This window comes from Nocardioides sp. GY 10113 (genome assembly GCF_004919105.1).
GTDB lineage: Bacteria > Actinomycetota > Actinomycetes > Propionibacteriales > Nocardioidaceae > Nocardioides.
Window position 1 is genome coordinate 1 of sequence record NZ_STGK01000004.1, and the last position, 230,686, is coordinate 230,686.

A 230,686-nucleotide genomic window follows, 5' to 3' on the forward strand; every position below is an offset into this window, starting at 1 on the left:
CATCCTTCCAGCGTCGACACACATCGACGCAGATCAGATGTCACCTATCCGTGCAGCAGACCCACCGAGGACAAGCCCTGGTGGGCGATCAAGGGCGGGATCAACGCCCGCGTGAGCGCAACCGGCGGCGACTGGCTCGACAAGGAGTACCAGTCCGACCTCCGCAACTTCCCCAAGGAATGGTCCCTCGCCGAGGCCGATGGCGCCTTTAACGGTGTCACCCTCGACCCCGGACTCTCATCAACCATCAGGAACAGCAAGACCGGGGTGAACCTGACCGCCAAGAGCTTCGGCCTGCTCGACGCAGTATCACCCCAGTACAAATGGACGATCGTTCCGTCGAGCGGTGCCGGAACCCTCCGCGCAACAGTGGACCCCGCGCGAAGGACGTTCATTCCAAGCGGTCGCGTCGGCCAGGTGCGGATCACAGTGACAAATAGCGCCCTGCCCTCCAACACCAGCATCAAGAACCGGTCAGCGACGGCGATCATCGACGTCAAGCCGACCTTGCCAGCCAAGCCCGCGAAGGTCGTCGCCGCGCCAGGGCTCAGGCTCGCAGAGGTCACGACGACCTACGGTGACACCGGCGGAGCCCCCATCACCAAGGTCCAGATCAGGCGCACAGGTACCACGGGCATCTGGACCTACACTGCGCCAGCAGACCGGAAGGTCACCTTCACCGGCCTCCCGGGAGCGACCAACCTGAGCCTCGACGTCCGGGTCGCCAATCGCGCTGGCTGGTCGCCCTGGACGACCTCCAATCTCGTGCGGATCATCGGACCGACGGTGCTCGGCGGGGAACCCTCCACCGTCTTTGCCACGGACTACGGCCACGCTAATCGGTTCGATCGAGAAGGAGATCTTCTCCTGTACGACAAGCGTGACCCCACACTTCGGAGCCTCAAGTCCGGCGAGGAGATGGTGGTCCCGGCACACGAAGGTGCGTGGGGCGACCGCGCGTTCGACCTGTCCGCCGACGGCACCCGGATCGCGTACGCGGCCGATCCAGTTGGGATCTATGTCCACAACGTCGCCTCCGGCGCCACCGCTCGTGTCCTCACCAGTCAAGCGGCGTGCCCGACCAACGGCGGCACCACGTATTCGATCGCCGCTGCAAACGACGGCACTATCGCGTACCAGTGCGCCCGTTCAGGATTCAGCGATTGGTACGTACTGAGGGCGGGCGCCGCGTATCCCACGTACGTCGGCACCTCGGGCAAGGATCAGCGAGATGGTCGGTCCGACAAGCCGGTGGGTTTGTCGGATGACGGATCTGTCTTCGCATTCATCACCTCTGCCGACTACGCCATCGACGATGCGACCAATAACAATCGCAACTCGTTGGTCTCGCTCACCAAGTACGAGGTCGCAACCGGCGCCATCGCTTCGACGAAGATCGGCGTCTTCGCCTGGTGGGAGAATGTGTACGCCGACCTATCGGAGGATGGAACCCGAGTGGTGACGCACGTCAGCCAAGGTACTCCCAATCGAACCGTGTTCGGCGTCTTCGACCTGACCACCACCGCTCCCAAGCGCATCTACGCCGGTGTTCTCCCGATCGGATCCCTCAAGGATGAAGCGGCGCTGAACCGGTCCAACACCCTGGCTGCCTTCGCGATCGGCGCTCAATCAATCGCGCTGGTCGATTTGAAGGCGGGATGGATCACGACTTCGACGACTGCGTGTGGCGAGGACAGTTACGGCCACTACCTGCGGTCGGGCCTCGTCTTCAACGGCAACGCGGTCGAGTACTCCTGCGTCGCGGACGATGGGTCGGAATGGCGATCGATTCCGCTGAAGCAGCAGAAGTAGACGCAGTCGCCGGTTGATCGCTGCCCGGCGTCGACCGGCGAAACGATACGCGTCGGGGCGGAGCCGGGGTCTGGTTCGTGCACGTTCGGACCTCGGACTCCGCCACTCGGCGAACCAGTCTGCTGCCGCTCCACTGAGTTGCGTGGAGCTGTTGAAGCATGTCCGCCCCTGTCACATCGGCCACCGACGAGCGAACGCCGAGCAGCAGGGCACTGAGGGGACCTCCTTGAAGGAAACGGAGACCAAGTTTGAAGGCCACGCGATACGCACCCGTCGGACGACTCATGGGCACTGGCATCGCGTCCATGCTCATCCCTGCCACGCTCGCCATAGCGCCCACGATCAGCGCAGCCGACAACCGTCCAGCCTCACCGTCCGCACTCGCCCCCGCCGCGGCCAGCGTTCGGTTTGACACCAGCGACCGTGAGGCCGTCGAGAACGCCTACTTCGCCAACTGGCTGCCCCACGCCATCCTCAAGCCCGAGTGGACTGGGAACGTGAAGTCGTGCGACCCCGGAACCGTCTCGGAGGAGTTCCAGGACGGCACGGAGCAGTCACTGAACTTCGTCCGCGCGCTCGCAGCACTCGACCCGATCGTTCTCGACCCTGACCTGTCGGCGCGAGCCAGCAAAGCGGCGCTGATCATGGACGCCACCGGGCTCCTGAACCACTACCCAGCCACCTCGGACCGCTGCTACACCTCCGCCGGAGCCGCGGCCGCCGCACGATCGAACCTACTGCTCGACGACTACCTGACCGCCTCCGGCATCGCCGAGCAGTACATGGATGACCCTGGCTCCACCAACCGGCGGGTCGGTCACCGGCGCTGGATCCTGAACCCGGTCACGACGACGATGGGATCGGGCACAACCAACACTGCAAACGCGCTGACCGTCGTCGACGTCGGCAAGAACCCAGCAGCGCGGAACCCGGGCTACATCCCCTGGCCCTCGGCCGGATACTTCCCCGGCGACTTGGAGCCTCACGGCCGCTGGTCCCTGTCAGTGCCCGAGGACGTCGACGTGGCAGCCGCCACGGTGGCGGTCAAGGGGCCGGAGGGAACCCCGGCTGCCGTGACGGCCTACCAGCCTCAAAGCGGGTACGGCGCCGACACCCTCGTGTGGGAACTCGGCGCGGCGATCGAACTGGACGGAAAAACCGATCAAACATACACGGTGACCGTCTCAGGGCTACGGGACTGGAATCGAACACGCCTCCCGAACTACTCCTACCAGGTGGCCCTGTTCAGCCCACATCGCCCGTTCGCGGCCGGCAAGGCGCCGACCATCGTCGGATCCGGACCGTTCCGGGTGACCGACAAGCTCGCGCTCACGCCGGGCACCTGGCTTCCTGCCGGCCACAGCCTCGACGAGGACATCCAGTGGTACCGCGACGACCAGCCCCTTCGCGGGGAGAACATGCGGATGTACTACCCCGAGGAAAAGGACGTCGGCCACCACATCACAGCGACCGTGAAGCCTGCACTTCTCAACCCGACCCAGCCCTACCCGCCCACCGAGGACCTCGCCCACACCCTCGACTTCGGCGTCATCCTCCCCGAGGACCACACCGGGTGGCAGTTGGAGATGTCTCGCCGACCGACACTGATCGGCACCCCGCGGGTAGGCAAGTCCCTCACGGTCCGCGCCACAGGGACCTGGCAGCCCCGCGATGAAGCGGTCATGGTCGCTTACCGATGGTTCGCACGCGGCCGTCTCCTCAAAGCAGCGACGAACCGAACCCTCGTCATACGCCAGTCAATGCTCGGCAAGAGGATCCGCGTCAAGATGACCGGCTCAGCTACCGGGTTGCGCTCGCGCACCTACACACTCACCACGCGGATTCCCGTCCAGCGCCGCAACCCGTAGCAGGGCGGTCTCACAGCCGCCACAAGCAGCCGGCGCAACGGAAGGGGACCACGCCCTGTGGCTGGTTGGCTGCGCGGGTACTCGAGTTTGCCCGGATCGACCCGCTCGCGTTTTGGGAGCTCGGCGCCCCTGGCGGTCGCGGCCGGTCGGACAGTCGCGAGTGCCCACGGGATCGACGGTGGCGGAGTCGGAACGGGGTGCTCGGCTGGCTCCAGGACGTTGGCCTCCGCATCAGATCGGTTCCGGATCTGGCGCGACTCAAGGTTGTTTCGGCTGGTCAGAGTTGATCCCCACCCCTCGACCCCCTGGCGAGCTTCCATTGCTCGACGGTGACCGAGGCGTCCTCTCTTGAATTGTTGGGATCGGGGCTCGCGATGAGCTGGGGCCGTCCGCCGCCCTTTCCTGCGGTGGCAGCCACTGTCCGCGGCTTCGAGGACGACGCACGTACCTCCACCCGCCGGAGCAACCCGCCCGCACTCCGACGCGATCGCCGATGGACACACCGCGTCCGGCTGCACCCATGCACCGCGGCTCTCGGTCCCGCGACGGCGGAGCCATGACGTTCCAAGACATCCGGGCCGTCGCGTGACGACGCGGATGTGCACCGGCCCCTTGCCCAGGCGGGCCAAGGCGGGGCCCTGGGTGGGTGACCGTCACAGGAGGTCCGGCTACCCCGGCGAACCGAACGCGGGAGGCGGCACCGTGCCGGGCGCGTGGGCGGTCAGCCGCTTCGTGGTCGCGACATCGCCTTGCTGCGGCAGCACATACATGTCCTGCGTCGTGCTGGTCCGGCTGTGACCGAGGTGCCGCGACACCGAGGCCAGGTCCAGGCCGAAGCCGCCGTACTCCTTGGGTGCCAGGCTCACCGAGGCGAAGGCGTGCCGCAGCCAGTGGAACGTCCATGGCCACTCCGCCTCGGAGCGGGCGTCCTCGGACAGCTTGCCGACCCGGTCCAGCCACTTGTCCCGACCGTCCAGGTTGGGAAACAGCCAGCCCTTGCCGTCGCCGTCCCGAGCGAGCGCGTCGGCGACCAGCGACTCCACGATCGGTCGGTAGTGGTCCCAGAAGATCGCCGTGCGGGTCCGGCCGCCCTTGGGTGGCGTCACCTGCGGCCACGCGCCGGCGCGGTCCAGCTGCGAGTCCACCGCGATCGTGTTGTCCTCCAGGTCGATGTGCTCGGTGCGCACCGCCACCAGCTCGGCGAGCCGCAGCCCGCTGGCGTATCCCAGCAGGATCAACCGCGCACCGTAGCCGGGGTAGTGGACCTCCATCGCCGCGGCGAACCGGTCGACGTCCTGCGGCGTGGGGCACACCTCGCGGGGGTACCTGTTGTCGGCGGTCGCCTGCTCGACCGCGGACAGCTGCGCAGTGCGGCAGAGCCTTCGGGTCTGCCTGACCACGCCACTGCGTCGTCCCGCCGAGGTCGCGAACGCGTCGGCGTCGCCGAAGTACCCGCGGTCCTCGGCGAACCGGTTCAGCATCCCCAGGGTGCGCGCCACCGCGCGCACGGTCGACTCGGAGGCGTGCTCCCGGACGAGGTTGTCGAACACCCGCGTCCAGTCGGCACGGGACAGGTCGCCGCACGGGGTGAGCGCGACCGCCTCCGGCAACCAGCAGTTCCAGTTGGACCGGTACTGCTTGATGCTGCCCTCGGCCGCGCCCGCCTGGCCCAGGTGCTCGAGCATGTGCAGCATCGCTTGGCGCAGTGAGTGCTTCGGGGACGGTTCCGCGTGCTCGCCGACCCGGAGCGAGATCCGCAGGGCCGCGGCTCGCGCGTGGGCCGCCTCCATGCTCGGGTGCCGTTCGAACTTCCGGGTCCCCTCGCCGCGCCGCCCGCTGGGCCAGTAGGCCACCCGTGCGTCGCTCCACACCCGTACCGGGTCCGCGTCCTGCCGCTTGCGCCCGACCACGGGCTTGACCACGGGCTTGACCACGGGCTCGACCACGGGCTCGACCACGGCGGTCGCGGCCGCGGGATCGGTAGCAGGGGCGGTTGTCGCGAGGTCAGACACGGGCGCGGCCCGCCGCCCCGCCGCCCGCGACCCGGCGCGCGGTGCGCGCCGATCGCGGTGGATCCGCCGCCGGCGGTGCCGGCCGGTTCGAGCCGTCCGTGGGGGCGGTGGCATCGGTTGCACCGCCTGCGCTGCCTGGGCTGCCTGGGCTGGCGATCCAGTCGTGGAGGACCTGGGCGCTCCACCTCGGCAGGGTGCCGAGCATCCGGGGCGCAGGGAAGCCGGGATCCTCGCGGCGCAGGTCGGCCAGGTGACGCGGGCTCACGCCGAGGTACGCGGCGACCCCGGCGGCGTCGAGGATGCGGTCGGTCCAGCTGGCGTTGCTGCGGCAGTCGCAGTCGTGTGGCGTTCTCATGGTCTCTCGCACCGTGAAGACCTGATGAGCACGGGCAATGGGCGCCAGAACCCGCCGGCGAGGCCCGGCACCGCCGCCCGATCCTGGTGCGCCACGGCCGCGCCACCCCCGCGCCACGAGCCGGGCGCGCCGCGACATCGGCGCAGGCCAGCGGCCGGTTCGAGGGGCGGATGTCGGCGGTGCGCGGCGAACCACCCAGATCTACGAGGGCACCAACCAGGTGCAGCGGATCGTGATGGCGCGCCAGCTGCTGGCCGGGGTGCAGAGCCAGGTCTGACCGCATCGCCGCAGGTCGGCCCGCGAAAGGGGCGGCGCGGATGGGGGTGCTGGGGTGGGTGTGACGCGAGTCACGAATCGGTGATCTGGCAACTATCGGGTTAGCGTGGCTCGCTACGCCACCGCTCGGGATGGTCGGCGTTCGCAACGTGGCGGACCCTCGACAGCGATCCCCGACACCGGTGGCGCTGCACATGTAGTCACACCGGAAGGTCCATCCCCCATGGCACTCCGTCCTGTCCGTCACGTCCGGGCGACCGTCGTCGCCCTCGTCGTCGCCGCGGTCGCCGCGTCGACGCTCCTGCTGGCCCCGACGCCGGCCTCGGCGACCGTTCCGTACGCCGCCAAGTCCTTCACCCCGGCCCAGTACGCCGACCGCGTGCACAAGCTGATCAACAAGCGCCGCGCCGCGCACGGCCTGCGTCCGCTGAAGGACGGCACCACCATCGACCGGATCGCTCGCAACCGCGCCCAGCGCCTGGTCGAGAATCGCGAGTTCCGCCACTACTCGCTCAAGCCGCTGTTCAGCAAGGCCAACGCCAGCTACGCCGGCGAGAACCTGGTCAGCGGGCCGTTCGGGCCGCGCCGCGCCGTGCGTGCCTGGATGAAGTCGCCCGGTCACCGCAAGATCATGCTGAGCAAGAAGCCGAACAAGGTCGGCGTCGGTGCCGCGGTCACCCGCGACGGCGCGTGGCTGACCGTCGCGGACTTCGTCCGCAACTGACCGGCGCCCCGGTGCCGGTGGCTGCGGCCTCCGCCCCGGCCCCGCTCCCGGTCGAGTGGTCGGTGGCCGCGCCCGGCGCCGCGTAGGCTGGGTGGAACGTGTTCTCGCCCGAGATCCGTCCGCCCACCCGAGAGGAACGACGATGCCGTCACTGCGCTGCCCCTGCGACACCACCATCCGCGGGGAGGACGACGACGAGCTCGTCGCCAAGGTCCAGGAGCACCTGGCGGCCGAGCACCCGGGGCGGGAGTACTCCCGCGAGGAGATCCTCTTCATGGCGATGTAGCCGCGGCTGAGACCGGCCGGGCCGGCGCCGGGGACCATCGACCCTGGGGCGTCGCGCGGCGGGCCGGTGGACTGGTGCCATGGCACCGGGATCCCTGCTGGAGGGCACCACGACGACGCATCACGACCTCACCGCGCACGAGGTCCTGCTGCTCCTGGAGACCGATCGCCACCAGGGCCTGACCGACGCCGAGGCCGCACGCCGACTGGACTCCTTCGGGCCGAACCAGCTGCCCGAGCCCCGCACCGCCGGGCCCGTCCTGCGGTTCGTGCGCCAGCTGCACAGCCCGCTGGTCTACGTGCTGATCGTCTCCGGCGCGGTCACCGTGCTCCTCGGCCAGTACGTCGACGCCTCGGTGATCTTCGCCGTGGTCCTCGTCAACGCGGTGGTCGGCTTCCTCCAGGAGTCCAAGGCGGAGGCGGCCCTGGACTCGCTGCGCGCGATGGTGCACACCGAGGCGCTCGTGGTCCGCGAGGGCCACCGGCAACGCGTCACCTCGGAGCGGCTGGTGCCCGGCGACCTGACGCTCGTCGAGGCCGGCGACCGGGTGCCGGCCGACCTCCGGCTGATCGAGGAGGCCGAGCTCGAGGTCGACGAGTCGGCGCTCACCGGCGAGTCGCTCCCGGTCGCCAAGGACGAGGTGGTCCTCGAGCCGGAAACGGCGGTCGCCGACCGCCGCAACATGCTGTACGCCGGCACGCTGGTCACCAGCGGCACCGGCACCGGCGTGGTGGTGGCGACCGGCGGCGACACCGAGCTGGGCGAGATCCACCGGCTGGTCGGCAGCGCCGCGACCCTGGCGACGCCGCTGACCCGCAAGCTCGCCACGTTCAGCGGCTGGCTGACGGTGGTGATCCTCGGCCTCGCCGCGGTCACCTTCGCCGTCGGCGTGGCCCGCGGCGAGGCGGCCGCGGACATGTTCACCGCCGCCGTCGCCCTCGCCGTCGGCGCGATCCCCGAGGGCCTGCCGGCCGCGGTGACCATCACCCTGGCCATCGGCGTGGGCCGGATGGCGCGCCGACGGGCGGTGATCCGGCGGCTGCCGGCGGTCGAGACGCTCGGCGGCGCGACGGTGATCTGCTCGGACAAGACCGGCACCCTCACCGAGAACCGGATGACGGTCCGCGAGCTGTGGACGCCGACGCAGGAGGTCGTGCTGCCCGAATACGGCGCCGCCGGACCGCCGGTGCACCGACCCGACGAGGCGCTGCGCTGGTGCCTGACCATCGGAGCGAACTGCAACGACGCGCGGCTCACCGAGGGCGGGGCGGGGCTCGGCGACCCGACCGAGACCGCGATGCTGGTCGCGGCCAGCCGGTTCGGGATCACCCCGCACGGCCTGGTCCGGGTGGACGCGGCGCCGTTCACCTCCGAGCGCCAGTACATGGCGACCGTCCAGCGCGTCCCCGGTGGCGGCGAGGCGCTGCTGGTCAAGGGCGCCGTCGAGCGGGTCCTCGAGCTGTGCTCGGCCACGCTCGACGCCGACGGCGTCCCGCAGCCGATCGACCGGGAGCGGGTCCACGCCGAGGCCGACCGGCTCGCCGGGAGTGGCATGCGGGTGCTGGCGACCGCGGTGGCGGCGGACCCGCCCGCCGGCGTACTGCGCCGGCTGGGCGAGGGCCGGGACGGCGGGCCGGTCCCCGGCCTGGCCCTGGCCGGCCTGCAGGCGATGCTCGACCCGCCGCGCGCGACCGCCGGCGAGGCCGTCCGCCGCTGTCGAGCCGCCGGCCTCGAGGTCAAGATGATCACCGGCGACCACGCGGTGACGGCCGAGGCGATCGCACGCAGGATCGGCCTGCTCGACGACCGCGAACCCGGCGCGGGCGCGGTGCTGGTCGGCAGCGAGCTCGAGGCGATGGGCGAGGAGGACCTGCCGGCGGCCGTCGAGCGCGCCGCCGTCTTCGCGCGGGTCAGCCCGGCCCAGAAGCTCCGGCTGGTCGAGGCGCTGCAGGCCCGTCACCACGTGGTGGCGATGACCGGCGACGGCGTCAACGACGCGCCGGCGCTGAAGCAGGCCGACATCGGGGTCGCGATGGGGCGCGGCGGCACCGAGGCCGCCAAGGACGCCGGCGACATGGTGCTGCTCGACGACGACTTCGCCACCATCGAGGCGGCGGTGGAGGAGGGGCGGGGCGTCTTCGACAACCTGGTGAAGTTCATCGTCTGGACGCTGCCGACCAACATGGCCGAGGGGCTGGTGCTGCTGGTCGCGATCCTGCAGGGCGCCGTGCTGCCGATCCTGCCGACCCAGATCCTGTGGATCAACATGACCACCGCGGTCGCGCTGGGGCTGATGCTCGCCTGGGAGCCGAAGGAGCCGGGGATCATGGAGCGCCCGCCCCGCGACCCGCGCCGCTCGCTGCTCACCGCCCCGGTGGTCGTGCGGACGCTGCTGGTCTCCGCGCTGCTGGTGATCGGCACCCGGCTGCTCTTCGACTACGAGATCGGCATCGGCACCCCGGTGGAGTCGGCGCGCACGGTCGCGGTGAACCTCTTCGTCACCGTCGAGGCGTTCTACCTGTTCAGCTGCCGCTCGCTGACCGGCCCGTCCTGGCGGGCAGGCGTCTTCAGCAACCGCTGGCTGCTGGTCGGCGTCGCCACCCAGGCGGTCGGCCAGCTCGCGCTGACCTACCTGCCGGCGATGAACGCGCTCTTCCACACAGCGCCGATCGGCTGGGAGGCGTGGCTGCGGATCCTGCTGGTGGCCACCCTGGCCAGCCTGGTGGTGGCGATGGACAAACGTCGCCTGCGCGACCGCCAGCTCTGAGTCGCCGGCGCGGCCGGCGCGCCCGACGCCGTGCCGATCAGCCCGGGTAGATCCGCGGCAGCTCGGAGGCGCGGCCGGTGAAGACGGGGGTCCGCTTCTCCAGGAAGGCGGCCACGCCCTCCTTCCCGTCGGCGATCGAGGTGTAGTACATCGCCAGCGAGTCCGACAGGTGCGCCTCGAGCGGCTCGGCCGCGGCGCTGTTGCGGTACAGCAGCTGCTTGGCCAGGCCGAGCGCCACCGGGGACCGGTCGCGGACGAACGACCGAGCCAGCTCGTACGCCGCCGGCAGCAGGTCGTCCGGCTCGTGCACGCTGCGCACCAGCCGCCCCGCCAGGATCGCGTCCGCGTCCAGGATGTCGGCGGAGTAGACCCACTCCAGCGCCTGCTGGATGCCGACGATCCGGGGCAGGAACCAGGTCGAGCACGCCTCCGGGACGATCCCGAGCCGGCCGAAGACGAAGCCGACCCGCGCCTTCGTCGAGGCCAGTCGCAGGTCCATCGCCAGCGTCATGGTCGCGCCGATGCCGACCGCCGGGCCGTTGATGGCGGCGATCACCGGCTTGGGCAGCGCGTGGATCGCCAGCGTCACCTTGCCGCCGGTGTCGCGGACCCCGTCGTCGTACGCGTCCGAGGTGTAGTCGGCGCGGAACTCCTCGGGGGTGGGGGAGAGGCTCTCGTCGAGCCCGAACACGTTGCCCTCGGCGGAGAGGTCCATGCCCGCGCAGAAGGCCCGACCGGCGCCGGTGACCACCACCGCGCGCACCGCGTCGTCGCGGGCGTCGGTGAGGAAGACCCGCTCCAGCTCGACGGCCATCGTCAGGTCGAAGGCGTTGAGGGCGTCGGGCCGGTTCAGCGTGAGCGTGGCGATGCCGTCGGCATCGACGCTCCAGTCGATGGTCTGGTAGTCGCTCATGGTCACAGCCCCCTGGCGTTGCAGATCTTCTTGGTCAGGTCGTCGGTGCGGTCCTCGATCACGATGTCGTAGAGCTGCTCGGCGCGCTGGGTGTCGACCACGACGTCGCTGTAGCCGGAGCTGACGGCCTGGTAGCTCACCGGCAGCGTGCAGTTGGTGCCGCCGTCGCCGGTCGCCGAGGCCATGCCGAGCGCGAACCGGCCGGCGTCGATGACGCCCATGCCCTCGCCGACCGCGATCGCTCCCGGCGCGGCGAGGTTGAGGCGCCAGTAGCGGACCGGGTTGAGCACCGTCCACGGCGAGGCGACCTTCGAGCCGATCGCGCCGATCACCTCGCGCTGGCGGCGGACCCGGGCGAAGTCGTCGTTGGAGTCGCCGAAGGAGGCGTGCCGGGACCGCGCGTAGCCGAGCGCCGTGGGGCCGTCGGCCTCCTGGCAGCCGCTCGTGACGTTCAGGTTCGCCTGCTTGTCCTTGATCGCCTGCTTCGGGCAGATCTCCACGCCGCCGACCGCGTCGACGATGTCGACGAACCCCGCGAACCCGATCTCGACGTAGTGGTCGATCCGGATCCCGGTGTTCTGCTCCAGGGTCTGGGTCAGCAGCGCGGGGCCGCCGGTGGCGAACGCCGCGTTGACCTTCGAGGTGCCGCGGCCCGGGATCTCCATCAGCGTGTCGCGCGGGATCGAGATCAGCGTGTCCGGGCCGGCGCCCGTGTGCAGCAGCAGGATCGAGTCGGTGCGGGCCGCCCCGGCATCGCCGCCGGTGCCCAGCGCCTTGCGCTCCTCCGCCGTCAGGTCGCCGCGGGAGTCGCTGCCGACGATCAGGTACGTCGTCCCCGGCTGGTCCTCGGGGCGGTCGCCGTCGGGGGAGAAGGCGATCTTGTCGACCTTGCTCCAGGCGAAGAAGGGCACGGCGACCAGGTAGACCAGCCACAGCACGAACAGGGCCAGCAGCAGCCGGATCCAGCGCCGCGGGCGGGCCCAGCCGCTGCGGGAGCGGCCCGTGCGCGCCGGCGGCTGCTGCGGCGGGCGGGTCGGGGCGGGCCGGCCGGGCGGCGGGGTGTCCCCGGGGGTGCCACCCGGGGCGGCTCCGCGGCCGCCGGGCCGGGGCTGCTGGGGCAGCAGCATCGTCGGGTCGGGGCGCTCCTCGGCCGGCCGGGGCGTCGTGGGTCGCGGAGTCGTCTTGCGCGGCGCCGTGGGCTGCCCGCCGCCCTGCTGTTGACCGTAGAGCCAGTCGAACTCCGAGCCGCCCTCGTCGCCCCCGTCGCCGCGGGTGCCGTTGCCTGCCATGGGGCCAGACGGTACCGGGCGGATCAGTCCGCCGCCGGCCGGCCCGCGCGGTCGCCGGTGGCGCGCCGCTTCGCCTCGGCCCACGGGAGGCGGGCGCGCACGGTGGCACCGCTGGGCGCGGAGGGGTGCGCCTTGGCCCAGGCGGCGTAGTCGGCGAAGCTCCCCGACGCGCCCGGCGCGAGGGCGGCCAGGTAGGAGGCCACGTGGGCGACCAGCTCCTCCTCGCTCCAGGTGGCGCGTCGGGCCGAGGGCTCGTTGGTGGGCAGCCCGGCGGCCGCGCAGGCGGCGCGCCAGGTCCCGAAGCGGCGGATGATCCAGGCCACCGACGGCCCGCCGGCTCCGGCACGGTGGCGCTCGTAGGCGGCGGTGCTCAGCGGGCGGTCGGGCTCGGCCGCGCCGCGCAGCGCGTCGAGCAGGTCGCGATCCTCCATGGGGTGATCATCGCCCACCGGCGGCGCCGCCGGCGGTCGGGGCGCGCGGCGAGCGCCGAGCCGGGTACGTTCAGCGGGTGTCCGAGAACCCCGCCCCCGACCTGGTCGCCGCGCTCCCGCCCTCCTACTCGCGGATCGAGCTGGCGACGGTCACCGCGCGGACCCAGGCGAACCTGCTGGGCAACATCCACGGCGGCGAGATCGTGAAGCTCGCCGACTCCACCGCCGGAGTGGTCGCCCAGCGGCACAGCGGGGGTCCGGCGGTCACCGCGGCGCTGGACGAGATGTCCTTCCGGGCGCCGGTCCGGGTGGGCGACATCGTGCGGACCCGGGCCCAGGTCAACGGCGTGGGCAGCTCCTCGATGGAGATCGGCGTCCGGATCGAGACCCAGCCGTGGGACGACGCCTCGACCGAGTTCCTGCACGTCGGGTCGGCGTACTTCCTCTTCGTCGCCATCGACACGGCGGGCCACCCGCGGCCCGTCCCGGGGCTGGCCCCGGAGACCGCGGACGACGAGCGTCGGATGCGGGAGGCGCAGATCCGTCGCGAGCACCGGATCGCGCGGCGCGCGGCGATCGAGGCGGGCCGACTCAGCCAGGCGTAGCCGCGATGAGCGCCTGGGCGACGGCCTCGACCGCCACCGGTCGGGGCGGCGCGCCGTAGGAGGAGAGCCGGACCTGCCGCGCGGCGCCCGCCAGGGGCTCGCAGGCGATGTCGGGATGCCGGTGGGCGCGCAGCGCCAGGCCGGGCAGCACGGTCACGCCGACGCCGCCGGCGACCAGGGATTGCACGGCGACGTAGTCGTCGCTGGCGAAGGCGATCCGCGGGGCGAACCCGGCGACCTCGCACAGGGCCAGCAGCTCGGCGCGGCATCGCTCGCAGCCGGTGATCCAGCGGCGCTCGGCGAGGTGGCCGAGGCCGTCGCGGCGCGCGCCGGCGAGGTCCGCGCCGTCGCCGGCGACCAGGTAGAGCGGATCGTCGAACAGCGGGGTGGAGGAGACGCCGTCGACGTCGCGGTGGCCGGGGTAGGCGAAGGTCAGCGCCAGGTCGACCTCGCCGGCGCGCAGCAGCTCCGCGGCCTCCGGCGGCTCGGCCTCCACCAGGTCCAGCGTCAGGTCCGGGTGACGGTCGGCGAGGTGCGCGATCGCGGTGGGGACCAGGGTCGCCGCCGCCGAGGGGAACGCGGCCAGCCGTACGTGCCCGGCGCGCAGCTGGGTGGCGGCGGCCAGCTCGGCCTCGGCCCGCTCGAGCAGGCCGAGGATCTCCTCGCCGCGACGTGCCAGCCGCTGGCCGTCCCCGGTCAGCCGCACCCCGCGGCCGACCCGCTGGAGCAGCACGCTGCCGGTCTCGGCCTCGAGCCGGCGCAGGTGGTGGGAGACGGTCGGCTGCCCGTAGTGCAGCGATGCGGCCGCGGCGGAGACGCTGCCGGTGCGGTGGACCGCGACCAGCGCCTCGAGTCGGCGTACGTCGATCACGCCCCGACGATACATCGACAGCATCGAACGAATCGAGCGAGAAGAACTATTGGACCGATGGACGAGCGGCGGCGAGCATGGTGGTGTGCAGCTCCTCGACCGTGACCCCGCCGCCCGACCGACCGCGACTCGCGCCCCGAGTCCGAGTCCGGGCCCGAGCCCGAGTCCGAGTCCGGGCCCGGGCCTGACGTTCGCGGCGGTCGAGGTCGCCGCGAAGGTGGTGGCCGCCGCGCTCGACGCCACCCCGCTGGTCGGGCACCCGCTGCTCGATCGGGCGGTCGGCGCCGAGGTCCTGGTCAAGCACGAGCACGTGCTGCCCACCGGCTCGTTCAAGGTGCGCGGCGGCGTCCACCTGGCCGCCACACTGACGCCGGCCGAGCGCGCCAGCGGCCTGGTCACCACCTCGACCGGCAACCACGCGCAGTCCGTGGCCACCGCGGCCCGCCTGGCCGGCGTGGAGGCCACGGTGGTGATGCCCGAGTCGGCGCCGCGGGTGAAGCGGGAGGCGGTCGAGGCCCTCGGGGCGCGGGTGGTGATCCATGGCGCGGGCCTCGGTGACGCCGCGGCCCACGCGCGCGCCCTCGCCGCGCCGGGCTGCTACGTCGACCCGACCGATGCCCGGATCGTCCTGGGGCACGCCACGCTCTACCTCGAGCTGTTCCGTGCGCGGCCGGACCTGGCGGCCGTCTACGTCCCGATCGGCAGCGGTACCGGTGCTGCCGGCGCCTGCCTGGTCCGCGACGTCCTGGCGCCCGACTGTGCGGTGATCGGCGTCCAGTCCGAGGCCGCGCCGGCGGTCTGGCGCTCCTGGCGCAGCGGCGCGGTGGAGGTCGCGCCCGCGCACACCCGTGCCTCCGGGCTGGCCACGACGGCCGGCTACCCGTCGACGCTCGGTCTGCTGCGGGCCGGCCTCTCGGACTTCCTGCTGGTCTCCGACGACGACATCGACGCGGCGGCGCGGTTGCTCGCGACCCGCGCGCACACCCTGGCCGAGGGGGCGGGCGCGGCGGCGCTGGCCGGGCTGGTCGCCGACCGTGCCACGACCGCCGAGGCTGGGCCCGCGGTCCGTGCCCGCGCCGCCGCAGCCGGGCCGGTCGCGGTGGTCTGCACCGGGGGCAACGCGTCCGCGGAGGAGATCGCGCGTCTCGCCGTCGCCTGAGGTGCCCGGGCCCGGGTGAGAGGTCGGCGACGCCGCTCCTGCGGCGCGTCGCCGCCGCTGTGGCGGGTGTGGCTGGTGATATTGGTGCACTGCGCCCTTCCCCAGCAGGAGAATCATCCATGAACGACCGCCCCGCCGGGTCCACCGGATCCGTCCTCGACGACAGCGCCGCCGGCGGCCTCGACGAGCGCGCCGCCCGGGTGCGCTTCCGGCGGGCGCTCACCCTGATGGGGTTCACCCTGGTCGCGCCCGGTTCGGCCCAGCTCGTGGCCGGCAACCGCAAGGTCGGTCGGGTGGCGCTGTGGATCTGGCTCGGCGTGTGGGCCGCGGTGCTGCTCTTCGCGGTGATCAGCCTGCTCGACCACAAGGTCGCCTATCGGATGGCCTTCAACAGCGACCTGCTGCTGGTGCTCCGGCTCGGTCTGTTCCTCGGCGCGATCGGTTGGGCAGCGCTGTTCATGGACGCCTGGCGGATCGGCCAGCCGCTGTCGCTGCGGATGCCGCACCGGCGCGCGGTGGTCGGGGTCAACGGGCTGCTCTGCTTCGGCGTCGCCGGCTCGCTGCTCTTCGGAGCCCACCTGGTCGGCGTCCAGCGCGACCTGGCGGTCGCGCTGTTCGGTGACGGCGAGGTCACCGACGCCAGCCACGGCCGCTACAACATCCTGCTGCTCGGCGGCGACTCGGGCGCCGGGCGCTGGGGCCTGCGCCCGGACTCGATGACGGTCGCCTCGATCGACGAGGTCACCGGCAAGACGGTGCTGATCGGGCTGCCGCGCAACATGGAGAACTTCCCCTTCGCCGAGGGGTCGGTGATGGCGGAGCAGTTCCCGAACGGCTTCGACTGCGACGACTGCTACCTCAACGGGGTCAGCACCTGGGCCGGCGACCACACCGACCTGTTCGAGGGCTCGGACAACCCCGGCACCGACGCCACCATCATGGCGATCGAGGGGATCACCGGCCTGGACATCAACTACTGGGCGATGGTCAACCTCGACGGCTTCCGCGAGCTGGTCAACGCGATCGGCGGGATCAAGCTCAACGTGCGCCAGGCGATCCCGGTCGGCGGTCTCGGCAGCGACGTGACCGGCTACATCGAGCCCGGCTTCCGCAAGCTCACCGGCTACCAGGCGCTCTGGTACGCCCGGGCCCGCGAGGGCTCGGACGACTACTCCCGCATGGCGCGCCAGAAGTGCGTGCTCAACGCGTTCCTGCAGCAGGTCAGCCCCGAGGCCGCGCTGACCAACTTCGAGTCCCTGGCCAAGGCCACCACCGGCATGTTCTCGACCGACCTGCCGGCCTCCGAGGTCGGCACCTTCATCGAGCTCGCCCTCAAGGCGCGCAACCAGAAGGTCTCGAGCGTCTCCCTCGTGCCGCCGAGGATCAACACCGCCGAGCCCGACATCGACCTGGTCCGCTCGATGGTCGCCGGCGCCATCGACCGCTCCGAGAACGGTGCACCGACGGGCACCGCCACGAAGGCCAAGAAGAAGGCGAAGAAGAGCCAGGTCGTCACCGGCGGCTCGGTCGGCTCCCGCGACAGCGGGTACGCCGCCAACGAGTCCGACGACCTCGCCAGCGCCTGCTAGCCCCGATGGGCCGAGCGGTCGCTCCTGCGTCGCTCCCCGCGCTCGGGATCTCCTAGGACAGGGGGCCCGACGCCAGCGCGGCCACCACGGCGTCGTACACCTCGGAGGAGCCGGCGGCGACCAGGCCGCCGCTCAGCGCGCGCGGGTTCCACGGCTCGCCGTCGTGGCGACCGATCCGCCCGCCGGCCTCGGTCAGGATCAGGCCGCCGGGCAGGTGGTCCCACGGCATGCTGCGGTTGTAGAGCAGGGCCGCTGCGTCGCCCGCGATCACGTGCGGGTAGTCCACGCCGCAGCACGCCCAGGAGAGCTCGAGCGTCCCCAGCCCGGCCAGGTCCTGCCCGACCCAGAGCCGCCGGGCGGTCCGGTACGGCGCGTCGCCGGGGTCGGAGACCGAGAGGCGCTCGCCGTTGCGGGTGGCCCCCGCGCCGCGCTCGGCGACGTAGGCGACGTCGTGCTGCGGCTGCCAGATCCAGCCGCGGGTCACCTCGCCGGTGCGCACCTCGGCGACCATCACGGCGTGGTCGGGGGAGCCGTTCACGAAGTTCTTGGTGCCGTCGACGGGGTCGACGGTGAAGGCGTGGTCGGCGTGCGCGAACGCCTCCAGCAGGGACGGGTCGGCGGCCATCGCCTCCTCGCCCAGCACCAGGGCGTCGGGGTAGGCGGAGCGCAGGGCGGCGGTGATCCGCAGCTCCGACTCGTGGTCGGCGACCGTCACCAGGTCGCCCGGGTTCTTCTCCGTGACCTGGTGCTCGGCCAGCGCCCGGAAGCGCGGGTTGATCACCTCGGCCGCGACGTCCTGGAGGAGCTCGAGCACGGCATGGGTGTCCACGCGCCCCAACCTAGTGACCTGCACTTGGAATCCCCACCCCAGGTCGCACCCCGAGCACGCACCTCGCTGCGTTGGCAGAGCGTGAGGTACGCCCGGTGGCTCGGCGCTCCGCCGCCGTGCGATGCACGCACCCGGAGCACGACCCATGGCACGGATTCCAGGTGCAGGTCACTCGTGTCCGGGGAGCGAGGGGCGCACGGCGGGTTTCGGTCGCGGGCCGGCGCGGACAGTAGGGTGTCCGCCGTGCGGGTGCAGGCGGTGGTGGTGACCTACAACCGACTCGACCTCCTGCGGCGCCTGGTCGAGCGGCTGCGCTCGCTGGACGGGCTGGATCGGATCCTGGTGATCGACAACGCCTCGACCGATGGCACCGGCGACTGGCTGCGCGAGGCCGCCGCGGCCCACCCGGCCCTCGCGCACCGCACCCTGGAGCGCAACACCGGCGGCGCCGGCGGCTTCCACGACGGCCTGGAGTGGGCCCTCGAGGAGGGCGCCGACCTGGTCTGGCTGATGGACGACGACGGTCTGCCCGCCCCCGACTGCCTGGACCTGCTGCTGGAGCGCGTGCAGCGCGACGGCCTGGAGTTCTGCGGCCCGGCGGTCGTCGCCGAGCAGGACCCCGAGCGGCTCTGCTTCCCCATCCGGCTTCCCGGCGGCACCCGGGTGGTGCACGCGATGGCCGACGTGGAGGCCGCCGGTGCCCGCAACGACGGGCTGATCGACGGGGTGGTGATCCCGTTCAACGGCGTGCTGGTCACCCGCGAGCTGGTCGAGCGGATGGGGCTGCCGCGCGCGGAGTTCTTCATCTGGGGCGACGACGTCGAGTACCTGTGGCGCGCCGAGCGCGCGGGGGCCCGCATCGCCACGGTGGTCGAGGCCCGCTTCGCGCACCCCGCGACCGACGACCTCGGCACGCCGATGATGTTCGGTCGCACGACCTACAACCACACGCCCAGCGACCTCAAGCACTACTGCATGGCCCGCAACAACGTGCTCAACCTGCGCGAGTACCGCGGCTGGGTGCACGTGCTGCTGTTCTGGGTGAAGACGGTCTGGTTCTACCTGTTCACCCGCCCGGCGCCGCCCCGGATCGCGCTCAGCGCGCGCGCCGGCGCCGCCGGCCTGCGCGGCGACTTCTCCGGCCACGAGCGGTACCTGTCGTGAGCGGAGCCGAGCGCACGACGAGCCAGCGGGTCGCGGTCGTCGTGGTCACCTACAACCGAGCCGACCTGCTGCGCGGGATGCTGGCCGGCCTGGCCGGACTCGAGCGGCCCGCGGACGCGGTCTTCGTCGTCGACAACGCCAGCACCGACCACACCCGCGCGGTGCTGGAGGCCAGCGAGCTGGCCGGCCTGGTGCCGATCCACGCCGAGGAGAACCTCGGCGGCGCCGGCGGTTTCCACCGTGGCGTGCGTGCGGCCTACGACGCGGGCTACGACGTGATGTGGCTGATGGACGACGACGTCGTCCCGGCGCCGGACTGCCTGACCCGGCTGCTGGAGGCCGAGGGGGACTGCTTGATCGCGGTCCGGGAGGACCAGTCCGGCGCGCTGGTGGAGAAGGCAGCGACGCGGTTCGACCTGCGCAACCCGCTGTCGGTGCGCCCCAAGACCTCCAGCGTCGAGACGACCTACGGCGAGCGCTCCGCGATGCCGCCGACGGTCCCGGTCGAGAACGCCGCCTTCGAGGGGTTCCTGGTCCGGCGCGAGGTGGTCGAGCGGATCGGCTTCCCCGACCCGTCGTACTTCATCTTCTACGACGACGTGGACTACGTGGTCCGCGCCCGGCGCGCCGGGTTCAGCGTGAACGCGGTCCGCGACGCCGTGCTGGTCCGCCAGCTCGACTTCAACCAGCAGCACGACCTGGCGGGCTGGAAGGGGTACTACATGTACCGCAACCTGTTCGCGGTCCACTTCCGGTACGGCGAGAACGCGCTGGTGCGGGCGAAGCCGTGGCTGATCGCCGGCGCCGTGGCCGCGCTCAGCCCGGTGCGGGGCGGGCGCGCCGAGGCGCGCAACGTCACTCGGGCACTGCGGGACGCGCGTCGGATGCGCCGACCGGATCCAGCGGCGCTGCCGCCGGCTCGGACCTGACCAGCCGGACCCGCCAGCCCTCGCGGTTGCCGGTCGCGATGCCCGCCAGCCACACGGCGAAGGCGCCGAGGGCGACACCGCCGACCACGTCCGCGGCGAAGTGCCAGCCCAGGTAGACCGTCGAGAGGACGGTCAGGGCCAGGAACGCCCAGGCGCTGGCCTGGACCCACCGGGGCAGCCCGACCAGCCGCACCACCAGGCAGATCGTGACCATGATCCCGACGTGGAGCGAGGCGAAGGCCGCGATGGTCTGCAGCGTGTCCGCGCCGCGGGGGTCGGCGAGCACGGCGACCCGGTCCTGCCACATCCCCTCCTGCAGCGTGGTCACGTAGGTGCGCGGCAGCTCCTCGAACATCGCGGCGTCGGAGTAGATCGGTCCGACCGTCGGCACCAGCAGGTACAGCAGCGCACCGAGCACCCAGTCCACCGCGAGGGCGGTGACGAACCACGCGCCGGCGCTGGTGTGTCGTGTCCAGACCAGCGCGATCGCGATCGAGACCGGGACCAGGGCGATCCAGGCGACGTAGACGAAGGAGAGCAGGTGTGCCGCGAGGCCGGTCCCGAACCACGCGTGCAGGACGGCGGCCGGGTCGTGGCCGGCGAACAGGAACCGGTCGATCTCGGCCAGCGTCGAGTCCCACTCACGGCCGTTCACGAACGGCGCCATCGACTTCACGTTGCGGAAGGTGGCGTAGCACAGGTACCAGGCCAGCAGGCCGTTGAGCGCGAACCACCAGTGGGACGCGGGCCACCGCTCGCCGACGACCTCGCGGAGCAGGCCGCGCAGGCTGCTCGGCCGCCACGTCGCCCGCAGCCGCGCCCGGTGTGCCACCCGGGGGAGGATGTCGAGGGCGATCGCGGCGAGCACGATCAGCGGGAACTGCACGTAGCCGGGCATCACGTCGTCGGGATCGCGGATCGGCAGGTCCTCGAGGATCGCGATCGCGACCATCAGACCAGCCATCACGAGCCCGCACACCCAGGCGAGGCCGAACAGGCGGGCCGCGCCGAGGAAGCCGTACCTGGTGTTCACTCGCACCAGCGTAGAGGGACCACGACTCGGCGCGCGCTCCGGAGTCGGCGAAACCGGATTACGTGTCCGGGCCGGCTAGACTCGCCGGTCGTGTCGACCCCCCAAGACCTTCCCGACCTGTTGATCGTCGGCTCCGGCTTCTTCGGCCTCACCATCGCCGAGCGGTGTGCCACGGAGCTGGGACTGCGCGTCCTCGTCCTCGAGCGGCGCTCCCACCTCGGTGGCAACGCCTACTCCGAGGTCAACGAGGAGACCGGCGTCGAGGTCCACAAGTACGGCGCCCACCTGTTCCACACCTCCAACGAGCGGGTGTGGGAGTACGTGAACCGGTTCACCGACTTCACCGACTACCAGCACCGGGTCTTCGCGAAGTACCAGGGCCAGGTCTACTCGTTCCCGATGAACCTGGGCCTGATCAACCAGTTCTTCGGCAAGGCGCACACCCCCGACGAGGCGCGCGCGCTGATCGCCGAGCAGTCCAGCGAGATCGCCACCGAGGACGCCACGAACCTCGAGGAGAAGGCGATCAGCCTGATCGGGCGCCCGCTGTACGAGGCGTTCGTCAAGGGCTACACCGCCAAGCAGTGGCAGACCGACCCGCGGGAGCTGAGCGCGGACATCATCACGCGCCTGCCCGTCCGCTACACCTACGACAACCGGTACTTCGCCGACAAGTACGAGGGCCTGCCGGTCGACGGCTACACCGCGTGGCTGACCCGGATGGCCGACCACCCCAACATCGAGGTGCGCACCGGCGTCGACTTCTTCGACGTCGCGGACGAGTACAAGGGCAAGGTCCCGATCGTCTACACGGGCCCGGTCGACGAGTACTTCGGCAACGTCGAGGGTCGTCTCTCCTGGCGCACGGTCGACCTGGAGGAGAGCGTCGTCGACGTCGACGACTACCAGGGCACCGCGGTGGTCAACGCCAACGACCAGGAGGTGCCGTTCACCCGGGTGCTGGAGTTCAAGCACTTCCACCCCGAGCGGGTGAAGACCCACATCCCGGGCAAGACGATCATCGTCCACGAGTACAGCCGCTTCGCCGAGGACGACGACGAGCCGTACTACCCGATCAACACCGCCGAGGACCGGGCCAAGCTGCTCAAGTACCGTGAGCGGGCGAAGGCGGAGCCGATGGTGCTCTTCGGCGGCCGCCTCGGCACCTACAAGTACCTCGACATGCACATGGCCATCGGGTCGGCGCTGTCGATGTTCGACAACAAGCTCGTGCCGCACTTCCGTGACGGCGCACCGCTGGAGAGCGGGGGAGTGGACGCATGACCGTGACCGACGACCGGACCGCCGCCGAGGCCGCCGCGACCGACACCACCCGGGTGCGGCTGATGCGGCAGATCATGCCGACCGACCGTGACACCGACGTGATCCGGCTCTACGTCGACCCCGAGCCCGCCACGCTGGACGCCGACAAGTTCGACATCGGCGCCAGTCGTGCGGCCCTCGAGGCCAACGCGATCGCGACCCGGATGCAGAACGCCGCCCGCGGCGTCCGCGCGGTGCACCCCGAGCAGATCCTCTCCCGGACCGCCTTCGTGGTGCGCGCCGGCGAGACGATGTCGTTCGGCAGCTACTTCAACGCCTTCCCGGCCTCCTACTGGCGCCGGCACACCGTCGTCAGCGAGGTCCGCCTGACCGTCCGCCTCGAGGGCGCGGGCGGCAGCGTGATCGTCTACCGCTCGATGGCCAACGGCCGCTCGCAGCGGGTCGACTCGGCCACCGTGACCGGCGCCGAGGGCGAGTTCGCCTTCGACCTTCCGCTGAAGCCGTTCACCGACGGCGGCTGGTACTGGTACGACGTCGTCGGCACCGACAACGACGTGGTGGTCGCCTCCGCGGAGTGGACCGCGGAGGTCCCCGCCGAGCAGGCGCCGGCCGGCACGGTCACCATCGGCATCACCACGATGAACCGCCAGGACTTCTGCGCCAAGCTGCTGCGCCAGCTCGGCGACGCCGAGGAGCTCGAGGGCTGCCTGGACGAGGTCGTCGTGATGGAGCAGGGCACCCAGCTGGTCACCGACTCGGAGCACTTCGCCGGCGCGCAGGCCGCGCTGGGCGACAGGCTGCGGATCATCGAGCAGGGCAACATCGGCGGCTCCGGCGGCTTCGCCCGGGCCCAGTACGAGGGGCTCAAGGCCGGCCGCTCGACGTACGTGATGATGCTGGACGACGACGTCGAGTGCGAGACCGAGGGCATCGTCCGCGCGGTCACCTTCGGCGACCTGTGCCGCACCACGACCATCGTCGGCGGGCACATGTTCAGCATCTACCAGAAGACCCAGCTGCACAGCTTCGGCGAGAAGGTGTCGCCGTACACCTTCTGGTGGGGCTCGGCGCCCGGCGTCGTCGGGGCGTGGGACCTGGGGGAGCGGAACCTGCGCTCGACCCGCTGGCTGCACGCCCGGGTCGACGTCGACTACAACGGCTGGTTCATGTGCCTGATCCCGAGCGAGGTGCTGCGCACGATCGGGCTCTCGCTGCCGCTGTTCATCAAGTGGGACGACTCCGAGTACGGCCTGCGGGCCAAGGAGGCCGGCTTCCCGACCGTCAGCCTGCCGGGCGCCGCCGTCTGGCACGTGCCGTGGACGGACAAGAACGACGCGCTGGACTGGCAGGCCTACTTCCACGTGCGCAACCGCTTCATCGCCGCGCTGATGCACTCGAAGTACCCGCGCGGCGGACGCATGGTGCAGGAGAGCCTGAACCACCAGATCAAGCACCTGGTCTCGATGCAGTACTCGACCGTGGAGCTGCGGCACAAGGCGCTGGAGGACGTGCTGGCCGGCCCGGACCGGCTGCACGAGGTCCTCGGCTCGACGCTGCCCGAGCTCAAGGAGCTGGTGAAGGGCTTCGACGACGCCACGCTGCTCTCCGACCCGGCCGACTTCCCCGAGGTACGCCGCCACCGTCTGGCCCGCAAGGGCAAGGAGCCGTCGCCGGTCATCTCCGGTCGCGCGGCCACGCTCCAGGCGCTGATCCAGCCGATCCGTCAGCTGCGCGCGCCGCGTGAGGGCGCCCAGGCGCACCCGGAGGCGGAGATCCCGGCGCAGGACGCGAAGTGGCACAAGATCGCCCGGTACGACTCGGCGCTGGTCTCGCTGCCCGACGGCAGCGCGGCGGCGTTCTACCGACGCGACCGCGGCCGCTTCCTGGACCTGGTCAAGCGCACGGTGGCGATCCACCGCGAGCTGGCCACGCACTGGGACGACCTGGCCGAGCAGTACCGCGCCGCGATGGGTGACCTGACCTCGCCCGAGACCTGGGAGCGGACCTTCTCGCCGTGGCTCGACCAGAGCCCGCCCGCCGCGGAGGACCTGGATGGCTGAGACCACCACCGCTCCCGGTGAGCCGGGCCAGGTGCCGGCGCACCGGGACCTGAGCGAGGTCCCGCTGGCGCCGCCGAGCGCCAACAACGGGTTGATGGCGGTCTTCCAGCGCCGCTACCTGCTGCGGCTGCTGGTGCGCCGGGAGATCAACGCCCGCTACCAGGGGTCGTTCCTGGGGCTGCTGTGGTCCTACATCAACCCGCTCGCGCAGTTCTTCGTCTACTGGGCCGTCATCGGCGGGATCCTCCAGCTGCACAAGCAGGTGGAGAACTTCCCGATCCACATGTTCGCCGGCCTGGTGATCGTCCACTTCTTCACCGAGACGTTCTCGGCCGGGACCCGCTCGATCGTGCGGAACAAGTCGATCGTGGTGAAGATGCCGCTGCCACGGGAGATGTTCCCGGTGGCGACCATGCTGGTCTCGCTCTACCACGTGATCCCGCAGATCATCATCCTGACCCTTGCGTGCCTGGCGTACGGGTGGACGCCCGACCCGACCGGGATGGCGGCGATGCTGATCGCGATCGTCATGATCATGACCATCGGGACCGCGGTGGCGCTGGTGTTCAGCGTCGCCAACGTCTTCTTCCGGGACTTCGGCAACGTGGTCCAGGTGCTGCTGATGTTCGTGCGCTTCGGCGTGCCGATGATCTACCCCTACAGCATGGTCGACGATCGGTTCGGCGAGCTCGCCAAGTTCTACCTGCTCAATCCGCTGGCCGACGCGGTGCTGCTCTTCCAGCGCGCGTTCTGGGTCGGCACCACCTCGGACCCGGAGCACACGATCCAGACGGACCTGCCGCCGAACCTGCTGCTGATCGGGCTGGCCGCCTGCGTGGCGGGCATGGTGATGCTGGTGATCGCCCAGGTGGTCTTCAGCCGGTTGGAGAACAAGATCCCGGAGCGGCTCTGATGACGACCTCGATCCAGCTGACCAACGTCACGAAGAACTTCACGGTGCGCTACCACCGCACCTTCAAGCAGGTCACCGTGGCGAAGTCGCGCGGGCAGAAGGTCAGCGACACCTTCCGCGCCGTCGACGACGTCTCGTTCACCATCGAGCAGGGCGAGTCGATCGGGCTCATGGGCCTCAACGGATCGGGCAAGAGCACGCTGCTGAAGATGATCAGCGGCGTGATGCGGCCCGACGCCGGCGAGGTGCTGACCCGCGGCCGGATCGCGGGCCTGATCGCGACCGGAGCCGGGTTCCACCCCCAGCTCACGGGCCGGGAGAACCTGATCCTGAACGCCGCGATCCTGGGCATGTCCGAGGCGGAGACCCGGCGCAAGTTCGACGAGATCGTCGAGTTCTCGGGGCTGGAGAAGAAGCTCGAGACCCAGGTCGGCCACTACTCCTCGGGGCAGAGCGCGCGCCTGGGCTTCTCCATCGCCATCCACGTCGACTCCGACATCTTCCTCGCCGACGAGGCGCTGGCGGTCGGCGACCGCCCGTTCCGGCGCAAGTGCCTGGCGAAGATGCAGGAGGTGCGCGAGGGCGGCCGGACGCTGTTCTACGTCAGCCACTCCAGCGGCTCGGTGCGGAAGATGTGCGACCGGGTGATCGTCCTGGAGGAGGGCCGGGTCGGCTACGACGGCCCGACCGACGAGGGGCTGAAGTACCTGCGCTACGACGACGACATGAACGACGGCCGGATCCTGTCCGAGGAGGACGAGGAAGAGGCCGAGGACCAGTACGGCGCCGACATCTGACGGTGCCCGGCCAGGGGCCTAGCGGCGCCGGAGCCGCCGGTAGCCGCGGAGCACCACCCGGCCGGTCCGGCGACGCTCCAGGGCACCCACCACCCGGGACCGGAAGCGGTGCCCGGCGGGGTGCCCGGCCTCGGCCAGCGCCCGTTCGGTCTCGGCCAGCCTGGTCCGGAGCCGCTCGACCTCGTGGCGGGCGTCGGCCGCCTCGGTGAGCAGCCGGCCGATGGCGTCCAGCGCCGCGTCGGCGACGGCCGCCTCGTCGGGGTGGTCGGGGTCGGGCCAGGGCGTGGCGTCGTCGCCGTCGACGGGGTCGGCGCCGCGCAGGTCGGCCAGGTCGCCCACGACGTGGTAGCCGCGGCGGCCCAGCTCCTCGATCCAGGCCTGCTCCCGTTCGTGGACCACGCCGCGCATCGACGCCGGCAGCGACAGGCGCGGGGAGCCCCGGCGCTGGGAGAGGGTCTGGTGTGCCAGCAGCTCGCGGACCAGCGGCCGGTAGTCCGGCGGCGGCAGCTGCGAGTTCATCGACAGGTTGATCCGGCGCACCAGCGCGGTCTCGGGCACGCCGAGCGACGGGTTGGACCGGTCGTTGCCCAGGTCCAGGTCGAGGCCGGCCAGGCCGAACGCCTCGGTGAAGCGCTGCCACAGCAGGCCCGGGTCCGAGCCCGGCGGCGGCACGGTGACCAGGTGCACCTGCTCGGGCGGAAGGTCGCCGGCCCAGCGGCCGAGGATGTCGGGGAGCTCCTGGACCCCCCAGAACCACGACGCGATCCGTCCTGCCCGCTCGGGCGCCGCGATCTGGCGCAGGAACTCCGCGTACCCGAGCTCGGCCCGGTGCTTGACGTTCTCCTGCCACTCCGCGGGGATCTGGCGGGTCAGGTCACGCGCCGAGACCAGCACGTGCACCTCGGCGCCGCGGTCGCGGCCGAGCGAGGTCAGCGCCCGCTCGACGTGCGCGCGCCCGGCGCGGGCCAGGATCTCGTGGCTGATGATGACGGTGTCCTGCTCGGACTCCGCCACCCTGCCGGCCAGCCGGTCCCAGGCGCCGACCGCTTCCCGCTCCAGCCCGCCCCAGGGCAGCTGCATCAGGTCGAGCGCGGCCAGGAAGTGCGCGTCGAACCGGTCGGCCGGGTAGAGGATGCCGGCCCCGGCGAGGACCCGCTGGTTCCGGAACAGGACGTCCTGGAGGTACGAGGTCCCGGTCTTCGGCGTCCCGACGTGGAGCAGGATGCGGGTCACCAGGGATCTTCCTTCGGGTCGAGGAGCAGGTCGAGGGCCAGGGCCAGCACGGCATCCGGCGTGGGCTCTCGCAGGTCACGGTGGGGTGCCCCCGATGGCACCAGCCGCTCGTGCGAGCCGAGCAGAGGGTAGCCCGCCCGCCTCAGGTGGGTGACCAGGTGGTCGGCATGCCGGGCCAGGTGCGAGCGCCAGGGGTCGGGCACCGAGAGGGCCGGTGCGGACCCGCCGGGGTGTGCCGCGAGGCGGGGCACGAGGTGGTGAGCGAGCAGTCGACGACGCTCGGCCGCAGGCGTCAGGAGGCCGAGGGGGCGCCCGACCAGGCGGGTCAGCTCCAGGGCGTCCAGGCTCACCGCCGGCGGTGCCGGCGGCCGCTTGCCGCTGGGCAGCTGCGCGGGGTCCAGCACCACGACGGTGTTCGGTACGCCGACCCGGTCGGCGACGCGGCGGGCGTGCGCCGCGACGTCGAGCACCGGCGGCAGCCGGTCGGCGGTGATCCGGTCGCGCAGCCATCGGCCGAGGTCCATCCCCCCGCCGTCGACGGTCCGCGCCGCCCACGCGTGCGCGGCCAGCGTCCCGAGGTCGCCGGCCAGCAGGTAGGTGCGGCCGCCGGTCCGCGCGGCCCTGCCCCACCGGGGCGCGTGGTAGGCGAACTCGGTGGCCCAGGGGTCGCCGACGAAGCGCGGTGCGCGGCGCCAGCGGGCGGTGGGCGTGTGCGGCTCGCGCGGCGCTGCCCGGGTGATCACCTCCTCGGCCAGCAGACCCGCGGCGACCTTGAGGAGGTCCTCGGCGGGCAGCGTGGCAGGGTCGACCGGCGGTGGGCCGAACCCGTCGGTGGCGATGCCGACCAGCGGCAGGTCGCCGCGGCCACGGTCGGTGCTGCCGGCGCGCAGCACCCGGTCCGCCATGCCGGTCGGGAGCGGGCGACCGGCGGCGGCCAGGTTCAGTCGGCGCAGGAGCTCGAGCTGCTGCGCTCCGGGGAGGAACGGCAGCCGCCGCCCCGTGCCCGACGTCGCCGGGTGGTTCGCCGGGTGGTTCGTCGGGTGGTTCGTCGGGTGCTGTGCCGGGGTGTCCGAGGGCCCGGCCGCGAACCATGACCGCCAGGGAGTGGTCGACCCGTCGCGGAGGGCGAGCGCCCACTCCATCGCCGGGTCCGGCGGGCCGGGCGTCTCGGAGGCGCGCGCCGGCTCGGGGCTCGGTGGTACGGGGTTGGGCACCCGGACAGGCTATTGTGTGCGCCGTCCGTCCGCCCTCCGCAGGTCCTGCTTGAACAACCGAGGTCTGGTGCCCGAGCGTCACGTGGTCGTGCTCCACATCGGAGCCATGAAGACCGGAACCACCTATCTCCAGGGCAAGGCGTACGCGAACGCGGAGGCCCTGCTGGACAAGGGCGTCGAGCTGGCCGGCGAGACCTGGAGCCAGCAGATCTACGCGGTCCAGGAGCTGCTCGGCATGGGCGCCCGGGACCCCGACATCCGGGCCCGCAATGCCGGCGCCTGGGAGCGGCTGAGCACGCAGATGCGGACCAGCGAGCATCCGGTGAGCCTGCTCTCGATGGAGTTCCTCGCCTTCGCCGACCCGAGTCAGGCCCGGCGGGTGGTGGACTCCCTGGAGGGCTGCGAGATCCGCGTGGTGATCACCGTGCGCGACACCGCGGCGGTGGTGCCTGCGCTGTGGCAGACCACGATCACCAGCGGCGGCACCACCCCCTGGCCGAGGTTCCGGCGCCTGGTGCGGCTGGGCATGCGCGGCCGCGGCCGGGTGGCCGGTCTGCTGTCGCGGGTGGGCGTCGCCACGGCCAGCCGCTTCGCCGAGACCATCGACGTGCCGCGGATGCTGCGCGTCTGGTGCTCGGTGCTGCCCCCCGAGCAGGTGCACGTGGTGGTGGTGCCCGCGCCGGGCGCGCCCAAGGACCGGCTGTGGCACCAGTTCTGCGAGGTGCTGGACGTCGACGGCGCATCGTTCGCGGCGGAGCCGAAGGAGACCAACGAGTCGCTGGGCTACCCGTCGGCCGAGCTGGTCCGGCGGGTCAACGCCGTGATCGAGCTGGAGCGGGTGCGCGACCACACGATCGTCAAGAACGACCTCGGGCTGAACAACCTCGGCACCCGGCGCAAGCGCGAGCGCCGCGCGCTGCTGGACCGGGCGACCCTCCGCGACGCGCTCGGCTGGAACCGCCGGATCCGGGATGCCGTCGAGCACCACGGTGTCGTGGTCCACGGCGACCTGGCCGACCTCCCGGCGCCGGGGGAGGACGCTGCCCACGCGGTCGAGGACGAGCACGTCCCGCCGACCGAGGAGGAGCTGCTGGCGGCAGCGCGGCAGGGCGCCCGTCGGCTCCGCCGCACCGTACGGCGGCGCAGCCAGCGTCTGCTGCCGCGCCGGCGGCGTCGCCGGACCCGGCGCCGGATGCGGCGCCGGCTGCACGGCGTACCGGCCTGGCGTGGGGCCGCGGACCCGGTCGAGGCGGCCGTGGAGGACCTGGTGGTCTACCTCTCGGTGCTCGTGCGGCTGCGTCGCCGGCGGGAGCGGATCCGCCGCCGCCGGCGCGCCTCCTGACCGGCGTAGCGACGGTCGTCGGCCCGCGGTGATGCGCGCGGGTGGCCCGAGTCGGGACCTCGTCCCGACAATCCGCCGACAAGTTGACAATCCGTGATTTCGTCGGCGTGTCGAGTGGAAATTACACGCGTGTAGTTACTCACGAAAACTACCAAACTCCTGTGACTGCTGTGAAAGTTGCTCCTTGTGTGAATCCTTCCCCTCGCACAAACGGAGTTGATCTGCGATGTTTTCCCCTGCCGTCGGCCGGGCCCGCAAGGGCCGGTTCATCGTCCTCTGCCAACAGCTGCTGACGCTCGCCGTCATCCTCGCCGTGCTCACGCCGGCCGCTCGTACCGTGACCATGGACGTGCGCCCGGTTCCCGCGGGCGGCACCACCGCCGCGGAGGAGAAGACCGAGGGTGAGGTCGCCTACCTGCGGGCGGCGACGATCCCGACGCAGGTGGCCGCGGCCCCGGTGGACCCGGTGGTCAGCGAGTACGCGCTGACCGCCCCGAAGGGCGCCCGGCTGGCGCCGGGCGCGCTGCGTGCCTCGTCCCGCCGGACCACCGGCGGCGGCAGCCGGATCGTCACCGACGCCCTGCCGGTGAGCGGCTACGGTGCCGTCGGCGTGACCTGGGCCCACGGGACGAAGGTCGCCGACGACGCGATCGCCCTCAAGGCGCGCACCCGGACCGACGGCGAGTGGTCGGACTGGACCACCGTCGAGTACCACGACGAGCACGGCCCCGACGCCGACAGCGCCGAGGCCAAGCAGTCGCGTCCCGGCTCCGACCCGCTGCTGATCGGCGACGTCGACCGCGTCCAGGTGCAGATCGACACCACGAAGGCGGCCCCGTCCGACCTGAAGCTGGCCGTGATCGACCCCGGCACCGAGAAGAAGGTGGCCCAGGAGACGCCGGCCATCAACACCGCCGCCCTGGGTGGGACCGCCTCGGCTCGGGCCACCACGGCGCGCGCCACCGCCACCGACGACGGCACCGACGGGACGGAGGGCACCGACGGCGCGGACGGCGCCGAAGGGGCCGAGGGGGCCGACGAGGAGACCGACGGCGCCGAGGGCGAGGGCGACGAGCTGGGCCTCGCGGTCGCCGCGACCACGCCGAAGCCGAAGATCTTCTCGCGGGCCCAGTGGGGAGCCGACGAGCGGCTGCGGGACAAGTCCTCGCTGCACTACTACGAGGTGCACGCCGGCTTCGTCCACCACACGGTGAACGCGAACAACTACACCCGTGCCGAGGTGCCGGGGATCATCCGCGGCATCTACGCGTACCACACCAGGTCCCGTGGCTGGAGCGACATCGGCTACAACTTCCTGGTCGACCGGTTCGGTCGGATCTGGGAGGGCCGCTACGGCGGCGTCGACCGGCCGGTGGTCGGCGCGCACACGCTGGGCTACAACGACGACTCCTTCGCGGCCTCCGCGATCGGCAACTACGAGACCGCCAAGCCCTCGTCGGCCATGATCAGCGCCTACGGCGCGCTGTTCGCCTGGAAGCTCTCCCTGCACGGGGTCGACGCCTCCTCGACCAGCCAGTACGTCACCTCCCGGAACTTCGCGGCCATCAACGGCCACCGCGACGCCGGCTCCACCGCGTGCCCGGGCAAGTACCTGTACGCCAAGGTCGGCCGGATCCGCACCCTGGCGGCGCAGACCCAGGCCGGCTGGGACGGGCGCGACCTGGAGTCGAACCTGGCGCGGGGTCCGGTCTCCGACCTGGTGGTGCGCCGCGCGTCGGACGGTCGTGGCTTCATCCTCCCGCTGCGGCGGAAGGCGGACGGCACGGTGGCCCGCGGGCGCCGCGTCGACACCGGCATGGACCTCTCCACGGCCAAGGTGCTGCTCAACGCCGGCGACTGGGACCGCGACGGCTTCGGTGACTTCCTGACCCGTCGGGGCGAGAACCTCTACCTGTACCGGGGCGCCGGCAAGGGCACCTTCGAGGAGCCGGTGCTGCTCACCAGCAACCTCGGCGGGGTGCAGATGCTGGCGTCCGTCGGCGACGCGACCGGTGACGGCTACCCGGACCTGATGGGGCAGCCGCGCAAGGCGGACATGATGATCTACCCCGGCAAGGGCCTGGGCGGGCTCGGTACGCCGTACGTGGCGCACAGCGCGGTCTCCGGATCGCGTCACCTCGCCATCGGTCGCTGGGACGCCGACGGCGCCCCGGACAGCCTGGTGCGCAACAGCGGCTCCCTCACCCTCTGGTACGGCAACGGGCCGGGTGGCTGGACCCACAGCAAGTCCCTCGGCTCGCCGCTGAGCGGCTACGACTGGTCGCTCGGGGTGTCCTCGGTGGACGGCGACGACCACGGCGACCTCATCCTGCGCCGTCGCGCCACCCGCGAGCTGTTCCTGATGCCGACCACGGCCTCGGGGCTGGGCAAGCCGATCCGGATCGGGAAGGCGGCCGCCTACGACCTGGTCGGCTGACCGAGGGACCGCAGAGCAGTCCGGGTCGTTCAGACAGGGAAGCGAGCGGTCGCGCGCTCGGCGACGTACGTCGCCTCGAGCCGCGACTGCTCGGTCCGGGCGATCAGGACCATCGAGCCGCCGTTCGCGAGCGGCTCGACGAAGGTCGCGACTCCTGGTGGGGAAGCCGGGTTCGCGACCGTCAGGAGGCGGCCGCCGCTGGGAAGCAGATCCCCGGCGGCGGCCGCTCTCCACATCTGCTCGTGGGTGGTGACCGTGCCAGCGAGATCGGTGGCCGGGTCCTCGCCGCCGGGCGGGTCCCAGGGGATGAAGGCATCCGGCTGGGACCAGACCTCCACGCCCACGTCGTGCACGCCGGGCGGTACGCCGTCGCGGAACCGGACACCGAGCGGCAGCAGCGCGCAGGCCAGCACCACCCGCTCGTCCGCCTCCGGCGCCCAGCGCTCCAGCGTCTCGGGGCCGCAGACCACGGCCGCGGGGTCCTCCGCATCGCTGACCACCAGTCCCGCCGTCCAGGCGGCGCCGAGGAAGACCGTGGAGAGCCAGTGCGTCGGCAGGTCGATGCGCAGGAGGTCCCCGCGCTCCAGGCCCAGCTCGTCGACGAGCAGGGAGGCGCACTTGGCCACCCAGTTCGCGTAGGTGGTCACGGAGAGCTCGACCCGCTCGTCGGTCGCGTGGTCGTAGAAGGTGACCAGGGGGCGGCCGGGCTCGTGCCGCAGCCGCGCGGCCAGGACCTGGGCGAAGGTGGTGGGGGTGCCGGTGCTCACGGGCCGAGGATAGGCGGCAGGGACCCGACCCCCTGCGGGCCCCGTCGATGCTCTGGTGTCCCGGATGCGGATCCGAAGTCCGGGACACTAGTGTGCCGCGCATGTGCGCAGCGACTGAGGGTCCGGACGGGCAGCAGGACCGGGGCGGCTCGCTCGCCGGCTTCTGGGCGGTGATCCCCGCCGGCGGCGCCGGCACCCGGCTGTGGCCGCTGTCGCGTGCGGCCTCGCCCAAGTTCCTGCACGATCTCACCGGGACGGGGCGCACGCTGCTGCAGCAGACCACCGACCGGCTGGCGCCGATGGCCGGGGACCGGGTGATGGTCGTGACCGGGCGGGCGCACCGCGCGGCGGTCGCCGCCCAGCTGCCGGGGCTGAGCCCGGACACGATCCTCGCCGAGCCGTCGGCCCGCGACTCGATGGCCGCCATCGGCTGGGCGGCCGCCGTCCTCGAGCGGCGCGGGGCCGAGGTGATGGGGTCGTTCGCCGCCGACCACGTGATCGGCGGCGATGCCGCGTTCGCGGCCGCGGTCGAGACGGCGGTCGGCGCCGCCCGCGAGGGCTGGCTGGTCACGCTCGGGATCGAGCCGACCGGACCCTCGTCGGCCTTCGGCTACATCCGGCAGGGGGAGGAGCTCCCAGGACTCCCCGGCGCCCGGCGGGTCGCCGCGTTCGTCGAGAAGCCGTCGGTCGCCGTCGCCGAGACCTACCTCGCCTCGGGGGAGTACCGCTGGAACGCGGGGATGTTCGTGGTCCGGCCCAGCGTCCTGCTCGACCTGCTGGCCGAGCAGGACCCCGCGTTCGCCGGCGCGCTGCGGGCGCTGGCCGCGGACCCGACCTCGCTCGAGGAGGTCTGGCCGACGCTGCCCAAGATCGCGATCGACCATGCGGTCGCGGAGCCGGCCGCGGACGTGGGCCGGGTCGCGACGGTCCCCGGCGACTTCGGCTGGGACGACGTGGGCGACTTCGACTCCCTGGCGACACTGCTGGCCGCCGGCGAGTCGGCCGGTGCGGTGACGGTCCTCGGCGAGGAGTCACGGGTGCAGGTCGTCGATGCCACCGGGCTGGTCGTCCCGGGGTCCGGGCGCACCGTCGCCGTGGTCGGCCTCGAGGACGTCGTGGTCGTCGACACCGACGACGCGCTGCTGGTCACCACCCGCGAGCGAGCGCAGGAGGTCAAGGCGATCGTCGCCGCGCTCAAGGAGAGCGGCCGCGCCGACCTGACCTGACCCCTCACGCGATGGGTGTGGGGGCGTCAGCCCATCTGGCCGCCGCCGACGGGCTCGGGGGCGTCGGTGTAGGGGTAGTCCTTCATGAACGTGTCGAGCGCGGCGCCGCTGGGCTCGGAGCAGTACTGCCACACGCCCTCCTGCTGGTCGCCGGACTTGCCGCCCTTGGCGGTCCAGTGGGTGAACGCGACGTGCTGGTCGTCGGGGAACGCGCCGGTCTCCTTCTCGTCCTCGGCCGTCCACGGGACGGCGATGAACGAGTAGCGGCTGTTGGTGTCGTTGACGTCGAGGGTCGCGGCGATCGACTTGACCGCGGCCAGCATCGAGCTGTCCTCGGCGACCGTCTCGTCGTACCAGAGGACCGTGAAGCCGTGCTCGAGGTTGTGCACCAGCGCCTCGAGCGGCGGGCGGGTGCTGGCGGTGTAGAACCGGGTCGCGATCGAGACCGGCGCGACGCCACCGCCGACGTTCCAGTGCGCGCCGAACGCGGGCGGCGCGAACTCGTAGTCGACCGGGACGCCCTCGTCCACGTGGTCCTGGTTGCCCTCGGCGTCGCGGGTGACGACGGGGGAGCAGACCTCGGCGCCGGCGCCGATCTCGCCGAGCGTCTTGCCCTTGTACTGCTGCCGCTCGATCCAGCCCTTGACCGGGCTGAAGGCCGCGGCGCCGATGATCAGCAGGGCGATGGCGACGCAGACCACCACGATGATCCGTCCCTGGCGCTTCTCGGCGTTGCGCTGGGAGCGTCGGATGTCGTCGATGACCTTCTGACGGTCCGACTTCGCGGTCTTGCTGGCTTTGGCCACGGGAGCGGTACCTCGGGATCTCAGGTGAGCGGGGTTGGTCGGCGCGAAGTCTACGGAGTGGCCGGTCGGATCCGGAGACCGCCTCGCCCCTCGGGCCCCGGCTCGTCGACCATCCATCCGTGGGCGAAGGCCACGATCGCGACCGCCGCCGGGGAGCCGGCGGCGCAGCGCACGTCGTCCTCGGCCACGATCGTGGCCGGGTTCCCGGTCCGGGCCAGCGCCGCGGCGAGGTCGCCGGCCGCGGCCGGCGCGCCGAACGGGCGCCTGTCCTCGGGGCGCCCGGCCACCGCGGCCACCACGGCCTCCCGGGCGCCGAAGCCGAACATGTCGCCGCCGTCGGGCCGGATCAGCGCGCCCGCGCCCGGGCCGTGCTCGCCCGGCCCCAGCACGAGGTCGGCGCGGCCGCGCAGGACGGCACAGGGGCGGGCGGCGAGCTTGCCCTGGGCCAGCTCGGCGGCGCCGGCGACCTGGTCGGCGACGGCGGGGGCGGTCACCGCGAGCTCGTTGCCGTGCTCGTCGGTCCGGCCGGCGAACGACTCCAGGACGACCACGCCGGCCGCGCCGATCGCGATGTCGGTCTGTCCCTCCCGCCAGGGGCGGCCGGCCGTGTCGGTGACGATCACCCCCACGTTGCGGCCGGTGCGCTCGGCCACGGCCTCGCGCAGGCGCCGAGCGGAGGCGTCCGGGTCCACCGGCAGCAGTACGACGGCCCCGGCGGTCACGTTGGAGGCGTCGACGCCGGCGGCGGCCATGGTCAGCCCGAGTCGGTTGCGCACGATCCGGGTGGCCCCGCGCACGGCCACCTGCCGCTCTGTCTCGGCGTCGATCCACTCCTCCCGGTCGCCGGTGACCACCCGGCCCTCGGCCTTGCTGACCACCTTGCTGGTGACGACCAGGATGTCGCCGTCGGCGAGGTCGAGCAGCGGCAGCAGGAGCGCGGCGAGGTCGTCGCCGGCCCGTACCTCGGGGACGCCGTCGGGGGCGTGGACCGAGACGCGCGCCGGGGCTTCGGAGCTCACCGGCCGGTGACCAGGTCGAGGGCGGCGGCGGCCATCGCCGCCGTGGCGTCGTGGTCGGTCATCATCAGCGGCGCGGCGGCGCAGGCCAGGCCGCCCTCCTCCACGCGCGCGACCTGGGCCCGGTCGCGCTCGTCGACCAGCCAGCCGTCCAGGACGCCGCCCGCGGTCCGGGGGCCGTAGTGCAGTCCGACGCCGGCCGCGCTGACCTCGACGCCGATCGACGTGAGCATCTGCTCGGCCATGCCGCGCACGTGTCGGTCGCCGACGATGGGGGAGAGGCCGACCACGCGGGCGTCGGTGGCGCGGACCGCGTCCCGGACGCCGGGGACACCGAGGATGGTGCCGACCGAGACCACCGGGTTGGACGGCGGCAGGATCACCACGTCGGCCTCGCCGATCGCCTCGAGCACGCCGGGCGCCGGCCGGGCCGACTCCAGCCCGACCATGGCCACCGTGCGGGCCGGCTGGGCCGCGCGCAGGCGCACCCAGTACTCCTGGAAGTGGACCACGCGCAGCCCGCTGGGGGAGGCCTCGTCGTCGACGGCGACGTGGGTCTCGACCCGGTCGTCGGTCATCGGCAGCAGGCGGAGCCGGTCGCCGTACCGCGGCGCGAGCCAGCGCCGGCAGAGCGCCTCGGTGACGGCGGAGAGCGGGTAGCCGGCCTCCAGCATCTGGGTCCGCACCAGGTGGGTGGCGATGTCGCGGTCGCCCAGTCCGAACCAGGTCGGCTCGACGCCGTAGGCGGCCAGCTCCTCCTTGGCGCTCCAGGTCTCCTCCCGCCGTCCCCAGCCGCGGACCGGGTCGATACCCTCGCCGAGCGTGTACATCACGGTGTCGAGGTCCGGACAGACCTTGAGGCCGTGGACCCACCAGTCGTCGCCGTTGTTGGCGATCACGCTCACCTGGGCGTCGGGGGAGACGCCGGGCAGTCGCCCGGTCGCGATTCCGTGCAGGAGTCCCTGCAGGAACTTCGCGCCTCCCATGCCGCCGGACAGGACGGTCAGCTTCTTCATGGAGGACAACTCTGCCGGTCCGGTGATGCGGGTTCGACGGGGGGTTGCAAATACCAGACGGAGGCTTGACTCTCGGTGTATGACATGCGTGTAATTCCATTAGCGTCGTTCGCGGGACGGGGAAACGGTCGGCAAGGCAGCCGGTCGGTGACCGCGACGGGGCACGGGGGTCGAAAGGGGCGGAAAGGTGAGGGAACTCTTCCTGGTCGAGGCGGAGTCCGAAGAGCTGGGCTGGCAGGAGCGCGCACTGTGCGCGCAGACTGACCCCGAGGCGTTCTTCCCTGAGAAGGGTGGTTCGACGCGGGAGGCCAAGAAGGTCTGCCAGACCTGCGAGGTTCGGATCGAGTGCCTCGAGGCTGCACTGTCCAACGACGAGCGATTCGGCATCTGGGGTGGGCTGTCCGAGCGCGAGCGCCGGAAGCTGAAGAAGCGCGCGGTCTAGAGCCTGCTGTTCAGCAGTCTCCGGCGCGCGCTGCCACCGTCGCTCGTGACGGCGGCGCTGGTTCGACCGGTCACCCGAACGCACGTAGGGTGACCGGTCGTGGCAGCGCCGATCGAGCAGGGTGACCCGAGGGTCACCGTCCTACTGGTCAGCCACGACGGCGCGACCTGGCTACCCGCGGTCCTCGACGGGATCGCAGACCAGACGGTCTCCGTCGCCGGCGTGGTGGCCGTCGACACCGGCTCCAAGGACGGCAGCGCCGACCTCGTCGAGAGCCGCCTGCGGGACCGCGGCGTCCCGGTCACGGTGCTGCGCACCGGGTCGGGGACCAGCTACCCCGAGGCGATCAACCGTGGCCTGATCGAGCTGGCCGAGCGCGGCGAGGAGCCGGAGTGGGTCTGGCTGCTCCACGACGACTCGCGCCCCGAGCCGACCGCGCTCGCCGCCCTCCTGGCGGCGGCCGCGGAGCGCCCCGAGGCGGACTTCCTCGGCCCGAAGCTGCGTGAGTGGCCGTCCCTGCGTCGCCTCCTGGAGGTCGGCGTCACCATCAGCGGCACCGGCCGCCGCGAGACCGGCCTGGAGCGGGGCGAGTACGACCAGGGCCAGCACGGCGAGGTGCGCGAGGTGCTCGCGGTCAACAGCGCCGGCCTGCTGGCCCGCCGCCTGGCCCTGGAGGCCCTCGACGGCTTCGACCCGCAGCTGCCGATGTTCGGCAACGACCTGGACCTCGGCTGGCGCGCCGCCGCCAGCGGCCGGACCACGCTGGTGGTGCCCTCGGCCGTCGTCTTCCACGCCGAGGCCGCGCACCGCGGCGTCCGCCGCACGCCGCTGACCGGACGGCACACGCACTTCCAGGAGCGCCGCGCCGCGATCTTCACGCTGCTGGCCAACGTGCGGCCGTTCGCGCTCCCGTTCCAGCTGGTCCGGATCGTGCTGGGGTCGCTGCTGCGCACGCTCGGCTTCCTGGTCGTCCGCTCGGTGGGCGAGGCGCTGGACGAGCTGGCCGCGGTGGTCGCGATGGCCTCCCGTCCGGGCCTGATCCACGCGGCGCGGCGCCACCGGGCCCAGCAGTACGCCGCCGCGCGCGGCGGCGCGGGTCCCGACACCGAACGGGTGCGCCGGCTGCTGGCGCCCTGGTGGGTGCCCTACCGCCACGGCCTGGACTTCTTCGGCGACCTGCTGGCCGCCGCCACCAACCAGGCCGCCGACGTCGCCGAGCGCCGGCGGGCCGCGGCGGCGGAGAAGGACCCCGCCGCCGCACCGGTCCGCCGCCCGACCGCGGACGACGAGGACGACTTCGAGGACTCCGGCTGGGTGGTCCGCTTCTTCACCGACCCGGTCGCGGTGGTGCTCGCCCTGGTGGTGCTGGTGCTGCTGGTCGGAGCCCGCGGCGCGTTCGGCGACATCTCCGGCGGCGCGCTCTCGCCCGCGCCGAGCGACCGCGGCACCTGGTGGTCGCTGCACCTGGAGAGCTGGCACGCGCTGGGCTTCGGGTCCGCCGTACCGGCCGGCGGCTACGTCCTGCCGCTGGCGGTCCTCGGCTCTGCGCTCGGCCCCGGTTGGACGATGTCCCTGCTCCTGATCACCGCCGCGCCGCTGGCGGTCTGGGGCGCCTGGCGCTTCCTCCGGGTGCTGGCCCGCCTGCTCACGCCCGCCGGCGCGCCCCGCTGGCTGCTGGTCTGGGGATCGGTGACCTACGCCGTGGTCCCGCTGGCCGCCGGCGCCTGGGGGAGCGGACGCTGGGGCGTCCTGGTCGGCGCCACGCTGCTCCCCTGGATGGCCCACGCCGCCCTCGGCTTCGCCGACCCCGAGCCGTCCCGCCGCTGGCGGGCCGCCTGGCGTGCCGGCCTCATCCTCGCCCTGCTGGTCGCGGTGATGCCGGTGATGTGGTGGCTCTTCGCCGCCCTCGCCGCGGTGGTGCTCGGCGCGGCCGCGCTGCTGGTCCGCGCCGCGATCCGTGACCGCTCCGTGTGGGGCCCGCCGCTGGCAGGCCTGGCCGTGCCGGTGGTGGTGCTGGCCCCCTGGTGGCTGCCGGCGCTGTGGCACGGTGCCGGGACCGCGCTGTTCCTGGAGATCGGGCGCTGGCCGACGCCGGCGACCGGTGGCGGCGAGCTGCTCGCCGGCCGGTTCGGCGAGTCGGGCGCCCCGTTGTGGATCGGCCTGATCCTCCCGGTACTGGCCGCTATCGCGCTGGTTCCGCGAGCGAGCCGGGTGGCCGCGCTGCTGTGCTGGCTCGTGGCGGCGGTCGCCGCGGTGGTGGCGATCCCGCTCGCGGTCACCATGATCGACCTCCCGGGGGTCGACCAGCAGCAGCCGGGCCTCGGGCCGGTGCTGCTGCTGCTGCACGGCAGCTTCGTGACCGCGGTCGTGGTCGGCGGGGTCGGGATCCGTGCGGCCCTGCGCCCCGGGGACCGCTCGATGCTCGGCCGCGCCCTGCGCGGCGGCCTGGCCGTCGGTGCCCTGGTCGCCGTCGTGGCCCCCATCGGCGGCCTGGTGTGGTTCGCCGTGGACGGTGCCGACCAGCTCGAGGCCCGGCCCGAGACCGGGATCCCCGTCTACATGCAGCAGCGGGCGGAGGAGGCCGACCAGAACGGCATCCTGGTGCTGCGCGGCAGCATCGCCGACGGCCTCACCTACGAGACGGTCCGCGGCGACGGGCCGACCGTGGGGGAGGACGAGATCATCGCCCTCACCCCCGAGGACCCCGAGGTCACCGAGACGATCACCGCGCTGGTGACGGCGCCCTCGCCGACCGCGGTCGAGGAGCTGCGCGGTCGCGGCGTGGCCTACCTGGTGCTGCCGGCCCCGGTCGACGGCGACATCGCCGCCCGGCTCGACGCCACCGGGGGCCTGGAACGGGCCAGCTCGGCCGACCGCGCCACTGCCGCCTGGGAGGTCGTCGACCCGCCGCCCGCCGACAGCGTGGAGGGGCCGCGGTCGTGGCCCCGGATCGTGCTGCTGGTGCTGCAGCTGGTCGCCATCCCGGTACTCGTCGTCTGGGCCCTGCCCACCGTCCGAAGGAGCCGTTCGTGAGCGAGCCCCAGACCCCCCGCGACGGCGAGCCGACCGAGACCGCCGGCCCGGCCGCCGAGTCGACCCCGTCGACCCCGCCGGCGGGTGGGCGTCGCGCCGCCCGTGCCGAGGAGCCCGCGCCGACCGGGCGTCGGGCCGGCGGCGGTGGGCGCCGCATCGACCTGCTGGTCGGCCTCGCGGTCGCGCTGCCGGCCGTGGTGCTCGCCAGCGTCGCGGTGATCGGCGCGGAGGCCGACCCCGTGCCGTCCGTCCGGCCGCCGGCCGGCTCCGAGCTCACCGACAGCACGCTGGTCTGCCCGCCGCCGGTGGCCGCGGGCGATGCCGAGGTGCTGGCGCTGCGGGTCCCCGAGGTCGCCGGCGGGGAGGTCACCGTCAGGTCCGGGCGCACGGAGCTCCGTCGGGAGTCGACGATCGAGGTCCCGGACCAGGCGCCGGTCGAGGTCCCCCGCGCCAGCGGCGTGGTGACCCTCGAGGCGCAGGGCGAGGCGGCGCCCGGCCTGGTCGCCGGCCGCCGCGAGCCGTCCGTCGCCGCGCCGTGCCGCGCGCCGGCGTACGACGAGTGGTTCCTCGGCCTCGGCGCGACCGCGCGCAACGGCTCGGTGCTCACGCTGGTCAACCCGGACGACAGCAACGCGGTCGTCGACGTCACCCTGATCGGCCCGTCGGGCCCGATCGAGGAGGATGCCGGTCGGGGCGTCACGATCCAGGGCCACCAGGTGCTGCGCGTCGACCTCGCCGCCGAGGCGCCCCGCCGGATCGACGTCGCCGCGCACCTCTCGGTGAGCCGGGGCCGGGTGTCGATGACGGTCGAGCACAGCTGGGATCCCCTCGGGGCGGGCCAGCCGTCCACCGACACGCTGCCCGCGCAGCCGCGCGCCTCCGCCGAGAACCTGCTGCTCGGGGTCGCGCCCGGCGGGGTGCAGAAGTACCTGTACGTCGCCAACCCCGGCGACGACGAGGTGCGCGCCACCGTCCGCGTGATGACCGCCGAGGCGGTCTTCACCCCCAGCGACAGCGACGACGTGGTGGTGCCGCCGCAGAGCCAGGTCCGGGTCCCGCTGCGCTCCCTGGTCTCCGAGAAGGCCGAGGAGGGGATGATCGGCCTCGTGGTCGAGGGCAGCGGTCCGCTGCTGTCGACGGTCCGCTCGCTGGTCCGGGGCGACCTCGCCGCCGTCGGCGGCGCGGAGCTGCTCCGGGCCCCGGCCGCGGTCGTGGTCCCCGAGGGCGACGCACGGTTGGTGCTCGGTGGGGCCCGGCGCCCCGGCGTGGTCCAGGTCCGGGCCTACGACAGCCGCGGCACCGTGCTGGGCGAGGACGCCCGGGTCGAGGTCGCCGCGGATCGCGGCGCCACGCTGGACCTGCCCGAGGGGACCGCCGCGCTCACGCTGGTCTCCGGCAGCACGCCGGTGGCCGCGTCGCTCGTGGTGACCAGCAACGGCGGTACGGCGGTCGTGCCGGTGCGCCCGTCCGGGGTGCGCGCCGACGTGCCCTCCGTCGCGCCCCGCTGACCCGTCGGGCCTGTCACGACGCGGCGACGGCTGACGGGCTCCCCGTGCGGACGGCGAACCGATCGGGACAGGTGTGGTCGCCAGGATCTGGCACTGGTGCCGTCGGCCGCACCGGTCCCGGGAGTCTCACCGGACGGGGCCAGCGGGACGACGTGCGTGTCGGCGCCGTCAGCGGCGTCGATCAGCGGGGCGCCCGCCGATGGAGGTTCGGCTTGCGGGGTGTGCTCGCGCGGGCGCGTTAGGTGGGTCGTGTGCCTGAGAACCCGCTAGGGCGGTGTGTGGGGCACACGACCCGTCTCCGGGTCTGCGCCGCCGTGCGGAGGGCTCATGTAACACGCCGTTGCGGGCTCTGCCCGGCCGTTCGCGCTGCTTCCAGCCCGTTCCAACGGGCTCGAAGCACCCTCAACGACCGACCACCGCGTGCAACAGCGTGTTACAGGCCAGCCCAGGCCCCCGGATGCCGGTCGGCGAGCGGGACGCCGTCCGCCCTGCGCTGTCGGACACCGCGAGCTGCCGGACACCGCGAGCTGCCGGACACCGCGAGCTGCCGAACACGCGAGCTGTCGGACACCGCGTCGGCCATCGACCTTCGCCGCATCTCGACGGGTCGACGGGTCGACGGGTCGTCAGTCCTCGTCGGTGTAGCGCGGGTCGACCTCGGCGGCCGGGATGCCGAGCAGCTCGGCGACCTGCTCCACCACGACCGTCAGCACCAGGGCCTCCAGGTCGGCCCGGTCGGGGGCCCGGTGCTCGATCGGGCGGCGGAAGATCACCAGTCGCGTCGGCTCGGCGCCGGTGCCGCGGATCAGCGACGAGAGCGGCACCCGGCCGGTGCCCCAGTCGTCGGGCAGCTCGGGGGAGTCCTCGACGGCGTACTCGACCACGCCGAGCCGGTCGGCCCAGCGGTCATCGATCTCGGTCACGATGTCGAGCACGATCCGGTCGAACTGCTCGCGCCGGCTGCGCGGCAGCGGCGGCTCCGGCGCGAGCTCGGAGGGGAGCACGGCCGGGCCGCGCATGCCCCGGCCGCGCCGGTCGCGGCTGCGTCGCCGGGCGCCCGGCGAGGAGTCCGGCGAGGAGCCCGTCGAGGGGCCCGTCGCCCAGCCCGAGTTCTCCATGATCCGCGAGCCTAGCGGGCGCGAGGGCGAGGGGAGAGGTACCGTCTGCGACGTGAGTATGGCCCGGCGTTGTTCCCGCACGGCGTGCGCGCGTCCTGCGGCCGCCACGCTGACCTATGTCTACGCGGACCAGACCGCGGTGCTCGGGCCGATCTCGACGTACGCCGAGCCGCACGCCTACGACCTGTGCGCGTTCCACAGCGAGCGACTCTCCGCCCCGCGCGGCTGGGAGGTGGTCCGGCTCGCGCTGGGCAACGCCCAGCCGGGGCCGAGCGAGGACGACCTGCTGGCGCTGGCGGACGCGGTCCGCGAGGCGGCGCGACCGGCGCCCCCGGTGGAGCCGCCGCGGGAGACCGGCCGCGAGGTCGCGCGCCGCGGGCACCTGCGCGTGCTGACCTCGGAGTAGCGTCCGACCGCCGGGCGGAGCGGGCCGGCGCGAGCCGACCGGGCGGTCGCCCCGCACGGCGCCGGGGCGGTGCACTAGGGTCCGGGGCATGCCCTCCCCGACCACCTCATCGGAGAACCTCGCCGCCGTCTTCAAGGCCTACGACGTGCGCGGGACGGTGCCCGACCAGCTCGATGAGAGCCTGGCGTACGCGACCGGGATGGCGTTCGTCGCCGAGCTCGGCGCCTCCGCACTCGTCGTCGGCTACGACATGCGCCCCAGCTCCCCGGGTCTGGCCGGCGCCTTCGCCGACGGAGCCACCGAGGCCGGCGCCGACGTCACCATGATCGGGCTCGCCTCCACGGACCAGCTCTACTTCGCCTCCGGGCACCTGGGGCTGCCGGGCGCGATGTTCACCGCGAGCCACAACCCCGCGCAGTACAACGGCATCAAGATGTGCCGGGAGCTGGCCCAGCCCGTCGGGATGGACTCCGGGCTGGCCGCGATCCGCGACCGGGTGGCCGCGGGCGCCTCGGTGCGCGCCGGCAGCACCGGCTCGATCGGCTCCCACGACGTGCTGCAGGCCTACGCCGCGCACCTGCTCTCCCTGGCTCCGGTCCGCGGCCGCCGGCTCAAGGTGGTCGTGGACGCGGGCAACGGCATGGCCGGACACACCGCGCCCGCCGTCTTCGGGCGCCTGGAGGGCCAGGTGGACCTGGTGCCGATGTACTTCGAGCTCGACGGCACCTTCCCGAACCACGAGGCCAACCCGATCGAGCCGGAGAACCTGGTCGACCTGCAGCGGCGGGTGGTCGCCGAGCGGGCCGACATCGGCCTTGCCTTCGACGGCGACGCCGACCGCTGCTTCATCGTCGACGAGCGTGGCCGCGCGGTCTCCCCGTCCACGCTGACCGCGCTGATCGCCTCCCGCGAGCTGGCCAAGGAGCCGGGCGCCACGGTGATCCACAACCTGATCACCTCCCGCGCCGTGCCCGAGATCGTCGGCGAGCTCGGCGGCGTCCCGGTGCGGACCCGGGTCGGCCACTCCTTCATCAAGGCCACGATGGCCGAGACCGAGGCGATCTTCGGCGGCGAGCACAGCGGCCACTTCTACTTCCGCGACTTCTGGCGCGCCGACTCCGGGATGCTCGCAGCGCTGCACGCGCTCGCCGCGCTCGCCGAGACCGACCGGCCGCTCTCGGAGCTGATGGCGGCCTACGAGCGGTACCCGCTCAGCGGTGAGATCAACTCCACCGTCGCCGACCAGGCCGCGGTGCTCGCGGCTCTCGAGGAGCGGTACGCCGGAGCCGACGGTGTGGTCGTCGACCACCTCGACGGCCTCAGCGTCAGCCATGCCGACTGGGCGTTCAACGTGCGCGCCTCCAACACCGAGCCGCTGCTGCGGCTCAATGCCGAAGGGAAGGACGAAGCCACCATGGCCACGGTCCGTGACGACGTGCTCGAGATCATCCGGAGCGGCAAGTGAGCGCCCCGAACGGCGCCGACGCCGGCATCGCCCCGGAGCTGCTGGCGATCATCGTCTGCCCCGCCTGCCACGGCGAGCTCGCGGTCACGCCGATCGCGGACGACGCGCAGGCGGGGGCGGAGCTGGTCTGCGGCGGCTGCGGCCTGGCCTACCCGGTCCGCGACGGCATCCCCGTGCTGCTGGTCGACGAAGCCCGCAAGCCCGCCTGAGGCTCGGACCCCGGGAGCCACGATGACTTGGTTCGACGAGTCCCGGCTGGACGGCGAGACCGCCCTCGCCTCCGCCGACCTCCGGCTCCGCTACCTGGCCGAGTCCGGGTCGCGCGTCCGGCGCGAGGTCTCCGGCGCGGCCGACGCGATCGCCGAGGCGGTCGCCCGGGCCGCGGACAGCCGCCCCCGGGCGGTGATCGCCGGCGGTCCCGACTCCCGGCTGCTGCGGGCGGTGCTCGAGCCGTTCTGCCCGGTGCCGTTCGTCGCCTGGCCGAACCCCTCCCTGCCCGGTTGGGCGGGCAGCCTCGACCTGGTCGTGGTGCTGGCACCCGACGGGTCGGACGTCGGCGCCGCGTCGGCGGTCGCCGAGGCGGCGCGTCGGGGGTGCCAGGTGGTCGTGGCCTGCCCTCCGGACTCCCGGGTCGCCGAGCACGCCACCGGCCGCTGGACCACCATCCTGCCGACCTCGACCCGCGACCAGCTCGCGACCGCGGTCACGGTGCTCTCGTTCCTGCACCAGGTGGCGCTCGGCCCGGTCGCGACCCCGGACGCCGTCGCCGAGGCGCTGGACGAGGTCGCCATCGCGTGCTCGCCGAACCGCGACATCTCGATCAACCCGGCGAAGATGCTGGCGATCGCCCTGGGCGACGCCGACCCGGTCGTGTGGGGCGGATCGGCGCTGGCGGCCCGGGCGGCACGACGGGTGGCGGAGTCGATCCGTCGTACCTCCGGGCGGGCGGCGCTCGCGGGCGACGCCGAGCACCTGCTGCCGGTGCTCGAGGCGACCCGGCCGCGCAACGTGTTCGCCGACCCCTTCGCCGACCCCGCCGGTGGCGACCGGCGCCCGGCCCTGGTGATCCTCGACGACGGCGCCGACGACCCGGTCGCGCTGGCGCAGCGCCGCTCGCTGGAGCAGGCCGCGGCCGAGCACCAGGTGCGGGTCGAGTACGTCGAGGCCGAGGCCGAGGGCGAGGTGGCGCGCTACGCGTCGCTGCTGCTGCACGGCACCTACGCCGCCGAGTACCTGCGTCTGGGCCTGGTCGAGGGGTGAGCGAGGCCTGCTGCGGCCCCGCCCGCGAGCCTGACCGGCCGGCCGCGGGCCCGGTCCCGATCACCCTCGGCGCCGGGGCGCGCGGGGAGGCCGGGGCCGAGCTGCGCGCCACGCTGGTGCCGATCCCCGCCCAGCGGTTCACGATGGGCACCGACGACCCCCGCGGCTATGCCGACGACGGCGAGGGCCCCGCGCACCCGGTGCAGGTCTCGGCGTTCGCGATCTCGCCGTACGCGGTCACGAACGCCTGGTTCGCCCGGTTCGTCGACGAGACCGGTCACGTCACCACGGCCGAGCGGTTCGGCGACTCGTTCGTCTTCGCCGGCCTGCTGCCCGACGACGCCCCGCCCACCCAGGCGGTCGCCGCGGCGCCGTGGTGGCGGCTCGTCGAGGGGGCGAGCTGGCGGGCGCCGGAGGGCCCGTGGAGCGACCTCGCCGGGCGCGAGGAGCACCCGGTGGTCCACGTCAGCTGGGAGGACGCGACGGCGTTCTGCGCCTGGAGCGGGACCCGGCTGCCCACGGAGGCCGAGTGGGAGGCCGCCGCCCGCGGCGGGCTCGCCGGCGACCACCACTACCCCTGGGGCGACGAGCGCGAGCCCGGTGGCGTGCACCGGATGAACGTCTTCCAGGGCACCTTCCCGGGCCACGACACCGGGGAGGACGGCTTCGTCGGGACCTGTCCGGTCGGCTCGTACCCGGCCAACGGCTACGGCCTCCACGAGGTCACCGGGAACGTGTGGGAGTGGTGCTCGGACTGGTTCGACCCGGGCTGGTACGGCGTCTCGCCGACCACCGACCCGACCGGCCCCGCCGGGCCGACCCCGGCTGGCGCCAAGGTGATGAGGGGCGGCTCCTACCTGTGCCACGACAGCTACTGCTGGCGCTACCGGGTCGACGCGCGCAGCTCCAACACCCCCGACAGCACCACCGGCAACCTGGGCTTCCGCGTCGCCGGCTGAGGTGGTCGGCTGACGCGGCGGGGGAGCGACGCCGGGGATTGGACGCACGGCGGACCGGGTAGGCCACGGTGATGCCTCCTGCACCGACCGACCGCCCGACCCGGGACCCGTGGCTGGACAACGCCAAGATCACGCTGGTGACCTTGGTCGTGGTCGGCCACTCCTGGACCCTGCTGCCGCCGGGCGGGCTGACCGGCCGCCTCTACGACTTCCTCTACGCCTGGCACATGCCGGCGTTCGTGCTGGTCACCGGGTACCTCTCGCGCGGCTTCGACTACCGGCCCGACCGGCTGGTGAGCCTGGTGCGCACGGTGGCCGTGCCGTACCTGATGTTCGAGTGCGCGCTGGCGCTGTTCCGGATCCACGTCGGCGGCGAGCGGCTCGAGGACCTGTTCCGCGACCCGCACTGGCCGCTCTGGTTCCTGCCGGCGCTCTTCTGCTGGCGGCTGCTGACGCCCCTGTTCCGGCCGCTGCCCGGCGGCCTGGCCCTCGCCGTGGCGATCAGCCTCGCGGCGGGGCTGTGGGCCGGCGACACCCTCGACATCGCCCGGGTGCTCGGGTTCCTGCCGTTCTTCGTGCTCGGGCTCAAGGCGACCCCCGAGCGCCTGGCGCTGCTGCGCGGACCGCTGCCGGCGGCGGCCGCGGTGGCCTTCTTCGCCGGTCTGTGGCTGCTCGCGGCCGACCTCGACCGCTGGGCGAGCACCGAGTGGCTGTACTACCGATCGACCTACGGCGAGCTGGAGGTGGGCGACGCCCGTGCGCTGCTCACCCGCGCGGCGCTGCTGGCGGTCGGCACCCTGGGTGCGCTGGCGTTCCTGGCGCTGGTGCCCCGCCGATCCGGCTGGTACAGCCGGATGGGCGGCGCGACCCTGGTCGTCTACCTCTGCCACGGGTTCGTCGTGAAGGGCGCCGAGTACGCCGGCTACCCGGACTGGGTGGGCGCGTCGTCGGTGCCGCCCGCGGTGGGCCTGGCGCTGACCACCGCCGTCGCGGTCGCGGTGGCGCTGACGCTGGCCTCGGACCCCGTCGCGCGGCGCCTGGGCGTGCTCGTGGACCCGTTCGGAGCGGCGCAGCGCAAGGTGCGCGGCGCCGTCGACCTGACCGCTGCCAGCCTCGCGTCGACCCCCGTGCCGACCCCCGTTCCGACCCCCGTTCCGACCGCCGCGCCGACCTCCGCGCCGACCGCCGCGCCGACCACCGCGCCGTCCACCGGGGCGGCCACCGGGGCGGAGGGTCGGCCCGGCGTCGTACGGGGCCGGTAGCCTGCGCCCATGAGTGCGGGTCTGTTCGGGCTGCTGGACGATGTGGCAGCGATCGCCAAGCTGGCGGCGGCGTCGATCGACGACGTGGGCGCGGCCGCCGGCCGGGCCACCGCGAAGGCGGCCGGCGTCGTGGTCGACGACACCGCGGTCACCCCGCAGTACGTCCAGGGCGTCACGGCGGACCGGGAGCTCCCGATCGTCAAGAAGATCGCGGTCGGCTCGATCCGCAACAAGCTGCTGCTGATCCTGCCGGCCGCGCTGGTGCTCAGCCAGTTCCTGCCGGGCGCGCTGCCGATCATCCTGATGGTCGGCGGCACCTACCTCGCCTTCGAGGGGGCCGAGAAGGTCTGGGAGAAGGTCTCGGGCCACGGCCAGCACGACGCCCCGGCCGCGGTCCGCGGGCCGGAGGCGGAGCGCGAGCTGATCGCCGGCGCGGTCCGCACCGACCTGATCCTGTCCGCCGAGATCATGGTGATCGCGCTGAACGAGGTCGCCGACGAGCCGTTCCTCGGCCGGCTGGCGATCCTGGTGGTGGTCGCGGTGGCGATCACCGTCGGCGTCTACGGCGTGGTCGGGCTGATCGTGAAGATGGACGACATCGGGCTGCACCTCGCCGAGCGCAGCTCGCAGTCGGCGCAGCGGGTCGGGCGCTGGCTGGTGGCGGCGATGCCGCGGCTGCTGGCCGCGATCACCGTCATCGGGACCGTCGCGATGCTGTGGGTCGGCGGTCACATCCTGATCGCGAACCTCGCAGAGGCGGGCTGGTGGCACGCGCCCTACGACGCGCTGCACCACCTCGAGGAGGAGGTGCGTCACGCGGTCGACGTACCGGTGCTCGGCCCGGCCCTGGCCTGGCTGACCAACACCGCGGTCTCGACCCTCGTCGGTCTGCTCGTCGGCGCCCTGGTGGTCCTGGTGACGCACCTGGTCCCGCGGCGTGGCGGGCACGGTCACCCGGCGGAGCCGGCAGCAGCCTCCGACGAAGCCACGTCTTGACCCGCTGCGGGCTACCATCGCCCGGCGTGCCGACGCGGTGTCGCACGACGAAGGACGGAGGCTGGACGTGGAGACGACGCAGGAGCGACCCGGCGGCAGGACCGTCCTCACCTACGGCACCTTCGACCTGTTCCACATCGGTCACCTGCGCCTCATCGAGCGGCTGACCGCGATGGGGGACCGGCTGATCGTGGGCGTCTCGAGCGACGAGTTCAACGCCGCCAAGGGCAAGCGCTCGGTGGTCTCCTACGAGGACCGCGCGGCGATCGTCGGCGCCATCCGCGGCGTCGACCTGGTCATCCCCGAGCACGCCTGGGAGCAGAAGGCCGCCGACATCGCCGAGTACGGCGTCGACGTCTTCGTGATGGGCGACGACTGGCGCGGGAAGTTCGACGACCTCGAGGAGCTCTGCGAGGTCGTCTACCTGCCGCGCACCGTCGGCGTCTCCAGCACCGAGATCAAGCAGATGCTGCGTGCGCTCGACCCGGCCCACCTCGACGAGCTCCAGTCCGCCGTCACCAGCCTGACCAACCTGCTGACGCACTACCGCGACCTGACCTGAGCCGACGTGCCCCGAGGCGGCCCGCCCCGAGCCGGCACGCCCGAGCCGCGCGGGCCCGCGATCGGTGCGTTCCGATTCATCGGGTCCGGCCCGCGCTTGTAGGCTGGCCCGGTCATGCGCGGGAGATCCCGGAGGAGCGCAGATGCGCCGCAGGACACAACTCCACGAGTCTCGAGGACGACACATCCATGGACTACAACGTTGCTGACCTGACCCTGGCCGAGTACGGCCGGAAGGAGCTCGCGCTCGCCGAGCACGAGATGCCCGGCCTGATGGCGATGCGGGATCGGTACGCCGCCTCGCAGCCGCTCAAGGGCGCCCGGATCGCGGGCTCGCTGCACATGACGGTGCAGACCGCCGTGCTGATCGAGACGCTGGTTGCGCTCGGCGCCCAGGTCCGCTGGGCCTCCTGCAACATCTTCTCCACCCAGGACCACGCCGCCGCGGCGGTCGTCGTGGGGCCGAACGGCACCCACTCCAACCCGCAGGGCACGCCGGTCTTCGCCTGGAAGGGCGAGACCCTGGCCGAGTACTGGGACCTCGCCGAGCAGGTCTTCGACTTCGACGGCGAGGGGCCCAACATGCTCCTCGACGACGGCGGCGACATCACGCTGCTGGTGCACAAGGGCGTCGAGTTCGAGAAGGCCGGCGCCGTGCCCTCCCCGGACAGCACCGACAACCACGAGTTCAAGGAGGTGCTGCGCGTCCTCGGTCGCTCGCTGGAGAAGGACCCGCAGCGCTGGACCACGATCGCCAACGGCATCAAGGGCGTCTCCGAGGAGACCACCACCGGTGTGCTCCGCCTCTACGAGCGCTTCAAGGAGGGCTCGCTGCTCTTCCCGGCGATCAACGTCAACGACTCGGTCACCAAGTCGAAGTTCGACAACAAGTACGGCTGCCGGCACAGCCTGATCGACGGCATCAACCGCGCCACCGACGTGCTGATCGGCGGCAAGGTCGCCGTCGTCTGCGGCTACGGCGACGTCGGCAAGGGCTGCGCGGAGTCGCTGCGCGGCCAGGGTGCCCGGGTCATCGTCACCGAGATCGACCCGATCTGCGCCCTCCAGGCGGCGATGGACGGCTACGAGGTCAAGCGCCTCGAGTCGGTCGTCGACAAGGCCGACATCTTCGTGACCACGACCGGCAACTTCGACATCATCCGGGCCGAGCACTTCGAGAAGATGAAGCACCAGGCGATCGTCGGCAACATCGGCCACTTCGACAACGAGATCGACATGGCCGGCCTGGCGAAGATCCCGGGCATCGTCAAGGACGAGATCAAGCCCCAGGTCCACCAGTGGATCTTCCCCGACGGGAAGAAGATCCTGGTGCTCTCCGAGGGCCGCCTGCTCAACCTCGGCAACGCCACCGGTCACCCGTCGTTCGTGATGTCCAACTCGTTCACCAACCAGGTGCTGGCGCAGATCGAGCTCTACGCGAACGCCGCCGAGTACGAGGTCGGCGTGCACGTGCTGCCCAAGAAGCTGGACGAGGAGGTGGCCCGCCTCCACCTCGCGTCGCTCGGCGTGGAGCTGACCGAGCTCACCCAGGAGCAGGCCGACTACCTCGGCGTCCCGATCGAGGGCCCGTTCAAGCCCGAGCACTACCGCTACTGAGCTGAATGGGCCGAGCGTGTCGTCGCTGCGCTCGACACGCTGCCGGCCACGCGGTTGACCGCCGCGGGGCGCCAGGTTCGCTGGCGTCTCGCGGCGTCCGCGCGCGGAGAAGGCTCGCTCGCGCCCTCCGGTCGCTCCTTCGTCGCTCCCTCCGGAGCGCTTGCTTCGCGTTCCCCGCGTCGGCGGACGTCAGGCCGGTGGTTGCGGGCGGTGCGTGGGCGCTCCCTGCGGAGCGCTTGCTTCGCGTTCCTCGCGCTGGCCGACCAACAGGTCTGTCGAGGGCCGCTCGGTGATGCTCACCGGGCGGCCCTCGTCCGTTCCGCCGGCAGGCCGCGTGCGTTCGTGATTACGGGGTCGCCGGGGTCCGAATGGCAAGATGGTCGGCATGAGTCAGCCCGCCGCCCCGCCGTACCCCACGAAGGGTCGGGTGCTGGTGGTCGACGACGACGCCCCGCTGGCGGAGATGCTCGGCATCGTGCTGCGCCAGGAGGGCTTCGACTCCCGTGTCTGCTCGCGCGGGGACCAGGCGCTCAGCGAGTTCCGCGACTACCGGCCCGACCTCGTGCTGCTCGACCTGATGCTGCCCGGCCGCGACGGCATCGACGTCTGCAAGGAGATCCGGGCCGAGTCGGGCGTGCCGATCGTGATGCTCACCGCGAAGGGCGACACGATCGACGTCGTGGTCGGGCTCGAGTCCGGCGCCGACGACTACGTCGTGAAGCCGTTCAAGCCCAAGGAGCTGGTCGCCCGGATCCGGGCGCGGGTGCGCCGCACCGACGCCGTGGTCGCCGAGGTGATCAACCTCAAGGACCTGGTGATCGACGTCGCCGGCCACTCCGTCACGCGCGACGGTGCGCCGATCGCGCTCACTCCGCTCGAGTTCGACCTGCTCCTGTGCCTGGCCCGCCGGCCCTGGCAGGTCTTCACCCGCCAGGTGCTGCTCGAGGAGGTCTGGGGCTACCAGCACGCCGCCGACACCCGCCTGGTCAACGTCCACGTGCAGCGGCTGCGCTCCAAGGTCGAGCACGACCCGGAGCACCCCGAGATCGTGCTGACCGTGCGCGGGGTCGGCTACAAGGCCGGGGCGAGCTAGGCGTGACCTCCCAGTCCCCGCTGCGGGTCGCCGCTGGCGGGTCCCGGTAGGGGCGCGGCGATGGCAGTCGACGGCCGGTCCCTGCGGGCCTCCGTCCTCCCGCGGCTACGGCGAGCGCTGACCTTCTGGCGGCGTTCCATCCAGGCCCGCGTGGTGGTCGGCACCCTGGTCCTCTCCTCGGTCGTGGTGAGCGCGGTCGGCTGGCTGCTCCTGCAGCAGACCCGGGACGGCGTGCTGCGCCACCGGGTGGACGTGGTCCTCGGCGAGGTGGACGCGGAGGTGGCCGACGCCCAGCGCCGGCTGGCCGCGGCCAGCGGCACCGAGGTCAACGTGAGCCGCCAGCAGCGCGACCTGATCGATCCCGTCATCGAGCGCGGGGACAGCCGCGGCTACTACGTGGTGCTCAGCGGACCGGCGCGCAGCGACGGGTCGCTCGGAGAGGGCGGCGCGATCTCGTCCGGGGGCCTCGACACCTCCAGCATCCCGCCGAACCTCGAGGCGCACTTCGACGGCATCAACCAGCCGACGGCCTGGACCTTCGGCCGGATCGTGCACAGCGAGGACGGCGTGGAGACCTCCGAGCCGGGTGTGGTCGTCGGCTCGCAGGTCCAGCTCCCCGCCGACGGCGAGACCTACACGGTCTACTTCCTGTTCCCGCTGGACGAGGAGCAGGAGACGCTGGACCTGGTCACCCGCGCGCTGCTGACCGCGGCGGGACTGCTGATCTTCCTCGTCGCCGCGACGGCGTGGCTGGTGACCCGTCAGGTGGTCACGCCGGTGCGGATGGCCCGCAAGACCGCCGAGCGGCTCGCCGCCGGCAGGCTCCAGGAGCGGATGCGCGTCACCGGCGAGGACGACCTCGCGCGGCTGGCGTACTCGTTCAACCAGATGGCCACCAACCTGCAGCGCCAGATCCGCCAGCTCGAGGAGCTCAGCTGGGTGCAGCGGCGCTTCGTCTCCGACGTCTCCCACGAGCTGCGGACCCCGCTGACCACGGTCCGGATGGCGGCCGACGTCCTGCACGAGGCACGCGACGAGTTCGACCCGGTGACCGCCCGGGCCGCCGAGCTGCTCCAGGACGAGCTCGACCGGTTCGAGGGCCTGCTGGTCGACCTGCTCGAGATCAGCCGGTTCGACGCCCGCGTCGCGGTCCTGGAGACGGAGGACGCCAACCTGGTCGACCTCGCGCACCGCGTGGTCGATGCCTGTCGGCCGATGGCGGAGTCGCGTGGCGTGCCCGTGCGGGTGATCGCACCCCAGGGGGCGGTGCGCGCCGAGGTCGACGTCCGGCGGGTCGAGCGGATCCTGCGCAACCTGGTCAACAACGCCATCGACCACGCCGAGCCGAACAACCCGCACCAACCCGTGGAGGTGCGGCTCGCGGGCGACGACCACTCCGCCGCGGTCACGGTCCGCGACCACGGCGTCGGGCTGGCGCCGGGCGAGGCCGCGATGGTGTTCAACCGGTTCTGGCGCTCCGACCCGGCCCGCACCCGGATCAGCGGCGGCACCGGGCTCGGCCTCGCGATCTCGCTGGAGGACGCGCACCTGCACGGCGGATGGCTCCAGGCCTGGGGACGCCCGCACGGCGGCGCCCAGTTCCGGCTCACCGTGCCGCGGTACGCCGGGAACATGCTGAGCCACAGCCCGCTGACGCTCGCACCCGCCGACGCCCTCACCCTCGAGGCCGCGCGGACCGTCGACGTGGAGACCCAGGCGCTCGGCGCCGGCACCCCCACGCTCGCCACCGACGAGGCGGTCAGCGAGCAGTCCGCACGATCCACCGACGAGCACGGAGGCGTGCGGTGACCGCCCCGCGCCGCCCGGCGCCGCGGACCCTGGCCCTCCCCGTCGTACTGCTCGCCGCGCTGGTGCTCTCCGGCTGCGTCGGCCTGCCCGACCGCGGGCCGGTGGTGACCCGCGAGGCGTCGACCAGCGACGGCCGCCGAACGGCCTCCGACATCGCGGCCCGACCGCCGGTGCGGGGCTCCTCGCCGACGGAGATCGTGAGCGGCTTCCTCGATGCGATGACCGCCTGGCCGATCCAGACCTCCGTCGCCAAGGAGTACCTCAGCGACGAGGCCGCCGCGTCCTGGGGCCCGGAGCGGTCGATGATCGTCTACGGCGACTTCCAGCCGCCCCAGGAGACGGCGTCCGCGCTCGAGGTCCAGGTCGAGCTGACCGACGCGGACCGCCTCGACGCCTCGGGTGCGTGGCGAGGCGCGATGTCGCAGCAGGACCGGCTGCTGACCTTCCCGATGACCATCGCCGACGGCGAGTTCCGGATCGCCGAGGCACCCGATGCGCTGATCGTCCCCGTGTCGTGGTTCCAGCAGCGGTTCCGGCAGGTGTCGCTGTACTACTTCGACCCGACGGGGCGCACCCTCGTGCCCGAGCCGGTCTTCGTGCCGGCGGGGGAGCAGCTGGCCACGTCACTGGTCTCCGCGCTCGTCGAAGGCCCCGCGCGCCGCCTCCGTGGCGTCGTCCGCACCTACGTGCCCGAGGACGTCTCGGTCAACCTCTCGGTCCCGGTCTCCGACAGCGGCATCGCCGAGGTGAGCCTGTCGGGGCAGGGGGATCCGGGCTCCCCGGAGCAGACCGAGCTGCTGGTCGCGCAGCTGGCCTGGACCCTGCGCCAGGACCCGGAGATCACCGCGTTCCGGATCCGGATCGGGGACCATGAGGTGCGCCTGGCCGACGGCGAGTCGCTCTACCAGGTCGACTCCGGCTCGGAGTTCGACCCGAACGGCCCGGCCACCTCCGGGCTGCTCTACGGCCTGAGCGCCGGCCGCGTGGTCCGCGGCACCCCGGGCGACCTCGCTCCCGTCGACGGGCCCTTCGGCGAGGACACCGCCGAGCTGCGGTCGGTCGCGGTCGTGCCGCAGGGCGAGCAGGCGGCGGCCGTCACGCCCGACGGTCGGACCGCGCTGGTCGCCGCCATCCGGCCGCTGCCCGACCAGGCCGACGAGGGCGAGGCCGTCGAGCACACCCGGTCCCACGTCGTGCTCGACGGTGCGACCGACCTGGGCCGACCGACCTGGGACTACGTCGGTCGGCTGTGGCTGCTGGACCGTACGAGCAACGGCGCCGTGGTGTGGTGCGTGACCGGTGGCCGCGCCCGCCAGGTCGACGTCCCCGGGGTGACCGGCAGCGACGCGCGCATCCTCCAGGTCTCCCGCGACGGCACCCGGTTGGTCGCGGTCGTCGGATCCGACCGCGGGGACGCCGTCGTCGGCGCCCGGATCGCCATCGGTGCGGGTGGACGGGTGTCGCGTGCGCTCGCCCCGTACACCCTCGATCCGGCGGCCCCCGGACGGCGCGTGCTCGACGTCACGTGGAGCACTCCGACCCGCCTGGGTGTGATCACCCCGGCGCGGCCCAGTGGACTCTTCGAGGTGGACCTGCTCTCCGTCGACGGCGCCGCCATCGGTGTCGACGGGGTCTCCACCATCGTCAGCGGTCGGGTGCTCTCGCTCGCCGGCCCGGGCACCAGCCGCCTCCCGACCTACGCCGTGCTGCGCGAGTCGCTGGTCGACGTACGGACCCGGGAGAGCGTGCAGATCGGCACCGCCGTGAGCCAGTTGCACTACGTCGGCTGACCTGCCCGCCCCACCGTCCCCAGGGCACCGGCGGGCGCCTGCGCCCGGCCGGGGCCGCGTGCTCCGATGGACGCGTGCCCCACCCCCCGACCGGCGAACGAGGCGCGTCGTCCCTGGTCGACGCCTGGCTCGAGCTCGTGCTCGGTTCGGCCTGCGTGGCGTGCGAGCGGCCCGGCCGGGCACTGTGCGAGGGCTGCCTCCGGGCGCTTCCGGACACCGCCCGACCGGCGTGGCCCGAGCCCGCGCCGCCGGGTCTCGCGCCGCCCTGGGCCACCGGGGCGTACGCCGGCCCGCTGCGCGCCATGGTGCTGGCGCACAAGGAGCAGCGGGTCCAGGCACTGACCCGTCCCCTCGGACGCCAGCTCGCCCGGGCCGCCGCGGCGGCGCTGGCCGGCACCGTCGGCGGCGACCCGGCGCTGCTGGTGCCGGTGCCCTCCCGCCGGTCCGCCGTGCGGGCGCGGGGCTTCGACCCCACCGCCGCCCTGACCGCCCACGCCGCTCGGTGGCTGAGCGAGGCAGGACGGCCCACGACCGCTGTGCCGCTGCTCGCGATGCGTCGCGGCGTCGTCGACCAGTCCGGCCTCGACGCCGCCGCACGGACGGCCAACCTGGTCGGCGCGCTGCACTGCCCGACGCGCCGGTTGCGACGCCTCGCCGGCCACGCCGCGCACGTGCTGGTCTGCGACGACGTGCTGACCACCGGCGCCACCGCGCGCGAGGCGCAGCGGGCGCTCGAGGCCTCCGGCGTACCGGTGCTGGGCGTCGCCGTCGTCGCGGCCACGGCCAAGCGCTCGGCGAGCCCCATCCCGCCCGGTCCGTCCCTGAGGATTCGCGAAGTGTGACGCACGGATCCGGTCCAGACCTTTCTTCCGGAGTGCCCACGAACTAACGTCTGTACATGGAGTCCGCTCGGGTCCGTGGTTGCGTCGCAGCGGCGCGCGGATGTCCGCGAGTCGAGCGGCAAGCCGATGCCAGTCGCAGGCGAAACGGTCCACGTAAGTCGAGCCCGGGCTCAGGTCCGGTGGAGATGATCACGGTGCGGCTTAGTCGTAAGTCCTGCCTCGGCCCGGCCACCAGATGTGGCCGCCGCCGGGAGAAGGTCAGTAGTGGCAAGAAGCTGCGGGCGCCTCAGCAGGCGGGTGTGGGGGCGAAAACCAGGTCGGCCGAGCGGACTCCACCTCGCGCGTTCTGTGGAGCGTCCCCTTCGCGGGGGGCGCTCGACGACCGCTTCGCTCTCAAGGTCGCCTTCGCGCCCCCCGCTCGGGGCCGCACGCACAGAACGCCCGAGGTGCTGGGTGGCGGATGTGGCTGTGCGCTCGACGACCGCTTCGCTTTTCAGGTCGCCTTCGCGCCCCCCGCTTGCGGCCACACGCACAGAACGCCAGAAAACGGTCTGACCTCGTGTTCGGCGCTCGACGACGGTTGCGACCTCGTGGCCCCCCTTCGCGTCGCCCTCGCGCGCCCGGTGTCCGGCCGCGCCCACCCGCCCAGTCGTCGCCCGGACGAGATACCGCAGAGCTGACGACGCCCGGGCCGGCGCACGGCCCTTCGAGCTTTCCTCGGCCACGCGCCACTCGGCGTGGGGCAACTGATTGAACCCATCAACCCAACACATGGAGGTCACTGATGGACGTTGTGGTCACCGGACGGCACTGCGAGATCTCGGAGCGGTTCCGCGAGCACTGTGCGGAGAAGCTCGCCCGCCTCGAGAAGCACGACCACCGGATCATCCGGGTCCACGTAGAGGTGGACAGCGAGCCCAACCCGCGCCAGCACGATCGCGCGGTCCACGTCGAGCTCACGGCGTTCTCCAAGGGCCCGGTGATCCGCGCGGAGGCCGCGGCCGACGACAAGATGGGTGCGCTGGACCTCGCGCTCGACAAGATGGCCGGCCAGATGCGGCGCGCCGCCGACCGGCGCCGCGTCCACCGCGGCCGCCGGACCCCGGCGTCGATGGGCCAGGCGCTCTCGCCGGAGCGCGTCGAGGACCTGGTCAACGGCGCCCCGGCCGAGACCGACGGGGTCGAGGAGCGGCAGGTCGGACCGATCACGGTCACCGGCGACGGACCGCTGGTGGTGCGCGAGAAGACCCACTCGGCGAGCGCGATGACGCTCGACCAGGCCCTGTACGAGATGGAGCTCGTCGGCCACGACTTCTACCTGTTCGTGGACAAGGAGAGTGAGCGCCCGTCGGTCGTCTACCGGCGCCGCGGCTACGACTACGGCGTGATCTCGCTCGAGCTCGGCGACACGGCCGGCTGAGGACGGTGCACGGCCTGCCGGAGCGGCGTGCCATGATGCGCGTGTGGTGAACGGCACTCCTCCGGCAGGCGGCGCCCCGACCGAGCGTGGCAACGAGGCGACCAGGGTCCTGGTCGTCGACGACCAGGAGCTCTTCAGACGGGGCCTGACGATGCTGCTCGGGATCGAGCCGGGGATCGAGGTCGTCGGCGAGGCGGACGACGGCGCCCGGGGGGTCGAGCTCGCGATCAGCACGGTCCCCGACGTGGTGCTGCTCGACGTGCGGATGCCGAAGCAGTCCGGCATCGCCTCCTGCCTCCGGATCAAGGAGGCCGTCCCGACCACCAAGATCATCATGCTCACCGTCTCCGACGAGGAGGCCGACCTCTACGAGGCCGTGAAGAGCGGCGCCTCGGGCTACCTGCTCAAGGACTCCTCGATCGAGGAGGTCGCGCAGGGGATCCGGGTGGTGGCCGACGGCCAGTCGCTGATCAGCCCGTCGATGGCGTCCAAGCTGATCAGCGAGTTCAAGAACATGTCCTCGCCCGAGCGGACCCAGGGCCCGGCGCTCAAGCTCACCGAGCGCGAGCTCGAGGTGCTGCGGCTGGTCGCCAAGGGCCTCAGCAACCGCGAGGTCGCCCACCGGCTCGCGATCAGCGAGAACACCGTCAAGAACCACGTCCGCAACATGCTCGAGAAGCTCCAGCTGCACTCGCGGATGGAGGCGGTCATGTACGCCGTGCGGGAGAAGCTCGTCGAGATCGAGTGACGGCGCGTCGGTGGCCCTCCCTAGGGTGAGCCGCGTGCAGTCCCGATCGGTTCAGTCCCTCTCGCTCGCCCAGGCGCGCCGGATCGCGCTGGCCGCGCAGGGCTTCGCCGACCCGGCGCACGCGACGCCCACGATGCGCACCCTGACCCGCACCGTGGAGCGCACCGGGGTCCTCCAGGTCGACAGCGTCAACGTGCTCCAGCGGGCGCACTACATGCCGCTGTACTCCCGGATGGGGCCCTACGACACGGCGCTCCTGCACCGGGCGGCCGAGCGCCGCCCGCGCCGCCTGGTGGAGTACTGGGCGCACGTCCAGGCCTACATGCCGGTGGACCTGTGGCCGGTGATGCGGTTCCGGATGGAGCGCTATCGCGAGCAGAACTTCGGGTGGTGGCGCGACGTGGACCACGGCCTGAAGAAGGAGCTGTTCGCCGAGATCACCGACCGCGGCGCGCTGCCGGCGAGCGCCCTGGACGACGGCAGCCCGCGCAGCCGCGACCACTGGGGCTGGAACTGGTCCGCGGCGCGCAAGGCGCTGGACATCCTCTACCGCACCGGCGACCTCGCGATCGCCGGGCGCACCCGCCAGTTCGAGGTCGTCTACGACCTCCCGGAGCGGGTGATCCCCGCCGCGCACGTCGAGGCGGCGCCGTTGCCGGCCGCCGAGGCCCACGTCGAGCTGGTCCGGCGCGCGGCGCGCAGCCACGGCGTCGCAGGCGTGCGCGATCTCGCCGACTACTACCGGCTGCGCACCGACGAGACCGCCGTCGCCGTGGCGACGCTCGTCGAGGCCGGCGAGCTGGAGCCGGTCGCCGTCGAGGGGTGGACCCGCCCCGGCTACCTGTACGCCGGCGCGCGGGTGCCGCGCCGGATCCCGGCGCGGACGCTGCTCAGCCCGTTCGACCCGGTGGTGTGGGAGCGGGCGCGCGCCGAGGCGCTCTTCGACTTCAGCTACCGGATCGAGATCTACGTTCCCGCCGACAAGCGGGTGCACGGCTACTACGTGCTGCCGTTCCTGCTCGGCGACCGGATCGTGGCGCGCGTCGATCTCAAGGCGGACCGCGCCGCCGGGTTGCTCCTGGTCCAGGGTGCGTACGCCGAGCCGCACGCCCCGGTGGAGACGGCGGCCGAGCTCGCGATCGAGCTCCGCCGTCTCGCCGGATGGCTGGGCCTGGGCGACATCGTGGTCGCGCCCCGCGGCGACCTCGCCCCGGCCCTCAGCGCATCCGCAGCGCCCTGAGCAGCCCTCGAGCACGGTCGGCTCGTACCTCAGCGGCCTGCGACGGGGACGTTGCCGGACCCGCGGACCTGGGTCCCCTCGGGCGGGTCGGTGCAGTGCACGTCGGTCTGGGGGGCGCGGCGGCTGGTGTCGTGGATGTCGCGCTGGTGGCGGGGGGAGTAGACGCAGTTCTTCAGGACCCGCGGCACCAGGACCACGCGCCCGCTGCCGGCGCGGGTCGCGCCCGCCATCGCGTCGGCCTGCATCGGCACCCAGTCCAGCCAGTGGTTCAGGCCCCGCAGGTGGGTCGTGGACAGGGTGGTGATCGGCACCCCGTTGCGCAGCAGGCTGCGGACACGCGGCGACGAGGTGCGCCACAGCTCCTGGAGCCGGGGGAGCAGGTCGGTCGCCTCGAGCACCGCGCTGCGGATCGTCGGGCTCGCGTTGCGGAAGGTGTGCGCCACCAGCGCCAGGTCCCGCGCGACGGCGCGGATGTCGGGCCCGAGCGCGACGGCCGTCCGCAGCGGCACCTCGCCGTTCTCCACGATCCGGGTCAGGGTCGGCTCGAGGTCCTGCAGCAGCGCGAAGGCCGCCTCCACCTGGATCGACAACGACCGCAGGTCGACCGCTCCGCCGCGGAACACCGCGTTGGTCTCCTCGACGATGGTCCGGATGTCCCCGGGGTCCACGTCGCGCAGCAGGACCTGGGCGTGGGCCAGCACCTGGGCCACGGTCAGCGGGGTGGAGGTGTCCTCCAGCGGCACGCTGTCGCCGTCGGCGAGCAGGTCGCCGCCGGCGGTGCGGGGGCGGACGTCGAGGTACTGCTCGCCGACGGCGGAGAGGTTGTGGACCTCGAAGTCGCTGTCGGCGGGCACCTCCACGCCGGGGTCGATGGCCAGCTCGGCCTCCACCGTCGCGCCCGTGCCGCGTCCGGTCAGCGCCACGGCGGTGACCTCGCCGATGCGCTGCCCGCGGTAGGTGACGGTCGAGCCGACGTGGAGTCCGCCGGCCTCGGGCAGGGCGATCGTGACGTGGTAGGGGTGGTGGAACAGCGTGCCGCCGACCACGGTGTCGGCGACGTACACGACGCCGCCGACCATCACCGCGAGGATCAGCGCCTGCGCGAGCCGGGCACGCCGCTTCCACAGCTGCGCGCTGCCGACGGGACGGTCGGTGCCCGCGAGGGCGAGAGCGAGGGCGGTCGGCTGGGTCGTCGTCGTCGCCGCCGGCCGGACGCCGTCGGCGGCGGGGGGCTCGGCGGTCATCGCGCCCCTCCCTGCTGGCCGGGCCGGACCCGCGGGTCGTCGCCGGAGGAGAGCTGGGTGAGCGCGTCGAGGTCGAGCAGGAACGTCAGGTCGAAGTTGACGAAGTCGCCCGGCGTGGCCGCGTCGCTGCCCTTCGCGAACGCGGCCAGCCCGTTGAGCAGGCCGGTGATGTCGTCGCGGCTGCCCACCAGCGAGGTGAGCACCGTACGCAGGTCGGCGAGCGCGCCGACCGCGTCGTCGCGCACCGACGCCGTGAACGGGGTGGCCACCGACCCGAACCGGGTGATCGCCTCCAGCGTGGTCATCATCCGCTCGCGCTGACGATCCAGCACGTCGACCAGGTCGGTCAGCTCGGTCATCGACGCGGTGATCGTGGGCAGGTCCTCGGCCAGCCGGTCGGTGAGCCGGTCCAGGGCGACGGTGAGCCGGTCCAGGGCCGGGAACTGGTCGTTCATGTGGGTCACCGCCGTGTCCAGGCGGGCGAGCAGGCTGTGCACCCGGCCGGCGTTGCCGGTCAGCGCGACGTTGAGCTCCTCGATCACCGTCGCCACGTCGCGGAAGCTGCCGCCGGTGACGATCGTCGACAGCGAGGCGAGCAGGTCGGTCACGTCGGGGGCGGTGCTGGTCGCGGCCGTGGTCAGGGTGTCGCCCTCGCCCAGCAGCCGCCCCTTCCGGCCCGGCAGCAGCTGGACGAACGCCGTGCCCATCGGAGCGGTCAGCCGGATCTCGGCGCGGCTGGACGAGCGCAGCCGGACGGCCTCCGAGAGCGCGAGGTCCACCTCGGCCACGTAGTCGCCCGCGGTGACCTCGCGCACCTCGCCGACCGTCGCGCCGTCCAGCTTGACCGGGGCGTCGACCGGCAGGTTGAGGGCGTCGGCGAACTCGACGGTGATCTGGTACGTCGGCCCGGAGACGAGGTGGGGCAGGGGCACGTCCTGGAGGTCCAGCCCGCAGCCGGAGGCCAGGCCGGCGGTGCCCAGGAGCGCCGCCGCGGCGGCGTACGAGCGAAGGCGGATCACGGGATGCCACCCCCCGGGATGCTGTCGTAGATCCCGTCGAACCACGGGTCGAGCAGGCCCGTCCCGTCGGGCTCGAAGAGCGTCGCGCAGAGCTGGGCGCCGGAGGGGGCGTCCTGGGCGAGCAGCTGGCAGAAGTGGTCGCGGACGACCGCGGAGAAGGGGCCGACGCTGAGCGCGAACTGCACGCGGAGCCGGTCCAGCTTCCAGTCGTAGGCGCGGACGTAGTTCTCGGCCATGGTCGGCATCACGTCCCAGGCCTCGCCGAGGGAGTCCCTGTGCTCGTTGACCAGGGCGACCAGGTCGTCGAGGCCGGCCAGGTCGTGGCCGATCACGTCGCCGTTCTCGGAGAGCAGCCGGTCGGCCTGGCGGGCGAGCCTGTCGAGGGTGGTCAGCGTGGCCGCCATCGCCTCGCGCTGGTCGGCCAGCACCCCGGTCGCGGCCCGGGTGCCGCGGGCGAGCCGGCGGATCTGCTCCTCGCGCGCGGCGAGCAGGTCGATCACCCGGGCCAGGTCGGCGGTGACGGCGGTGAGCTCCTCGCCCTCGCCGTTGACGACCGTCAGCGCGTCCTCGCCGCCGGCGAGCGCCCCGCGCAGCGCGGCGCCGTTGCCGCGCAGGGTGTCGGCGGTGGAGGAGAGCAGCGTGCCGAGGCCGGGTCCGCCCCCCTCGCTGAGGGCCCGGACCAGGCCGTCCAGCGAGGCCGCGACGTCGTCCACGTTGGCGGGGGAGCGGGTGTGGTCCAGCGCGATGTGGCCGCCGTCGGCCAGGGTGGGACCGCCGGTGTAGGCCGGACCCAGCTCGATCGTCCGGTCGGTCACCAGTGCGTCCTGGATGATCTCGGCGCCCGCGTCGGCGGGCACCCGCGTCGCGGGGTCCAGGTGCAGCACGGCGCGCATCGAGGTGCCCCGTCGCTGGACCTCCACCACCTTCCCGACCGGCACCCCGAGGTAGGTGACCCGGTTGCCGACGTACAGGCCGGTGGTGTCGGTGAAGTCCGCGGTCACCACCAGGGCGCCGTCGCGCCCACCGGCGAGCCAGGCGGTCAGCGTGGAGCCCTGGAGGAGGACCACGCCGAGCAGCAGCGCGGCCAGCCCGATCGGCAGTCGACGGTCCCGGAGCGCGCTCATCGGCACCCCTCCCGGTCGACGGCGTCGCAGACGAGGTTGTCGGGGAGGATCGCGTACGGCGCGTTGACGCCCAGCCACGGGCCGTCGCCCGCGGAGTTGGTGAACACCCGGGTCATCGGACCCGCCAGGCGCAGCACCTCGCCGAGGTCCTTGCGGTGCTCGGCGAGCAGGTCGAGCGTCCTCCGGAGGTCGCGCAGCATCGGGGTCAGGTGCGGGGACGTCTGCTCGACCACCTCGGCCAGGCCGCTGACGAAGCGGTGCGCCTCGCGCAGCAGGGTGCGCAGCACCTCGCGCTGCTCGGCGAGCATCGTCATCAGCCGCTCGCCGCTGGTGAGGACCCGGTCCAGGTCGGCGGTCTGGTCGAGGACGAGCGTGGTGACCGTCCGGGTCGAGGTCAGCAGCCGGTCCAGCTGCTCCTGCCGGCGGGTGACCATCCGGGAGACGCCGGTGATGCCGTCGAGGGCGCTGCGCAGCTGCTCCGGCGCCACCGTGAGCTCGGAGCCGAGGGTGCGCAGCGCCTCCTCCAGGGTGCCCAGGTCCAGGTCGTCGATGGTGGGCGTGCTGTCCAGCCAGAACCGGCCCAGGGTGTAGGTGTCGCGGGCGTGCTCGACCGTGATCGTGCCACCGTCGGCCAGCGCGACGCCGGAGCCCGGCTCGAGCGCGAGGAACCGCTGGCCGAGCACCGAGAGGAGCTTCACCTCGACGCCGCTGGCGGCGCTGATCCCGATCTCCCCGGGGTCATGGTCCAGGGTGAAGGCGACGTCGACCTGGTCGCCGTCGACGGTCACCGCGGTCACCGAGCCGACCTGGATCCCGGCCACCCGCACCTCGTCACCGGCGTCGAGCCCGGCGCTCTGGCGCAACCGGGCGTGGTACGTCGGCTCGCCGGTCACCGCGCGCAGGCCGACCAGCAGGAGGCCGGCCGCGACCAGTCCGACCACGATCCGCAGCGGCAGGCCCAGCCCGCGCCACGCGCCGCCGGCCCCGCCCCGCGAGCCGCTGCCGCTCGAACCGCCGCCCCGCGCGCTCATCGGCAGCGCTCCGTGTAGGTGTCGTTGCTGCTCAGCGGGAGCGAGCCGGCGACCCCCTTGAGCCGGATGTCGAGGTTGCAGATGTAGACGTTGAGGTAGCTGCCGTAGCCGAGGCTGCGCAGGTAGACCTCGAGCTGGACCGGCAGGCCCTCGCCCGCGGCCAGCAGCTCGTCCTGGTGGGTCGCGAGGTACTCGGTGACGATGCGGGCCACCTTGGCGTCGTCGATGACGCTGGGCCCGGCCTCGTCGATCACGTCCGCGGTGGTGGCGCTGAGCCGGGCCATCGCCCTCAGGCCGGTGGCGATCCGGTCGCGATCGGCGGCGACGCCCTCGGCCAGCGAGCCCAGCCCGCGCAGCATCCGGCTGATCTCGGCCCGGTGCGACGCCGTGTCGTCCAGCACCAGGCTCAGGTTGTCGACGACCTCGCCGAAGGCGGCGTCGCGGCGGGTCAGCCCGGTGGTCAGCTCCGTCGTCTGGTCCAGCAGGTGCTGCAGCGTCCCGCCCTGCCCCTGCAGCAGCGCGACGATGTTGCTCGCCATCGTGTTGACGTCCTCGGGCTCGAGGAGGTCGAAGATCGGCCGGAACGCGTTCATCATCGCGGTCAGGTCGAGCGCGGGTCGGGTCGAGCGGAGCGGGATCGTGTCGCCGTCCTCGAGGGTGCCACGGGCCACCCGGGCGGACCCTTCGCCGCGGTCCGTCCCGGACGTGCCCCGGTACGCCGCCTGCTGCAGGTCGGTGGCGCCCGCGGGCCGCCCCAGGGCGATGTAGCGCTGACCCATCAGGTTCAGGTAGTCGATCGAGGCGATCGTGTCGGTCCGCAGCCGGGTGTCGGCCGCCACCGTGAAGGTCACCACCGCGCGCCCCGTCTGGGCGCCGGTGCCGAGGCGGGCGTCGGTCACCGTGCCCACGCGGACCCCGGCCAGCCGTACGTCGTCGCCGGCGCGCAGCCCGGTGGCGTCGGAGAAGACGGCGGTGAGCGTGATCGTGTCGCCCGACCGGCCGCGCGAGAGCGTCCCGGCGACCATCGCGGTGAGCACCACCGCGACGACGGTGAAGAGCGCGACGCCGCCGAGCGCACCCGGGTGGCGCCGCAGCGCGGCCAGCTGACGGGCCATCAGCGGCCACCCCCGCAGCTCTTCCCGGCGAGGTCGCCGTAGCGCGGGCAGTCCTCGGCGTCGTACGGGTCGAGGAAGGCCAGCGAGAGCACGCCCTCCATCTGGATCTTCCCGTCCTGGACCGCCGCGGCGCCGTTGGTGAGCACCCGCGGCGCCTTGCTCAGCAGGGCGGCGAAGGCCGGGTGGCGGTCGGCGAAGACGCGGAGGGTGGCGGCCAGTCCGTCCAGGGCACGCGCGGTCTCGGCGCGGTGCTCGGCCAGGAAGGCGGTCAGGCCGTCGACGCCCTCGGTGCCCTCCAGCAACTCGGTGGTGCCGGTGGCCAGCCGCTGGATCCGCTTCTCCTGGCCGACGATGGTCCGGGCCATCGGCAGGGAGTCCTCCAGCGCGCTGACGAAGGCGGGCTCGACGTCGGCGACGGTGTCGCTGGCCTCGGCGGCGAGGTCGAGGCTGCCGAAGACGCGGGGCTCGAGCGCGGCCCAGCGGGCGAGGAAGTCGTCGCCGTCGCGGATCATCCGGCGCAGGTCCCGGCCCCGGCCGTCGAGCGCGGCGGCCAGCTGGGAGAGCGCCTCGTCCCAGGCGCCCGGGTCGATCGAGGCCAGCAGCCGCTGGGTGGTCTCGAAGGTGTCCATCAGCCGCAGGGTGGCGCGGGAGGTGTCGGCGGCCACGATGTCGCCGTCGGTCAGGGGCGCAGCGCCGCCCGACCCGCGGGAGGCGGCGGTGGTCACCACGCCGCCCCGGCCCGCGGGCAGCACCAGGTCGACGTACTCGCCGCCGAAGAGGGTGCCCGGCAGCACGCGGGCCCGGACGGCGGCGGGGATCAGGTCGGCGCTCTCGGCCTGCACGAGCACCTCTGCGCTGGGGCCGTCGGCGCCGTCGACGCCGGGGTCCACGCTGACCACCCGCCCCACGCGCAGGCCCTGGTACTTCACGTCCGAGTTGACCCCCAGGGTGTCGCCGACGGTGGGCAGCAGCACCCGTACCCGGACATCGCCGCTGAGCACGCCCAGCGTCTGCAGGCCGAGGACGAGCGTGAGGGTGCCGAGCAGCAGCCCGCCGGCCAGGCCGATCGCGGCCAGGCGCAGCCGCAGCGCGCGGGGTGAGACCCGGGAGCGCGGGAAGAGGTGCTCGCTCATCGTCCACTCACCCCGAGATCTGGACCTGCTCCACGCCCCAGAGGGAGAGCGTGAGCAGGATGTCGACGACGGTGAGGCAGATGATGCTGGAGCGGATCGCGCGCCCGGTGGCGCGGCCGACGCCCTCGGGGCCGCCGGTGGCGGTGAAGCCGTGGTAGCAGTGGATCAGGGCCACGATCGTGGCCAGGACGAAGACCTTGATGCCGGAGTAGACGACGTCGATCGGTGCCACGAACGTGCGGAAGTAGTGGTCGTAGGTGCCGGCGGACTGCCCGTAGAACGTGGTCACCATGAGGTCGGTGGCGACGTAGGTGCCGACCAGGCCGATCAGGTAGAGCGGGAGCACGATGATCCAGGCGGCGACCAGCCGGGTGGTGATCAGGTAGGGGATGGGGCGGATCGCCATCGCCTCGAGCGCGTCGATCTCCTCGCTGATCCGCATCGCGCCCAGCCGCGAGGTGAAGCCGCAGCCGATCCGGGCGGCGAAGCCGAGGCAGGTGATGATCGGCGCCAGCTCGCGGGTGTTGGCGTAGCCGGAGATGAAGCCGGTCAACGGCGCCAGGCCGATCACGTCCAGCCCCTGGTAGCCCTCCAGGCCGACCTCGGTGCCGGTCAGCGTGGAGAGCAGCAGCACCACGCCGACCACGCCGCCGCCGACCAGGAAGAGTCCGGAGCCCAGCGCCACGTCCGAGAGGACCCGCGAGATCTCACCGCGGTAGCGGGTGAGGGCGATCGGGAGCGCCGCGACCGCGCGCCAGGCCAGCACCAGCTGGCCGCCGATCGAGGCGAGGGGCGCGAGGACGGCGTCCTCGACCGCCTCCTGCCGGGCGCTCACCCGCTGGGTGGCGCTCATCCGATCATCCCGCCGCTGAACGTCGAGTGGACCTGGGAGATCAGGAAGTTCGCCGCGAACAGCAGCACGAAGTTGGTGACCACGGCGCTGGTCACCGCCTCGCCGACGCCGGTCGGTCCGCGTCGGGCCCCGAGCCCCTTGTAGGAGGCGACCACGGCGCAGATCACCGCGAAGATCGCCGCCTTGGTCAGGGAGAGCCACAGGTCGGAGAGCTGCGCCAGCGTGGTCACCGACGCCAGGTACGCGCCGGGTGGGAGGTCCTGGAGGACCGTGCTGATCAGCAGCGTGGTCATGATCGTGAAGAACATGACCACGCCGTTGAGCAGGACCGCGACCACGACGATGGCGACCATCCGGGGCACGACGAGCCGCTCGATCACCGGCAGGCCCATCACCTCCATCGCGTCGATCTCCTCGCGGATGGTCCGCGAGCCCAGGTCGGCGCAGATCGCGGAGCCGGCCACGCCCGCGAGCATCAGCGCGGTGATCAGGGGGGAGGCCTGGCGGACCACGGCCAGCGTGTTGCCGGCCCCGGTGAAGGCGACGGCGCCGACCTCCTGGGAGAGCACGCCGACCTGGAGCGCCAGGATGATGCCGAACGGCACCGAGACCGCGAGCGCCGGCAGCGTGCACACCTTGATCGCGGTCCAGGCCTGGACGACCGTCTCGGCGACGGGGAACCGGCCGGTGACGATGCTGCGGCCGGTCGCGGCGAAGGTACGGCGGCCGAACGAGAGCATCCCGGCGACCGCGCCGAGGGGAGCGGCGATGGCGGACGGTCCGGAGCCGGTACCGCCTGAGGTCATCGGTAACTCCCCTCGCGCCATCTCGTTGAACTTCTCAGCGGACCGTCCCGGTCCCGAGGCCCCCCGGCCCGAGACCCGGCGCCGCGGTGGGCGGCGGCCATGACGATGACAGTACAACTGTCACATTCAGACTGTCTCGGTGGAATGTGACGCTCGTCAAGTAGTTCTTGAAACCTGGTCGAGATGAGCGCGGCCGCGCTGCTTGGCGCCCGAATGGTGACAGCCGTACTGTGACAGTCATGAGTGCTAGCCCCCGTGATGGCGCGGACCCCGCGAGTGGCCCCACCGGAGCCGAGGGGGCGATGACCGTGGACGAGCTGTCCGCCGCCGCGGGCCTCACCGTTCGCACCACGCGCTACTACGCCAGCCTCGGGCTGATCCCGCCGCCGGAGCGACGGGGCCGGGTCGCCTGGTACGGCCCCGAGCACCTGGCCCGGCTCGAGATGATCCGCGCGCTCCAGGGGCACGGCTTCTCGCTGCAGGCGATCGACGGCTACCTGGCCTCGCTGCCCGCGGGGGCCCGGATCGAGGACCTGGCGGTGCAGCGGGCGATGCTCGCCTCGTGGACCACGTCGGGACCGCACGACCTGACCCGGCGCCAGCTCGACGAGCACGCCGGGCGGCGGCTGAGCGACGAGGACCTCGCCCTGATCGAGGAGATCGGGATGCTGCGCCGTACCGAGACCGAGCGCGGGGTCCGCTACACCCCGGCCCACGGCTTCGACGTGACGATGCGGCTGCTGGACCTCGACATCCCCGTCGACGGCGTCCGCGGCGCCGCTGACGCGATCTCCCGGCACATGGAGGCGCTCGCCGCGGAGCTGACCGACGTGCTCCGCGAGGACGTGCTGGTGCCGCTGCGCCACCACCGTCTCTCCCGCGACGAGGCCGAGCGGGTCGAGCAGACGCTGGCCGAGCTGCGCCAGCTCACCCTCGAGGCGATCGTGACGGCGTTCCAGCGCTCCGCCAACGACCTGATCGCCCGGTCGCTGCAGCGCCGGTGACGGTGCGGCGGTCGTGAGTCGGTCGTGCGGCGGTGGTGCGGTGGTGGTGCTGCGGTGGTGCGGCGGTGCTGGGCCGGTCCTTGGTCGGTCCTGCGCCGGTCCCTGCGCCGGTCGCCGGGGGTGAGCGGGTTGGGGTCGGCGCGGTCCGCGGCGATAGGGTCGGCTGCGTGAGCCAACGAACTCTGGTCCTGCTGAAGCCCGACGCCGTCCGACGCGGGCTGGTCGGCGAGGTGCTCTCCCGGTTCGAGGCGAAGGGCCTGTCCCTGGTGGCGATGGAGCTGCGCACCATCACCGGCGAGGACGCCGACGCCCACTACGCCGAGCACGTGGAGCGGGACTTCTACCCGCCGCTGCGCGCGTTCGTGACGAGCGGCCCGCTGGTCGCGCTGGTGCTCGAGGGCGACGAGGCGGTCGAGGTCGTCCGCGCGCTCAACGGCGCCACCGACGGCCGCAAGGCCGCCCCCGGCACGATCCGCGGCGACCTCTCGCTGTCGAACCGCGAGAACCTGGTGCACGGGTCGGACTCCCCGGAGTCCGCGGAGCGCGAGATCGCGCTCTGGTTCCCCGGCCTCTGAGGCTGCCGCGCCCCGTCGCCGGCGCTGGCGCGTGGGCGCTGGGGCGCCTCGGGTCGTGTGCCTCAGGCTGCACAACCGTCCCACCGCTGGGGGTTTCCCTGCGCGTTTGGGGGGTTGCAACCCTCCAAACGCGCAGGAACCACCGGTGAACCGGTGATTCCTGCGCAGACCGCTGCGGCGCGCACCACCCCACCCGCTCCCGCGTGTCTGCGCGATCCAGCCCCACGGACTTCTTAGGCTCCCAGCGGAGGCTGTCGGATCCGCACGCCCGCTCGGTCTCCCCGGCGACCGCGCGAGCGTTCGCCGGCTTCCCCGGAGCGTGCGATCGGATCCACCCCGGATCCGGCAAGGGTCTGCGAGGCACGGGTGAGGGCGAACTCCATCATCGGTCGGGACATGGCCGTCGACCTCGGCACGGCGAACACCCTGGTCTACGTACGCCGGCGCGGCATCCTGCTCGACGAGCCGAGCGTGGTCGCCATCAACGACGGCACCGGCGAGGTGATCGCGGTCGGGCACGAGGCCAAGCAGATGCTGGGCCGCACCCCGGACAACATCACCGCGCTGCGACCGCTGCGCGACGGCGTGATCGCCGACTTCGAGGCGACCGAGCAGATGCTGCGCCAGTTCATCGCGCGCGTGCACCGGCGCCGCTACTTCGCCAAGCCGCGGATGGTGATCTGCGTGCCGAGCTCGATCACGCCGGTCGAGCAGCGCGCCGTCAAGGAGGCCGGCTACCAGGCCGGCGCGCGCCGCGTGTACGTGGTCGAGGAGCCGATGGCCGCCGCGATCGGCGCCGGTCTGCCCGTCCACCAGGCCACCGGCAACATGATCGTCGACGTCGGCGGCGGCACCACCGAGGTCGCGGTGATCTCCCTGGGCGGGATCGTCACCAGCCTGTCGATCCGCACCGCCGGCGACACCCTGGACCACGCGATCGTGGCCTGGATGAAGAAGGAGCACGGGCTGATGCTCGGCGAGCGCACCGCCGAGCAGGTGAAGATGACCCTCGGCTCAGCGTTCCCGCGGCCGGGTGAGCCCGAGGGCGAGATCCGCGGGCGGGACATGGTCAGCGGCCTGCCCCGCACCGTCACCGTGACCAGCGCCGACATCCGCCAGGCCCTCGACGAGCCGCTGCACGACATCGTCGACGCCGTGCGGGTCACCCTCGACCAGACCCCGCCCGAGCTCGCCGGCGACATCATGGATCGCGGCATCGTGCTCACCGGCGGCGGCGCGCTGCTGCGCGGTCTGGACGAGCGGATCCGACATGAGACCGGGATGCCGGTGCACATCGCCGAGGACCCCCTGATCTCGGTCGCGCTCGGCGCCGGCCGCTGCGTCGAGGAGTTCGAGGCGCTCCAGCAGGTTCTGGTCACCAACCCGCGACGGTTCTAGGCGACGCCATGACCCTGGACACGATGCCCCCACGCCGGCCCGACCGGATCATCGACGGCACCGACGCCCCCGCCCCGCCGGGGTACGCCGACCGCCGTACCCCCGCCGGGCAGCAGCGCCGCCCGGGACGCGGGCTGCCCTCGCGCTCGCTGATGGCGACGCTGGTGCTGGCCTGCGCGACCCTGATGGTGGTGGACAGCGCCGGTGGCGACTCATCGCCGGTGGACCCGGTACGCCGCGTGGTCGGCGAGGTGATGGGGCCGGCCGAGGCCGCCGTCGCGACCGTGGTCGACCCGGTGGCGGACCTGACCGGCGGGATCCGCGCCAACAGCAGCCTCCGCGCCGACCTCGCCGACCTCGAGCGTCGCAACGCCGCGCTCGAGCAGCAGCTCGCCAAGGCCGGGTACGACGACGCGCGGCTGGCCGAGCTCGACGGGCTGCGGGCGATGGCCGGCGACGCCGGCTACGCGCTGCTGCCCGCCCGCGTGGTCGCGGTCGGCTCCGCCCAGTCCTTCTCGCACACCGTGACCATCGACGCCGGCAGCTCCTCGGGCCTGCACCCCGACATGACCGTCGTGAACGCGGACGGCCTGGTCGGCCGGGTCATCTCGGTCACCGCCCACACCGCCACCGTGCTGCTGATCGTCGACCGCGAGTCGACCGTCGGCGGCCGGGTCGGCGACAACTCCGAGCTGGGCTTCGTGCACGGCACGGGGGCGTCGGGCGAGGACGGGATGCTCGACCTCGAGCTGCTGGACGAGGCGGTGCAGCCGCGCACCGGACAGGTCGTCCTCACCTGGGGCAGCGAGGGCGGGTCGCCCTACGTCGCCGGCGTGCCGATCGGCACCGTGACCAGGGTCTTCGAGTCCGTGCGGGAGACCAGCTATCGCGCGGTGCTGGCGCCGGTGGTCGACTTCACCTCCCTCGACCTGGTCGGCGTGGTGGTCCCCTCGGGCACCCAGGACCGGGTGATCGAGGCCGACGGCAGCTGGCGTGGCGGGTCCGAGAAGGGGAGCGACCGATGAGGGGCCCGACCCGGCTGGCGGTCACCATGGTCGCGGTGGTGCTGGCCCTCATCCTCCAGGTCGCGGCGCTGCCCCGGTTCGGCTGGCCCGACGCGGGCATCGGCGTGGTCCCCGGGCTGGTGCTCCTGGTGGTGGTGGCCACCGCGCTCGCCCACGACACCCGGTTCGCCACGCTGGTCGGCTTCTGCGCCGGCCTGCTGCTCGACCTCGCGCCGCCCGCCGACCACGTGGCAGGGCGGTGGGCGCTGGCGCTGACGGTCGTCGGCTACGTCGTGGGGCGGCTCAGCCACGACTACCAGTCCGACCCGGCCTCGGCCGACCGTCGCCCGGGTCTGGGCGTGGTGCTCGCGGCGGCCGCCGGCGGCTCGTTCGTCGGCACCTCGGTCTTCGCGCTCAGCGGAGTCCTCCTCGGGGACGCGGGCGCCGGCTTCGGCGAGCTGCTGAGCACGGCGCTGCTCGCCACCGCGCTGGACACCCTCGCCGCGCTGGTGGTGGTCCCGGCGCTGTTCTGGGTCAACGCCCGGGTCTCCTCGCTCGGTGCCCCCGACGCCGGTCGGGTCTCACCCCGCACGGTGCGGCGGACGGTGCTGTGACGTCGACGAAGAGCGCCCGCCCCCAGCCCGGCGGGACCCGCAGCCGACTCCGGCTCGTGGTGATCCAGGCGCTGGTCTTCTCGCTGCTCGCCACGCTGGGCGCGCGGCTGTACTACCTGCAGGTGATCTCGGGTGAGGACTACCAGGGGCAGGCGGCCTCGCAGTCCATCCGCGACATCGTGGTGCAGCCCCAGCGCGGCCTGATCGTCGACGACATGGGACGCCCGCTGGTCACCAACCGGCTCACCTACGTGACCTCGATCGACACCACGCTGCTCAACCGGTTCGAGAAGCGCGAGCGGCGTGCCCTGGTGCGCCGGGTGGCGCGGGTCCTGGACCTGCGCCCCGCGCGGATCGAGCGGGCCCTCGTGCTCTGCGGGACCGAGGGCGCCGTCGCCGGCCGCTGCTGGAACGGCTCGCCCTACCAGCCGGTGCCGATCGCCGAGAACATCAGCCAGGAGCAGGCGCTGCGGATCTCCGAGCAGCCCGAGGACTTCCCGGGCGTGCTGGTCGAGCAGCAGAGCGTGCGCGAGTACCCGTCGCCGTACGGGATCAACGCGGCGCACGTGCTCGGCTACCTGAGCCCGATCACCGCCGACGAGCTCGACGCGGCGAAGGCCGCCGGGGACAGCTCGGTCAACGGCGCCTCGGTGGTGGGCCGCGCCGGCGTGGAGAAGACGTACGACGACTGGCTGCGCGGGCAGCCCGGCTACCAGCAGGTCGCGGTCAACTCCAAGGGGCAGGTGCTCGGCGACGTCTCCGACATCGCGGCCCAGCCCGGCGACACGCTGGTCACCTCGATCGACGCCAAGGTGCAGAGCGTGGTGGAGAAGCAGCTGCACGAGATGATCTCCATCGCGCGGGCCACCCGCGACCCGGTGACCAAGCGCGACTTCGAGGCCGACTCCGGGGCGGCCGTGGTGATGGAGGTCGACACCGGCCGGATCGTGGCGATGGCCAGCCAGCCGACGTACGACCCCTCGGTCTGGGTCGGCGGGATCACCTCCCAGCAGCTGGCCGACCTCTACTCCGAGGCCGCCGGCACGCCGCTGCTGGCCCGCTCGTTCCAGGGACAGTTCGCCCCCGGGTCGACGTGGAAGCCGTTCATGACCGCCGGCGCGCTCTCCAACGGCTACGGCACCGACACCGTGCTGGGCTGCCCGTCGGCGGTGCGGATCGGCAACCGCGACTTCCACAACCACGAGTCCGCGGCGTACGGCTCGGTGACCTTCGCCCGGGCGCTCGAGGTCTCCTGCAACACCTTCTTCTTCCAGATCGGGATGCGCTACTGGGCGCAGCTCGGCTCCGACCCGACCGACGTGAACGCCAAGGACCCGCTGGTCGCGGAGGCCAAGGCGTTCGGGTTCGGCTCGCCGACCGGCGTCGACCTGCCTGGCGAGGCGTCGGGCCGGATCGCGGACCGGAAGTGGAAGCGCGCGTACTACCGGTCCATGAAGGACTACTACTGCGGGATCTCGGCGAAGCCGCAGGACGCCGACACCAGCGACTTCGTCTACCGGTTCGCCCGGGAGTTCTGCCTCGAGGGCTACTACTACCGCCAGGGCGACGCCGCGAACTTCGCCATCGGCCAGGGCGACACCCTGGTGACGCCGCTCCAGCTCGCCCGCGGCTACGCCGCGATCGCCAACGGCGGCACGCTGTGGGAGCCGCGGATCGGCAAGGCGGTGGTCTCGCCCGCGGGCAAGGTGATCAAGCGGATCAAGCCGTCCAAGGCCGGCGAGCTGGACCTGCCCGCGGGGATGCTGGACTACATCGACGAGGCGCTCAAGGGCGTCAGCCGGCAGGGCACGATGTCCTGGAAGCTCGGTGGCTTCCCGCTGGACCAGGTCCAGATCCGCGCCAAGACCGGCTCCGCGGAGGTCTACGGCAAGCAGTCGACGGGCTGGGTGGCCTCCTACACCGACGACTACGTCGTGGTGATGATGATCAGCCAGGGCGGCACGGGATCCGGATCCACCGGTGACGGCGTCCGGGCGATCTGGGAGGCCCTGTACGGCGTCGACGGCGACCAGGTGGACCCCTCGAACGCCCTGATCCCCGGCACCACCCCGCCCGCGGCGCTGCCCGAGTTCGGCCGCGACGGATCGATCCTGCCGCCCGCCCGGGAGGAGAAGGAATGAACCAGCGCCACGTCCCGATCCGGCGCAGCGCCGACTCCCGTCGAGTCGCGCTCCGCCGGTGGGCCGACCTGGACTGGATCCTGCTCGGTGCCGTCACGCTGCTCGGCGTGCTGGGCTGCCTGCTGGTCTGGTCGGCGACCGTCAACCGCGACGACCTCACCGGCGGCGACCCGAAGGCGTTCCTGGCCAAGCAGCTGGTCAACCTCGGCATCGGCCTGGTGCTGATGTCCGTCGTCACCGCCACCGACCACCGCTGGGTGCGGATCCTGGCGCCGGTCGCCTACCTGCTGGCGGTCCTCGGGCTGGTCCTGGTCCTGGTCGCCGGTACGACGGTGAACGGGTCCCGCTCCTGGCTGATGGTCGGGGGCCTGTCGTTGCAGCCCTCGGAGCTGGCCAAGCTGGCCGTCGTGGTCGGCATGGCACTGGTCGTCGCCGAGCGGCACGAGGGCCGCTGGCGCGAGCGGGTCGGCACCGTCGACGTGCTGCTGATGCTGGCGGTGGCCGCGGTGCCCGCGGGCCTGATCCTGGCCCAGCCCGACCTGGGCACGATGCTGGTGCTCAGCGCCACGGTGTTCGGCGTGGTCGCCGCCTCCGGGGCGCACCGCGGGTGGCTGCTCGGACTGGCCGGCGGCGGCGTCGCGGTCGCCACGTTCGCGGTCGTCAGCGGCTTCCTCGAGGAGTACCAGATCGACCGGTTCCTGGCGTTCACCAACCCCGACCTCGACCCCAAGGGCGCGGGGTACAACGTCGAGCAGGCGCGGATCGCCGTCGGCAACGGCGGGATCTTCGGCCAGGGCCTCTTCGAGGGTTCGCAGACCCGGGCCGGGTTCGTCCCCGAGCAGCACACCGACTTCGTGTTCACCGTCGCCGGCGAGGAGCTCGGCCTGGTCGGGGCCGCGCTGATCGTGGCGCTGCTCGGCATCGTGCTGTGGCGGGCCCTGCGGATCGCGGCGCGCACCGACGACGCCTTCGGTCGGATCGCCGCCGCCGGCATCGCCTGCTGGTTCGGCTTCCAGGCGTTCCAGAACATCGGCATGTGCCTGGGCATCATGCCGGTCACCGGCGTGCCGCTGCCGTTCGTCTCCTACGGCGGCTCCTCGATGTTCGCCGGCATGCTGGCGATCGGTCTGCTGGAGAACATCCACCTGCGCACGCTCTCCTCGCCCGCCGCCCGCCTGAAGCCCGCCACGCGGGTCCTGGTCCGCGCGTAGGCGCCTGCCGCGGCTCTGCGATGATCTGCGCGTGCTGATCGTCCGCCGGGTGCCGCGCTGCGCCGCCCGCGGTGCCGCACCCGTCGGCGCGGGCCTCGCCGCGGCCGAGACGGTGACCGCGTTCACCGTGGCGCACCGCGCCGCCGGCGGGGTGCTGCCCGGCGTCGAGGCGCTGCTCGCGGTGGCCCTGCTCGTGTACGGCGCCGGCCTGCTCGTCCTCGGACGGCGCGCCCGGCTGCGGTCGGTCCTCCCGGGGATGGTCGTGGCTCAGCTCGCGGTGCACGCCGCGACGATCGCGCTGTCGCCGGCCTCGCCCCGCGGGCACGCGCACCACGAGGTAGCGACCGGTGGGGTGGCCGGCCTCACCGGGCCGATGGTGGCCGCCCACCTGGCGGCCGCCCTGGTCACCGCGCTGGCCTGGTCCCTGCGCCGCCGCGCGGTCGAGGTCCTCGTCGCCTGGTCGGCCCCGGGGGCGCTGCCCGCGCCGCTGCGTTGTGGCGCGGCCCGGATGCCGGTCCCGCTGCGGGTCTGGTCGGCCTGGCGCCGCGGTGCCGCAGCCACCCGCGGGCCACCGACGCTGCCCGCGCGCCTCCCCGCCTGATCGCCGATCGGGCGGGGCCTCGGCGCGACGCCGCTCCCGAACCCGATCAAGCTCGGACCCGCTCGGGTCCCGAAAGGCACACATGTCCCTCCGTCGTACCCTCCTGCCGCTCGGCGCCGCCGCGACCGCCAGCGGCCTGCTCGCGCTCGGCCTCGCCGCGCCCGCCTCCGCGCACGTCGGCATCACCCCGAACACCACCGCCGCCGGCGCCTACGCCGTGCTCACCGTCAGCGTCCCGCACGGGTGCGACGGTGCGGCCACCACCACGGTGACCATCGCGATGCCCGAGGAGATCCCCTCGGTCACCCCTACCCGCAACGGCCTCTACGCCGTGGAGAAGGTGGTCGAGAAGCTCGACGAGCCGATCACCGACGCCCACGGCACCACGCTGACCGAGCGGGTCTCCGAGGTCGTCTACACCGCGAAGTCCCCGCTGCCCGAGGGCTACCGGGACACCTTCGAGCTCTCGGTCAAGCTGCCCGACACCGAGGGGGAGACCCTCGTCTTCCCGACCATCCAGACCTGCGTGAAGGGCGAGACCGCCTGGACCGAGGTCGCCGCCGAGGGGCAGGACGCCGAGGAGCTCGCGCACCCGGCGCCGACCCTGACGCTGACCGAGGGCACCGGCGACGGCCACGGCCACGGAGACGCCGAGACCGACGAGCACGCCGACGAGGACGCCGAGGCGTCCGGCAGCGACTCCGACGGCGACTCCGACGGCGACTCCGATGGTGGCTCCGACGGGCTGGCCGTCGCCGGTCTGGTGGCCGGCGTCCTCGGCCTGGTCGCCGGCGGTGCCGCCCTGGCCCGCAGCGGCCGGAAGGGCTGAGCGCCCGATGCGCAGGCTGACGCTGGCGCTCGCCGTACTGGTCGCCCTGGTCGGGGTGGCCGGGACGGCGGCGCCGGCGTCGGCCCACGCCAGCCTGGTCGCCACCGACCCGGCCGACGGCGCGGTCCTCGCCCAGGCACCGGAACGGGCGACCCTGACCTTCGACGAGCCGGTCTCGACGATCTCCGACGGGGTCGCGCTCTACGACGCCGCCGGCGAGCCGCTCGAGGTCGAGGCCGCCGCCCGCGACGAGGTGGTCACCGCCGACCTGCCCGCGGGGCTGGCCGACGGCAGCTACGTGCTGACCTGGCGGGTGGTCTCCGACGACGGACACCCCGTCGCCGGCTCGCTGACGTTCAGCGTCGGCGCCCCCAGCGCGCGGATCCAGGCGCCGCGCTCCGCCGCCGACGGCGCGGAGGGGCCGCTCCAGGTGGTGGTCGCGGTCGTGGCCGCGCTGAACTACCTCGGCCTGTTCGTGGTCGGCGGCCTGTGGCTCTTCCTGGGGTGGACGACGCGCGGTGTCCGGCTGCACGAGCGGGCCCGGCGGCGCGCCGTACTGCTGCTGCGGCTGGCCGCTGCGCTCGCCGTCGCGGCGGCACTGCTCGCGGTACCGCTCGCCGGCGCCTACCGCCAGGGCCTCGGCCTGGCGGGGATCGTCGATCCGGCGGCCTGGGAGCTCTCGCTGGTCCGTGACGACCTGGTGGTCGCCGTCCTCCAGGCCCTCGGGCTGGGGGCGGCCGTGCTCGCGAGCCGACAGAAGCCCGCAGCAGGCTCGGCGGGCCGGCGGCGGCCGGCGCTCGTGGTCGACCTGCTGGTGCTGCTCGCGGTCGCCTCGCCGGCGCTGGTCGGCCACACCCGGGCCTACGAGCCGCCGACGCTGCTGCTGATCACCGATGCCCTGCACCTCCTCGTCGGCGCCGTCTGGCTCGGCGGCCTGGTGGGGCTGGTGGTCGTGCTGCCGTCGATGTCCGGCCGTCCCCGTGACGCCGGCACCGTGCTCACCCGCTTCTCCACGCTGGCCGCCGACGTGTTGGCCGCGCTCGTCGGCTCCGGCGCCCTGCTGGCGTGGGGGATCCTGGGCTCCTGGGGCGCGCTGGTCGACACCGCGTACGGGCGGCTGCTCCTGGTGAAGGTCGCCGTGGTCGCCGTGGTCGCCGCGATCGCCGGCTGGAACCGCTTCGTGCTGCTGCCGCGACTCTCCGACGGCGGGCACGACCAGCGGCGTCGCGCCGCCGGCACGGTACACCGCGTCGTCGCCGTCGAGGCGTCCCTTCTCGTGGTGGTCCTCGGCGTCACCGGCTTCCTGGTCGACCGGGTGCCCGGTGAGGCGGTGGCGCCGCCGGTGCGGGCCGCGAGCGCGGCCGGGGCGACGGCGGTGGCGGGGGACTACCGGGTCCTCGCCCAGGCCGACGCCGTCGGCGGCAACCGCCGCCGGCTGACCATCCAGGTCCAGGACGAGACCGGCGAGCCGGTCGACCTCTACCGCGCCCCGACCCTGGCCGTGTCGTCGGAGGAGGTGGACCTCGGCGAGGTGCCGCTGACCCCGACCGGCGCCGGCACCTACGCCGCCGACGTGGTGCTTCCGCACCTGGGCGCCTGGGAGCTCTCCGTCGGCATCCGTGTGGACCGGTTCACCAACCCCGTGGCCACCCTGGACCTCACCGTCGACTGACCGCCCCCACCTCGCGAGTTGGGCGTTGTGGCGCGCCGAGACGGGCGTTGTGGCGCGCCGAGATGGGCGTTGTGGCGCGCCGAGATGGGCGTTGTGGTCCGGCCCGGCACCACAAGCCCCAAGTCACCGCGCCACAAGCCCCAAGTCGCCCCGCCACAAACCCCAAGTCGGCAGGTGTCGTCAGTCGGTGACCGCGACGGTGATCGGCACCGTGTGCACCATCCCCTCGACGCGGACCTGCACGAAGAACCGGTAGGAGCCGGCCGCGTCGAACGCGGTGTGGAAGACCAGGCGGGTGCCGTCACCGGTCTGCTCGGGCCCGCCGTAGGGGTGCACGTGCACGAAGCCGTCGCCCCCGATCCGGAAGCCGGTCAGGTGGGCGAAGGTGCCGAGATAGGTGCCCAGCGTCAGCGGACGGCCTTCGAGGTCGGTGACCAGCAGCGAGATCCGCCCGTCGGGGCCGACCTCTCCGGTGCCCTCGGGCACCACCCGGACCACCCCGTCGTCGGCGCCCGCGCTGGCGTCGGCGGCGGCCCCGCCCGCCGGGACGGCGCTCCACCGGCCCGGCACGCGTGCGTCGGATCCGAGCGCGACGGCCGCCCCGGCGCCCGCAGGCTGGAACTCGGCCAGCACCCGGTAGTCGCCGGGTTCGCCCAGGTCGACCCGCGCGGTCCAGGTCCCCGCGTCCTGGCCGTCCTGGCCGTCCTGGCCGTCCTGGCCGTCCTGGCCGTCCGTGTCGAGGGTCGGGTGCAGGTGGCGGAAGACGGCCAGGTCATCGCGGACCACGTAGAGGTGGAGCAGCTTGGTCTGCTCCTCGAGGTACTCGGTCACCGGCTCGCCGTCGGGCCCGAGGATCCGGAAGCTCACGTCGCCGGGGCCGTCGGCGCCGCCGGGCAGCCGTACGTCGACCATCCGGTAGCCGCCCGCCGAGGCGGTCGTGCCGTCGCCGATGGGCGGTACGTCGCCCTCGCCGGGCGCGTGGGTGTGCCCGGCCCCGTCCCGCGGCGGCGAGAGCACCAGCCGGCCGTCCTCGTCCGGCGGCGTCTCGCCGGAGCAGCCGGCGAGGGGGAGCGCGACGGCGGTGGCGAGTGCCGCGGCCAGCAGCGCCGGCCGCGGCGTCGTACGGCGGCTCACGGGGAGACCGTCAGGAAGACGAAGGCGGCGAAGAGCACCAGGTGCACGGCGCCGTTGAGCGGCACCGCCCGACCCGGTACGACGGTCAGCACCCCGACCACCGCGGAGAGCCCGAGCAGCACCAGCTGGACCGGCTCCAGGCCGAGGGCGAGCGGGCCGTCGAGCCAGATCGATGCGATCGCGATCGCCGGGATGGTGAGACCGATCGAGGCCATCGCCGAGCCGTAGGCGAGGTTGAGCGAGATCTGGACCCGGTCCCGCAGCGCCGCCCGCACCGCGGCCAGGGTCTCGGGCAGGAGCACCGTCATCGCGATGATCACGCCGACGACCGCGTGGGGGAGTCCGAGGCTGGAGACGCCGTCCTCGATCGCGTAGGACTCGACCTTGGCGAGACCGACCACCGAGACCAGCGCGACCAGCAGCAGCGCCACGCTGGCCCAGGTCTGCCGGTCCGTCGGGGGCGCGGCGTGCTCCTCGGCCTCCCGGTCGGCGGTGGTGGCGGTGTCGACCGGCAGGAAGAAGTCGCGGTGCCGTCCGGTCTGCGTGGCCACGAAGGCGGCGTACAGCGCCAACGAGGCGACCGCGGCGAAGACCAGCTGCGAGCCGGTGAAGACGGGGCCGGACGCGCCCGTGGTGAACGTCGGCACCACCAGCGTCAGGCCGGCCAGCGAGATCACGGTGGCCAGCGCGGAGCCGGTGCCCTCGGGGTGGAAGACGGCGTAGGTGTGCCGCAGCGCCCCGAGCAGCAGCGCGATGCCGACGATGCCGTTGACGGTGATCATCACCGCCGAGAAGACGGTGTCCCTGGCGAGCGTGGCGGTGTCGTCACCGCCCGAGACCATCAGCGTCACGATCAGCGCGACCTCGATCACGGTCACCGCGACGGCCAGCACCAGGGAGCCGAACGGCTCGCCGACGCGGTGTGCCACGACCTCCGCGTGGTGGACGCCCGCGAGCACCGCGCCGAACAGGGTGATCGCGACCAGCACGTTGCCGACGACGCCGGGGTGGGTGCCCCAGGTGAAGAGCAGCACGACCGCGGCCACCAGGGGCGTCACGACGGTCCAGCTGAACCGGCCGGCCGTGGTCGCGCTCATGCTGGTGGAGTCTACGGAGCGGCCCTCGCCGAAGCGGCACCTGGGGCGGATGCGCCTTACCCTGGAGGGTATGTCCGTCGAGTCTGTCTTCCCCCGCCTCGAGCCGCACCTGCTGACGGTCTCCAAGCCGATCCAGTACGTCGGCGGTGAGCTCAACTCGACCGTCAAGGAGTGGGACTGCGCGCCCGACGGCCCGACGGTCCGCTGGGCGCTGATGTACCCGGACGCCTACGAGGTCGGTCTGCCCAACCAGGGCGTCCAGATCCTCTACGAAGTGCTCAACGAGCGCCCCTGGATCCTCGCCGAGCGCACCTACGCGGTCTGGCCGGACATGGAGAAGGTGCTGCGCGCCGAGGGCATCGGTCAGTTCACCGTCGACGCGCACCGTCCCGTCGCTGCGTTCGACCTCTTCGGCCTGTCGTTCTCCACCGAGCTCGGCTACACCAACATGCTCAACGCCCTCGACCTCGCGGGCATCCCGATCCACGCGGCCGACCGCACCGACGACCACCCGATCGTGGTCGCCGGCGGTCACGCCGCGTTCAACCCCGAGCCGATCGCCGACTTCGTCGACGCCGCGGTCCTCGGCGACGGCGAGGAGATCGTGCTCGCGATCTCCGAGGTCGTGCGCGAGTGGAAGGCGGAGGGTCGGCCCGGGGGCCGGGTCGAGGTGCTCCGGAGGCTGGCCGCCTCGGGCGGCGTCTACGTCCCGGCGTTCTACGACGTCTCGTACGACGAGTCCGGCGCGATCGCCGCCGTCGTACCGAACCACCCGGACGCGCCCGAGCGGGTCCGCAAGCACACGCTGATGGACCTCGACGCCTGGCCGTACCCGGCCAAGCCGCTGGTGCCGCTGGCCGAGACCGTGCACGAGCGGTTCAGCGTGGAGATCTTCCGCGGCTGCACCCGCGGCTGCCGCTTCTGCCAGGCCGGCATGATCACCCGCCCGGTGCGCGAGCGCTCGATCGAGACCATCGGCAACATGGTCGAGAACGGCGTGCGCAAGTCCGGCTTCGAGGAGGTCGGCCTGCTCTCGCTCTCCAGCGCCGACCACACCGAGATCGGCGACGTGGCGAAGGGCCTCGCGGACCGGTACGAGGGATCCAACGTCTCGCTCTCGCTGCCCTCGACGCGCGTCGACGCCTTCAACATCACGCTCGCCAACGAGTTCTCCCGCAACGGACGCCGCTCCGGCCTGACCTTCGCCCCCGAGGGCGGCAGCGAGCGGATGCGCAAGGTGATCAACAAGATGGTCACCGAGGAGGACCTGATCCGCACCGTGGCCACGGCGTACTCGCACGGCTGGCGGCAGGTGAAGCTCTACTTCATGTGCGGCCTCCCGACCGAGACCGACGAGGACGTGCTGCAGATCGCCGAGCTGGCCAAGCGGGTGATCGCCAAGGGCCGCGAGGTCTCGGGCCGCAACGACATCCGCTGCACCGTGTCGATCGGCGGCTTCGTGCCCAAGCCGCACACCCCGTTCCAGTGGGCCGCGCAGCTCGACGTGGAGACCACCGACGCCCGCCTCGCGCTGTTGCGCGACACGGTCCGCGCCGACAAGAAGTTCGGTCGCGCGATCGGCTTCCGCTACCACGACGGCAAGCCCGGCATCATCGAGGGACTGCTCTCCCGGGGCGACCGCCGCGTGGGCCGGATCATCGAGGCGGTCTGGCGTGACGGCGGCCGGTTCGACGGCTGGAGCGAGCACTTCTCCTACGACCGCTGGGTCGCCTCGGCGGAGTCCGCGCTGGAGGGCACCGGCGTCGACCTCGACTGGTACACCACCCGCGAGCGCGAGTACGACGAGGTCCTCCCGTGGGACCACCTGGACTCGGGTCTCGACAAGGACTGGCTGTGGGGTGACTGGGAGGACGCCCTCGCGGTCGCCGACGGATCGGCCGACATCGAGGTCGAGGACTGCCGCTGGACGCCGTGCTACGACTGCGGCGTCTGCCCGGAGATGGGCACCGAGATCCAGGTCGGCCCGACCGGCAAGAAGCTGCTGCCGCTCAGCGTCGTCTGACCGCCGAGCCGGGCCTCACTCCCGGCTCGGCTAGGAGAGGGAGCCGGTGAGGCCCTCGCCCTGGACGTAGCAGACCAGGTGGTCGCCGGTCTCCGGGTCGTCGGGGTGCTCGGTGACCGCCTTGAGCTGCACGTCCGGGTCGGTGGTCACCTTCAGCAGGGTCCCGGGGTCGACGACCTTGGCGCAGTACGCCGCCATCGTGGACCTGATCACGTCGAGGTTCTCGTCGGTGACCTCCACGGTGCCGACGATCTCGCCCTCGTGGTCGTCGGCACAGTCCCGCTTGAGGAAGACGACGGTCTCCTCGTCCTCGGTGATGTTCACGCACTGCCCGGCCTCGGCATTGGCCGGGGTGATCACGTTCTCGTCCAACCAGCTGACGCCGGCCGCGGCGAGGATGACGACCACGATCAGGGCGACGGTGCCGATCGCGCTGAGCACGAGACCGGTGATCGCGGCCCAGCGGCCCTTGCGCTTCCCGTCCTTGGTCCGGGAGAGGCCGATGAAACCGAGGACGAGGCCGATCGGGCCGGTGCAGCAGAGCACGCCGAGCACGAACGACGTGATCGAGACGGCGTCGGTGGGCGCGTCGTCGCCGCCGGCCTGCGGGTAGGGCTGGCCGTACGGGTCGTTGGGCGGGGGCTGCTGGCCGTACGGGTGCGGCGGCGGGGGCTGCTGGCCGTACGGGTTCGGCGGCGGCGGGGGCTGCTGGCCGTACGGGTTCGGCGGCGGCGGGGGCTGCTGGCCGTACGGGTTCGGCGGCGGCGGGGGCTGCTGGCCGTACGGGTTCGGCGGCGGCGGGGGCTGCTGGCCGTACGGGTTCGGCGGCGGCGGGGGCTGCTGGCCGTACGGGTTCGGCGGCGGCGGGGGCTGCTGGCCGTACGGGTTCGGCGGCGGCGGGGGCTGCTGGCCGTACGGGTTCGGCGGCGGCGGGGGCTGCTGGCCGTACGGGTTCGGCGGCGGCGGGGGCTGCTGGCCGTACGGGTTCGGCGGCGGCGGGGGCTGCTGGCCGTACGGGTTCGGCGGCGGCGGGGGCTGCTGGCCGTACGGGTTCGTGGGCGGCTGCGGGCCGTCGGGCTGAGCATCGCCGCCCTGGCCGTAGGGATCGGATCCGGAGGGCGGCGGGTTCTCGCTCACGCGCCGAACACTACGGCCATGTCGGCGGGGTTGGGGAGGATTGATCCGTGCGCCACATCGACGACGCTGAGCGGCGGGCCCGGCTGGGGCGCCGCCACGGCCTCGCCCACCCGTTCCCCGACGTCGTGGCGGCCGCGCGCGGCCTGACCGCGCTGCACGCGACCGAGGCGGCGACCGTGCACCTCGCCCTGTGGGCTCGGGTGCCGGGTATCTCGGTCGCCGACGTCGACGCGGCCCTGTACGACGACCGCTCGATCGTCAAGCAGCTCGCCATGCGCCGCACCCTGTTCGCCTTCCCCGTCGAGGCGCTTCCGGCGGTCTGGGGGAGCGCGGCGGCGAGGGTCGCCCAGCAGCAGCGCGCCCAGCTCGCGAAGGACGTGGCCAGCGCGGGGCTGGCCGAGGACCCCGGGGCGTGGCTCGACGCGACCTGCGCCGCCGTCCTCGACGTGCTCTCCGACGGCCGGGCGCGGACCGCGGCCGAGCTGCGCGAGGAGGTGCCCGCACTCGCCGGTCGGATCACCCGTGGCACGCCGGGGAAGAAGTGGGCGGCCGAGCTGCCGATCGGCCCGAACGTCCTCACGGCCCTGGGCGCCGCCGGCCGGATCGTGCGCGGCGCCAACGCCGGTCACTGGCGGCTGAACAAGCCGACCTGGCTGGCCACCGCGGACTGGCTGGGCGAGACGCCGACGGCGCTGCCGGCGGCCGCCGGGTACGCCGAGCTGGTGAGGGGCTGGCTGCGTGGCTTCGGTCCGGGCACCGAGGACGACCTGGTGTGGTGGCTGGGGGCGACGAAGACCCTGGTCCGGGCGGCACTGGCCGAGGTCGGGGCCGTCGAGGTCGGCCTCGACGGCGGGGTGAGGGGGTGGGTGCTGCCCGACGACGTCGACCCGGTGGCGGCGCCGCGGCCGTGGGTGGCGCTGCTGCCCACGCTGGACCCGACCGTGATGGGTTGGAAGGGCCGTGACTTCTACCTCGACGCCGCCGACCGTCCGTTCCTGTTCGACTCCAACGGCAACGCCGGCAACACCGCCTGGTGCGACGGGCGGATCGTCGGGGCGTGGGTCCAGGACGACGGCGGACGGGTCCGCCTGCTGCTGAGGAGCGACCCGGGGGCGGCGGCGCGACGGGAGCTCGAGGCGGCGGCCGACCGGCTGACGAGCTGGCTCGACGGCGTGCGGATCGTCAACGTCTACGCCTCGCCCCAGATGAAGGGGGTCGCGCTTCGCTGATCCGGGCCGCCGGACGGTAATCTCGGTCGGTGCGCAAGGCAGAGGAGAACACCCGGTGAGTCGCGCCCAGCCCGAGCAGCAGGCCCCGCCGGTCCAGAAGCTCCGGATCCAGTACGCCAAGCGCGGCCGCCTGCGCTTCACCAGCCACCGCGACGTCAGCCGCGCGATCGAGCGCGCCATCGTGCGTGCCGGCATCCCGATGGCGTACTCGTCCGGCTTCCACCCGCACCCCCGGATCTCGTACGCCGGCGCGTCCCCGACCGGCGCGGCCAGCGAGGCGGAGTACGTCGAGCTCGGTCTGGCCGAGGTGCTCGACCCGGCCGCGGTCGGCCGCGAGCTGGACGGCGCGCTGCCCGAGGGGCTCGACGTGGTGGCCACCGTGGACGCCGCCACGAGTCGCCCCGGCTCCCTCTCCGACCTGCTGTCGGGCAGCCGCTGGCGGATCGAGACCGGCTCCGGCGCCGGACTGGCCGAGGCCGTCGAGGCCTTCCTGGCCAAGGACTCGGTGACGGTCGAGCGGATGACCAAGAAGGGGCTGCGCTCCTTCGACTGCCGGGCCGCCGTGGTCACCCTGACGGTGGTCGAGGACGGCGTCCTCGAGCTGCTCCTCGAGCATGCGGTGCCGGCCGTCCGGCCGGACGACGTGATGACCGGTCTGCGGGAGTCGACGGGGTGGAGCGCCGAGGCGCAGCCGCTGCTCACCCGGCTCGACCAGGGCACGCTGGACCGCGCCGCCGCGGTGCTGGCCGACCCGCTCGCGACCCGCTGAAGGACCGGAGATGCCGGCGGCTGACCGGCGCTGTGCGATACTCGCCACAGATCGACATCCAGCGCGTCTCCCCGGAGGCCCTCGCAAGAGGCTCGGCGCTCGTCGATCCGACGACGTTCTCGCCGGGTCACCCAGGTGGCCGGCACGGTGGAGGGCGGTACGTCGCCAGACCGCGACGCTGGCAGCACCCATCGGTGACAGGGATAGGTGCCCGGACGACCGCGGAAGGAGACGTGCGGCACTCCAGTGACGCTCCGCGGAGGGTGTCGTGCCACACGACAGGCTTACGTTGCACGACCCCGGTCGCGCGACGATGACACACCCGGGTGGAGACGCCCGGGTCGAGGAGCAGCGCAATGAACGACGCGCCCACCCATCCCTCCCACGCTGACGCCGACGCGGCCGCGACCCCCGCCGAGCAGGCTCCCGAGGCGGCAGCCCCGGTCGCTGCCTCGCCCGAGGGCGCCGCGGAGACGGCCGGCACCGAGACCGCCGCCCCGGCGAAGAAGCGTGCCCCGCGGAAGTCGACCGCGCGCAAGACCACCGCGAAGAAGGCCGCCGCCGGCGCCGAGGTGGCCGAGCCCGCCGCGGAGCCGGCCGAGGCCGCCGCGGAGTCGGCCGAGGCCGCCGAGTCCGCGCCGGCCAAGAAGGCGCCGGCGAAGAAGGCTCCGGCGAAGAAGGCGGCCGCCAAGAAGACCGCCGCGAAGAAGACCACCACCCGCAAGACCACCGCCAAGAAGGCCGCGGCCGCCGAGCCGACGGCCGAGGCCGTGGTCGAGGCCGTGGTCGAGGCGCCGGTCGAGGCGCCGGTCGAGGCGCCGGTCGAGGCCCCCGCTGGCGCCGCCGCTGAGGCGGCGACGCCCGCCTCGGGTGACGAGCCCAGCGCCACCGTGCCGCTCTTCCAGGCGCCCGAGGCGCCGCGCACCCGCAAGCGCGCCCCGCGCAAGAAGGCGGCGCCGGCCCCGCAGGCGACCGAGGAGTCGGCCGAGCAGGAGCAGGTCGACGAGGAGTCGGCAGAGGCGCTGGCCGCCGCTGCGACCGCCGCCGAGGAGACGCCCGCCGAGGAGACCCCGGCCGAGCAGTCCGCTGAGGACGAGGACGGCGAGCAGAGCGCCGAGCAGCCCAGCGAGGACGAGGCGGCCGGTGAGGACGCCGGCGACGAGAGCGCCGAGTCCGACGACGACGCCTCCGAGGAGTCGGGTGCGCCGCGCCGCCGCCGGCGCCGCGGTGGACGCCGCCGTCGCAAGTCCGGCAACGGCGGCGCGTCCGCGGACGCCGACGCCGAGCCCAACGGCGACGCCCCGGCCGAGGGTGCGGACGAGGACAAGGCCGGCGGGCAGACCGTCGAGGATGCCGAGGGCTCCGACGCCGCCGAGGACGAGGGCGAGAAGTCCGAGTCGTCCACGTCGTCCCGCCGTCGCCGCCGTCGTCGCCGTGAGGGCGAGGGCTCCTCGGGCACCGGCGACGACCCGCAGAACACCGTGACCAGGGTCCGCAAGGCCCGCAGCCCGGAGGACGAGATCACCGCCGTCTCCGGGTCGACCCGCCTGGAGGCGAAGAAGCAGCGCCGCCGCGAGGGCCGCGAGGCCGGCCGCCGGCGCGCGCCCATCATCAGCGAGGCCGAGTTCCTGGCCCGCCGCGAGGCCGTCGAGCGGGTGATGGTGGTCCGCCAGCGCAACGACGTCACCCAGATCGGTGTCCTCGAGGACAAGGTCCTCGTCGAGCACTACGTGGCGCGGGAGTCCCAGACCTCGCTGATCGGCAACGTCTACCTCGGTCGCGTGCAGAACGTGCTGCCCTCGATGGAGGCGGCGTTCATCGACATCGGCAAGGGGCGCAACGCGGTCCTCTACGCCGGTGAGGTGAACTGGTCCGCGCTCGGCCACAAGGACGGCCAGCCTCGCAAGATCGAGTCCGTGCTGTCCTCGGGCCAGACCGTCCTGGTCCAGGTCACCAAGGACCCGATCGGGCACAAGGGCGCCCGGCTCACCAGCCAGATCAGCCTCGCCGGCCGGTTCCTGGTCTACGTGCCGGACGGCACCACCTCCGGCATCTCCCGCAAGCTGCCCGACACCGAGCGGGCGCGCCTCAAGTCGGTCCTCAAGGAGATCGTCCCCGAGTCCGCCGGCGTGATCGTGCGCACGGCCGCCGAGGGCGCCGCCGAGGACGAGCTGACCAGCGACGTCGAGCGGCTGAAGGCGCGCTGGGAGGACATCGAGGCGAAGGCCGCCAAGGGCAACGCGCCCCAGCTGCTGTACGGCGAGCCCGACCTGACCCTCAAGGTCGTCCGAGACCTCTTCACCGAGGACTTCGCCAAGCTGGTGGTCCAGGGCGACGAGGCCTGGGAGACGGTCAGCGACTACGTCCAGCACGTCGCCCCCGACCTCGCCGAGCGGCTGGAGCACCACCGCCCGGAGGAGAGCGGCGACGCGTTCGCGACGTACCGGATCGACGAGCAGATCTCCAAGGGCCTGGACCGCAAGGTGTGGCTGCCCTCGGGTGGCTCGCTGATCATCGACCGCACCGAGGCGATGACGGTCGTCGACGTCAACACCGGCAAGTTCACCGGCTCCGGCGGCAACCTGGAGGAGACGGTCACCAAGAACAACCTGGAGGCCGCCGAGGAGATCGTCCGCCAGCTCCGGCTGCGCGACATCGGCGGCATCATCGTCGTCGACTTCATCGACATGGTGCTCGAGTCCAACCGGGACCTGGTGCTGCGCCGTCTGGTCGAGTGCCTCGGCCGCGACCGGACCCGCCACCAGGTCGCCGAAGTCACCTCGCTCGGCCTGGTGCAGATGACCCGCAAGCGGATCGGCACCGGCCTGCTCGAGGCGTTCAGCGAGTCCTGCTCGCACTGCCAGGGCCGCGGGCTGGTCGTGCACGACCTGCCGGTCGAGCCGAAGCGCGGCGGCGGTGGCGGCGGTGCCGAGGGCGACGGCGAGTCCCGTCGGGGTCGCCGGCGTCGCGGCAAGGGCCAGGGCGAAGGCGGCGAGCAGGGCGGCCAGAAGGGCGGCTCCGCCCGTGGCGATCAGGCGGGCGACGAGGCGGCCAGCAGCGGCAACGGCGGCTCGGTGCCCTCGCCGAAGACTGTGGCGGCCATGGCGATGTCCCACCCGCCGGTGGCGGGGGACGCGGACGAGCAGGCGGACGAGCAGGCGGACGTGACGGTGGACCTGCCCGCGGCCGAGGATGCCCCGGTCGAGCAGCCCGTGGTCGCGGAGACCCCGGTCGAGGAGCCTGCCGCAGAAGAGGCGACGGCCGCGGAGACGCCGGTCGAGGCACCGGTCGAGGCACCGGTCGCCGAGGAGGCGCCGGTCGAGACGCCGGTGGTCGACGAGACGCCTGCCGAGACGCCTGCCGAGACGCCTGCCGAGACGCCTGCCGCCGAGGAGGCGCCGGCCGAGCAGCCGGAGCCGGTCCGCGCCACCGTGGTGACCCGTACCCGGCGACGCTCGGCCACCCGCCCCGCCGGCCCGCCGGCCCACGTCGAGCCCGAGGTGCCGGCCGAGCTGCCGGTGGCCGCGGCGACGCTGGCCGCCGGCGACTCCGGGGACGGAGCGGCGGCGCCGGAGTACGTGATCGAGCACGTCCCGGTCAAGAAGCGCGGATCGCGCAAGCGGTGATCGTCCGGGGGTCTCGGCATTTTGCCCTGACCCCCGGCCGTCCGTACTATTGATCGTCGGTGCGCCCCCCGTTTGGCGCTCCGGCTCTGCGCGGCGATGCCGCTGGCACCCGTTGCGAACGCAGGCTTTCGTGATGTGCGTGCTGCGGACATTGGCAGCAGAGTTCAACCCAAGAGTTTGTTCCAGTCAGGACCCGAAGGAGACCGCGGTGTACGCGATCGTGCGCGCTGGCGCCAAGCAGGAGAAGGTCGCCGTCGGCGACGTCATCGAGATCGACAAGGTCTCCGCGCCCGTCGGCGACACGCTGACCCTCCCGGTGCTCATGACGGTCGACGGTGACAACATCACCACGACCGGCCTGGACAAGGCTGCCGTGACCGTCGAGGTCCTCGCCGCCACCAAGGGCCCGAAGATCGTCATCCAGAAGTACAAGAACAAGACCGGCTACAAGAAGCGCCAGGGTCACCGCCAGAAGTACACCCAGGTCAAGGTCACCGACATCAAGCTCTGAGCATCCGCTCGCTGACGATCCAGAAGGACTGAAGAGATGGCACACAAGAAGGGCGCGGCGTCCACCAAGAACGGCCGCGACTCCAACGCTCAGCGCCTCGGCGTGAAGCGGTTCGGCGGCCAGCTGGTGAACGCGGGCGAGATCATCGTCCGCCAGCGTGGCACCCACTTCCACCCGGGCTCCGGCGTGGGCCGCGGCGGCGACGACACCCTGTTCGCCCTGATCGCCGGCAACGTCGAGTTCGGCAAGAAGCGCGGCCGCAAGGTCGTCAACATCGTTCCGTCGGAGTGACCTGACGCTCCGCGTTCGACTTCCGTGGCAAGGGCGTCCCGTTCGGGGCGCCCTTGCCGCATTTGGTGGCTCCGAGGCTCGTCGCGAGCGCTCCTCGCTCCTCGACCACCGGATGGCGGTGGTTGAGGTGCGAGCGAAGCGAGCCTCGAACCCACACACCCTCCACAGACTGAGAGACTGATCCCATGGCCGTCCCCACGTTCGTCGACCGGGTCACCCTGCACGTCGCGGCTGGACGCGGCGGCAACGGTGTCGCCTCCGTGCACCGCGAGAAGTTCAAGCCCCTCGGGGGCCCCGACGGCGGCAACGGCGGTCCGGGTGGCTCCGTCATCCTGCGGGTGGACCCCGACGTCACCACGCTGCTGGACTACCACCACAGCCCGAAGCGGCGCGCCGAGCACGGCGGCCACGGCGCCGGCGGCCGGCGCAACGGCGGCCACGGCGCGGACCTGGTGCTGCCGGTGCCCGACGGCACCGTCGTCGCCCGGCCCGACGGCGAGGTGATCGCCGACCTGGTCGGCGCCGGCACCGAGCTGGTGATCGCCGAGGGCGGCGCGGGCGGCCTGGGCAACGCCGCGCTGGCCTCGAAGAGCCGCAAGGCCCCGGGCTTCGCGCTCCTCGGTGAGCCCGGCGACGAGCTGGAGATCGTGCTGGAGCTCAAGGTCGTCGCCGACGTCGGCCTGGTCGGCTTCCCCAGCGCGGGCAAGTCCAGCCTGATCGCCTCCATCTCCCGCGCTCGGCCCAAGATCGCCGACTACCCGTTCACCACGCTGGTCCCGAACCTCGGTGTGGTCACCGCCGGCGACCTGACGTTCACCGTCGCCGACGTGCCCGGCCTGATCGAGGGCGCCGCGGAGGGCCGCGGTCTCGGCCACGACTTCCTGCGCCACATCGAGCGCTGCGCGGCGCTGGTGCACGTGCTCGACACGGCGACGCTGGAGCCCGGCCGGAACCCGGTCGACGACCTCGACGTGATCGAGGGCGAGCTGGCCCGGTACGGCGGGCTGGAGGACCGGCCGCGCCTGGTGGCGCTCAACAAGGTCGACGTCCCCGACGGTCGCGGCATCGCCGAGATGGTCGTCGAGGAGCTGCGCGAGCGCGGCTACCGGGTCTTCGAGATCTCCGCCGTCAGCGGTGAGGGCACCCGCGAGCTGATCTTCGCGATGGCCGAGATCGTCCAGGCCGCCCGCGCCGAGAAGGCCGCGGAGGTCCAGCAGCGGATCGTGCTGCGCCCCGCGTCGGTCACCGGCGACGAGTTCACCGTCACCCGGACCGGCGCCGGCTGGCGCGTCCGCGGTCGCAAGCCCGAGCGCTGGGTCCGCCAGACCGACTTCAGCAACGACGAGGCCGTCGGCTACCTCGCCGACCGGCTGAACCGGCTGGGCGTCGAGGACCGACTGGTCAAGGCCGGCGCCGTCGAGGGCGACGCCGTCCTGATCGGGCACCCGGACGACGCGGTCGTCTTCGACTTCAAGCCCGGCGTGGACGCCGGCGCGGAGAACCTGGCGCGCCGCGGCGAGGACCACCGGTTCACCGAGGAGCGGCCGGCCGCCTCGCGCCGCCGCGAGATCCAGGACCAGATGGACGACCGGGCCGAGGGTGAGACCCGGGCCGACGTCGCTCGGCGTCTCGACCGCCCCGACGAGTACGGCCCCACGTCGTACGAGATCGGGTCGGCCGAGGACCCGGACCTGCCGGACGGGGCCACCGACGAGGAGGCGTGGCTCGAGGAGGACCCCGGTGACCGCTGAGGCGGGGGAGGACGGAGCGGTCGACCTCCGATCCGTGGTGCTCGACGCACGCAGGATCGTGGTCAAGGTCGGCTCGTCGTCGCTGACCACCGCGGCCGGTGGGATCGACCCCGACCGCGTGCGGGCGCTGGTCGATGCCCTGGCCGCCGTGCGCGCCCGTGGCTCCGAGGTGGTGCTGGTCTCCTCCGGCGCGATCGCCGCGGGCCTGGCCCCGCTCGGCCTGCGCCGCCGGCCCTCGGGGCTGGCCGCGCAGCAGGCGGCAGCGTCGGTCGGCCAGGGGCTCCTGGTGCACCGCTACACCGAGGAGCTGGCGCGGCACGGGCTGATCGCCGGCCAGGTGCTGCTCACCCTCGACGACGTCACCCGGCGCGCGCACTACCGCAACGCGCACCAGACCTTCACCAAGCTGCTCGAGCTGGGCGTGCTGCCGATCGTCAACGAGAACGACACGGTGGCGACCAGCGAGATCCGGTTCGGCGACAACGACCGCCTGGCGGCGCTGGTCGCCCACCTGGTCCACGCCGACCTGCTGGTGCTGCTCTCCGACGTCGACGGCCTGTACGACGGTCCGCCGACGCGCGCGGGCTCCCGGCTCATCCCCGAGGTCGCCTCCGACGTCGACCTGGACGGGGTCACGGTCGGCGCACCGGGGGAGGCCGGGGTCGGCACGGGCGGCATGGCCACCAAGGTGGAGGCCGCGGCGATCGCGACCGGCGCCGGCATCCCCGTGGTGCTGACCTCGGCGGCCAACGCGACGTCCGCGCTCTCCGGTGCGACCACCGGCACCCTGTTCCACGCCACGGGCCGGCGACGCCCGACCCGGCTGCTGTGGCTGCGCCACGCCACCGACGGCAAGGGCTCGCTGGTCCTCGACGCCGGCGCGGTGCGCGCGGTGGTGGAGCGCCGGGCCTCGCTGCTGGCCGCCGGGGTCACCGACGTGGTCGGCGACTTCACCGCCGGCGACCCGATCGACCTGGTCGGGCCCGACGGCGTGGTCGTGGCGCGCGGGCTGGTCAACTTCGACGCCGGCGAGCTGCCGACCCTGCTCGGCCGGTCGACGACGGAGCTGAAGGCGGCGCTCGGCGCGGGCTACGAGCGCGAGGTCGTGCACCGCGACGACCTCGTCCTGCTCTGACTGGACGGCGCGAGCGCGTCGCTCCTTCGTCGCGCCGCGCTGCCGCGCTCGCGGTCGAGGCCCGCTCGGTGCCAGGTGGTCTGGCGGCCCGCGGCGGCTGCACGCGGAGAAGCTTCGCTCGCGGCCTCCGGTCGCTCCTTCGTCGCTCCCTGCGGGCCGCTTGCTCGCGTTCCCCGCGGTAGCAGCCGTGAGCTCGGTGCTCGCCGGGCCGAGCGCGTCTCCGCTTCGCTCCGCCGCGCTGCCGCGCTCGCGGTCGAGGCCCGCTCGGTGCCAGGTGGTCCGGCGGCCTGCGGCGGCTGCACGCGGAGAAGCTTCGCTCGCGGCCTCCGGTCGCTCCTTCGTCGCTCCCGGCGGACCGCTTGCTCGCGTTCCCCGCGGTAGCAGCCGTGAGCTCGGTGCCAGGTGGTCTGGCGGCCTGCGGCGGCTGCACGCGGAGAAGCCTCGCTCGCGGCCTCCGGTCGCTCCTTCGTCGCTCCCGGCGGACCGCTTGCTCGCGTTCCCCGCGGTAGCAGCCGTGTGCTCGGTGCTCGCCGGGCCGAGCGCGGCGGTGCTTCGCTGGCACGCTGTTGGGCGAGGTCGTCACTTCCGCCTCAGCGGCACCAGCGGGCGGCGACTTCGGGTGCGTGACGCCCCTCAGCAGCCGGCCGCGCTCCGCCGGCGCTTCAACGCGGCGCCGGAGCGCACCTGCTCCCCACGCTCCAGGTCGAAGCCGCGCATCCAGTCCATGATCGCGTAGGTGTGGTCCATCTCCCGCTGACCGCGGCCCACCATCGAGATCCGCAGGGTCAGCGGGACACCCGGCACCGCGGCGCGGCTGTTTACGGTGCCGACCACCGTGCCGTCGATGAACCAGGAGATGTGGTCGGGGGCCACCTCGACGGAGTAGGCGCGCGGCATCCTCGAGACCACGATCCCGCCGCGGGAGCCCCGCCAGGCCCGCCGGCCCTCGGGGGTGGAGGCGCCGAAGCGCACCCGTGGCGTGTTCGGGGTCAGGTCGGCGATCACGATCGAGCGGGCGCCGCAGGCGCGCAACCGTGCCCGGGCGGGCACGAGCTCGGCCCGGATCCGGTAGTCGCCCCCGGGCTCGGCGCGCGGCGCGACCGCGGTCCAGGGCCTGATCCGGACCTCCCAGCGACCGTGGCTGCGTGCGTTCCCGGTGAGCTGCACCGCTGTGGTGCCGTGGTCGCCGGGTCCGGCGTTGCCCGGCCGCGGGTAGTCGGAGAAGCTGCTCTCCAGCTGCAGCCCGCCGTTCTGCTTGGCCGCGATGCCGGACCCGTCGGAGTACTCGAGCCAGCGGCCGCGGCGATCCGCGCCGCGGAACGGTCGGTCGGAGAGCGACTCGCCGTACTCCCAGGCGAAGTCCCACAGCGCCGGACTCCAGCCGTGCTTGGCCGCCGCGGTGGTGCCGGCGCTGCTGTACCACGGGTCGGTACGCCGGAGGCGGCTCGTCGCGCCCGCCGGAGCCGGTGCGTCCACCGTCGGGGCGTCGGCGCGCACGGAGCGGCGGGCCGCGGCGGGCAGGGCATCGACGGCGACCGGGAACGAGGGGAACCAGCCGATCTCGCTGCCGCCCTCCGACCAGTCGGCCAGGCGGGCCCGGTAGGTCTTGTCCCGGCGGGGCGCGTCCAGCCGGAAGCGCGCCACCCCGCCCGAGCCGACCCGGGCGCTGGCCACGGTCCGCCACCGGGTGGTCCAGCGGGTGCTGCGACCGCGCACCTGCAGGTCGACGCCGCGGCCGTCCAGCACCGGCTCGCCGTCGGGGGAGGTGTCGACGGTGACCTGCATGGGCCTGCCGGCCAGCACGGGGTAGCCGGCGTGCTCCACGTAGCCGTCGGTGTCCAGCTGCTCGCCGACGGTCCGCACCGTGACGTGCGCGGCCTGGTCGCGGGCGTGCAGGGTGACCGGCGGGGTGACCGAGCCGTCGGCGGCGACCCGGAGCCGGATGCCGTTCATGCTGCGCGCCGGGAAGCGGAACCGGAAGGAGCCGTCGGCGGCAGTACGGCGCTCGGAGTCCTCGACCGGGGTCCAGGAGTCGCCGGGCAGACCCATGTGGAACTCCAGCCAGATCCGGGTCGCCTCGGCCTTCCCGATGCTGCCGCTGAAGACCAGCCCCTGCCCGCCGTAGTAGTTGCGGGCCGAGATCGACAGCGACGCGGCGCCGGCTGCCGACGAGCTCGGCGCGGTGACGGCGCAGGTCACCGCCAGGGCGGAGGCGACCAGCAGGGTCAGGGTGGCCAGCAGGGACCGCCGGGCGCGGGGCCGGCGCGGGAGCACGCGAGTCACGCCGGTCCATTCGGCAGGGCGGTGGCCCGCCGTAGCCCTCGGCGGCCGGCGGGGGCGTCCGGGACCAGGGCTCGGGGGTCAGGGGTCAGGGGTCAGCAGGCGTACGGGTTGGTGCCGCGTTCGAGCCGCGCGCCGTCACGCACCCGGGACCCGTGCCGCAGGGTGAAGCCCCGCACCCAGTCGACGTGGGCGTAGGTGTGCTGCATCTCCGCGTCGCCGGCGCCGACGAGCGAGAGTCGCAGGGTCAGCGGGACTCCCGGCACGGCCTCGCGGGCGCGCACGGTGCCGACCACCCGACCGTCGACGAGCCAGGAGAGGTGGCGTCGGGTCACCTCGACGGCGTACGCGCGCGCCACCCGCTCGACCGGCATGCCGTCGGCGGCCCCCGTCCAGGACCGGTCGCCGTCGGGGGTGTAGGCGCCGAAGCGCACCTCGGGCTCGTTCGGGGTCAGGTCCGCGATCACGATGGAGCGGGCGCCGCAGGCGCGCTCGGCGCTGTCGGCGGGGACCAGCTCCGCGCGGACCCGGTAGTCGCGCCCGGGCTCGGCGTCGTCGGCGTTCCACGGGCGCAGGCGCAGCTCCCAGCGGCCGTAGGTGCGGGCATTGCCGAGCAGGGTGGCGGCGGTGGTCCCGTGGTCCCCGGGGCCGGCGTTGCTCCGGCGCGGCCAGTCGGTGAACTTGCTGGTCAGCATCAGCCCGCCGTTGTGGCCGGCGACGCGGCCCGCCCCGGTGGAGTACTCGACCCACGAGCCCTGCCGCCGGGACCCGCCGATCGGAGGGTGGGTCAGCGACTCGCCGTACTCGTAGTTGAAGTCGAACAGCGAGCGGCCCCAGCGGTTCGTGGCGGAGGCCGTCGGGCCGACGGTGGTGGCGCGGGCGGCCCCTCCGACGGTGGCGGCGGTGCGGGAGCGCTCGACGGACGCCGCCCGGAGCACCGTGGCGCGCGCGGAGTCGGCGGGGAGCAGGTCGATCTCGACCGGGTACGACGGGAACCAGCCGATCTCGCTGCCGGCCCGGGTCCAGTCCTCGAGCCGGGCGCGGTAGGTCACCTGGGCGCGGTCGTCGGGCGCGTCGAGGTGGAAGAACGCCCGTCCGCCGGGTCGGACGCGTGCGGTGGCGACCGACGTCCAGGTGGTGCGCCAGTCGCCGTTCGCCGCGCGACGCTGCAGCGTGACGCGGCGGCCACGGAGGACCGGCTCGCCGCGGGGTGACGTGTCGACCCGCACGGTCATCGGCTGCCCGGCCCGCGCGGGGTAGCTGACGTGCCGCACGTACCCCGTGGTGTCGAGCTCCTCGTCGGTCGTCACCGAGACCCAGGCGGCCTGCTCGTCCGCGTGCAGGAGGACCGGCGTGGTCACCGCCTGCTGGGAGGCGACGCGCACCGAGATGCCTTTCATCGCGCGGGCGGGAAAGGTGAGGTCGAAGGTGCCGTCGGCCTGGGTGGTGCCCTCCGAGCCGCCGATCCGGGTCCACCGGTCACCGACGCGGCCCATGTGGTGCTCGAGCCAGATCCTGGTGGTGCCGGCGACGCCGAGGTCGCCGACGAACCCGAGGGCCTGCCCGCCGTAGTAGCGCTCCAGTGAGAGGTCCAACGACCCCGAGACGCGGGTCGCCGCGCCGGCCGAGGAGCCGGCCGGCGGCACGGGTCCGGTGACCGGCGTGGCCACGGCGAGAGCCGTCACCGCGGCCAGGGCGGGCGCCGTCCAGGTCAGCCGCGAGCGCCGCCGCGGGCGCGGTCGCGCCCCCCGACCGGTCTGCTCGCGGGTGGTCCCCATGCCATCCCGTTCGGCAGGCGGAGCCGTTTTCGAAGGAGACGACCCGCTCGGGCAGTCGCCGTGCGGTGGCTCCGGCACCGCCGAGCCGCTCCCCGGAACGGCCCGGCGGATCGTGCCCCGGACGGTCGCCGACGTTGGCTGCGTCACGACGTGGGCGGCGGGTTCGTTGGCTGCTACCGCGGCGCCGTACGCTTGGAACGCCATGAACGACGACCCGACGGTCTACCTCGACCACGCTGCGACGACGCCGATGGTGGACGCGGCGGTGGAGGCGGTCACCGAGCACCTGCGCGACGTGGCGAACGCCAGCTCGCTGCACGCCTCGGGACGGCGGGGTCGGCGGATCGTCGAGGAGTCCCGGGAGCGGATCGCGCAGGCGCTGGGCTGCCGGCCGAGCGAGGTGGTCTTCACCTCCGGCGGCACGGAGGCCGACAACCTGGCGGTCAAGGGCCTGTACTGGGCGCGCCGAGCGGAGCACCCCGAGCGGCGACGGGTGCTCGCGACCGCGGTCGAGCACCACGCCGTGCTCGACCCGCTGGCGTGGCTCGCGGAGCATCAGGACGCCGTCGTCGAGCTGCTCGAGGTCGACGAGCGGGGTCGGCTCGACCCCGCCACGCTGCGCGCCGCGATCGAGGCCGACCCGGCGTCGGTGGCGCTGGTCAGCGTGATGTGGGCCAACAACGAGGTCGGCACCGTGCAGCCGGTCGCCGAGCTGGTGGCCGTGGCCGCCGAGCACGGCATCCCGGTGCACTCCGACGCCGTCCAGGCGCTCGGCGCGGTCCCGCTGGACTTCGCCGCCTCGGGTGCGGACGCGCTCACGATCTCCGGGCACAAGGTGGGCGGACCGCACGGCGTCGGCGCGCTGGTGGTCCGTCGCGAGCTGACCCTGACCCCGCTGCTGCACGGTGGCGGGCAGGAGCGCGACGTCCGCAGCGGCACCGTGGACGTCCCCTCGATCGCGGGGATGGCCGCGGCGGTCGAGCTCGCGGTCAAGCACCAGGCCGACCACGCGGTCCGGGTCGCCGCGCTGCGCGACCGGCTAGTCGATGCGGTACGCCGTGCGGTGCCCGACGTGGTGCTCAACGGCGCCGATCCCGACCCCGGCGACCGGCTGCCCGGCAACGCCCACTTCTCCTTCCCCGGCTGCGAGGGCGACTCGCTGCTCATGCTGCTCGACGCCCGCGGGATCGAGTGCTCGACCGGGTCCGCCTGCTCGGCCGGCGTCCCGCAGCCCAGCCACGTGCTGCTGGCGATGGGCCGCGACCCCGAGGTGGCGCGCAGCTCGCTGCGCTTCAGCCTCGGCTGGACCAGCACCGAGGCGGACGTCGATGCGCTCGGCGCCGCGATCGCGCCCTGCGTGGAGCGGGCCCGCGCGGCCCGCCTGTGAGGACGTCGATGAGGACGTCGATGAGGTCAGCCCGATGAAGGTCGTCGCCGCCATGTCCGGCGGGGTCGACTCCGCCGTCGCCGCGGCCCGTGCCCACGAGGCCGGTCACGAGGTCACCGGCATCCACCTCGCGCTCTCGCGCAACCCGAAGTCGTACCGCACCGGCGCACGCGGTTGCTGCACCATCGAGGACGCCAACGACGCCCGCCGCGCCGCCGACGTGATCGGCATCCCGTTCTACGTCTGGGACCTCTCCGAGCGGTTCCACACCGACGTGGTCGAGGACTTCATGGACACCTACGCGGCCGGGCAGACGCCCAACCCGTGCCTGCGCTGCAACGAGAAGATCAAGTTCGCCGCCGTCCTGGACCGCGCCCTCGCGCTCGGCTTCGACGCGGTCGCCACCGGCCACTACGCGCGCCTCGTGGACGGCCCGGCCGGTCTGGAGATGCACCGCGGCGTCGACCACGGCAAGGACCAGTCCTACGTGCTCGGCGTGCTCGACGAGCGCCAGCTGCGCCACTCGCTCTTCCCGCTGGGCGACACCCCCAAGTCCGAGGTGCGCCGCGAGGCGGCCGAGCGCGGGCTGCTCGTGGCCGACAAGCCCGACAGCCACGACATCTGCTTCGTCGCCGACGGCGACAACGCGGGCTGGCTGCGCGAGAAGCTGGGGGAGCGGTACGACGGCGCGCCGTTCCTCGCGCCGGGCGAGATCATCGACGAGGCGACGGGCACGGTGCTCGGCGAGCACCAGGGCACGTTCGGCTACACGATCGGGCAGCGCAAGGGCCTGCGGCTGGGGCGGCCCGCCCCGGACGGCAAGCCGCGCTACGTGCTCGACATCGAGCCGGTCTCCAACACCGTCACCGTGGGGCCGCGTGAGCGCCTCGCGGTGACCGCGATCCACGCCGAGGCGCCGCGGTGGTGCGGCGCCCCGCTGGCGGCCGGAGCGGAGCCGGTCGGCGTCACCGTCCAGCTACGCGCCCACGGCGACGAGCACCGGGCCACGGTCCGGGTCGCCGAGGACGGCGAGGCCGTGCGGATCGACCTGGTCGACCCCGCCTTCGGGATCGCACCCGGCCAGGCCGCGGTGATCTACGACGGCACCCGGGTGGTCGGCTCGGCCACGATCACCAGCACCGAGCGGGTCGCCGGATGACCTCGGAGGCCCAGCCCGCGCCGGTCGCGCGGGCCACCGGCATCGGCTCCTTCCCCGGGAGCACCCAGGGCGCGTTCGACGAGGCGCTGCGGGTGGTCCTCGGCGAGCTCGGCGCCGACCCGTCCGGGATCCCGTTCGTGCCCGAGGTGCCGGGTCGCGGCGCGCCGGCGGGGATGGTCGGACGGACGCTGGGCCTGTTCGCCGCCGCCGGCGTGTGGGACGCCGACCTGCAGCCCGAGGGCTGGCGGCTGACCGGCACCGACGGGGCTCCGCCGATCGACCAGCGCCGTGCCCGCAGCCTGCTCGGCCAGGACCTCGACTCCTGGGAGGAGCAGTCGGCCGGCTACGCCGGCGCGGTGAAGACGCAGGTCACCGGGGCCTGGACCCTCGCGGCCACCGTCGAGCGGCCGCGCGGCGACAAGATCCTGGCCGACCACGGCGCCCGCCGCGATCTGGCCCAGGCGCTCGCGGAGGCGGTCACCGGACACGTCGCGGACCTGCGCCGGCGCACCCCGGGCGCGGACCGCGTGATCGTCCAGATCGACGAGCCCGCGCTGCCGGCGGTGCTGGCCGGTCGGGTGCCGACGGCCTCGGGCTTCGGCAAGCACCGGGTGATCCACCCACCGGAGGCCGACCAGGCGCTGCGCTGGGTGATCGAGGCGGTCGCCGCGGCCGGCGCTGAGGCGTGGGTGCACTGCTGCGCGCCGGACGCCCCGCTGGCGCTGCTGCGCGGCGCGGGCGCGGACGGCCTGGCGGTCGACCTCGGGCAGGTCGGCGGCGAGGGCCACGACGCGCTGGCCCAGACGCTCGAGGACGGCGGCACGGTGGCGCTCGGCGTGGTCCCGTCGCTGGCCCCGAGCGGATCGCTCACCGACACCGCGGTGCTGGAGCGGCTGCTGCGCTGGTTCGACATGACCGGGCTGGACCCGGCCGACCACCTCGGTCAGCTGGTGCTGACCCCGGCCTGCGGGCTCGCCGGCGCCGACGCTGCCTGGGCGCGGCGCGCGCTGGTGCTGACGCTCGGCGCGGCGCGCGGGTTGGCCGAGGCCGCCCAGGAGTAGCGCCGCCCGGGTCCGGGCCCGCCGCGCGACGTCCGACCGGGAGGCACTCCCGTGCCCGCAACGCGACCGCGGCCGCCACCCCGGGTGGGGGTGGCGGCCGCGGCGCGGGCTCGTGTCGGGATCAGCCGACGTGCACGCCCTCGGGTCCGTCGGTGGCCAGCTCCTCGTGCTTGACGTTGAGGAAGGTCCAGACGATGGCCGAGGCGAACAGCATCATGATCGCCCCCACCAGGAACGCGTGGGTGGCGCCCTCGGTGAAGCTGCCCTGGAAGATCGCGAACTGGGCCACGGCGTCGGCCTTGTCCGCGGGGATCGCGCCGTTGGCCACGCCGGAGGCGATGCCGTCGGCGATCGGCTTGCTGATCTCCGCGGCACGGTCGTTGGTGAAGTGCAGCGCGACGGTGCTCAGCGTGGCCAGGCCGAGCGCGCCGCCGACCTGCTGCATGGTGTTGAGCACGCCCGACCCGATACCGGAGTCCTCCCGGCGCAGGTGGTGCACCGCGGTCAGCGTGAGCGGGACGAAGGTCAGGCCCATGCCGATCGCCATCGTGACCACGTACGGGAAGATGTGCGCCCAGTAGTTCAGGTCGGCGCCGACGGACTGGCCCTGGCCGACCGCGGCCAGGGCGGACTGGACCGAGTCGTCGACGGTGACCCGCGAGAACATGAACAGCGAGAACGACGCGATCAGCGTGCCGGTGCCGGCCAGGAAGCGCGGGTCGACCCGGTTGACCAGGTTCGAGGACGCGCCGGCGCCGATCACCATGCCGAAGGCGAACGGCAGGAACGCGAAGCCCGCGTGCAGCGGCTTGTAGCCGACGATCTGCTGCATGAACAGGCTCAGGTAGAAGAACATCGCGAACATCGCCGCGGGAGCCACCATCATCGCGATGAAGCTGGTGGCGCGGGTGCGGTTGCGCAGCACCCGGATCGGCAGCAGCGGGTGGTCGGCGCGGGCCTCGATGGCAGCGAAGACGACGAGCAGCGCGACGCCGGCGACCAGCGCGGTCACGGTCTGCGGATCGCCCCAGCCGTAGGCCTCCTCGCCGGCGCGGGAGAGGCCGAAGACGATGGCGAGCAGGCCGAGGGTGCCGGTGATGGCGCCGGGGACGTCCATCTGGCCGTGGTGGGTCTCGGACTCGGCGAGCACCCGCGGGGCCAGGGCCGCAGCGACCAGGCCGATCGGGACGTTGATCAGGAACGTGAGTCGCCAGCCCTCGACGCTGATGCCGAAGACCGAGTCCATGCCGGTCAGCCAGCCACCCAGGATCAGGCCGACCGCCGCGCCGACGCCGGACATCATCGCGTAGACGGCGAACGCCCGGTTGCGGGCCGGTCCGGCCGGGAAGGTGGTGGTGATCAGGGCCAGCGCCGACGGAGCGGCGAGCGCGGCGCCGAGGCCCTGGAGGGCGCGGGAGCCGAGCAGCATGAACTCGCCGCTCGCCAGGCCGCCGAGCAGCGAGGCGACGGCGAAGACGATCAGTCCGATCATGAAGATCCGGCGGCGGCCGTACAGGTCGCCGAGGCGTCCGCCGAGCAGCAGCAGGCCGCCGAAGGCGAGGGCGTAGCCGGTCACGATCCAGGTCAGGTTGGCCTGGGAGATGCCCAGGTCCAGCCCGATGTAGGGCAGCGCGATGTTGGTGATCGTGCCGTCGAGCACGACCATCAGCTGGGCGACGCAGATCAGGACGAGGGCCCAGCCGAGGTGTGCGTGGCCCTGGTCCTCGTCCGGTGCCGCGGGTGGGTACGCGGGCTTGTCGATGTCGGTCATCGGATTCCTTCGGGTTCGGGAGTGGGGGAGCCGCTGTGGTGGACGGCGGGGAGGATCACCTGGTCGATCACGCGGGTGATCAGCGCTTCTGTCGGCTCGTCGCCGAGGAGGAAGAGGCGGTGGAGGATGATCGCCGGCAGGGCCGGCACGAGGACGTCGAGGTCGAGGTCCTCGGGGATCTCGCCGCGCTGCTGCGCGCGGACGAAGACCTGGCGGTTGTGCTCGGCCTTGGGCCCGATGAAGTCGCGGCGGAAGATCTCCGCGAACTCCCGGTCGCGGCTGACCGCCGTGATCAGGCTGCCGAGGATGGCGACCTGGGTGCCGTCGGTGAGACCGCCCATGCCGCAGGTGAGGGCGAGCAGGTCGCCGCGCAGGCTCCCGGTGTCGGGCAGGTCGTGCCGCTCCTTCTGGGAGAGGATCGCGTCGAGCACCAGCGCCGGCTTCCCGTTCCAGCGCCGGTAGAGCGTCGCCTTCGACGCCTTGGCGCGGGCCGCGACCGCGTCCATCGTCAGCAGGTCGTAGCCGACCTCGGCGAGGATCTGGACGGCCGCGTCGAGGATCTCGAGCTCGCGCTCGCCCTCGACACGGGGCCGGCTCGGCTGATCCGGGCCGTCCTTGGTCACGGGGGACATGGGGACCTCCTCGGTCGTCTGGGCGCGGGACTCCGCTCACCGCCGCGGTGGTGAGCGGGATGAAACGGTACGGTTTCGTTCTGAGTAGATAGTACGGAACTGTTTCGTCTTGGCAAATGCATTTCCCCTGCGCTCTGTTCCCGCGACGGGACAACGCTGGCGGTGACCACCGACATCCGGTGGCGCCCTGTCTAGACCGCCGCCCACCTGTCCGGGCCGTCGGTGGTGGGCGGCAAGATGGCCCCATGACCGCACTCGAGCCCTCCGTCGTACCGGCGTCGGCCCGCGACGAGCACGCGACGCTCGTCGAGGTCGTCGAGGAGGCGCGCTGGCGCTACTACGTGCTCGACGATCCGACCCTCTCCGACGCCGACTTCGACGCCACGATGCGCCGCCTGGAGGAGCTGGAGGAGGAGTACGCCGAGCTGCGCACCCCCGACTCGCCGACCCAGAAGGTCGGCGGCGCGGTCTCCACCGAGTTCACCGCCGTCGACCACCTGCGACGGATGGAGAGCCTGGACAACGCCTTCTCGGCCGAGGACCTCGCGGCCTGGTACGCGCGGCTGGCCCGCGACGGCGTCGCCGACCCGGCGCTGTTGTGCGAGCTCAAGGTCGACGGGCTGGCGATCAACATCCTCTACGAGAACGGCCGCCTGGTCCGTGCCCTGACCCGCGGCGACGGCACCACCGGCGAGGACGTCACGCCCAACGTGAAGACCATCGCCTCGGTGCCGCACCGGCTGACCGGCACCGACGAGTTCCCGGTGCCCGCCCTGGTCGAGGTCCGCGGCGAGGTCTTCCTCCCGGTCGAGGCCTTCGAGCGGCTCAACGTGACGATGACCGAGGCCGGCAAGCCACCGTTCGCCAACCCGCGCAACGCCGCCGCCGGCTCGCTGCGCCAGAAGGACCCGCGGGTCACCGCCACCCGCGAGCTCGGCATGGTCTGCCACGGGATCGGCGCCCGCGAGGGCTTCGAGCCGGCGGCGCAGTCCGAGGCCTACCGGGCGCTGGCTGCCTGGGGCCTGCCGACCTCCCCGCGGGTGGCGGTGGTGGCCACGCTGGCCGAGGTCGAGGCCTACATCGCCCGGTACGGCGAGCAGCGGCACTCCGTCGAGCACGAGATCGACGGCGTGGTGGTCAAGGTCGACGACGTCGCCCTCCAGGGCCGCCTCGGGTCCACCTCCCGGGCGCCGCGCTGGGCGATCGCTTTCAAGTACCCGCCCGAGGAGGTCAACACCGAGCTGCTGGCCATCGAGGTCAACACCGGCCGCACCGGCCGGGTGACGCCGTTCGGTCGGATGCGTCCGGTGAAGGTCGCCGGCTCCACCGTCGAGATGGCCACGCTTCACAACGGCCACGAGGTCAAGCGCAAGGACGTGCGCCCCGGCGACACCGTGGTGCTGCGCAAGGCGGGGGACGTGATCCCCGAGATCGTCGGGCCGGTGCTGGCGCTGCGCCCCGAGGGGCTGCCGGAGTGGGTGATGCCGACCGAGTGCCCCTCCTGCGGGACCACCCTGGTGGAGCAGAAGGAGGGCGACAAGGACCTGCGCTGCCCCAACCACCGGCAGTGCCCGGCCCAGGTCCGCGAGCGGGTCCACCACGTCTCCGGGCGTGGGGCCTTCGACATCGAGGGGCTCGGCTACGAGGCGGCCGTCGCCCTGCTGGACTCCGGCGCGATCGTGGACGAGGGCGACGTCTTCGACCTGACCGCGGACAAGCTGCGGGCCACCGAGCTGTTCACCCGCGACCCCAAGAAGGGCGAGGAGGGACGTCAGCTCTCGGCCAACGGCGAGAAGCTGCTGGCCAACCTGGCGCTGCGCAAGCAGGTGCCCCTGTGGCGGGTCCTGGTGGCGCTCTCGATCCGTCATGTCGGCCCGACCGCGGCGCGCGCGCTGGCGACCGAGTTCGGCTCCATGGACGCGATCCGCGCTGCCTCCCTGGACGAGCTCGCGGCGGCGGAGGGCGTCGGCCCGACCATCGCCGAGGCGGTCGTGGAGTGGTTCGCGGTCGATTGGCACGTGGCGATCGTGGACAAGTGGGCCGCCGCCGGCGTGGCGATGGCCGACGAGCGCGACGAGTCGGTGCCGCGGACCCTGGAGGGGCTGACCGTGGTGGTCACCGGCACGCTGGACGGGTTCACGCGTGACTCGGCCAAGGAGGCCATCCTGTCCCGCGGCGGCAAGGCGGCGGGCTCGGTGTCGAAGAAGACCGACTACGTGGTGGTCGGGGAGAACGCCGGCTCGAAGGCCGACAAGGCCGAGCAGCTCGGCGTACCGGTGCTCGACCGCGACGGGTTCGTCCGGCTGCTGGAGAACGGCCCGGAGCCGACCGAGGCGGAGTGAGCCGCCCGGGCCGACAGGGGCCCCGGACGCGACACCGCCCCCGCACCGGTCTCGGTGCGGGGGCGGTGTCGCTGGTCGCTGCGGCTGGGTCAGCCCGCGGTGCGGATCAGCTTCTTGTTGACGAACTCCTCGATGCCGAAGCGGCCCAGCTCGCGGCCGAAGCCGGAGCGCTTCACGCCGCCGAACGGCAGCTCGGCCGCGTCCATGCCGACGCCGTTGACGTAGACCATGCCGGCCTCGATCTGGTCGGCCACCCGCTGCGCCTGCTCGGCGTCGTCGGAGAAGACGTAGGAGCCCAGGCCGTAGGGGGTGTCGTTGGCGATCCGGACGGCGTCGGCCTCGTCGGCGGCGCGGAAGACCATCGCCACCGGGCCGAACAGCTCCTGGTGGTAGACCGGGTTCTCCGGGGTGACGTCGGTCAGCAGCGCACTCGGGAAGAAGGCGCCCTGCGGCTCGCCGGCCTTGGTCAGCGTGGCGCCGCCGGCGACGGCCTCGTCGACCTGGCGGGCCAGGTTCTTCGCCGCGGCCTCCGAGGAGAGCGGGGTGGCCGGCGTGGCGGCGATCAGCGCGTCGGTGAACTTCGAGACGAAGTCGTCGTAGAACTCGTCGACGATGACGAACCGCTTGCCGGCGTTGCAGACCTGGCCGGTGTTGTCGGTCCGGGCGAAGACGGCGGCCTCCACGACGGCGTCGAGGTCCTTCGAGCCGAGCACCAGGAACGGGTCGGAACCGCCGAGCTCCAGCACGACCTTCTTCAGGTGGCGACCGGCGATCTCGGCGACCGCGGCGCCGGCGCGCTCGGAGCCGGTCAGCGAGACGCCCTGGACGCGCGGGTCGGCGATGATCGTCTCGACCTGCTCGATGGTCGCGTAGACGTTGACGTAGGCGCCCTCGGGGAAGCCGGCGTCGCGGAAGATCTGCTCCAGCAGCTCCGCCGAGCGCGGGCACTGCGGGGCGTGCTTGAGCAGGACCGTGTTGCCGGTGGCCAGGTTGGGGGCCGCGAAGCGGGCCACCTGGTAGGCCGGGAAGTTCCACGGCATGATGCCGAGCAGCACGCCGACGGGCGCCTTGCGGACCACCGCGGTGCCCTCGCCCTCGGGCATCGGGATCTGCTCGTCGGCGAGGAACGCCTCGGCGTTGTCGGCGTAGTAGTCGAAGATCGAGGCGGAGAAGTCGACCTCGCCCTCGGCGTCGGCCAGCGGCTTGCCCATCTCCTCGACCATCGCCGCGGCCAGCTCGGCGCTGCGCTCGCGGTGGAGCTCGGCGACCCGGCGCAGACCGGCGGCGCGCTCGGCGACCGTGGTGGTCCGGCCCCAGGAGGTGTACGCCGTGGCGGCGGAGTCGATCGCCGCGGCGATCTCGGCGTCGGTGGCGCTGCGGTAGGTCTGGCCCAGCACGCCGGTGGCAGGGTTCAGCACGGCGAAGTCAGTCATTCGATTCCTCCTGGTGTGGTTCGTTGCGGGGTGTGGTGCGTCGACTCAGCGGCCAGCCAGGCCGTCGTTGTCACCGGCCAGCTTCTGCGTCACCCAGATCGGGATCAGGGACACCAGGATGAGCACGGTCGCCACGACGTTGACGACCGGCCCCTGGTTGGGCCGGAAGAGGTTGTTCAGGATCCAGATGGGGAGCGTCTGCTGCTGGGCGCCGGCGGTGAAGGTGGTCACGATGATCTCGTCGAAGGAGAGCGCGAAGGCGAGCACGCCGCCGGCGATCAGCGCCGAGCGCATCATCGGGAAGGTCACCAGCCGGAACGTGGTCAGCGCGGACGCGCCGAGGTCGGCGGACGCCTCCTCGAGGTTGAGGCCCATCCGACGCAGCCGCGCGATGACGTTGTTGAACACCGTCACCACGCAGAACGTCGCGTGCGCCACGACGATGGTCACGAACCCCAGCTCCCATCCGAACATCGTGCGGAACGCGTTGTTCAGCGCGATGCCGGTGACGATACCCGGGAGGGCGATGGGCAGGATGATCAGCAGTGAGACGGTCTCGCGACCGAAGAAGCGGTAGCGCTGGAGCGCCAGGGCCGCCATGGTGCCCAGCACCAGCGAGATGGCGGTCGAGGCGAGCGCGACCTCCACGCTGACCAGCAGCGCGTCGCGGACGCCCTCGCTGTTCGCGGCGCGCTGCCACCACTCCAGGGTGAACTCCTGCGGCGGCCACGCGAAGCTCATGCTGGCGTTGAACGAGTTGAGCACGACCAGCGCCAGCGGGACGTAGATCACGACCAGGACGAGCGCGGTCACGATCCGCAGGACGTTCTTGAAGGCGGGGGAGACGATCATGGGACGTTCCTCGGGTGGTCAGACGTTCTCGAGCGCGCCGGCACGGCGGGCGAGAGCCAGGTAGGCGAGCATGATCAGGACCGGGATCACCGCGACGGCCGCGGCGAAGGGCAGGTTGTTGGCGGCGCCCACGTTGTCGTAGACGACGTTGCCGAGCATCTGGTTCGCGCCGCCGACGATCTTGACGGTGATGTAGTCGCCCAGGCTGAGCGAGAAGGTGAAGATCGAGCCCGCGATGATCGCCGGGAACGCCGTCGGGATGATCACTCGCCGCAGCGTGGTCGCCGTCGAGGCGCCGAGGTCGACCGAGGCCTCGAGCAGCGAGTTCGGCAGCCGCTCCAGGCCGGCGTAGATCGGCAGGATCATGTACGGCAGCCACAGGTAGGAGAGCGTCACGACGGTGGCGGCCAGGCCGTACCCCGGGGTGCCCAGGCCGAACAGGCCGGCGGTGGAGTCGACGAGGCCGTCGGAGGAGAACATGATCCGCCAGGCGTAGGCCTTGACCAGGTAGCTGGCCCACAGCGGGGTGAGCACGGCCACCACCATCAGGCGGCGCACGCGCGGGCTGGCCACCTTCGCCATGTAGAGGGCGATCGGGAGCGCGAGCAGCACGTCGATGACCGTCACCAGGGCGGCGATGCCGATGGTGCGCAGGGTGATCGTCCGGTAGACCTCGGACTCGATCAGGTAGCGGAAGTTGTCGAGGGTCCAGACCCGGACGATCTCGGCCGTGAAGGGATCCTGCCCCCACAGCGAGGTGATGAAGAGCGCGACCAGCGAGCCCAGGTAGAAGACCCCGAGCCACGCGAGGATCGGTGCGAGCAGGCCGACCAGGCGCAGCCGCGGATGACGATGGAGCGCGGCGGAGAGCCGGTGGCGGTTCCGGCGCGGTGCGGCCGGGGCCGGAGCGGGCAGGGTGCTCGCCTCGGGGGTGCTGGTGGTGCTCATCTGTGGTGTGCCGGCCGGGCCGCGTGGCGGCCCGGCCGGCGTCTCCTCTCGGAACGGGTGGGTGTCAGCCCTTGATCTCGGTCCAGGCCTGGGTCCACTGGCCGTAGTCGGTGCACTTCACGTCGGTGCGACCGTCGATGCAGTCGGCCACCGGCGTGGTCCAGTACCAGATCTTCGAGGCGTACTCGGCGTCGCCGGCGTGGTAGGTCTCGCAGTGCTTGGCGTCGGCGGTGAGCTCGCAGGCCTTCGGGTTGGCCGGGGACTCACCGAACCACTCGGCGACGGCGGCGTTCGCCTCCGGCGAGATGATGTGGTTCATCCACTGGTAGGCACAGGTCTTGTGCTCGGACTCGGTCGCGACCATCCAGGTGTCGGACCAGCCGGTGGCGCCCTCCTCGGGGAGCACCGAGTCGACCGGGGTGCCCTCGGACTGCGCCAGGTTGGCGATCACCTGCCAGGTGGTGCCGACGACGCTGTCGCCGGTCTTGAACGCCTGGACCTCCTTGAGGTAGTCCGACCAGTACTCGCCGACCTGCTCGCGCTGGGTCTTGAGCAGGTCGACCGCGGCCTGCAGCTGCTCCTCATCCAGGGCGTAGGGGTTCTCGATGCCGAGGTCGGGCTGGGTCGCCATCAGGTACATCGCGGCGTCGGCGATGTAGATCGGGCTGTCGTAGGCGGTGATCTTGCCGGCGTACGGCGAGTCCTCCTCGAAGACCGCGCTCCAGCTGGTCGGAGCCGGCTTCACCTCGTCCGTGCGGTACATCAGCACGTTGGCGCCGTAGCCGTGCGGAACCCCGTACATCTGGCCGTCGACGGAGTTCCAGTCGCGGTCCTTGAGGAAGTCGTACACGTCGGCGTAGTTCGGGATCAGGTCGGTGTTGACCGGCTCCACGTCGCCCGAGGCGATCAGGCGCAGCGAGGCGTCGCCCGAGGCGGAGACCAGGTCGTAGCCGCCGGCCTTCAGCAGGTTGACGGCCTCGTCGGAGGTGCCGAAGGTCTTCACGTTGACCTCGCAGCCGGTCTCCTTCTCGAAGCCGGTGACCCAGTCGACGGCAGGGTCGGTCGAGCCGTCCTCGACGTAGCCGGCCCAGGCGAGGATGTTGACCTCGCCCTCGCCCTCACCGAGCTCGGCCAGGGCGGGGAGGTCGGGGGCGGTGAAGCCGCTCGCCTCGACACCCTTGGTGTCGTCGCCGGAGGACGTGCCGCAGGCCGCGGTGAGGGTCAGCGCGGCGCAGGCCGCGGCGACCCGGGCCCAACGGTGGGTGATCATGGTGACTCCTTGCTTGTGGTGGGTCGGGGAGGTCAGGCGGAAGGACTGCTCTCCGTGGGTGGTGCGACGGCGACGCAGTCGGCGCGACGCCAGGTCAGAACGACACGGTCACCGCGGTGGGTGGCCGGTCGGTCCGAGGTGCCGAGCGCGTTCTGCTCGAGCACGATCAGCGAGCCACCTGCGTCGAGGTCGACGATGGTCTGGGTGGCTGACCCGAGATAGATCACTTCGCGGACGACGCCGCCGGCGGCGACCTCCTCCGCGTCGTGGGGCGTGGGGGAGGCGGCGGCCGCGGCGGACCGGTGCAGCCGGATCCGCTCGGGGCGCAGGTTGTAGGTGCCCCCGTGGCCGAGGAGGGCCACCGTCTGCTCGTCCTCGAGCAGGTTCGAGGTGCCGACGAAGCCGGCGACGAAGGCGGTCGCGGGGCGCTCGTAGAGCTCCTCGGGGGTCGCGATCTGCTGGATCCGCCCCTCGTTGAAGATCGCGATCCGGTCGCTGAGGGTCAGCGCCTCCTCCTGGTCGTGCGTGACGAAGATGAAGGTGATGCCGACCTCGCGCTGGATCTCCTTGAGCTCGACCTGCATCTCGCGGCGCAGCTTGAGGTCGAGTGCGCCGAGCGGCTCGTCGAGCAGCAGCACCCGCGGCCGGTTGACCAGCGCGCGGGCCAGCGCCACGCGCTGCCGCTGGCCGCCGGAGAGCTGCCCGGGCTTGCGGTCGGCGAGGTGATCGAGCCGGACCCGGGCGAGCGCCTCCAGCGCGCGCTCGCGGCGCTCGGCGCGGCGTACCTTCTTGACCCGCAGGCCGTACTCGACGTTCTCGCGGACGCTCATGTGCGGGAAGAGCGCGTAGTCCTGGAAGACGGTGTTGACGTCGCGGCCGAACGGCGCGGTCTTCGTGACGTCGACGCCGTCGAGGTGGATCGCGCCGGCGGTGGGCTGCTCGAAGCCCGCGATCATCCGCAGCACGGTGGTCTTGCCGGAGCCGGAGGGGCCGAGCATCGAGAAGAACTCGCCGGCGGGGATGTCGAGGTCGACGTGGTCGACGGCCACCGCGGAGCCGAACGTCTTGCGCAGGCCGCGCAGCGAGATACCGGCGCCGCCGGACGGCCCGTCCGGTGCCGTTCGGACGTCGGCGCGGGGCGCCGCGGCGAGCTCTGCGGGGGACGGGGTGACCATGTCGTGCTCCTTCCGCGCCGGTCCGTGGCCGGCACTGGAGCGTTAACCTATGGTTTCAAAGTTCTGCCTGCAATAGGCTTCTGCAGCGTTTACAGGAATGTGACGATTCCCGGGACCGGGTGGCTCTCGGCCGGTCGGCCCGGGGGCGGAACCCGGGGGCGCGGGGAGCCGCCGCCGGACCATGCCCGACGATGGGGTCGGGCACGACGAGCCGATCGGCGGAGGAGGTAGGGGTGGTCATCCCGTTCTACGGCCGGGCTGCGGCCGCGGTGTTCCGGCCGCTGGAGTCGATGAGCCGCTCCGAGATCGTCGTCCAGCGCCTGACCGACGCGATCGCGCTCGGCCTGCTCCCCGACGGCGAGCAGCTGCCCGGCGAGCTCGACCTGGCCGCGCTGTTCGGGGTGTCGACCGTGACCGTGCGCGAGGCGCTCTCCGTGCTGCGCTCGGCCGGCCTGATCGAGACCCGTCGCGGTCGCGGCGGCGGCAGCTTCGTGCGCGCACCCGAGGACGGCGCGGCCGAGCTCACCCGACGCCGCCTGGTGCGCCACTCGCTGGGTGAGCTGCGCGACCTCGGCGATGTCTACGCCGCGATCTCGGGCGCCAGCGCGGCACTGGCCGCCCGCCGGGCGAACGCGGAGGACACCGAGCGGCTGCGCCGGCTGGTCGCGGCCCTGCGCGACGCCGCCGACGCCGGCGCCCGGCGTCGGGCCGAGTCGCACCTGTTCGTCGAGGTCGCGGCGGCGACCCAGTCGACCCGGCTCTACCACGAGGAGGTTCGCCTGCAGGCCGAGTTCGCCACCCTGCTCTGGCTGGCCTCCGGCGACGACGCCAGCCATGTGCGGACCGTCGAGGCCTGCCACGAGATGGTCGAGGCGATCGACGCCCGCGACCGTGGCCGGGCCCGCGAGGCGGCCGAGGGCCGGGTGGCTGACGCCACCGCCCGCCTGATCGAGTACCGGATGACGGAGGACGCATGAACGGGACGGAGCCCGACGACGTCGGGCGCGCGGACGCGGCGGTCGACGCCGCGGTGGACGCCGCGGTGGACGCCGCGGTGGCGATGACCGAGATCGCGTTCACCCTGGTCGGGGGCATCGCGGAGTCGGTCGCGGCGCTGTGGCGCCAGGGCGACCGGGTGACCCGCGAGGACCTCGGCGTGGTCGCCACGATCGTCGACCCGGCCCTGACCGACCCCGACGGGCCGATCCAGGGCGCCGGGTACGTCGCCGGCGTCGACGTCCTCGCCGACACCCGGTGGTGGCTGGAGTGGTTCGCCCGCGACCCCGGCGGCCGGCCGCAGCGGCTGGTCACCCAGACCGACCCCGCCGGCATGGGCTTCTACGACTACGAGGTGCTGCCCTGGTACGTGGTGCCCCGCCAGACCGGCGAGCGCCACGTCACCGGGCCCTACGTCGACTACCTGTGCACCGAGGAGCACACCCTGACCTTCACCGCGCCGGTCCTCCTCGACGGCCGGTTCCTCGGCGTCGCCGGTGCCGACATCCCCGTGCCCCGAGCCGAGCGGATGCTGCTGCCGGCGCTGCGCCGGGCCGGCCAGCGGTTGGCCGTGGTCAACCGGGACGGGCGGGTGCTGGTCAGCAACAGCGGGCACCACCTGCCCGGCGACCTCGTCGACGAGGCGGCCGAGGGGGCCGCCGGCCTCCCGTGGCGGCGGCCGGTGCCCGGATCGCCGCTGGCCGTCGTACCGCTCCCCGGGCGGGGCTGAGCGCGCAGGCGCCGCCGGCGCCGCTGGTCAGGGCAGGTCAGGGGACCGTGGCGCGATCGGCTCCCCGCTCCGCTCGGCGCGGGCCAGCCGCGAGTGCTGGCGCCCGTACAGCAGGTAGACGACCAGCCCGAGCGCCATCCAGGCGAGGAACCGCAGCCAGGTGCCGCCGGTCAGGTTGAGCATCAGGTAGGAGCACAGCAGGGTCGACGCCGTCGCCACCACGTAGACGGCCGGCGTCCGGAACGAGCGGGGCAGGTCGGGGCGGCGCCGGCGCAGGATCACCACGCCGATGCTGACCAGCACGAAGGCGAACAGCGTGCCGATGCTGACCAGGTGCGCGAGCGTCTCCAGGTCGACCAGGCCGCTGATGGTCGCCACCGCGACGCCGGTGATCAGCGTGAACAGCCAGGGGGTGCGCAGCGTGGGCTGCACCCGGGCCAGCCCCTCGGGCAGCAGGCCGTCGCGCGCCATCGCGAAGCCCACCCGGGTCTGGCCGAGCATCAGGATCATCACCACCACGATCAGTCCGATGCAGGCCCCGATCGCGATCAGCCGGCCCATGAACTCCAGGCCGACGGCGTCGAACGCGGTCGCCAGCGGGGCGCTGTCGGTCGGGTCGATGTCGGTGTAGCTCTGCATCCCGGTGATCACCAGGCTGACCATGATGTAGAGCACCGTCACGATCGCCAGCGAGCCCAGGATGCCGCGCGGGATGTCGCGCTGCGGGTTGCGGGCCTCCTCCGCGGTGGTGGCCACGATGTCGAACCCGAGGAAGGCGAAGAAGACCACCGAGGCGCCCGCGATCACCCCGCCGATGCCGAACACCGCCGGCTCGCTGCCCAGCAGGGTGCTGATCAGCGTGGCGTCCAGGAAGCCGCCCGACCCCTCGGGGGCCGGCTGGGACGGGGGGATGAACGGCGTGTAGTTCGCCGGGTCGACGTACGCCGCGCCGAACAGGATCACCGCGGCGACGACCATCAGCTTGATCGCGACGATGACCTGGTTGAGCCAGGAGGAGAACTTGATGCCGAGGATCAGCACGCACATCACCAGCAGCGAGATCACGACCGCCGGCAGGTCCACGGTCCCGTTGGCGGCCGATCCCAGGTGGGCGGGCACCTCGAACGAGGTTCCCTGCGTCACCTCCTGGTAGTAGCCGGAGAAGCTGGTGGCGAGCGCGGCGGAGCCGATCGTGAACTCCAGCACCAGGTCCCACCCGATGGTCCAGGCGACGAGCTCCCCGAACGTGGCGTAGCTGAAGGTGTAGGCGCTGCCGGCCACCGGCAGCGTCGAGGCGAACTCGGCGTAGCAGAGCGCGGCCAGGGCGCAGGCCAGGCCGGCGATGGCGAAGGAGATCGTGATCGCCGGGCCCGCGTTGCTGGCGGCGACGGTGCCGGTGATCACGAAGATCCCGGCGCCGATGATCACGCCCACTCCGAAGATGATGAGGTCGAGCACCTCGAGGTCCTTCTTGAGGCGGTGCTCGGGCTCGTCGGTCTCCGCGATCGACTGCTCGACGCTCTTGGTCCGCAGCAGGTCCGACTTCAGGTCCGACTTCAGGTCTGACACGGCGGCACTCCCTCGTGACTGGTACGCCGGGGGCGGTGCTCTCGACTCCACCACAGATCGGCGCCGGCTCCTAGACCCTCCTTCGCCGCTCGCCGTGCTCGAGCCCTCGCGGCCCGGCCCTCGCAGGCTGCCCGCCCGGGTGGCGGCCGGGTCGTTGATCCGGGCCCGCGCTCCCTAGGATGGTGCTCATGCCTGACACCGAACGCGCCGCGATCTCGCGCGAGGACGTGGCCCACCTGGCCGACCTCGCCAGGATCGATCTCGACGACGCCGAGCTGGACCACCTCGCCCCGCAGCTGGCGGTGATCCTGGAGTCGGTCGCCGCGATCCGCGGCGTGGCCGGCGACGACGTGCCGCCCACCTCCCACCCGATCCCGCTGACCAACGTCTTCCGCGAGGACGTCGTCCGCCCGAGCCTCACCGCCGAGCAGGCGCTGTCGGGCGCCCCGGCCGTCGAGGAGCAGCGCTTCTCCGTGCCGCGGATCCTGGGGGAGGAGCAGTGACCATGGACCTCATCCGCATGACCGCCGCCGAGCTGGCCGACGCGCTGGCCGCCGGCGAGACCACCTCGGTCGCGATCACCCAGGCCCACCTGGACCGGATCGCCGCCGTCGACGGCGACGCCTCCGCCGGCGTGCACGCGTTCCTGCACGTCGACGCCGAGGGCGCGCTGGCCCAGGCCGCCGCGTCCGACGCCCGCCGCGCCGCCGGCGAGCCGCTGCACCCGCTCGACGGCGTGCCGATCGCGGTCAAGGACGTGCTGGCCACCTCCGGCCTGCCGACCACCTGCGGCTCGAAGATCCTCGAGGGCTGGGTCCCGCCGTACGACGCCACGGTGGTCGCCAAGATCAAGGCGGCGGGCCTGCCGATCCTGGGCAAGACCAACATGGACGAGTTCGCGATGGGCTCCTCCACCGAGCACTCGGCGTACGGCCCGACCCGCAACCCGTGGGACCAGACCCGGATCCCCGGCGGCTCCGGCGGCGGCTCCGCGGCCGCGGTGGCGGCGTTCGAGGCCCCGCTGGCGCTCGGCACCGACACCGGCGGATCGATCCGCCAGCCCGGTGCCGTCACCGGCACGGTCGGGGTGAAGCCGACCTACGGCGGCGTCTCCCGCTACGGCCTGGTCGCGCTGGCCAACAGCCTGGACCAGGTCGGCCCGGTGACCCGGACCGTGCTCGACTCCGCGCTGCTGCACGAGCTGATCGGCGGCCACGACCCGCTGGACTCCACCTCGGTCGACGCCCCCGTGGGCGACCTGGTCGCCGCGGCCCGGCAGGGTGCGGCCGGCGACCTCAGCGGCCTCAGGGTCGGCGTGATCAAGGAGCTGTCCGGCGAGGGTTGGCAGCCCGGCGTGATGGCCCGGTTCGCCGAGTCGGTCGACCTGCTCACCAAGGCCGGCGCCGAGGTCGTCGAGGTCTCCTGCCCGAGCTTCGTGCACGCGCTGGCGACCTACTACCTGATCCTGCCGGCCGAGGCCTCCTCGAACCTCGCCAAGTTCGACGCGATGCGCTACGGCCTGCGGGTCACCCCCGAGGGCGACCCGAGCGCCGAGGACGTCATGAAGGCGACCCGCGACGCCGGGTTCGGCGATGAGGTCAAGCGCCGGATCATCATCGGCACCTACGCGCTGTCCAGCGGCTACTACGACGCCTACTACGGGCAGGCCCAGAAGGTGCGGACGCTGATCAGCCGTGACTTCGAGGCGGCGTACGAGCAGGTCGACGTGCTGGTCTCGCCGACCGCCCCGACCACGGCGTTCCCGCTCGGGGACAAGCTGGACGACCCGATCGCGATGTACCTCAACGACCTCGCGACGATCCCGGCCAACCTGGCCGGCGTCCCCGGCATCTCGGTGCCGGTCGGGCTCGCGGAGGAGGACGGCCTGCCGGTCGGCTTCCAGATCCTGGCGCCCGCGCTCGCCGACGACCGGCTCTACCGGGTCGGCGCCGCGCTCGAGGCCGCCGTCACCGCCGCCGCCGGCGGCCCCATCCTGGACAAGCTGCCGGAGGTGCAGGCATGACCGCCACGAAGCCCGAGCTGGTCGACTTCGACGAGGTCGTCGCGACCTACGACCCCGCGATGGGCATCGAGGTCCACGTCGAGCTGCACACCGCGACCAAGATGTTCTGCGGCTGCCCGACCGCCTTCGGCGCCGAGCCGAACACCCAGGTCTGCCCGACCTGCCTCGGCCTCCCCGGCGCGATGCCGGTGGTGAACGGCAAGGCCGTGGAGTCCGCGATCCGGATCGGCTTGGCGCTGAACTGCCAGATCGCCGAGTGGTGCCGCTTCGCCCGGAAGAACTACTTCTACCCGGACATGCCGAAGAACTTCCAGACCTCCCAGTACGACGAGCCGATCGCCTTCGACGGCTTCCTCGACGTGGAGGTCGACGGCGAGACCTACCGGGTCGGCATCGAGCGCGCGCACATGGAGGAGGACACCGGCAAGACCACCCACATCGGTGGCGCCACCGGTCGCATCCACGGCGCCGACTACTCGCTGGTCGACTACAACCGGGCCGGCATCCCCCTGATCGAGATCGTCACCAAGCCGATCCTCGGCGCGGGGGAGAAGGCGCCCGAGGTGGCGCGTGCCTACGTCTCGCAGCTGCGCGACCTGATCGTGGCCCTCGACGTCTCCGACGCCCGGATGGACCAGGGCTCGATGCGCGCCGACGTGAACCTCTCGCTGGCCCCGAAGGGCTCCGAGAAGCTGGGCACCCGCACCGAGACCAAGAACGTGAACTCGCTGCGGTCCGTCGAGCGGGCGGTCCGGTTCGAGATGTCGCGGCACGCCGGCGTCCTGAACGCGGGCGGCTCGATCCTGCAGGAGACCCGGCACTTCCACGAGGACGACGGGAGCACCAGCCCCGGGCGCCCCAAGTCGGACGCCGAGGACTACCGCTACTTCCCCGAGCCCGACCTCGTGCCGGTCGCCCCCTCGCGGGAGTGGGTCGAGGAGCTGCGCGCCACGCTGCCCGAGAACCCCGCCCAGAAGCGGGCCCGGCTGCAGGGCGAGTGGGGCTTCTCCGACCTGGAGATGCGCGACACCATCGGTGCCGGCGCGCTGTCCCTCGTCGAGGAGACCGTCGCCGCGGGTGCGGCGCCGCAGGCGGCCCGCAAGTGGTGGCTCTCCGAGCTCGCCCGCCGTGCCAACGACGCCGGTGTCGAGCTCACCGCGGTCGGCGTGAGCCCGGCGCAGGTCGCGGCCGTCCAGGCGCTGGTCGACGCCGGCACGATCAACGACAAGCTGGCCCGCCAGGTCTTCGACGGCCTCGTCGCCGGCGAGGGCACGCCGGAGGAGATCGTGGCCGCGCGCGGCCTCGAGATCGTCTCCGACGACGGCGCGCTCTCGGCCGCCGTCGACAACGCGATCGCCGCCAACCCCGACGTCGCGGACAAGATCCGCGACGGCAAGGTGGCCGCGGCCGGCGCGCTGATCGGCGCCGTGATGAAGGAGATGCGCGGCCAGGCCGACGCCGGGCGGGTGCGCGAGCTGATCCTGGAGAAGCTCGCCTGACCCGACCGCGCCTCGGGAGGAGCTGACAGCGGGGCCGCCGGGAGGGAATCCCGGCGGCCCCGCCGGCTGTTTCCGCCGACTCACGGAATGCCGGGCCGCGATCTGCGTAGGATCGCGGACCCACCTGTTCAACACATCCGTGGCGGGGGCGCTGGTCGGTGTGCGTGGATCTCCCGTGACCCCGCGCCGCGTGCAGCGGGAAGGAACCATGCACCAGCCCATCCTCCGTCGAAGCGGTCCGACCCTCGCTGCCGGCGCGCTCGCCGCGCTCGCTGTCACCGCCGTCCCCCCTGCGTCCCCGGCGCACGCCGCCGCCGACCCGGAGGTCAACGCCCAGGTCAGTGCCGCGGCCACCTGGCTCACCGACCGGCTGACCGGGGACCCGGAGGAGGGACAGCTCCTCAGCCCCGACGGCGGCGCGAGCACCGACGTCGGCGCGACGATCGACGCCGGGATCGGCATCCTGGAGACCGGTGCCGCCCTGGACTTCCTGGACCCGATCAAGAACGGGGTCGACGGCGCCGTCCTCGACTGGGCCGGCGGTGCGGACCTCGACCCCGCGCGGGTCGCCCGGGCCGTCTCCTTCTACTCCACCCTCGGCGGCTCCCTGGACGTCGACGGGACCAACCTGCTCGACGAGCTCGAGATCCTCGTCCTCGACGGCGACGGGACGGTCGGCGCCAGTGACGCCCAGGCCCGGGTGGTGGGGGCGTTCAACGCGGTCGACAGCGCCGCCCCGGACAGCGTCGACCCCGGCGCCTACGGCCCCGCCGTCGCGGCGCTGCTCGACCAGCGCTGCGGCGACCACGGCTGGGGCGCCGGCACCGGCGGCGCCTGCAGCTCCGACGTCGACACCACGGCCCGGGCCGTCCGGGCGCTGACGCCGCTGGTGGACCACCCCGAACTCGGCGCCACCGTCGGCCCCGCCGTCGACGACGGGGTGGAGTGGCTGCTGGCGGAGCAGATCAGCACGGGCGGCGATCGGGGCGGCTTCGACGGGGGCGCCGGGGTGAACGCCGTGAGCACCGGCCTCGCGGCGTCCGCGCTGCACGAGGCCGACGAGTCGACGGCCGCCACCGCGGCCGCCGCCTGGCTCCGCGGCCACCAGGTCGCTGACCTCGCCTGCGAGACCTCCGCGGCGGCGCAGGTCGGCGCCGTCGCCCGCGACGACAGCGACCTCGCGGCCGGCGTCGGCGCCGGCAACCGGCGCGACTGGCTGCGCACCACCGCGCAGACCTTCCCGGCCCTGGCCTGGGTCCCCAACGACCGGGGCACCCCGGTCGTCACCGCGCCGCGCTTCGCCAACGGCGGCGGGAAGGTGACCCTGCGCACCACCGGGCTGGCCACGGGCGAGCGCGCGTGCGTGGTCGTCGAGAAGGCGAAGGCGCGGGCGCTGGTGGTCGGTGGCCTCGCCCCGACCACCCGGGTGGCGCTCCCGGACGAGACCCGCCGCGACGCCGCCCGACTGGACGGCACCGACGCGGCGAGTACGTTCATCTCCCTGGGGTCGACCCGGCTCGCCGTCAAGCGCGCGGCCTCGGTCGAGGTCGGCGCCCGCCAGAAGGTGCGGGTGCTCGGACTCAGGTTCGGCGAGAACGTCCGGGTGAAGTACGGCAAGAAGGTCGTCGGCAAGGGCACCGCGAACCGCAGGGGCGTCTTCGTCGCGACGTTCAAGGTGGGTCGTGCGGTGGGCACGAAGAAGGTGACCGCCCGCGGACACTTCGCCGACCGCGCGGGCCGCACCACCTTCCGCGTGCGCCGGTGACCCGGCACGCCGGGCCGGCAGGAGATCCCTGGCGGCTCGGCGTGATCTCGGGCACGGCCGAGCCGGCCGCCATCCGGGCGCGGTCGGGGATCGGTGCGCCGACGGCGTAGGATCGCGCCGAATCCATCAATCACGCCTGTGGCGGGGGAAGCCGGTCGAAGTCCGGCGCTGACCCGCAACCGTAGGCCGCCCTCCGTGGCGGCGAGCCGGAGCACCTTCCACAGGTCGTCCTGACACCAACGCTGTCGTGGAACTGCAGCGGGTCATCGACCGCGGTCGACCCCGCATGCGTGCAGCGGGAAGGAACCATGCACACGCCCACCCTGCGCCGTACCGGCGCGACCCTCGCCACCGCCGCCCTCGCCGTCGCCCTCGTCGGCTGCGGCTCGGACTCCGGGAGCGAGGGCGCCGACGCGGGATCCGAGTCGTCGACCGCCACGACGACCGCCACGTCGACCGCCGCCGGCGAGGCCGCCGCCGGCGCCGCCGCGGCCTGGTTCGCGGGCCAGCTGACCGACGGCGTCCTGGTCAACGAGGAGTACGACGCGCCGGACTACGGCGGCACCGTCGACGCGATCTACTCGCTGGAGGCGGTCGGTGGTCACGACGCGGACGTCGACGCGATGACCGAGGCGGTCTACGCCCACGCCCAGGAGTACGCGGCGCCGGACCAGGACGTCTGGGCGGGCAACGCGGGCAAGCTGGTCGCACTCGCCACGGACAACGGCGACGACCCGTCCGACCTCGACGGCTTCGACGCGCTCGGCACGCTGCTCGGCCGCATCGACGAGTCCGGGCGGACCAGCGACAAGAGCCAGTACGGCGACTTCGCCAACTCCCTGGGCCAGGCCTGGGCGGTCCGCGGGCTGGCCGGCGCCGGTGCCGCCGAGGCGGCCGCGGCCACCGACTTCCTGCTGCTGCAGCAGTGCGCCGACGGCTTCTTCCGCCAGGACTTCTCCAAGCCCAAGGCGAAGGACCAGTCCTGCGACGGCGACGGGGGCACCGCGTCGGTGGACGCGACCGCGCTCGCCGTGCTCCTGCTCGGCGACGTGGCCGCCGACGACGAGGACCTGGCGACCGCGCTCGAGGCCGCCGTGGCCTACCTGGTCGGCGCCCAGGCCGACGACGGCTCGTTCGAGGGTGGCGCCGACCTGCCGGCGAACGCCAACAGCACCGGCCTCGCCGCCCGCGCGCTGGCGCAGGCGGGCGAGGACGAGGCGGCGGCCGCGGCTGCCGGCTGGCTGCGGGCGCACCAGGTCGGCGACGACTGCGCCGGCGCCCTCGCCGACGCCAGCGGGGCGATCGCGTACGACGACGCGGCGGTGACCGGCGCGACCCAGGACGGCATCACCGCGGCCTCGTCGTACCAGTGGCGCCTGGCGACCGCGCAGGCGCTGCCGGGCCTGCTCACCGCGCCCGAGGACGCCGCGGCGGCCTGCCCGGCCGCCTGAGCGGACCGGCGATGAGGCGCACACTGCTGGCTGCCGCTCTGGCGGCGGGCGCGAGCCTCCCCGTGGCGGCCGCGTCCGCCGCGGGGGCGGCGCCGGCGGCGCCGGCGGCGTGCGACGGTGTGCTGGTGGTCGTCGACTTCAACGAGCTCGGCGGGGAGGACCTGACCTCCTGCGTGGAGCCCGGCAGCGCCGCGGACGCCTTCGACGCCGCGGGCGTGGCGATGGAGTTCCTGCCGCAGCAACCCGGCTTCGTGTGCCGGGTGGCCGGCGAGCCCGCCACCGGGCCCTGCTTCGACGGCGACGCGTACTGGAGCCTGTGGTGGTCCGCGGGGACCACCGGCTGGGCCTACGCGACGCTGGGCGTGACCTCGCTGGAGGTTCCGTCCGGCGGCGCGGTCGGCTGGGCCTGGCACCAGGGCGACGGCTCGGCGACGCCCCCGGACGTGGCTCCGCCCGCCGGGGCTGGGGCGGGCACGTCCGACGCCGCCGGACCCACCCCGTCGGTCGATCCGCAGCCGCGGGGCGAGGTGCTCGTCAACGAGGAGCTGAACGCCTCCTCCGGGGTTCCGTGGTGGGCGGTCGCCGGCGCGACGGCGGTCCTGGCCGGGGCCGCGACGCAGGTGGTTCGGAGGCGACGCCGGTGAGGATCCCGCGCGACCTGCACCCGGTGGCCTGGTGGACCTGGGCCGTCGGACTGGCCGTGGGCGCCTCGTCCACGACCAACCCGTCCCTGCTGCTGCCGCTGCTGGCGGTGGTCTGCCTGACCGTGCTCGCCTGCCGCGGCGACCAGCCGTGGTCGCGCTCCTTCCGGCTCTACCTGTGGCTGGGCGCGGTCGTGGTCGCGGTGCGGGTGGTGTTCCGGGTCGTCTTCGGCGGCGACGCCCCCGGGCACGTGCTGTTCACGCTGCCGGAGATCCCGCTGCCCGACGTCGCGGCGGGGATCAGCCTGCTCGGCCCGTTCACCCGGGAGGAGCTGCTCTCCGCCCTGTACGACGGCCTGCGGCTGGCCACGCTGCTGATCGCCGTCGGCGCCGCCAACGCGCTGGCCAACCCCAAGCGGCTGATGAAGTCGCTGCCCCCGGCGCTGTACGAGATCGGCACCGCGATGACCGTCGCGATCACCGTCGTACCGCAGCTCTCCGAGAGCGCCCGCCGGGTGCGGGCCGCGCAGCAGCTGCGGGGCGGCCCCCGGGGCCGGTTCCGGCGGATCCGCAACCTGCGCCGGCTGCTGGTGCCGATCCTCGAGGACGCCTTCGACCGGTCGCTGGCGCTGGCCGCAGGCATGGACGCCCGCGGCTACGGCCGCACCGGCGAGGCCACGGCGTGGCAGCGGCGGAGCACGGGCGCGCTGATGCTGCTCGGGCTGCTCGGCGTCTGCGTCGGCACCTACGCCTTCCTCGACGCCACCGCGCCCCGCGTGCTGGCGCTGCCGATGCTGGCGCTGGGCACCGCGGCGGCCGTCGCGGGATTCCTGACCGCCGGCCGCCGGGTGCGCCGCACCCGCTACCGGCCCGACCGGTGGGCGCTGCCCGAGCTGCTCGTCGCCGCCTCCGGGCTGGCCGCGGGCGCCGGGCTGTGGGCGGTCCAGCGCTGGGACGCGGCCGTGGCGCACCCCGGCGTACTGGGGTGGCCCACCGTGACCCCGGCGGCGCTGGCGGTCGTGCTGGTCGGCCTGCTCCCGATCTGGGTGGCGCCCCCGCCGCCGACCGCCCGACGCCGGGAGGACGTGGCGCTCGCCTCGCCCGCGGTCGCGGCCCGTGAGGCGGTGGCCGCCCGATGATCGAGCTGCGCGCGATCACCCTCGCCTACGACGACCCGGATGCCCCCGCCGGCCCCGGTGCGGCCCCCGTGCTGGACGCCGTCGACCTCACCATCGAGGACGGCGAGCTGGTGGTGCTGGCCGGCCCCACCGGGGTCGGCAAATCCAGCCTGCTCGGTGTCGTCGCCGGCCTGGTGCCCTCCTTCACCGGCGGCACCCTCAGCGGGGACGTGCTGGTGGACGGGCGCAGCGTGGTCGACCTGCCCGCCCGCGACCGGGCGCACGTGGTCGGCTACGTCGGCCAGAACCCGGCCGCCTGGTTCGTCACCGACACCGTCGAGGAGGAGCTCGCCTTCGGGATGGAGCAGCTCGGCCTGCCGCCGGCCACGATGCGCCGGCGCGTCGAGGAGACGCTCGACCTGCTCGGCATCGCCGACCTGCGCCACCGCGACCTGCGCACCCTCTCCGGCGGGCAGCAGCAGCGGGTGGCGATCGGCTCCGTGCTCACCGCGCACCCGCGGCTCCTGGTGCTCGACGAGCCGACCTCGGCGCTCGACCCGACGGCCGCCGAGGACGTGCTGGCCACGCTGACCCGGCTCGTCCACGACCTGGGCGTCTCGGTGCTCGTGGCCGAGCACCGGCTCGAACGGGTGGTCCCGTTCGCCGACCGGCTCTGCCTGCTCGGCGGCGACCCCGCCCGACCGGGCACGCTGCGCGTCGGCGCGCCCGAGGAGGTGCTCCGCGACTCGCCGATCGCCCCGCCGATCGTGGAGCTCGGCCGGCTCGCCGGCTGGGACCCGCTGCCGTTGACCGTCCGGGACGCCCGGCGCCGCGCCGCCGGGCTGCGGCAACGGATCGGCACGCCCGCGGCTCCAGCGGCCCGGCTCGCCGCCGGCGTCGGAGGGGAGGCTGCACCCAGCGTCGACGTACGCCGTCTGGTGCTGGCGCACGGTCGCACCCCGGCGCTGCGGGGCGTGGACCTGGCCCTGCGCCCGGGCGCCGTGACGGCCCTGATGGGGCGCAACGGCGCCGGCAAGTCGAGCCTGATGTGGACCCTCCAGGGGCGCCACACCCCGTCCTCGGGGACCGTGCGCGTGGCCGGCGCCGAGCCGGCGACCCTGAAGCCGGAGCAGCGGCGCGCCACCACCGGACTGGTGCCGCAGAGCCCGGCCGACCTGCTCTACCTGGAGACCGTGGCCGAGGAGTGCGCCGCCGCGGACGAGTCGGCGGCGGCCGCGGCGGGCACCTGCCGCGACGTGCTCGACCGGCTCGCGCCCGGCATCGACCCCGAGCGCCACCCCCGGGACCTCTCCGAGGGGCAGCGGCTGGCGCTGGCGGTGGCGATCGTGCTCACCGCCCGCCCCTCGGTGCTGCTGCTCGACGAGCCCACCCGGGGCCTGGACTACCCGGCCAAGCACGCCCTGGCGGCGATGCTGCGCGACCTCGCCGCCGAGCCGGGCGCGGGGCGGACGGTCCTGGTGGCCACCCACGACGTGGAGTTCGTGGCCCAGGTCGCCGACGACCTCGTGGTCCTGGCCGAGGGCGAGGTGGTCTCCGACGGTCCGGTCGCCCAGGGGGTCGGCGAGTCGCCGGCGTTCGCCCCCCAGGTGACCAAGGTGCTCGGCCCGGGCTGGCTGGACGTCGACCAGGTGGCCGCCGCGCTGGCGGGGGAGGCGGTCCGGTGACGGCGCCGACCGCCGTACCCCTGCGGCTGCGCTCGCGGACGGTCCTCGGCCTGGCCTCCCTGATCGGCCTGCTGATGCTCTTCTGGCCGCTGCTGCTGCAGGTGGATCCCGGGAGCAGCGACCGGGTGGACCCGCCGTTCCTGTTCCTGGTGCTGATGCCGGTGATCCTGGCCGTGGTCCTCGCCGAGATGAGCGAGGGCGGGATGGACTCCCGGGTGCTGGCCGTGCTCGGCGTGCTGAGCGCGGTGAACGCCGTGCTCCGGGTCGCCAGCGCCGGCACCGCCGGCCTGGAGCTGGTCTTCTTCCTGCTGATCCTCGGCGGGCGGGTGTTCGGCGCCGGCTTCGGGTTCGTGCTCGGCTGCACGTCGTTGTTCGCCTCCGCCCTGCTGACCGCGGGGGTCGGGCCGTGGCTGCCGTTCCAGATGCTGGTGGCCGCCTGGGTCGGGATGGGCGCGGGCCTGCTGCCGCGGTCCGTCCGGGGACGCCGGGAGATCGTGATGCTGGTGGTCTACGGCATCGTCGCGGCGTACGCCTACGGCCTCCTGATGAACATGTGGGGCTGGCCGTTCATCGCCGGCATCCAGGTGCCGGGCCAGGAGGCCTCCGGGCTCTCCTACGTCCCCGGGGCGCCGGTGCTGGAGAACCTGCACCGGTTCCTCGTCTACACCCTGCTGACCTCGACAGCCGGCTGGGACACCGGGCGGGCGATCACCAACGCGCTGGCGATCGCGCTGCTCGGGCCGGCGGTGCTGACCACGCTGCGCCGCGCGGCGCGGAAGGCGCGGGTGGTCCGCGCCGAGCCGGCCGGGGCTCGCTGAGTCGCGTCGTCACATGCATTCTGGCCCCGAAATCTGCCGATCTGGGGGCCAGAATGCATGTGACGACGCGCGTGGCGCCGACCAGCGTCAGGGGTCGATCAGCAGGATCCGGTCGTCGCCGTCGGCGGGCTCGCCACGACCGTCGCGGTTGCTGGTGGCCAGCCAGAGCCTGCCGTCCGGGGCGACGGCGACGGTGCGCAGCCGCCCGTACTCGCCGACCAGGTACGCCGTCGGGTCGCTCGCCCGGTTGCCGGAGACGTCGATCCGCCAGAGTCGCTGTCCCCGCAGCGCGGCCATCCACAGGTGCCCGTCGGTGAACGCCAGCCCCGCCGGCGAGGCCTCGTCGGTGCTCCAGGTGAGGGCGGGGGCGGCGTACTCCGCCGGGCCGCCGGCGCCCTCGACCACCGGCCAGCCGTAGTCCTCGCCGGCCACGATCCGGTTCAGCTCGTCGGCGGTGTCCTGCCCGAACTCCGAGGCCCACAGCCGGCCCCGGTCGTCGAAGGCGAGCCCCTCGACGTTGCGGTGCCCCCAGGACCAGACCGCGGTGCCGAACGGGTTGCCCGGGGCGGGGTCGCCGTCGGTGGTGATCCGCAGGATCTTGCCGGCGTAGGAGTCGCGGTCGCGGGCCAGCGAGGGCTCGCCGGTCTCGCCGGTACTGACGTACAGGTAGCCGTCGGGGCCGAACGCCAGCCGGCCGCCGTCGTGGATGAACCCGTCCGGGATGCCGGTGAGCACCGGGCGGGGCTCCCCGAGCCGGTCGCCGCGCAGCGTGGCGCGGACGACCCGGTTGTCCTCGGCGGTGCAGACGTAGAAGTACAGGGCGCGGTCCCGGTCGAACCGCGGCGACACGGCGACGCCGAGCAGGCCCGCCTCGCCGCGCGGGGAGGCCTCGGGGATCGTGCCGACCTCGGTCACGGTGCCCTCGCCGCTGCCGCTGTCGTCGGGCGCCACCACCAGCACCCGGGCCGTGTCCCGCTCGGTCACCACCGCCCGGCCGTCGGGGAGGAAGTCGAGCCCCCACGGCGCCTGCAGCCCGGTGGCCACGGTGCCGACGACGTCGGGCACCCCGTCGGCCTCGAACCGCGGGCTGCCGGCGTCGGTCTCTGAGTCGGTGGCGGTCTCGGTGGGGGCGGAGGCGCTCGCCGAGGAGTCGTCGCTCCCGGGGTCGCTCGGCGGGGCGGTCAGGTCGGGGGAGACCACGACAGTGGTCTCGTTCCCGCCCTGGCTGCAGCCGCTCAGGCCGGTCAGACCGGCCAGCGAAGGTGCCAGCAGCAGCGCTGCGACGCGGCGGCGGCCCACTCAGTCCACCTGCCCCAGGAAGTCCAGCAGCAGCTCGTGGACCTCGTCGGGGCGCTCGAGCGGGAGGAAGTGGGTGTTGGGGAACTCGAAGTAGTCGGCGTCGGCCATCCGCACCGAGGCGGTGGCCATGTCGCGCGCGCCGGCCAGCACGTCGTACGTCGCGGCGACGAAGCGCGCGGGCACGTTGACCGAGCGCAGCGAGACCCGGGCGTGCTCGGAGGTGCCCAGCGCCAGCCGGGCGTACCAGTCGACGGGGGTGGTCAGGAACTCCGCGACCCCGGCGGCCGCCGCCTCGGGGTCGGCGACCGGCAGCATGAAGCCGCTGTGGCTCAGCAGGGCGATCGTGCGCCGGCCGACCGGGATCCGCCGGGCGACGGGCGTCAGCGCCCAGCCGAGATACTTGCCGGCGCGGCACACGTTCACGGTGATCGCGCGCGCCACGGGGTGCGGCAGGTGCAGCGGGCCGAGCATCGTGGCGAAGGTGTCGCCGGGGACGCCGCACACGGCGAACAGCCCGCGCACCCGCTCGGGGTTGCGGTAGGCCAGCTCGAACATCGTGTTCACGCCCATCGACCAGCCCATCAGCACCGCACGGTCGAGGTCGAAGTGGTCCATCACCGAGAGCCCGTCCTCGACGAAGTGCTCGATCCGGACGTGGCTCGGGTCGCGAGGGCGCTCCGAGCCGCCGACGCCGCGGTGGTACCAGGAGACCACCCGTACGCCGCAGTCGGGCCGCAGCAGCGCCGGCCACAGGTGCGGGTTGGTGCCGAGCCCGTTGCAGAGCACCACCGTCGGCCCGTCGATGGTGCCGTCGGGGTCGTTGGTCCAGGCCCGCAGGTGGGTCCCGTCGTCGGAGAGGATGTCGTGGAAGGAGAGGGAGGCGCGCTCGGCTTCGCGGGCGGCGGACGGCGACATGCGCCGATTGTGCCCGAGTGGGCGGCCGTCGCGGTGGGAACTCACGCGCCGGACGGCGCGGGGTCCCGGGGACGGGTGCCGGGGCGGCTGCCGGGGGCGGTCAGGCGTGCCGGGCGGAGGCGTCGTCGTCGCGCTCCGCGACCTCCGGCGGGGTGGGTGCCGCGGGCCCCTCACCTCGAGCGGTGAGGAAGCGCTCCACCTCCTCGCGGTCGGCGCGGCGCTCGGCGCAGGCGGTCGCGGCGACCATCGCGTTGCGGCGGGCCTGCTCCTGGGCGGTGGTCGGCCATTCGAGCACGCGTCGACCGAGCCGTGTCAGGGCACGGGGCATGAGGGACATCGAGAGGCTTTCGAGCGATGGCGTCATGGGCGTGTGGGAGCGCGGCCCACGTTAGCCGCCGGGCGCGGGGAAGAAGGTCACCGGCGCGTGACATCGGGGTGAATCCCGGCTCAGCGTGGCTCGCGGGGGCGGCCTCGCGGGGGCGGGCTCGCGGGGCGGGGGAGCCGGGGAGGCTCAGTCGGGGGCCGGCGCGGCCGGAACCCCCGGCGCCGCGGCGCGGGTCGCGCCGATGCTCGCCGCCACCACGCACCCGATGGCCAGCCACTGCGCGGGCTGGAGGTCCTCGCCGACGACGACCAGCCCCACGAGCGCCGCGGCGGCGGGCTCCAGGCTCATCAGCACGCCGAAGGTGGCCGCCGGCAGCCGGCGCAGCGCGACCAGCTCGGCGCTGTAGGGGACCACCGAGCTGAGCAGTCCGACGGCCGCGCCGAGCAGCAGGATCCGGGTGCTGGACAGCTCCCCACCCCCGATCGTGGCCAGCGCCGGGGCGATCAGCAGGGTGGCCACCACGCTCGCCACGGCGAGGCCGTCCAGCCCGGGCCACAATCGCCCGGTGCGGGCGCTGAGCAGGATGTAGGCGGCCCAGGCGGCGCCGGCGAGCAGCGCGAACGCGACACCGACCGGGTCCAGGCCCTCCCGCTCGGCGCCGAGCAGCACCACCCCGAGGCCGGCCAGCGCCACCCACGCCAGGTCCCGGCCGCGACGGAAGCCGGCCGCCGCGAGCAGCAGCGGCCCGGCGAACTCGAAGGTGACCGCGACGCCGATCGGGATCCGCGAGAACGACTGGTAGATCGCCCAGTTCATGGTGCCCAGCGCCGCGCCGAAGCCCAGCACGGTCCACCACTCCTCCCGGCTGCGCCCGCGCAGCCGGGGCCGGGCCAGCACCACCAGGATCAGCGAGCTGGTGGCCAGGCGGAGCCAGACGATGGTGGTCGGCGCGACCTCGTCGAAGAGGTTCTTGGCGACGCCGGCGCCCAGCTGCACCGAGGCGATGCCGAGGAGCACCAACCCCACCGACACCCCGAGGGGTGGGGCGCCGGCACGGGACGGGATCGACGGCGCTGGCACCGGGCCAATCTAGGGGTCGGGAGGGTCCGCGCTGCCACGGGGCGGGGCGGTCGGCGTACGGCCCGGTGGTGGACCGGTGGTGGCCTGACGCTGGCCTGGCGGTGGGTGTCGGTGGGTGCCACGATGCTGGGGGCGATGAGTTCGGACCCGCGCGCGGGTCCACACCTTGATCCGGTCGGTGACGGCGGAGCGACGCCTCCGCGGAAGTGAGGACGAGGATGACCACGGTCCTGTTGGTCGGCACGCGCAAGGGGCAGTGGGTGGGGCGGTCCGAGGACCGCGCCACCTGGGAGTTCAGCGGACCCCACCACGACATGGAGGAGGTGTACTCCGGCCTGGTCGACGCCCGCGGCGAGGGCCCGCCGCGGATCTTCGCCGGCGCCTCCTCGATGTGGCTCGGCCCGCAGGTGCGCTGGTCCGACGACCTCGGCGCCACCTGGCAGGAGACCCCGGGCGGCGGGGTGAGGTTCCCCGACGGGGCCGGCGCGAGCGTGGAGCGGATCTGGCAGATCGTCCCCGGCACGGGCGACGGCGTCGTCTGGGCAGGCACGGAGCCCGGTGCGGTCTGGCGCTCCGAGGACCGCGGGGAGACCTTCGCACTGGTGGAGGGGCTCTGGAACCACCCGCACCGCGGGCAGTGGGGCGCCGGCTTCGGCGGTCAGGCGTTCCACACGATCCTGCCGCACCCCACCGACCCGGAGTCGGTGACGGTCGCGATCTCCACCGGCGGCGTCTACCAGACCCTGGACGGAGGGCAGACCTGGGAGCCGCGCAACAAGGGGATCCGGGCCGACTTCCTGCCGGAGGGGCAGCAGTACCCCGAGTTCGGCCAGTGCGTGCACAAGGTGACCCGGCACCCGAGCCGACCCGAGCGGCTGTTCCTGCAGAACCACGGCGGGGTCTACCGCTCCGACGACGAGGGCGGCTCGTGGACCTCGATCGCCGACGGACTGCCCAGCGACTTCGGGTTCCCGGTGGTCGTGCACCCGCACCGCCCCGACACCGTCTACGTCTTCCCGCTGGGCGGCGGCGCCGGCCGCTACCCGCCCGAGGCGAAGGCCCGGGTGTGGCGCAGCGACGACGCGGGGGAGTCGTGGACGCCGTACGACGCCGGGCTGCCCGACCCCTGCTACGTCGCCGTCATGCGCGACGCGATGTGCATGGACTCCCACGACCCGGCCGGGCTCTACCTGGGCGGGCGCAACGGGGCGGTGTGGGCGTCGACCGACGACGGCGAGTCGTTCACCGAGATCGTGTCGGACCTTCCGGACGTGATGTCGTTGAAGGTGGGGGTGGTCTGAGCCGCGGCCCCACCCCGTTCCATGCCACGGCCCGCGACCTCCGCACGCGCCCGACCGGCGTAGCCTTGCCCCATGCCGATCCTCCGCTCCGCGACGTCCACCCAGGGCCGCAACATGGCCGGCGCGCGCGCCCTGTGGCGCGCCACCGGGATGACCGACTCCGACTTCGGCAAGCCGATCGTGGCGATCGCGAACTCCTTCACCGAGTTCGTGCCCGGCCACGTGCACCTGCGCGACATGGGCAAGCTGGTCGCCGGGTCGGTGGTCGAGGCCGGCGGCGTGGCCAAGGAGTTCAACACGATCGCCGTGGACGACGGCATCGCGATGGGCCACGGCGGGATGCTCTACTCGCTGCCCAGCCGCGAGCTGATCGCCGACGCGGTGGAGTACATGGTGCAGGCGCACTGCGCCGACGCGCTGGTCTGCATCTCCAACTGCGACAAGATCACGCCCGGCATGCTGCTCGCCGCGCTGCGGCTGAACATCCCGACCGTCTTCGTCTCCGGCGGTCCGATGGAGGCCGGCAAGACGGTCGCCATCGAGGGCATCGTCCACGAGAAGCTCGACCTGGTCGACGCGATGGTCGCCGCCGCCAACGACGCGGTCACCGACGAGCAGCTGGACACCATCGAGCGCTCCGCGTGCCCGACCTGCGGCTCCTGCTCGGGCATGTTCACGGCGAACTCGATGAACTGCCTGACCGAGGCGATCGGCCTCTCGCTGCCCGGCAACGGCTCCACGCTGGCCACCCACGCCGCGCGCAAGGACCTGTTCCTCGAGGCCGGCCGCCTGGTCGTCGACCTCGCCAAGCGGTACTACGACGGCGAGGACGAGTCCGTGCTGCCTCGCGCGATCGCCACCCGCCCCGCGTTCGAGAACGCCGTCGCGCTGGACGTCGCGATGGGCGGCTCCACCAACACGGTGCTGCACCTGCTCGCCGCGGCCCGCGAGGCCGAGCTGGACTTCTCGGTGCACGACATCGACGCGATCTCCCGCCGGGTGCCGTGCCTGGCGAAGGTCGCCCCGAACAGCCCGAAGTACCACATGGAGGACGTCCACCGCGCCGGCGGCATCCCGGCGCTGCTGGGCGAGCTGCACCGCGGCGGCGTGCTGAACACCGACGTCCACTCGGTCCACTCGGCAGGCGTCGAGGAGTGGCTGGGGGAGTGGGACATCCGCAGCGGTACGGCGAGCCAGCAGGCCCTCGACCTGTTCCTCGCCGCGCCCGGCGGTGTGCGCACCACCGAGCCGTTCTCCACGGAGAACGTCTGGTCGACGCTCGACACCGACGCCGCCGAGGGCTGCATCCGCGACCTGGAGCACGCCTACTCCGCCGACGGCGGACTGGCGATCCTCTCCGGCAACATCGCCCCCGACGGGTGCGTGGTGAAGACGGCCGGCGTGCCCGACGAGTGCCTGGTCTTCCGCGGCACCGCCAAGGTCTACGAGTCCCAGGACGACGCGGTGCAGGGCATCCTGGACCGCTCGGTGGAGGCCGGCGACGTCGTGGTGATCCGCTACGAGGGCCCCAAGGGCGGCCCCGGCATGCAGGAGATGCTCTACCCGACCTCGTTCCTCAAGGGTCGGGGCCTGGGCCAGGCCTGCGCCCTGATCACCGACGGCCGGTTCTCCGGCGGCACCAGCGGGCTCTCCATCGGGCACATCTCGCCCGAGGCGGCCGGCGGCGGCCTGATCGCGCTGATCGAGGACGGTGACCCGATCTTCATCGACATCCCGAACCGAGCGATCCGCCTCGAGGTCGACGACCTGGTGATCGCCGAGCGCCGTGCGGCGCAGGAGAAGCGCGACCGGCCCTACACGCCCATGGACCGGCAGCGCCCGGTCTCCGCGGCGCTGCGGGCCTACGCGTCGATGGCCACCGCGGCCTCCGACGGCGCCTACCGACGCGTCCCGGAGTGAGCGCACGCCCTCGGGCCCTCGAAGGAACCACCGGCGCCTTCCTCGCCTACCTCGCCATCGCGGCGGTCCTGCTGACCGCGCTCGCGGTGCGGCTGGGTGAGGAGCGCGGCCGGGTGACACGGGTCGCCGACGCACCGGCGAGCACCGGCAGCGCGTACGCCGACGGCGGCACCGGCGACGGGCAGCCCGGCGAGGATCCCGCCACGGACCCCGCCGGCGACCTGGCCCGGCCCGCCGCCGGCCCGCGCTGGCGCAGCGAGCGGATCTTCGCCCCCGGTCGCACGCTGGTCGCCTACTACGGCACCGCCGGCACCGGGGCGCTCGGCGTGCTCGGCGAGCGTGACCCGGACGCCTCCCACCGGCGCCTGGTCCGCGCCGCGCGGCCGTTCGCGGGTCCCGCCGGCGAGGTGCAGCCGGTCTACGAGCTGATCGTCACCATCGCCGACGCCCACCCGGGACGCGACGGCGACTTCAACCACGACCTCCGCCGCGCCGCGGTACGCCGCTACCTGGACGCCGCGGGCCGGCACGGCGCGCTGGTCCTGCTCGACGTGCAGCCCGGCCGCGGCGACTTCGAGCGGGTGGCCCGCCGGTGGGCGTGGGCGCTGCGGCAGCCGCACGTCGGCCTGGCGCTGGACCCGGAGTGGCGGATGGGCCGCCACCAGGTCCCCGGCCGGGTGCTCGGCTCGGTGCGCGCGGCCGAGGTGAACCGGGTCTCGGCCTGGTTGTCGGCGATGGTGGTGCGTCGCGACCTGCCGGAGAAGCTGCTGGTGGTGCACCAGTTCCGGACCTCGATGCTGCCGGACGCCGAGCGGGTCCGCGCCCGCGACGGGCTCGCCCTCGTCCAGCACGTCGACGGCTTCGGCACGCCCCGGCAGAAGCTGGACACTTACCGCGCCGTCGCCCGCCCGCGGACCTTCCGGATGGGGTTCAAGCTCTTCTACGACGAGGACAGCCGGCTGATGCGGCCCCGCGACGTCGCCGCCGTCCGCCCCCGGGTCCGGTTCGTCTCCTACCAGTGACACCAGCCAGCCAGCCACCACCAGCCGGTCACGACGAGCCAGCCGGCACCAGCCAGGAGGGAAGCCCGTGAGCCACCCGATCACCCCGCCCGTCGGCGCCCCCGTGCCCGGCTGGCAGCCCCGGCCCCGGCCCGAGCCGGTCACCCTGGCCGGCGTGCACGTCCGGGTCGAGCCGCTCACCTCAGCCCGCTACTCCGACCTGTACGCCGCCACCTGCGGCGACGGCGACGACGACCTGTGGACCTACCGGCCCGTCGATCGGCCGACCAGCCTGCCCACCCTGTGGATGCACCTGGCCGGGGTCCTCGGCTCGCCGACCGACGTCACCTTCGCGCTGGTGCCGACCACGGGCCCGGCCGCGGGCACGGCGGCCGGCATCGCGTCGTACCTGCGGGTGGAGCCCGCGCACGGCCAGATCGAGGTCGGCGGGATCCTCCTGTCCCGGGTGCTCCAGCGCACTGCCGCGGCGACCGAGGCGATCCACCTGCTGATGCGCCACGCCTTCGACGACCTCGGCTACCGCCGCTTCGAGTGGAAGTGCGACAGCCTCAACGAGCCGTCCCGGCGCGCCGCGGCGCGCCTGGGGTTCGCCTACGAGGGCCGGTTCCGGAACCACCTGGTGGTCAAGGGCCGCAACCGCGACACCGACTGGTTCTCGGTCACCGACGCGGAGTGGCCGGCCGTGCGCGCGGCCCACGAGCGGTGGCTGGACCCGGCGAACTTCGACGACCGGGGCCGGCAGCGCGCCGCGCTCAGCGAGGCGACCGCCTCGATCCGGCCCTGAGCGGGGACATAGGTGGCAGGCTGGCGCCCATGGCGTCAGCGGTCAGCACCGGTGAGATGGTCGCCGCCGTGCTCGCCGACCTGGTGGGGCGCATCGAGCAGCGGCTGCCGGCCGCCGTCGAGGACGAGTACGACGGCGTCCACCGCCTGCGGACCTCGGTCCGCCGCCTGCGCACAGCGCTGTCGGTCTTCGGCCACCACCTGCGGGGCCGGCCGACGAAGGCGCTCCGCCGCGACCTGGGCGACCTGGGCGCGCTGCTCGGCGTGCCACGCGACCTGGAGGTGCGCGCGGACCTGTTGGACGACCTGCTGGAGCGCCTGGAGCTGGGCGACCTGCGCGCGGACCTGGTCGACCCGCTGCGCCTGGAGCACGGAGGCGCGCACCGGACGTTCGCGGCGTGGAGCGGGGGAGCGGCGGCGGCGGACCTGCGGGCGACGCTCGCGGAGTGGTCGGCCGGTCCGCCGCTGAAGAGGCCGGACAAGCCGGCCGAGGAGGTGGCCTCCGGGCTGGTCCTCGGCCAGGCCGACGTGACGCTGGGCCTGGTGCCGGACGTCCTGGCGGAGGCGTCGCCCGAGGCGCTGCACGAGCTGCGCAAGAAGGCGCGGCGGCTGCGCCACACGGCGGAGGCGGTCACCAAGGAACCGGTCGCGCTGCTCGGCGCCGACGTGGTGGACCTCGGCGCCGCGGGCTCCGCCATCCAGTCCCGGCTGGGCGACCATCGTGACGCGCTGCTGCTGGCCGAGCACGTGGAGCGCACCGCGCCCGCGATGGCGCCGTACAGTGCCGTCGCGGCGACCGCCCGCGAGCTGGCCTGCGAGGCTCTCGCGGGGCTGCCGGACGACGTGGAGCGGCTCGCGGAGGCTCGGGACCGGCTGCGCTGAGGCCGAGCGGGCCCCGCCCGGCCAGCGCGTCTCGCCGCCGTCACCGCTGACGCGCGACCGCGTCGGAGCGCCTCGATTGCGTCCCGATCGTGAGACGCCTGTCTTGTCATTTGGGACGCATGAGAGACTGGCGTGGACGGGACGACGTACGACCGCGTACGGTGGCCGACATGCGCCGCCTTCTCGTACGCACCGGACGCGTCGACTGACACCAGTCGCGCGTCCACCCCTCGTTGCCCGGCAACCGAGGGGTTTTTTGTTGAGTACGACGACCACGAACACGAAGGACAACGCGGAATGAGTGAGCAGCAGGGCCCCGGGGGATCGATCACCGGAGCGCAGAGCCTGGTGCGGTCGCTGGAAGCGGCCGGGGTCACCGACATCTTCGGCATCCCGGGCGGGGCGATCCTCCCGGCGTACGACCCGCTCATGGACAGCTCGATCCGGCACATCCTGGTCCGCCACGAGCAGGGGGCCGGCCACGCCGCCCAGGGCTACGCGGCCGCGACCGGCAGGGTCGGCGTCTGCATGGCGACCTCGGGCCCGGGTGCGACCAACCTGGTCACCCCGCTCGCCGACGCGCACATGGACAGCGTCCCGATGGTGGCGGTGACCGGCCAGGTCGGTGCCGCGCTGATCGGCACCGACGCCTTCCAGGAGGCCGACATCCGCGGCATCACGATGCCGATCACCAAGCACAACTTCCTGGTCACCGACCCCGCGGAGATCCCGACCAAGATCGCCGAGGCGTTCCACATCGCCTCCACCGGTCGCCCGGGCCCGGTGCTGGTGGACGTGACCAAGTCCGCCCTGCAGGCGATGACCGACTTCCGCTGGCCCAGCGAGATCACGCTGCCCGGCTACCGGCCGATCACCCGCCCGCACGCCAAGCAGATCCGGGAGGCCGCACGGCTGATCCTGGAGTCGCGCAAGCCGGTCCTGTACGTCGGCGGCGGCACCATCCGCGCCGGCGCGGCCAAGGAGCTGCGCACCTTCGCCGAGCTCACCGGCATCCCGGTGGTGACGACGTTGATGGCCCGCGGCGCCTTCCCGGACAGCCACCCGCAGCACCTCGGCATGCCCGGCATGCACGGCACGGTGGCCGCGGTCGCCGGTCTGCAGAAGAGCGACCTGATCATCAGCCTCGGCGCCCGCTTCGACGACCGGGTGACCGGCAACCTGGACTCCTTCGCCCCGGACGCCAAGGTGATCCACGCCGACATCGACCCCGCCGAGATCGGCAAGAACCGCTACACCGACGTGCCGATCGTCGGCGACGTGCGCGAGGTGCTGATCGACCTCACCACCGCGCTGCGCACCGAGCAGGACGCCGGCAACACCGGCGACTACGAGGGCTGGGTCGCGTTCTGCGCCGGGGTGAAGAAGAAGTACCCGCTCGGCTACGAGCGGCCCGCCGACGGCGGTCTGGCCCCGCAGTACGTGATCGAGCGGCTCGGCGCGATCTCCGGCTCCGACACGATCTTCACCGCCGGTGTCGGACAGCACCAGATGTGGGCCGCGCAGTTCGTCGGCTACGAGAAGCCGAACACCTGGCTCAACTCCGGCGGCCTGGGCACGATGGGCTACTCGGTGCCCGCGGCGATGGGCGCCAAGGTCGGCATGCCGGACTCCACGGTCTGGGCGGTGGACGGCGACGGCTGCTTCCAGATGACCAACCAGGAGCTGGCCACCTGCGCGATCAACAACATCCCGATCAAGGTCGCGATCATCAACAACGAGTCGCTCGGCATGGTGCGGCAGTGGCAGACGCTGTTCTACAACGAGCGCTACTCCAACACCGACCTGCACTCCAAGCGGATCCCGGACTTCGTCAAGCTCGCCGACGCCTACGGCTGCGTGGGCCTGGCCTGCGAGTCCCCGGAGGACGTGGACGCCACCATCGCCAAGGCGATGGAGATCAACGACGTCCCGGTCGTGGTCGACTTCCGGGTGCACCGCGACGCCATGGTCTGGCCGATGGTCGCCGCCGGCACCAGCAACGACGACATCAAGTACGCGCGCGACCTCGCGCCCCAGTTCGACGAGGACGACCTCTGATGGCCACTCACACCCTCTCGGTCCTGGTCGAGGACAAGCCCGGCGTCCTCGCCCGGATCGCGGCGCTGTTCTCGCGGCGCGGCTTCAACATCGAGTCCCTGGCGGTCGGCCCGACCGAGCACGCCGAGGTCTCCCGGATGACGATCGTGGTCAGCGTCGAGTCCTCGCCGCTGGAGCAGGTCACCAAGCAGCTCAACAAGCTGGTCGAGGTGATCAAGATCGTCGAGCTCGAGCCGTCGGCCTCGGTCGCCCGCGAGCTCGTGCTGGTCAAGGTCGGCGCCACCGCGGAGACCCGGGGGCAGGTGCTCGACCTGGTCCAGCTCTTCCGCGCCAAGGTGGTCGACATCGCCACCGACGCCATCACCGTCCAGCTCGTCGGCAACGCCGACAAGATCGCCGACTTCCTGCGGATCCTCGAGCCGTTCGGGGTCCGCGAGCTGGTGCAGAGCGGCATGGTCGCCATCGGCCGCGGCGCCCGCTCGATCTCCGAGCGCAGCAAGCCGGTCGCCGTCCCCGTCCCGCCGGCCGTCGGCTGATCCCCACCCCGCCCACCGTCCTCGCGTCACCGACGCGCACAATCCACACCAGCGAACAGCGCCGTACCGGGCCGACCGGCAGCGCACCCCATCACCGAAGGAGAGGCCACCAGTGGCTGAGATGTTCTACGACGACGACGCCGACCTGACCCTGATCCAGGGCAAGAACGTCGCCGTCATCGGTTACGGCAGCCAGGGCCACGCCCACGCGCTCAACCTGCGCGACTCCGGTGTCGACGTCCGCGTCGGCCTCAAGGAGGGCTCGAAGAGCCGGGCGAAGGCCGAGGAGGAGGGCCTGCGCGTGCTGACCCCGCGGGAGGCCGCGGAGGAGGCCGACGTCATCGTCATCCTCGCCCCCGACCAGGTCCAGCGCCACCTGTACGCCGACGAGATCGCCCCGGCGCTCGCCGCCGGCGACACGCTGGTCTTCGGCCACGGCTTCAACGTCCGGTTCGGCTACATCAAGGCGCCCGAGGGCGTCGACGTCATCCTGGTCGCCCCGAAGGCCCCGGGCCACACCGTGCGCCGCGAGTACGTCGCCGGCCGCGGCATCCCGGACATCATCGCCGTCGAGCAGGACGCCTCGGGCCAGGCCTGGGAGATCGCCAAGTCCTACGCGAAGGCGATCGGCGGCACCCGCGCCGGCGTCATCAAGACGACCTTCACCGAGGAGACCGAGACCGACCTGTTCGGTGAGCAGGCCGTCCTCTGCGGCGGTGTGTCGCACCTGGTCCAGGCGGGCTTCGAGACGCTGACCGAGGCCGGCTACCAGCCCGAGATCGCCTACTTCGAGGTGCTCCACGAGCTCAAGCTGATCGTCGACCTGATGTGGGAGGGCGGCATCGCCAAGCAGCGCTGGTCGATCTCCGACACCGCCGAGTACGGCGACTACGTCTCCGGCCCGCGGGTCATCGACGCCGGCGTGAAGGCGCGGATGAAGGACGTCCTCGCCGACATCCAGAGCGGCGCCTTCGCCGAGCGGTTCATCGGCGACCAGGACGCCGGCGCGCCGGAGTTCCTGAAGCTCCGCGAGGAGGAGGCCGGCCACCCGATCGAGGCGACCGGCAAGACCCTGCGCGCCAGCTTCGCCTGGAAGCAGAGCGACGACGACTACACCGAGGGCTCGGCCGCGCGCTGACCCACGGGTCGTACGGCCCGCCGTACGGCGTCGACGAGCGCCCCCGGAACCGACTGGTTCCGGGGGCGCTCGTGCGTTGCGCGGGTGGCCCTGAGCTACTTCACCTCGGAGCGGAGCAGCGCCCACAGGCCGGCGGTCAGCGGCAGCACCAGCCAGAGGACGCTGGTGACGCCGAGCTGGGCCCACATCTCGCCGGTCATCTTCTCGTCGAAGAGCGGGTAGTAGGCGGTGTTCAGGTCGAACCAGGCGGCGTGGTCGGCCCACCACTGCTGCACGCCGGCCAGCGCGCCGGAGACGCCTGGCAGCACGAAGGACCACACGAAGTAGCCGATGATCCCGGCGGCGGAGCTGCGCAGCAGCACGCCGAGGGTGAATCCGCCCATCATGCCGATCACGTTGGCGAGCACGATCTGCGCGAACTGGGTGGCGCTGATGTCCCAGGTCGGGTCGACGCCCGCGATGGCCGTGCCGAGCAGGTTGCCCAGCGCGCCCACGCCGAGCGCCACGACCATCGACGTGGCCGCGATGGCCACGGTCAGCGCGGCCTTGGCGCCGATCACCCGGCCGCGGCTGGGCACCAGGGTGAAGGTGGTCAGCCCGGTCCGCTGGCTCCACTCCGAGGTCACGGCCAGCACCGCGATCATCGGCAGGATCACCGACATCGGGATGCCGACCGCGGAGGCGAAGGCGTTGAAGGTGAGCTCCTCGCGGGGGGCGAAGATGATCACCGCGCCGGTGGCGACGACCGACAGGATCACGATGCTGGCCATCAGCCAGAACCCGGAGCGGGTGTCGAACATCTTGCGGAGCTCGACGCCGAGGAGCCGGCCGGTCGGGATCGGCGCCGGCGCGCTGCGCTCCCGACGGGCGGGGCCGGCGAGGACGGCGTCGACCGTGGTGGTGGTGGACGTGGTGCTCATGCTGCTGCTCCTTCGCGCTGCGTGGCGGCGGTGAGCTCCAGGAAGATCTCCTCCAGTCCGGCGCCGTCGGCGGCGCGGAGCTCGGTGAGGGGGATGCCGGCGGCGAAGGCGGCGCGGCCGACGGTGGTCAGGTCGGCCTCGGCGCGCAGCGCGTCGTGGCCGGAGGGGTGGACGACGATGCCGGCTGCGCCGAGCGCGGTGGCCAGCGCGACCGTGTCCTCGGAGCGGACCAGCGTGCCGGCGGTGGCCAGCAGCTCGCCCTTGGTGCCGCTGGCGACGATGGCGCCGTTGCCGATCACGACCAGGTCGTCGGCGATCACCTCGATCTCGTGCAGCAGGTGCGAGGAGAGCAGCACCGTGCCGCCGGCATCGGCGAAGCCGCGCAGCAGGTCGCGCATCCAGCGGATGCCGGCGGGGTCGAGGCCGTTGGCCGGCTCGTCGAGGATCAGCACCTCCGGGTCGCCGATCAGCGCGGTGGCGATGCCGAGCCGCTGGCGCATGCCGAGGGAGTAGTTGCGCACCCGCCGGCCGGCCTCCGAGTCGGTCAGGCTGACCAGGTCGAGCATCGCGTCGACGCGGCCCCGCGGCACCCCGATGGTGCGCGCGGCCAGGGTGAGGATCTCCCGGCCGGTGCGGCCGGCGTGCTGGGCCGAGGCGTCCAGCAGCACGCCGACCTCGCGGCCGGGGTTGGGCAGGTCGGCGTACCGGCGGCCGAGCACGCTGACGGAGCCGCTGGTCGGCTCGGTGAGCCCGACCATGACCCGCATCGTGGTGGACTTGCCGGCGCCGTTGGGCCCGAGGAAGCCGGTGACGCGACCGGCCTGCGCGGTGAAGCTGACGTGGTCGACGGCGGTGTAGCCGCCGTACCGCTTGGTCAGGTCGTTGACGATGATCATGGCCGCAAGCCTCGCCGCCGGGCGCCCGTGCGCGCGTCCGGCACAGCCCCGGGTCCGCCCCCGATCCCACCCTGAGAAGGCATCAGGGGTCTGTGACCCATCCCTCAGGGATCGGGCCCCGGAGCGGGAAGGCCTCGGCGGTAGGTGACGTTTCAACGACCATGCGCATCGACATCTGGTCCGACGTGGTCTGCCCCTGGTGCTCGATCGGCAAGAAGCGCCTGGAGCGCGCACTGGCCGACTTCGAGCACGCCGACGACGTCGAGGTCGTCTACCACTCCTTCCAGCTGGACCCGTCGTCCCCGACGGTGCCCGAGGAGACCGCCCGCGTGGCGATCGCCCGCAAGTACGGGATCAGCGTCGAGCAGGCCGCGCAGGCCCAGGCCCAGGTCACCGCGGTGGCCGCGGAGGAGGGCATGACCTGGCACCAGGAGGAGGCGCCGAACGTCAGCACCCTGGACGCGCACCGGCTGCTCCACCTCGCGCTCGCCGAGCACGGCCCGGCCACCCAGGCCGCGCTGAAGGAGGGCCTGCTGCAGGCCTACTTCGGCGCCGCGCGCAACGTCGCCGACCACGCGCTGCTGGCCGAGCTGGCCGTCGCGGCCGGGCTGGACGCCGACCGGGTGGCCGCGGTCCTCGCCTCCGACGAGTACGCCGACGCGGTCACCGCCGACATCCGGCAGGCGCAGGCCTACGGCGCGACCGGCGTGCCGTTCTTCGTGATCGACGGCAAGTACGGGATCTCGGGCGCCCAGCCGACCGAGCTGTTCGCGCAGGCACTCACCCAGGCCTGGTCCGAGCGTGCGCCGCTGACCGTGCTGGCGGGGGACGCCGGCGCCGAGGCCTGCGGCCCCGACGGCTGCGCCATCTGAGGCATCGACACGGGGCCGAGGGCGCCGGGGCATCCCGGCACCTCGGCCCCGCCGGCGTGTGAGGCGCAACACGCGCCATCGCGGCACAAGTAAGGTAAGGTTTACCTGTGTTCGCGAACTTCCTGATCGGTCTGCGTGAGGGACTCGAGGCGGCCCTCGTCGTCAGCATCCTCGTCGCGTACCTCGTCAAGACGGACCGTCGGGACCTGCTGCCGCGGATCTGGGTCGGCGTCGGCATCGCGGTCGCGATCTCCCTCGGCTTCGGCGCCCTGCTGACCTTCGGGCCGCGCGGGCTGACCTTCGAGGCCCAGGAGGCGATCGGCGGCACGCTGTCCCTGCTCGCCGTCGGCTTCGTGACCTGGATGATCTTCTGGATGGCGAACGCCGCGCGCGGGCTGGGCGCGGAGCTGAGGGGCAGGATCGACGTCGCCGCCGAGGGCGGGCGCTGGTCCCTGGCCGTGGTGGCGATGCTCGCCGTCGGGCGCGAGGGCCTGGAGACCGCGCTCTTCCTGTGGGCCGCGACGCAGGCCGCGACCCGCGACGTCGCCGGTGCGGTGACCGCCACGTGGGAGCCGCTGCTCGGCGCCGCGCTCGGCCTGGCCGTCGCGGTGGTGCTCGGCCACCTGATCTACCGCGGCGCGATCCGGATCAACCTCGGCCACTTCTTCACCTGGACCGGCGCCTTCCTGATCCTGGTCGCCGGCGGCGTGCTCGCCTACGGCGTGCACGACCTCCAGGAGGCCGGCATCCTCCCGGGCCTCAACAACCTCGCCTTCGACGTCTCCGGCGCGATCCCGCCGTCGTCCTGGTACGGCACGCTGCTCAAGGGCGTCTTCAACTTCTCCCCGGCCACCACCGTGCTGGAGGCCACCGCCTGGGTCCTCTACGTCGTCCCGGTCGGGACCCTGTTCTTCCTCGACCGGCGGCGCCGGAGCCGTCCGGTGCCGGCCGCCCCTGACCCGAGCGGGCCGGTCCAGCCGGTCCGGCCGGTCCAGCGCTGACCCCGTCCGCCTTCCCGCAGCACCCCGTCACCTCTCCCACCGAACCTCACCAGGAGGACCTGCTCCCATGCGCAAGACCGCGCTCGCTTCCGTGGCCGTGATGGCCCTGGCCCCGGCCCTGGCCGCCTGCACCGAGAACGCCGCCACCGACACCGGTGCGGACGGCGCCTCGGAGCGGGTCCTGAGCGTCGCCTCGGACGCCGGGGCCTGCGAGCTCTCCGCGACCAGCGCGCCGGCGGGCACCCTGTCCTTCGAGGTCACCAACACCGGCCCGGACGTCACCGAGTTCTACCTCCTCGACGAGGACGGGCTGCGGATCATCGGCGAGGTCGAGAACATCGGCCCGAACCTGGCCAAGACCCTCACCGTCAGTGCCGCCGAGGGCACCTACACCACCGCCTGCAAGCCCGGCATGGTCGGCGAGGGCATCCGGGCCGCGTTCACCGTGACCGCCTCGGACGAGGAGGTCACGGTCAGCGCGTCGGACCAGGAGCTGATCGAGCAGGCCGAGGCCAACTACCGCGCCTACGTCCAGGACCAGTCCGCACAGCTGCTGGAGAGGACCGCCGAGTTCGTGGCCCTCTACCAGGCCGGCGACTCCGACGACGAGGCCCGCGCCCTCTACCCGGTCGCGCGCACCCACTGGGAGCGGATCGAGACGGTCGCCGAGTCCTTCGGTGACCTCGACCCGAGGATGGATGCCCGCGAGGCCGACGTCGACGTCGCCGCCGGCGAGAGGTGGACCGGCTGGCACCTGATCGAGAAGGACCTGTGGCCCGCCGAGGCCGGCAAGTACAGGTCGTTGACCCCCGAGGAGCGGATCGCGTACGGCGACGACCTGCTCGCCAACACCGAGGTGCTGGACAAGCGGATCCGGGCCACCGGCGAGGACGCGCTGGAGTACCCGATCGACACGATCGCCAACGGCTCCATCGGGCTGCTCGAGGAGGTCGCAGGAGGCAAGATCACCGGCGAGGAGGAGGCCTGGTCGCACACCGACCTCTGGGACTTCCAGGCCAACGTCGACGGTGCCCGCGTCGCCTACGAGGGCGTCGAGGCGCTGCTGGAGACCAAGGACCCCGAGCTCGCCACCGAGCTGACCGCGCGCTTCGACGACCTGCAGTCCCTGCTCGACCAGCACCGCGACGGCGAGGGCTTCCTGCTCTACACCGCGCTGAGCAAGGACGAGGTCCGCGCGCTGGCCGCCGCCGTGGACGCGCTCGCCGAGCCGTTGTCGCAGCTGACCGCCTCCGTGACCGCCTGAGCTCGGGAGGGTGAGGGACATGGCCCGGGTGAGCAGGCGCGGACTGATCGGCGGCGGGGTGGCCGCCGCCGGCGTGGCCGGTGCCTACACCGCGGGCCGGGTCACCTCCCCGCGGGCCGCCGCCGCGTCGTCGACTCCGGTCCCGACCTACCCGTTCCACGGCACCCGCCAGGCGGGCATCGTCACGCCCGCCCAGGACCGCCTGCACTTCGTCGCGCTGGACCTGACCACCGACGACCGCGACGAGGTCGTCGACCTGCTCAAGCGCTGGACCGGGGCCGCCGCCCGGATGACCCAGGGCGGGTACGCCGGACCCGTCGGCGCCGTGGAGGGTCCGGCCAACCGGCCCCCCGACGACACCGGCGAGGCGATCGGGCTGCCGGCGAGCCGGCTCACCCTCACCTTCGGCTTCGGCCCCGGCCTCTTCCGCGACGAGCACGGGAAGGACCGGTTCGGCCTCGCCGACCGCCGCCCGGCGGCGCTGGAGCCGCTGCCGACGTTCTCCGCGGACGTGCTCGAGGACCGTCGTACCGGGGGAGACCTGTGCATCCAGGCCTGCGCCGACGACCCGCAGGTGGCGGTGCACGCGATCCGCAACCTGGTCCGGATGGGCTTCGGCGTGACCACCGTGCGCTGGTCGCAGCTCGGCTTCGAGCGGACGTCGACGACCTCGACCTCGCAGGACACCCCGCGCAACCTCTTCGGCTTCAAGGACGGCACCGCCAACGTCAAGGCCGAGGAGGGCGCTGCGCTCGACGAGCACGTCTGGGTCGACGGCGGCGACGACCCGGCCGCGGCCTGGCTGGCCGGCGGCTCCTACCTGGTCAGCCGGCGGATCAACATGACCATCGAGGTCTGGGACCGCCAGTCGTTGGAGGCCCAGGAGAGGTTCGTCGGCCGCACCAAGGACTCCGGTGCCCCGCTCTCGGGCGGCGAGGAGCTCACCGAGCCCGACTTCGAGATGGCCGGCAGCGACGGCCCGATCATCCCGGTCGACGCCCACGTCCGGGTGGTCCACCCGGAGCGGTTCGGCGGCGCGCGGATGCTGCGTCGCGGCTACAACTTCGTGGACGGCACCAACGACCTGGGCGGCCTGGACGCCGGTCTCTTCTTCATCGCCTACGTCCGCGACCCGCGCACGCACTTCATCCCGCAGCAGCGGGCGATGTCCGCCAACGACGCGCTGAGGGAGTACCTGCGCTTCACCGGCCAGGGCATCTTCGCGGTCCCCGCCGGGGTGGCCGAGGGCGAGTACGTGGGGCAGGCGCTCTTCGCCTGAGCCCCCGAGAGGGGCCGGCGGGGCGGTGTGGGATATTCAGGCGCCCGAAGGCCGGTCACATGTTCGTAACATGCCGGCTCTCCGGTACTGTGAAGGGCAGCACAGCGTCGTGCCGACACCTCACCTGCACGCACATCACCTGCCCGGCGACGGGCACTGCGAAGGAAGCCCGCTGTGACTGATCGTCCCGTTGTCCTCATCGCCGAAGAGCTGAGCCCCGCCACCGTCGAGGCGCTCGGCCCGGACTTCGAGATCCGCAACTGCAACGGCGCCGACCGCGCCGAGCTGATCCCGGCGATCGCCGACGTCGACGCCATCCTGGTCCGCTCCGCCACCAAGGTCGACGCCGAGGCGCTCGCCGCGGCCCGCCGCCTCAAGGTGATCGCCCGCGCCGGCGTCGGCCTCGACAACGTCGACGTGAAGGCCGCCACCCAGAACGGCGTCATGGTCGTCAACGCGCCGACCTCCAACATCGTCTCCGCCGCCGAGCTCGCCGTCGCGCTGATGCTCGCGGCCGCCCGCCACGTCTCGCCCGCGCACGCGGCGCTGAAGAAGGGCGAGTGGAAGCGCTCGAAGTACACCGGCATCGAGCTGTACGAGAAGACCGTCGGCATCGTCGGCCTGGGCCGGATCGGCGTCCTGGTCGCCCAGCGCCTCTCGGCCTTCGGCATGAAGGTCGTCGCCTACGACCCCTACGTGCAGGCCGGCCGCGCCGCCCAGATGGGCGTCCGCCTCGTCGACCTCGACACCCTGATGGCCGAGGCGGACTTCATGTCCGTGCACCTGCCCAAGACCCCGGAGACCGTCGGCCTGATCGGCGCCGAGCAGCTGGCCAAGGCCAAGCCGTCGCTGGTCCTGGTCAACGCCGCCCGCGGCGGCATCGTCGACGAGGCCGCCCTCTACGACGCCCTGAAGACCGGCCGCATCGCCGGCGCCGGCCTGGACGTGTTCGCCAAGGAGCCGTGCACCGACAGCCCGCTGTTCGAGCTCGAGAACGTCGTGGCCACCCCGCACCTGGGTGCCTCCACCGACGAGGCCCAGGAGAAGGCCGGCATCGCGGTGGCCAAGTCGGTCCGCCTGGCGCTGGCCGGCGAGCTCGTCCCCGACGCGGTCAACGTCCAGGGCGGCGTGATCGCCGAGGACGTGCGCCCCGGCATCCCGCTGACCGAGAAGCTCGGCCAGATCTTCACCGGCGTCGCCGGCGAGGTCGCCCAGCAGCTCGATGTCGAGGTGCGCGGCGAGATCACCTCCCAGGACGTCAAGGTGCTCGAGCTGGCCGCCCTCAAGGGCGTCTTCTCCAGCGTCGTCGAGGACCAGGTCTCCTACGTCAACGCGCCGCTGCTCGCCTCCGAGCGGGGTACCGCGGTGCGCCTGATCACCGACCCGGAGAGCCCGGACCACCGCAACCTGATCACGCTGCGCGGCACCCTGGCCGACGGCTCGCAGGTCTCGGTGAGCGGCACCCTGGTCGGCATCAACCAGCGCGAGCGGCTGGTCGAGGTCAACGGCTACGACCTCGACATCGAGCCCACCGACCACCTGGCCTTCGTCACCTACACCGACCGTCCCGGCATGGTCGGCGTCGTCGGCCAGATCCTCGGTCAGGCCGAGGTCAACATCGCCGGCATGCAGGTCGCCCGCGACGCCAAGGGCGGCCAGGCGCTGGTCGCGCTCTCGGTCGACTCGGCGATCCCGCACGAGACGCTCGCCGAGATCAGCAACGCGATCGACGCCACCTCGATCCGCGCGGTGGACGTCACCAGCGACTGACCGCGTTCCTGCAGGCACCGGCAGCGGGCCCCGACGTCGTACGGCGTCGGGGCCCGTCGCCGTTCCGGCCGGCGGCGTTGACGGAGGTCCCGCCGGGGGAGCCCGAAGTCCCTGGTCAGTGCGCCGTGGGGTGGCGAGGCTGGAGGCGTGAACGAAGCCGGGACGAGCACCCGGGCGGACGCCCGGACGACGCGTCGGCGCGGGCGACCGTCGCCCGCCGCGCGCCGGTTCGGCTACGTCGTCGCCGTCGGCGCGAACCTCGTCGTCCTGTTCCTGATCCACCGCTGGCCGGGGTGGGACGTGGTGCCGTTCCTCTCGGACGGGTTCACCGACGTGCTGCCGTTCGTCGACGCCTCGATCGTGGCGAGCATCGCCGCGAACATCGTCTTCCTAGTCCGCGACACCGCGGCCCTCAAGGCGTTCGGCGACCTGGCCACCACCCTCGTCTCGCTGCTCGCCCTGGTCCGGATGTGGCAGGTCTGGCCGTTCGACTTCGCCGGCGTCTGGGGCGGGTGGGAGCCGCTGACCTACCTGATGCTCGGGGTGGCCACGTTCGGCACCGTGGTCGCGGCGATCGTGCAGGCCGTCACGCTGGTCCGGCTCGCCGTCACCACGAGGTGACGACGCCTCCACCACCGAAGGGAGATCCGCCATGTCCGCGCAGCATCCGTCGCCGGACCGCACCGCCTACCCCGCCCGCCTCCAGGTCGAGTACACCGAGGACCGCAACCGGCTGACCGCGTTCTTCCGGCTGTTCCTGGTGGTCCCGATCGGCATCGTCTACGGCGCCCTCACCGCCGGCGCCACCAGCACCGTGTACGCCGAGGGCGGCCGCGAGGTGACCAGCACCAGCGGCGGCATCGTCGCGGGGCTCTTCGTGGCCACGTTGCTGATGATCCTGTTCCGTCAGCGCTACCCCCGGTGGTGGTTCGACTTCGCCCGCGAACTGAACCGCTTCGGCACCCGGATCGGGGCCTACGTCACGCTGCTCACCGACGAGTACCCCTCCACCGTCGAGGAGCAGCGGGTGCACCTCGACCTCGACTACCCCGACGCCGAGCAGGACCTCAACCGCTGGCTGCCGCTGGTCAAGTGGTTCCTGGCGATCCCGCACTACGTGGTGCTCTTCTTCCTGGGGATCGGCGCCATCGTCGTGGTGATCATGGCCTGGTTCGCGATCCTGTTCACCGGCCGCTACCCGCGCGGGATGTTCGACTACGTGGTCGGCGTCGGCCGCTGGGCGCTGCGGGTCAACGCCTACGCGGTGCTGCTGCTGACCGACCGCTACCCGCCGTTCTCGCTCGACTGAGCGCTACGGGTCAACGCCTACGCGTTCCTGCTGCTCACCGACCGCTACCCGCCGTTCTCGCTCGACTGAGCGCTACGGCTGCGTGGCCGGATGATGTGGCGGGCGGGCGCCGGGGGTCTTGCGCGCAGCCTGCGTCCTCCGGTCGAACCGGCTACGAGTGGTAGTGCTTCGCGTACGCGTAGCCGTTCACGAATCCGACGCTGAGGAGTGATCCGCTGTCGCACGTTCGGTACCGCCGGAACGTGATGATCTGGCCTTCACCATCATCGGAGAACGAGCTCTGCTCGCCAGCGCTGTGCAGCTTGCTCGCGACCTCGGCACGGGAGTCGCCGAATCTGCGGGGGTTGTCGAAATCGATGTCGACCGACTTGAAGTCGGCATAGGTGGCGCAGGTTCGTGGTTTCGGGCCTCGCTTCACCACGAGCCTCTGGGCGCGTGTCTTGGTGACCCATGCCCGGTAGCGCCGCACCTGGCGGGTTGCAGTGATCTCATGGGGGAGGGTGATCGAGTTGACGAACATCTCGGCGTCCACCAGGTCAGCAGGGGTGTCCGCGAATCCGACGTACGTGCCCCTGTAGAGCACCTCGGTGAAGTCCGGGGCGAGCTCTGCGGGCCGGAACTCGCCGGGCACACGTACCTTCGAAAACTTGAGCTCGCTCTTGGTGACCGGGTTCCACGCCCAGACCACGCAACGGAGGACGAGGGCGCCCGAGCTGGCCGCCGTGTCCTCGACGGAGTCGACCCGACAGCCGTCCAGCCTCGGCTCCAGCGACCCGCCCGACTTCTTGATGACGGTTCCGGCCGGCACCCGCAGCGTCTGGTCGACGAGGCGCCACGTTCGGAAGCGGACCTTCGTCGACACCCGATATCGCCCAGGAGCCAGCCGCGACGATCGGGCATTGCGAACGAGGGTGTGACCGTTTCGAGTCACCGTCAGCCGCTTCCAGGCGATCTCCGAATTGCCGTAGGCATAGGCCTGGGGTCGCACCACGGACTTGCCGTGGTAAGGCGCGACCTGCGTGGGGATCCGTTCGATCTCGACAGAACCGGGCCCTCGACCCGCGGAGGCGGGTCCAACCGACATCGCGGTCAGGGCCAAAGCCACTGCGACCAGGGCGAACTTCGAGCGCACGCAACCCCCATTCGGAACCACAGGGCGATCCGTGCCCTCCGCGGGCATCCTAGGAGACGCTGGTCGCGCGGGCCTCGTTTCGGCCGAGGTGTTGTGACTCGATGCCCGGCCCGCGTCCAGTCGCGCGCCTCAGAGCGCGGCGAGCTCGTCGAGCTCGGCGCGCAGCCCGGCCACCAGGGTCTCCGGGTCGGGCACCGCGGCGGCGTCGACCTTGAACCCGACGTGCACCTGGCCGCCATACCCGATGATCGAGGTGGAGAGCGTCTGGTCGGCCGACATCGGCGCCCACGCCCACATCCGGGTGACCGGCAGTCCGGCGAGGTGCAGCGGGGCGTCCGGACCGCGGACGCTGGTGGTGACGCCGGTGGCCTTGCGGGCGAAGAAGTCGGTGGCCAGCACGCGGGCCCGGGGATGGACGACCCCCATCGCCTGCAGCATGCCGTAGGTCAGCCACGCCTGGGGCGAGCGCTTGATCGCCGCCATCCGGGCGGCGGTCTCGGCCAGTCGCTCGCGGGCGCTGTCGAGGCCGACCGGCAGGTCCAGCAGCACCAGGGCGAACTGGTTGCCCAGGTCGTCGGGGCGCTGCGCCGCGCTCCCGCCCAGGTCGACCGGGACCATCGTGGGCAGGTCCTCGGCGGGCGCGGCCCCGTGGGCGGTCAGCCAGCGCCGCAGCGACCCGGCCACGGCGGACATCACCACGTCGGTGACCGTGGTCCCCGTCGCCCGCCGGATCGGGCGCAGGTCGGCCACGTCGATCGGCGGTGCCCACACGGCGCGCTTGGCGTGGTGCGGCGGACCCGAGAGCGGTGACGCGGGCCGGCGCGCGACCACCAGGTGCTCGGCGACCACCGGCGTGGTCGCCAGTCGCCGCGCGCCCGACGCCGAGCGGGCGGCCGCGCCCGGCAGCGCGCGCAGCCGCGAGAGCGCGCCGGCTGCCTGTCCGGCATCCTGCCCGTCGGCCCGCCCGTCGGCCTGCCCGGCGCCGAGGTCGAGGTCCTCGTCGGCCATCGCCATCACCACGCGGAACAGGGCGTTGCCGTCGGCGAGGGCGTGGTGCAGGCGGGTGTAGACGGCGCTCCCGCCGCGGTAGCCGCGCACCACGTGCGCCTCCCACGGCGGGTGGCCACGGTCGAGGGCCCGGGACAGGTGACGGGAGACGTAGTCCTGCAGGGTGGCGTCGTCGCCGGGGGCCGGCAGCGTCACCTCGTGCACGTGCCGCTCGAGATCGAAGCCGGGGTCCTCCTCCCACCACAACCCGGGCCGGGGCAGCCAGGACCACCGTGCCCGCTGGCGGAACCGGGGGAACCGATCGAGCACGCGCTCACGCAGCAGCTCGAGATAGGTCGCGCGGTCCAGGTCACCGTCCACGGCCATCAGGCTCTCGACGACCATCAGGTTGTCGGGCTGGTCCATCGCCAGCCAGACGTCGTCGACCGGGCGCACGGCCCGCCGCGGGGTGCTCACGCTCCCACGGTGCCCGGCGCGGGCGGCGCGGGGGAGGGCCGGAGGTCAGCCGGAGCGGGGCCCTGTGCCCCCTCACCCGGCGTACGGCGTCCGGCAGACTGGCCGCGGGAGGAGAGCCATGGATCGTCTGACCCCGTTGTCCTACGCCTTTCTCGCCGCTGAGGACGTGGACCCGGCGGCCTGCCTGGTGATCGGCTCGATGGCCGTGCTCGACGGCCCGACGCCCTCGCTGGCGGAGCTGCGCGAGCTGGTCGCCGGCCGTCTGCCGTCGGTGCCGCGCTACCGCCAGCGGGTGGTGTCCACCAGCCTCGGGCTGCGGGGCCCCGCCTGGGTGGACGCCCCGGCCGTCGAGGTCGCCGACCACGTGACCGCCCGCCGGGTGCCGGCGCCGGGCGGACGTCGGGAGGTGGCCGCGCTGGTCGCCGAGGTGATGGCCGAGCGGATGGACCGGGACCGGCCGCTGTGGGACGTCACCCTCTGCGAGGGCCTCGCCGACGGCCAGTGGGGACTGCTCTCGCGGGTGCACCACGCGCTGGCCGACGGGGTCTCCGGGACCGGCCTGTACCGCGTGCTGTTCGACGCCGAGACCGCCGACGCGCACGACGGGCAGAACGGGATCACGAGGCTCCCGCCGCTGCCGCCGGGCGCCGCGCCCGGGGTCGCCCTGCGCGGGCTCGGTACGACGGCGCTGGCCGCCGCTCGCGGCACGGTCGCCCTCGGTGCCTCGATGTGGCCGGTCAGCCGCTCCGGCCTGGTCGGTCCGCTGGCCGGCGACCGCCGCTACGCCTGGACCGAGGTCAGCATCTCGGAGTCGGCGGAGGTGCGCCACGCGCTCGGGGTCACCGTCAACGACCTGGTGATCGCCTCCGTGGCCGGTGGGCTGCGCGAGCTGCTGCTCGACCGCGGCCACCAACCCGACCCGCACGCCCTGCGGTCGCTGCTGCCGGTCTCCTCGCGCACGCCCGGCACGGCGGGGGTGCCCGACAACCAGGTCACCCTGATGCTCTCGCTGCTGCCGGTCGAGATCGACGACCCGGTCGAGCGGGTCCGCGCGGCGCACGAGCGGGTGGCCCGGCTGCGCTCCGCGCGCGAGCCCGAGGCCGGGGTGGCCTGGCAGGCGGTGGCGGGCCTCGTGCCGTTCCCGGTCCTCCGGTTCTGGATGCGCACGGCCCTCCGGCTCCCGCAGCAGTCGGTGGCGACCGTGACCACCAACGTGCCCGGGCCGAGGGAGCCGATGACCTGCCTGGGCCGGCCGGTGCAGCACCTGCTCCCCGTCGTACCGATCGCGGACCGGGTGCGGATCGGGTTCTGCATCCTCAGCTACGTCGACCACCTCGTCTTCGGGATCACCGCGGACGCGGCGAGCACGCCGGAGGTGGAGCAGCTGGCCGCGAACGTCGGGGCGTCCTGGCGCGCGGTGGTCGACGCGTAGGGGTCGGGGCTCAGCGGACCGCGCTGGCGGTGTGCTTGAGGTCGATGACGATCCGCTGCGGGGAGTGCAGGCGGAAGATCCGGTACGGCGCCCGCCGTGGCTTCAGTCCGAGCGCGAAGGTGACCACGCCCTCGAAGTCTCCGATCTTGGCGATCGCCTTGAGGGTGGGCAGGCGGGGACGGACCAGGGTGGGGCCGGCGTAGACGTCGGTGCCGTCGGTGTCGTGGCCGTAGGCCGGTCGCAGAGCGACCAGGAGACCCCCGCGGATCGGCACCCGTTCGCCGGAGCCGTCGTAGAAGAACCGGCGGTGGTAGGTCACCCGGTAGCCGGGCAACCGCCCCCGGACGTGGATCACCACCCGGTCGAACCGCGGGTGCTCCGCGTAGGTCAGGTCGGTGACCAGCGGCTGGCGGGCGGCCGGGTTGGTCCAGGTGGTCGGGGTGGTGCGCCACGCGGGCAGCGCGGCGGCGGGTGGTGCGGCCAGGCCCAGGGTCGTCAGCAGGACGATCACGAGCCCGATGACTCTCTTCATGGTGGGCTCCTTCGGAGCGGGAATCGGGCGTCGTCGGAACCGCGCGGAGCCGCGGCCCGGCTCCTGCCACGGTAGATCCGCGGGCACCGGGGACGGAAGGATCCGCGCCGGACCGGCCTGCCCGCTCGATCGGCGTCCGGCCACCGATCGGACAGGATGGCCGTCATGGATCCCGTACGGCGGCGGCTCGAGGTCGAACGCGAGCACGCGCTCGCGCGCCTGGCCGGCCTGACCGACGACTTCGGTGCCGTCGTGGCCGCGTCGCGCGACACCAACGCCGACGACGAGCACGACCCGGAGGGCGCGACGATCGCCTTCGAACGGTCCCAGGTCGCCGCCCTCGTCGGGCTGGCCCGCGCGCACCTCGGCGAGATCGACGACGCCCTGGCCCGGGTGGACTCCGGGGCGTACGGCGTCTGCGAGGACTGCGGCGGGCCGATCGGGGAGGGGCGGCTCGAGGCACGGCCGGCGGCGCGTCGGTGCCTCGGCTGCGCGCAGCGGCGCTGAGCCGCTGAAAAGACGACCCCGCCGGCGGTCGGCCCCGCTACGGTCTGCGCACCGCCCACCCGACGATCGGATGACGCCGTGGACATCCTGCTCCTGCTCCTGCTGTTCGTGCTCGTCGGCCTCGCCGGCACCGCGTTCTGGATCTGGTCCATCGTGGACGCGGCCAAGACCGCGGACCACGCCTGGGACAGCGCCGGCCAGAGCAAGATCGTGTGGATCGTGCTCATCGCCGTCCTCGGCGCGGTCGCCTCGCTGGTCTACGTGATCTGGCCCCGGCCGGCCCTGCGACGCGCGGCCGCCGTCGGCTAGGGCCCCGCAGCGGACGGTCCCGCCGCCGACCGGCGCGACGGCTACGGTTTGGACCATGCCCGACTCCGCGCCCGACCCCGCGCCCCTCTCCGTCTCGATGCGCGGCCGCCGCGCCCTGGCGCGCTTCCTGCTCCGGACCACCCGCTGGCGCCTGGTCGGGGAGGTCCCGGCCAAGGGGATCCTGGTCGGCGCCCCGCACACCTCGAACTGGGACTGGGTGGCCACGATCCTCATCGCCTGGGCCAACGCGCGCAGCCCGCAGCTGCTGATCAAGCACACCTTCTTCAAGGGTCCGCTCGGGTGGATCCTGCGCGTCACCGGGGGCATCCCGCTGGATCGGGACAACCCGGGCGAGGCGATCCGTGCGCTGCTGCGGGAGGCGGAGAGCCACCCCTCGTTCCTGCTCGCCATCGCCCCCGAGGGAACCCGCGGCGCGGGGAAGTACTGGAAGCCCGGCTTCTACCGCATCGCCCAGCAGACCGGACTGCCGATCTCGCTCGGCTTCATCGACGGCCCGACCCGCACCCTCGGCATGGGGCCGACCCTGACCCCGACCGGCGACGTGGCCGCCGACATGGACCTGGTGCGTGCCTTCTACGCCGACAAGCAGGGCCTGCGGCCCGAGCTCCGCACCGAGCCGCGGCTGCGCGAGGAGTCGCGGGGCGACTGACCGCCGTCGTCACATGGATTCTGGTCGCGCTCCGGGCCGAACCGGGGCCAGAATCCATGTGACGACGCGGCTACGCGTCCTCGAGGAAGCGCTCCCGCACCGGCCGGCGCATGACCTTCCCGATCTGCGAGCGCGGCAGCTCGTCGAGGACCTCCACCCGGCGCGGCAGGGCGTAGCGGGGGAGCCGGGTCTCGGCGTGCGCGCGGACCTCGGCGAGCGTCGGCGCCGCGGCGCCGGGCTCGAGCACCAGTGCCGCGAGCACCTCCTCGTCGCCGCCGCCGGTCGGCAGGCCGACGACGGCGACGTCGGCCACCCCGGGCAGGGTGCGCAGGTGCTCCTCGACCTGGGACGGGTACACCTTGAACCCGCCCACGATGATCATCTCCTTGACCCGGTCGACCAGCGTGATCCAGCCGGTCGGGTCGACCTCGACGACGTCGCCGGTGTGCAGCCAGCCGTCGGGGTCGAGCTGGCGGGCGGTCTCGTCGTCCTGGTTCCAGTAGCCGGCGAAGACCTGCGGCCCGCGGACCAGCAGCTCGCCGCGCAGGCTGCCGTCCTCCCGCGGCTCGACGCGGGTGTCGGGCTGCTCGGGGTCGCGCACCTCGATGTCGGTGTTGGGGAACGGGACTCCCAGGGTGCCCGGGCGCCGGTCCGGCGTGCACGGGTTGCCGGCGGCGATCGGGGCGCACTCGGTCATCCCGTACCCCTCGACGAGGAGCCCGCCCGTCAGCGACTCCCAGCGGTCCACGGTCGCGGTGGGGATCGGCATCGCGCCCGCGAAGGCGAGCCGCACCGAGCGCAGGCTGGAGCGGGCCGGCTCGCCCGCGGCCTCGGCGGCGTCGGCGATCCGGTCCAGCATCGGGGCGACCGCCGGCAGGAAGGTGGCCGGGCGCCGCTTCTGGGCGGCCAGCACGGCGGCCGGGTCGAAGTTCGGGAAGACCACCAGCGTGGCGCCGATGTAGCCGGGCAGGTTGAGGCAGAACGTCAGCCCGAAGGCGTGGAAGAACGGCAGGATCCCGTCGACCACCTCGGCGCCGGGCTCGAAGCCCGCCCAGGCCTGTCCGTGCACCAGGTTGGCGACCAGGTTGCGGTGGGTGAGCCGGGCCGCCTTCGGGGTCCCGGTGGTGCCTCCGGTGTACTGCAGCAGCGCCAGGTCGTCGCCGGACCCCGGCGCCTCCTCGGCGACCGTGCGGGTCGCCCGCAGCAGGTCGTGCCAGTCCGCGATCTCGGCCGGCACGTGGCCGCGCAGCGCCGCCCGCTTCCTCCGAGCCGCCGTCACCGGTAGCCGGAGCAGCAGCTGGCTGTGCCGGGGCAGGTCGCGGGCGATGTCGACGCTGACCACGCGGCGCAGGTCGGGTGCGCCCGCAGCGAGCACCCGCGCCACCGCCTTGTGCCAGACCAGCGCGTGGCTGGCGCGGCAGTCGGCGAGCAGGTGGGCCAGCTCCTCGGTCGTGTACGTCGGGTTCAGCTCGACGACGACCGCGCCCAGCCGCAGCACGGCGTGGTAGGCGATCAGGTGGGTCGGGCTGTTGGGCAGCACCAGCGCGACCCGGTCGCCGCGTCGCACGCCCAGGTCGACCAGGACGCCCATCGCGCGCTCGATGGCGCGGTCGGCCTCGGCGTAGGTGAGGGTCGCGCCCATGAAGTCGGTCGCCACCCGGTCGGGCCACGTCCGCGCGGCCCGCCGCAGGCCAGCGGTCACCGGCTCGTCGGGTACCTCGAGGACGTCCGGGACCCCCGGCGGGTAGTGGGTCGTCCACGGCCTCGGCGGCGTGGACCCGGTCGGGCCCGAGCTGCTACGCACACCGCCAATCTCTCACACGGGCGGCGCGGTCCCTGCGGTGGTCCGGACGGCTCCGCGGCGCCCCGACGACGGTTGCCGCGGGGCTGTCGGTGGGCAGGCAGGACTGAGGGCGGCGCTGGCCGCCTCCATCGCGCCGCCGGCGCGGACGTCAGGCCACCAGCACCGGCCCCGCGGAGGTACGCCGCCTCCGGCCGGCGTCCGCACCGGCGGCGCCCAGCTCGGCCCAGGCGCCGGCGATCCGCCGTACCGCCTCGCGCAGGTCGTCGGGGGTGAGCGTGTAGATCATCCGCAGGTGGCGGTTGAGGCCGCCGGCGGGCGCGAAGACCGGGCCCGGGGCGAGCATCACGCCGTGCCGCTCGGCGAGGTCGACGAGCCGGGTGGAGTCGCCGGAGGGGAGGCGGCACCACAGCGCCATCCCGCCGCTCGGCACCCGGAAGGTCCACTCCGGGAGGTGCTCGCGCAGCGCCTCGACCAGCGCGTCGCGCTGGTCGCGCAGGCGGGCGCGGTTGGCGGCGATGAGCTCGTCGGCGCCGTCGGCGAGGATCCGGGCCAGCACCAGCTGCTCGAGCACCGGGGCGCCGAGGTCGAGCCCGATCCGGGCCACGGTGAGCTCCTCGACCAGGTCGCGGGGCGCTCGGATCCAGCCCAGCCGAAGCCCGCCCCAGATGCTCTTGCTGGCGCTGCCGACGGTGATCGTGCGCGGGTGCAGGGACGCGAACGGGGGCAGCGGGTCCTGCCCGTCCAGCCGCAGCGCGTGGTGGGCCTCGTCGACGATCGGCACCGTCCCGGTGGCCCGCAGCCGGGCGGCCAGGTCGGCCCGGTCGGCCGCCGGGAGCACCAGTCCGGTGGGGTTGTGGAAGTCCGGCATCAGGTACGCCGCCGCCGGCCGCTGCCGGGTGATCACGGCGCCGAGCGTCTCCAGGTCCCACCCGTCGGCCTCGAGCGGGGCCACGGTCAGCCGGCCGCCGCCGGTGCGCAGCGCCTGGGTGGCGTTGGGGTAGGTGGGGGAGTCGATCAGGATCCGGTCGCGGGGGCCGGCCACCGCGGAGCCGACGACCGCGGTGGCGGCGAGCGCGCCGGGGGTGACGATGATCTGCTCGGGTGCGGTCGGCAGCCCGCGGGCGTCGTAGGTGGCCGCGATCGCGGCCTGCAGCTCGGGCATCCCGGCCGGGTAGTAGCCGCTGGTCCCCAGGTGGGCCGGGAGGTCCTCGACGGCGCGCTGGTAGTGCGCGGCGATCCCGGGCGGGGCGGTGGCGGCGGCGCAGACCAGGTCCAGCGTCCCGGTGCCGCCCAGGCCCGGGGTGAGCGCCCGGTCGCGGGCCCGGAGCGGGCCGCCGGGGAGCCGGGTGAAGGTGCCCGCGCCCTGCCGGGCCTCGGCGTAGGCGGTCTCGCGGAGCAGGCCGTAGGCGCGGGTGACGGTGGTCCGGGAGACGCCGAGCGCGGCGGTCAGGTCGCGCTCGCTGGGCAGCCGGGTGCCGTACCCGATCCGGCCGTCGCCGATCAGCTCGCGCAGCGCGTCGGCCAGGCCCACGTAGGCCGGCTCGCGGTCGAAGTCGCCGACCAGGTCGGCCAGGCGGCGGGGGGAGACGGTGTCGACGGCCACCGGTCCAGTGAAACACGATTGGCTATTTCGGAACAGTCCAATCATGGCCAACATGGTCGTCATGGCCCTCACCACCGCTCCGCTGCCGGCCCGGACGCCGGCCGCCCTGACCGACCTCGGTCCGATCGCCCAGCTGCGCGCCGGCCGGCTCGGCCGCCGGGTGCCGCAGCTGCTCGTCGGCCTGGTCCTCTACGGCGTCAGCCTGGCCATGCTGTTCCGCAGCGGCACCGGCCTGGCGCCCTGGGACGTGCTCCACTCCGGCTTCATCCAGCACGTCCCGATCACCATCGGCCAGGCGGTCATCCTGTTCAGCTTCGTGGTGCTGGCGCTCTGGGTCCCGCTGCGCGAGCGGCCCGGCGTCGGCACCTTCGCCAACGCGATCCTGCTCGGTCTCTCCGCCGACGCCACCCTGGCGCTGACCTCGGACCCGACCGGGATCCTGGCGCGCGGCGCCACGATGGTCGGCGGCATCCTGCTCTGCGCCCTCGCGACGGCGCTGTACGTCGGCGCCCAGCTCGGCCGCGGGCCCCGCGACGGCCTGATGACCGGCCTGCACCGCCGGACCGGCCTCTCGATCCGGCTGGTGCGCACCGGGCTGGAGGTCGGCGTGGTGCTGATCGGCGTCCTGCTCGGCGGCGCGGTCGGCGTCGGCACGGTGGCCTTCGCGCTCACCATCGGACCGCTGACCCAGTGGATGCTGCCGTGGTGCGTGGTGGATCTCCCCGAGGCCACCCCCGAGCTCTCCCGAGCACGCCCCTGAACTCGACCCCGAAGTCTGGCCCCGGAGCGAAACTTCCCGGGTCTGGCGTGGTCGGAGTGGATAGTCTCGCGGCATGACCACGGATGGTTCCCAGGCAGCCGCTCCCGAGCCCTCGCCGCTCGCCCCGCCGGACCCGGTCGTCACGCTGACGGCACCGGAGCCGCCGAAGCCGGTGGTGGAGACCCAGGCGCCGAAGATGGCGCCGCAGGTCGACCCGGGCATGGTGCCCGAGCTCGACGCGAAGGTCGACGGGTTCCTCGCCAGCCTCGCCGCGTCGAAGGTCGGCAGCCCCGAGTTCTCGGCCCAGGCGGAGAACGTGCGGACCATGGGCGACGCCGACATCCGCAAGGCCGCCGAGACCTCCAACCGGATGCTCGACAAGCCGGTCACCGCGCTCAAGGAGGGCGGGATCTCCGAGGCCTCCAACGTCGGCAAGATCCTCCTGGAGCTGCGCCGCACCGTCGAGGACCTCGACCCGGGCCAGGCCACCGGGGCCCGCAAGTGGTGGGAGAAGATGCCCTGGAACGACAAGGTCGAGGACTACTTCCGCAAGTACCAGTCGTCGCAGAGCCAGCTCAACGGGATCCTGCACGCCCTGCGCAGCGGCCAGGACGAGCTGACCAAGGACAACGTCGCCCTCAACCTGGAGAAGGCGAACCTGTGGGGGGTGATGGGCCGGCTCAACCAGTACATCTACGTCGCCGAGCGCCTCGACGCGAAGGTCTCCGCGCAGATCGCCGAGCTCGAGCTGAGCAACCCCGAGGAGGCCAAGACGCTCTCCCAGGACGTGCTCTTCTACGTCCGGCAGAAGCACCAGGACCTGCTCACCCAGCTGGCCGTCTCGATCCAGGCCTACCTGGCGATCGACATCATCATCAAGAACAACATCGAGCTCATCAAGGGTGTCGACCGGGCCAGCACGACCACCATCTCCGCGCTGCGCACCGCGGTCATCGTGGCCCAGGCGCTCGGCAACCAGAAGCTGGTGCTGGACCAGATCACGGCGCTCAACGCGACCACCTCCGACATGATCCAGCGCACCTCGGAGATGCTGCGCGACAACTCCGCCGCGATCCAGGAGCAGGCCGCCTCCTCGACGATCGGCATGGAGCAGCTCCAGGCCGCCTTCTCCAACATCTACGCGACGATGGACTCCATCGACGAGTTCAAGGTCAAGGCGCTGGACAACATGGCCACCACCATCGGCGTCCTCGAGCACGAGGTCGAGAAGTCCCGCGGCTACCTGGACCGCGTGCGCCGCCACGACGAGCGCAACGCCGCCGGCGCGCTGGACATCACCTGATCCGCGCGCGGGGGACGGTCGAGCGGGAACGAGGAGCGGTGGGGCTGAGGACGTGGTGGCGCCGGACGCGGGGGGACGACGCGGCCGATGAGCTCGTCGTGCCCGCGCCCCCGACCGAGCAGGACGTGCTCGCCGCGCTGAACCAGATCAACGCCACGCTGGCCGAGCAGAACGCGCCACCGGTCGTGGTCTCCCGGGTGGTCCGGGTCGCCCGCACCATCCACCAGACCCTGCCGCGGCTGCGCGAGCTGGGGCTGGGCAGCGAGGAGGGGTACGCCGTGGTCGCCACCGCCACCGACTACCTGCCCGAGGCGCTCCAGGGCTACCTGCGACTGCCCCGGGAGTGGGCGGACACCCGCCCCATCGACGGTCAGAAGACGGCGCTGCTGATCCTGATCGACCAGCTCGAGCTGCTCGGTGCGACGATGGACAAGATCCTCGACGCCGCCAACCGGGCCGACGCGCAGGCGCTGGTCGCCCACGGCCGGTTCCTGCAGGCGAGGTTTGGGCACTCCTCCGACGGCGGCGACCTGCGGCTGGAGGCGCCATGACGCGCAAGGGGACCCGCCGGGGGAGCAGCGGTACGACGACCCTGCGCGACGCCCTCGACCGGCTGGTCGCGGCGGCGACCGCCGCCGGCATCGACGCCGACGCCGCCCGCACCGAGGGCGAGGCGCTGGCCGCCACCGTCGCCGAGCCGAGCAAGGGCGCCTTCCTCGACTGGGCCGAGCAGACCGGCCGCGACGGCGGAGCCTCCGCGTTCTTCGACGCCGCTGTCTCCGGGCGGCGCTACCGGGTCGGCCCGACGCCGGCCATGGCGCTGCTCGCGCTGGAGCACCCGGGGCTGGCGCCGTCGTACGCGACCGCGTTGAGCGAGGTGGCCCTGGCGGCCAGCCGGCTCGGCGCGGCCGACCCGCGCGCCGTCGGGAACGCGGCGATGGCCGCGGCCGCCCAGCTGCCGGGGACCGTGCGGGGTCCGGAGGTTTCGAGGCTCGCTCCGCTCGCACCTCAACCACCGGACCGGCTCGCTCCGCTCGCACCTCAACCACTGGACGACGCCCCGCTGGTTGAGGTGCGAGGCCGCCCGCGGCCGAGCCTCGAAACCGAGGGGTCGCAGACCGCCGCCGCACCGGTGCCCGAGGTCGCGGAGCCCGAGCCCGCCGACGACCCGCGGACCGTCGAGGAGCTGCTCGCCGAGCTCGACGAGCTGATCGGCCTCGCCACGGTCAAGGGGGAGATCCGCCGGCAGGCCGCCGTGCTCCGGGTGGAAGGGCTGCGCCAGGCGGCCGGCCTGGAGACCCCGACGATCACCCGGCACCTGGTCTTCAACGGCAACCCCGGCACCGGCAAGACCACGGTGGCCCGGCTGGTCGCCGGCATCTACCGCGCGCTGGGCCTGCTCACCAAGGGCCAGCTGGTGGAGGTGGACCGCTCCGAGCTGGTCGCCGGCTACCTGGGCCAGACCGCCGCGAAGACCGCCGAGGTGGTCGCCAGCGCCGAGGGCGGGGTGCTCTTCATCGATGAGGCCTATGCCCTGGCCGGCGACCAGTACGGCAAGGAGGCCATCGACACCCTGGTCAAGGAGATGGAGGACAAGCGCGACGACCTGGTCGTCATCGTCGCCGGCTACCCCGTCCCGATGGCCGTCTTCATCAGCGAGAACCCGGGCCTGGAGAGCCGCTTCCGGACCACCCTGGACTTCGTCGACTACACCGACGAGGAGCTGGTCGCGATCTTCGAGAAGATGGCCGCCGGCGCCGACTACGACGCCGACGCCGACGTGCTGGACCGGCTGCGCGAGATCCTCGCCGGGGCCGAGCGCGGCCCGTCCTTCGGCAACGCGCGCTTCGTGCGCAACCTGCTCGAGGCGGCCGTCGGGCACCACGCCTGGCGACTGCGCGAGGTGGCCGAGCCGACCCTGGAGGAGCTGCGGCGGCTCGAGCCCGACGACCTGCGCGGTACCGAAGAGGCCGAGAGCGCCGGCGACGCCGAGGAGCCCGAGACGGACGCGGGCACGATCGACCTGGTCGCCACCGACGGAGGAGACGCACCGTGAGCCAGCCCGTCGCGGCCCCGCCCGCCCAGCAGCCCGCACCGCCGCCGTCGGCAGGGGCGGTCCGCGTCGACGGCACCGGTACGCCGGTCGCCGCCGACCCGGGCGCCGCGCCGGCGTTCGTCGACACCCCGGCGCTGCTGGCCCGCTGGCAGGGGATCGGGATCGCCGTCGTCGCCGCCTTCGCGGTGGTCGCCGCGCTGCTCCAGATCCTGGCCTGGCAGGCCGACGGGCGCGCCGCGGACGACACCGAGCAGCTGGTCCGGGTCCAGGAGATCCAGTCGTCGCTGCTGCGCGCCGACGCGCTGTCCACCAACACCTACCTGGTCGCCGGCCTGGAATCGGCCGAGAAGCGCGCCGAGTACGACGACGCGATCGACGAGGTGCTCGCCCTGATCGCCGACGCGGCCGAGGCGCAGCCCGCCGACCGGGCGGCGCTGGCCGCGCTCAACACCCAGGTCAACGACTACGCCACCGGCATCGCCCAGGCGCGGGTCAACAACCGCCTCGGCAACCCGGTCGGGGCGGCGTACCAGACCCAGGCCAGCGACCAGCTGCGCACGCAGGCGCGGCCGATCCTGGACAACCTGGTGGCCGCGAACACCGAGCGCGCCGAGGGGGCGATGAACTCGTACCACCCCGTGTGGCTGGCGCTGGCCGGGATCGCCGCGCTGGTGGCGCTGTGGTGGCTCAACCGGCAGCTGGCCCGCGCCTTCCGGCGCCGGCTCAACCGGGGCCTCGTCGCCGCCGGCGTGCTGGTCCTGCTGGTCACCCTCGCCACCACGCTGCTGGCCTGGTTCGAGGACAACGCCAACGAGGACCTGCGCGACGGGGCGTTCGCGACCGCGGTCGACAGCGCGGCCGCCCGCACCGCGGCGAACGACGCCAAGGCCAACGAGAGCCTGCGCCTCATCCTGCGCGGCTCGGGCCAGACGGCGGAGGACAACTGGGCGCTGGCGGCGAGCACGGTGCGGGAGGACGCACCGTCGGCCGCGCTGGGCCCGTGGCGCACCTACGTCGAGCGCCACCGGGCGATCGTGACGAAGGACGAGAGCAACGACTGGGAGGGGGCGGTCCGGCTGGCCACGACCGCGGGCAAGGGCGGCTCGACCGCGCCGCTGGACCAGGTCGACGCCACCCTGCAGGACTCGGTGGACGCCGCCGCGAGCGACGCGACCGCCGGCCTGCGCGGCGACCGCTGGTTGACCCTGACCCTCGGGCTGCTGACCGCCCTGGTCGGCGCCGCGGCCGCCTTCGCCGTCGCGCACGGCATCGGCGTGCGGCGCAAGGAGTTCCTGTGAGCGCCCGGGTCGGCGGGCGACGCGCCGGAGCACGCGGCGCGCGCCTGGCCGTCCTCGTGCTCGCGGTGGCGCTCGCCACGCTCCTCGCCGCCTGCGGGTACGACGCCACGCCGGTCCCCGAGCCGGCGGCGCAGGCCCAGTCCACCCCGGAACCGCCGGACTGCTCCACGACCCCGGCCGACCTGCGCTCCTACGCCCCCTCCCGCAGCGGCGGCGCGGCGCTGGCCCGGATCCGCAAAGCCGACAGGCTGGTCGTCGGGGTCTCCGCCGACACCCTGCTGATGGGCTCGCGCAACCCCGAGACCAACCGGATCGAGGGCTTCGACATCGACCTCGCCCAGCGGATCGCCGACGAGGTCGGCGTACCGCTCCAGCTCCGGGTGATCAGCGCCGCGGACCGGATCCCGCTCCTGCAGGGCGGCGACCTCGACCTGGTGGTCCGCAACATGACCATCAACTGCGACCGCTGGACGCAGGTCGCGTTCTCCGCGGAGTACTACCACTCCGGCCAGAAGGTGCTGCTCCGCTCCGACCTCGCGAAGGGCTACAACGGCCCGGCCGACCTGGCGGGCGTCACGGTCTGTGCCCCGGCCGGCACCACCAGCATCCAGAACATCCAGGACGAGGAGCCGGAGGCCGAAGCGGTCGCCGCCGTCAACCACACCGGCTGCCTGGTGAAGTTCCAGCAGGGCGAGGTCGACGCGATCACCGGCGACGACGTGGTCCTGGCCGGCCTCGCCGCCCAGGACCCCTACGCCCTCGTGCCCCAGCAGCGGGCCTTCACCGCCGAGCCGTACGGCGTCGCCGCGAACAGCAAGGACGTCGACCTGGTCGCGTTCGTCAACGCCGTCCTGCAGGACTACCTGGCCGACGGCGGTTGGCGACGCTCCTACGACCGCTGGCTCGGGCCCTACCTGGGGGCCCCCGACGCCAGCAACCCGCCGGCCCCGCGCTACGGACGCTGAGGTGGCACCGATGAGCGCGACGACCGCCACCGCCCCGGCCGCCCCCGGCAAGCTCGGCGACGCCCTGGAGCCCGTCGAGATCCAGGCCTACCTGGCCGACCTCGACACCTGGCTGCGGGTACGCCGCGACGAGCTGCACGAGCTCGACGCCGCCGCGCTGGCCGCCGACCGCGGGGGAGAGCTGGCCGGCGACATGGCGCTGGCCCTGGCGCTGTGGAAGGCGATCACCGACCGCCACCAGCTCGTCTTCGCCACCTGGGACGGCGGCCGCGTGCTGCGCCAGGAGCGGGAGCGGATCGGCGCCCTGATCTGGGGCCGGCTCGACGGCGCCAGCGAGCTGCCGGGCGGCCTCGCGGTCTCGCTGCCCGAGGCCTGCCGGCTCTGCGACGCGCTCACCGGGCAGCTGCGCACCCGGCTCGCGCTGGCTCCCGACGCGGACGCGGACGCGGCCCGGATCCGCGCCCTGCGGGCCCAGCTGGAGCGGATCCGCGACCAGGTCGGCCTGGAGCCGGCCCCCGCCCGCGACGCGGCGGTGCAGCGGCTGGCCGGCCTGATGGCGCGGCTCGACGCGATCGCGGTGAAGGCCGAGCGCGGCGGCGACGTCGGCGGGCTCCTCGATCCGTTCGAGGTGGAGGCGACCACCTACGAGCGCGACCTGATCGTCGGCAACGCCCGCCGCCGTGACGCCCGCGACCAGGTGCTCTCCGCGCGCGAGCTGCGTGCCGACCTCGAGGCCCGCGAGGCGGCGTTGGCGAAGCTGGCGCAGACCTGCGTGAGCACCGTCGACCCGGCCCCGCGCTACGCCGTGCCCGACGTCTCCGCGCTCGGGCCGGTGCCGGTCACGCCCGAGGAGATCGGCGGCTACCTGACCCGGCTGGACCGCGTCTCCCAGGCACTGGAGCTGGCCCAGCACAAGTACGCCGACGCGCTGGCCGAGCACACCCAGCTGCTCGACCTGCTGGAGGCGTGGGTGGCCAAGGCCCGCGCCGCCGGCGTCGCCGACCTGCCCGACCTGGTCGCCAGCGAGCGGCAGGCACGCGAGGTGCTGGCCCGCCGACCCGCGCCGATGGCGGTGGCGCGACAGCTCGTGACGACGTACCAGACCTGGCTCGCGAAGGAGATCTCATGAGCGGGACGAGCGGCGCCTGCGCGCAGCCCGGCTGCACCGGCTCGGTGGTGGACGGCTACTGCGACGTCTGCGGGATGCCCGGCCAGGGCGGCGCGAGCAGCGGGATCGCCACGGCGACGGCGGGGCCGGTCGCGTCCGACGCCGCCGCCGTCTCCGCGCCGCCGACCGCCCGGCCGCCGGCTCCCGACGGCTCCCCGTGCACCCAGGCCGGCTGCACCGGTGCCATCCTGGACGGCTACTGCGACGTCTGCGGCACCCCGGCCCAGCCCAACGTGGCGGTCTCCGAGCTGAGCGCGCTGGCCACCGCGGCCCAGTCGTTCACGCAGGCGGCGCCGCTGACCGGGGCCGACGGCTCCGTCGCGACCTCCTCGAGCCGGGTCCAGTCCGCGCCGATCGGCTCCCGACGGGCCGGCTCGACCGGCTCGACCGCGACCCGTCGTACCCGCACCGGGTCGCAGCGGATGCGGGCCGCCCGGCTCGGCGCCGGCCTGACCACGGTGCCGCCGGCGGCACCGGTGGACGCGGCCGCGGCGATCATGGTCAACCCGCAGGTGCCCGAGGACAAGCGCTCCTGCGCCAAGTGCGGCCACGCGGTGGGCCGCGGCATCGACGGCCAGCCCGGGCGCAGCGAGGGGTTCTGCCCGCAGTGCGGCACCCGGTTCTCGTTCACCCCCAAGCTGGTGGCGGGCGACCTGGTGGCCGGGCAGTACGAGGTCGCCGGGGCGCTGGCCCACGGCGGCCTCGGCTGGATCTACCTGGCCCGCGACCGCAACGTCTCCAACCGCTGGGTGGTGCTCAAGGGGCTGCTCAACGCCGGCGATCCCGACGCGCTGGCGGCGGCGATCGCCGAGCAGCAGTTCCTCGCCCAGGTCGAGCACCCCTCGATCGTGGAGATCTACAACTTCGTCACCCACGAGGGTGCCGGCTACATCGTCATGGAGTACGTCGGCGGCAGCTCGCTGAAGCAGATCCTCAAGCAGCGGATGGCCGCGAACGGCGGCGCCTACGACCCGCTCCCGGTGGACCAGGCGCTCGCCTACATCCTCGAGCTGCTGCCGGCCTTCGCGTACCTGCACGACCTCGGGCTGGTCTACTGCGACTTCAAGCCCGACAACATGATCCAGGTCGGCGACGCGATGAAGCTGATCGACCTCGGCGGTGTTCGCCGCATCGACGACCAGGACTCCCCGATCTACGGCACCGTCGGCTACCAGGCGCCCGAGGTGGCCGAGGTCGGCCCGTCGGTCGCCTCCGACATCTACACGATCGGGCGCACGCTCCTGGTGCTCTGCATGGAGTTCCGGGGCTACCAGGGCACCTATCTCCACACGCTGCCCTCCCCGGACTCCACGCCGCTGTTCGCGGAGCACGACTCCCTCTACTGGCTGGTCGCCAAGTGCTGCGCGCCGGACCCGGCGGACCGGTTCGCCTCGATCGACGAGCTGCGCACCCAGGTGCTCGGCGTGCTCCGTGAGGTGGTCGCGCGTGGTCGCGGCGCGACCGCCGCCACCAGCGCCGCCTCGGTGCTCTTCGAGTCCCCGGCCACCGCGGGCCCCATCGAGGAGTGGCACGAGCTGCCCGGGCTGCGCGTGGACACCACCGACCCCCAGTACGGGTGGCTCTCCACGCTCGGGGACGAGGAGCCCGAGCGCCGGCGTATGGACCTGCGGTCCGCTCCCGAGGACAGCGCCGAGGTGTGGCTGGCCCGGGCCCGGGTCGCCCTGGAGCTGGGCGAGCCGGGCCAGGCCCGGGCGTGCGCGAGCAGCCTGCTGTCCGACGACCCGTGGGAGTGGCGGGCGCTGTGGGTGGAGGGGCTGGCCGCGGTCAGCACCGGCGACTTCGCCACCGCCCAGGCCTCCTTCAACGCCGTCTACCAGCAGGTCCCCGGCGAGCTGGCGCCGAAGCTGGCCCTCGCCTTCGCCTGCGAGCGCGGCGGGCTGCCGGCGGTCGCCGAGGGCCTGTACCGGGTCTGCCTGGCCACCGACGCCGCCTTCGTCCCGCCGGCCGCCTTCGGCATCGCGCGGGTGCGGGCGGCGGCTTCCGACACCGCCGGTGCGGTGGCCGCGCTGGACCAGGTGCCGACCACCAGCCGCGGCTACACCGAGAGCCGCCGGCGACGGGCCGAGGTGCTGCTGGAGGGCAGCGGCCAGGACCTCGCCGTGCTCGACCAGGCGATGCGCACCATCGAGACCGCCCAGCTCGACGGCCCGACCCGGCAGCGGTTCGTGGTCCGGATCCTGAGCCAGGCGCTGCCGGTGGTCGCCGCGGACCCCCACAGCACGGCGGCACCGGCCCATGCGGCGCCGGGGACCTCCGGGACCCCCGGTACGTCGGCGCGGATCGGCTCGGTCGAGGCCACCGAGGAGGGCGTGCGCGACGGCCTGGAGGCGGCGCTGCGCGCGCTGGCGCACGACGCCGGGGACCGCGTCGAGCGGATCACGCTGGTCAACCGGGCCAACGCCGTACGGAACTGGACGCTGACGTGAGCGCCGGCACCGACCCGCTGTGCCCCGCCTGCGGCACGCCGCTGTCGGCCGGGGCGCGGTTCTGCGAGAGCTGCGGCGCGGCGACCGGGGCGACGGGCGTCGCGGAGCCGGCGTCGCGGCCGTCGTCGTGGCCGGCGGGCGCGGGGGAGCCGCTCGGGGACGCGCCGATCAGCGCCCCCACCCGGTTGCCGGCCGCGTCGCTGCCGGACCCGCCGGCGATGACCCGGCGCCCGTGCGCCGAGTGCGGCGGCGAGGTCGGGCCGGACCTGTACTGCACCTCGTGCGGCACCAAGGCGCCCAGCGAGCGCGAGCACTTCCGGGAGCGCCCGGCGGCCTGGGTGGCCGGCGTCTGCGACCGGGGGATCACCCACGCCCGCAACGAGGACGCGCTGGCGGTCCTCGCGGCACCGGAGCCGGGCTCGCGCGCGGTGCTCGTGGTGCTGGACGGGGTGTCGAACTCGATCGACTCCGACGTCGCCTCGCTCGCCGGCGCACGCGCCGCCCGCGAGGTGCTGCGCCTCCCGCTGCCCGCCGGCATGGGCACCCCGGAGAGCCGGGCCGCGGCGGTGGCGAAGACCTTCGCCGACACCGTCCGCGCGGCCAACGCCGCGATCGTGGCCAGCACCGACCCCGACTCCCCGAACCCGGCGTCGGCGACCATCGTGGTGGCGGTGCTGGAGGGGTCGCGGCTGCACGTGGCGAACATCGGGGACTCCCGCGCCTACTGGCTGCCCGACGAGGGCCCCGGCGTCCAGGTGAGCACCGACCACTCCCTGGCGCAGGCCCAGATGGAGGCCGGCGTCCCGCGCGAGGTGGCCGAGTCGTCCCCGCAGGCGCACGCGATCACCCAGTGGCTGGGCCGGGACAGCCCCGACCTCGAGCCGCGGGTGGCCTCGCTGGACGTGACCGCGCCGGGATGGGTGCTGGTCTGCTCCGACGGACTGTGGAACTACGCCTCCACCCCCGAGGCGCTCCAGGCCCGGATCGCTGAGACCGGTACCCACGACGCCGGCGACCTGGCGCTCGCCCTGGTGGCGTTCGCGCACGCCCGCGGAGGCCAGGACAACATCACCGTCGCGCTGGCCCGGGTCGGGCAGAATGCGGACCATCCCGACCCCGGCACGGCGGCCGCCGACCCGGCCGCCGACGGACCCGGTGCAGCCGATGCACCCGACGTACCCGCAGCACCGCAGCCCACGCCCCAGGGAGGACCCACCGATGGCTGAGTTCAGCGCCGCCGTCTACCAGAACGAGTTCCTGCCGGACGGCGGCACCGACGTCAACGCGATCGTGACCGTCACCTGCTCCGGTGCCGGCACGGCGGGCCAGTCGGGCAGCGGTGACGCGGGGGAGATCATCATCGTCGACACCTCCGGCTCGATGGGGCCGGCGACGATGGCCGCGGCCAAGGACGCCGCGCAGGCCGCGCTGGCCGAGATCGTCGACGGCACCTGGTTCGCCGTGATCGCCGGCGCGGACCGGGCGATGCTGGCCTACCCGCCGGTGACCTCGGGGCCGGGGCTGATCCGGATGGACGCCCGCACCCGTGCCGAGGCCTCGGCCGCGATCAGCCGATTCGTGGGCAGCGGCGGCACCGCGATCAGCACGTGGCTGGAGCTGGCCGGCCAGCTGTTCGCCTCCGTCCCGCAGGTCGCCCAGCGGCACGCGCTGCTGCTCACCGACGGGGAGAACCGGGAGCGCCAGGGCCGGCTGGACGAGGCGATCCGTCGCGCGACCGGCTACTTCCAGTGCGACTGCCGCGGTGTCGGGACCGACTGGCAGGTCGCCGAGATCCGCCGGATCGCCCAGGCCCTCCTCGGCACGGTCGACATCATCCCCGGGCCCGACCAGATGCGCGCGGCGTTCCAGCAGATCATGCGCGCCTCGATGGCCCGCGGCGTCGCCGACGCCAAGCTGCGGGTGTGGGCCCCCCAGGGCGCCCAGATCCTCTTCGTCCGCCAGGTCGCGCCCACCTTGGAGGACCTCACCTCCCGCCGCGTCCCGGTGAACCCGCTGACCGGTGACTACCCGACCGGCGCCTGGTCGGACGAGTCGCGCGACTACCACGTGGCGGTCCGGGTCGCGGCCAAGGCGCTGGGCCAGGAGCAGCTCGCCGCCCGCGTCCAGCTGGCGCTCGGCGACGAGGTGGTCGCCCAAGGCCTGGTCAAGGCCAAGTGGTCGAACAACTCCGCGCTGACCGCGCAGATCGACCAGCAGGTCGCCCACTACACCGGGCAGACCGAGCTCGCGCAGGCGATCCAGGAGGGCCTGGCCGCCAAGGCCGCCGGCGACGAGGCGACCGCGACCACGAAGCTCGGCCGGGCCGTGCAGCTGGCCGCCGAGACCGGCAACGAGGAGGCCACCACCAAGCTCCGCAAGGTGGTCGACATCGACAGCGAGGTCGACGGCACCGTCCGGCTCAAGCGGGTGGTGGAGAAGGCCGACGAGATGGCACTGGACACCGCGTCCACCAAGACCACCCGGATCCGCAAGGACCCCGCATGAGCTTCACCTGCCCCTCCGGGCACACCTCGGACGCCGACGACTACTGCGACGTCTGCGGGCTGCCCATCGACGCCGCCCAGCCGGCCGCGCCGCAGCCGGCCGCGCCGGTCGCTCCGTCCGGGCCGGTTGTCCCGACCCCGCCGGTCGAGCCGGCCCCGGACGACGCGGCCGCCACCACCTGCCCCAACTGCTCGGCGGCCAACCCGCCCAACGCGCTGTTCTGCGAGGCGTGCGGCTACGACTTCACGACCGGCACGATGCCGCGGCCGGTGAGCTCGCTGGACCTGCCGGTCCCCGCTTCGCCGGCCCCGCCGGACGCGCCGGCGCCGTCCGCCCCGTCCGCACCGGTGCCGGCCGCGCCGGACCAGTCGGTGCCCGTCGTACCGGAGTCGGTGGCGCCCGCGCTGGAGGAGCCGTGGGTGGCCGAGATCTGGATCGACCCGGACTGGTACGCCGCGCAGGACAGCGCCGACCCGCTGCCCTCGGCCGGGGTGCCCGAGGTGGCGCGCCTGGCGACGATGTCGGTGCTGGTGGGACGCACCTCGCGCAGCCGCGGCATCCACCCCGACCTGGACCTGGTCAGCGACACCGGGATCAGCCGGCGGCACTGCCAGCTGACCACCGACGGCACCCGGTGGTGGGTCGAGGACCTCGGCTCCTCCAACGGCACCTACGTCGGCAGCTCGGTGGCCGGGTTGCCGCGGCAGCCGCTCGCACCGGGGGAGCGTCGCGAGGTCGCCGCGGGTGAGCGGATCTACCTCGGGGCCTGGACCCGGATCGTGATCCGCCGCGCGCAGCCCGGCGAGCTCTGACGCCGAGTTGGGCCTTGTGGCGTGCCGAGTTGGGCCTTGTGGCGCGCTGAGTTGGGCCTTGTGGCGCGCTGAGTTGGGCCTTGTGGTTACGGTCGGCGACCACAAACCCCAAGTGGGCCGACCACAAACCCCAAGTCGGCGAGGTGGGAGCCTCAGCGGCGGGTGGCCAGCACCAGCGACGCGTCGGGGGCGACCATCAGCTCCACGGCGGTGAACCGCTCGTCGGTCAGCCACTGCTCGCGCAGGATGTCCACGCGCCCGTCGGCGACCGGGGGCCACATCTGGGAGGGCACGAAGTCGTCGAGGACGACGACGCCGCCGGGCTCGACGAGGTCGGCCAGTCGGTCCACGCCGACCGACTCCGGGTCGCCGGCGTCGAGGAAGAGCAGCGCGTAGGGCCCCTTGTCCATCAGGGTCGACCAGTCGGCGGTGAGCACGTCGACCAGCGGGTCGTCGGCGAAGATCTCGGCCGCGGCCGATGCCAGCCGCGGGTCCAGCTCGGCGGTGAGGATGCTCGCGTTGGTGCCCCGCACGCCGGAGCGCAGCCACGCGGTGCCGACGCCGCAGCCGGTGCCGAACTCGGCCATGATCCCGGAGCGGGTGGCGGCCAGTGCGGCCAGCAGGCGGCCGGTCTCGTTGCGGCAGAAGGAGACGTAGCCGGCCCGGCGGCAGACGTCGAACGCCCGGCGTACCACGTCGGGGAGGTCGGGGTTCGCGCTCATGCCTGGCAGTCTTCCACCGAGGGGGCCGCCTGCGTGGGACGGTCGTCTCACGATGCGATCAACCGGTGGGATCGGCGCCCGTGCGGTGTCGCGCCGTCGTAGGGTGCTCTCACCATGCGGAGCGCCCTTCTCGTAATTGTGCGCCGCGGCGGGGCCTGAGAGAGGCCACCTCGCCGCGGTGGCACGCGGTGCGCGTTTCAACCCCGCTGGGCTTCTCACCACCTCGATCGAAGCCCCGGGGTCACCCTCCGTATCGGGTGATCGGCCGGACACCGTCCGCGCGATCCGCACCCCGTTCGAGACCGATCCGTCGGTCGCCCTCGTGAGATCCACGAGATGACCCACCCGCCGCAGCGGGTGGCCCCGGGGCTTCCACCACGAAGCGTCATCCACGAGCGATCCCACGAAGAGGAAGAACGATGTACGACATGTACCCCGACTGGTCCGGCACGGAGTGGGGCCCGGCCAAGCACGACCCGCAGCACCCGTTCCGCCACGACCACACCGACGGCCCCGCCGGGCGCGACGCCCTGCAGGCGGCGTTCGGCGGCGGCGCCGCGCTTGCCCTGCGAGACGGTGACGCCCTGCGTCCCGACGACAACTAACGTCTGCGCCCATGAACGACTCCTCCGCTGCTGCGGCCCCCAGCCCCGTCGCCACCGGTCAGGTCGCCCTCGGCGTCATCCCCGGAGACGGGATCGGCAAGGAGGTGACCGCCGAGGCGCTGAAGGTGCTCGAGGTGGCCGCCCCGGCCGACCTGAAGTTCGCGCAGACCAGCTACGACCTCGGCGCGGAGCGCTACCTGCGCACCGGCGAGGTGCTGCCCGACAGCGTGCTCGAGGAGATCCGCGGCCAGGACGCGCTGCTGCTCGGCGCCGTCGGCGGCAAGCCGAACGACCCGAACCTGCCCCCGGGCATCCTCGAGCGCGGCCTGCTGCTCAAGCTCCGCTTCGAGCTCGACCACTACGTCAACCTGCGCCCCTCCCGCCTCTACCCGGGCTCGGTCTCGCCGCTCTCGGCCGACGTGCTCGGCAAGGGCGACATCGACTTCGTGGTGGTCCGCGAGGGCACCGAGGGCCCCTACACCGGCAACGGCGGCGCCCTGCGCGTCGGCACCCCGGCCGAGGTCGCCACCGAGGTCTCGGTCAACACCGCCTTCGGCGTGGAGCGCGTGGTCCGTGACGCCTTCGCCCGCGCCCAGCGCCGCCCGCGCAAGAAGCTGACCCTGGTCCACAAGACCAACGTGCTGGTCAACGCGGGCTCCGTGTGGTGGCGGATCTTCCAGGAGGTGGCCGCGGAGTACCCCGACGTGACCACCGACTACTGCCACATCGACGCGGTGATGATCTTCCTGACCACCGACCCGCAGCGCTTCGACGTGATCGTCACCGACAACCTCTTCGGCGACATCATCACCGACCTCGCGGCCGCGATCAGCGGCGGCATCGGCCTGGCCGCCTCCGGCAACGTCAACCCCGACCGCACCGCGCCCTCGATGTTCGAGCCCGTGCACGGCTCCGCCCCCGACATCGCCGGCCAGCAGATCGCGGACCCGACCGCCGCGATCCTCTCCGGCGCCCTGCTGCTCGACCACCTCGGCCACCCGGCCGCGGCGGCACGGATCGAGGAGGCGGTCCTGGCCGACCTCGAGGCCCGCGAGCCCGGCCAGCGGCGTCGTACGCCGGAGGTGGGCGACGCGATCGCCGCGCGAGTAGCGGGCTGAGGTAGTCCCAGGAATCCCCGGTCGACCGGGGATTCCCGCCCCGTCTCGCTCCGGCCATTTCACAGGACTAGATTCATGACCATGCAGATCACCACCACCCTCGCCGAGAACCCCACGGACGACGCGACCCTCGCGGAGATCCTCGCCAACCCGGGGTTCGGCACCCACTTCGCCGACCACATGCTCACCGTGGAGTGGACGCCGGAGCAGGGGTGGCACGACGCGCGGATCACGCCGTACGGGCCGATCACGCTCGACCCGGCCGCGGCCGTCCTGCACTACGCGCAGGAGACCTTCGAGGGGATGAAGGCCTACCGGCACGAGGACGACTCGGTGTGGCTGTTCCGACCCGAGGCCAACGCCGAGCGGATGGCCCGCTCCAGCCACCGGCTGGCGCTGCCCGTGCTGGAGACCGAGGACTTCCTCCAGGCCGTCGAGGAGCTGGTGAAGGTCGACCAGCGCTGGGTGCCCAGCAACGCCGAGGGCGGCGAGAAGAGCCTCTACATCCGGCCGTTCATGTTCGCCTCGGAGACGTTCCTCGGGGTGCGTCCCGCGCAGCACGTCACGTTCATGGTGATCACCAGCCCGGCCGGCGCCTACTTCAAGGGCGGCGTCAAGCCGGTCACGCTGTGGCTGACGGAGGAGTACACCCGGGCCGGCCGCGGCGGCATGGGCGCGGCGAAGACCGGCGGCAACTACGCCAGCTCGCTGGTCGCGCAGCAGGAGGCCTACGCCCACGGCTGCGACCAGGTGGTCTTCCTCGACGCCCAGGAGGGCAAGTACGTCGAGGAGCTCGGCGGCATGAACATGTACTTCGTCTACGACGACGGCTCCATCGTCACCCCCGAGACCGGCACGATCCTGGAGGGCATCACCCGCGCCTCGATCATCGAGCTCGCCGGCAAGATGGGCCACCAGGTGACCGAGCGGCGGTTCAGCATCGACGAGTGGCGCGAGGGCGTCACCTCGGGCCGGATCACCGAGGTCTTCGCCTGCGGCACCGCCGCCGTGGTCACCCCGGTCGGCGCGCTGCGGACCGCGGAGGGCGACGTCCCCGCACCGGCGAGCACCGACCTGACCATGCGGATCCGCGAGGAGCTGGTCGGCGTCCAGTTCGGCCGCACGCCGGACACCTTCGGCTGGATGCGCCGCCTCACCTGACGGACCCGGCCGGGACACGGCCGGCACGGTGCCCGCGTGAGCGTGCGGCGGGTCGGCGCTGGGTAATCTCTTGCTGTGACCAGCCCGCCCCGCCCCGCCGCACCGACCCAGGTCGGCGACTACACGCTCCTCACCCCGCTGGGCGAGGGCGGCATGGGCATCGTGCACCTGGCGCGCGGCAGCGACGGGCGCCGGGTGGCGCTGAAGGTGCTGCGGCCCCACGTGGTCGGCGACCACGAGGCGCGGGCCCGGCTGGCCCGCGAGGTCAGCTCCCTGGCCCGGGTACGCAGCGACTGGGTGGCCGAGATCCTGGCCGCCGACCCCTGGGGCGAGGTGCCCTACGTGGTCACCCGGTACGTCCCGGGGCTCTCCCTGCACGACCACGTGCTGGAGGAGGGCCCGGTCAGCGGGCGCGACCTGTACTGGCTGGCGGGCTGCCTGGCCGAGGGCATCGCCGCGGTGCACGCCGCCGGCGTGCTGCACCGCGACGTGAAGCCGGCCAACGTGCTGATGGAGGGGCGCACGCCGATCCTCATCGACTTCGGGCTGGCCCGGGTGGCCGACGACCCGCGGCTGACCCACACGGGCTGGCTGATGGGGACGCCGGGCTACCTCGCCCCGGAGATCCTGTACGGCGACGACGCGACCGCCGCCGCCGACGTCCACGCCTGGGCGGCGACCGTCGCCTACGCCGCGCTCGGCCGAGCCCCGTACGGTCGCGGACCCGCGATGGCGATCCTGGACCGGGTCCGTCGCGGCGAGCACGACCTGGCCGGGATCGAGCGCCCGATGGCTGACGTGCTGGCCGCCGCGCTCTCCCCGGAGCCGCTGGAGCGTCCCCTGCTCGACGAGCTGCTGGCCTGGCTGCGACCGCTGAGCACCCGCCCCGACGCGCCCGTGGCCGCGCCGCCGACCGGTGGCGTGCTCGGCACGTCGGGTGACGACTTCACCTACCCGCTGGCCGCCGTACCGCCGCCCGAGGACCGCGCGCGGTCGATGCCGGGTCCGGCCCCGGTCGAGCCGACGTGGGGTGCGACGCCCACGGTCGCCGAGTACGGCGAGCCGGTCCCCGCGCCCGCCGTACCGCCCGCGCCGGCCCCGCACACCCGGGCGTTCGAGGCCCCGCCGCCCGTCGACTGGACCCCCGAGCAGGCCGGTGCGCTCGACCAGCTCGAGCAGCAGTGGGACGCCGACTACCTCGAGCCGACCTTCGCCCCGGCACCACCGGTGCCGTTCGGCGAGCGCTTCCGGCGCGGTGTCGGGGTGTGCGCCGGTGGACTCGTCGTCGGCGCCGGCTTCGCCGCCGCCCCCTGGGTCACCCTCCTCGCCGTCGCCGCCACGGTCTGGCTGCTGCGCGCCGGCTCCCTGGCCAGCTCCGCGGTCGCCGATCGCCGCGCGCTGCGCGGCCGGCGCTGGTACGACGGCCTGCGCTGGGCCTTCTCCAGCCCCTGGCACCTGCTCCGCGCCACCACCGGAACGCTGATCCTCACGGTGTGGAGCGCCGGTCTGGCGCTGGCCACGGGGCTGCTCTGCTACGCCGCCGCGCTCGACCTGCCGACCTCGCTGCTGCTCAGCGGCGCGACGCTGGGCGTCGCCCTGTGGTCGGGGCCCGCATCGCTGCGGTTCCGGGCGCCGGTCGGGCGGATGCTCTACCCGATCACCCGCTCCTGGTTCGGCACGGCCGCGCTCGCCGCCGGCTGCGTGGTGATTGCCGTCGTGCTGATGGTGCTCGCGGCCGGGCAGGGGATCTCCTGGTCGCCCGCCGGCGAGGGCCCGTTCGGCATCGGCTGACCCGCCGCCGGTCGGAGAGCGGGGCACCCGAGGAGTGCCCGGATGGTGACGCCGCGCACGCGCGGCGCGCTCGCCATGGCAGACTGGCGGCGTGCTGATGACGACGCGCACCGCGCTGATCATTACCTAGCGCGTCGATGCCGGGTCCGCCCGGGTCGACGCGCCACCTCTCGTGCCCCGGGAGGTTTTTCTCGTTTTGCGCCACGTGCGCACCGCATCACCGGCCCCAGAACGCCACGAAAGAGACAACGATGAGCAGCACCACCCCGGACCTGCACGGCGCCTTCCACGTCTACGACACCACGCTGCGCGACGGTGCCCAGCAGGAGGGGCTCAACCTCTCGGTCGCGGACAAGCTCACCATCGCCCAGCAGCTCGACGGGCTCGGGGTCGGCTACATCGAGGGCGGGTGGCCGGGCTCCAACCCGAAGGACACCGAGTTCTTCCGCCGTGCGGCCACCGAGCTCGACCTCAAGCACGCCAAGCTGGCCGCGTTCGGCGCCACCCGCCGCGCCGGCGTACGGGCCGCGGACGACCCGCTGGTCGCGGCGCTGCGCGAGAGCGGCGCCTCGGTGGTCACGCTGGTCGCGAAGTCCCACGCCGGCCATGTGGAGAAGGCGCTGCGCACCACGCTGCAGGAGAACCTGGCGATGGTCCGCGACACCGTCGCCCACCTGCGGGCCGAGGGTCAGCAGGTGTTCCTCGACGCCGAGCACTTCTTCGACGGCTACCGGCTCGACCGCGACTACGCGTTCGAGGTGCTGCGCACCGCCGCGGAGGCCGGTGCCGAGGTGGTCGCCCTGTGCGACACCAACGGCGGGATGCTGCCGCCGTGGGTCTCGGACGTGGTCCACGACGTCATCTCCACCACCGGCGTCCGGGTCGGCATCCACTGCCACAACGACACCGGGTGCGCGGTCGCCAACACCCTGGCCGCGGTGGACGCCGGCGCCAGCCACGTCCAGGGCTGCATCAACGGGTACGGCGAGCGCACCGGCAACGCCGACCTCGTCAACGTGGTCGCCAACCTCGAGCTCAAGCTGGACCGCCAGGTGCTGCCGCCCGGGCTGCTCACCGAGGCCACCCGGATCGCGCACGCCGTCGCCGAGGTCACCAACGTGCCGCCGGCCTCGCGCCAGCCGTACGTGGGCACGTCGGCGTTCGCGCACAAGGCCGGCCTGCACGCCTCGGCGATCAAGGTCGACCCGGACCTCTACCAGCACATGGACCCGGCCGGCGTCGGCAACGACATGCGGCTGCTGGTCTCGGAGATGGCCGGCCGTGCCTCGATCGAGCTCAAGGGCCGCGAGCTCGGCTTCGACCTCTCCGGCGACCCGGAGGTGGTCACCCGGGTCACCCAGCGGGTCAAGGAGCTGGAGGCCCGCGGCTACACCTTCGAGGCCGCCGACGCCTCCTTCGAGCTGATGCTGATCGAGGAGGCCGAGGGGCGTCGCCCCGCCTACTTCGAGACCGAGAGCTGGCGGGTGATCACCGAGACCCTGGTGAACGCCGCCCCCGGCCAGGAGGCGATCTCGGAGGCGACGGTGAAGCTGAAGGCGGCCGGGGTGCGGTACGTCGTCACCGGCGAGGGCAACGGTCCCGTCAACGCGCTGGACCAGGCGCTGCGCGCGGCGATCGGCCAGGCCTTCCCGGAGATCGCGAAGTTCGAGCTGATCGACTTCAAGGTACGCATCCTCGACCAGGGGCACGGCACCGACGCGATCACGCGGGTGCTGATCGAGACCACCGACGGCGAGTCCAGCTGGGTCACGGTCGGGGTCGGCGCGAACGTCATCGAGGCCTCCTGGGAGGCGCTCGTCGACAGCCTCACCTACGGCCTGCGCCGCCACGAGGTCTGAGGTCGCGCGTGGAGATCGCCTACTGGGTCATCGCCGGCCTGCTCGCCGCGCTCTACGCGTGGTCGGGCGCGAAGAAGCTGCTCCAGTCCCGCGACGCGCTGCGGCCGATGATGGGCTGGGTCGACGACGTCCCGCTGCCCCTGACCCGGTCCATCGGGGCGGTGGAGGTCGCCGGCGCGGTCGGACTGCTGGTCCCGCCGCTGGTCGGCCTACTGCCGTGGCTGGCGGTGGTCGCGGCGATCGGGTTCGTCTTCCTCCAGCTGGCCGCCGCCGGCTTCCACCTCTCCCGCGACGAGCAGCGGCAGGTGCCGTTCAACCTGCTCCTGATGCTGCTCGCCGCGTTCGCCGCCTGGTTCGCGACCACGGTGGTCTAGACCGGCGACCTCGGGGGCGCTGGCGGGCGTGGCAGGCTCGTTGCACCATCGAGGGGAGGCGCCATGGAGGCGTTCCGGATCGCCGCGGTGCAGGCGAGCTACGTGCTGATGGACAGCGACGCCACGATCGACCGGGTCGCCGAGCTGACCGCCGGCGCCGCCGCGCAGGGCGCTCAGCTGGTGGTCTTCCCGGAGGTGTTCGTGCCGGGTACTCCGTTCTGGATCGACACCCGGCCGATCTGGGACGGCGACGACGAGTGGTTCGCGATGCTCGTGGCCAACGCGGTGACGATCCCCGGCCCGGCCGCCGACCGCCTGGCGGCCATCGCCGAGCGGCACGGCGTGTGGCTGGTGGTCGGCGTCCAGGAGCGGGAGCCGCACGGGTCGACCATCTACAACACCGTCCTCTACCTCTCGCCCGACGGGCGACTCGTCGATCGCCACCGCAAGCTGGTGCCGACCGGGTCGGAGCGCACCGTGTGGGGGCGGGGCGACGGGTCGACCCTGCGGGTGGTGGACACGCCGCACGGAAGGATCGGCGGTCTGATCTGCTGGGAGAACTACATGCCCCTGGCGCGGTTCCACCTGTACGCCCAGGGCGTCGACGTCTGGCTGGCGCCGACCCTCGCCCAGGGCGACGGCTGGGTGGCGACGATGCAGCACCTGGCGCGGGAGAACCGGATGTACGTCGTCGGGGTGAACCCCGTGCTGCACGCCGACCAGGTCCGACCCGACTTCCCCGACCGCGACCGGCTCCTGCCCGCCGCCTACCTCGAGGAGCACGGGCCCTGGGTCGAGCCGGGCAACACCGTCATCGTCGCGCCCTCCGGCGCCGTGCTGGCCGGGCCGCTGCGGGAGGCCGAGGGCACGCTGCTCGCCGACGTCGACCTGGCGCAGGTCGCCGCGGCGCGCCGGATGATGGACCCCACCGGCCACTACCACCGTCCGGACATCTTCCGGCTCTCGGTCGACACCGGCCGCCGGGAGGCGACGACGGAGATCTCGGGAGGGGCTACGGTCGGGGCGTGGCCGAACTCCACGACCTGACCGCGCTCGAGCAGGGCGCCCTCATCCGCACCGGTGAGATCGACCCGGTCGAGCTGACCGAGCACTACCTGGACCGCGCGGAGCGCCTCCCGGCGTCGTACGTCGACGGCGCCTTCGCGCTGCGCGACCCCGACGCCGCGCGGCTGCGCGCCCGCGAGGTCGCGGCGATCGGCCCGGTCGGCGAGGGCGCCTCGCCGCTGGCCGGCGTGCCGACCGCGATCAAGGACCTCAACCTGACCCGCGGCGTGCCGACCTCGTTCGGGTCGCCCGCCTTCGCCGGGTACGTGCCGGAGGTCTCCGACGCGGTCACCCTCGCGATCGAGGAGGCCGGGATGGTCAGCCTCGGCAAGACGAGTACGCCGGAGTTCGGATCCCCCTGCTACACCGAGCCCGAGGGCCGACCGCCGGCGGTGACGCCGTGGGACACCACCCGGATGGCCGGCGGCTCCTCGGGCGGCGCCGCCGCGGCGGTGGCGGCAGGGCTGGTGCCGGTCGCGCAGGGGTCGGACGGCGGGGGCTCGATCCGGATCCCCGCCTCCTGCTGCGGCCTGGTCGGGCTGAAGCCGAGCCGTGGGCGGATCAGCGGATTCCCGATGTACGGCGACGTGACCGGGCTGTCCACGTCCGGGTCGATCGCCCGCACCGTCGCCGACGCGGCGGCCCTGCTCGACGTGCTGGCCGGGCGGCGGGCCGGTGACCCGTACTGGGCCCCCGAGCCGAGCGGCACCTTCCTCGCCGCGGCGGGACGCGAGCCGGGACGGCTCCGGATCGCCGTCTTCGACACCCCCGCGATCGCCGCCGCGCCGGTGGATCCCGAGGTGACCCGGGCGTTCGAGGAGACCTGTGGCCTGCTGGTGTCGCTGGGCCACGCCGTCGAGGGCGTCCCGGTGCCGATCCCGCCGGAGGCGGTGTCGACCTTCGAGATCGCCTGGGCGGTGCTCACCGCGCTGTCGACCGTCCCGCTGGCCGCCGAGCAGCGCGCGCTGATCCGTCCGCTGACGCGCTGGCTGGGGGAGTGGGGCGAGTCGATCAGCGGACCGCAGTTCGGGCTGGCGATCGGGCAGCTGCGGCGCTACGCCGCGGAGGCGCTGGTCGCCCTGGCGCCGTACGACGCCGTGCTGACCCCGACCCTGGCGACCACCCCGCTGCCGGTCGGCGCGCTCCGCGACGACGCGGACCCGCGGGCCGACTTCGAGGCGCAGAAGCGATTCACCCCCTGGACCTCGGCGTGGAACGTGACCGGGATGCCCGCGATCTCGCTGCCGCTGCACATGAGTGCGGACGGGCTGCCGATCGGGATGATGTTCGCGGCCCGCCCCGCGGAGGAGGAGCTGCTCATCTCGCTCGCCGCGCAGCTCGAGGCGGCGCTGCCGTGGAAGGACCGCCGGCCCCCGCTCTGGTGAGCCGAGCCGGGCCTTGGGCGCCGTCGAGCCGGCACGTGCGCCCCGCCGAGCCGTGGGTTGGGCACCGCCGAGTCCGGTCGTGCCTGCCGGCGCGCCGACGCCAGCCCGGTTCGGTGGGGCCTGGCGCCCGGTTCGGTGGCGTCTAACCCCAGGCTCGGCGGGTGGGGGTGAACCAGCCGGGCGCCTCGTCGAGGAACTCCTCGCGCGCCAACGCCCCCGCGCCCGCGGGGATCACCGCGACCACCGGCACCCCGGTGCCCCGCGGGAGGTCGCGCAGGTTGGTCTCCTCGGCCAGGCCCGGTTCGTCGGGCCAGGAGCCGATGACCAGGCCGGCCGGCTCGATCCCGCGCCCGCGCAGCGCCTCCACGGTGAGCTCGGTGTGGTTGAGCGTGCCCAGCCCGGCCCGGCAGACGACGACCACGTCGACGATGCCGCCGGGCGCCCACTCGCCGACCCGGGCCGCGAGGTCGAGCAGGGTCGCGCCGCGGTCGTCGAGGCGCACCATCACGCCGCCGGCGCCCTCGACGATCACGGTGTCGTGGTCGCGCGCCAGGTCGACGATGCGGGCGACGTGGTCCTCGACCGGGGGCAGGTCGACGCCCGCCAGGCGGGCCGCGGTGTCGGGGGCCAGCGGTGCGGCGAGCCGCACCAGCTCGCGGGTCGCGCAGCCGGTGAGGCGGCGTACCTCGTCGGCGTCGGCCGGGTCCCCGGCCGACGCCGAGGAGTCGATCCCCGTCTGCACCGGCTTCACCGCCAGCACCCGGCGCCCCTTCGCCGCGCAGGCAGCCGCCAGGGCCGCGACCGCGACCGTCTTGCCGACCCCGGTGTCGGTGCCGGTGACGACCACGATCCGGCTCACTGGTGCTCCTTGGCCAGCCGGCGCAGCAGGGCGACGGCCCGGCGCCAGTCCGCCTCCGGTACGCCGGCGCTGGCGGTGATCCGCAGCCGGGAGATGCCGTCGGGCACCGAGGGCGGCCGGAAGCAGCCGACGCGCACCCCCGCGTCGAGGGCGGCGGCCTGGGCGGCGACCGCCGCGCCCGGGGAGGACATCGGCACCGACAGCACGGCGCCGGCCGGCGCCGCCACGCCCAGGGCCGCGGCGAGTTCGGCGACCCGCTCGTGCACGGTGCGCGCCAGCTCGGGCCGCGCGCGGAGCTGGCGCAGCGCCTCGTGGGCGCCGACGGTCGCCGCCGGCGCGAGGCCGGTGTCGAAGATGAACGGCCGCGCCCGGTTGACCAGGTGCTCGCGGAGCGCGGCCGTGCCGAGCACCGCGCCACCCTGGCTGCCGAGGGCCTTGGAGAGCGTCGCGGTGACCACCACGTGCGGCAGCCCGGCCAGCCCCTGGGCCGCGACCAGCCCGGGGCCGTGCACGCCCAGCCCGTGCGCCTCGTCGACGACGAGCAGCGCGTCGTGCTCGGCACACGCCTCGGCCAGCTCGGCCAGGGGCGCGGCGTCTCCGAGCACGGAGTAGACGGACTCGGCCAGCACCAGCGCCCGCTCGCCGGCGGCCGCGGCGGCGGCCAGTCCGGCGCGGACCGCGGCCACGTCGCTGTGCGGGACCACGGTCAGCCGGGCCCGCGAGAGCCGTACCCCGTCCACCAGCGAGGCGTGGATGTGCGCGTCGGAGAGCACCCGGGTCGAGCGGTCGGCCAGCGCGCCGACCACGGCCAGGTTGGCGTGGTAGCCGGTGGACATCGCGAGTGCGGCGGGCTGGCCGAGGTAGGCGGCGAGGTCCTCCTCGAGCTCGGCGTGCGCCGCCAGCGTCCCGGTCACCAGCCGCGACGCGCTGGCGCCCGCGCCCCAGAGGAGCGACGCGCTGGCCGCGGCACGGCGGACGGCCGGGTCGCGGGCCAGGCCCAGGTAGTCGTTGCCGGCCAGGTCCACGCCCCGGTCGTCGGCCGGACGCGCGTGCAGGGTGCGGGTGAGTCCCGCGGCGCTCCGCTCGGCGGCCTGCTCGGCCAGCCACTCCTGCCAGCGGCTCATCCGGCTGCCACCGCCGCGGCGATGCCGGCCACCAGCCGGCCCAGGTCCTCGTCGGAGGTCACGTAGGGCGGCATCGCGTAGACCAGGTCGCGGAACGGCCGCAGCCACACGCCCGCCGCCAGCGCGGCCTCCGTGGCCGCGGCGACGTCCACCGGGTGGTCCAGCTGCACCACGCCGACCGCGCCGAGGGTGCGCACGTCCGCCACGCCGGGGGCCTCCCGCAGCGGCGCCAGGCCGTCGGCGAGGCGGTCGCCGATCCGTCGTACGTCGGCTCGCCAGTCCCCGGCCAGCAGCAGGTCGATCGAGGCCGACGCGACCGCGCAGGCCAGCGCGTTGCCCATGAAGGTCGGGCCGTGCATCACCACGCCGGCCTCGCTGCCCGAGATCCCGTGGGCCACCGCCGCGGTGGTGACCACGGCCGCCAGCGTCAGGTAGCCGCCGGTCAGCGCCTTGCCGACGCAGAGGATGTCGGGGGTGACCACCTCGGAGACGAAGAGGTGGCCGGTGCGCCCGAAGCCGGTGGCGATCTCGTCGAAGACCAGCACCAGGCCGTGCTCGTCGGCGACCTCCCGGAAGACCCGCAGGCAGCGCTCGGGGTAGGGATGCATGCCGCCGGCGCCCTGCAGCAGGGGCTCGACGACGAGGCCGGCCAGCTCGCCGGCGTGCTCGGCGGCCAGCGCCCGGAAGCCCGCCTCCCAGCGCGCCACCTCGTCCGCCGGTGCGCCGTACGACGGGGGTCGCTCCCCGAAGACCTGCTGGGGCAGCAGGCCGCGCCACATCGCGTGCATCCCGCCGACGGGGTCGGTGACGGACATGCAGTCGAAGGTGTCGCCGTGGTAGCCGCCGAGAACGGTGAGCATCCGGGTGCGCCCGGGGCGACCGACGCCGCGCTGGTACTGCAGCGCCATCTTCAGCGCCACCTCGACCGCGACCGAGCCGGAGTCGGCCAGGAAGACCTTCTCCAGGCCGGCCGGGGTGACCTCGACCAGGCGCCGGCCCAGCTCGACGGCGGGCTCGTGGGTCAACCCGCCGAACATCACGTGGCTGAACCGGCCGGCCTGCTCGGTGACCGCGCGGTCCAGCGCCGGGTGCCGGTAGCCGTGGATCGCGGACCACCACGACGCCATCCCGTCGACCACCTCGCGGCCGTCGGCCAGGCGCAGCCGGGCGCCCTCGGCGCCGGTGACCAGGCGGACCGGCGCCGGCTCGGTCATCGATGTGTAGGGGTGCCACAGGTGCTCGCGGTCGAACGCGAGGACCTCGGCGGCAGCCGTGAGGCTCATGCGTTGGCGTCGACCTCGGTGCCGGCGCCGCGGCGGCGGATCACCGGCTCGGCCGCGGGGCTCGGCACGGCGGACGTGGCGGCGGGGGTCGCGCCGTCGCCACCGTCGGCGCCCTCCTCGCCGAGCACCACGAACCCGTTGTCGCGGATCATCGCGATGTCGGCCTGCGCCTCCTGGCCCTCCGAGGTCAGGTAGTCGCCGAGGAAGATCGAGTTGGCCACCTGCAGCGCCAGCGCCTGCAGCGAGCGCAGGTGCATCTCGCGGCCGCCGGCGATCCGCAGCTCCTTGTCGGGGCAGACGAAGCGCGCCATCGCGAGGATCCGCACGCAGCGGGTGGGGGAGAGCTCCCAGGTGTGCTCCAGCGGGGTGCCGTCGAAGGGCATCAGGAAGTTGACCGGGATCGAGTCCGACCCCAGGTCGCGGAGCGCGAAGAGCGCCTCGACCAGCTGCTCGTCGGTCTCGCCGAGGCCGGCGATCAGGCCCGAGCAGGGGGAGAGGCCGGCGGCCTTCGCCTTCCCGATGGTGTCCACGCGGTCGTCGTAGGTGTGGCTGGTGACGATCTCGTCGTGGTGGGACTCGGCGGTGTTGATGTTGTGGTTGTAGGCGTCCACGCCGGCCGCGCGCAGCCGCTCGGCCTGGCCGTCCTTGAGCAGGCCCAGGCAGGCGCAGACCTCGACGTCGGGGTAGGTCTCCTTGAGCGCCTCGGTCATCTCCGCGACCTTCTCGATGTCGCGGTCCGAGGGTCCGCGGCCCGAGGAGACCATGCAGACCCGGGAGGCGCCGCCGCGCAGCCCGGCGCCGGCCTGGGTCAGCGTCTCGTCCTTGCTCAGCCAGGAGTACTTGAGGATCGGCGCCTGCGAGCCCAGCGCCTGGGAGCAGTACGAGCAGTTCTCCGGGCACAGGCCGGACTTGAGGTTGACCAGGTAGTTGACCTTCACCGTGTTGGCGAAGTGCGCGCGGCGGAGCCGGGAGGCGGCGGCGACGACGGCCATCAGCTCCTCGTCGGTGCTGCGCAGGATCGCCAGCGCGTCGGCCTCGGTGGCGGCACCGCCGTCGAGGATCCGGGTGGCGAGGGCGTCGAAGTCGGCGTACCGGGTGGGGGTGGCCTGCATGGTCATCGTGCTCCCGAGGCGTCGGTGGAGCGGCCGGGGCACCTTCGCCCCGCCGAACTGAACGGTGTTCAGGTCATGCACGATAGCCCGGCCGCGCCCGCGCCGCCAGGGGTTGTTTCGAGGTTCAGTCGTCGCCGAGGCCGCGCGCGTGGAGGGCGTCGCCGGTCTCGATCGAGCGGGCGACCACCCGGATCACGAACGGCGACAGGTAGGCCCGCGGCCGGCGGCCCAGGCCACGCGCCCGCGCCGCATCGCGGGTCTCCCGCGCGATCGCGAGGGTCCCCGGGAGGGCGCCGATCGCGAGCGCCAGCGCGAGGCCGACGCGCTCGGCGTTCAGGCCGAGCCGGGCGAACGGCCGCAGCCAGCGCGCCACCGCGTCGAGCATCGCGTTGATCGGCGTGGTCGCGGTCAACACCACTGCGGCGAGCGCCAGAGTGACCAGGTCGACCGTGGTCTCGACCGCCTTGGCCGGGCCGTACCACCACCACTGCAGGGCACTGGCGACCAGCGCGATCAGCAGCACGCCGCGGGTCGCCCGGGCCAGGGTGGCCAGGTGGATCCGGGCCGCCGCGGCGAGCGCGAGCGCGACCCCCAGGAAGGCGAACGCGGCGACGACGTCGCGGACCGCCACCACGGTAACGCTGAACGCGATCAGCGCCACGACCTTCGGCCCGACCGGTGCACGGTGCAGGAACGTGGTGCCGGGCTGGTGGGCGCCGACCAGGATCTGGCTCACGGCCGCGTCACCGTGCGCCCTCGGTCACCGACGCGACGTAGTGCTCGACCGCGGAGCCGGGGTCGCCGTCGAAGACGACGCGCGCGTCGGCGACCACGAGCACCCGGTCGCAGCGCCGGGCCAGGTCGAGGTCGTGGGTGACCAGCACCAGCTGCTGCTCCAGCCCGAGCAGCCGGTCCGCGATCCGCCGGGTGTTGGCCAGGTCGAGCAGGGTGGTCGGCTCGTCGGCGACCACGATCGACGGCTCCACCGCGAGCACGCCGGCCAGCGCCAGCATCTGCTTCTGGCCCCCCGACAGCGAGTGCACCGAGTCGTGCGCGTGGTCGGCCAGGCCGATCCGCTCCAGCACCTCCAGTGCCCGCTCCCGGCGCCGGCGCGCCGAGCGCTCGTGCCGGCGCAGGGACAGCTCGACGTCCTCGACGCAGGTCGGCATCACCAGTTGCGCGGACGGGTCGGTGAAGCAGAACCCGACCTTGCGGCGCACGGCGGCGGCGTCGGTGCGTACGTCGAGCCCGTCCACGCGGACGCTGCCGCCGGTCGGCTCGACCAGCCCGTTGAGCAGCCGGGCCAGCGTCGACTTCCCCGAGCCGTTCGCCCCGATCACGCCGATCCGACGCTCGGTGAGCGTGAGGGTGGTCGGCGCCAGGATGGTGCGCGCCGCGCCGTCGCCCCCGCGGACGACGACCTCGGCGCCGTCCAGCTCAATCCGTGTCATCGTGGCCCGTTCAGTCGCGGGCGAGGAGCCGCGGGAAGGCGCGGTGCACCTCGGCCGCGATCAGCGCCACGAAGGTGGTCTTCACGACGTCGCCGAGCCAGTAGAGCATGTCGATCTTGAGGGCCTCGGCAAAGCTGATGTCGAAGTACAGCTTCAGGCCGACGATGCCCATCGGGTGCACGACCAGGATGCTCGCGGCCGCCGCGCAGGCGAACACGAAGATGGCCCGGGTGCGCCGGTCCCGGGCGACGTAGGCGACCAGGAAGCCGGCCAGGGCCGCGGCGAACGGGAACGAGATCAGGTAGCCGCCGCTCGGTCCGGTGAAGACGCCGAGGCCCGAGGAGTGCTCGGCGAAGACCGGGAGGCCGATCGCGCCGAGGGCGAGGTAGAGCGACACCGCCAGGAAGCCGCGGACCGGACCGAGCAGGCAGCCGGTCAGCGCGACGGCGAAGGTCTGCAGGGTGATCGGCACGCCGGCGCCGCCGACCGGGATCGCGCCGAGGTAGGCGCAGGCCGAGATCAGGGCCGCGAAGCTCGCGATGAGCGCCAGGTCGGTGGTGGCGCGGCGGTCGCGGCCGCCCGCGACGGAGCGGGGCTGGTCGTCGGTGGTCTGCGTGGTCACGCGCATGGCCTTCCGGTCGAGGTGGGCCGCTCCAACCTGAACGGCGTTCAGGTCGGTAGCGTACGGGTATGCGGTCCAGACGGGTGACGGGGGACGACCAGTGGTCGCCCACGGTCGGGGGAGCGGCGTGGTGAGGTACCGCCGTACCGACCTGGTCGACCGGGCGGTCGAGGTGCTGGACGAGGTCGGCGTCGACGCGCTCTCGATGCGGCACCTGGCCGCCGAGGTGGGCGTGCAGCCGAGCGCGCTCTACCACCACTTCGCCAACAAGCAGGCGCTGCTGAACGCGGTCGCCGACCGGATCCTGGAGCTGGGCCGGCGGGGCACCGAGATCGTCACCTGGGAGTCCGAGCTCCGGCTGATCTGCGCCGAGCTGCGCGACGCGATGACCACCCACCGCGACGGCGCGGTGCTGATCAGCCGCGTGCACGCGCTCGGCGGCGGCGCCCAGGAGCCGGAACGGCGGATGCGGGACGCGCTGCTGCGCGCCGGTGCCGACGGGGACCTGGCCCGGGTCGGCGCCCGCACCCTGGTGCTCTTCGTCTTCGGCCACGTCGGCCGCGAGCAGGCGCGCGCCAGCGCCGCCGGGGGAGACGGGCGAGACGGGGAGAAGGCCGGTGGGAAGCCCGGCGAGTCCGCCGGGGGGAGCCCTCAGGAAGCCGCGGAGCAGGCCGATTTCGCCGTGGGGCTCGGGCTGGTGCTCGACGGCCTCGCCGGGGCGGTCGAGCGGGGGGCCGCGCAACGTTCGCCCCTCGGTATTGTCGATGAAACATCCGAAAGGCACGGTGGAGACCATGGCTGAGAAGACCGCGAAGCCGGTCACCGTCGTACTGTTCGGCGCGACGGGCGACCTGGCGCGCCGCAAGCTGCTGCCGGGGCTGCTGCACCTCTTCCAGTCCGGGTTGCTGCGCGAGCTCCAGGTGATCGGCACCTCGCTCGACGAGCACACCACCGAGTCGTTCGTGGAGTTCGCCGCGGAGTCGGTCCACGAGTTCTCCGGCGACGACGGGGACATCGACGGCTGGCCCGAGTTCTCCCAGCGCCTGCACTGGGCCCCGGGCGCCGAGGGCGCCGCCGGCCTCCGGGCGGCGGTGGAGAAGGCCGAGGACGGCTACGACGTCCCGTGCACCCGCCTGCACTACCTCAGCGTGCCGCCGAAGGCTGCGCTCGCGGTGGTCCAGACGCTGCAGGACGCCGACCTGGTCAAGGGCAGCCGGATCGTGATGGAGAAGCCGTTCGGTGTCGACCTCGCCACGGCCAAGGACCTGAACAGGCACCTGCACAGCGTCTTCGACGAGTCGCAGATCTTCCGGATCGACCACTTCCTGGGGAAGGAGGCGGCCCAGAACATCCTCGCGTTCCGGTTCGCCAACGGTCTGTTCGAGCCGATCTGGCACCGCAACAACATCGACCACATCCAGATCGACGTCCCCGAGGAGCTCGGCCTGGAGCAGCGGGCGGACTTCTACGAGTCCACCGGCGCCTACCGCGACATGGTGGTCACCCACCTGTTCCAGGTGCTGGCGTTCACCGCGATGGAGCCGCCCACCTCGCTGACGCCCGACGCGATCAACGAGGAGAAGAACAAGGTCTTCCGGTCGATGGTCCCGCTCGATCCGGCGAACGTGGTGCGGGGGCAGTACCAGGGCTACCGCGACATCCCCGGCGTCCGGCACGACTCCGACACCGAGACCTTCATCGCGATCAAGTGCTACATCGACAACTGGCGCTGGGCGGGCGTGCCGTTCTACCTGCGCACCGGCAAGCGGATGGCCGAGGGGGCGCGGATCATCTCGATCGCGTTCAAGGAGCCGCCGCGCTCGATGTTCCCCAAGCACTCCGGCGTCGGCGACCACGGGCCCGACCACCTCACCTTCGACCTGGCCGACCAGGCGAAGATGTCGCTGTCGTTCTACGGCAAGCGTCCGGGGCCGGGCATGCGGCTGGACAAGCTGTCCATGCAGTTCGCGATGAAGGACACGAGCTGGGCCGGCTCCGTGCTCGAGGCCTACGAGCGGCTGATCTACGACGCCGCCCGCGGCGACCGGACGCTGTTCACGTCCGCGGAGGGCATCGAGCGTCTGTGGGAGGTCTCCGCGCCGCTGCTGGAGAACCCGCCGATCATCCGCCCCTACCGGCAGGGCAGCTACGGCCCGAACCAGATCCACCAGCTGGTGGCGCCGTACGCCTGGCGGCTGCCGTTCGAGCGCGGTTGGCGCGACCCCGACGCCCTCAGCGGCTGACGGCACGCGCCGGCAGGGCAGACTGCCCGCATGGAGGCTGAGGTCAGCGCAGTGGTCACGGCCCGGTGGCTGCACGAGCAGCTGGGCGCCGGCCGGGACGACCTGGTCGTGCTCGACGCCAGCATCGACCCGTACCGCCGTCACGCCGACGGCATCCCCGGGGCCCGGACGTTCGACATCGACGGGGAGTTCTCCCGGGCCGACGTGCCGGTGCCGCACACCATGATCGAGCCGGACCTGTTCCAGGCTCGGGTGCGCAGGCTCGGGGTCGACGCCGACTCGCTCGTGGTGGTGTACGACGCCGCCGGGATCTACTCCAGCCCGCGGGCCTGGTGGATGTTCCGCGCGATGGGGCACGACCGCGTCGCGGTGCTGGACGGCGGGCTGCCGGGCTGGATCTCGCGGGGGTTCCCCGTGGCTGCGCTGGGTGAGGTGCCCGGCGCCGAGGGCGACTTCGTCGCGCGCCCCGAGCCGAGCGCCTTCGTCGACCAGGAGCAGGTGCTCGCGCTGCTCGCCGACCCTGGTGTCGCGGTGCTCGACGCCCGCTCCCGGGATCGGTTCGAGGGTGCGGCGCCCGAGCCCCGGCCGGGGCTGCGCGGAGGTCACATGCCCGGTGCCCGGTCGCTGCCGCTGACCGACCTGGTCGTCGATGGCCACCTGCGCGGTCCTGCCGAGCTGGCGGCCCTGGTCGCGCGGGCCCGGGCGGGGGCGGACCGCATCGTCACCACCTGCGGGTCGGGTGTCACCGCCTGCGGCATCGCCCTCGCCGCGCACCTCAGCGGCGTCTCCGACATCACTGTGTACGACGGCTCGTGGAGCGAGTGGGGTCGTCCCGACGGCCCCGCGGTGGTCGGCCCCGCGTCCTGACCGCCGCGGTCGACTCCGGCGCGCCGCCGCTGCCGCGTCGCGGGGTCGGTGTGCGCGCCGCAGAGCACGACCGCGGCCGCCGCGGAGAGCGGCGGCCGCGGACCATGCGCGCAGGCGTCAGAAGGCGGTGGACCCGGGCTTGATCACACCCAGCGCCGCCGCGACCAGGACCAGCGTCCAGATCGAGTAGACCCACGGCTCGCACCGCCGGATGGAGCCGAGGATCGCCCGCTCCACCTCGGGGGTGGATCCGCTCGTGACCAGGTGCCCGAAGGCCGGTCCGAACGGCAGCAGCTGGCGTCGGATCATCACGCCGCTGAAGATGCACAGGCCGTAGGCGATCACCTTCGCGCCCAACCACTTCGGGTTGGTGTCCACCCCGAACGGCTCCGCCACCGCCAGCGTGTAGACCCCGGCGACGACCAGGCCCGCGCTGAGCGCGTAGCGGACCGCCAGGTCCGCCTTCTGGGAGAGGCGTGCCATCGGGGTGTCCCCGCCGCGGTAGTCGATCAGCGACACCGCCAGCCAGGCGAGCCCGGCGACCCAGACCAGCGCGAGCAGCCATCCGTGGACGAAGAACTCGTCCCCGAGCGGCCCCCACGCCATCAGGGTGATCCCGCTGGGCAGGAAGAGCACCAGCGAGACCCGCGGCGCGATGTCGACGCCGTGCATGATCTTCGTCGAGACCGCCCGCGCCTCCGGTCCGAGGTCGGACCTCAGGATGTAGCGACTGGCGTAGTACACGCCGACGTCCCCGCCCAGCCAGTAGGCGAAGAGAACGACGTGCAGGAGCACCGCGACGCTGTGCCCGTTGAAACCGTGGACAGCCTCCATGGGACCGCTCGTCACATCCCGTCGCCGTCCCAGCGGCCGCGCGAGCGGCTGCGGACGGGCAGGCTGGAGATGATCGGGGCCGGGATCGGGTCGCCGTCCTTCCAGGCGACACGGGTGCCCCAGTTGTGGGCGTGCTCGCCGGTGCGCTCGTCGGGGTGCTCGACGGCGCGGCCGCTCCAGCCCCAGTCGAGGTCGATGACCTCGCGGGCGGGCTCGGCCCCCTCGTGGGAGTGGTCGTGGTCGTGGTCGTGCGAGTGGTCGTGGTCGTGGTCGTGGTCGTGGTCGTGCGAGTGGTCGTGCTCGTGCCCGTGGCCGCCCTGGAGCTGCGCCGCGTCCATCGCCTTCATGAAGGCCAGGACCGACGGGTCCGCGCCGGTGCCCTGGTGCTTGACCGGGGAGTTCTGCTGGCCCTGGTCGACCTGGAACTGCCAGGCGGCGTTCATCTGGCGCATGTCCTCCTCGGTGCGCCACGGCGTCGCCAGGTCGTGGGTCGAGGACGACCAGCGGGTCGGCGGGTGCGGCTCCTCGTCCAGGCCCTCGGCGGTGTAGTTGACGCCGTCGCCGCCCCAGCGCACCCACTCGTTCTGGGTGTACCAGTTCTTCAGCTCGCCGTCGGAGCGCAGCAGCCAGGTGGCGCCGCCCTCCATCGTGGTGAAGTGTCCGTGCTTCACCCGCGCCGGGCGGAAGAAGTAGGTGCCCAGGTCCAGGGTGCCGAAGTTGTACTCCATGTGGCCCTGCGTGGTGTAGGCCTCCTCGTAGCACGGGTGGTGCGCGAGGCGGTGGTCCGACCAGCCCTCCTGGGCGTGCACCAGGCGGGTGTAGAAGCCGGTGACCGGGTCGACGTGCAGGTACTTGATGAACAGCCCGGGCATCGGGCCCGGGTTGGGCACGGCGTCCCACTTCATCGCGTCGGAGTCGATGACGATGACGTCCTCGCGGGCGTCGGCCCACGCGGTGGCGCCGCCGAGGGAGTCGACGGCGTCGAACCCGGCGTCGCCGTACTCGCGGTAGTGCAGGAGCTTCGAGCCCTCGGCGACCTTGATGTAGTCGGTGGGCACGCCCTTCGGCGCGTAGACGTAGCCGCCCTTGCCGATCCGCACGCCCCCGTAGTCGATCTCGCCCTCGAGCACGTAGTACTCGGTGTTGGCGTGGTGGATGCCCGGGCCGCGGCCCCAGTCGGTGTGGAAGTCGACGCGGAGCGAGGAGGAGCCGTCCTCCTCGTCGACGGAGAGACGGCGCTCGCTGGCGCGGCCCTCGCCGCCGGGCAGCTCGGCGCCGTGCCAGACGTAGTCGTCTTCCTGGATGAGCTCGACGTGAGGTCGCAACGTAGTCCTCCGGGGGTAGCAGTGGTGAGCCCTGAATATATGATATCCGGACCTAATGTGTACAGGGTGTACCGGTAATTCCCGCGGCCGCGGTTCCGGTCGCCCCGGGCGAGAAGGGTCAGGCCGGGGGCGCCAGGTCGCGCTTGACGACCTTGCCGCCGGCGTTGCGCGGCAGTGCGGCGGCGACGTACCAGCGGCGCGGGATCTTGTAGCCGGCCAGCACGCCTCGGCAGTGCGCCTCCAGGGCCGTGGCGTCCAGCGCCTGCCCGTCGCGGAGCACGACGTGGGCCACGACGGTCTCGCCCCACGCCTCGTCCGCCTCGCCGACCACGGCGCTCTCCAGCACCGACGGGTGGCCGGCGAGCGCCTCCTCGATCTCGCGCGGGTAGATGTTGGTGCCGCCCGAGATGATCAGGTCCTTCTTGCGGTCCACGATCGAGATGAAGCCGTCCGCGTCGCGCACCGCGATGTCGCCGCAGGTGACGAAGCCGTCCTCGGTGGTGCAGGCCGCGGTCGCGTCGGGGTCGTCGAGGTAGCCGTTCATCAGGTACGGCGAGCGGCTGAACAGCTCGCCCGGCTCGCCCGGCGGCACCGGCTCGCCGGCCTCGTCGACGATCCTGACCTCGGTGTGGAACCACGGGTGGCCGACCGAGCCGGGCCGGCTGCGCATGTGGCTCGGGCGCAGGTTGGTGATGATCCCGGACTCGGTGGAGCCGTACAGCTCGTGCACGTCGCGGCCGGGGAAGGCCTCCATCACCCACTGCTTCAGTGCCCAGGGGAGTGCGGCGGCGTTGAAGTAGAGCGTGTCCAGGCTGGACAGGTCCCGGGCGGCCAGCGCCTCGGGGCCCAGTGCGCGCAGCCCGTGGGCGTGGGTCGGCACCAGGAACGCCGACTGCACGCCGTCGCGCTCGACCAGGTCCAGGAAGTCCGCCGGGTCCCACTTGCGGAGCATCGTGACGGTGCCGCCGGTGTAGACGGGCGCGTAGCCGAACGCGAACCCGGCCCCGTGGTACATCGGCGCCACCGCCGCCGAGACCCGCCCGGTGCCCAGGCGCCACTCCAGCGCGCTCATGGTGAAGGTCAGGGCCCGGCTGCGGTGGGAGATCAGCACGCCCTTGGGGCGCCCGGTCGTGCCGGAGGTGTAGGTGATGCAGAACGGGTCCCGCTCGTCGACGACCACGGCCGGGTCGCTCGCCCCCGCCGCGGCGAGCGCCGTCTCGTAGTCGACCGCACCGCGGAGGCCGGAGTCGCCGATCGCGGTCAGCCGGTCCGCCACCGCCGCGCCCGGTCCGCCGGGAGCGATCGCCTCGGTGACGACGGGGGCCAGGGCCGCGTCGAGCACCAGGGCGCGGGCGCCGCTGTGGCCGAGGATGAAGCCCGCCTCGGCCGGGGTGAGTCGCGGGTTGAGGGGCACCATCACCAGGCCGGCCTTGGCGATCCCGGCCGCGACCTCGGGGTACTCGGCGCGGTTGCCGAGCAGCACGGCGACGCGCTCGCCCGTGCGCAGCCCGGAGTCGAGCAGGTGCCGTCCCCAGCGGCTCGCGCGCTCGTCCACCTCGGCGAAGGTGAGGCGCCGCTCGCCGTCGAGGACCGCGAACGCGTCGGGGGTGGCGTGCGCGAACTCGCGCAGTCCGCTGACGATCGAGAGCGGTGCTCCGCCGGGGTGGATGGCCATGGCGTCTCCTCGGTGTCGTTCGGGGGTGGGGCGGGCGTCCGGTCAGGCAGGGGCGGACGCGGGGGTCGGGAAGCCGCCGGCGCGGCCGAGCATCGCCGGTGCCTGGGGGAGGCCGAGCTCGTCGGCGATCCAGGTGCCGGTGGCCGCGATCGCGGAGGCGTCCAGTGGTCCGCCCTCGGGGCGGTCGGAGCGCACCGCGACGCCGGAGCGGTCCAGCAGGTAGAGCAGGTCCTCGGTGGCGATGTTGCCGGTGGCGCCCGGCGCGAACGGGCAGCCGCCGATGCCGCCGGTCGAGGCGTCCAGCGCGCTCACCCCGGCGGCCACCGCGGCGACCGCATTGGCGTAGCCGGTGTTGCGGGTGTTGTGGAAGTGCGCGCGGAGCGGCACGGTGGCGTCGAGCGCGCGCAGGCCGGCCACGATCTCGGTGACCTGGGCCGGTACGCCGACGCCGATCGTGTCGGCGATCGCCAGCTCGGCCGGGCCGCCGGCCAGGCAGCCCCGCGCGACCTCGAGCACCCGCGCGGCGGGCACCTCGCCGTCGAACGGGCAGCCGAAGGCGGCCGCGATCATCACCGTGGCGGGGATCCCGGCCTCGCGGGCTGCGGCGGCGATCTCGGTCCAGGCGGCGACCTGGGCGGCGGTGTCGGCCCCCTGGTTGCGCAGCGCCAGGCCGTCGGAGGCGACCACCACGACGGTCACCTCGTCGCAGCCGGCGGCCAGCGCGCGGTCCAGGCCGCGCCGGTTGAGCACGAGCCCGATCCGGCGCAGGCCCGGCTCGTCGCGCAGCTCGGCGAGCACGTCCTCGGCGTCGGCCATCTGCGGCACCCGGTCGGGGCGGGCGAACGCGGTCACCTCGACCCGCCGCAGCCCGGCGGCCACGCTCCGTCGTACCAGCTCGACCTTGGTCGCCGTGGGCAGCAGGCGGCGCTCGTTCTGGAGGCCGTCGCGGGGCGCGACCTCGACGATCTCGATGGCGCTGCCGGCTGCGTCGGGGGACTGGGTGCTCACGGGGCGTTCCATTTCTCCGGGGATCTTCTCGGACACATCGTATCGGATATATGATCACAGCATGACTGCGATGCACGAGGGTGGGGCACTGGCGGGTCTGCGTGTGATCGAGGCGGGCCAGTTGCTGGCCGGTCCGTTCGCCGCGACGCTGATGGGCGACCAGGGAGCGGACGTGATCAAGGTCGAGCCGCCGAAGGTGGGCGACCCGATGCGTCAGTGGGGCCGGGAGAAGTCCGACGGCTCGTACCTGTGGTGGCCGGTGGTCGGCCGCAACAAGCGCTCGGTGACGCTCAACCTGCGCGAGGTCGAGGGCCAGGAGCTCTTCCTGGAGCTCGTCCGCGGCGCCGACATCGTGATCGAGAACTTCCGCCCCGGGACCATGGAGAAGTGGAACCTCTCCTACGAGCGGCTGCGTGTGGTCAACCCGCGGATCATCCTGGTCCGGGTCAGCGGCTACGGGCAGACGGGGCCCTACTCCTCCCGCGCGGGCTACGGCTCGATCGGTGAGGCGATGGGCGGCCTGCGCTACATCACCGGCGAGCCGGACCGGCAGCCCTCCCGCACCGGCATCTCGATCGGCGACTCGCTGGCCGCGATGCACGCCTGCATCGGCGCGCTGGCGGCGGTGCGGCACCGCGACGTGACCGGCGAGGGCCAGGTCGTCGACAGCGCCATCTACGAGGCGGTGCTGGCGATGATGGAGAGCACCGTCACCGAGTGGGACGTGCAGGGCTACCAGCGCGAGCGCACCGGCGCCGTACTGCCCAACGTGGCGCCCAGCAACGTCTACCCGACCGCCGACGGCCAGCTGATCCTGATCGCGGCCAACCAGGACTCCGTCTTCGCCCGGCTCGCCGAGCTGATGGGGGAGCCGGAGCTCGCCGCCGCAGGCTCCCGGTACGCCGGCCACGCCGGCCGCGGCGAGCACCAGGCCGAGCTCGACGACTACATCGGCGTGTGGACCGCGAAGTACGACGCCGACGCCCTGCTCGCGCTGCTGCACGAGGGCGGCGTGCCCGCCGGCCGGATCTACAAGGCCGCCGACATGCTCACCGACCCGCACTTCGAGGCCCGCGAGGCGATCGTCCGCGTGCCCGACCCGACCTTCGGGTCGCTGGCGATGCAGAACGTGGTGCCCAAGATGTCGGGCACGCCCGGTTCGATCCGGTGGACCGGACCCGCCCTGGGTGAGCACAACGACGAGGTTTACGGCGACCTGCTCGGGGTCGACCCCGAGCGGCGCGCCGACCTGGTCGAGCGCGGCGTCATCTGAGCCCGATGAGCGACAGCGTGGGTGCGGCGGTCGAGCGGGCCGACGACTACAGCGGCGCCGGCTTCCTCGGGCGCGTCGGCGGCGGCGCCCACCCGGCCGTGGTGGTGGTGGACGTCTGCGAGGCCTACCTCGGCGACGGCCCCTTCGCCGACGGCGAGGGCCGGTTCGAGGCGGCCCGGGCCAGCGCCGAGCGGGTCGTCGAGGCCGCCCGCTCCGCCGGGCACCCGGTCGTCTTCACCCAGGTGGTGCTCGCGCCCGGCGCGGCCGACGCCGGCTGGTTCGCGGTCAAGGTGCCCGGACTGGTCGCGTTCGAGGCGGGCTCGCCGTACGGCGACTTCCCGGCCGCGCCCGCGCCGCTGCCCGGCGAGCTGGTGGTGACCAAGCAGTACGCCTCGGCGTTCTTCGGCACCTCGCTCGCCTCCTCGCTGCGCGCCCGCGGGGTGGACACCGCGGTGGTGCTCGGCTTCTCCACCAGCGGCTGCGTGCGCGCCACCGCGCTGGACGCCCTGCAGCACGGCTTCCGGCCGCTGGTGGTCCGCGAGGCCTGCGGCGACCGCGAGGCCGCCGCCCACGAGCAGAACCTCTTCGACCTCGACGCCAAGTACGCCGACGTGCTGGCCGAGTCCGAGATCCTCACCTACCTCAAGGAGCAGGGAGCAGCCCGATGACCGAGACCATGAACGACGCCGTGCTCACCGTCGACCTGGACGCCACCGACCTGACCTGGGTCGAGCACCACATCGCCGGCGCCGACGAGCCGGCCCGGATCGCGCTGCTGCGCGCCGACGCCGATCGTGGCACCCGGACCGTGATGGTCCGCTTCCCCGACGGGTGGACGCGCGCCGCGGTGGGCAACCAGCCGGCGGGCGAGGAGATGGTGGTCCTCGAGGGCGAGCTGCGGCTCAGCGGCCTCGTCGGTGACGCGACCCGGATGCTGGTCGTCGAGCCCAAGGCCACCCGGTCGGCCACCTCCACCGCCGACGGCACCCGCGCGGTCGTCTGGTTCTCCGGCGCCGGCGGAGGGTGGGAGGACGGCGAGGCCGACGACGCCGGTGCGATCACCGGCCTGGAGCTCGCCGACGGTGCCACCCGCTCCGCGCGCCCCGGCCTGGTCGGCACCGTCGAGGTGCTCGCGGGGGCCGCCGGCCGCGTGTTCGAGGTCGACGTCGACGTGCTGTGGCCCGACGCCCGGCAGTGGGCCTTCGTCCCCGCCGGTACCGCGGCTCCCGCCGTCGAGGGTCTCGCGATCATCCACACCTGGGCCTGACCCCACGTCGCGAGTGGGTGGTTAGCCCCGCCCGAGTGGGTGGAAAGCGCCCCTCGAGTTGGTCGATACGGCCAACTCGAGGGGCGCTTTCCACCGTCTCGAGGGGTCTTTCCGACCGACTCGGGCGGTGCTTCCCACCCACTCGCGCTATCGGGTGGCGGCCAGGTCCGCGTCGTAGGCGGACCGCGCCCGGGCCAGCACGCCGATCGCCAGGAAGAGCGGCGGCAGCAGGCCGAGCATGGCCAGCGGCAGCGAGTCCAGCAGGTCCGAGAGGAAGCCGATCAGGAACGGCCCGAAGGCGCCGCCGAGCGTGGTCAGGAACTGCAGCAGTGCGAAGCCCATGCCGCGGCTGGTCATCGGGACCACGTCGGCGGCCGCGGCGGTGAGGTTGGGGATCGCGCCGGCGAACCCGGCGCAGGCGATGGCGATCATGCCGACCCGCACCGGTACGCCGGGCAGCAGCACCGCACCGGTCAGGCCGACCGTGCCCGCGGTCAGGAACACGCCGGCGACGCGGATCCGCCAGCCGCCGACGGTCCGCCGGTCGCCGAGCCGGCTGCCGAGCAGGATGCCGACGACGATGCCGGTGCCGCCGACGCCGCCCGCGAGGCCGGACGCGGCGTCGTACCCGAGGTTCTCGGTGCGCTCCAGGAACGTGGGCAGCCAGTAGAAGATGCCGGCCACGCCCAGCGAGAGCAGCGCCTGTGCCGCGATCACCCCGCGCAGGGTCGGGATCCCGAGCAGCCGCCGGGCGTCGGAGATGATCGAGCCGCGCAGGTCGTGGGCGGGTGCGTGCGACAGGACGGCCTCCGCGTCGGCCGCGCCGCCCGCCGACGCGGCGCCCCGCAGCCGGTCGATCCGGTCGCCGAGCCCGCGTACGGGCTCCTTGACGGTGGCCATCAGCGCCGCGATCACCAGGCCGGGGGCCGCGGCGATGAAGAAGACCGCGCGCCAGTCGAGCGCCTCGGCCACCGCGCCGCCGATGATCACGCCGGCCGGCAGGCCCATGTAGTAGCCGGCCCGCTCGAACCCGAATGCCTTGCCGCGGGCGCTGCTGGGGTAGTAGTCGGCGATCAGGCTGGAGGCGGGCGGGTTGTACAGCTGGCCGGCCCCGCCGATCGCGATCCGGACCAGGAAGAACATCACGAAGGTGGTGGCCAGGCCGCTGAGCACCGAGCACAGCGACCAGATCAGGACCACGACCACCACGGTGGCGACCCGGGGCGCGCGGTCGGCCAGCCGGCCGGCGGGGAGGAGCAGGGCCGCGCCCGCGATGGCGGCGGCGGTCGGGATCGCGCCCGCGACGGTGTCGCTGAACCCGAAGTGGTCCTGGATGGCCGGTAGCGCGCCGGCGATGAGGTTGATCTCGACCCGGTCGATGAAGGCGACGAGGGCGATCGCGATCGCCGGCCACCAGCCGAACGGCGGGTCGCGGTCGAGGTCCACCGGGCGCTCGCCGCCGCGCGCGTGGACCGTCAGCACGGCGGTGCCCGACGTCGAGGCGACCGCGATGTCGACGGATTCGGGGTCGGGTTGCGTGTCCGTCACGGGAGACTCCTGTGCTGGGGGTCGTCGTCGGGTTAGGCTACGGATCGTACAAGATATACGAAATTGGGAGGTCGCGTTGCTCCGGGTCGCAGCAGTGCAGTACGCCGTAGGTGAGGACGTCGCGGAGAATCTCGCGACGGCGCTGCGGATGGTCGGGCGGGCCGTCGAGGCCGGCGCCGAGGTCGTCGTGCTGCCGGAGTTCGGCAACCACGTCTCGTGGTACGCCGACCGCGAGCACGCCCGCCGGCACGCGCAGCGACTGGACGGTGAGTTCGTGCGCAGCCTCGCCGCCGCGGCGGCCGAGCACGGCATCTACCTGATGGTGAACTGCACCCTGCTCCGCGAGGACGGCCGGGTCGGCGGCAGCAACGTGCTGCTCGGCCCCGACGGATCGGTGCTCGCGGTCAGCGACAAGCAGGTGCTGATGGGCTCCGAGCGCGACCACATCGACCCCGCCGTGGACCGGATCGCGCCGGTCGACACGCCGGTCGGTCGGCTGGGGCTCTACTCCTGCATGGACGGCGTCATCTACGAGACGCCGCGGATGCTGGCCGTCGAGGGCGCCCAGGTGCTGCTCAACAGCCTCAACTCCTTCGCCCTGGACGAGGCCTCGCTGCACGTCCCGGTCCGCGCGGTGGAGAACAAGGTCTGGGTGGTCGCCGCCAACAAGGTGGGGCCGCTGGTGCCCGCGCACAGCATCGAGGCGGTCGCCGAGCGCGTCGGGGTGCCGGTCGATCGGCTGCACGGCGCGGGGGAGAGCCAGATCGTGGCGCCCGACGGAACGGTGGTCGCGGTCGCTCCGCGCACCGGCGAGGCGGTCGTGGTCGCCGACATCGACGTCACCCTGGCCGACGACAAGTCACGCCCCGACGGCACCGACGTGATCGCGTCGCGTCGCCCCGACCTCTACGGTCCGATCGCCGAGGCGCCGCGCGGCCGCACGGCCCCTGCCGGCGCCGACGAGATCCGCGCCGCGGTGCTCACCCCGAGCGTCGGGTCCGGCGACGCCGAGCTCCCCGCCCTGCTCGCCGAGGCCGTGGCTGCCGGCGCCGACCTGGTGGTGCTGCCCGAGCGCGCCGGGCTGGGGGCGGTCGACATCGCCCCCCTGCTGACCGGTACGACGACCCGCGTCGTCACCTCGGTGGTCGACGACGCGGGCGCCCACGTCGGCCTGGTCGTCTCGGCCGACGGCGTCGAGCACGTCCAGCCCCAGCTGCACGGCCGCGGCGCGGCCCAGGCGGCGTCCGGGGGAGAGGCCGGTGGAGAGGCCGGTGGCGCGGACGGGATCGGCGTGCTGACCACCCCGTGGGGTCGGCTGGCGGTGGTCGTCGGCGACGACGCGCTCTATCCGGAGACCTTCCGGCTCGTCGCGCTGGCCGACGCCGACGTGGTCGCGGTGCCGTTCTCGGTCGCCGAGCGCCACGATGTCGACCTGATGCTGCTCGAGCGGGCCGCGGAGAACCGGCTGAACCTGGCCGTGGCCTCCCGGCCGCACCCCGAGCACGGCGCGGGCGCGCTGATCCCGCTCTCGGCGGACTTCACGCTGTGGGGCGAGTGGTCGGGCCCGTTCCAGGGCGTGATCAGCCGTCCCGACCCCGTGCCCGCGCGGGTCGGGGTGACCGTCGCGACCCTGCGGCCGGTGTGCGCGACGAACCGCTTCGTCAGCCGTGGCACCGACGTGGTCGACGGCCGTCCGTGGCACCTGGCCTCGGCGCTGACCGCGGTGCTCGTCCGGGACTGAGGCCGGCGGAACAGCAGCAGGGGCGGCACCCGGTCGGGTGCCGCCCCTGCAGCGTGCTCGGTGCCCGTGCTCAGCCGGCGGTCGCCGACTCCTCGGCCTCGTGGGCGGCCAGCGCGGCGACGAGTGCGTTCTCGGTGCTCTCCAGGTGGGCCACCCAGGCGGCGGTGAGCTCCTCGACCTTGTGGTCCCGCGCCAGGTCGAGCAGGTGGCGGTGCTCGTCGATCCGGCCCTGCTGGGTCTCGGGGGCGTGGTCGAGCTCGCCCATCAGCAGGTGCAGGTAGCGGTCCGAGGCCTTCCAGAGCACGCGCAGCACGTTGGCGTCGGCCGGCCCGATCTCGTCGAGCAGCATCGCCTCGTGGAACGCGTGGTGCTTCGCGGCCAGGGCGGCCGGCTCGCGCTCGATGCCGACGTACTCGGCGAGCGCCTCCTCGGCGTCGGCGAGCCGCTCCTCGGTGATGGTCGCGCCGGCGCGGCGGCAGAGGTCGGACTCGATCAGCTTGCGCAGGTGGTAGATGTTGCGCAGCTCCTCGGTGGTCACCGTGGCGACCAGCGCCGAGCGCCCGGGCCGGAGCTCGATGACGCCTTCGCTCTCGAGGCGGCGCAGCGCCTCGCGGACGGGGATGTGGCTGATGTCGAATCGCTCGCACAGATCGACGATGGAGACGGTCGAGCCCGGTGCGAGGTCGCCGTTGAGGATCGCCCGGTGCAGCTCGTCGGTGACCCGGTCGACCAGCGAGTGGTGAGCGATGGGTCGTACGCCGGCGGTGGCGCTTCGTGGGCTCATTCGGATTCCCCTCTGGTGGCGTTCGGCGGGCTGGCGGCGGTGCCGCCGACCCGTGCATCCGGTCCCGCCGGTGGCGGGAGTCCCAGGCGGATGCTCCGTAGAACACCCCGATCATATATTCCCGCCGAGTTTTTTCGGCGACTCGTCCCGCCGAACCCCTCCCCAAGCAGAGTAGATATCGTATATTCTTTGCAACAAGGAGGTGCTGATGATCGATCCGACGACGTTCCGGGACGTCATGGCCCAGTGGCCGAGCGGGGTCACCGTGGTGACGACGCTCGGCCCCGACGGTGTCCGGCACGGGATGACGGCCAGCTCCTTCGCCAGCGTCAGCCTGGACCCGCCGCTGGTCTCGATCTGCCTGACCAAGACGCTCTACAGCCACGAGCTCGTCTCCCGCAGCGGGATCTTCGGGATCAGCGTGCTGGCCAAGGACCAGGCTGAGATCGGTCGCCGGTTCGCGGGCATGAGCGGGGACCTCGAGGACCGGTTCGCCGGCGAGAGCTGGACGACCGCCGAGACCGGCGTGCCGCTGCTCGACTCCGCGCTCGGCTGGTTCGACTGCCGCGTGGTGCACGCCTATCCGGGCGGGGACCACACGATCTTCGTCGGCGAGGTCGTCGCCGGACGCTCCGCGGGCCGCACCGCGCCGCTGCTCTTCCACTCCCGCAACTGGGGGCAGGTGGCCGACGTGCTGCCGGACGCCGCCACGCTCGCCGACGGCGGCGTGGTCGCCGGGCTGGCGGCACGTGGGGCGGCCGACCAGGCCGCGCTCGTCGCCGCCGGTGTCGGCGACGCCGGCATCCGGGTCCGGGTGGCCGACCTGACCTCCGCCACCGACGACGTCGCCGTCCTGGCGCCCGGCGGTCCGCAGCCGCTCTCCAGCGCCCTGGTCGGCGACCGGGCCCAGGCCGACCTCGCCCTCGGGGCGGGGCTGGGCACCGTCGAGCTCGAGGTGGACCCCGGTGACCCCGAGGACCTCGCGCGGGTCCTCGAGGCGGTCGACGGCATCGCGGAGCGCTGCGCCGTGCTGCTCGCGGACCCGTTCGCCGACGAGCGGCTCGACAGCGTCCTCGCCGCCGTCTGCGCTCTCTCCCGTGCCGGCGTCGCGGAGATCGCGCTGCCCGACATCGCCGGCCGCGCGACCCCGCTGCAGGTGCGATCGCTCCTGCAGGAGGTCGTGGCGCTGGCCCGACCGTCGCAGGTCCGCGTCGGCCTGCACGACCGCGACCGGCTCGGGCTGGTCAAGGCGATCACCGCCCTGAAGAGCGGTGTCCGGCACTTCGACGCCACCCTCGCCGGCCTCGACGCCTCCGTGGCCACCGAGGACCTGATCCGGCTCCTCACCGAGCTCGAGGTCGGCGTCGGGGTCGACGCCGCCGCCGTCGACGACCTTGCCCGCCAGGTGCGCACCGTGCCCCGGCGGGTCGGCGCAGCCGCCGAGCGCGCCGCTGTACCCGCTGCTGCATCGACCGATGCCGCCGAGATCCTAGGAGCCGCAGGATGACTGAGAAGCTGACCGCCGAGTACCTGCTGCCTGACCTCAGCGACGCCGAGCGCGAGCGCCAGGCGCGGGTGGAGTCGATCCTCCCGGCCGTGGCGGCCGCGGCCGAGGAGGCGGACGTCACCGCCGCCTTCCCCGAGGGCCACGCCAAGCTCTTCGCGGACGCGGGCCTGCTGGGCCTGGTCGTCCCCGAGGAGTACGGCGGCCTCGGCGGCGGGCTCCGCGACCTGGCCGCGACGACCTACGCGCTGGGCACCGTCTGCGGCTCGACGGCGCTCTCGTTCTTCTTCCACTGCTCGGCCTCCTCGCGAGGCCTGCTGCCGTTGGCCGCGATCGATGCCGGCCTCTACGCCGAGGGCGACGTCCCCGAGATCCGCGCCTTCGCCGAGAAGGTGCTGCACCGGATGGGCACCGAGCAGAAGCTGATGGGCAACTTCGCGAGCGAGGCGGTCAAGGCCTCCAACGCGAACGTGCTGATCTCCACCACCGCGACCAAGGTCGAGGGCGGCTGGCTGCTCAACGGCGAGAAGTCCTTCGGCTGCCTGTCCGGGACCGCTGACTACTACCTGGTCACCGCCGCCCGCGACGACGTGGCGGGCATCGATGGCCTGGGCCTGTTCTTCGTCGCCCGCGACAGCGAGGGCTCCCGGCCCCGTGCGCCCTGGCGGGGGCTCGGCATGCGCGCCTCGGACAACTTCGGCCTGGTCCTGGAGAACTGCTTCGTGCCCGATGACGAGGCGCTCGCCGTCCCGGGCGGCTTCACCAGCGCCACCACGATGTCGCGTGGCTCCTGGGTCGGCAACCAGGTCGCGATCGCCGCCATCTACGCCGGCGTCGCGCGCGGGGTCTGGGACTACGCGATGGCACGCACGATGGCCGCGAAATTCGCCGACACCGGCAAGCCGATCGCGTCCAGCCCGATGCATCAGGTGATGATCGGCGATGGCGAGTCCGCTCTCGGCGAGGCCCACCTGTGGCTGCGCCGCCAGATCGACCTGGAGGCGAGCGACCCGCCGATCCTGCCGAAGGAGGACGTGGTGGCGAGCTGGAGACTGGCGAAGGGCGCCATCTGCGAGCACGCCTTCACCGTCGCCACCACCGCGATGAAGATGTGCGGCACGTCGGGTGCCCTGATGGAGAACGAGATCGGCCGCGCCGTCCGCGACACTGCGATGGGCCTGGTCCAGGCGTTCCCCGCCGAGCGCGGCCGCCTCGACCTGGCCAAGACCATCGTCGAGCAGCAGGGCTGGGCCGGCCTCACCACCCGCGACTCGATGGGCGGGTCGCGATGACCGAGGCGGTGACCGCTCCCGGTCTCGCGGCCGCGCGCGCCGGCCTCGCGCTACCGGCGCTCGAGCAGCTCGTCGACGGCGCCTGGTCGACCCCGGCCGACACGCTCGACCTGGTGCTGGAGGACCCCTACCTGGGTACCCAGGTGGGGACCGCCGTCGCCAGCGGCGCCGACGCGGTCGAGGCCGCGCTGGCGGCCGCCGACCGCGTGCACCGCGCCGGCTCCTGGAGCGGTACGACGCCGGAGCGACGCGCGGAGATCCTGGACGCCGTCGGGGTCCGCCTCGCCGAGGAGCTGCCCCGGCTGGCGGCGCTGGAGGCGTTCGCCACCGGCGTGCCGATCGCGCAGACTGGCATCGTCGCCGTGATCGTCCCGGGCGCCTTCCACCTGGCCGCGCAGATGCTGCGCGACGGGGTGCTGGCCAGCACCGTCACCGGCGAGCACGGCAACCCCGTGGAGGTGCACCGGCTCCCGCTCGGGCCCGCGTTGAGCCTGGTGCCGTGGAACGCGCCGGCGCCGATGGCCGCGCACAAGATCGCCAGCTCGCTGGCCGCCGGGGCGCCGACGCTGCTCAAGCCCAGCGAGTACGCGCCGTGGGGCACCACCGCGCTGGCCCGCGTGGTCGACGAGGTGCTCACCGCCGAGGGTGTCGCGCCCGGCACCTTCCAGCTGCTGCACGGCGGCCCCGCGGTCGGGGGCGCGCTCGTCACCGCCCCGCGGATCCGGGCCGTCTCCTTCACCGGCGGCCTGCGTGGCGGCCGGGAGATCGCCGGCGCCTGCGCCGCGAACTTCACCGCGCTCCAGCTCGAGCTCGGCGGCAACAACCCGCTCGTGGTGCTGCCGGACGCCGACCCGGCCGCCGCCGCCCGGCACGCCGCCGACCTGCTGACCACGCTCAACGGCCAGTGGTGCCGCGCGCTCGGTCGGCTGGTGCTGCCGCGCGGGCTCGCGGACGAGGTGCTGGCCGGGATCGGCGAGCGCCTGGCGACGCTCACCGTGGGCGACCCGCTCGACCCGGCCACCGAGCTCGGCCCGATCGTGCACTCCGGCCACCTGGCGCGGCTGCGCGCCGACATCGAGGAGCGGCGCGTCGCCGGCGGCACGGTGCACACCAGCACCCCGCTGCCCGGCGGCCCCGGCAACTTCCTGGCGCCGACGCTGCTCACCGAGGTCCCCGCCGAGGCCGCGGTGCACGAGGTCTTCGGCCCGGTCGCGACGGTGCACGTGTACGACGACGTCGAGGAGGCCGTGGCGCTGGCCAACGGCACGCCGTTCGGCCTCGAGGGCTACGTGGTCGGCACCGACACCGACGCCGCGCTCGCCGTGGCCCGCCGGATCCGCGCGGGCGAGGTCAAGGTCAACGGCTCGACCATCATGAGCCTGCACCTGATGACCCCGCGACCGGCCTGGGGCCTGTCCGGCATGGGCGAGGAGGGCACCGTGGAGACCATCCGGATCTTCACCGGCGCCCGGGTCGTGGGGGTCGAGGGCGGCTACTCGCTGCACGGTCGATGAGCGCGGCTCCCCGCCCGGACGACCCGACCACGAGCGACCCGACCGTTCCGACGGGCACCGGTCCGCAGCGGCTCCGCGCGCTCCTGGGCGGCACCACGCCCGCGCGCCTGCCCGGCGTCTTCGACGCGGTCTCCGCGGCGATCGCGGCGGCCGCCGGGGCGCCAGCGGTCTGCCTCTCCGGGGCGACGGTCTCGGCGGTCGACCTCGGGCTCCCCGACCTCGGCTTCGTGCACGGCACCGACATCGCGCGGCGTGCCGCCTCCCTGCGCGGCCCGCTGGCCGGCGTACCGGTGCTGGCCGACGCCGACACCGGGTACGGCAACGCGCTGCAGGCCGCGCACACCGCGCGCGAGTACGCCGCCGCCGGGATCGCCGGGCTGCACCTGGAGGACCAGGTCGCGCCGAAGCGCTGCGGCCACCTCGGCGGCAAGGAGGTGGTCGGCCTCGACGAGGCGGCAGGCCGGGTCCGGGCCGCGGTGGAGGCCGACACCGGACTGGTGGTCGTGGCCCGCACCGACGCGCTGTCGGTGCTCGGCCGCGAGGCCGTGGTGCAGCGCTGCCGGGCGTTCGCCGAGGCGGGCGCGGACGCGGTCTTCGTGGAGGGCGCCGGTCTCGGTGACCTGGCCGCGGTGGCCGCGGCGCTGACCGCCGACGGCCGGCCGGTGCCGCAGGTCTACAACCGCTCCGAGGCCGGTGGACCGGTCGAGGCCGGTCCCGACGACGCGGCGCTGGCCGCGGTCGGCGTCCGGCTGGTGATCCACCCGGTCTCGGCCCTGCTGGCCGCCGCCGCGGCGGTGCGCCGGGCCGTGGTCGCCGTGCTCGAGGGCGGGCACGCGGCGCCGGTGGAGCGGATCGGGTGGGGCGAGCTGACCGGGCTGGTCGGGCTGCCCGAGCTCCTGGCCGCCGAGCAGACGTACGCCGCCGCGGGTGCAGGCGCGAGCCACCCGGGCCGATGAGGAACGACGAGAGAGACAGGTGCAGGCGATGACGAAGGCAGCCGGCGGTGCGGTGATCGTGGTGGGCGCGGGCCCGGTGGGGCTGACCGCGGCCCTCGTCCTGGCCCGAGCCGGGGCGAGGGTGACGGTGCTGGAGGCCGGTCCCGGCCTGGCCGCGGAGTCGCGCGCCTCGACGTTCCACCCGCCGAGCCTGGAGATGCTGGACGAGCTCGGCGTGCTGCCGACGCTCATCGAGCGGGGGATCACCTCCACGACGTTCCAGTACCGCGACCGGGTGACCGGGCCGATCGCGGAGCTCGACCTGGGCGCCCTGGCCGGCGACACGCCGTACCCGTTCCGGGTGCAGTGCGAGCAGAGCAAGCTGACGCCGATCCTGCTCGAGGCGCTGCGCGGCCTCGACGGGTTCCGGATCGAGTTCGACCAGCCGGTGGTCGCCGTCGAGCAGGACCTCGACGCACCCGCCGGGGGAGCGAGCGTGACCACGGCGTCGGGGGAGACCTTCCACGCGGACTGGGTGATCGGTGCCGACGGCGCCAGCTCGGTGGTGCGCAAGCAGATCGGCGCCGAGTTCGAGGGGATGACCTACCCCGAGCGCTTCCTGGTGGTCTCCACCACCGAGGACCTGACCGCCGCGCTGCCCGGCATCGCCGCGGTCAACTACGTCTTCGACCCGACCGAGTGGCTGGTGCTGCTGCGCACGCCGGAGCACTGGCGGATCCTCTTCCCGACCGACCCGGACAGCCCGGACGAGGTCGAGGTCGACCCCGTCCGGGTCCAGCAGCGGCTGGCCGGCGTCGCCGACCTCGGCCGCGAGTGGGCCCTGCTGCACTCCTCGCTCTACCGCGTGCACCAGCGGGTCGCGGACCGGTTCCGCGGCGGTCGGGTGCTGCTGGTCGGCGACGCCGCACACGTGAACAACCCGCTCGGCGGGATGGGCATGAACAGCGGCATCCACGACGCGGTGCTCTCCGCCGGCGCCCTGGCCGAGCTGCTCGCGGTCGACCCGTCCGACGGACCGGCCGCCGAGGCGGCGCTCGCCCGGCTGGACGAGGTGCTGGCCGCCCGCCGCGACGTGGCCCGCTCCTACGTCAAGACCATCACCCACGACAACTGGAAGCAGCTGCGCGAGACCGACGAGACGGCGCGCGCCGCGCACCACGCCGAGCTCCGGGCGCTGGCCGCGGACCCGGACGCGCACCGCCGGCACCTGCTGCGGACCTCGATGATCGACTCGCTGCGGCCGGGCCGCGAGCCAGTGCTCGACGGGGCCGGGGCGTGACCAGCGCCCCACCGACCAGCCCCGTGACCAGCCCACCGACCAGCCCCGTGACGAGCACCGTGACCGGCGCCGTGACCAGCGTTCGGGAGAACCCGGCCCGCACCGACGAGGTCGTCGGCGTGGTCCAGCACCACGACGAGGCCGCGGTCGACGCGACGGTGCGCGAGGCCGATGCCGCGCAGCGCGCGTGGGCCGCCCGGGCGCCGCAGGAGCGGGCGCACCTCGTGGCCGCGGCCGCGGACGCGCTCGAGCCGACCCTCGACGACCTGGCCCGGCTGGTCGCCCGGGAGACGGGGAAGCCGCTCGCCGACTCGCGCGGCGAGGTGGGTTTCGCGACCACCGTCCTGCGCTGGTACGCCGAACGCGGACCGTCGCTGCTGGCCGACCGCGTCGAGGACGACGAGCGGGGCCGCCTGGTCGTGCGGCGGCGTCCCTACGGCGTGGTCGGCGCGGTCACGCCCTGGAACGCGCCGGTGATCCTCGCCGCGCTGAAGGTCGCGCCGGCGCTGGTCGCGGGCAACGCCGTGGTGGTCAAGCCCTCGCCGCTGGCGCCGTTCGGCGTGGAGCGGATGCTGGCCACGATGGCGACCGCCCTCCCGGAGCCGGTGCTGCGGGTGGTGCACGGAGACGCTCCGACCGCGACGGCGCTGGTCGGCCATCCCGACGTGCGTCGCGTCGCCTTCACCGGCGGCGAAGGCGCCGGACGCGCGATCGCCGGCCTGGCCGGCCGTTCGCTGACGCCGAGCGTGCTGGAGCTGGGCGGCAACGACCCGGCCGTGCTGCTCGAGGACGCCGACCTGGACGACGCCGCCTACGAGCGGCTGCTGATGGCGGCGTTCGCGACCAGCGGCCAGGTCTGCATGGCGGTCAAGCGGCTCTACGTCCCGTCCGCCCGGCTGGGTGAGGTGGTCGAGGGGCTGCGGGCCGCGGCGGGCCGGGTGCTGCGCGTCGGGGACCCGCTGGCGCCGGGCGTCAGCATGGGGCCGGTGGTGACCGCCGCGTCCGCTCGCCGGGTCGAGGGCCTGGTCGCCGACGCGGTCGCGGCCGGCGCGACCAGCGTGCCGCTGGGCACCGTCGACCCGGGCACCGACCTGTCCCGGGGCCACTTCGTGGCGCCGGTGCTGCTCACCGGCGTCGCCGAGGAGGCGCCGGTGGTCGCAGCCGAGCAGTTCGGGCCGGTGCTGCCGGTGCTCGGCTACGACGGCATCGAGGAGGCGATCGCCCGCGCCAACGCCGGCGAGCTCGGGCTGGGCGCCTCGGTGTGGTCGGCCGACGAGGAGCGCGCGTTCGCCGTCGCGGCCCGTCTGGAGGCCGGGTTCACCTTCGTCAACACCCACAACCGCACCGGGATGGCGCTGCGGGCGCCGTTCGGCGGCATCAAGCGCTCGGGGTGGGGCCGGGAGTACGGCGACGAGGGGCTGGCCGAGTACGTGCAGGACTGCGTGGTGCACGCGCCGGGCGCCTTCCGGGCCGGCGGCGCGGGGCTGGCCGCGGCGGCGTACCCGACGGGTTGAGAAATCCGGCGCGAAGTGCTCGCCAAATCGCGCAGAGTAGATAGAATATATTTTGTCCGTTGAGCCAGGAGGAAGAGTCGGATGAGCCAGAACCTGAAGTCGGTCCAGGAGTACTTCGACGAAGCCGGCCCGACCGACGTCACGTCGCTGTTCGCGGACTGGAAGGCCCTCGTCGACCGGCTCGCCACGCGGGTCAAGGACCGCTTCGAGCTGCAGCGTGACCCCTCCACCGATGCGCTGGAGTCGTTCACCTCGGAGGCCGGCCCGTCCGGCAGCGTGCGTGCCTACACCGGCCCCGAGATCGACTGGATGATCCACTCGCACATGGAGAGCGCGGCCATGGGCTTCGTCAACGTGCACCTGACGATCTGGCTCGGTCCGCAGGTCCGCGTGCCGCACTTCGGGATGGCGCTCGGCGCCTTCCCGCAGGGCTGGATGTTCCTGGACTCCGTGCCGCGCTCGAACCTGATCACCGACACCGACTCGTTCGACCGCTACTACGGTCCGCTCAACGACGAGTGGGAGCAGATCCAGGCGGAGAACGACTTCATCCAGCCCTTCGTCAGCCGCAGCGCCTTCGTCCGCGCCAGCCTGTCGCCGACGGCGTACTGCTTCATGGCGCCCGGCGACGGCCGGACCACCGAGCTGGTCAGCGGCATCGCCGAGCGCCACCTCGACCGCTGGCTCCAGTGGGTCGACGAGGCCGAGCGGGTGCCGGCCGACGAGCAGGCCGCGCTCGCCGCGCAGGACGAGCTGAGCCGGCGCAACATCGCCGAGCGCGACCCCGCCAACGAGATGGGCGAGCGGTTCTTCGGGACCGAGATGACCCAGCAGCTGGTCCGTGCCCTGTGGGGCGGCGACCGCGTGCTGCCGCGTCCGCACCTGCTCGGGGACGCCTCGTCCTGATGTCCGGATCCACCCTGGTCGACGCCGCGCCGCTGGTCCGCACCCACCGGATCGCGGTGCGGGTCCCGGGCGCCGAGGCGCCCTACGACACCGCCCACGTGACGGTGCGGTACCCGGCGCTGCCGGCCGAGACCGACGTCGAGCGGATGAGCGGGATGCTGCGCCCCGACGCCTCGGGCGCGCCGTACCCGGTCGTGGTCGTGCTGCCCGGCATCAACGTCGCCTCCACCGGCTACCTCGACCTCGCCGTGGCGCTCGCGCGCCGCGGGATCGTCGCGGTGACCTTCGACTGGGTGGGTCAGCTCTTCCCGGGCCAGGTCGGGCTGACGCCCGGCGTCGACCTGGCCGCGGTCGGGCCGGACAGCTACGGCTCCGCGCCGACCACGCCCGCGCTGCGCCCCCTGCTCGACGCGCTCGCCGACGCGCACCGCGGGGGACCGCTGGAGGGGCTCCTCGACCTGGACCGGGTCGGCCTCTTCGGGCACTCCGCGGGCGGCACCGTCGCGCTGCAGTCGGCCGGACCGGAGTGGTTCCCCGAGATCCGCGCGGTCGCCACCTACGGGGCGCACACCATGGCCTCCCAGCAGCTCGGCTTCCCGCCGGCCACCCTGCTCGCGGCGCCGGTCGTGGCGCCGGTGATGCTCGTCGCCGGCTCCGCCGACGGGGTGGTCGCGGCCAGCGCCATCCGGTACGGCGAGGAGGCCGGCGCGCCGGGCCACGACCCGGTCGAGCGGACCTGGTCCGAGGCGCTGCCCGCCGCGACCGAGGCCTGGTTGGTCAGGCTGTGTGACGCGGGTCATATGCTGCCCGCTGCCCCCGATGATCCGACCTCGGCACGCGGATTCCTCGAGGCGCCTCCCGGAGCGGATGCGGAGCATCTGCGCCGGGTGCTGATCGACCTCCTGGTCACCTTCTTCGCGGCGCGGCTCAGTGACGACGCCGCGGCCGAGGCCGACCTCTCTGCCCTCACCGACCCCGACCACCGACCCGAGATCGCCGACGCGCGGCGACGCTAGGAGCCCCCATGTTCAAGAACTTCTGGTACGCCGTCGAGTTCAGCAAGGACCTCGAGGCCGGCAAGCCCAAGAAGGTCAAGGTCCTCGGCCAGCAGCTCGTGCTCTACCGCAAGGGCAGCGACGGCTCCGTGGTCGCGATGTCCGACCTGTGCGTCCACCGCGGCGCCGAGCTGTCGGCCGGCAAGGTCAAGGGCGACTGCATCGTCTGCCCGTACCACGGCTGGGAGTACACCCCCGACGGCGTGGTGCAGAAGATCCCTGCCCACCCGGACAAGGGGATCCCGCGCAAGGCGCGGATCGACTCCTACCCGGTGATGGAGAAGCACATGTTCATCTGGGTGTACCTGGGTGACCTGCCGGAGGAGGAGCGGCCGCCGATCCCGGACTGGTCCGAGATCGACGACACCGAGAACTACCGCGCGGTGACCGGCGAGTTCCTGTGGCACTCGAACTACGAGCGGATCCTGGAGAACGGCGTCGACGTCGCGCACACGCCGTTCGTGCACGGCGGGGTCTTCGGCAACCCGGAGAAGCCCGAGGTCCCCGACTTCGAGATCGAGGAGTCCGACTGGCACTGCAAGGTGTCGATCGTGCTCAACCCGCCGAAGTCGAAGGGCTTGTGGGGCCTGCTCACCCGCGGCGACAAGGCCGACCTGGCGAACCGCCCGCCGGTGCCCGTCTCGACCACCTGGTGGCTGCCGAACATGATCCTGCTCGACGTCGGCACCCCGATGGGCGCGATGAAGATCTTCGACGTCAACATCCCGATCGACGAGGAGACCACGCTGGTCAAGTTCGTCGCGCTGCGCTCGTTCTTCAAGGGCGCCTGGGCCGACCGGGACGCCCTCCGCCGGGTCTACAAGGTGCTGCACCAGGACCGGGCGATCGTCGACGGCGTGCGCCCCGAGCTGCTGCCGTTCGACCTCTCCGCCGAGCTGCACGTGAAGAGCGACTACAACGCCGTGAAGTACCGCCGCCGGCGCCAGGAGCTGATCGAGGCCGGCTGGAGCGTCGCGGACAACACGATCGTCGGCGAGGGGCCCGCCCGGGTCGAGGCACGGGTGATCCCGTCCCCGACCCGCAAGGAGGTCCCCGAGCTGGCCAGCGCGTGGAACTTCAAGGAGGCCCGGAGCCGCGAGATCCTCGCCGGCCGCGGCGAGCTGCCGACGAGCGCGAAGAAGCAGCGCCGGCTGGTCATGGACGACCCCGCGCCCGCGGAGCAGGAGCCGAAGGTCGGCGAGAACGGCGCCGCGGCACCGTCCGCAGCCGGCGAGGAGGTGACCGCATGAGCCTGCCCGGAGGTCTGTGCAACCGCACGCTGGACACGATCGTCGAGCGCGCCGGGCTGGCCGAGGTCACCAGTGACGACGGCGGACCGTTCCGCACCCTGGTCTCGGTGATGGGGCCCGACCCGGTCGGGGCGGTCCGCGTCTTCACCGGCGACCCGGACGCCAACCAGGTCGCCAAGGCCGTGTACGTCGGCATCACCGTGCCGCAGATCGGGCTCGACAGCCACATGGTCTTCGCGTTCGCCGACGAGTCGGCGCCGATCCCGCACTTCACGCTGGACTCGGTGAGCGCCCACGGTTACTTCGCGTTCCACCTGGACCTGATCCAGCGCGCCGACCTCGGCACGCACCTGACCTACCTGGACTGGGCGCACACGCCGCTGACCGCGACCTTCGAGGAGGTCCAGCAGCGCGAGGGCCTGTCGAAGGCCGCCATCGGTCCCCGTCAGGCCTCGGTGATGTCGCCGTGGATGTGCGTGGCACGGGCCACCGAGGAGGCCTTCGCCGGCATCGAGGACGCCGTGGCGGCGTACCTGGGGCACTGGTTCTCGCTGGTCGAGGCGCCGGTCCCGGCCGAGGTGACCGCGGACCTCGCCGACACCGACCTGGCGGCGCGCGACGAGCGCAACCGCTCCATCCTGTTCAGCCCCGACGTGGACAAGGTCTGGGCCCAGATCAGCCAGCTGCTCGGCCCCGAGGTCACCGAGGGCATCCGTGCGCAGCTGCTCAGCAACGAGGTGAAGGCATGACCGCGACCCAGGAGACGGGCGCCGACCAGCAGGCCGCCGAGACCAGCGAGTGGCAGAAGAGGATCGCGGGGGAGTGGCACGGCCGTCCCGGCCTCTTCGACGCCCAGGGCAACCACGTCGGCTTCGAGCGCGTGGACCGGGCCAGCGTCGTCGAGGACGGCGTCGCCCGCTACTGGATGAACACCACCCTCGAGGGCGGCGGCCCGCTGCGGAACCGGCTCGAGCTCGGTGCGCACTTCGACTTCGGCATCGTCGACTCCGACCAGAACCGGGTCTACTGCGGCCCCGACTTCTACGGCACCGGCCAGCCCTACGGGCTCTTCGTCGACGCCAACTACTACTCCCCGGGCTGGCAGGCCGACCTGCGCACCTGGAACCAGGTGCTGCCCGACGGCAACACCCAGGTCTACTCCTCGGTGCTGTACGACGGCTGGTCGGTCTGCGCGGTCTTCAACGGCGTCTACCAGCGCACGTTCGACCACGCCACCAACCCGGCGACGCAGCAGTTCGTCGAGGACTGGATCGCGCTGGAGACCAGCCGCGGGGCGCGGCCGCAGGTGCTGCCCACCAAGGAGGCCGGCGCCTGGCGCGGCACCCTCTTCGTCAACCCCGTCGACCAGTCCGAGGGCGGCGAGGTCGAGGTGACCATCGAGCACCAGCCGCTCGACCTGCGTCGCGCCCGCCAGCAGGTCACCTGGAGCGGGGCGCTGGACCGCAGCTACGGCTTCCAGCGCTACCGCGACGGTGCGCGCACCCAGTACGAGGGCCCCGAGGTCTTCGGCAACGCCCAGTCCTTCGGCCGCGCCCTGTTCACCACCCAGCACCTGGTCGGCCCCGACGCCACCGGGGTGGAGAAGATCCGCGGCCGGGAGTTCCTGATCGACGCCGACAACCGTGACCTGGCGATCGTCTGGCAGCTGATGAGCGGCGACGCCACCACCCACTTCGTGCACGGCGCCCTCACCTGGGAGAGCGCGTGAGCGCCAGCGCCCCGGGATCCGGACGGGTCGTCGTCGTCACCGGCGGCACCCGCGGCATCGGGCTCGGCCTGGCGCGGGAGTTCCTCGCCCGCGGCTGCCGGGTGGCCCTCTGCGGCCGCTCCGCCGAGGCGGTGGAGAAGGCGCTCGCCGAGCTCGGTGCTGGCGACCGGTGCACCGGGCTGGCCACCGACGTCGGCGACCGGTCGGCCGTGCAGGCGCTGTGGGACCACGCCGTGGCGACCTTCGGCCGGGTCGACGTGTGGGTCAACAACGCGGGCCTCTCCGCGCCGCGCGGGGCGCTCGCCGAGCAGCCGGAGGAGACCGTCGAGGCGGTGCTGCGCACCAACGTCCTCGGCGCCTACAACGGCTCGGCCGTGGCGCAGGCGGGCATGGCCGCCCAGCCCGGCGGAGGCTGGATCTGGAACATGGAGGGCTTCGGCTCGCGCGGTGAGCACCAGCCCGGCATGGCGACGTACGGCGCCTCCAAGCGGGCGGTCAACTACCTGACGGAGGCGCTGGTCCGCGACGTGAAGGGCACGCCGGTCAAGGTCGGCTTCCTCTCGCCCGGCATCGTCGCCACCGACCTGCTGGTCGGCGACTACGACGGGCGTCCCGAGGAGTTCGAGAAGGTCAGGAGGATCTTCAACATCCTCGGCGACCGGGTCGAGACGGTGACCCCGTGGCTGGCCGACGGCGTGCTCGCTGCCGGCAAGAACGGGGCCCGCGTCGCCTGGCTGACCAAGCCCAAGGCGATGGGGCGGTTCATGACCGCCGGCTTCAGGAAGCGCGACATCTTCGCCGACGAGGAGGGATCCCGCTGATGGCCGTCGACCCGTGCACCGAGTACAACCTCCTGCTCGCCGCCGAGGACTTCGTCCCCGTGATGCTGGCGGGCGCCGGCACCGTGGTGCTGGGCCTGGCCGCGGGCCGGGCGCTGCCGAGCGTCCGCGTGCCTGCGCTGCTGGCCGGCGCGCTGGTCACCGTCGGCGGTCTGGCCAAGGCGATCTGGAAGCTGCTGGTCGCCGCCGAGCCGTGCCGGAACTACCCGTTCCTGGAGAACATGCTCTTCCCCTGCCTCGCCTTCGGCTTCGCCGGCATCGCCTGCGCGCTGGTCGGGGTCCGCAAGGGTCGCCCGGTGGCGTGGTGGCCGTTCCTGGTGCTGCCGGTGCTCGGCTCGGTCGCGGCCGTGTGGATCTGGGACACCGGGCCGCTGCTGGCCGTCTCCGCGATCAACGCGGTCCTGATCGGCATCCTCGCGATCGGCATCGCGCTGCGCGAGCAGCACCGCCTCGGCGCGGCGCTGTTCGTGGTCTACATCGTCGGCACGCTCGTCCTGCCGCCGCTGGCCGCCCGTCCGAACCAGTCCCTCGAGCTCCAGTGGGCCGAGCAGGCGACCAACACGCTGGTCCAGCTCTGCTTCCTGCTCGGCGCGTTCGGCCTCCGACGGAGGGTCGGGACGGGCACCACCGAGTCCACCACCACCACTAGCAGGGTAGGAGTCCCCTCGTGACCGACCGCCTCGGCTACCGCGCCAAGTTCGGCGTGATCGCCCCGAGCACCAACACCATCGTCCAGCCCGAGTTCGACATGATGCGGGTCCCGGGCGTCACGTCCCACTACGGCCGGATCCTGATCCGCGACGGCCGGATCGCCGACGACGAGGGGATGCAGAACCTCCTGGTCCAGATCCGGGCGGCGATGGACGACTGCGTCGAGAGCGTCATGACCATGGAGCCCGACTACATGGTCATGGGCATGAGCGCCGAGACGTTCTGGGACGGGGTCGAGGGCAACCGCCAGTTCGTCCAGCAGATCAAGGACCTCTCCGGAGGTCTCGGCGTGGCCACGGGCGCGGAGGCCTGCGAGCGCGCGCTGCACCTGTTCGGCGCGAAGAAGATCGGCATCGTCACGCCGTACACCCCGATCGGCGACGAGAACGTCCGCAAGTTCTTCACCGAGCTGGGCTTCGAGGTCGGCAAGATCAAGGGACTCTCGTGCGAGAGCGCGGTCGCCATCGCCCATGTCAGCGAGGAGACGCTGCGCCAGGCGATCCTCGAGGTCGACGGCCCGGACGTGGACGCCATCGTCCAGTGCGGCACGAACCTCTGCATGACCGAGCTGGCCGACGAGGCCGAGCGCTGGCTCGGCAAGCCCGTGATCGCGATCAACGCCGCCACCTGGTGGATGGCGCTGCGCGAGAACGGGATCGAGGACAGGATCCACGGCTACGGCAGCCTGCTGCGCGACCACTGACCGCGCGAGCGGGGGCACCACGTCCCGCGAGTGGGTAGAAGACGACGTCCGAGTCGGTAGGTACGCCTACCGACTCGGACGTCGTCTTCTACCCACTCGCGGGATGGGGGTCAGCCGACGACGACCTGGTCCAGCGGCAGGTGCGGCTCGACCCACGGGAAGACGACGTACATCAGCAGCCAGAAGGCCAGCGCCGCGAGTGCCAGCGCCTGGAGCAGCTTGGCGGCGGTGCCGCCGGGCAGGATCCGCCACAGGAACGCGTACATCAGGACTCCTCTCCGGCCGCGAGGTCGAGTCCCTCGGGCGGTCCGGCGCCGGGGGCGCGGGTCTCGACGAGCTGGGCGCCCACCACCAGCCGCTCGGTGGAGCCCCAGCGCGGGTTGCAGGTGACCAGGGTGAGGGTGTGCTCGGTGGGCTCCTTGCCGGGGTGGCCGGCGACGGGCTCGAGCACCTCGACCGCGGTCGGCGCGACGATCCGGCTCCACGTCACCTCGTAGGTGAACCAGCCGTCGGTGGTCTCGACGTAGATCTCGTCGCCCTCGACCACCCGGTCGAGCTCGGCGAACGGCTCGCCGTGGGTGGCGCGGTGGCCGGCGACGGCGAAGTTCCCGATCTCGCCGGGCAGGGCGGTGCCGGGGAAGTGGCCGGGGCCGTCGTCGATGGTGTCCATGTCGACGCCCTCCAGCACCACCCAGCGCCAGTCGGCGCCGAGCCGGGGCGCGTAGAGCACGGCGAGGCCGTCGCCGACGTCGGCCTGCGGCGCGCGGCCGGCCCGCTGGGCCTTCTCGGTCCGGAACTCCTCGAACAGGTCCTGCTGCGCCGCCTCTGTCTGTACGTTCGTCCAGACCAGCAGGTAGAAGACCAGCAGCGCGAGGACCGCCGCGCCGGTCAGCAGGAGCTCGGAGACGCCGCGCAGCAGTGCGCGAAACGAGAGATTCGACCCGACCGGCATGTCTTAGATATATCATCTAGGAAATGTCTGGTGACTGACTGCTCGCCGTGGGGCAGGCCGGTCGAGTGCGCCGCCCGGGGCGACGCGGAGGTGGTCGGATGGTGAGGTCGCGCGCTCGCCTCGGAGCCGCTGTCGCGGTGCTGTCGGCAACCCTTCCCGGACTGGTGGCGCCGCCGTCGTACGCGTCCGCCGGCGTGCTCGCCGTGCTCGGCGTCTCGCTGCGGGCGCCGGCCCCGGCGGTGGCGGTGGACCCGGGCGGCGGCTGTTGGCGCTACGTGCCCGCCCCCGGTGCGGACGTCGGCGAGCCCGCCGACCCCGCCGCGATCACCGACGTCAGCGCCGCCCTCGAGCCCTGGTCCGCCGCGACGCCCGCGGTGAGCCTGAGCACCGCCGGCGGCACCGCCGTCGGCCGCGCGCGCAGCTTCGTCCTCGCGATCCCCGGCGGCCCCGTGCTGGTCCCGTCCCTGGCCGCGGACCTCCCGGCCACCACGGCCACGGTCACCGCGCTCCTCGCGTACGACGGGACGCCGCTGGAGCCGGTCGAGGTCGAGGTCGAGCTCCCGGCCGCCGCTGCGGGCGACGCCGTGGCGCTGGGCGCCGTCGAGCTGACCGGCAGCCTCCCGATCGCCGCCGCCGGCGCTTCCAGCCTGGTGCTGCGCTCCCTCCACGTCGACCTGCCCGACCTGGCGCTCCGGATCGACTGCAACGGACAGGTCGAGGGCACCCCGGCCGGGGTGAACCCGGCGACCGCTCCGGTCGAGACGGCGGTCGTGGCCACCTTCGACGCCGCCGCGTCCAGCGCGGTGGCGGTCACCGCGGTGGCCGGCCAACCCTCGACCGCGGCCGCTCGGGCGGGTGACACGGTCCGGCTCGCCGGCACCGGCTTCGACGGACTCGGCGAGGCCGAGGTGATGCTGTGCCCGATCGGTGCCGGCGAGGACGACGTGGCCGGGGACTGTGTCGCCGCCGGCTCGGTGACCGCCGACGAGGCCGGTGCCTGGAGCACCGGCGTGACGCTGCCGGAGGCCGCCGACCTCGCGGACGTCGTCGGCGACCGGGCGACCGAGGGCGGTGGCGGACCGATCGCGCTGCGGATCGCCCCCGCCGCGGTCGAGGACCCGGCCGCGCCGGAGCCGCTCGCGCCGATCATCGTCCGCGTCCGGTTCCTCGGCGAGCCCACGCTCGCGGTCACCGACGAGGAGAAGGGGCGGCGACCGATCCGGGTCGCGGCCACCGACCTCGACCCCGGACGCTCCGTGCGGCTGCGCGCGCTGGACGCGGGCGGCGAGCCCGTGGGTCGCGCCGTGCGTGCCACGCCGGGAGCGCGCGGCGGCGTGCGGATCCGGATGCCGCGGCCGGAGGGCGCGACCGAGGTCCGGGCCACCCAGTGGCGGCGCGGTGGACCGCTCGTGGTGGCGGCCGACCTGCCGACCGCCGAGGTCGCGGACGAGCCGGCCCCGACGCTCCCGCCGGTGCCGGGCGCGCCCGCCGTGGCGCCGCCCGCGGTCGCGGAGCCGGCGGCCACCGCGGTCGCGCCCCCGGCCGACATCCCCGAGCCCGAGCCGATGCCGATCGACGAGGTCGCGGCGCCCGTGGACCCCGAGTCCGTGCCGGTCGAGGAGGGGGCGGTGGTGGTCACCGCCGCGGAGCTGGTCGGCTCGGCGACGCTGGCCGACCTGTTCGGCGCCTCGCCGCGCCGGATCCTGCGGCTCACCGTGGAGAACGTCGGTGACGGCGTGGTCACCGCTCCCGGTCTGGAGATCGCCGTGGGTCGCACCGGCGACGTGGAGCCGATCTACTCCGCCGCCGGGCTGGGCTCGATCGCTCCGGGGGAGACGCAGCAGGTCGAGGTCCCGATCGCGCTCGGTGTCGGTGCCATCGGCACCTACCAGATCGACGGGCGCCTCGGCGCCGGCGACGCCGGCTCCTTCAGCCTCACCTGGCAGACCTACCCGTGGGGGCTGATCGGGCTGAACCTGGCGGGCGTCGTCCTGCTGGTGTGGGCCGTCAACCGCCGCCTGTCGCGCCGGTCGAGCCCGGTGCTGGCCTCCGCGCTGGCCGCCCCGGCGGCCACAGCCGCCGGGGGAGTCGGGGCGGCCAGCGGTGTGCCGACGCGGACGGACGACGCCGTGGTGGACCTGGAGACCCTGGAGCGCTGGTGGGCCCTGCAGGCGGTGCCGGGCGGCCTGGCCGCGGCGGTGGCCGCCGGCGGCACGTCGGTTGCTCCGGTCCCGGCCCCGCAGGAACCGGGCGGCGCGGTGGTCGACGTCGAGGCCGTCGAACGGTGGCTGGCCGGCCTCCCCGCGCGCCCGTCGGGCGGTGATCGCGGTGCGGAGCAAGACCCTCGTCTGTGAAGTAGATATCGTATATCGTTTGCCGCCGAGGAGAGGAGGCGCCCGGCATGCCGACGCTTCGTAGGACCGTGCCCGACCGGTCCGTGGTGGTGCGCTCGATCGCGGTGCTCGGTGCCCTGAGCCTCGCGCTCGCGGGCTGCGGTGCCCTGATGCCCGGCGGCGGTGGCGGCACCGCCGCGGTCGATCGCGCGGCTCTCGGCCCCGGCGTCTCCGAGGAGGCCGTCAAGGTGGTCTTCGTCGGCGTCGACCTCGACGCGGTCAAGAAGACGACGGGCTTCAAGAACGCCTCCGTCGGCGACCCCGAGGCCCAGGTCCAGGCGCTCGAGGACTGGGTCAACGCCAACGGCGGCCTCGGCGGACGCGAGCTCGACGCCGTCTTCACGCTCTACGACGCCTCGACCGACTCGCCGGCGGCCGAGGAGCAGCTGTGCAACCGGGTCACCCAGGACGAGCGGGCGTTCGCGGTCGTGCTGACCGGTCAGTTCCAGTCCAACGCCCGGCCCTGCTACGCCGGCCGCAAGACGCTCATGCTCGACGAGACGCTGGTCGCCAACAACACCGAGCTGTTCGAGGAGCTCGCCCCGTACCTGTGGGCGCCGAGCTTCCCCGAGTACAACTCCTTCGTCTCCTCCTTCGTCGACGCGCTCGACGGCGCCGGCTTCTTCGAGGGCCGCGACCAGGTGGCGATCGTGGCCGCGGACACGCCCGGCAACCGCGCCACGATCGAAGGCAGGGCGATCCCGCGGCTGGACGCCCTCGGCATCACCGCGGAGGTCGGCTGGGTCGACCCCACCGACATCGGCACCATCTACGCCGGCGAGGAGCAGGCCGCGATCACCTTCGCGACCAAGGGCATCGACCGGGTGATGTTCCTCGGCGGCTCGCGGCTCGCCTCGATCTTCGCGACCATCGCCGGGTCCAAGGGCTTCGAGGCGACGTACGCGATCTCCAGCTTCGACAACCCGTCGTTCTTCGTGAACAACCCCGAGACCGTGCCCGCGAACACGATGAAGGGCATGGTCGGGGTCGGGTTCCACCCGCCGCAGGACGTCTTCGACGACCAGTACCCGTTCCCGGCGGCCGGCGTGGAGCAGGAGTGCATCGACATCTACGCCGACGCCGGCATCGAGTTCGCCAGCCGCGAGGCGGCCCGCGTCGCGCTGCCCTACTGCGACGCCGCGCGGATCCTCAAGCTGGGCGCCGACAACGTCGACGGCGAGCTGAACGCGGCGACCTGGAGCGACGCGGTGGACGACCACGGTGACGAGTACCAGACCGCCTCCGGCTTCGGGAACGCCCTCGGCGGCGGCCGGTACGCGGCCGCCGGCGCCTACCGGGTGATGCGCTTCGACGACGCCTGCGCCTGCTTCGTCTACGAGGGCGACGACGTGCCCTTCGCGGAGGAGTGAGCCGATGAGCGATCGGTCGGCCGCCCTGCAGGTCAGCGGTGTCTGCGCCTCCTACGGCCCGGTCCAGGTGCTGTTCGGCGTCGACCTGTGCGTGGAGGAGGGCGAGATGGTCGCCCTGCTCGGCCCCAACGGCGTCGGGAAGAGCACCACGCTGCGGGTGATCGGCGGCCTGCTCAGCGCGGACCGGGGCAGCGTGCACCTCGGCGGCGCCGACGCCACGTCCTGGACGCCGCGCAAGCGGGTCGAGGCCGGCCTCAGCCAGGTGGTCGGCCAGTCCGCGTTCGGGTCCCTGACCGTGGTGGAGAACCTGACCATGCACGGGTACGCCGCCGCGGACCGCCGGTGGGTCCGCGAGGCCGTCGAGGCGGCGCTGATGATCTTCCCGCGCCTCAACGCGCGGCGGAACCAGCCCGCGGCGACGCTGTCGGGCGGCGAGCGGCAGATGCTGGCGCTGGCCAAGGCGATCGTCAACGACCCCCGGCTGCTGGTCATCGACGAGTTCTCGCTCGGTCTCGCCCCGGTCGTGGTCGGCGGCCTGATGGAGCTGGTGCGCCGGCTCAACGAGCGCGGCACCTCGGTGCTGCTGGTGGAGCAGTCGGTCAACGTGGCGCTCTCCCTGGTGCACCGCGCCTACGTGATGGAGAAGGGCGAGATCATCGCCGAGGAGTCGGCCGCGGTGCTCGCCGCCGACCCGGACCGGGTGCGCGGCCTGATGCTCGGCGGACACGTGGCGGAGGCCGGATGAGCGCCACCGTGATCCCTCCGCACCTCACCGCCCAGCTGGCGGTGGCCGGCTTCGACGTCGGCGTGGACCGGCTGCTGCTCGGCCTCTTCGCGGGCCTGACCTACGGCCTGCTCGCCGTCGGCCTGGTCCTCGTCTACCGCTCCAGCCGCTTCGTGAACTTCGCGCACGGCTCCATCGGCGCCTTCGGCGCGTCGGTGCTCGGCCTGCTGGCCGCCGACTGGGGTCTGCCGTACTGGCCCTCGTTCGTGGCGGCCCTTCTCGTGGCCGCCGGCCTCTCCGCGGCCATCGAGCTGGTCGTCGTACGGCGCCTGGCCGGTCGCCCGACGATGATCGGGATGATCGCGACGCTCGGGCTGTCGCAGTTCATCCTGATCTTCGCGCTGATCATCAACGCCGACGGCGTCAGCGGCTTCACCTTCCCGCGCCCGCCGGGTCTGCCCGAGTTCCAGGTCGGTGGCACCGAGGTCAGCACGCCCTACGTGGCGATGGTGCTCCTCGGCCCGCTGGTGCTCGTCGGGCTCTCCTGGTTCCTGCGCCACCACCGGGTGGGGATCGCGATCCGGGCCGCCGCCGACGACAAGGACGGCGCGTTGCTCGCCGGCATCCCGGCCCGCCGGATGGCGACCCTGGCCTGGGCGATCGCCGGCGGGGTCGCGGCGCTGTCGGCGGTGCTGGTCACGCCGACGACCGCCGGCCAGTCGTTGGACACCCTGGGCCCGGACCTGCTGCTCAAGGGTCTGGCCGGCGCGGTGATCGCCCGGATGACCTCGATCCCGGTCGCGGTGGCCGCGTCGCTGGGCGTGGGCCTGCTCGAGCAGGTGCTGCTCTCCAACCCCGACACCCGCAACGCGGTGCCGCTCGCGCTGGGCGTGATCATCGTGGTGGCGCTGCTGCGCCAGCCCGTGCTGGGCAGGGCGGCCCGGGAGCAGGTCGGCTGGTCGCGGATCGTGATGGAGCCGCTGCCCCAGGAGTACGGCCGCCTGTGGGCGGTGCGCTGGTTCCCGCGGATCATGAGCGTGACCCTGATCGCCGCTGCGGTGGGCATCGCCTACGTGGTCGACAACGGCACCGCCTCGGTGCTCACCGGGGTCGCCGGCTTCGCGCTGGTGGGCCTGAGCGTCGGTCTGCTCACCGGCGTCTCCGGCCAGCTCTCGCTCGGCCAGTTCGCGTACGCCGGGATCGGCGCCGCGGTCTCGGTGCACGCGGTCGCCGCCACCGGCAACTTCGTGGTCGGGGTCGCCGTCGGCGTCATCGTCGCCGCGATCTCCTCCGCGATCGTCGGCATCCCCGCGATGCGGCTGCGCGGGCTCGCGCTGGCCGTCTCCACCCTGGCCCTGGCGCTGGCCACCACCAACTGGCTGCTGCGCCTGGACGGGATGCTCGGCTTCGGCGTGCAGCCGGCCAAGCCGACCTGGTGGGGCTACCCGCTGGAGCTCGCCGTCGACTACTACCTGTTCGCTGTGCTGATGCTGATCGCGGCGATGTGGGTGGTCGGCAACCTGCGCCACAGCGGCCTCGGCCGGGCCTGGCAGGCGCTGCGCGACAACGAGCAGGCCGCGCGGGCCTTCACCGTGCGCAGCCGGCTGCGCACGATGCAGGTCTTCGCCCTGTCCGGCGCGATCGCCGGGCTGGGCGGCGCCGTGATCGGCCACGGGCAGACGCAGCTGACGGTGAACTCGTTCCCGGCCGACGCCAGCATCGACGTGGTCGCGATCGCGGTCATCGGCGGCCTGGTGCTGACCGGCGGCCCGGTGCTCGGCGCGCTGGTGATCGTGGGCATCCCCGCGCTGTGGTCGCTCAACCTCGTCGGCGAGGCGGCCCTGGCGATCGGCTGGCTGGCGGTCGTCGTGCTGCTGCCCGACGGCCTCGGCGGCGTGATCACCCGGATCCGCGACTGGTGGGCCGACGGCGTCGCCCGCCGTGCCGGTATCGACCCGGTGCTGGCCCGCCTCGGGACCGACGCTCCGGCGGTGTCCCCGCTGGCCGGCGGGATCCGTCTGGAGGGCCTGCGAGAGGCCCGCGGGTCCGACCCCGCCGGTCCCACCCGGCCGGCCGGCCCGATCCTGTCGGTCCGCGGCGTGGGCCGCCGCTTCGGCGGCGTGGTCGCCGTCGACGGCGTCGACCTGACCGCGGACGCCGGTGAGATCGTCGGCATCATCGGACCCAACGGCGCGGGCAAGACCACGCTGTTCGAGATCATCGCCGGATTCACCGCGCCCGACCGCGGTCAGGTCTGGTACGCCGGTGGCGACGTCACGCGGGCCACGCCCGAGCGCCGCGCCTCGATCGGGCTGGTGCGCTCCTTCCAGGACGCCGCCCTGTTCCCGACCCTGACCGTCACCGAGACGCTGATGCTCGCCCAGGAGCGCGTCGCCCCCTCGGGCGTGTGGACCGCGATGATCGGGGCCCGGGCCGCGGAGCGCCGCAAGCTGGAGCTGGCCGAGGAGCTGATCGAGCGGATGGCCCTGGCGCCGTTCGCCCGGCGCACCGTCGCCGAGCTCTCCACCGGCACCCGCCGGGTGGTGGAGCTGGCCAGCCTGCTCGCGTTGGAGCCGCAGGTGCTGCTCCTCGACGAGCCGTCCGCCGGCATCGCCCAGAGCGAGAGCGAGCCGCTGGGCGAGCTGCTGCTCGGGATCCGGCGCGAGCTCGGCACCGCGATGGTCGTGATCGAGCACGACCTGCCGCTGCTGTCCCACCTGTGCGACCGGATGGTCGCGATGAACCTCGGCCGCGTCGTGGCGACCGGGGCTCCCGACGAGGTCCGCGACCACCCCGAGGTGATCCGGTCCTACCTGGGCTCCGACGAGGCCGCCATCGGGCGGTCCGGTGCCCGACCGGCACTCAGCGCCGTGGCGCTGTCCGACCCCGGGCTGCGGCCCGGCTCCTGAGGAGACAACGTGAGAAACGCATCGACCCCGGGCACGCGGGTGTGGGCCAAGGCCGCGCTGGGCGCCGCCGCACTGACGGTGGTCGCGGCGGTCGCCGCGCCTCCGAGCTTCGCCGCCCCCTCGCTCAACGTCAGCGCGAGCAGCGGCCTCTCCGACGGTCAGACGGTCACGATCAGCGGCGGCGGGTTCACCGCGAACATGGGCCAGATCGCCGTCGGTCAGTGCATCGCGGGCTACACCGGCCCGTCGGACTGCAACCTGCAGGGCGGCGCGACGTTCCGCAACGCCGACGCCGGCGGCTCGATCGGGTCGTTCTCGATCACGGTGAAGCAGAAGTTCGGCTCCACCGACTGCATGGTCCAGAAGTGCGTGATCGCCGCGGCGCCGCTGCCGACGGCCGAGGAGCCCGCCATGATCGCGGCCAACCGGGTGATCATCCCGATCACCTTCGGCGCGCCCGAGCCCGAGCCCGCGCCCGCGGCCACGCAGACGCCGGCGACCACCACCGTGGCGGACACCGCTGAGACCACGACCGCCACCGACGACGACGAGCTGCCCCAGACCGGCGCGGCCGACGGCCTGCCGATGCTGGCCGCGGGCGCCCTGGGCCTGCTGGTGGTCGGGGGCGCGCTGCGGTTCGGCAGCCGTCGTACCGAGGGCGCGCGATGAGCGCCGCGGCCAGGCCGGCCTGGCGCCGGCCGCTCTCGGCGGTGCTGGGGGTCGGCGCGGCCGTGCTCGCCGTGGCGCCGGTGCCGATGCTGGCGGGCTCCGCGTCGGCGGCGACCACCGTCACGGTCTCGCTGGCGTGCGACATCCCCGTCTTCAGCAGCGCGGCCTTCACCTGGGACGCGACGGTGACCGCGACCGCCGTCGGCGACGGCACCGACGTGGCGCTGACCGTGGCGTTCAGCGACATGCCGGGAGTGTCTCCGGCGGCGCTCAGCTCGTCGAGCATGACCGGTGAGGTCGACGTCACGATCGACGGCGCCCCGGTCACGCTGACCGGCGGCGCCGCGGTGACGGCCGCCGCCAACGCGCCCGTGCCCGTGCCCCCCGTGACCGGGACGGTCGCATCGACGGCGACCTCGCTCGACGTGGCGCTCACGCACGTCGAGTACACCGTGCTCGGCAGCATCCCGATCGTGTGCGACCCGACCGCGAGCGGCGCCCTCGGCGCCGTCGCCGTCGACTCCGGTGCGGTGCCGACCGCGACACCGACGACCAGCCCGACCGCGAGCACCTCGGCCACGGCCACCGCCACCCCGTCCCCGACGGCGACCGCGTCGACCACGGCGGCCGACGACGCGAAGAGGGCCGTCCCGGCCAAGGGCGTCGTGAGCTTCGCCTGCGTGCTCAACCCGCTCGGCAGCGACTTCGACTACGAGCCGACGATCGCGGTCTACGGATCGCGGGAGAGCGCGGACGACGACGAGGTCGCGCTGTGGGCGGAGATGTCCGACATGCCGGGCCTGGCCCCCGTGCCGATCGAGAACAACGCGATGGAGGTGACGCTGAACGCGGTGGTCGGCGGCACGAAGGTCGCGCTCACCGCGTCCTCGATGGTCAACGCCGCGATCAAGGCGAAGGTCGCGGTGCCGACCCTGAAGGCCTCGATGACCTCCGACGCCGAGGAGATGGACGTCGAGATCACCGGCTACAGCTTCGACTTCGAGCCGATGTCCGGCCTCGACATCGACGCCCCGTGCGAGGTGGCCGACGGCGCGGCACTCGGCACCCTCACCGTCGGCATCGGTGCGGTGGCCGACGACGACACCGACGACACCGACGGCACCGGCACCACCACCCCGACCACCACCCCGGCGCCGCCGGCCGCGGCCGCCTCGCTGCCGGGCACCGGCGCCGGGACGCCGCTGGCCGCGATCGGCCTCTGGGCGGGTGCGCTGGGGCTGCTCGGTGCTGCCGTCTTCCTGCTGCTGCCCCCGCGCCGACCGGCCTGACGACCGGGCGGCCGCAGCCGCACGTCAGACGGCCGCTGGCCCCGAGATCGCCGATCCCGGGGCCAGCGGCCTACTGACGTCGCGCGCGGGTCAGGCCTCGAACGAGCGCTCCGCCCGGAAGCCGGTGGCGGCCAGGGCTGCGACCGAGATCGGCCGCGACGGCGCCACGATCTCGCCGCGGTAGGCCAGCGCCGGCAGGCCCTGCTGGGTGCTGATCGCGTCGAAGAGCTCGGCGTTGCGCGGGCCGACCTGCTCGTGGGTCAGGTTGAACAGGCCGGTCACGCCGTGCTCGAGCGCGTGCACGACCGCGTCGGCCGCGTCCTCGACGTGCAGGCGGTAGAGCAGCGCGTCGGCGGAGAACGGCACCGAGCCGCCGAGGTACTGGTGGGCCATGGCTACCTTCTGCTCGATCGGCGGGTCGTCGGCGCCGAAGATGTCCCCGCACCGGAACACCGTCGCCCGGTCGCCGGCGGCGGCGTACGTCTTCTCCATCAGCAGGAAGTTGGCCGGGCTCGGGTCGGTCGAGGAGGTGACCGGCGCCGACTCCTCGATCTCGTCGAGGTGGTCGGCGGCGTCGCCGTAGACCGAGAGCGAGGAGAGCGCGACCAGTCGCACCTCCGGGCCGGTGGCGGCGACCACGTTCTCGGCGGTCCGGACCAGCACGTCGTGGTAGGTCGCGGCGCGGCCCTCCGGGGTCATCGACCCCTGGGCCGAGGGCCCGGCGGTGACCACCACCGCGTCGACACCGTCGACCGCGGCGCGCACCGTGTCGAGGTCCGACCCGCGCAGCACGGCGGCGTCGCCGAACCGCTCGCGCAGGGTGGCCACCTTCTCCTCGCTGGTCGCGGTCACCCGGACCGGGTGGCCGAGGCCGATCAGCCGCTCGGCGACCGCGGTGCCGACCAGGCCGGCGCCGATCACCAGGACCTTCATGCGGTCCCGCCCGAGCGCATGGCGGCGATCTGGCCGAGCCCCGCGCGCGTGGCGACCAGCTCGTCGACGCGCTCGGCGCCGAGGAACTTCTTCGACAGCTCGTTCATCGGGTCCTTGGTGTAGCCGTAGGTGCGGACCAGGTGGTCGCGCTCGCGCAGCGCGGCGCGCTCCTCGACCGGCACCGGCGTGGCCTCGCGGACCCACCCGAGCCAGGTGTCGACCCGGCTGAGCACCGAGGCCCGGAGCGTCTCGACGATGTCCTCGGAGCGCTCGGCGGCCATGTAGGAGTTGGCGACGGGGGAGTTGAAGGCGCGCATGTAGGTGCCGTGGCTGACCGACCAGGTGAACCGGTCGTCGCCGCGCAGCGCCAGCCACTCCTCGTTGATCGACTCGTAGTAGCGCTCGAGGTAGTCGATGTCGGTCATCGGGTCACGGCGGGGGACCAGGTCGGAGAAGTGGAAGATCTGCGGCACGGTGCCGAACACCAGGACCAGGTGCGGCACGTCGATGTGGGGGCCGAGCCAGACCTGGAGGTTCATGTCGAGGATCGAGGCCTTGCGGTTGCCGATCCAGGAGTGGACGAGCCACTCGACGCCCTCGTCGGCGTCGCCGACGTAGGGGTTGAGGGAGCCCTCGTAGCTGCCGTCGTCGGTCTTCCAGTACTCGAGCCCGGCTCCGGAGGCGTGCGGAGTGACGGCCAGCTCGGCGGT

Annotated in this window: 199 protein-coding genes and 1 riboswitch (1 of these 200 cut by a window edge); of the genes, 134 read left to right on the forward strand and 65 right to left on the reverse strand. The window is 73.5% G+C overall.

Annotated features, from left to right (window positions below; translation table 11 throughout):
- On the forward strand, positions 1-1,812 hold a 1,812-nt coding region (locus tag E8D34_RS06160), incomplete at its 5' end, for a hypothetical protein (RefSeq protein WP_206056579.1).
- 305 nt (positions 1,813-2,117) lie between these two features.
- The gene (locus E8D34_RS06165) at positions 2,118-3,680 is read left to right on the forward strand and encodes a CAP domain-containing protein (protein WP_168929349.1); all 1,563 of its coding nucleotides are present in this window, start codon (positions 2,118-2,120) and stop codon (positions 3,678-3,680) included.
- 668 nt (positions 3,681-4,348) lie between these two features.
- On the opposite strand, the gene E8D34_RS06170 is transcribed toward E8D34_RS06165, so the two are convergent.
- Together E8D34_RS06170 and E8D34_RS20685 are read right to left on the reverse strand one after the other, a co-directional pair.
- Entirely contained in the window at positions 4,349-5,692 is a 1,344-nt protein-coding gene (locus E8D34_RS06170; RefSeq protein WP_168929350.1) for a site-specific integrase, read from the reverse strand.
- Complete coding sequence (locus E8D34_RS20685; protein WP_168929351.1) at positions 5,685-6,047, reverse strand: hypothetical protein; 363 nt, start codon at positions 6,045-6,047, stop codon at positions 5,685-5,687. Before E8D34_RS20685 ends, E8D34_RS06170 begins: the two co-directional genes overlap by 8 nt.
- Positions 6,048-6,546: 499 nt before the next feature.
- On the opposite strand from E8D34_RS20685, the gene E8D34_RS06180 reads away from it, so the two are divergent.
- From E8D34_RS06180 to E8D34_RS06190, 3 genes are all read left to right on the forward strand, one after another.
- Positions 6,547-7,047, forward strand: coding sequence for a CAP domain-containing protein (locus E8D34_RS06180; RefSeq protein WP_136593749.1), 501 nt, complete (start codon positions 6,547-6,549; stop codon positions 7,045-7,047).
- A gap of 142 nt (positions 7,048-7,189) precedes the next feature.
- On the forward strand, positions 7,190-7,333 hold the full coding sequence (locus E8D34_RS06185; RefSeq protein WP_136593750.1) for a DUF1059 domain-containing protein: 144 nt from the start codon (positions 7,190-7,192) through the stop codon (positions 7,331-7,333).
- Between the two features lie 79 nt (positions 7,334-7,412).
- Positions 7,413-10,100, forward strand: coding sequence for an HAD-IC family P-type ATPase (locus E8D34_RS06190; protein WP_136593751.1), 2,688 nt, complete (start codon positions 7,413-7,415; stop codon positions 10,098-10,100).
- A 37-nt stretch (positions 10,101-10,137) separates the two neighbouring features.
- On the opposite strand, the gene E8D34_RS06195 is transcribed toward E8D34_RS06190, so the two are convergent.
- Genes E8D34_RS06195 through E8D34_RS06205 form a run of 3 tightly spaced genes read right to left on the reverse strand, consistent with a single transcriptional unit; the run spans position 10,138 to position 12,733 of the window.
- Positions 10,138-11,013, reverse strand: a complete 876-nt coding sequence (locus E8D34_RS06195) for a crotonase/enoyl-CoA hydratase family protein (protein WP_136593752.1) — start codon at positions 11,011-11,013, stop codon at positions 10,138-10,140.
- A gap of 2 nt (positions 11,014-11,015) precedes the next feature.
- On the reverse strand, positions 11,016-12,302 hold the full coding sequence (locus tag E8D34_RS06200) for an LCP family protein (protein WP_136593753.1): 1,287 nt from the start codon (positions 12,300-12,302) through the stop codon (positions 11,016-11,018).
- Positions 12,303-12,325: 23 nt separating this feature from the next.
- The gene (locus E8D34_RS06205) at positions 12,326-12,733 is read right to left on the reverse strand and encodes a hypothetical protein (RefSeq protein WP_136593754.1); all 408 of its coding nucleotides are present in this window, start codon (positions 12,731-12,733) and stop codon (positions 12,326-12,328) included.
- Positions 12,734-12,810: 77 nt separating this feature from the next.
- Between E8D34_RS06205 and E8D34_RS06210 the strand changes: the two genes are divergently transcribed.
- Positions 12,811-13,338, forward strand: coding sequence for an acyl-CoA thioesterase (locus E8D34_RS06210; RefSeq protein WP_136593755.1), 528 nt, complete (start codon positions 12,811-12,813; stop codon positions 13,336-13,338).
- Here E8D34_RS06210 and E8D34_RS06215 read toward each other — a convergent pair.
- A complete protein-coding gene (locus E8D34_RS06215) occupies positions 13,325-14,209 on the reverse strand; it encodes a LysR family transcriptional regulator (RefSeq protein ID WP_136593756.1) in 885 nt (294 codons plus the stop codon). The genes E8D34_RS06210 and E8D34_RS06215 overlap by 14 nt on opposite strands.
- An 85-nt stretch (positions 14,210-14,294) precedes the next feature.
- Here E8D34_RS06215 and E8D34_RS06220 point away from each other — a divergent pair, with 85 nt between their 5' ends.
- Both E8D34_RS06220 and E8D34_RS06225 read left to right on the forward strand, forming a co-directional pair.
- Positions 14,295-15,368: a pyridoxal-phosphate dependent enzyme gene (locus E8D34_RS06220; protein ID WP_206056580.1), complete on the forward strand. Its 1,074-nt coding sequence runs from the start codon at positions 14,295-14,297 to the stop codon at positions 15,366-15,368.
- A gap of 119 nt (positions 15,369-15,487) precedes the next feature.
- Positions 15,488-16,957, forward strand: coding sequence for an LCP family protein (locus E8D34_RS06225; RefSeq protein ID WP_136593757.1), 1,470 nt, complete (start codon positions 15,488-15,490; stop codon positions 16,955-16,957).
- Positions 16,958-17,009: 52 nt separating this feature from the next.
- Here E8D34_RS06225 and E8D34_RS06230 read toward each other — a convergent pair whose 3' ends face one another.
- A complete protein-coding gene (locus tag E8D34_RS06230; protein WP_168929348.1) occupies positions 17,010-17,786 on the reverse strand; it encodes an inositol monophosphatase in 777 nt (258 codons plus the stop codon).
- Between the two features lie 243 nt (positions 17,787-18,029).
- Between E8D34_RS06230 and E8D34_RS06235 the strand changes: the two genes are divergently transcribed.
- Entirely contained in the window at positions 18,030-18,950 is a 921-nt protein-coding gene (locus E8D34_RS06235; protein WP_240771161.1) for a glycosyltransferase, read from the forward strand.
- Positions 18,947-19,879, forward strand: a complete 933-nt coding sequence (locus E8D34_RS06240) for a glycosyltransferase family 2 protein (RefSeq protein WP_136593760.1) — start codon at positions 18,947-18,949, stop codon at positions 19,877-19,879. The genes E8D34_RS06235 and E8D34_RS06240 overlap by 4 nt, the downstream gene beginning before the upstream one ends.
- Here the strand turns inward: E8D34_RS06240 and E8D34_RS06245 are convergent.
- A complete protein-coding gene (locus tag E8D34_RS06245; RefSeq protein ID WP_206056581.1) occupies positions 19,806-20,912 on the reverse strand; it encodes a phosphatase PAP2 family protein in 1,107 nt (368 codons plus the stop codon). The two genes, E8D34_RS06240 and E8D34_RS06245, sit on opposite strands and share 74 nt — an antisense overlap.
- A 90-nt stretch (positions 20,913-21,002) precedes the next feature.
- Here E8D34_RS06245 and glf point away from each other — a divergent pair, with 90 nt between their 5' ends.
- From glf to E8D34_RS06265, 4 genes are read left to right on the forward strand one after another with little or no spacing between them, the layout of a single operon-like run.
- Positions 21,003-22,196: a UDP-galactopyranose mutase gene (gene glf / locus E8D34_RS06250; protein ID WP_206056582.1), complete on the forward strand. Its 1,194-nt coding sequence runs from the start codon at positions 21,003-21,005 to the stop codon at positions 22,194-22,196.
- Positions 22,193-24,256 carry a glycosyltransferase gene (locus E8D34_RS06255; RefSeq protein WP_136593762.1) on the forward strand — a complete coding sequence of 688 codons (2,064 nt, stop codon included), beginning with the start codon at positions 22,193-22,195 and terminating at the stop codon, positions 24,254-24,256. The genes glf and E8D34_RS06255 overlap by 4 nt, the downstream gene beginning before the upstream one ends.
- Positions 24,249-25,169: an ABC transporter permease gene (locus E8D34_RS06260; RefSeq protein WP_136593763.1), complete on the forward strand. Its 921-nt coding sequence runs from the start codon at positions 24,249-24,251 to the stop codon at positions 25,167-25,169. The genes E8D34_RS06255 and E8D34_RS06260 overlap by 8 nt, the downstream gene beginning before the upstream one ends.
- Positions 25,169-25,966: an ABC transporter ATP-binding protein gene (locus tag E8D34_RS06265; RefSeq protein WP_136593764.1), complete on the forward strand. Its 798-nt coding sequence runs from the start codon at positions 25,169-25,171 to the stop codon at positions 25,964-25,966. The genes E8D34_RS06260 and E8D34_RS06265 overlap by 1 nt, the downstream gene beginning before the upstream one ends.
- An 18-nt stretch (positions 25,967-25,984) precedes the next feature.
- Here the strand turns inward: E8D34_RS06265 and E8D34_RS06270 are convergent, their stop codons facing one another.
- Both E8D34_RS06270 and E8D34_RS06275 read right to left on the reverse strand, forming a co-directional pair.
- Positions 25,985-27,199 (reverse strand): hypothetical protein, encoded by a 1,215-nt coding sequence (locus tag E8D34_RS06270; protein ID WP_240771163.1) that lies wholly within the window; start codon positions 27,197-27,199, stop codon positions 25,985-25,987.
- Positions 27,196-28,413 carry a hypothetical protein gene (locus tag E8D34_RS06275; protein WP_136593766.1) on the reverse strand — a complete coding sequence of 406 codons (1,218 nt, stop codon included), beginning with the start codon at positions 28,411-28,413 and terminating at the stop codon, positions 27,196-27,198. Before E8D34_RS06275 ends, E8D34_RS06270 begins: the two co-directional genes overlap by 4 nt.
- A gap of 106 nt (positions 28,414-28,519) precedes the next feature.
- Here E8D34_RS06275 and E8D34_RS06280 point away from each other — a divergent pair, with 106 nt between their 5' ends.
- Positions 28,520-29,755, forward strand: a complete 1,236-nt coding sequence (locus E8D34_RS06280; RefSeq protein ID WP_136593767.1) for a hypothetical protein — start codon at positions 28,520-28,522, stop codon at positions 29,753-29,755.
- A gap of 226 nt (positions 29,756-29,981) precedes the next feature.
- Positions 29,982-32,192 (forward strand): FG-GAP-like repeat-containing protein, encoded by a 2,211-nt coding sequence (locus E8D34_RS21515; protein WP_136593768.1) that lies wholly within the window; start codon positions 29,982-29,984, stop codon positions 32,190-32,192.
- Positions 32,193-32,221: 29 nt separating this feature from the next.
- On the opposite strand, the gene E8D34_RS06290 is transcribed toward E8D34_RS21515, so the two are convergent.
- A complete protein-coding gene (locus tag E8D34_RS06290) occupies positions 32,222-32,959 on the reverse strand; it encodes a TIGR03089 family protein (RefSeq protein ID WP_136593769.1) in 738 nt (245 codons plus the stop codon).
- 101 nt (positions 32,960-33,060) lie between these two features.
- On the opposite strand from E8D34_RS06290, the gene E8D34_RS06295 reads away from it, so the two are divergent.
- A complete protein-coding gene (locus tag E8D34_RS06295) occupies positions 33,061-34,185 on the forward strand; it encodes a mannose-1-phosphate guanylyltransferase (RefSeq protein ID WP_136593770.1) in 1,125 nt (374 codons plus the stop codon).
- 26 nt (positions 34,186-34,211) lie between these two features.
- Here the strand turns inward: E8D34_RS06295 and E8D34_RS06300 are convergent, their stop codons facing one another.
- The 3 genes from E8D34_RS06300 to cofD are packed head-to-tail and all read right to left on the reverse strand — an operon-like array spanning position 34,212 to position 37,023.
- A complete protein-coding gene (locus E8D34_RS06300) occupies positions 34,212-34,991 on the reverse strand; it encodes a DUF3105 domain-containing protein (protein ID WP_240771165.1) in 780 nt (259 codons plus the stop codon).
- 50 nt (positions 34,992-35,041) lie between these two features.
- On the reverse strand, positions 35,042-36,010 hold the full coding sequence (gene cofE, locus E8D34_RS06305; RefSeq protein WP_206056583.1) for a coenzyme F420-0:L-glutamate ligase: 969 nt from the start codon (positions 36,008-36,010) through the stop codon (positions 35,042-35,044).
- The gene (gene cofD / locus E8D34_RS06310) at positions 36,007-37,023 is read right to left on the reverse strand and encodes a 2-phospho-L-lactate transferase (RefSeq protein WP_136593772.1); all 1,017 of its coding nucleotides are present in this window, start codon (positions 37,021-37,023) and stop codon (positions 36,007-36,009) included. Before cofD ends, cofE begins: the two co-directional genes overlap by 4 nt.
- Positions 37,024-37,210: 187 nt before the next feature.
- Between cofD and E8D34_RS06315 the strand changes: the two genes are divergently transcribed.
- From E8D34_RS06315 to E8D34_RS06325, 3 genes are all read left to right on the forward strand, one after another.
- On the forward strand, positions 37,211-37,465 hold the full coding sequence (locus E8D34_RS06315) for a WhiB family transcriptional regulator (protein ID WP_136593773.1): 255 nt from the start codon (positions 37,211-37,213) through the stop codon (positions 37,463-37,465).
- A gap of 99 nt (positions 37,466-37,564) precedes the next feature.
- A complete protein-coding gene (locus E8D34_RS06320) occupies positions 37,565-40,498 on the forward strand; it encodes a glycosyltransferase (RefSeq protein WP_136593774.1) in 2,934 nt (977 codons plus the stop codon).
- Positions 40,495-42,006, forward strand: a complete 1,512-nt coding sequence (locus E8D34_RS06325) for a DUF5719 family protein (RefSeq protein WP_136593775.1) — start codon at positions 40,495-40,497, stop codon at positions 42,004-42,006. The genes E8D34_RS06320 and E8D34_RS06325 overlap by 4 nt, the downstream gene beginning before the upstream one ends.
- A 626-nt stretch (positions 42,007-42,632) precedes the next feature.
- Here E8D34_RS06325 and E8D34_RS06330 read toward each other — a convergent pair.
- A complete protein-coding gene (locus tag E8D34_RS06330) occupies positions 42,633-43,124 on the reverse strand; it encodes a metallopeptidase family protein (protein ID WP_240771167.1) in 492 nt (163 codons plus the stop codon).
- A gap of 58 nt (positions 43,125-43,182) precedes the next feature.
- Here E8D34_RS06330 and E8D34_RS06335 point away from each other — a divergent pair, with 58 nt between their 5' ends.
- The 16 genes from E8D34_RS06335 to E8D34_RS06410 all read left to right on the forward strand — a co-directional run bounded on the left by E8D34_RS06335 (position 43,183) and on the right by E8D34_RS06410 (position 60,592).
- Positions 43,183-43,530, forward strand: a complete 348-nt coding sequence (locus E8D34_RS06335) for a DUF3499 domain-containing protein (protein WP_136594034.1) — start codon at positions 43,183-43,185, stop codon at positions 43,528-43,530.
- A gap of 88 nt (positions 43,531-43,618) precedes the next feature.
- Positions 43,619-44,995: a phosphomannomutase/phosphoglucomutase gene (locus E8D34_RS06340; RefSeq protein WP_136593776.1), complete on the forward strand. Its 1,377-nt coding sequence runs from the start codon at positions 43,619-43,621 to the stop codon at positions 44,993-44,995.
- A complete protein-coding gene (locus E8D34_RS06345) occupies positions 44,992-45,204 on the forward strand; it encodes a Trm112 family protein (RefSeq protein WP_240771168.1) in 213 nt (70 codons plus the stop codon). Before E8D34_RS06340 ends, E8D34_RS06345 begins: the two co-directional genes overlap by 4 nt.
- 22 nt (positions 45,205-45,226) lie before the next feature.
- Positions 45,227-46,255, forward strand: coding sequence for an SIS domain-containing protein (locus E8D34_RS06350; RefSeq protein WP_136593777.1), 1,029 nt, complete (start codon positions 45,227-45,229; stop codon positions 46,253-46,255).
- Complete coding sequence (locus tag E8D34_RS06355; RefSeq protein WP_206056584.1) at positions 46,252-47,214, forward strand: formylglycine-generating enzyme family protein; 963 nt, start codon at positions 46,252-46,254, stop codon at positions 47,212-47,214. Before E8D34_RS06350 ends, E8D34_RS06355 begins: the two co-directional genes overlap by 4 nt.
- A 71-nt stretch (positions 47,215-47,285) precedes the next feature.
- A complete protein-coding gene (locus E8D34_RS06360; protein WP_136593778.1) occupies positions 47,286-48,476 on the forward strand; it encodes an acyltransferase family protein in 1,191 nt (396 codons plus the stop codon).
- A gap of 9 nt (positions 48,477-48,485) precedes the next feature.
- Positions 48,486-49,472, forward strand: coding sequence for a DUF808 domain-containing protein (locus E8D34_RS06365; RefSeq protein WP_136593779.1), 987 nt, complete (start codon positions 48,486-48,488; stop codon positions 49,470-49,472).
- A 67-nt stretch (positions 49,473-49,539) separates the two neighbouring features.
- Positions 49,540-50,034 carry an adenylyltransferase/cytidyltransferase family protein gene (locus tag E8D34_RS06370; RefSeq protein ID WP_136593780.1) on the forward strand — a complete coding sequence of 165 codons (495 nt, stop codon included), beginning with the start codon at positions 49,540-49,542 and terminating at the stop codon, positions 50,032-50,034.
- Positions 50,035-50,222: 188 nt separating this feature from the next.
- A complete protein-coding gene (ahcY, locus tag E8D34_RS06375; RefSeq protein WP_136593781.1) occupies positions 50,223-51,650 on the forward strand; it encodes an adenosylhomocysteinase in 1,428 nt (475 codons plus the stop codon).
- Positions 51,651-52,035: 385 nt separating this feature from the next.
- The gene (gene mtrA / locus E8D34_RS06380) at positions 52,036-52,743 is read left to right on the forward strand and encodes an MtrAB system response regulator MtrA (protein WP_136593782.1); all 708 of its coding nucleotides are present in this window, start codon (positions 52,036-52,038) and stop codon (positions 52,741-52,743) included.
- A 60-nt stretch (positions 52,744-52,803) separates the two neighbouring features.
- Positions 52,804-54,552, forward strand: a complete 1,749-nt coding sequence (mtrB, locus tag E8D34_RS06385) for an MtrAB system histidine kinase MtrB (protein WP_136593783.1) — start codon at positions 52,804-52,806, stop codon at positions 54,550-54,552.
- The gene (locus E8D34_RS06390; RefSeq protein WP_136593784.1) at positions 54,549-56,342 is read left to right on the forward strand and encodes an LpqB family beta-propeller domain-containing protein; all 1,794 of its coding nucleotides are present in this window, start codon (positions 54,549-54,551) and stop codon (positions 56,340-56,342) included. Before mtrB ends, E8D34_RS06390 begins: the two co-directional genes overlap by 4 nt.
- Positions 56,343-56,416: 74 nt before the next feature.
- A complete protein-coding gene (locus E8D34_RS06395) occupies positions 56,417-57,184 on the forward strand; it encodes a ComF family protein (protein WP_136593785.1) in 768 nt (255 codons plus the stop codon).
- A 784-nt stretch (positions 57,185-57,968) separates the two neighbouring features.
- Positions 57,969-58,604 (forward strand): ribosome-associated translation inhibitor RaiA, encoded by a 636-nt coding sequence (raiA, locus tag E8D34_RS06400; RefSeq protein WP_136593786.1) that lies wholly within the window; start codon positions 57,969-57,971, stop codon positions 58,602-58,604.
- A 46-nt stretch (positions 58,605-58,650) separates the two neighbouring features.
- On the forward strand, positions 58,651-59,352 hold the full coding sequence (locus E8D34_RS06405; protein ID WP_240771170.1) for a response regulator transcription factor: 702 nt from the start codon (positions 58,651-58,653) through the stop codon (positions 59,350-59,352).
- A gap of 34 nt (positions 59,353-59,386) precedes the next feature.
- Complete coding sequence (locus E8D34_RS06410) at positions 59,387-60,592, forward strand: crosslink repair DNA glycosylase YcaQ family protein (protein ID WP_240771172.1); 1,206 nt, start codon at positions 59,387-59,389, stop codon at positions 60,590-60,592.
- A 29-nt stretch (positions 60,593-60,621) separates the two neighbouring features.
- Here the strand turns inward: E8D34_RS06410 and E8D34_RS06415 are convergent, their stop codons facing one another.
- The 8 genes from E8D34_RS06415 to E8D34_RS06450 are packed head-to-tail and all read right to left on the reverse strand — an operon-like array spanning position 60,622 to position 68,917.
- Positions 60,622-61,836: an MlaD family protein gene (locus E8D34_RS06415; RefSeq protein ID WP_136593788.1), complete on the reverse strand. Its 1,215-nt coding sequence runs from the start codon at positions 61,834-61,836 to the stop codon at positions 60,622-60,624.
- Positions 61,833-62,855, reverse strand: a complete 1,023-nt coding sequence (locus E8D34_RS06420; protein WP_168929354.1) for an MlaD family protein — start codon at positions 62,853-62,855, stop codon at positions 61,833-61,835. The genes E8D34_RS06415 and E8D34_RS06420 overlap by 4 nt, the downstream gene beginning before the upstream one ends.
- A complete protein-coding gene (locus tag E8D34_RS06425; protein ID WP_136593790.1) occupies positions 62,852-63,979 on the reverse strand; it encodes an MCE family protein in 1,128 nt (375 codons plus the stop codon). The genes E8D34_RS06420 and E8D34_RS06425 overlap by 4 nt, the downstream gene beginning before the upstream one ends.
- Positions 63,976-65,010: an MCE family protein gene (locus E8D34_RS06430; protein WP_136593791.1), complete on the reverse strand. Its 1,035-nt coding sequence runs from the start codon at positions 65,008-65,010 to the stop codon at positions 63,976-63,978. Before E8D34_RS06430 ends, E8D34_RS06425 begins: the two co-directional genes overlap by 4 nt.
- Entirely contained in the window at positions 65,007-66,125 is a 1,119-nt protein-coding gene (locus E8D34_RS06435) for an MlaD family protein (protein WP_136593792.1), read from the reverse strand. The genes E8D34_RS06430 and E8D34_RS06435 overlap by 4 nt, the downstream gene beginning before the upstream one ends.
- Positions 66,125-67,258, reverse strand: coding sequence for an MCE family protein (locus tag E8D34_RS06440; protein WP_136593793.1), 1,134 nt, complete (start codon positions 67,256-67,258; stop codon positions 66,125-66,127). The genes E8D34_RS06435 and E8D34_RS06440 overlap by 1 nt, the downstream gene beginning before the upstream one ends.
- Before the next feature lie 7 nt (positions 67,259-67,265).
- Positions 67,266-68,111 carry an ABC transporter permease gene (locus E8D34_RS06445; RefSeq protein ID WP_136593794.1) on the reverse strand — a complete coding sequence of 282 codons (846 nt, stop codon included), beginning with the start codon at positions 68,109-68,111 and terminating at the stop codon, positions 67,266-67,268.
- On the reverse strand, positions 68,108-68,917 hold the full coding sequence (locus E8D34_RS06450; protein WP_168929355.1) for an ABC transporter permease: 810 nt from the start codon (positions 68,915-68,917) through the stop codon (positions 68,108-68,110). The genes E8D34_RS06445 and E8D34_RS06450 overlap by 4 nt, the downstream gene beginning before the upstream one ends.
- Before the next feature lie 239 nt (positions 68,918-69,156).
- Between E8D34_RS06450 and E8D34_RS06455 the strand changes: the two genes are divergently transcribed.
- The 10 genes from E8D34_RS06455 (at position 69,157) to E8D34_RS06500 (ending at position 79,966) form a co-directional block, all read left to right on the forward strand.
- A complete protein-coding gene (locus E8D34_RS06455; RefSeq protein ID WP_136593796.1) occupies positions 69,157-69,921 on the forward strand; it encodes a MerR family transcriptional regulator in 765 nt (254 codons plus the stop codon).
- Between the two features lie 167 nt (positions 69,922-70,088).
- Positions 70,089-70,496 (forward strand): nucleoside-diphosphate kinase, encoded by a 408-nt coding sequence (gene ndk, locus E8D34_RS06460; protein WP_136593797.1) that lies wholly within the window; start codon positions 70,089-70,091, stop codon positions 70,494-70,496.
- 366 nt (positions 70,497-70,862) lie between these two features.
- Entirely contained in the window at positions 70,863-71,894 is a 1,032-nt protein-coding gene (locus E8D34_RS06465) for a rod shape-determining protein (protein ID WP_276606581.1), read from the forward strand.
- An 8-nt stretch (positions 71,895-71,902) separates the two neighbouring features.
- On the forward strand, positions 71,903-72,919 hold the full coding sequence (gene mreC, locus E8D34_RS06470) for a rod shape-determining protein MreC (RefSeq protein ID WP_240771174.1): 1,017 nt from the start codon (positions 71,903-71,905) through the stop codon (positions 72,917-72,919).
- The gene (gene mreD, locus E8D34_RS06475) at positions 72,916-73,512 is read left to right on the forward strand and encodes a rod shape-determining protein MreD (protein WP_136593799.1); all 597 of its coding nucleotides are present in this window, start codon (positions 72,916-72,918) and stop codon (positions 73,510-73,512) included. Before mreC ends, mreD begins: the two co-directional genes overlap by 4 nt.
- Positions 73,509-75,653 (forward strand): penicillin-binding protein 2, encoded by a 2,145-nt coding sequence (mrdA, locus tag E8D34_RS06480; RefSeq protein WP_136593800.1) that lies wholly within the window; start codon positions 73,509-73,511, stop codon positions 75,651-75,653. The genes mreD and mrdA overlap by 4 nt, the downstream gene beginning before the upstream one ends.
- Positions 75,650-76,864: a rod shape-determining protein RodA gene (rodA, locus tag E8D34_RS06485; RefSeq protein ID WP_136593801.1), complete on the forward strand. Its 1,215-nt coding sequence runs from the start codon at positions 75,650-75,652 to the stop codon at positions 76,862-76,864. Before mrdA ends, rodA begins: the two co-directional genes overlap by 4 nt.
- 31 nt (positions 76,865-76,895) lie before the next feature.
- On the forward strand, positions 76,896-77,465 hold the full coding sequence (locus tag E8D34_RS06490) for a hypothetical protein (protein WP_136593802.1): 570 nt from the start codon (positions 76,896-76,898) through the stop codon (positions 77,463-77,465).
- 82 nt (positions 77,466-77,547) lie between these two features.
- Positions 77,548-78,294: a YcnI family protein gene (locus E8D34_RS06495; protein WP_136593803.1), complete on the forward strand. Its 747-nt coding sequence runs from the start codon at positions 77,548-77,550 to the stop codon at positions 78,292-78,294.
- 7 nt (positions 78,295-78,301) lie between these two features.
- Positions 78,302-79,966: a copper resistance protein CopC gene (locus E8D34_RS06500; protein WP_168929356.1), complete on the forward strand. Its 1,665-nt coding sequence runs from the start codon at positions 78,302-78,304 to the stop codon at positions 79,964-79,966.
- Positions 79,967-80,146: 180 nt separating this feature from the next.
- Here the strand turns inward: E8D34_RS06500 and E8D34_RS06505 are convergent, their stop codons facing one another.
- Together E8D34_RS06505 and E8D34_RS06510 are read right to left on the reverse strand one after the other, a co-directional pair.
- Positions 80,147-81,100, reverse strand: coding sequence for a hypothetical protein (locus E8D34_RS06505; RefSeq protein WP_136593805.1), 954 nt, complete (start codon positions 81,098-81,100; stop codon positions 80,147-80,149).
- Entirely contained in the window at positions 81,097-82,197 is a 1,101-nt protein-coding gene (locus E8D34_RS06510; RefSeq protein WP_136593806.1) for an ionic transporter y4hA, read from the reverse strand. The genes E8D34_RS06505 and E8D34_RS06510 overlap by 4 nt, the downstream gene beginning before the upstream one ends.
- A 70-nt stretch (positions 82,198-82,267) precedes the next feature.
- On the opposite strand from E8D34_RS06510, the gene E8D34_RS06515 reads away from it, so the two are divergent.
- Positions 82,268-84,220, forward strand: a complete 1,953-nt coding sequence (locus E8D34_RS06515) for a TIGR03960 family B12-binding radical SAM protein (protein WP_136593807.1) — start codon at positions 82,268-82,270, stop codon at positions 84,218-84,220.
- Positions 84,221-84,250: 30 nt separating this feature from the next.
- Here the strand turns inward: E8D34_RS06515 and E8D34_RS21035 are convergent, their stop codons facing one another.
- On the reverse strand, positions 84,251-85,357 hold the full coding sequence (locus E8D34_RS21035; RefSeq protein WP_136593808.1) for a DUF4190 domain-containing protein: 1,107 nt from the start codon (positions 85,355-85,357) through the stop codon (positions 84,251-84,253).
- Between the two features lie 47 nt (positions 85,358-85,404).
- Here E8D34_RS21035 and E8D34_RS06525 point away from each other — a divergent pair, with 47 nt between their 5' ends.
- From E8D34_RS06525 to proB, 7 genes are all read left to right on the forward strand, one after another.
- The gene (locus E8D34_RS06525) at positions 85,405-86,586 is read left to right on the forward strand and encodes a winged helix DNA-binding domain-containing protein (RefSeq protein WP_136593809.1); all 1,182 of its coding nucleotides are present in this window, start codon (positions 85,405-85,407) and stop codon (positions 86,584-86,586) included.
- A 55-nt stretch (positions 86,587-86,641) separates the two neighbouring features.
- Positions 86,642-87,355, forward strand: a complete 714-nt coding sequence (locus E8D34_RS06530; RefSeq protein ID WP_206056585.1) for a TIGR03936 family radical SAM-associated protein — start codon at positions 86,642-86,644, stop codon at positions 87,353-87,355.
- Positions 87,356-87,711: 356 nt separating this feature from the next.
- On the forward strand, positions 87,712-90,981 hold the full coding sequence (locus tag E8D34_RS06535) for an Rne/Rng family ribonuclease (RefSeq protein ID WP_136593810.1): 3,270 nt from the start codon (positions 87,712-87,714) through the stop codon (positions 90,979-90,981).
- 208 nt (positions 90,982-91,189) lie between these two features.
- Positions 91,190-91,492 carry a 50S ribosomal protein L21 gene (gene rplU, locus E8D34_RS06540; RefSeq protein ID WP_136593811.1) on the forward strand — a complete coding sequence of 101 codons (303 nt, stop codon included), beginning with the start codon at positions 91,190-91,192 and terminating at the stop codon, positions 91,490-91,492.
- Positions 91,493-91,528: 36 nt separating this feature from the next.
- Positions 91,529-91,783, forward strand: coding sequence for a 50S ribosomal protein L27 (rpmA, locus tag E8D34_RS06545; RefSeq protein WP_136593812.1), 255 nt, complete (start codon positions 91,529-91,531; stop codon positions 91,781-91,783).
- A gap of 185 nt (positions 91,784-91,968) precedes the next feature.
- On the forward strand, positions 91,969-93,534 hold the full coding sequence (gene obgE / locus E8D34_RS06550; protein ID WP_136593813.1) for a GTPase ObgE: 1,566 nt from the start codon (positions 91,969-91,971) through the stop codon (positions 93,532-93,534).
- Positions 93,524-94,669 carry a glutamate 5-kinase gene (gene proB / locus E8D34_RS06555; protein ID WP_136593814.1) on the forward strand — a complete coding sequence of 382 codons (1,146 nt, stop codon included), beginning with the start codon at positions 93,524-93,526 and terminating at the stop codon, positions 94,667-94,669. The genes obgE and proB overlap by 11 nt, the downstream gene beginning before the upstream one ends.
- Before the next feature lie 633 nt (positions 94,670-95,302).
- Here the strand turns inward: proB and E8D34_RS06560 are convergent.
- Both E8D34_RS06560 and E8D34_RS06565 read right to left on the reverse strand, forming a co-directional pair.
- Positions 95,303-96,952 (reverse strand): hypothetical protein, encoded by a 1,650-nt coding sequence (locus E8D34_RS06560; RefSeq protein WP_136593815.1) that lies wholly within the window; start codon positions 96,950-96,952, stop codon positions 95,303-95,305.
- A gap of 92 nt (positions 96,953-97,044) precedes the next feature.
- Positions 97,045-98,727, reverse strand: a complete 1,683-nt coding sequence (locus E8D34_RS06565; RefSeq protein WP_136593816.1) for a hypothetical protein — start codon at positions 98,725-98,727, stop codon at positions 97,045-97,047.
- Positions 98,728-98,929: 202 nt separating this feature from the next.
- Between E8D34_RS06565 and E8D34_RS06570 the strand changes: the two genes are divergently transcribed.
- From E8D34_RS06570 to E8D34_RS06580, 3 genes are read left to right on the forward strand one after another with little or no spacing between them, the layout of a single operon-like run.
- Entirely contained in the window at positions 98,930-100,114 is a 1,185-nt protein-coding gene (locus E8D34_RS06570) for a cysteine desulfurase family protein (RefSeq protein WP_136593817.1), read from the forward strand.
- A gap of 34 nt (positions 100,115-100,148) precedes the next feature.
- Positions 100,149-101,273, forward strand: a complete 1,125-nt coding sequence (mnmA, locus tag E8D34_RS06575) for a tRNA 2-thiouridine(34) synthase MnmA (RefSeq protein ID WP_136593818.1) — start codon at positions 100,149-100,151, stop codon at positions 101,271-101,273.
- A complete protein-coding gene (locus tag E8D34_RS06580; protein ID WP_136593819.1) occupies positions 101,270-102,334 on the forward strand; it encodes a methionine synthase in 1,065 nt (354 codons plus the stop codon). Before mnmA ends, E8D34_RS06580 begins: the two co-directional genes overlap by 4 nt.
- Positions 102,335-102,455: 121 nt before the next feature.
- Here E8D34_RS06580 and E8D34_RS06585 read toward each other — a convergent pair whose 3' ends face one another.
- Both E8D34_RS06585 and E8D34_RS06590 read right to left on the reverse strand, forming a co-directional pair.
- On the reverse strand, positions 102,456-104,105 hold the full coding sequence (locus tag E8D34_RS06585) for an MFS transporter (protein WP_136593820.1): 1,650 nt from the start codon (positions 104,103-104,105) through the stop codon (positions 102,456-102,458).
- Positions 104,102-104,737: a TetR/AcrR family transcriptional regulator gene (locus E8D34_RS06590; RefSeq protein WP_136593821.1), complete on the reverse strand. Its 636-nt coding sequence runs from the start codon at positions 104,735-104,737 to the stop codon at positions 104,102-104,104. Before E8D34_RS06590 ends, E8D34_RS06585 begins: the two co-directional genes overlap by 4 nt.
- Positions 104,738-104,982: 245 nt before the next feature.
- Between E8D34_RS06590 and ligA the strand changes: the two genes are divergently transcribed.
- Positions 104,983-107,079: an NAD-dependent DNA ligase LigA gene (gene ligA, locus E8D34_RS06595; RefSeq protein ID WP_136593822.1), complete on the forward strand. Its 2,097-nt coding sequence runs from the start codon at positions 104,983-104,985 to the stop codon at positions 107,077-107,079.
- A gap of 89 nt (positions 107,080-107,168) precedes the next feature.
- Here ligA and E8D34_RS06600 read toward each other — a convergent pair whose 3' ends face one another.
- From E8D34_RS06600 to E8D34_RS06620, 5 genes are all read right to left on the reverse strand, one after another.
- Entirely contained in the window at positions 107,169-108,512 is a 1,344-nt protein-coding gene (locus tag E8D34_RS06600; RefSeq protein ID WP_136593823.1) for an NAD-dependent succinate-semialdehyde dehydrogenase, read from the reverse strand.
- Positions 108,513-108,557: 45 nt separating this feature from the next.
- Positions 108,558-109,364, reverse strand: a complete 807-nt coding sequence (locus E8D34_RS06605) for an ABC transporter permease (RefSeq protein ID WP_136593824.1) — start codon at positions 109,362-109,364, stop codon at positions 108,558-108,560.
- An 18-nt stretch (positions 109,365-109,382) separates the two neighbouring features.
- On the reverse strand, positions 109,383-110,312 hold the full coding sequence (locus tag E8D34_RS06610) for an ABC transporter permease (protein ID WP_136593825.1): 930 nt from the start codon (positions 110,310-110,312) through the stop codon (positions 109,383-109,385).
- 64 nt (positions 110,313-110,376) lie between these two features.
- Positions 110,377-111,582 (reverse strand): ABC transporter substrate-binding protein, encoded by a 1,206-nt coding sequence (locus E8D34_RS06615; protein WP_136593826.1) that lies wholly within the window; start codon positions 111,580-111,582, stop codon positions 110,377-110,379.
- Between the two features lie 32 nt (positions 111,583-111,614).
- Positions 111,615-112,757, reverse strand: coding sequence for an ABC transporter ATP-binding protein (locus tag E8D34_RS06620; protein ID WP_136593827.1), 1,143 nt, complete (start codon positions 112,755-112,757; stop codon positions 111,615-111,617).
- Positions 112,758-112,990: 233 nt separating this feature from the next.
- Here E8D34_RS06620 and E8D34_RS06625 point away from each other — a divergent pair, with 233 nt between their 5' ends.
- On the forward strand, positions 112,991-113,734 hold the full coding sequence (locus E8D34_RS06625) for a GntR family transcriptional regulator (RefSeq protein WP_206056586.1): 744 nt from the start codon (positions 112,991-112,993) through the stop codon (positions 113,732-113,734).
- Positions 113,731-114,483, forward strand: a complete 753-nt coding sequence (locus E8D34_RS06630; RefSeq protein ID WP_136593829.1) for a cache domain-containing protein — start codon at positions 113,731-113,733, stop codon at positions 114,481-114,483. Before E8D34_RS06625 ends, E8D34_RS06630 begins: the two co-directional genes overlap by 4 nt.
- A 27-nt stretch (positions 114,484-114,510) precedes the next feature.
- Here E8D34_RS06630 and E8D34_RS06635 read toward each other — a convergent pair whose 3' ends face one another.
- Entirely contained in the window at positions 114,511-116,052 is a 1,542-nt protein-coding gene (locus tag E8D34_RS06635; RefSeq protein WP_240771175.1) for an amino acid permease, read from the reverse strand.
- A 188-nt stretch (positions 116,053-116,240) separates the two neighbouring features.
- Here E8D34_RS06635 and gatC point away from each other — a divergent pair, with 188 nt between their 5' ends.
- The 9 genes from gatC (at position 116,241) to E8D34_RS06680 (ending at position 127,052) form a co-directional block, all read left to right on the forward strand.
- Entirely contained in the window at positions 116,241-116,555 is a 315-nt protein-coding gene (gene gatC / locus E8D34_RS06640; RefSeq protein WP_136593830.1) for an Asp-tRNA(Asn)/Glu-tRNA(Gln) amidotransferase subunit GatC, read from the forward strand.
- A gap of 2 nt (positions 116,556-116,557) precedes the next feature.
- The gene (gene gatA / locus E8D34_RS06645) at positions 116,558-118,075 is read left to right on the forward strand and encodes an Asp-tRNA(Asn)/Glu-tRNA(Gln) amidotransferase subunit GatA (RefSeq protein ID WP_136593831.1); all 1,518 of its coding nucleotides are present in this window, start codon (positions 116,558-116,560) and stop codon (positions 118,073-118,075) included.
- The gene (gatB, locus tag E8D34_RS06650; protein WP_136593832.1) at positions 118,072-119,574 is read left to right on the forward strand and encodes an Asp-tRNA(Asn)/Glu-tRNA(Gln) amidotransferase subunit GatB; all 1,503 of its coding nucleotides are present in this window, start codon (positions 118,072-118,074) and stop codon (positions 119,572-119,574) included. The genes gatA and gatB overlap by 4 nt, the downstream gene beginning before the upstream one ends.
- A 208-nt stretch (positions 119,575-119,782) precedes the next feature.
- The gene (locus E8D34_RS06655; protein ID WP_136593833.1) at positions 119,783-121,339 is read left to right on the forward strand and encodes a hypothetical protein; all 1,557 of its coding nucleotides are present in this window, start codon (positions 119,783-119,785) and stop codon (positions 121,337-121,339) included.
- 122 nt (positions 121,340-121,461) lie between these two features.
- A riboswitch (cobalamin riboswitch) is annotated at positions 121,462-121,577 on the forward strand.
- Between the two features lie 70 nt (positions 121,578-121,647).
- Positions 121,648-122,790 (forward strand): hypothetical protein, encoded by a 1,143-nt coding sequence (locus tag E8D34_RS06660; protein WP_136593834.1) that lies wholly within the window; start codon positions 121,648-121,650, stop codon positions 122,788-122,790.
- Positions 122,791-122,801: 11 nt separating this feature from the next.
- On the forward strand, positions 122,802-123,434 hold the full coding sequence (locus E8D34_RS06665; protein WP_136593835.1) for a hypothetical protein: 633 nt from the start codon (positions 122,802-122,804) through the stop codon (positions 123,432-123,434).
- The gene (locus E8D34_RS06670; RefSeq protein WP_136593836.1) at positions 123,431-124,570 is read left to right on the forward strand and encodes an energy-coupling factor transporter transmembrane component T; all 1,140 of its coding nucleotides are present in this window, start codon (positions 123,431-123,433) and stop codon (positions 124,568-124,570) included. The genes E8D34_RS06665 and E8D34_RS06670 overlap by 4 nt, the downstream gene beginning before the upstream one ends.
- Positions 124,567-126,234: an ABC transporter ATP-binding protein gene (locus E8D34_RS06675; protein WP_136593837.1), complete on the forward strand. Its 1,668-nt coding sequence runs from the start codon at positions 124,567-124,569 to the stop codon at positions 126,232-126,234. The genes E8D34_RS06670 and E8D34_RS06675 overlap by 4 nt, the downstream gene beginning before the upstream one ends.
- Positions 126,231-127,052 carry an ECF transporter S component gene (locus tag E8D34_RS06680; protein WP_240771176.1) on the forward strand — a complete coding sequence of 274 codons (822 nt, stop codon included), beginning with the start codon at positions 126,231-126,233 and terminating at the stop codon, positions 127,050-127,052. The genes E8D34_RS06675 and E8D34_RS06680 overlap by 4 nt, the downstream gene beginning before the upstream one ends.
- Positions 127,053-127,139: 87 nt before the next feature.
- Here the strand turns inward: E8D34_RS06680 and E8D34_RS06685 are convergent, their stop codons facing one another.
- From E8D34_RS06685 to E8D34_RS06700, 4 genes are all read right to left on the reverse strand, one after another.
- On the reverse strand, positions 127,140-128,351 hold the full coding sequence (locus tag E8D34_RS06685) for a PQQ-dependent sugar dehydrogenase (protein WP_136593838.1): 1,212 nt from the start codon (positions 128,349-128,351) through the stop codon (positions 127,140-127,142).
- A complete protein-coding gene (locus E8D34_RS06690) occupies positions 128,352-129,266 on the reverse strand; it encodes an alpha/beta hydrolase (RefSeq protein WP_136593839.1) in 915 nt (304 codons plus the stop codon).
- A 100-nt stretch (positions 129,267-129,366) separates the two neighbouring features.
- Positions 129,367-129,561: a hypothetical protein gene (locus E8D34_RS06695; RefSeq protein ID WP_136593840.1), complete on the reverse strand. Its 195-nt coding sequence runs from the start codon at positions 129,559-129,561 to the stop codon at positions 129,367-129,369.
- 216 nt (positions 129,562-129,777) lie between these two features.
- Entirely contained in the window at positions 129,778-130,671 is an 894-nt protein-coding gene (locus tag E8D34_RS06700; protein WP_240771177.1) for an EamA family transporter, read from the reverse strand.
- 218 nt (positions 130,672-130,889) lie between these two features.
- On the opposite strand from E8D34_RS06700, the gene E8D34_RS06705 reads away from it, so the two are divergent.
- The 8 genes from E8D34_RS06705 (at position 130,890) to ilvC (ending at position 140,311) form a co-directional block, all read left to right on the forward strand.
- Positions 130,890-131,972, forward strand: a complete 1,083-nt coding sequence (locus E8D34_RS06705; RefSeq protein ID WP_136593841.1) for an exo-alpha-sialidase — start codon at positions 130,890-130,892, stop codon at positions 131,970-131,972.
- Positions 131,973-132,044: 72 nt separating this feature from the next.
- Positions 132,045-133,892 carry a dihydroxy-acid dehydratase gene (ilvD, locus tag E8D34_RS06710; protein ID WP_136593842.1) on the forward strand — a complete coding sequence of 616 codons (1,848 nt, stop codon included), beginning with the start codon at positions 132,045-132,047 and terminating at the stop codon, positions 133,890-133,892.
- Entirely contained in the window at positions 133,889-134,914 is a 1,026-nt protein-coding gene (locus E8D34_RS06715) for a hypothetical protein (protein WP_136593843.1), read from the forward strand. Before ilvD ends, E8D34_RS06715 begins: the two co-directional genes overlap by 4 nt.
- Positions 134,915-134,981: 67 nt before the next feature.
- On the forward strand, positions 134,982-135,698 hold the full coding sequence (locus E8D34_RS06720) for a GNAT family protein (protein ID WP_136593844.1): 717 nt from the start codon (positions 134,982-134,984) through the stop codon (positions 135,696-135,698).
- 29 nt (positions 135,699-135,727) lie between these two features.
- Positions 135,728-136,579: a CHAD domain-containing protein gene (locus E8D34_RS06725; protein ID WP_136593845.1), complete on the forward strand. Its 852-nt coding sequence runs from the start codon at positions 135,728-135,730 to the stop codon at positions 136,577-136,579.
- 297 nt (positions 136,580-136,876) lie between these two features.
- Positions 136,877-138,637 carry an acetolactate synthase large subunit gene (locus E8D34_RS06730; protein ID WP_136593846.1) on the forward strand — a complete coding sequence of 587 codons (1,761 nt, stop codon included), beginning with the start codon at positions 136,877-136,879 and terminating at the stop codon, positions 138,635-138,637.
- The gene (gene ilvN, locus E8D34_RS06735) at positions 138,637-139,173 is read left to right on the forward strand and encodes an acetolactate synthase small subunit (protein WP_136593847.1); all 537 of its coding nucleotides are present in this window, start codon (positions 138,637-138,639) and stop codon (positions 139,171-139,173) included. The genes E8D34_RS06730 and ilvN overlap by 1 nt, the downstream gene beginning before the upstream one ends.
- Before the next feature lie 112 nt (positions 139,174-139,285).
- Complete coding sequence (gene ilvC, locus E8D34_RS06740; protein WP_136593848.1) at positions 139,286-140,311, forward strand: ketol-acid reductoisomerase; 1,026 nt, start codon at positions 139,286-139,288, stop codon at positions 140,309-140,311.
- Between the two features lie 95 nt (positions 140,312-140,406).
- On the opposite strand, the gene E8D34_RS06745 is transcribed toward ilvC, so the two are convergent.
- Together E8D34_RS06745 and E8D34_RS06750 are read right to left on the reverse strand one after the other, a co-directional pair.
- Positions 140,407-141,231: an ABC transporter permease gene (locus tag E8D34_RS06745; RefSeq protein ID WP_136593849.1), complete on the reverse strand. Its 825-nt coding sequence runs from the start codon at positions 141,229-141,231 to the stop codon at positions 140,407-140,409.
- On the reverse strand, positions 141,228-142,127 hold the full coding sequence (locus tag E8D34_RS06750; RefSeq protein WP_136593850.1) for an ATP-binding cassette domain-containing protein: 900 nt from the start codon (positions 142,125-142,127) through the stop codon (positions 141,228-141,230). The genes E8D34_RS06745 and E8D34_RS06750 overlap by 4 nt, the downstream gene beginning before the upstream one ends.
- A 92-nt stretch (positions 142,128-142,219) precedes the next feature.
- Here E8D34_RS06750 and E8D34_RS06755 point away from each other — a divergent pair, with 92 nt between their 5' ends.
- The 7 genes from E8D34_RS06755 to E8D34_RS06785 all read left to right on the forward strand — a co-directional run bounded on the left by E8D34_RS06755 (position 142,220) and on the right by E8D34_RS06785 (position 149,622).
- Positions 142,220-142,999: a DsbA family oxidoreductase gene (locus E8D34_RS06755; RefSeq protein ID WP_276606582.1), complete on the forward strand. Its 780-nt coding sequence runs from the start codon at positions 142,220-142,222 to the stop codon at positions 142,997-142,999.
- Positions 143,000-143,106: 107 nt separating this feature from the next.
- A complete protein-coding gene (efeU, locus tag E8D34_RS06760; protein ID WP_136593852.1) occupies positions 143,107-144,000 on the forward strand; it encodes an iron uptake transporter permease EfeU in 894 nt (297 codons plus the stop codon).
- A 67-nt stretch (positions 144,001-144,067) separates the two neighbouring features.
- Positions 144,068-145,264 carry an iron uptake system protein EfeO gene (gene efeO / locus E8D34_RS06765; RefSeq protein WP_136593853.1) on the forward strand — a complete coding sequence of 399 codons (1,197 nt, stop codon included), beginning with the start codon at positions 144,068-144,070 and terminating at the stop codon, positions 145,262-145,264.
- 19 nt (positions 145,265-145,283) lie between these two features.
- On the forward strand, positions 145,284-146,543 hold the full coding sequence (gene efeB, locus E8D34_RS06770; protein WP_136593854.1) for an iron uptake transporter deferrochelatase/peroxidase subunit: 1,260 nt from the start codon (positions 145,284-145,286) through the stop codon (positions 146,541-146,543).
- Positions 146,544-146,717: 174 nt separating this feature from the next.
- Positions 146,718-148,313: a phosphoglycerate dehydrogenase gene (gene serA, locus E8D34_RS06775; RefSeq protein ID WP_136593855.1), complete on the forward strand. Its 1,596-nt coding sequence runs from the start codon at positions 146,718-146,720 to the stop codon at positions 148,311-148,313.
- Positions 148,314-148,460: 147 nt separating this feature from the next.
- Positions 148,461-148,934, forward strand: a complete 474-nt coding sequence (locus tag E8D34_RS06780; protein ID WP_136593856.1) for a hypothetical protein — start codon at positions 148,461-148,463, stop codon at positions 148,932-148,934.
- 31 nt (positions 148,935-148,965) lie between these two features.
- A complete protein-coding gene (locus E8D34_RS06785; protein ID WP_136593857.1) occupies positions 148,966-149,622 on the forward strand; it encodes a DUF4389 domain-containing protein in 657 nt (218 codons plus the stop codon).
- A gap of 151 nt (positions 149,623-149,773) precedes the next feature.
- On the opposite strand, the gene E8D34_RS06790 is transcribed toward E8D34_RS06785, so the two are convergent.
- Together E8D34_RS06790 and E8D34_RS06795 are read right to left on the reverse strand one after the other, a co-directional pair.
- The gene (locus E8D34_RS06790; RefSeq protein ID WP_136593858.1) at positions 149,774-150,754 is read right to left on the reverse strand and encodes a hypothetical protein; all 981 of its coding nucleotides are present in this window, start codon (positions 150,752-150,754) and stop codon (positions 149,774-149,776) included.
- A gap of 129 nt (positions 150,755-150,883) precedes the next feature.
- Positions 150,884-152,218 carry a wax ester/triacylglycerol synthase family O-acyltransferase gene (locus E8D34_RS06795; protein ID WP_136593859.1) on the reverse strand — a complete coding sequence of 445 codons (1,335 nt, stop codon included), beginning with the start codon at positions 152,216-152,218 and terminating at the stop codon, positions 150,884-150,886.
- 118 nt (positions 152,219-152,336) lie between these two features.
- Between E8D34_RS06795 and E8D34_RS06800 the strand changes: the two genes are divergently transcribed.
- The gene (locus E8D34_RS06800; protein ID WP_136593860.1) at positions 152,337-153,650 is read left to right on the forward strand and encodes a wax ester/triacylglycerol synthase family O-acyltransferase; all 1,314 of its coding nucleotides are present in this window, start codon (positions 152,337-152,339) and stop codon (positions 153,648-153,650) included.
- A gap of 10 nt (positions 153,651-153,660) precedes the next feature.
- Here E8D34_RS06800 and E8D34_RS06805 read toward each other — a convergent pair whose 3' ends face one another.
- Positions 153,661-154,182 carry a hypothetical protein gene (locus tag E8D34_RS06805; protein WP_136593861.1) on the reverse strand — a complete coding sequence of 174 codons (522 nt, stop codon included), beginning with the start codon at positions 154,180-154,182 and terminating at the stop codon, positions 153,661-153,663.
- Positions 154,183-154,347: 165 nt separating this feature from the next.
- On the opposite strand from E8D34_RS06805, the gene E8D34_RS06810 reads away from it, so the two are divergent.
- The 3 genes from E8D34_RS06810 (at position 154,348) to E8D34_RS06820 (ending at position 155,668) form a co-directional block, all read left to right on the forward strand.
- The gene (locus E8D34_RS06810) at positions 154,348-154,689 is read left to right on the forward strand and encodes a TraR/DksA C4-type zinc finger protein (protein ID WP_136593862.1); all 342 of its coding nucleotides are present in this window, start codon (positions 154,348-154,350) and stop codon (positions 154,687-154,689) included.
- A gap of 78 nt (positions 154,690-154,767) precedes the next feature.
- On the forward strand, positions 154,768-154,998 hold the full coding sequence (locus E8D34_RS06815; RefSeq protein WP_136593863.1) for a PLDc N-terminal domain-containing protein: 231 nt from the start codon (positions 154,768-154,770) through the stop codon (positions 154,996-154,998).
- A gap of 55 nt (positions 154,999-155,053) precedes the next feature.
- A complete protein-coding gene (locus E8D34_RS06820) occupies positions 155,054-155,668 on the forward strand; it encodes a 1-acyl-sn-glycerol-3-phosphate acyltransferase (protein ID WP_240771179.1) in 615 nt (204 codons plus the stop codon).
- Between the two features lie 70 nt (positions 155,669-155,738).
- Here the strand turns inward: E8D34_RS06820 and E8D34_RS06825 are convergent, their stop codons facing one another.
- Positions 155,739-157,472 carry an AMP-binding protein gene (locus E8D34_RS06825; protein ID WP_136593864.1) on the reverse strand — a complete coding sequence of 578 codons (1,734 nt, stop codon included), beginning with the start codon at positions 157,470-157,472 and terminating at the stop codon, positions 155,739-155,741.
- Between the two features lie 148 nt (positions 157,473-157,620).
- On the reverse strand, positions 157,621-159,075 hold the full coding sequence (locus E8D34_RS06830; RefSeq protein WP_240771180.1) for a PLP-dependent aminotransferase family protein: 1,455 nt from the start codon (positions 159,073-159,075) through the stop codon (positions 157,621-157,623).
- 43 nt (positions 159,076-159,118) lie between these two features.
- Between E8D34_RS06830 and E8D34_RS06835 the strand changes: the two genes are divergently transcribed.
- From E8D34_RS06835 to E8D34_RS06885, 11 genes are all read left to right on the forward strand, one after another.
- Positions 159,119-159,835, forward strand: a complete 717-nt coding sequence (locus tag E8D34_RS06835) for a hypothetical protein (RefSeq protein WP_240771182.1) — start codon at positions 159,119-159,121, stop codon at positions 159,833-159,835.
- 73 nt (positions 159,836-159,908) lie between these two features.
- Positions 159,909-161,138, forward strand: a complete 1,230-nt coding sequence (locus tag E8D34_RS06840) for a toxic anion resistance protein (RefSeq protein ID WP_136593866.1) — start codon at positions 159,909-159,911, stop codon at positions 161,136-161,138.
- Between the two features lie 98 nt (positions 161,139-161,236).
- Positions 161,237-161,689, forward strand: coding sequence for a hypothetical protein (locus tag E8D34_RS06845; protein WP_136593867.1), 453 nt, complete (start codon positions 161,237-161,239; stop codon positions 161,687-161,689).
- Complete coding sequence (locus E8D34_RS06850) at positions 161,686-163,194, forward strand: AAA family ATPase (protein WP_136593868.1); 1,509 nt, start codon at positions 161,686-161,688, stop codon at positions 163,192-163,194. Before E8D34_RS06845 ends, E8D34_RS06850 begins: the two co-directional genes overlap by 4 nt.
- Complete coding sequence (locus E8D34_RS06855; protein WP_136593869.1) at positions 163,191-164,492, forward strand: hypothetical protein; 1,302 nt, start codon at positions 163,191-163,193, stop codon at positions 164,490-164,492. The genes E8D34_RS06850 and E8D34_RS06855 overlap by 4 nt, the downstream gene beginning before the upstream one ends.
- A complete protein-coding gene (locus E8D34_RS06860; RefSeq protein WP_240771184.1) occupies positions 164,489-165,457 on the forward strand; it encodes a glutamate ABC transporter substrate-binding protein in 969 nt (322 codons plus the stop codon). Before E8D34_RS06855 ends, E8D34_RS06860 begins: the two co-directional genes overlap by 4 nt.
- Positions 165,458-165,467: 10 nt before the next feature.
- Positions 165,468-166,586 (forward strand): hypothetical protein, encoded by a 1,119-nt coding sequence (locus tag E8D34_RS20695; RefSeq protein WP_168929357.1) that lies wholly within the window; start codon positions 165,468-165,470, stop codon positions 166,584-166,586.
- Positions 166,583-169,072, forward strand: a complete 2,490-nt coding sequence (locus tag E8D34_RS06870; protein WP_136593870.1) for a serine/threonine-protein kinase — start codon at positions 166,583-166,585, stop codon at positions 169,070-169,072. The genes E8D34_RS20695 and E8D34_RS06870 overlap by 4 nt, the downstream gene beginning before the upstream one ends.
- Positions 169,069-170,298, forward strand: a complete 1,230-nt coding sequence (locus E8D34_RS06875) for a protein phosphatase 2C domain-containing protein (protein ID WP_240771186.1) — start codon at positions 169,069-169,071, stop codon at positions 170,296-170,298. The genes E8D34_RS06870 and E8D34_RS06875 overlap by 4 nt, the downstream gene beginning before the upstream one ends.
- The gene (locus E8D34_RS06880; RefSeq protein WP_136593871.1) at positions 170,291-171,577 is read left to right on the forward strand and encodes a VWA domain-containing protein; all 1,287 of its coding nucleotides are present in this window, start codon (positions 170,291-170,293) and stop codon (positions 171,575-171,577) included. The genes E8D34_RS06875 and E8D34_RS06880 overlap by 8 nt, the downstream gene beginning before the upstream one ends.
- Positions 171,574-172,389 carry an FHA domain-containing protein gene (locus tag E8D34_RS06885; protein ID WP_136593872.1) on the forward strand — a complete coding sequence of 272 codons (816 nt, stop codon included), beginning with the start codon at positions 171,574-171,576 and terminating at the stop codon, positions 172,387-172,389. The genes E8D34_RS06880 and E8D34_RS06885 overlap by 4 nt, the downstream gene beginning before the upstream one ends.
- A gap of 152 nt (positions 172,390-172,541) precedes the next feature.
- On the opposite strand, the gene E8D34_RS06890 is transcribed toward E8D34_RS06885, so the two are convergent.
- Positions 172,542-173,111 carry a class I SAM-dependent methyltransferase gene (locus E8D34_RS06890; protein ID WP_136593873.1) on the reverse strand — a complete coding sequence of 190 codons (570 nt, stop codon included), beginning with the start codon at positions 173,109-173,111 and terminating at the stop codon, positions 172,542-172,544.
- 419 nt (positions 173,112-173,530) lie between these two features.
- Here E8D34_RS06890 and E8D34_RS06895 point away from each other — a divergent pair, with 419 nt between their 5' ends.
- The 8 genes from E8D34_RS06895 to E8D34_RS06930 all read left to right on the forward strand — a co-directional run bounded on the left by E8D34_RS06895 (position 173,531) and on the right by E8D34_RS06930 (position 182,469).
- On the forward strand, positions 173,531-173,716 hold the full coding sequence (locus E8D34_RS06895) for a hypothetical protein (protein ID WP_136593874.1): 186 nt from the start codon (positions 173,531-173,533) through the stop codon (positions 173,714-173,716).
- A gap of 11 nt (positions 173,717-173,727) precedes the next feature.
- Positions 173,728-174,834, forward strand: coding sequence for a 3-isopropylmalate dehydrogenase (locus tag E8D34_RS06900; RefSeq protein ID WP_136593875.1), 1,107 nt, complete (start codon positions 173,728-173,730; stop codon positions 174,832-174,834).
- 81 nt (positions 174,835-174,915) lie between these two features.
- Complete coding sequence (locus E8D34_RS06905) at positions 174,916-175,995, forward strand: branched-chain amino acid aminotransferase (protein WP_240771188.1); 1,080 nt, start codon at positions 174,916-174,918, stop codon at positions 175,993-175,995.
- Between the two features lie 75 nt (positions 175,996-176,070).
- Positions 176,071-177,786 carry a serine/threonine-protein kinase gene (locus E8D34_RS06910; protein ID WP_136593877.1) on the forward strand — a complete coding sequence of 572 codons (1,716 nt, stop codon included), beginning with the start codon at positions 176,071-176,073 and terminating at the stop codon, positions 177,784-177,786.
- Between the two features lie 251 nt (positions 177,787-178,037).
- Positions 178,038-179,645: a citramalate synthase gene (cimA, locus tag E8D34_RS06915; protein WP_136593878.1), complete on the forward strand. Its 1,608-nt coding sequence runs from the start codon at positions 178,038-178,040 to the stop codon at positions 179,643-179,645.
- A gap of 8 nt (positions 179,646-179,653) precedes the next feature.
- The gene (locus E8D34_RS06920) at positions 179,654-180,019 is read left to right on the forward strand and encodes a DoxX family protein (RefSeq protein ID WP_136593879.1); all 366 of its coding nucleotides are present in this window, start codon (positions 179,654-179,656) and stop codon (positions 180,017-180,019) included.
- Between the two features lie 63 nt (positions 180,020-180,082).
- Positions 180,083-181,066: a carbon-nitrogen hydrolase family protein gene (locus E8D34_RS06925; RefSeq protein ID WP_136593880.1), complete on the forward strand. Its 984-nt coding sequence runs from the start codon at positions 180,083-180,085 to the stop codon at positions 181,064-181,066.
- Positions 181,045-182,469 (forward strand): amidase, encoded by a 1,425-nt coding sequence (locus E8D34_RS06930; protein WP_136593881.1) that lies wholly within the window; start codon positions 181,045-181,047, stop codon positions 182,467-182,469. Before E8D34_RS06925 ends, E8D34_RS06930 begins: the two co-directional genes overlap by 22 nt.
- Positions 182,470-182,611: 142 nt before the next feature.
- Here the strand turns inward: E8D34_RS06930 and bioD are convergent, their stop codons facing one another.
- The 7 genes from bioD to E8D34_RS06965 form a co-directional block, all read right to left on the reverse strand.
- Entirely contained in the window at positions 182,612-183,328 is a 717-nt protein-coding gene (bioD, locus tag E8D34_RS06935; RefSeq protein WP_136593882.1) for a dethiobiotin synthase, read from the reverse strand.
- Positions 183,325-184,452: an 8-amino-7-oxononanoate synthase gene (locus E8D34_RS06940; protein ID WP_136593883.1), complete on the reverse strand. Its 1,128-nt coding sequence runs from the start codon at positions 184,450-184,452 to the stop codon at positions 183,325-183,327. Before E8D34_RS06940 ends, bioD begins: the two co-directional genes overlap by 4 nt.
- Positions 184,449-185,735, reverse strand: coding sequence for an adenosylmethionine--8-amino-7-oxononanoate transaminase (locus E8D34_RS06945; protein ID WP_136593884.1), 1,287 nt, complete (start codon positions 185,733-185,735; stop codon positions 184,449-184,451). Before E8D34_RS06945 ends, E8D34_RS06940 begins: the two co-directional genes overlap by 4 nt.
- Positions 185,732-186,847, reverse strand: coding sequence for a biotin synthase BioB (gene bioB / locus E8D34_RS06950; protein ID WP_136593885.1), 1,116 nt, complete (start codon positions 186,845-186,847; stop codon positions 185,732-185,734). Before bioB ends, E8D34_RS06945 begins: the two co-directional genes overlap by 4 nt.
- A 124-nt stretch (positions 186,848-186,971) precedes the next feature.
- A complete protein-coding gene (locus E8D34_RS06955; protein ID WP_136593886.1) occupies positions 186,972-187,583 on the reverse strand; it encodes a CbiQ family ECF transporter T component in 612 nt (203 codons plus the stop codon).
- A 7-nt stretch (positions 187,584-187,590) separates the two neighbouring features.
- Positions 187,591-188,298, reverse strand: coding sequence for an ABC transporter ATP-binding protein (locus E8D34_RS06960; protein WP_136593887.1), 708 nt, complete (start codon positions 188,296-188,298; stop codon positions 187,591-187,593).
- A gap of 10 nt (positions 188,299-188,308) precedes the next feature.
- Positions 188,309-188,920: a biotin transporter BioY gene (locus tag E8D34_RS06965; protein WP_240771190.1), complete on the reverse strand. Its 612-nt coding sequence runs from the start codon at positions 188,918-188,920 to the stop codon at positions 188,309-188,311.
- Positions 188,921-189,050: 130 nt separating this feature from the next.
- On the opposite strand from E8D34_RS06965, the gene E8D34_RS06970 reads away from it, so the two are divergent.
- The 3 genes from E8D34_RS06970 to E8D34_RS06980 are packed head-to-tail and all read left to right on the forward strand — an operon-like array spanning position 189,051 to position 192,030.
- On the forward strand, positions 189,051-189,722 hold the full coding sequence (locus tag E8D34_RS06970; protein WP_136593889.1) for a TetR family transcriptional regulator: 672 nt from the start codon (positions 189,051-189,053) through the stop codon (positions 189,720-189,722).
- Entirely contained in the window at positions 189,715-191,163 is a 1,449-nt protein-coding gene (gene zwf, locus E8D34_RS06975) for a glucose-6-phosphate dehydrogenase (RefSeq protein WP_136593890.1), read from the forward strand. Before E8D34_RS06970 ends, zwf begins: the two co-directional genes overlap by 8 nt.
- A gap of 30 nt (positions 191,164-191,193) precedes the next feature.
- Positions 191,194-192,030 carry a sulfurtransferase gene (locus E8D34_RS06980; protein WP_136593891.1) on the forward strand — a complete coding sequence of 279 codons (837 nt, stop codon included), beginning with the start codon at positions 191,194-191,196 and terminating at the stop codon, positions 192,028-192,030.
- A gap of 117 nt (positions 192,031-192,147) precedes the next feature.
- Here E8D34_RS06980 and E8D34_RS06985 read toward each other — a convergent pair whose 3' ends face one another.
- The 4 genes from E8D34_RS06985 to E8D34_RS07000 all read right to left on the reverse strand — a co-directional run bounded on the left by E8D34_RS06985 (position 192,148) and on the right by E8D34_RS07000 (position 196,872).
- On the reverse strand, positions 192,148-192,864 hold the full coding sequence (locus tag E8D34_RS06985) for a hypothetical protein (RefSeq protein WP_136593892.1): 717 nt from the start codon (positions 192,862-192,864) through the stop codon (positions 192,148-192,150).
- Positions 192,865-192,875: 11 nt separating this feature from the next.
- On the reverse strand, positions 192,876-194,189 hold the full coding sequence (locus tag E8D34_RS06990) for a DUF4437 domain-containing protein (RefSeq protein WP_136593893.1): 1,314 nt from the start codon (positions 194,187-194,189) through the stop codon (positions 192,876-192,878).
- 118 nt (positions 194,190-194,307) lie between these two features.
- Positions 194,308-195,864 (reverse strand): AMP-binding protein, encoded by a 1,557-nt coding sequence (locus E8D34_RS06995; protein WP_136593894.1) that lies wholly within the window; start codon positions 195,862-195,864, stop codon positions 194,308-194,310.
- 42 nt (positions 195,865-195,906) lie between these two features.
- On the reverse strand, positions 195,907-196,872 hold the full coding sequence (locus E8D34_RS07000) for a hydroxymethylglutaryl-CoA lyase (RefSeq protein WP_206056588.1): 966 nt from the start codon (positions 196,870-196,872) through the stop codon (positions 195,907-195,909).
- A 61-nt stretch (positions 196,873-196,933) separates the two neighbouring features.
- Here E8D34_RS07000 and E8D34_RS07005 point away from each other — a divergent pair, with 61 nt between their 5' ends.
- The 3 genes from E8D34_RS07005 to E8D34_RS07015 are packed head-to-tail and all read left to right on the forward strand — an operon-like array spanning position 196,934 to position 199,412.
- Positions 196,934-198,145 carry a CoA transferase gene (locus E8D34_RS07005; RefSeq protein ID WP_168929358.1) on the forward strand — a complete coding sequence of 404 codons (1,212 nt, stop codon included), beginning with the start codon at positions 196,934-196,936 and terminating at the stop codon, positions 198,143-198,145.
- Positions 198,146-198,150: 5 nt separating this feature from the next.
- A complete protein-coding gene (locus tag E8D34_RS07010) occupies positions 198,151-198,813 on the forward strand; it encodes an isochorismatase family protein (RefSeq protein WP_136593896.1) in 663 nt (220 codons plus the stop codon).
- A complete protein-coding gene (locus E8D34_RS07015; protein ID WP_136593897.1) occupies positions 198,810-199,412 on the forward strand; it encodes a DUF4437 domain-containing protein in 603 nt (200 codons plus the stop codon). Before E8D34_RS07010 ends, E8D34_RS07015 begins: the two co-directional genes overlap by 4 nt.
- Positions 199,413-199,559: 147 nt before the next feature.
- Here E8D34_RS07015 and E8D34_RS07020 read toward each other — a convergent pair whose 3' ends face one another.
- Positions 199,560-200,960, reverse strand: coding sequence for an MFS transporter (locus tag E8D34_RS07020; protein WP_168929359.1), 1,401 nt, complete (start codon positions 200,958-200,960; stop codon positions 199,560-199,562).
- A gap of 94 nt (positions 200,961-201,054) precedes the next feature.
- Here E8D34_RS07020 and E8D34_RS07025 point away from each other — a divergent pair, with 94 nt between their 5' ends.
- Positions 201,055-202,701, forward strand: a complete 1,647-nt coding sequence (locus tag E8D34_RS07025) for a nitrilase-related carbon-nitrogen hydrolase (RefSeq protein WP_206056589.1) — start codon at positions 201,055-201,057, stop codon at positions 202,699-202,701.
- Between the two features lie 70 nt (positions 202,702-202,771).
- Here the strand turns inward: E8D34_RS07025 and E8D34_RS07030 are convergent, their stop codons facing one another.
- On the reverse strand, positions 202,772-203,485 hold the full coding sequence (locus tag E8D34_RS07030) for a GntR family transcriptional regulator (protein ID WP_136593900.1): 714 nt from the start codon (positions 203,483-203,485) through the stop codon (positions 202,772-202,774).
- A 208-nt stretch (positions 203,486-203,693) separates the two neighbouring features.
- On the opposite strand from E8D34_RS07030, the gene E8D34_RS07035 reads away from it, so the two are divergent.
- From E8D34_RS07035 to E8D34_RS07100, 14 genes are all read left to right on the forward strand, one after another.
- Complete coding sequence (locus E8D34_RS07035) at positions 203,694-204,992, forward strand: flavin reductase (protein ID WP_136593901.1); 1,299 nt, start codon at positions 203,694-203,696, stop codon at positions 204,990-204,992.
- Positions 204,989-206,281, forward strand: a complete 1,293-nt coding sequence (locus E8D34_RS07040) for an acyl-CoA dehydrogenase family protein (RefSeq protein WP_136593902.1) — start codon at positions 204,989-204,991, stop codon at positions 206,279-206,281. Before E8D34_RS07035 ends, E8D34_RS07040 begins: the two co-directional genes overlap by 4 nt.
- Positions 206,278-207,795, forward strand: a complete 1,518-nt coding sequence (locus E8D34_RS07045; protein ID WP_136593903.1) for an aldehyde dehydrogenase family protein — start codon at positions 206,278-206,280, stop codon at positions 207,793-207,795. Before E8D34_RS07040 ends, E8D34_RS07045 begins: the two co-directional genes overlap by 4 nt.
- On the forward strand, positions 207,792-208,751 hold the full coding sequence (locus E8D34_RS07050) for an isocitrate lyase/phosphoenolpyruvate mutase family protein (RefSeq protein ID WP_136593904.1): 960 nt from the start codon (positions 207,792-207,794) through the stop codon (positions 208,749-208,751). Before E8D34_RS07045 ends, E8D34_RS07050 begins: the two co-directional genes overlap by 4 nt.
- A 28-nt stretch (positions 208,752-208,779) precedes the next feature.
- Entirely contained in the window at positions 208,780-210,030 is a 1,251-nt protein-coding gene (locus E8D34_RS07055; protein ID WP_136593905.1) for an NAD(P)/FAD-dependent oxidoreductase, read from the forward strand.
- A 47-nt stretch (positions 210,031-210,077) separates the two neighbouring features.
- The gene (locus E8D34_RS07060; RefSeq protein ID WP_206056590.1) at positions 210,078-211,544 is read left to right on the forward strand and encodes an aldehyde dehydrogenase family protein; all 1,467 of its coding nucleotides are present in this window, start codon (positions 210,078-210,080) and stop codon (positions 211,542-211,544) included.
- Positions 211,545-211,625: 81 nt separating this feature from the next.
- Positions 211,626-212,450 (forward strand): oxidoreductase, encoded by an 825-nt coding sequence (locus E8D34_RS07065; RefSeq protein WP_136593906.1) that lies wholly within the window; start codon positions 211,626-211,628, stop codon positions 212,448-212,450.
- On the forward strand, positions 212,450-213,466 hold the full coding sequence (locus E8D34_RS07070) for an alpha/beta fold hydrolase (RefSeq protein ID WP_136593907.1): 1,017 nt from the start codon (positions 212,450-212,452) through the stop codon (positions 213,464-213,466). The genes E8D34_RS07065 and E8D34_RS07070 overlap by 1 nt, the downstream gene beginning before the upstream one ends.
- A gap of 8 nt (positions 213,467-213,474) precedes the next feature.
- On the forward strand, positions 213,475-214,755 hold the full coding sequence (locus E8D34_RS07075; RefSeq protein ID WP_136593908.1) for an aromatic ring-hydroxylating dioxygenase subunit alpha: 1,281 nt from the start codon (positions 213,475-213,477) through the stop codon (positions 214,753-214,755).
- Positions 214,752-215,504, forward strand: a complete 753-nt coding sequence (locus tag E8D34_RS07080; protein ID WP_136593909.1) for a hypothetical protein — start codon at positions 214,752-214,754, stop codon at positions 215,502-215,504. The genes E8D34_RS07075 and E8D34_RS07080 overlap by 4 nt, the downstream gene beginning before the upstream one ends.
- Positions 215,501-216,484 (forward strand): hypothetical protein, encoded by a 984-nt coding sequence (locus E8D34_RS07085; protein WP_136593910.1) that lies wholly within the window; start codon positions 215,501-215,503, stop codon positions 216,482-216,484. The genes E8D34_RS07080 and E8D34_RS07085 overlap by 4 nt, the downstream gene beginning before the upstream one ends.
- On the forward strand, positions 216,481-217,305 hold the full coding sequence (locus E8D34_RS07090) for an SDR family oxidoreductase (RefSeq protein ID WP_136593911.1): 825 nt from the start codon (positions 216,481-216,483) through the stop codon (positions 217,303-217,305). Before E8D34_RS07085 ends, E8D34_RS07090 begins: the two co-directional genes overlap by 4 nt.
- A complete protein-coding gene (locus E8D34_RS07095; RefSeq protein ID WP_136593912.1) occupies positions 217,305-217,994 on the forward strand; it encodes a hypothetical protein in 690 nt (229 codons plus the stop codon). The genes E8D34_RS07090 and E8D34_RS07095 overlap by 1 nt, the downstream gene beginning before the upstream one ends.
- Complete coding sequence (locus tag E8D34_RS07100; protein ID WP_136593913.1) at positions 217,991-218,737, forward strand: arylmalonate decarboxylase; 747 nt, start codon at positions 217,991-217,993, stop codon at positions 218,735-218,737. Before E8D34_RS07095 ends, E8D34_RS07100 begins: the two co-directional genes overlap by 4 nt.
- Positions 218,738-218,847: 110 nt before the next feature.
- Here E8D34_RS07100 and E8D34_RS20700 read toward each other — a convergent pair whose 3' ends face one another.
- Both E8D34_RS20700 and E8D34_RS07105 read right to left on the reverse strand, forming a co-directional pair.
- On the reverse strand, positions 218,848-219,003 hold the full coding sequence (locus E8D34_RS20700; RefSeq protein ID WP_168929360.1) for a hypothetical protein: 156 nt from the start codon (positions 219,001-219,003) through the stop codon (positions 218,848-218,850).
- Complete coding sequence (locus E8D34_RS07105) at positions 219,003-219,689, reverse strand: class E sortase (RefSeq protein WP_136593914.1); 687 nt, start codon at positions 219,687-219,689, stop codon at positions 219,003-219,005. The genes E8D34_RS20700 and E8D34_RS07105 overlap by 1 nt, the downstream gene beginning before the upstream one ends.
- 137 nt (positions 219,690-219,826) lie before the next feature.
- On the opposite strand from E8D34_RS07105, the gene E8D34_RS07110 reads away from it, so the two are divergent.
- The 6 genes from E8D34_RS07110 to E8D34_RS07135 are packed head-to-tail and all read left to right on the forward strand — an operon-like array spanning position 219,827 to position 229,043.
- The gene (locus tag E8D34_RS07110; RefSeq protein WP_136593915.1) at positions 219,827-222,043 is read left to right on the forward strand and encodes a hypothetical protein; all 2,217 of its coding nucleotides are present in this window, start codon (positions 219,827-219,829) and stop codon (positions 222,041-222,043) included.
- Between the two features lie 47 nt (positions 222,044-222,090).
- Positions 222,091-223,452, forward strand: coding sequence for a hypothetical protein (locus E8D34_RS07115; protein WP_136593916.1), 1,362 nt, complete (start codon positions 222,091-222,093; stop codon positions 223,450-223,452).
- 4 nt (positions 223,453-223,456) lie between these two features.
- A complete protein-coding gene (locus tag E8D34_RS07120; protein ID WP_136593917.1) occupies positions 223,457-224,197 on the forward strand; it encodes an ABC transporter ATP-binding protein in 741 nt (246 codons plus the stop codon).
- Positions 224,194-227,085: a branched-chain amino acid ABC transporter permease/ATP-binding protein gene (locus E8D34_RS07125; protein WP_136593918.1), complete on the forward strand. Its 2,892-nt coding sequence runs from the start codon at positions 224,194-224,196 to the stop codon at positions 227,083-227,085. The genes E8D34_RS07120 and E8D34_RS07125 overlap by 4 nt, the downstream gene beginning before the upstream one ends.
- 9 nt (positions 227,086-227,094) lie before the next feature.
- Positions 227,095-227,754: a neocarzinostatin apoprotein domain-containing protein gene (locus E8D34_RS07130; protein ID WP_136593919.1), complete on the forward strand. Its 660-nt coding sequence runs from the start codon at positions 227,095-227,097 to the stop codon at positions 227,752-227,754.
- The gene (locus E8D34_RS07135) at positions 227,751-229,043 is read left to right on the forward strand and encodes a hypothetical protein (protein ID WP_136593920.1); all 1,293 of its coding nucleotides are present in this window, start codon (positions 227,751-227,753) and stop codon (positions 229,041-229,043) included. The genes E8D34_RS07130 and E8D34_RS07135 overlap by 4 nt, the downstream gene beginning before the upstream one ends.
- Positions 229,044-229,133: 90 nt before the next feature.
- Here the strand turns inward: E8D34_RS07135 and E8D34_RS07140 are convergent, their stop codons facing one another.
- A complete protein-coding gene (locus E8D34_RS07140; protein ID WP_136593921.1) occupies positions 229,134-229,976 on the reverse strand; it encodes an NAD(P)-dependent oxidoreductase in 843 nt (280 codons plus the stop codon).
- Positions 229,973-230,686, reverse strand: partial view of a red chlorophyll catabolite reductase gene (locus tag E8D34_RS07145; RefSeq protein ID WP_168929361.1) — the 3' portion only. The gene runs 120 nt beyond the window's last position; the window shows 714 of its 834 coding nt (coding positions 121-834); its start codon lies off the right edge, out of view; its stop codon occupies positions 229,973-229,975. Before E8D34_RS07145 ends, E8D34_RS07140 begins: the two co-directional genes overlap by 4 nt.

Excerpts from the sequence above, each read along its gene's own strand:
- E8D34_RS06165 (WP_168929349.1), top strand. The coding sequence starts at position 2,118 with ATGCTCATCCCTGCCACGCTCGCCATAGCGCCCACGATCAGCGCAGCC.
- E8D34_RS20685 (WP_168929351.1), bottom strand. The coding sequence starts at position 6,047 with ATGAGAACGCCACACGACTGCGACTGCCGCAGCAACGCCAGCTGGACC.
- E8D34_RS06180 (WP_136593749.1), top strand. The coding sequence starts at position 6,547 with ATGGCACTCCGTCCTGTCCGTCACGTCCGGGCGACCGTCGTCGCCCTC.
- E8D34_RS06185 (WP_136593750.1), top strand. The coding sequence starts at position 7,190 with ATGCCGTCACTGCGCTGCCCCTGCGACACCACCATCCGCGGGGAGGAC.
- E8D34_RS06190 (WP_136593751.1), top strand. The coding sequence starts at position 7,413 with ATGGCACCGGGATCCCTGCTGGAGGGCACCACGACGACGCATCACGAC.
- E8D34_RS06195 (WP_136593752.1), bottom strand. The coding sequence starts at position 11,013 with ATGAGCGACTACCAGACCATCGACTGGAGCGTCGATGCCGACGGCATC.
- E8D34_RS06200 (WP_136593753.1), bottom strand. The coding sequence starts at position 12,302 with ATGGCAGGCAACGGCACCCGCGGCGACGGGGGCGACGAGGGCGGCTCG.
- E8D34_RS06205 (WP_136593754.1), bottom strand. The coding sequence starts at position 12,733 with ATGGAGGATCGCGACCTGCTCGACGCGCTGCGCGGCGCGGCCGAGCCC.
- E8D34_RS06225 (WP_136593757.1), top strand. The coding sequence starts at position 15,488 with ATGAACGACCGCCCCGCCGGGTCCACCGGATCCGTCCTCGACGACAGC.
- E8D34_RS06255 (WP_136593762.1), top strand. The coding sequence starts at position 22,193 with ATGACCGTGACCGACGACCGGACCGCCGCCGAGGCCGCCGCGACCGAC.
- E8D34_RS06260 (WP_136593763.1), top strand. The coding sequence starts at position 24,249 with ATGGCTGAGACCACCACCGCTCCCGGTGAGCCGGGCCAGGTGCCGGCG.
- E8D34_RS06265 (WP_136593764.1), top strand. The coding sequence starts at position 25,169 with ATGACGACCTCGATCCAGCTGACCAACGTCACGAAGAACTTCACGGTG.
- E8D34_RS06280 (WP_136593767.1), top strand. The coding sequence starts at position 28,520 with ATGAAGACCGGAACCACCTATCTCCAGGGCAAGGCGTACGCGAACGCG.
- E8D34_RS21515 (WP_136593768.1), top strand. The coding sequence starts at position 29,982 with ATGTTTTCCCCTGCCGTCGGCCGGGCCCGCAAGGGCCGGTTCATCGTC.
- E8D34_RS06295 (WP_136593770.1), top strand. The coding sequence starts at position 33,061 with ATGTGCGCAGCGACTGAGGGTCCGGACGGGCAGCAGGACCGGGGCGGC.
- cofD (WP_136593772.1), bottom strand. The coding sequence starts at position 37,023 with ATGAAGAAGCTGACCGTCCTGTCCGGCGGCATGGGAGGCGCGAAGTTC.
- E8D34_RS06330 (WP_240771167.1), bottom strand. The coding sequence starts at position 43,124 with ATGGAGAACTCGGGCTGGGCGACGGGCCCCTCGACGGGCTCCTCGCCG.
- E8D34_RS06335 (WP_136594034.1), top strand. The coding sequence starts at position 43,183 with ATGGCCCGGCGTTGTTCCCGCACGGCGTGCGCGCGTCCTGCGGCCGCC.
- E8D34_RS06340 (WP_136593776.1), top strand. The coding sequence starts at position 43,619 with ATGCCCTCCCCGACCACCTCATCGGAGAACCTCGCCGCCGTCTTCAAG.
- E8D34_RS06350 (WP_136593777.1), top strand. The coding sequence starts at position 45,227 with ATGACTTGGTTCGACGAGTCCCGGCTGGACGGCGAGACCGCCCTCGCC.
- E8D34_RS06360 (WP_136593778.1), top strand. The coding sequence starts at position 47,286 with ATGCCTCCTGCACCGACCGACCGCCCGACCCGGGACCCGTGGCTGGAC.
- E8D34_RS06365 (WP_136593779.1), top strand. The coding sequence starts at position 48,486 with ATGAGTGCGGGTCTGTTCGGGCTGCTGGACGATGTGGCAGCGATCGCC.
- ahcY (WP_136593781.1), top strand. The coding sequence starts at position 50,223 with ATGGACTACAACGTTGCTGACCTGACCCTGGCCGAGTACGGCCGGAAG.
- mtrA (WP_136593782.1), top strand. The coding sequence starts at position 52,036 with ATGAGTCAGCCCGCCGCCCCGCCGTACCCCACGAAGGGTCGGGTGCTG.
- mtrB (WP_136593783.1), top strand. The coding sequence starts at position 52,804 with ATGGCAGTCGACGGCCGGTCCCTGCGGGCCTCCGTCCTCCCGCGGCTA.
- raiA (WP_136593786.1), top strand. The coding sequence starts at position 57,969 with ATGGACGTTGTGGTCACCGGACGGCACTGCGAGATCTCGGAGCGGTTC.
- E8D34_RS06415 (WP_136593788.1), bottom strand. The coding sequence starts at position 61,836 with ATGACCGCCGAGCCCCCCGCCGCCGACGGCGTCCGGCCGGCGGCGACG.
- E8D34_RS06425 (WP_136593790.1), bottom strand. The coding sequence starts at position 63,979 with ATGAGCGCGCTCCGGGACCGTCGACTGCCGATCGGGCTGGCCGCGCTG.
- E8D34_RS06430 (WP_136593791.1), bottom strand. The coding sequence starts at position 65,010 with ATGAGCGCGCGGGGCGGCGGTTCGAGCGGCAGCGGCTCGCGGGGCGGG.
- E8D34_RS06435 (WP_136593792.1), bottom strand. The coding sequence starts at position 66,125 with ATGGCCCGTCAGCTGGCCGCGCTGCGGCGCCACCCGGGTGCGCTCGGC.
- E8D34_RS06440 (WP_136593793.1), bottom strand. The coding sequence starts at position 67,258 with ATGAGCGAGCACCTCTTCCCGCGCTCCCGGGTCTCACCCCGCGCGCTG.
- E8D34_RS06445 (WP_136593794.1), bottom strand. The coding sequence starts at position 68,111 with ATGAGCGCCACCCAGCGGGTGAGCGCCCGGCAGGAGGCGGTCGAGGAC.
- E8D34_RS06450 (WP_168929355.1), bottom strand. The coding sequence starts at position 68,917 with ATGACCTCAGGCGGTACCGGCTCCGGACCGTCCGCCATCGCCGCTCCC.
- E8D34_RS06455 (WP_136593796.1), top strand. The coding sequence starts at position 69,157 with ATGAGTGCTAGCCCCCGTGATGGCGCGGACCCCGCGAGTGGCCCCACC.
- mreC (WP_240771174.1), top strand. The coding sequence starts at position 71,903 with ATGACCCTGGACACGATGCCCCCACGCCGGCCCGACCGGATCATCGAC.
- mreD (WP_136593799.1), top strand. The coding sequence starts at position 72,916 with ATGAGGGGCCCGACCCGGCTGGCGGTCACCATGGTCGCGGTGGTGCTG.
- rodA (WP_136593801.1), top strand. The coding sequence starts at position 75,650 with ATGAACCAGCGCCACGTCCCGATCCGGCGCAGCGCCGACTCCCGTCGA.
- E8D34_RS06495 (WP_136593803.1), top strand. The coding sequence starts at position 77,548 with ATGTCCCTCCGTCGTACCCTCCTGCCGCTCGGCGCCGCCGCGACCGCC.
- E8D34_RS06500 (WP_168929356.1), top strand. The coding sequence starts at position 78,302 with ATGCGCAGGCTGACGCTGGCGCTCGCCGTACTGGTCGCCCTGGTCGGG.
- E8D34_RS06510 (WP_136593806.1), bottom strand. The coding sequence starts at position 82,197 with ATGAGCGCGACCACGGCCGGCCGGTTCAGCTGGACCGTCGTGACGCCC.
- E8D34_RS06515 (WP_136593807.1), top strand. The coding sequence starts at position 82,268 with ATGTCCGTCGAGTCTGTCTTCCCCCGCCTCGAGCCGCACCTGCTGACG.
- E8D34_RS06535 (WP_136593810.1), top strand. The coding sequence starts at position 87,712 with ATGAACGACGCGCCCACCCATCCCTCCCACGCTGACGCCGACGCGGCC.
- rpmA (WP_136593812.1), top strand. The coding sequence starts at position 91,529 with ATGGCACACAAGAAGGGCGCGGCGTCCACCAAGAACGGCCGCGACTCC.
- obgE (WP_136593813.1), top strand. The coding sequence starts at position 91,969 with ATGGCCGTCCCCACGTTCGTCGACCGGGTCACCCTGCACGTCGCGGCT.
- E8D34_RS06565 (WP_136593816.1), bottom strand. The coding sequence starts at position 98,727 with ATGGGGACCACCCGCGAGCAGACCGGTCGGGGGGCGCGACCGCGCCCG.
- E8D34_RS06570 (WP_136593817.1), top strand. The coding sequence starts at position 98,930 with ATGAACGACGACCCGACGGTCTACCTCGACCACGCTGCGACGACGCCG.
- mnmA (WP_136593818.1), top strand. The coding sequence starts at position 100,149 with ATGAAGGTCGTCGCCGCCATGTCCGGCGGGGTCGACTCCGCCGTCGCC.
- E8D34_RS06580 (WP_136593819.1), top strand. The coding sequence starts at position 101,270 with ATGACCTCGGAGGCCCAGCCCGCGCCGGTCGCGCGGGCCACCGGCATC.
- E8D34_RS06585 (WP_136593820.1), bottom strand. The coding sequence starts at position 104,105 with ATGACCGACATCGACAAGCCCGCGTACCCACCCGCGGCACCGGACGAG.
- E8D34_RS06590 (WP_136593821.1), bottom strand. The coding sequence starts at position 104,737 with ATGTCCCCCGTGACCAAGGACGGCCCGGATCAGCCGAGCCGGCCCCGT.
- ligA (WP_136593822.1), top strand. The coding sequence starts at position 104,983 with ATGACCGCACTCGAGCCCTCCGTCGTACCGGCGTCGGCCCGCGACGAG.
- E8D34_RS06600 (WP_136593823.1), bottom strand. The coding sequence starts at position 108,512 with ATGACTGACTTCGCCGTGCTGAACCCTGCCACCGGCGTGCTGGGCCAG.
- E8D34_RS06605 (WP_136593824.1), bottom strand. The coding sequence starts at position 109,364 with ATGATCGTCTCCCCCGCCTTCAAGAACGTCCTGCGGATCGTGACCGCG.
- E8D34_RS06610 (WP_136593825.1), bottom strand. The coding sequence starts at position 110,312 with ATGAGCACCACCAGCACCCCCGAGGCGAGCACCCTGCCCGCTCCGGCC.
- E8D34_RS06615 (WP_136593826.1), bottom strand. The coding sequence starts at position 111,582 with ATGATCACCCACCGTTGGGCCCGGGTCGCCGCGGCCTGCGCCGCGCTG.
- E8D34_RS06620 (WP_136593827.1), bottom strand. The coding sequence starts at position 112,757 with ATGGTCACCCCGTCCCCCGCAGAGCTCGCCGCGGCGCCCCGCGCCGAC.
- E8D34_RS06630 (WP_136593829.1), top strand. The coding sequence starts at position 113,731 with ATGAACGGGACGGAGCCCGACGACGTCGGGCGCGCGGACGCGGCGGTC.
- gatC (WP_136593830.1), top strand. The coding sequence starts at position 116,241 with ATGCCTGACACCGAACGCGCCGCGATCTCGCGCGAGGACGTGGCCCAC.
- gatA (WP_136593831.1), top strand. The coding sequence starts at position 116,558 with ATGGACCTCATCCGCATGACCGCCGCCGAGCTGGCCGACGCGCTGGCC.
- gatB (WP_136593832.1), top strand. The coding sequence starts at position 118,072 with ATGACCGCCACGAAGCCCGAGCTGGTCGACTTCGACGAGGTCGTCGCG.
- E8D34_RS06655 (WP_136593833.1), top strand. The coding sequence starts at position 119,783 with ATGCACCAGCCCATCCTCCGTCGAAGCGGTCCGACCCTCGCTGCCGGC.
- E8D34_RS06660 (WP_136593834.1), top strand. The coding sequence starts at position 121,648 with ATGCACACGCCCACCCTGCGCCGTACCGGCGCGACCCTCGCCACCGCC.
- E8D34_RS06665 (WP_136593835.1), top strand. The coding sequence starts at position 122,802 with ATGAGGCGCACACTGCTGGCTGCCGCTCTGGCGGCGGGCGCGAGCCTC.
- E8D34_RS06675 (WP_136593837.1), top strand. The coding sequence starts at position 124,567 with ATGATCGAGCTGCGCGCGATCACCCTCGCCTACGACGACCCGGATGCC.
- E8D34_RS06690 (WP_136593839.1), bottom strand. The coding sequence starts at position 129,266 with ATGTCGCCGTCCGCCGCCCGCGAAGCCGAGCGCGCCTCCCTCTCCTTC.
- E8D34_RS06705 (WP_136593841.1), top strand. The coding sequence starts at position 130,890 with ATGACCACGGTCCTGTTGGTCGGCACGCGCAAGGGGCAGTGGGTGGGG.
- ilvD (WP_136593842.1), top strand. The coding sequence starts at position 132,045 with ATGCCGATCCTCCGCTCCGCGACGTCCACCCAGGGCCGCAACATGGCC.
- E8D34_RS06725 (WP_136593845.1), top strand. The coding sequence starts at position 135,728 with ATGGCGTCAGCGGTCAGCACCGGTGAGATGGTCGCCGCCGTGCTCGCC.
- E8D34_RS06730 (WP_136593846.1), top strand. The coding sequence starts at position 136,877 with ATGAGTGAGCAGCAGGGCCCCGGGGGATCGATCACCGGAGCGCAGAGC.
- ilvN (WP_136593847.1), top strand. The coding sequence starts at position 138,637 with ATGGCCACTCACACCCTCTCGGTCCTGGTCGAGGACAAGCCCGGCGTC.
- E8D34_RS06745 (WP_136593849.1), bottom strand. The coding sequence starts at position 141,231 with ATGAGCACCACGTCCACCACCACCACGGTCGACGCCGTCCTCGCCGGC.
- E8D34_RS06750 (WP_136593850.1), bottom strand. The coding sequence starts at position 142,127 with ATGATCATCGTCAACGACCTGACCAAGCGGTACGGCGGCTACACCGCC.
- efeO (WP_136593853.1), top strand. The coding sequence starts at position 144,068 with ATGCGCAAGACCGCGCTCGCTTCCGTGGCCGTGATGGCCCTGGCCCCG.
- efeB (WP_136593854.1), top strand. The coding sequence starts at position 145,284 with ATGGCCCGGGTGAGCAGGCGCGGACTGATCGGCGGCGGGGTGGCCGCC.
- E8D34_RS06785 (WP_136593857.1), top strand. The coding sequence starts at position 148,966 with ATGTCCGCGCAGCATCCGTCGCCGGACCGCACCGCCTACCCCGCCCGC.
- E8D34_RS06800 (WP_136593860.1), top strand. The coding sequence starts at position 152,337 with ATGGATCGTCTGACCCCGTTGTCCTACGCCTTTCTCGCCGCTGAGGAC.
- E8D34_RS06805 (WP_136593861.1), bottom strand. The coding sequence starts at position 154,182 with ATGAAGAGAGTCATCGGGCTCGTGATCGTCCTGCTGACGACCCTGGGC.
- E8D34_RS06810 (WP_136593862.1), top strand. The coding sequence starts at position 154,348 with ATGGATCCCGTACGGCGGCGGCTCGAGGTCGAACGCGAGCACGCGCTC.
- E8D34_RS06820 (WP_240771179.1), top strand. The coding sequence starts at position 155,054 with ATGCCCGACTCCGCGCCCGACCCCGCGCCCCTCTCCGTCTCGATGCGC.
- E8D34_RS06835 (WP_240771182.1), top strand. The coding sequence starts at position 159,119 with ATGGCCAACATGGTCGTCATGGCCCTCACCACCGCTCCGCTGCCGGCC.
- E8D34_RS06840 (WP_136593866.1), top strand. The coding sequence starts at position 159,909 with ATGACCACGGATGGTTCCCAGGCAGCCGCTCCCGAGCCCTCGCCGCTC.
- E8D34_RS06850 (WP_136593868.1), top strand. The coding sequence starts at position 161,686 with ATGACGCGCAAGGGGACCCGCCGGGGGAGCAGCGGTACGACGACCCTG.
- E8D34_RS20695 (WP_168929357.1), top strand. The coding sequence starts at position 165,468 with ATGAGCGCGACGACCGCCACCGCCCCGGCCGCCCCCGGCAAGCTCGGC.
- E8D34_RS06870 (WP_136593870.1), top strand. The coding sequence starts at position 166,583 with ATGAGCGGGACGAGCGGCGCCTGCGCGCAGCCCGGCTGCACCGGCTCG.
- E8D34_RS06880 (WP_136593871.1), top strand. The coding sequence starts at position 170,291 with ATGGCTGAGTTCAGCGCCGCCGTCTACCAGAACGAGTTCCTGCCGGAC.
- E8D34_RS06885 (WP_136593872.1), top strand. The coding sequence starts at position 171,574 with ATGAGCTTCACCTGCCCCTCCGGGCACACCTCGGACGCCGACGACTAC.
- E8D34_RS06890 (WP_136593873.1), bottom strand. The coding sequence starts at position 173,111 with ATGAGCGCGAACCCCGACCTCCCCGACGTGGTACGCCGGGCGTTCGAC.
- E8D34_RS06895 (WP_136593874.1), top strand. The coding sequence starts at position 173,531 with ATGTACGACATGTACCCCGACTGGTCCGGCACGGAGTGGGGCCCGGCC.
- E8D34_RS06900 (WP_136593875.1), top strand. The coding sequence starts at position 173,728 with ATGAACGACTCCTCCGCTGCTGCGGCCCCCAGCCCCGTCGCCACCGGT.
- E8D34_RS06905 (WP_240771188.1), top strand. The coding sequence starts at position 174,916 with ATGCAGATCACCACCACCCTCGCCGAGAACCCCACGGACGACGCGACC.
- cimA (WP_136593878.1), top strand. The coding sequence starts at position 178,038 with ATGAGCAGCACCACCCCGGACCTGCACGGCGCCTTCCACGTCTACGAC.
- E8D34_RS06925 (WP_136593880.1), top strand. The coding sequence starts at position 180,083 with ATGGAGGCGTTCCGGATCGCCGCGGTGCAGGCGAGCTACGTGCTGATG.
- E8D34_RS06940 (WP_136593883.1), bottom strand. The coding sequence starts at position 184,452 with ATGAGCCGCTGGCAGGAGTGGCTGGCCGAGCAGGCCGCCGAGCGGAGC.
- E8D34_RS06945 (WP_136593884.1), bottom strand. The coding sequence starts at position 185,735 with ATGAGCCTCACGGCTGCCGCCGAGGTCCTCGCGTTCGACCGCGAGCAC.
- bioB (WP_136593885.1), bottom strand. The coding sequence starts at position 186,847 with ATGCAGGCCACCCCCACCCGGTACGCCGACTTCGACGCCCTCGCCACC.
- E8D34_RS06960 (WP_136593887.1), bottom strand. The coding sequence starts at position 188,298 with ATGACACGGATTGAGCTGGACGGCGCCGAGGTCGTCGTCCGCGGGGGC.
- zwf (WP_136593890.1), top strand. The coding sequence starts at position 189,715 with ATGGCTGAGAAGACCGCGAAGCCGGTCACCGTCGTACTGTTCGGCGCG.
- E8D34_RS06980 (WP_136593891.1), top strand. The coding sequence starts at position 191,194 with ATGGAGGCTGAGGTCAGCGCAGTGGTCACGGCCCGGTGGCTGCACGAG.
- E8D34_RS06985 (WP_136593892.1), bottom strand. The coding sequence starts at position 192,864 with ATGGAGGCTGTCCACGGTTTCAACGGGCACAGCGTCGCGGTGCTCCTG.
- E8D34_RS06995 (WP_136593894.1), bottom strand. The coding sequence starts at position 195,864 with ATGGCCATCCACCCCGGCGGAGCACCGCTCTCGATCGTCAGCGGACTG.
- E8D34_RS07005 (WP_168929358.1), top strand. The coding sequence starts at position 196,934 with ATGACTGCGATGCACGAGGGTGGGGCACTGGCGGGTCTGCGTGTGATC.
- E8D34_RS07010 (WP_136593896.1), top strand. The coding sequence starts at position 198,151 with ATGAGCGACAGCGTGGGTGCGGCGGTCGAGCGGGCCGACGACTACAGC.
- E8D34_RS07015 (WP_136593897.1), top strand. The coding sequence starts at position 198,810 with ATGACCGAGACCATGAACGACGCCGTGCTCACCGTCGACCTGGACGCC.
- E8D34_RS07030 (WP_136593900.1), bottom strand. The coding sequence starts at position 203,485 with ATGAGCCCACGAAGCGCCACCGCCGGCGTACGACCCATCGCTCACCAC.
- E8D34_RS07035 (WP_136593901.1), top strand. The coding sequence starts at position 203,694 with ATGATCGATCCGACGACGTTCCGGGACGTCATGGCCCAGTGGCCGAGC.
- E8D34_RS07040 (WP_136593902.1), top strand. The coding sequence starts at position 204,989 with ATGACTGAGAAGCTGACCGCCGAGTACCTGCTGCCTGACCTCAGCGAC.
- E8D34_RS07045 (WP_136593903.1), top strand. The coding sequence starts at position 206,278 with ATGACCGAGGCGGTGACCGCTCCCGGTCTCGCGGCCGCGCGCGCCGGC.
- E8D34_RS07050 (WP_136593904.1), top strand. The coding sequence starts at position 207,792 with ATGAGCGCGGCTCCCCGCCCGGACGACCCGACCACGAGCGACCCGACC.
- E8D34_RS07055 (WP_136593905.1), top strand. The coding sequence starts at position 208,780 with ATGACGAAGGCAGCCGGCGGTGCGGTGATCGTGGTGGGCGCGGGCCCG.
- E8D34_RS07065 (WP_136593906.1), top strand. The coding sequence starts at position 211,626 with ATGAGCCAGAACCTGAAGTCGGTCCAGGAGTACTTCGACGAAGCCGGC.
- E8D34_RS07070 (WP_136593907.1), top strand. The coding sequence starts at position 212,450 with ATGTCCGGATCCACCCTGGTCGACGCCGCGCCGCTGGTCCGCACCCAC.
- E8D34_RS07075 (WP_136593908.1), top strand. The coding sequence starts at position 213,475 with ATGTTCAAGAACTTCTGGTACGCCGTCGAGTTCAGCAAGGACCTCGAG.
- E8D34_RS07080 (WP_136593909.1), top strand. The coding sequence starts at position 214,752 with ATGAGCCTGCCCGGAGGTCTGTGCAACCGCACGCTGGACACGATCGTC.
- E8D34_RS07085 (WP_136593910.1), top strand. The coding sequence starts at position 215,501 with ATGACCGCGACCCAGGAGACGGGCGCCGACCAGCAGGCCGCCGAGACC.
- E8D34_RS07095 (WP_136593912.1), top strand. The coding sequence starts at position 217,305 with ATGGCCGTCGACCCGTGCACCGAGTACAACCTCCTGCTCGCCGCCGAG.
- E8D34_RS20700 (WP_168929360.1), bottom strand. The coding sequence starts at position 219,003 with ATGTACGCGTTCCTGTGGCGGATCCTGCCCGGCGGCACCGCCGCCAAG.
- E8D34_RS07105 (WP_136593914.1), bottom strand. The coding sequence starts at position 219,689 with ATGCCGGTCGGGTCGAATCTCTCGTTTCGCGCACTGCTGCGCGGCGTC.
- E8D34_RS07115 (WP_136593916.1), top strand. The coding sequence starts at position 222,091 with ATGCCGACGCTTCGTAGGACCGTGCCCGACCGGTCCGTGGTGGTGCGC.
- E8D34_RS07120 (WP_136593917.1), top strand. The coding sequence starts at position 223,457 with ATGAGCGATCGGTCGGCCGCCCTGCAGGTCAGCGGTGTCTGCGCCTCC.
- E8D34_RS07125 (WP_136593918.1), top strand. The coding sequence starts at position 224,194 with ATGAGCGCCACCGTGATCCCTCCGCACCTCACCGCCCAGCTGGCGGTG.
- E8D34_RS07135 (WP_136593920.1), top strand. The coding sequence starts at position 227,751 with ATGAGCGCCGCGGCCAGGCCGGCCTGGCGCCGGCCGCTCTCGGCGGTG.
- E8D34_RS07140 (WP_136593921.1), bottom strand. The coding sequence starts at position 229,976 with ATGAAGGTCCTGGTGATCGGCGCCGGCCTGGTCGGCACCGCGGTCGCC.